213 protein-coding genes, 5 tRNA genes and 1 pseudogene (1 of these 219 cut by a window edge) are annotated in these 228,975 nt (G+C 56.8%); 93 read left to right on the top strand and 126 right to left on the bottom strand.

The window, feature by feature from the left end; translation table 11 throughout:
* Window positions 1-309 carry the end of a mechanosensitive ion channel family protein gene (locus B4M48_RS08010; RefSeq protein ID WP_039383905.1) on the top strand. Its footprint begins 948 nt before the window's first position, so only the last 309 of its 1,257 coding nucleotides appear in the window; its start codon lies beyond the left edge, outside the window; its stop codon occupies window positions 307-309.
* Between the two features lie 46 nt (window positions 310-355).
* Here B4M48_RS08010 and icd read toward each other — a convergent pair whose 3' ends face one another.
* Window positions 356-1,606, bottom strand: a complete 1,251-nt coding sequence (gene icd, locus B4M48_RS08005) for an NADP-dependent isocitrate dehydrogenase (protein WP_039383903.1) — start codon at window positions 1,604-1,606, stop codon at window positions 356-358.
* 131 nt (window positions 1,607-1,737) lie between these two features.
* Here icd and rluE point away from each other — a divergent pair, with 131 nt between their 5' ends.
* From rluE to B4M48_RS07965, 8 genes are all read left to right on the top strand, one after another.
* On the top strand, window positions 1,738-2,376 hold the full coding sequence (gene rluE, locus B4M48_RS08000; protein WP_394662128.1) for a 23S rRNA pseudouridine(2457) synthase RluE: 639 nt from the start codon (window positions 1,738-1,740) through the stop codon (window positions 2,374-2,376).
* Window positions 2,377-2,403: 27 nt separating this feature from the next.
* Window positions 2,404-2,877, top strand: coding sequence for an NUDIX domain-containing protein (locus B4M48_RS07995; protein WP_039383899.1), 474 nt, complete (start codon window positions 2,404-2,406; stop codon window positions 2,875-2,877).
* Between the two features lie 40 nt (window positions 2,878-2,917).
* Window positions 2,918-4,030 (top strand): tRNA 2-thiouridine(34) synthase MnmA, encoded by a 1,113-nt coding sequence (gene mnmA / locus B4M48_RS07990; protein WP_039385800.1) that lies wholly within the window; start codon window positions 2,918-2,920, stop codon window positions 4,028-4,030.
* Between the two features lie 34 nt (window positions 4,031-4,064).
* A complete protein-coding gene (gene hflD / locus B4M48_RS07985) occupies window positions 4,065-4,706 on the top strand; it encodes a high frequency lysogenization protein HflD (RefSeq protein ID WP_039383897.1) in 642 nt (213 codons plus the stop codon).
* A 44-nt stretch (window positions 4,707-4,750) separates the two neighbouring features.
* Window positions 4,751-6,121: an adenylosuccinate lyase gene (gene purB, locus B4M48_RS07980; protein WP_039383895.1), complete on the top strand. Its 1,371-nt coding sequence runs from the start codon at window positions 4,751-4,753 to the stop codon at window positions 6,119-6,121.
* Between the two features lie 108 nt (window positions 6,122-6,229).
* Window positions 6,230-6,898 (top strand): two-component system response regulator PhoP, encoded by a 669-nt coding sequence (phoP, locus tag B4M48_RS07975; protein WP_039383893.1) that lies wholly within the window; start codon window positions 6,230-6,232, stop codon window positions 6,896-6,898.
* 4 nt (window positions 6,899-6,902) lie between these two features.
* Window positions 6,903-8,363 (top strand): two-component system sensor histidine kinase PhoQ, encoded by a 1,461-nt coding sequence (phoQ, locus tag B4M48_RS07970; RefSeq protein ID WP_071668747.1) that lies wholly within the window; start codon window positions 6,903-6,905, stop codon window positions 8,361-8,363.
* A 58-nt stretch (window positions 8,364-8,421) separates the two neighbouring features.
* On the top strand, window positions 8,422-9,543 hold the full coding sequence (locus tag B4M48_RS07965; protein WP_039383889.1) for a cupin domain-containing protein: 1,122 nt from the start codon (window positions 8,422-8,424) through the stop codon (window positions 9,541-9,543).
* A gap of 43 nt (window positions 9,544-9,586) precedes the next feature.
* Here B4M48_RS07965 and pepT read toward each other — a convergent pair whose 3' ends face one another.
* The gene (gene pepT / locus B4M48_RS07960) at window positions 9,587-10,816 is read right to left on the bottom strand and encodes a peptidase T (RefSeq protein ID WP_039383887.1); all 1,230 of its coding nucleotides are present in this window, start codon (window positions 10,814-10,816) and stop codon (window positions 9,587-9,589) included.
* A 286-nt stretch (window positions 10,817-11,102) separates the two neighbouring features.
* Between pepT and potA the strand changes: the two genes are divergently transcribed.
* Genes potA through potD form a run of 4 tightly spaced genes read left to right on the top strand, consistent with a single transcriptional unit; the run spans window position 11,103 to window position 14,883 of the window.
* The gene (gene potA, locus B4M48_RS07955) at window positions 11,103-12,218 is read left to right on the top strand and encodes a spermidine/putrescine ABC transporter ATP-binding protein PotA (RefSeq protein WP_039383885.1); all 1,116 of its coding nucleotides are present in this window, start codon (window positions 11,103-11,105) and stop codon (window positions 12,216-12,218) included.
* Window positions 12,211-13,062 (top strand): spermidine/putrescine ABC transporter permease PotB, encoded by an 852-nt coding sequence (potB, locus tag B4M48_RS07950; protein WP_199181684.1) that lies wholly within the window; start codon window positions 12,211-12,213, stop codon window positions 13,060-13,062. Before potA ends, potB begins: the two co-directional genes overlap by 8 nt.
* A complete protein-coding gene (gene potC / locus B4M48_RS07945) occupies window positions 13,059-13,832 on the top strand; it encodes a spermidine/putrescine ABC transporter permease PotC (protein ID WP_039383882.1) in 774 nt (257 codons plus the stop codon). Before potB ends, potC begins: the two co-directional genes overlap by 4 nt.
* 10 nt (window positions 13,833-13,842) lie before the next feature.
* On the top strand, window positions 13,843-14,883 hold the full coding sequence (potD, locus tag B4M48_RS07940) for a spermidine/putrescine ABC transporter substrate-binding protein PotD (protein ID WP_283341228.1): 1,041 nt from the start codon (window positions 13,843-13,845) through the stop codon (window positions 14,881-14,883).
* Between the two features lie 32 nt (window positions 14,884-14,915).
* On the opposite strand, the gene cobB is transcribed toward potD, so the two are convergent.
* The 4 genes from cobB to lolC all read right to left on the bottom strand — a co-directional run bounded on the left by cobB (window position 14,916) and on the right by lolC (window position 19,034).
* Window positions 14,916-15,749: a Sir2 family NAD+-dependent deacetylase gene (gene cobB, locus B4M48_RS07935; RefSeq protein WP_071668743.1), complete on the bottom strand. Its 834-nt coding sequence runs from the start codon at window positions 15,747-15,749 to the stop codon at window positions 14,916-14,918.
* Between the two features lie 147 nt (window positions 15,750-15,896).
* Window positions 15,897-17,141: a lipoprotein-releasing ABC transporter permease subunit LolE gene (lolE, locus tag B4M48_RS07930; RefSeq protein WP_039383878.1), complete on the bottom strand. Its 1,245-nt coding sequence runs from the start codon at window positions 17,139-17,141 to the stop codon at window positions 15,897-15,899.
* Window positions 17,138-17,842 carry a lipoprotein-releasing ABC transporter ATP-binding protein LolD gene (gene lolD, locus B4M48_RS07925; RefSeq protein ID WP_039383877.1) on the bottom strand — a complete coding sequence of 235 codons (705 nt, stop codon included), beginning with the start codon at window positions 17,840-17,842 and terminating at the stop codon, window positions 17,138-17,140. The genes lolE and lolD overlap by 4 nt, the downstream gene beginning before the upstream one ends.
* The gene (lolC, locus tag B4M48_RS07920) at window positions 17,835-19,034 is read right to left on the bottom strand and encodes a lipoprotein-releasing ABC transporter permease subunit LolC (protein WP_039383875.1); all 1,200 of its coding nucleotides are present in this window, start codon (window positions 19,032-19,034) and stop codon (window positions 17,835-17,837) included. The genes lolD and lolC overlap by 8 nt, the downstream gene beginning before the upstream one ends.
* 378 nt (window positions 19,035-19,412) lie before the next feature.
* On the opposite strand from lolC, the gene mfd reads away from it, so the two are divergent.
* Window positions 19,413-22,865 (top strand): transcription-repair coupling factor, encoded by a 3,453-nt coding sequence (gene mfd, locus B4M48_RS07915; RefSeq protein ID WP_039383874.1) that lies wholly within the window; start codon window positions 19,413-19,415, stop codon window positions 22,863-22,865.
* 66 nt (window positions 22,866-22,931) lie between these two features.
* Here mfd and B4M48_RS07910 read toward each other — a convergent pair whose 3' ends face one another.
* The 21 genes from B4M48_RS07910 to yceD form a co-directional block, all read right to left on the bottom strand.
* The gene (locus tag B4M48_RS07910; protein ID WP_039383872.1) at window positions 22,932-23,474 is read right to left on the bottom strand and encodes a glycine zipper 2TM domain-containing protein; all 543 of its coding nucleotides are present in this window, start codon (window positions 23,472-23,474) and stop codon (window positions 22,932-22,934) included.
* Between the two features lie 289 nt (window positions 23,475-23,763).
* Complete coding sequence (locus B4M48_RS07905; protein ID WP_071668742.1) at window positions 23,764-25,068, bottom strand: NAD(P)/FAD-dependent oxidoreductase; 1,305 nt, start codon at window positions 25,066-25,068, stop codon at window positions 23,764-23,766.
* A 243-nt stretch (window positions 25,069-25,311) separates the two neighbouring features.
* On the bottom strand, window positions 25,312-26,352 hold the full coding sequence (gene nagZ / locus B4M48_RS07900; protein WP_288656372.1) for a beta-N-acetylhexosaminidase: 1,041 nt from the start codon (window positions 26,350-26,352) through the stop codon (window positions 25,312-25,314).
* Between the two features lie 15 nt (window positions 26,353-26,367).
* On the bottom strand, window positions 26,368-27,189 hold the full coding sequence (gene thiK / locus B4M48_RS07895) for a thiamine kinase (RefSeq protein WP_288656370.1): 822 nt from the start codon (window positions 27,187-27,189) through the stop codon (window positions 26,368-26,370).
* The gene (lpoB, locus tag B4M48_RS07890) at window positions 27,170-27,769 is read right to left on the bottom strand and encodes a penicillin-binding protein activator LpoB (RefSeq protein ID WP_071668740.1); all 600 of its coding nucleotides are present in this window, start codon (window positions 27,767-27,769) and stop codon (window positions 27,170-27,172) included. Before lpoB ends, thiK begins: the two co-directional genes overlap by 20 nt.
* Before the next feature lie 11 nt (window positions 27,770-27,780).
* The gene (locus B4M48_RS07885) at window positions 27,781-28,146 is read right to left on the bottom strand and encodes a YcfL family protein (RefSeq protein WP_039383863.1); all 366 of its coding nucleotides are present in this window, start codon (window positions 28,144-28,146) and stop codon (window positions 27,781-27,783) included.
* 17 nt (window positions 28,147-28,163) lie between these two features.
* Window positions 28,164-28,514, bottom strand: a complete 351-nt coding sequence (gene hinT, locus B4M48_RS07880; RefSeq protein ID WP_039383861.1) for a purine nucleoside phosphoramidase — start codon at window positions 28,512-28,514, stop codon at window positions 28,164-28,166.
* A gap of 179 nt (window positions 28,515-28,693) precedes the next feature.
* On the bottom strand, window positions 28,694-30,127 hold the full coding sequence (gene ptsG / locus B4M48_RS07875) for a PTS glucose transporter subunit IIBC (protein WP_039383858.1): 1,434 nt from the start codon (window positions 30,125-30,127) through the stop codon (window positions 28,694-28,696).
* Between the two features lie 280 nt (window positions 30,128-30,407).
* On the bottom strand, window positions 30,408-31,199 hold the full coding sequence (locus tag B4M48_RS07870; RefSeq protein ID WP_283341224.1) for a metal-dependent hydrolase: 792 nt from the start codon (window positions 31,197-31,199) through the stop codon (window positions 30,408-30,410).
* A gap of 15 nt (window positions 31,200-31,214) precedes the next feature.
* Entirely contained in the window at window positions 31,215-32,207 is a 993-nt protein-coding gene (holB, locus tag B4M48_RS07865; protein WP_250340982.1) for a DNA polymerase III subunit delta', read from the bottom strand.
* Window positions 32,204-32,839: a dTMP kinase gene (tmk, locus tag B4M48_RS07860; protein WP_039383850.1), complete on the bottom strand. Its 636-nt coding sequence runs from the start codon at window positions 32,837-32,839 to the stop codon at window positions 32,204-32,206. The genes holB and tmk overlap by 4 nt, the downstream gene beginning before the upstream one ends.
* Entirely contained in the window at window positions 32,829-33,848 is a 1,020-nt protein-coding gene (mltG, locus tag B4M48_RS07855; protein ID WP_039383848.1) for an endolytic transglycosylase MltG, read from the bottom strand. The genes tmk and mltG overlap by 11 nt, the downstream gene beginning before the upstream one ends.
* The gene (pabC, locus tag B4M48_RS07850) at window positions 33,845-34,657 is read right to left on the bottom strand and encodes an aminodeoxychorismate lyase (protein WP_071668738.1); all 813 of its coding nucleotides are present in this window, start codon (window positions 34,655-34,657) and stop codon (window positions 33,845-33,847) included. The genes mltG and pabC overlap by 4 nt, the downstream gene beginning before the upstream one ends.
* Before the next feature lie 115 nt (window positions 34,658-34,772).
* The gene (gene fabF / locus B4M48_RS07845; RefSeq protein WP_039383844.1) at window positions 34,773-36,014 is read right to left on the bottom strand and encodes a beta-ketoacyl-ACP synthase II; all 1,242 of its coding nucleotides are present in this window, start codon (window positions 36,012-36,014) and stop codon (window positions 34,773-34,775) included.
* Window positions 36,015-36,098: 84 nt separating this feature from the next.
* Window positions 36,099-36,335, bottom strand: coding sequence for an acyl carrier protein (gene acpP, locus B4M48_RS07840; protein WP_039383843.1), 237 nt, complete (start codon window positions 36,333-36,335; stop codon window positions 36,099-36,101).
* Between the two features lie 153 nt (window positions 36,336-36,488).
* Window positions 36,489-37,223, bottom strand: coding sequence for a 3-oxoacyl-ACP reductase FabG (gene fabG / locus B4M48_RS07835; protein ID WP_039383840.1), 735 nt, complete (start codon window positions 37,221-37,223; stop codon window positions 36,489-36,491).
* Window positions 37,224-37,233: 10 nt separating this feature from the next.
* A complete protein-coding gene (fabD, locus tag B4M48_RS07830; RefSeq protein ID WP_071668737.1) occupies window positions 37,234-38,166 on the bottom strand; it encodes an ACP S-malonyltransferase in 933 nt (310 codons plus the stop codon).
* A gap of 16 nt (window positions 38,167-38,182) precedes the next feature.
* Window positions 38,183-39,136 (bottom strand): beta-ketoacyl-ACP synthase III, encoded by a 954-nt coding sequence (locus tag B4M48_RS07825; protein ID WP_039383834.1) that lies wholly within the window; start codon window positions 39,134-39,136, stop codon window positions 38,183-38,185.
* Window positions 39,137-40,183, bottom strand: coding sequence for a phosphate acyltransferase PlsX (plsX, locus tag B4M48_RS07820; protein WP_113655736.1), 1,047 nt, complete (start codon window positions 40,181-40,183; stop codon window positions 39,137-39,139).
* A 27-nt stretch (window positions 40,184-40,210) separates the two neighbouring features.
* On the bottom strand, window positions 40,211-40,381 hold the full coding sequence (rpmF, locus tag B4M48_RS07815; protein WP_007885783.1) for a 50S ribosomal protein L32: 171 nt from the start codon (window positions 40,379-40,381) through the stop codon (window positions 40,211-40,213).
* 14 nt (window positions 40,382-40,395) lie between these two features.
* A complete protein-coding gene (yceD, locus tag B4M48_RS07810) occupies window positions 40,396-40,917 on the bottom strand; it encodes a 23S rRNA accumulation protein YceD (protein WP_039383829.1) in 522 nt (173 codons plus the stop codon).
* A 140-nt stretch (window positions 40,918-41,057) separates the two neighbouring features.
* Here yceD and B4M48_RS07805 point away from each other — a divergent pair, with 140 nt between their 5' ends.
* Window positions 41,058-41,642: a Maf family protein gene (locus tag B4M48_RS07805; RefSeq protein WP_039383826.1), complete on the top strand. Its 585-nt coding sequence runs from the start codon at window positions 41,058-41,060 to the stop codon at window positions 41,640-41,642.
* Window positions 41,643-41,653: 11 nt separating this feature from the next.
* Here the strand turns inward: B4M48_RS07805 and rluC are convergent, their stop codons facing one another.
* A complete protein-coding gene (gene rluC, locus B4M48_RS07800; protein ID WP_104084769.1) occupies window positions 41,654-42,610 on the bottom strand; it encodes a 23S rRNA pseudouridine(955/2504/2580) synthase RluC in 957 nt (318 codons plus the stop codon).
* Window positions 42,611-42,909: 299 nt separating this feature from the next.
* Here rluC and B4M48_RS07795 point away from each other — a divergent pair, with 299 nt between their 5' ends.
* Together B4M48_RS07795 and rne are read left to right on the top strand one after the other, a co-directional pair.
* Window positions 42,910-43,119 (top strand): hypothetical protein, encoded by a 210-nt coding sequence (locus B4M48_RS07795; protein WP_139074200.1) that lies wholly within the window; start codon window positions 42,910-42,912, stop codon window positions 43,117-43,119.
* Window positions 43,120-43,183: 64 nt separating this feature from the next.
* Window positions 43,184-46,525 carry a ribonuclease E gene (gene rne / locus B4M48_RS07790; protein WP_286877256.1) on the top strand — a complete coding sequence of 1,114 codons (3,342 nt, stop codon included), beginning with the start codon at window positions 43,184-43,186 and terminating at the stop codon, window positions 46,523-46,525.
* Window positions 46,526-46,686: 161 nt separating this feature from the next.
* Here the strand turns inward: rne and flgL are convergent, their stop codons facing one another.
* The 11 genes from flgL to flgB all read right to left on the bottom strand — a co-directional run bounded on the left by flgL (window position 46,687) and on the right by flgB (window position 56,571).
* The gene (flgL, locus tag B4M48_RS07785) at window positions 46,687-47,649 is read right to left on the bottom strand and encodes a flagellar hook-associated protein FlgL (RefSeq protein WP_039383815.1); all 963 of its coding nucleotides are present in this window, start codon (window positions 47,647-47,649) and stop codon (window positions 46,687-46,689) included.
* Window positions 47,650-47,666: 17 nt separating this feature from the next.
* On the bottom strand, window positions 47,667-49,301 hold the full coding sequence (gene flgK, locus B4M48_RS07780; RefSeq protein WP_039383813.1) for a flagellar hook-associated protein FlgK: 1,635 nt from the start codon (window positions 49,299-49,301) through the stop codon (window positions 47,667-47,669).
* Window positions 49,302-49,421: 120 nt separating this feature from the next.
* Window positions 49,422-50,369: a flagellar assembly peptidoglycan hydrolase FlgJ gene (flgJ, locus tag B4M48_RS07775; protein ID WP_071668730.1), complete on the bottom strand. Its 948-nt coding sequence runs from the start codon at window positions 50,367-50,369 to the stop codon at window positions 49,422-49,424.
* On the bottom strand, window positions 50,369-51,418 hold the full coding sequence (locus B4M48_RS07770; RefSeq protein ID WP_233207422.1) for a flagellar basal body P-ring protein FlgI: 1,050 nt from the start codon (window positions 51,416-51,418) through the stop codon (window positions 50,369-50,371). Before B4M48_RS07770 ends, flgJ begins: the two co-directional genes overlap by 1 nt.
* 69 nt (window positions 51,419-51,487) lie before the next feature.
* Entirely contained in the window at window positions 51,488-52,198 is a 711-nt protein-coding gene (locus tag B4M48_RS07765) for a flagellar basal body L-ring protein FlgH (RefSeq protein ID WP_039383804.1), read from the bottom strand.
* Between the two features lie 61 nt (window positions 52,199-52,259).
* Complete coding sequence (flgG, locus tag B4M48_RS07760) at window positions 52,260-53,042, bottom strand: flagellar basal-body rod protein FlgG (RefSeq protein WP_039383803.1); 783 nt, start codon at window positions 53,040-53,042, stop codon at window positions 52,260-52,262.
* Between the two features lie 17 nt (window positions 53,043-53,059).
* Window positions 53,060-53,818: a flagellar basal body rod protein FlgF gene (locus tag B4M48_RS07755; RefSeq protein ID WP_039383802.1), complete on the bottom strand. Its 759-nt coding sequence runs from the start codon at window positions 53,816-53,818 to the stop codon at window positions 53,060-53,062.
* 20 nt (window positions 53,819-53,838) lie between these two features.
* Window positions 53,839-55,041 (bottom strand): flagellar hook protein FlgE, encoded by a 1,203-nt coding sequence (flgE, locus tag B4M48_RS07750; RefSeq protein WP_039383799.1) that lies wholly within the window; start codon window positions 55,039-55,041, stop codon window positions 53,839-53,841.
* A 25-nt stretch (window positions 55,042-55,066) separates the two neighbouring features.
* Window positions 55,067-55,738, bottom strand: coding sequence for a flagellar hook assembly protein FlgD (gene flgD / locus B4M48_RS07745; RefSeq protein WP_071668728.1), 672 nt, complete (start codon window positions 55,736-55,738; stop codon window positions 55,067-55,069).
* Window positions 55,739-55,750: 12 nt separating this feature from the next.
* Window positions 55,751-56,155, bottom strand: a complete 405-nt coding sequence (gene flgC, locus B4M48_RS07740; protein ID WP_039383794.1) for a flagellar basal body rod protein FlgC — start codon at window positions 56,153-56,155, stop codon at window positions 55,751-55,753.
* Window positions 56,156-56,157: 2 nt separating this feature from the next.
* Window positions 56,158-56,571 carry a flagellar basal body rod protein FlgB gene (flgB, locus tag B4M48_RS07735; protein ID WP_039383791.1) on the bottom strand — a complete coding sequence of 138 codons (414 nt, stop codon included), beginning with the start codon at window positions 56,569-56,571 and terminating at the stop codon, window positions 56,158-56,160.
* 152 nt (window positions 56,572-56,723) lie between these two features.
* On the opposite strand from flgB, the gene flgA reads away from it, so the two are divergent.
* From flgA to flgN, 3 genes are all read left to right on the top strand, one after another.
* Window positions 56,724-57,383 (top strand): flagellar basal body P-ring formation chaperone FlgA, encoded by a 660-nt coding sequence (flgA, locus tag B4M48_RS07730; protein ID WP_039383788.1) that lies wholly within the window; start codon window positions 56,724-56,726, stop codon window positions 57,381-57,383.
* 103 nt (window positions 57,384-57,486) lie between these two features.
* Complete coding sequence (flgM, locus tag B4M48_RS07725; RefSeq protein ID WP_039383785.1) at window positions 57,487-57,792, top strand: flagellar biosynthesis anti-sigma factor FlgM; 306 nt, start codon at window positions 57,487-57,489, stop codon at window positions 57,790-57,792.
* Between the two features lie 5 nt (window positions 57,793-57,797).
* On the top strand, window positions 57,798-58,229 hold the full coding sequence (gene flgN / locus B4M48_RS07720; RefSeq protein ID WP_039383782.1) for a flagellar export chaperone FlgN: 432 nt from the start codon (window positions 57,798-57,800) through the stop codon (window positions 58,227-58,229).
* 47 nt (window positions 58,230-58,276) lie between these two features.
* Here flgN and murJ read toward each other — a convergent pair whose 3' ends face one another.
* The 4 genes from murJ to rimJ all read right to left on the bottom strand — a co-directional run bounded on the left by murJ (window position 58,277) and on the right by rimJ (window position 62,103).
* Window positions 58,277-59,815, bottom strand: a complete 1,539-nt coding sequence (gene murJ, locus B4M48_RS07715) for a murein biosynthesis integral membrane protein MurJ (protein WP_039385797.1) — start codon at window positions 59,813-59,815, stop codon at window positions 58,277-58,279.
* Between the two features lie 119 nt (window positions 59,816-59,934).
* The gene (locus B4M48_RS07710; protein WP_039383780.1) at window positions 59,935-60,855 is read right to left on the bottom strand and encodes a Gfo/Idh/MocA family protein; all 921 of its coding nucleotides are present in this window, start codon (window positions 60,853-60,855) and stop codon (window positions 59,935-59,937) included.
* Window position 60,856: 1 nt separating this feature from the next.
* Window positions 60,857-61,492 (bottom strand): YceH family protein, encoded by a 636-nt coding sequence (locus B4M48_RS07705; RefSeq protein ID WP_039383778.1) that lies wholly within the window; start codon window positions 61,490-61,492, stop codon window positions 60,857-60,859.
* Between the two features lie 14 nt (window positions 61,493-61,506).
* Window positions 61,507-62,103, bottom strand: coding sequence for a ribosomal protein S5-alanine N-acetyltransferase (gene rimJ, locus B4M48_RS07700; RefSeq protein WP_039383776.1), 597 nt, complete (start codon window positions 62,101-62,103; stop codon window positions 61,507-61,509).
* Window positions 62,104-62,297: 194 nt separating this feature from the next.
* On the opposite strand from rimJ, the gene grxB reads away from it, so the two are divergent.
* From grxB to B4M48_RS07655, 9 genes are all read left to right on the top strand, one after another.
* Window positions 62,298-62,945, top strand: coding sequence for a glutaredoxin 2 (gene grxB, locus B4M48_RS07695; protein ID WP_039383774.1), 648 nt, complete (start codon window positions 62,298-62,300; stop codon window positions 62,943-62,945).
* 108 nt (window positions 62,946-63,053) lie between these two features.
* Window positions 63,054-63,617 (top strand): lipoprotein, encoded by a 564-nt coding sequence (locus tag B4M48_RS07690; RefSeq protein ID WP_039383772.1) that lies wholly within the window; start codon window positions 63,054-63,056, stop codon window positions 63,615-63,617.
* A gap of 147 nt (window positions 63,618-63,764) precedes the next feature.
* Window positions 63,765-64,811 (top strand): dihydroorotase, encoded by a 1,047-nt coding sequence (pyrC, locus tag B4M48_RS07685; RefSeq protein WP_071668726.1) that lies wholly within the window; start codon window positions 63,765-63,767, stop codon window positions 64,809-64,811.
* Between the two features lie 68 nt (window positions 64,812-64,879).
* Window positions 64,880-65,125: a DNA damage-inducible protein I gene (gene dinI / locus B4M48_RS07680; RefSeq protein ID WP_039383767.1), complete on the top strand. Its 246-nt coding sequence runs from the start codon at window positions 64,880-64,882 to the stop codon at window positions 65,123-65,125.
* A 142-nt stretch (window positions 65,126-65,267) separates the two neighbouring features.
* Window positions 65,268-65,537: a hypothetical protein gene (locus tag B4M48_RS07675; protein WP_039383765.1), complete on the top strand. Its 270-nt coding sequence runs from the start codon at window positions 65,268-65,270 to the stop codon at window positions 65,535-65,537.
* A 283-nt stretch (window positions 65,538-65,820) separates the two neighbouring features.
* Window positions 65,821-66,075, top strand: a complete 255-nt coding sequence (bssS, locus tag B4M48_RS07670) for a biofilm formation regulator BssS (RefSeq protein WP_039383762.1) — start codon at window positions 65,821-65,823, stop codon at window positions 66,073-66,075.
* A 107-nt stretch (window positions 66,076-66,182) separates the two neighbouring features.
* The gene (gene solA / locus B4M48_RS07665; protein WP_071668725.1) at window positions 66,183-67,298 is read left to right on the top strand and encodes an N-methyl-L-tryptophan oxidase; all 1,116 of its coding nucleotides are present in this window, start codon (window positions 66,183-66,185) and stop codon (window positions 67,296-67,298) included.
* Window positions 67,299-67,564: 266 nt separating this feature from the next.
* Window positions 67,565-68,140: a cytochrome b gene (locus B4M48_RS07660; protein WP_288656360.1), complete on the top strand. Its 576-nt coding sequence runs from the start codon at window positions 67,565-67,567 to the stop codon at window positions 68,138-68,140.
* Complete coding sequence (locus B4M48_RS07655; protein WP_039383760.1) at window positions 68,137-68,712, top strand: YceI family protein; 576 nt, start codon at window positions 68,137-68,139, stop codon at window positions 68,710-68,712. The genes B4M48_RS07660 and B4M48_RS07655 overlap by 4 nt, the downstream gene beginning before the upstream one ends.
* A 43-nt stretch (window positions 68,713-68,755) precedes the next feature.
* Here the strand turns inward: B4M48_RS07655 and B4M48_RS07650 are convergent, their stop codons facing one another.
* Window positions 68,756-69,811 carry a rhodanese-related sulfurtransferase gene (locus B4M48_RS07650; RefSeq protein ID WP_039383757.1) on the bottom strand — a complete coding sequence of 352 codons (1,056 nt, stop codon included), beginning with the start codon at window positions 69,809-69,811 and terminating at the stop codon, window positions 68,756-68,758.
* Between the two features lie 260 nt (window positions 69,812-70,071).
* Here B4M48_RS07650 and B4M48_RS07645 point away from each other — a divergent pair, with 260 nt between their 5' ends.
* The 3 genes from B4M48_RS07645 (at window position 70,072) to B4M48_RS07635 (ending at window position 72,279) form a co-directional block, all read left to right on the top strand.
* Window positions 70,072-70,995 (top strand): Kdo(2)-lipid IV(A) acyltransferase, encoded by a 924-nt coding sequence (locus B4M48_RS07645; protein ID WP_039383756.1) that lies wholly within the window; start codon window positions 70,072-70,074, stop codon window positions 70,993-70,995.
* 499 nt (window positions 70,996-71,494) lie between these two features.
* Complete coding sequence (locus tag B4M48_RS07640; RefSeq protein ID WP_065649626.1) at window positions 71,495-71,761, top strand: hypothetical protein; 267 nt, start codon at window positions 71,495-71,497, stop codon at window positions 71,759-71,761.
* Window positions 71,762-71,880: 119 nt separating this feature from the next.
* A complete protein-coding gene (locus tag B4M48_RS07635) occupies window positions 71,881-72,279 on the top strand; it encodes a MysB family protein (RefSeq protein ID WP_071668723.1) in 399 nt (132 codons plus the stop codon).
* A gap of 2 nt (window positions 72,280-72,281) precedes the next feature.
* Here B4M48_RS07635 and B4M48_RS07630 read toward each other — a convergent pair whose 3' ends face one another.
* The 3 genes from B4M48_RS07630 to B4M48_RS07620 all read right to left on the bottom strand — a co-directional run bounded on the left by B4M48_RS07630 (window position 72,282) and on the right by B4M48_RS07620 (window position 76,705).
* Window positions 72,282-72,518, bottom strand: coding sequence for a YceK/YidQ family lipoprotein (locus tag B4M48_RS07630; RefSeq protein ID WP_039383751.1), 237 nt, complete (start codon window positions 72,516-72,518; stop codon window positions 72,282-72,284).
* Between the two features lie 106 nt (window positions 72,519-72,624).
* Complete coding sequence (gene mdoH / locus B4M48_RS07625; RefSeq protein WP_039383749.1) at window positions 72,625-75,177, bottom strand: glucans biosynthesis glucosyltransferase MdoH; 2,553 nt, start codon at window positions 75,175-75,177, stop codon at window positions 72,625-72,627.
* Window positions 75,170-76,705 (bottom strand): glucan biosynthesis protein G, encoded by a 1,536-nt coding sequence (locus B4M48_RS07620; RefSeq protein ID WP_175540467.1) that lies wholly within the window; start codon window positions 76,703-76,705, stop codon window positions 75,170-75,172. The genes mdoH and B4M48_RS07620 overlap by 8 nt, the downstream gene beginning before the upstream one ends.
* 277 nt (window positions 76,706-76,982) lie before the next feature.
* Between B4M48_RS07620 and mdoC the strand changes: the two genes are divergently transcribed.
* Window positions 76,983-78,113 (top strand): glucans biosynthesis protein MdoC, encoded by a 1,131-nt coding sequence (gene mdoC / locus B4M48_RS07615; RefSeq protein ID WP_039385787.1) that lies wholly within the window; start codon window positions 76,983-76,985, stop codon window positions 78,111-78,113.
* Window positions 78,114-78,144: 31 nt separating this feature from the next.
* Here mdoC and B4M48_RS07610 read toward each other — a convergent pair whose 3' ends face one another.
* Window positions 78,145-79,605, bottom strand: a complete 1,461-nt coding sequence (locus tag B4M48_RS07610; RefSeq protein ID WP_288656357.1) for a phospholipase D-like domain-containing protein — start codon at window positions 79,603-79,605, stop codon at window positions 78,145-78,147.
* Between the two features lie 148 nt (window positions 79,606-79,753).
* Between B4M48_RS07610 and B4M48_RS07605 the strand changes: the two genes are divergently transcribed.
* Window positions 79,754-80,896, top strand: coding sequence for a hypothetical protein (locus tag B4M48_RS07605; protein ID WP_039383742.1), 1,143 nt, complete (start codon window positions 79,754-79,756; stop codon window positions 80,894-80,896).
* On the opposite strand, the gene B4M48_RS07600 is transcribed toward B4M48_RS07605, so the two are convergent.
* The 5 genes from B4M48_RS07600 to B4M48_RS07580 all read right to left on the bottom strand — a co-directional run bounded on the left by B4M48_RS07600 (window position 80,884) and on the right by B4M48_RS07580 (window position 85,961).
* Window positions 80,884-81,057, bottom strand: coding sequence for a hypothetical protein (locus tag B4M48_RS07600; RefSeq protein ID WP_175540463.1), 174 nt, complete (start codon window positions 81,055-81,057; stop codon window positions 80,884-80,886). The genes B4M48_RS07605 and B4M48_RS07600 overlap by 13 nt on opposite strands.
* A 326-nt stretch (window positions 81,058-81,383) precedes the next feature.
* Complete coding sequence (locus B4M48_RS07595) at window positions 81,384-82,757, bottom strand: efflux transporter outer membrane subunit (RefSeq protein WP_039383739.1); 1,374 nt, start codon at window positions 82,755-82,757, stop codon at window positions 81,384-81,386.
* Entirely contained in the window at window positions 82,754-83,845 is a 1,092-nt protein-coding gene (locus tag B4M48_RS07590) for an HlyD family secretion protein (protein WP_039383736.1), read from the bottom strand. Before B4M48_RS07590 ends, B4M48_RS07595 begins: the two co-directional genes overlap by 4 nt.
* 11 nt (window positions 83,846-83,856) lie before the next feature.
* Window positions 83,857-85,527 (bottom strand): MFS transporter, encoded by a 1,671-nt coding sequence (locus B4M48_RS07585; protein ID WP_039383734.1) that lies wholly within the window; start codon window positions 85,525-85,527, stop codon window positions 83,857-83,859.
* A 2-nt stretch (window positions 85,528-85,529) separates the two neighbouring features.
* Window positions 85,530-85,961: a MarR family winged helix-turn-helix transcriptional regulator gene (locus tag B4M48_RS07580; protein WP_039383731.1), complete on the bottom strand. Its 432-nt coding sequence runs from the start codon at window positions 85,959-85,961 to the stop codon at window positions 85,530-85,532.
* Between the two features lie 430 nt (window positions 85,962-86,391).
* Here B4M48_RS07580 and B4M48_RS07575 point away from each other — a divergent pair, with 430 nt between their 5' ends.
* Complete coding sequence (locus B4M48_RS07575; protein WP_039383728.1) at window positions 86,392-87,891, top strand: SulP family inorganic anion transporter; 1,500 nt, start codon at window positions 86,392-86,394, stop codon at window positions 87,889-87,891.
* Window positions 87,892-88,067: 176 nt separating this feature from the next.
* Window positions 88,068-88,238: a hypothetical protein gene (locus B4M48_RS07570; RefSeq protein WP_039383726.1), complete on the top strand. Its 171-nt coding sequence runs from the start codon at window positions 88,068-88,070 to the stop codon at window positions 88,236-88,238.
* 102 nt (window positions 88,239-88,340) lie between these two features.
* Here B4M48_RS07570 and B4M48_RS07565 read toward each other — a convergent pair whose 3' ends face one another.
* From B4M48_RS07565 to uvrY, 8 genes are all read right to left on the bottom strand, one after another.
* Window positions 88,341-89,366 carry a hypothetical protein gene (locus B4M48_RS07565; protein ID WP_288656353.1) on the bottom strand — a complete coding sequence of 342 codons (1,026 nt, stop codon included), beginning with the start codon at window positions 89,364-89,366 and terminating at the stop codon, window positions 88,341-88,343.
* Entirely contained in the window at window positions 89,299-91,137 is a 1,839-nt protein-coding gene (locus B4M48_RS07560) for a hypothetical protein (protein WP_288656351.1), read from the bottom strand. The genes B4M48_RS07565 and B4M48_RS07560 overlap by 68 nt, the downstream gene beginning before the upstream one ends.
* A 461-nt stretch (window positions 91,138-91,598) precedes the next feature.
* Window positions 91,599-91,684 (bottom strand) — tRNA-Leu (locus tag B4M48_RS07555).
* Window positions 91,685-91,695: 11 nt separating this feature from the next.
* Window positions 91,696-91,769, bottom strand: a tRNA-Cys gene (locus B4M48_RS07550).
* Window positions 91,770-91,811: 42 nt separating this feature from the next.
* Window positions 91,812-91,887: transfer RNA gene (locus B4M48_RS07545), tRNA-Gly, on the bottom strand.
* Window positions 91,888-92,036: 149 nt separating this feature from the next.
* Window positions 92,037-92,585, bottom strand: a complete 549-nt coding sequence (gene pgsA, locus B4M48_RS07540; RefSeq protein ID WP_039383718.1) for a CDP-diacylglycerol--glycerol-3-phosphate 3-phosphatidyltransferase — start codon at window positions 92,583-92,585, stop codon at window positions 92,037-92,039.
* A gap of 68 nt (window positions 92,586-92,653) precedes the next feature.
* Window positions 92,654-94,486 (bottom strand): excinuclease ABC subunit UvrC, encoded by a 1,833-nt coding sequence (gene uvrC, locus B4M48_RS07535; RefSeq protein WP_039383716.1) that lies wholly within the window; start codon window positions 94,484-94,486, stop codon window positions 92,654-92,656.
* Entirely contained in the window at window positions 94,479-95,138 is a 660-nt protein-coding gene (gene uvrY, locus B4M48_RS07530) for a UvrY/SirA/GacA family response regulator transcription factor (protein ID WP_039383715.1), read from the bottom strand. The genes uvrC and uvrY overlap by 8 nt, the downstream gene beginning before the upstream one ends.
* 401 nt (window positions 95,139-95,539) lie before the next feature.
* Here uvrY and B4M48_RS07525 point away from each other — a divergent pair, with 401 nt between their 5' ends.
* Window positions 95,540-95,767: a DUF2594 family protein gene (locus tag B4M48_RS07525; protein ID WP_039383713.1), complete on the top strand. Its 228-nt coding sequence runs from the start codon at window positions 95,540-95,542 to the stop codon at window positions 95,765-95,767.
* Between the two features lie 29 nt (window positions 95,768-95,796).
* Here the strand turns inward: B4M48_RS07525 and B4M48_RS07520 are convergent, their stop codons facing one another.
* From B4M48_RS07520 to B4M48_RS07510, 3 genes are all read right to left on the bottom strand, one after another.
* A complete protein-coding gene (locus B4M48_RS07520) occupies window positions 95,797-96,408 on the bottom strand; it encodes an acyl-homoserine-lactone synthase (protein ID WP_071668718.1) in 612 nt (203 codons plus the stop codon).
* 123 nt (window positions 96,409-96,531) lie between these two features.
* On the bottom strand, window positions 96,532-97,254 hold the full coding sequence (gene sdiA / locus B4M48_RS07515; protein WP_039383708.1) for a transcriptional regulator SdiA: 723 nt from the start codon (window positions 97,252-97,254) through the stop codon (window positions 96,532-96,534).
* Between the two features lie 826 nt (window positions 97,255-98,080).
* A complete protein-coding gene (locus tag B4M48_RS07510; RefSeq protein WP_039385784.1) occupies window positions 98,081-98,779 on the bottom strand; it encodes an extensin family protein in 699 nt (232 codons plus the stop codon).
* 286 nt (window positions 98,780-99,065) lie between these two features.
* On the opposite strand from B4M48_RS07510, the gene cycA reads away from it, so the two are divergent.
* Window positions 99,066-100,457, top strand: a complete 1,392-nt coding sequence (cycA, locus tag B4M48_RS07505; RefSeq protein ID WP_039383706.1) for a D-serine/D-alanine/glycine transporter — start codon at window positions 99,066-99,068, stop codon at window positions 100,455-100,457.
* A gap of 41 nt (window positions 100,458-100,498) precedes the next feature.
* On the opposite strand, the gene B4M48_RS07500 is transcribed toward cycA, so the two are convergent.
* The gene (locus B4M48_RS07500; RefSeq protein WP_288656347.1) at window positions 100,499-101,473 is read right to left on the bottom strand and encodes a metal-dependent hydrolase; all 975 of its coding nucleotides are present in this window, start codon (window positions 101,471-101,473) and stop codon (window positions 100,499-100,501) included.
* A 19-nt stretch (window positions 101,474-101,492) separates the two neighbouring features.
* Complete coding sequence (gene rutR, locus B4M48_RS07495; protein ID WP_288656345.1) at window positions 101,493-102,128, bottom strand: HTH-type transcriptional regulator RutR; 636 nt, start codon at window positions 102,126-102,128, stop codon at window positions 101,493-101,495.
* Between the two features lie 292 nt (window positions 102,129-102,420).
* Here rutR and rutA point away from each other — a divergent pair, with 292 nt between their 5' ends.
* The 6 genes from rutA to rutG are packed head-to-tail and all read left to right on the top strand — an operon-like array spanning window position 102,421 to window position 107,358.
* On the top strand, window positions 102,421-103,512 hold the full coding sequence (rutA, locus tag B4M48_RS07490; protein WP_039383699.1) for a pyrimidine utilization protein A: 1,092 nt from the start codon (window positions 102,421-102,423) through the stop codon (window positions 103,510-103,512).
* Window positions 103,512-104,225, top strand: coding sequence for a pyrimidine utilization protein B (gene rutB / locus B4M48_RS07485; RefSeq protein ID WP_039383697.1), 714 nt, complete (start codon window positions 103,512-103,514; stop codon window positions 104,223-104,225). Before rutA ends, rutB begins: the two co-directional genes overlap by 1 nt.
* A gap of 25 nt (window positions 104,226-104,250) precedes the next feature.
* Window positions 104,251-104,646 carry a pyrimidine utilization protein C gene (gene rutC / locus B4M48_RS07480; protein WP_071668716.1) on the top strand — a complete coding sequence of 132 codons (396 nt, stop codon included), beginning with the start codon at window positions 104,251-104,253 and terminating at the stop codon, window positions 104,644-104,646.
* Window positions 104,646-105,449, top strand: coding sequence for a pyrimidine utilization protein D (gene rutD, locus B4M48_RS07475; protein WP_039383693.1), 804 nt, complete (start codon window positions 104,646-104,648; stop codon window positions 105,447-105,449). Before rutC ends, rutD begins: the two co-directional genes overlap by 1 nt.
* Before the next feature lie 16 nt (window positions 105,450-105,465).
* Entirely contained in the window at window positions 105,466-105,987 is a 522-nt protein-coding gene (gene rutF / locus B4M48_RS07470) for an NADH-dependent FMN reductase RutF (protein WP_039383691.1), read from the top strand.
* Between the two features lie 45 nt (window positions 105,988-106,032).
* The gene (gene rutG, locus B4M48_RS07465; RefSeq protein ID WP_039383688.1) at window positions 106,033-107,358 is read left to right on the top strand and encodes a pyrimidine utilization transport protein G; all 1,326 of its coding nucleotides are present in this window, start codon (window positions 106,033-106,035) and stop codon (window positions 107,356-107,358) included.
* Here the strand turns inward: rutG and B4M48_RS07460 are convergent.
* The gene (locus B4M48_RS07460) at window positions 107,355-108,269 is read right to left on the bottom strand and encodes a DMT family transporter (RefSeq protein WP_039383685.1); all 915 of its coding nucleotides are present in this window, start codon (window positions 108,267-108,269) and stop codon (window positions 107,355-107,357) included. The genes rutG and B4M48_RS07460 overlap by 4 nt on opposite strands.
* A gap of 269 nt (window positions 108,270-108,538) precedes the next feature.
* Between B4M48_RS07460 and wrbA the strand changes: the two genes are divergently transcribed.
* Genes wrbA through B4M48_RS07445 form a run of 3 tightly spaced genes read left to right on the top strand, consistent with a single transcriptional unit; the run spans window position 108,539 to window position 110,814 of the window.
* On the top strand, window positions 108,539-109,138 hold the full coding sequence (gene wrbA / locus B4M48_RS07455; protein ID WP_065649652.1) for an NAD(P)H:quinone oxidoreductase: 600 nt from the start codon (window positions 108,539-108,541) through the stop codon (window positions 109,136-109,138).
* An 18-nt stretch (window positions 109,139-109,156) separates the two neighbouring features.
* On the top strand, window positions 109,157-109,387 hold the full coding sequence (locus B4M48_RS07450) for a YccJ family protein (protein ID WP_039383674.1): 231 nt from the start codon (window positions 109,157-109,159) through the stop codon (window positions 109,385-109,387).
* A gap of 53 nt (window positions 109,388-109,440) precedes the next feature.
* Entirely contained in the window at window positions 109,441-110,814 is a 1,374-nt protein-coding gene (locus tag B4M48_RS07445) for an NAD-dependent succinate-semialdehyde dehydrogenase (RefSeq protein ID WP_094111352.1), read from the top strand.
* Window positions 110,815-110,864: 50 nt separating this feature from the next.
* On the opposite strand, the gene agp is transcribed toward B4M48_RS07445, so the two are convergent.
* From agp to B4M48_RS07430, 3 genes are all read right to left on the bottom strand, one after another.
* The gene (agp, locus tag B4M48_RS07440; protein WP_288656341.1) at window positions 110,865-112,502 is read right to left on the bottom strand and encodes a bifunctional glucose-1-phosphatase/inositol phosphatase; all 1,638 of its coding nucleotides are present in this window, start codon (window positions 112,500-112,502) and stop codon (window positions 110,865-110,867) included.
* A 223-nt stretch (window positions 112,503-112,725) separates the two neighbouring features.
* A tRNA-Ser gene (locus tag B4M48_RS07435) sits at window positions 112,726-112,813 on the bottom strand.
* 34 nt (window positions 112,814-112,847) lie between these two features.
* A tRNA-Ser gene (locus B4M48_RS07430) sits at window positions 112,848-112,935 on the bottom strand.
* 223 nt (window positions 112,936-113,158) lie between these two features.
* Here B4M48_RS07430 and yccA point away from each other — a divergent pair.
* Both yccA and B4M48_RS07420 read left to right on the top strand, forming a co-directional pair.
* Window positions 113,159-113,815, top strand: a complete 657-nt coding sequence (gene yccA, locus B4M48_RS07425; protein WP_039383670.1) for an FtsH protease modulator YccA — start codon at window positions 113,159-113,161, stop codon at window positions 113,813-113,815.
* Window positions 113,816-113,915: 100 nt separating this feature from the next.
* Complete coding sequence (locus tag B4M48_RS07420) at window positions 113,916-114,242, top strand: TusE/DsrC/DsvC family sulfur relay protein (protein WP_039383668.1); 327 nt, start codon at window positions 113,916-113,918, stop codon at window positions 114,240-114,242.
* On the opposite strand, the gene yccX is transcribed toward B4M48_RS07420, so the two are convergent.
* Window positions 114,243-114,521, bottom strand: a complete 279-nt coding sequence (yccX, locus tag B4M48_RS07415) for an acylphosphatase (protein ID WP_039383666.1) — start codon at window positions 114,519-114,521, stop codon at window positions 114,243-114,245.
* Window positions 114,522-114,606: 85 nt separating this feature from the next.
* On the opposite strand from yccX, the gene rlmI reads away from it, so the two are divergent.
* Both rlmI and hspQ read left to right on the top strand, forming a co-directional pair.
* Window positions 114,607-115,797 (top strand): 23S rRNA (cytosine(1962)-C(5))-methyltransferase RlmI, encoded by a 1,191-nt coding sequence (gene rlmI / locus B4M48_RS07410; RefSeq protein WP_039383665.1) that lies wholly within the window; start codon window positions 114,607-114,609, stop codon window positions 115,795-115,797.
* Between the two features lie 59 nt (window positions 115,798-115,856).
* Window positions 115,857-116,174 carry a heat shock protein HspQ gene (gene hspQ / locus B4M48_RS07405; protein ID WP_039383664.1) on the top strand — a complete coding sequence of 106 codons (318 nt, stop codon included), beginning with the start codon at window positions 115,857-115,859 and terminating at the stop codon, window positions 116,172-116,174.
* A 38-nt stretch (window positions 116,175-116,212) separates the two neighbouring features.
* Here the strand turns inward: hspQ and B4M48_RS07400 are convergent, their stop codons facing one another.
* A complete protein-coding gene (locus B4M48_RS07400) occupies window positions 116,213-116,629 on the bottom strand; it encodes a CoA-binding protein (RefSeq protein WP_039383662.1) in 417 nt (138 codons plus the stop codon).
* A 177-nt stretch (window positions 116,630-116,806) separates the two neighbouring features.
* Here B4M48_RS07400 and B4M48_RS07395 point away from each other — a divergent pair, with 177 nt between their 5' ends.
* On the top strand, window positions 116,807-117,427 hold the full coding sequence (locus tag B4M48_RS07395) for a DUF2057 family protein (protein ID WP_039383659.1): 621 nt from the start codon (window positions 116,807-116,809) through the stop codon (window positions 117,425-117,427).
* A gap of 28 nt (window positions 117,428-117,455) precedes the next feature.
* On the opposite strand, the gene helD is transcribed toward B4M48_RS07395, so the two are convergent.
* Entirely contained in the window at window positions 117,456-119,510 is a 2,055-nt protein-coding gene (gene helD, locus B4M48_RS07390; protein ID WP_039383656.1) for a DNA helicase IV, read from the bottom strand.
* 123 nt (window positions 119,511-119,633) lie between these two features.
* Between helD and B4M48_RS07385 the strand changes: the two genes are divergently transcribed.
* Together B4M48_RS07385 and yccS are read left to right on the top strand one after the other, a co-directional pair.
* Window positions 119,634-120,077, top strand: a complete 444-nt coding sequence (locus B4M48_RS07385; RefSeq protein ID WP_039383653.1) for a YccF domain-containing protein — start codon at window positions 119,634-119,636, stop codon at window positions 120,075-120,077.
* An 11-nt stretch (window positions 120,078-120,088) separates the two neighbouring features.
* On the top strand, window positions 120,089-122,224 hold the full coding sequence (gene yccS / locus B4M48_RS07380; protein WP_071668712.1) for a YccS family putative transporter: 2,136 nt from the start codon (window positions 120,089-120,091) through the stop codon (window positions 122,222-122,224).
* Window positions 122,225-122,247: 23 nt separating this feature from the next.
* On the opposite strand, the gene B4M48_RS07375 is transcribed toward yccS, so the two are convergent.
* A complete protein-coding gene (locus B4M48_RS07375) occupies window positions 122,248-122,850 on the bottom strand; it encodes a TfoX/Sxy family DNA transformation protein (RefSeq protein ID WP_039385776.1) in 603 nt (200 codons plus the stop codon).
* 221 nt (window positions 122,851-123,071) lie between these two features.
* Between B4M48_RS07375 and sulA the strand changes: the two genes are divergently transcribed.
* Both sulA and ompA read left to right on the top strand, forming a co-directional pair.
* The gene (gene sulA, locus B4M48_RS07370) at window positions 123,072-123,563 is read left to right on the top strand and encodes an SOS-induced cell division inhibitor SulA (protein ID WP_039383649.1); all 492 of its coding nucleotides are present in this window, start codon (window positions 123,072-123,074) and stop codon (window positions 123,561-123,563) included.
* A gap of 349 nt (window positions 123,564-123,912) precedes the next feature.
* Window positions 123,913-124,986 carry a porin OmpA gene (gene ompA / locus B4M48_RS07365; RefSeq protein WP_039383647.1) on the top strand — a complete coding sequence of 358 codons (1,074 nt, stop codon included), beginning with the start codon at window positions 123,913-123,915 and terminating at the stop codon, window positions 124,984-124,986.
* 55 nt (window positions 124,987-125,041) lie between these two features.
* Here ompA and matP read toward each other — a convergent pair whose 3' ends face one another.
* Window positions 125,042-125,506 (bottom strand): macrodomain Ter protein MatP, encoded by a 465-nt coding sequence (gene matP, locus B4M48_RS07360; protein ID WP_139074201.1) that lies wholly within the window; start codon window positions 125,504-125,506, stop codon window positions 125,042-125,044.
* Between the two features lie 70 nt (window positions 125,507-125,576).
* On the opposite strand from matP, the gene B4M48_RS07355 reads away from it, so the two are divergent.
* Together B4M48_RS07355 and fabA are read left to right on the top strand one after the other, a co-directional pair.
* Entirely contained in the window at window positions 125,577-127,421 is a 1,845-nt protein-coding gene (locus tag B4M48_RS07355; protein WP_052246479.1) for an AAA family ATPase, read from the top strand.
* Window positions 127,422-127,488: 67 nt separating this feature from the next.
* Window positions 127,489-128,007: a bifunctional 3-hydroxydecanoyl-ACP dehydratase/trans-2-decenoyl-ACP isomerase gene (gene fabA / locus B4M48_RS07350; protein ID WP_039383641.1), complete on the top strand. Its 519-nt coding sequence runs from the start codon at window positions 127,489-127,491 to the stop codon at window positions 128,005-128,007.
* Between the two features lie 60 nt (window positions 128,008-128,067).
* On the opposite strand, the gene rmf is transcribed toward fabA, so the two are convergent.
* The 6 genes from rmf to rlmKL form a co-directional block, all read right to left on the bottom strand.
* Window positions 128,068-128,235, bottom strand: coding sequence for a ribosome modulation factor (gene rmf, locus B4M48_RS07345; RefSeq protein WP_071668711.1), 168 nt, complete (start codon window positions 128,233-128,235; stop codon window positions 128,068-128,070).
* Between the two features lie 267 nt (window positions 128,236-128,502).
* Entirely contained in the window at window positions 128,503-129,069 is a 567-nt protein-coding gene (gene pqiC / locus B4M48_RS07340; protein WP_039383640.1) for a membrane integrity-associated transporter subunit PqiC, read from the bottom strand.
* Window positions 129,066-130,709: an intermembrane transport protein PqiB gene (pqiB, locus tag B4M48_RS07335; RefSeq protein ID WP_288656335.1), complete on the bottom strand. Its 1,644-nt coding sequence runs from the start codon at window positions 130,707-130,709 to the stop codon at window positions 129,066-129,068. The genes pqiC and pqiB overlap by 4 nt, the downstream gene beginning before the upstream one ends.
* The gene (pqiA, locus tag B4M48_RS07330) at window positions 130,681-131,967 is read right to left on the bottom strand and encodes a membrane integrity-associated transporter subunit PqiA (protein ID WP_039383638.1); all 1,287 of its coding nucleotides are present in this window, start codon (window positions 131,965-131,967) and stop codon (window positions 130,681-130,683) included. The genes pqiB and pqiA overlap by 29 nt, the downstream gene beginning before the upstream one ends.
* Before the next feature lie 16 nt (window positions 131,968-131,983).
* Window positions 131,984-133,891 carry an ABC transporter ATP-binding protein gene (locus tag B4M48_RS07325; RefSeq protein ID WP_039383636.1) on the bottom strand — a complete coding sequence of 636 codons (1,908 nt, stop codon included), beginning with the start codon at window positions 133,889-133,891 and terminating at the stop codon, window positions 131,984-131,986.
* A gap of 5 nt (window positions 133,892-133,896) precedes the next feature.
* Complete coding sequence (rlmKL, locus tag B4M48_RS07320) at window positions 133,897-136,014, bottom strand: bifunctional 23S rRNA (guanine(2069)-N(7))-methyltransferase RlmK/23S rRNA (guanine(2445)-N(2))-methyltransferase RlmL (RefSeq protein WP_071668710.1); 2,118 nt, start codon at window positions 136,012-136,014, stop codon at window positions 133,897-133,899.
* Window positions 136,015-136,110: 96 nt separating this feature from the next.
* On the opposite strand from rlmKL, the gene B4M48_RS07315 reads away from it, so the two are divergent.
* The gene (locus B4M48_RS07315) at window positions 136,111-137,220 is read left to right on the top strand and encodes a YcbX family protein (protein ID WP_071668709.1); all 1,110 of its coding nucleotides are present in this window, start codon (window positions 136,111-136,113) and stop codon (window positions 137,218-137,220) included.
* Window positions 137,221-137,223: 3 nt separating this feature from the next.
* On the opposite strand, the gene B4M48_RS07310 is transcribed toward B4M48_RS07315, so the two are convergent.
* From B4M48_RS07310 to B4M48_RS07295, 4 genes are all read right to left on the bottom strand, one after another.
* Complete coding sequence (locus B4M48_RS07310) at window positions 137,224-137,760, bottom strand: cell division protein ZapC (RefSeq protein WP_039383627.1); 537 nt, start codon at window positions 137,758-137,760, stop codon at window positions 137,224-137,226.
* Window positions 137,761-137,911: 151 nt separating this feature from the next.
* Window positions 137,912-138,922 carry a quinone-dependent dihydroorotate dehydrogenase gene (pyrD, locus tag B4M48_RS07305; RefSeq protein ID WP_039383626.1) on the bottom strand — a complete coding sequence of 337 codons (1,011 nt, stop codon included), beginning with the start codon at window positions 138,920-138,922 and terminating at the stop codon, window positions 137,912-137,914.
* A 120-nt stretch (window positions 138,923-139,042) separates the two neighbouring features.
* A complete protein-coding gene (locus B4M48_RS07300) occupies window positions 139,043-140,041 on the bottom strand; it encodes a glycosyltransferase family 2 protein (protein WP_039383623.1) in 999 nt (332 codons plus the stop codon).
* A gap of 2 nt (window positions 140,042-140,043) precedes the next feature.
* Entirely contained in the window at window positions 140,044-141,564 is a 1,521-nt protein-coding gene (locus B4M48_RS07295) for a lipopolysaccharide biosynthesis protein (RefSeq protein WP_039383621.1), read from the bottom strand.
* 357 nt (window positions 141,565-141,921) lie between these two features.
* On the opposite strand from B4M48_RS07295, the gene ssuE reads away from it, so the two are divergent.
* The 5 genes from ssuE to ssuB are packed head-to-tail and all read left to right on the top strand — an operon-like array spanning window position 141,922 to window position 146,185.
* Window positions 141,922-142,473 carry an NADPH-dependent FMN reductase gene (gene ssuE, locus B4M48_RS07290; protein WP_104084736.1) on the top strand — a complete coding sequence of 184 codons (552 nt, stop codon included), beginning with the start codon at window positions 141,922-141,924 and terminating at the stop codon, window positions 142,471-142,473.
* 12 nt (window positions 142,474-142,485) lie between these two features.
* Complete coding sequence (locus B4M48_RS07285; protein WP_039383615.1) at window positions 142,486-143,436, top strand: sulfonate ABC transporter substrate-binding protein; 951 nt, start codon at window positions 142,486-142,488, stop codon at window positions 143,434-143,436.
* Window positions 143,437-143,450: 14 nt separating this feature from the next.
* Window positions 143,451-144,596, top strand: coding sequence for an FMNH2-dependent alkanesulfonate monooxygenase (gene ssuD, locus B4M48_RS07280; RefSeq protein ID WP_039383611.1), 1,146 nt, complete (start codon window positions 143,451-143,453; stop codon window positions 144,594-144,596).
* Between the two features lie 9 nt (window positions 144,597-144,605).
* Window positions 144,606-145,397, top strand: a complete 792-nt coding sequence (gene ssuC / locus B4M48_RS07275; protein ID WP_039383609.1) for an aliphatic sulfonate ABC transporter permease SsuC — start codon at window positions 144,606-144,608, stop codon at window positions 145,395-145,397.
* Window positions 145,394-146,185 (top strand): aliphatic sulfonates ABC transporter ATP-binding protein, encoded by a 792-nt coding sequence (gene ssuB / locus B4M48_RS07270; protein WP_039383607.1) that lies wholly within the window; start codon window positions 145,394-145,396, stop codon window positions 146,183-146,185. Before ssuC ends, ssuB begins: the two co-directional genes overlap by 4 nt.
* 43 nt (window positions 146,186-146,228) lie before the next feature.
* Here ssuB and zinT read toward each other — a convergent pair whose 3' ends face one another.
* Together zinT and pepN are read right to left on the bottom strand one after the other, a co-directional pair.
* Window positions 146,229-146,870, bottom strand: coding sequence for a metal-binding protein ZinT (zinT, locus tag B4M48_RS07265; RefSeq protein WP_039383604.1), 642 nt, complete (start codon window positions 146,868-146,870; stop codon window positions 146,229-146,231).
* Between the two features lie 181 nt (window positions 146,871-147,051).
* On the bottom strand, window positions 147,052-149,667 hold the full coding sequence (gene pepN, locus B4M48_RS07260) for an aminopeptidase N (RefSeq protein ID WP_288656329.1): 2,616 nt from the start codon (window positions 149,665-149,667) through the stop codon (window positions 147,052-147,054).
* A 270-nt stretch (window positions 149,668-149,937) separates the two neighbouring features.
* Here pepN and pncB point away from each other — a divergent pair, with 270 nt between their 5' ends.
* The 4 genes from pncB to B4M48_RS07240 all read left to right on the top strand — a co-directional run bounded on the left by pncB (window position 149,938) and on the right by B4M48_RS07240 (window position 155,557).
* Window positions 149,938-151,143: a nicotinate phosphoribosyltransferase gene (gene pncB, locus B4M48_RS07255; RefSeq protein ID WP_039385774.1), complete on the top strand. Its 1,206-nt coding sequence runs from the start codon at window positions 149,938-149,940 to the stop codon at window positions 151,141-151,143.
* A gap of 212 nt (window positions 151,144-151,355) precedes the next feature.
* Complete coding sequence (asnS, locus tag B4M48_RS07250; RefSeq protein ID WP_071668706.1) at window positions 151,356-152,756, top strand: asparagine--tRNA ligase; 1,401 nt, start codon at window positions 151,356-151,358, stop codon at window positions 152,754-152,756.
* Window positions 152,757-153,056: 300 nt separating this feature from the next.
* A complete protein-coding gene (ompC, locus tag B4M48_RS07245; RefSeq protein ID WP_071668705.1) occupies window positions 153,057-154,166 on the top strand; it encodes a porin OmpC in 1,110 nt (369 codons plus the stop codon).
* Between the two features lie 200 nt (window positions 154,167-154,366).
* Window positions 154,367-155,557, top strand: a complete 1,191-nt coding sequence (locus B4M48_RS07240) for an amino acid aminotransferase (RefSeq protein WP_039383594.1) — start codon at window positions 154,367-154,369, stop codon at window positions 155,555-155,557.
* Between the two features lie 55 nt (window positions 155,558-155,612).
* Here the strand turns inward: B4M48_RS07240 and B4M48_RS07235 are convergent, their stop codons facing one another.
* The 7 genes from B4M48_RS07235 to cmoM form a co-directional block, all read right to left on the bottom strand.
* A complete protein-coding gene (locus tag B4M48_RS07235) occupies window positions 155,613-156,242 on the bottom strand; it encodes an MBL fold metallo-hydrolase (protein WP_039383592.1) in 630 nt (209 codons plus the stop codon).
* Window positions 156,243-156,278: 36 nt separating this feature from the next.
* A complete protein-coding gene (locus B4M48_RS07230; protein ID WP_039383591.1) occupies window positions 156,279-156,830 on the bottom strand; it encodes a YcbK family protein in 552 nt (183 codons plus the stop codon).
* Window positions 156,831-157,017: 187 nt separating this feature from the next.
* Window positions 157,018-158,796 (bottom strand): L,D-transpeptidase, encoded by a 1,779-nt coding sequence (ldtD, locus tag B4M48_RS07225; RefSeq protein WP_371328704.1) that lies wholly within the window; start codon window positions 158,794-158,796, stop codon window positions 157,018-157,020.
* A 187-nt stretch (window positions 158,797-158,983) separates the two neighbouring features.
* Window positions 158,984-163,450 carry a chromosome partition protein MukB gene (gene mukB / locus B4M48_RS07220; protein ID WP_288656326.1) on the bottom strand — a complete coding sequence of 1,489 codons (4,467 nt, stop codon included), beginning with the start codon at window positions 163,448-163,450 and terminating at the stop codon, window positions 158,984-158,986.
* Complete coding sequence (mukE, locus tag B4M48_RS07215) at window positions 163,447-164,187, bottom strand: chromosome partition protein MukE (protein ID WP_039383583.1); 741 nt, start codon at window positions 164,185-164,187, stop codon at window positions 163,447-163,449. Before mukE ends, mukB begins: the two co-directional genes overlap by 4 nt.
* Entirely contained in the window at window positions 164,168-165,490 is a 1,323-nt protein-coding gene (mukF, locus tag B4M48_RS07210) for a chromosome partition protein MukF (protein WP_039383581.1), read from the bottom strand. Before mukF ends, mukE begins: the two co-directional genes overlap by 20 nt.
* Window positions 165,491-165,501: 11 nt before the next feature.
* Window positions 165,502-166,272: a tRNA uridine 5-oxyacetic acid(34) methyltransferase CmoM gene (gene cmoM, locus B4M48_RS07205; RefSeq protein ID WP_039383578.1), complete on the bottom strand. Its 771-nt coding sequence runs from the start codon at window positions 166,270-166,272 to the stop codon at window positions 165,502-165,504.
* A gap of 124 nt (window positions 166,273-166,396) precedes the next feature.
* On the opposite strand from cmoM, the gene elyC reads away from it, so the two are divergent.
* Entirely contained in the window at window positions 166,397-167,182 is a 786-nt protein-coding gene (gene elyC / locus B4M48_RS07200) for an envelope biogenesis factor ElyC (protein ID WP_071668702.1), read from the top strand.
* A 64-nt stretch (window positions 167,183-167,246) separates the two neighbouring features.
* Here elyC and kdsB read toward each other — a convergent pair whose 3' ends face one another.
* The 10 genes from kdsB to serC form a co-directional block, all read right to left on the bottom strand.
* Window positions 167,247-167,996 (bottom strand): 3-deoxy-manno-octulosonate cytidylyltransferase, encoded by a 750-nt coding sequence (gene kdsB, locus B4M48_RS07195; protein ID WP_039383573.1) that lies wholly within the window; start codon window positions 167,994-167,996, stop codon window positions 167,247-167,249.
* Entirely contained in the window at window positions 167,993-168,175 is a 183-nt protein-coding gene (locus tag B4M48_RS07190) for a Trm112 family protein (protein WP_039383570.1), read from the bottom strand. The genes kdsB and B4M48_RS07190 overlap by 4 nt, the downstream gene beginning before the upstream one ends.
* 62 nt (window positions 168,176-168,237) lie before the next feature.
* Window positions 168,238-169,221 (bottom strand): tetraacyldisaccharide 4'-kinase, encoded by a 984-nt coding sequence (gene lpxK / locus B4M48_RS07185; RefSeq protein WP_039383567.1) that lies wholly within the window; start codon window positions 169,219-169,221, stop codon window positions 168,238-168,240.
* Window positions 169,218-170,966, bottom strand: a complete 1,749-nt coding sequence (gene msbA, locus B4M48_RS07180; RefSeq protein WP_286877269.1) for a lipid A ABC transporter ATP-binding protein/permease MsbA — start codon at window positions 170,964-170,966, stop codon at window positions 169,218-169,220. The genes lpxK and msbA overlap by 4 nt, the downstream gene beginning before the upstream one ends.
* 34 nt (window positions 170,967-171,000) lie before the next feature.
* A complete protein-coding gene (locus tag B4M48_RS07175) occupies window positions 171,001-173,259 on the bottom strand; it encodes a DNA internalization-related competence protein ComEC/Rec2 (protein ID WP_071668701.1) in 2,259 nt (752 codons plus the stop codon).
* Window positions 173,260-173,461: 202 nt separating this feature from the next.
* Window positions 173,462-173,746: an integration host factor subunit beta gene (gene ihfB / locus B4M48_RS07170; RefSeq protein ID WP_010618275.1), complete on the bottom strand. Its 285-nt coding sequence runs from the start codon at window positions 173,744-173,746 to the stop codon at window positions 173,462-173,464.
* A gap of 88 nt (window positions 173,747-173,834) precedes the next feature.
* The gene (gene rpsA, locus B4M48_RS07165) at window positions 173,835-175,508 is read right to left on the bottom strand and encodes a 30S ribosomal protein S1 (protein ID WP_052246478.1); all 1,674 of its coding nucleotides are present in this window, start codon (window positions 175,506-175,508) and stop codon (window positions 173,835-173,837) included.
* A 121-nt stretch (window positions 175,509-175,629) separates the two neighbouring features.
* Window positions 175,630-176,310, bottom strand: a complete 681-nt coding sequence (gene cmk / locus B4M48_RS07160) for a (d)CMP kinase (RefSeq protein ID WP_071668700.1) — start codon at window positions 176,308-176,310, stop codon at window positions 175,630-175,632.
* 198 nt (window positions 176,311-176,508) lie between these two features.
* A complete protein-coding gene (gene aroA, locus B4M48_RS07155; protein WP_288656321.1) occupies window positions 176,509-177,795 on the bottom strand; it encodes a 3-phosphoshikimate 1-carboxyvinyltransferase in 1,287 nt (428 codons plus the stop codon).
* Between the two features lie 79 nt (window positions 177,796-177,874).
* The gene (gene serC, locus B4M48_RS07150) at window positions 177,875-178,960 is read right to left on the bottom strand and encodes a 3-phosphoserine/phosphohydroxythreonine transaminase (RefSeq protein ID WP_288656319.1); all 1,086 of its coding nucleotides are present in this window, start codon (window positions 178,958-178,960) and stop codon (window positions 177,875-177,877) included.
* Between the two features lie 312 nt (window positions 178,961-179,272).
* Here serC and ycaO point away from each other — a divergent pair, with 312 nt between their 5' ends.
* The 4 genes from ycaO (at window position 179,273) to pflA (ending at window position 185,385) form a co-directional block, all read left to right on the top strand.
* Window positions 179,273-181,036: a 30S ribosomal protein S12 methylthiotransferase accessory factor YcaO gene (gene ycaO / locus B4M48_RS07145; protein WP_071668698.1), complete on the top strand. Its 1,764-nt coding sequence runs from the start codon at window positions 179,273-179,275 to the stop codon at window positions 181,034-181,036.
* Window positions 181,037-181,292: 256 nt separating this feature from the next.
* Window positions 181,293-182,153, top strand: coding sequence for a formate transporter FocA (gene focA / locus B4M48_RS07140; protein ID WP_288656316.1), 861 nt, complete (start codon window positions 181,293-181,295; stop codon window positions 182,151-182,153).
* Window positions 182,154-182,214: 61 nt separating this feature from the next.
* Complete coding sequence (gene pflB / locus B4M48_RS07135) at window positions 182,215-184,497, top strand: formate C-acetyltransferase (RefSeq protein ID WP_288656313.1); 2,283 nt, start codon at window positions 182,215-182,217, stop codon at window positions 184,495-184,497.
* A gap of 147 nt (window positions 184,498-184,644) precedes the next feature.
* Entirely contained in the window at window positions 184,645-185,385 is a 741-nt protein-coding gene (pflA, locus tag B4M48_RS07130; RefSeq protein WP_288656310.1) for a pyruvate formate lyase 1-activating protein, read from the top strand.
* Between the two features lie 39 nt (window positions 185,386-185,424).
* Here the strand turns inward: pflA and B4M48_RS07125 are convergent, their stop codons facing one another.
* Complete coding sequence (locus B4M48_RS07125; protein WP_039383545.1) at window positions 185,425-186,576, bottom strand: MFS transporter; 1,152 nt, start codon at window positions 186,574-186,576, stop codon at window positions 185,425-185,427.
* Between the two features lie 13 nt (window positions 186,577-186,589).
* Here B4M48_RS07125 and B4M48_RS07120 point away from each other — a divergent pair, with 13 nt between their 5' ends.
* Window positions 186,590-186,736, top strand: a complete 147-nt coding sequence (locus tag B4M48_RS07120; protein WP_158249855.1) for a hypothetical protein — start codon at window positions 186,590-186,592, stop codon at window positions 186,734-186,736.
* A gap of 158 nt (window positions 186,737-186,894) precedes the next feature.
* On the opposite strand, the gene serS is transcribed toward B4M48_RS07120, so the two are convergent.
* From serS to lrp, 5 genes are all read right to left on the bottom strand, one after another.
* Window positions 186,895-188,187, bottom strand: coding sequence for a serine--tRNA ligase (gene serS, locus B4M48_RS07115; RefSeq protein WP_039383543.1), 1,293 nt, complete (start codon window positions 188,185-188,187; stop codon window positions 186,895-186,897).
* Between the two features lie 96 nt (window positions 188,188-188,283).
* Window positions 188,284-189,630 carry a replication-associated recombination protein A gene (locus tag B4M48_RS07110; protein WP_039383540.1) on the bottom strand — a complete coding sequence of 449 codons (1,347 nt, stop codon included), beginning with the start codon at window positions 189,628-189,630 and terminating at the stop codon, window positions 188,284-188,286.
* A 7-nt stretch (window positions 189,631-189,637) separates the two neighbouring features.
* Complete coding sequence (lolA, locus tag B4M48_RS07105) at window positions 189,638-190,249, bottom strand: outer membrane lipoprotein chaperone LolA (RefSeq protein ID WP_039383538.1); 612 nt, start codon at window positions 190,247-190,249, stop codon at window positions 189,638-189,640.
* Window positions 190,250-190,427: 178 nt separating this feature from the next.
* Window positions 190,428-193,889 carry a DNA translocase FtsK 4TM domain-containing protein gene (locus tag B4M48_RS07100; protein ID WP_288656308.1) on the bottom strand — a complete coding sequence of 1,154 codons (3,462 nt, stop codon included), beginning with the start codon at window positions 193,887-193,889 and terminating at the stop codon, window positions 190,428-190,430.
* Between the two features lie 119 nt (window positions 193,890-194,008).
* Window positions 194,009-194,503, bottom strand: coding sequence for a leucine-responsive transcriptional regulator Lrp (gene lrp / locus B4M48_RS07095; RefSeq protein ID WP_006118610.1), 495 nt, complete (start codon window positions 194,501-194,503; stop codon window positions 194,009-194,011).
* A gap of 520 nt (window positions 194,504-195,023) precedes the next feature.
* Here lrp and trxB point away from each other — a divergent pair.
* From trxB to infA, 5 genes are all read left to right on the top strand, one after another.
* Complete coding sequence (trxB, locus tag B4M48_RS07090; protein ID WP_071668681.1) at window positions 195,024-195,989, top strand: thioredoxin-disulfide reductase; 966 nt, start codon at window positions 195,024-195,026, stop codon at window positions 195,987-195,989.
* Window positions 195,990-196,132: 143 nt separating this feature from the next.
* Window positions 196,133-197,914 carry a heme ABC transporter permease/ATP-binding protein CydD gene (cydD, locus tag B4M48_RS07085; RefSeq protein ID WP_071668680.1) on the top strand — a complete coding sequence of 594 codons (1,782 nt, stop codon included), beginning with the start codon at window positions 196,133-196,135 and terminating at the stop codon, window positions 197,912-197,914.
* Window positions 197,902-199,617, top strand: coding sequence for a heme ABC transporter ATP-binding protein/permease CydC (gene cydC / locus B4M48_RS07080; protein ID WP_071668679.1), 1,716 nt, complete (start codon window positions 197,902-197,904; stop codon window positions 199,615-199,617). The genes cydD and cydC overlap by 13 nt, the downstream gene beginning before the upstream one ends.
* 32 nt (window positions 199,618-199,649) lie before the next feature.
* Complete coding sequence (aat, locus tag B4M48_RS07075; RefSeq protein ID WP_104084718.1) at window positions 199,650-200,342, top strand: leucyl/phenylalanyl-tRNA--protein transferase; 693 nt, start codon at window positions 199,650-199,652, stop codon at window positions 200,340-200,342.
* Between the two features lie 346 nt (window positions 200,343-200,688).
* A complete protein-coding gene (gene infA, locus B4M48_RS07070) occupies window positions 200,689-200,907 on the top strand; it encodes a translation initiation factor IF-1 (RefSeq protein ID WP_002211347.1) in 219 nt (72 codons plus the stop codon).
* Between the two features lie 89 nt (window positions 200,908-200,996).
* Here infA and clpA read toward each other — a convergent pair whose 3' ends face one another.
* Both clpA and clpS read right to left on the bottom strand, forming a co-directional pair.
* The gene (clpA, locus tag B4M48_RS07065) at window positions 200,997-203,276 is read right to left on the bottom strand and encodes an ATP-dependent Clp protease ATP-binding subunit ClpA (protein ID WP_039383524.1); all 2,280 of its coding nucleotides are present in this window, start codon (window positions 203,274-203,276) and stop codon (window positions 200,997-200,999) included.
* A gap of 55 nt (window positions 203,277-203,331) precedes the next feature.
* On the bottom strand, window positions 203,332-203,652 hold the full coding sequence (gene clpS / locus B4M48_RS07060) for an ATP-dependent Clp protease adapter ClpS (RefSeq protein WP_039385772.1): 321 nt from the start codon (window positions 203,650-203,652) through the stop codon (window positions 203,332-203,334).
* Between the two features lie 323 nt (window positions 203,653-203,975).
* Here clpS and cspD point away from each other — a divergent pair, with 323 nt between their 5' ends.
* Window positions 203,976-204,197: a cold shock-like protein CspD gene (gene cspD / locus B4M48_RS07055; RefSeq protein ID WP_071668677.1), complete on the top strand. Its 222-nt coding sequence runs from the start codon at window positions 203,976-203,978 to the stop codon at window positions 204,195-204,197.
* Between the two features lie 77 nt (window positions 204,198-204,274).
* Here the strand turns inward: cspD and B4M48_RS07050 are convergent, their stop codons facing one another.
* Entirely contained in the window at window positions 204,275-205,903 is a 1,629-nt protein-coding gene (locus B4M48_RS07050; protein ID WP_250340997.1) for an ATP-dependent nuclease, read from the bottom strand.
* Between the two features lie 141 nt (window positions 205,904-206,044).
* On the opposite strand from B4M48_RS07050, the gene B4M48_RS07045 reads away from it, so the two are divergent.
* The 3 genes and pseudogenes from B4M48_RS07045 to ltaE all read left to right on the top strand — a co-directional run bounded on the left by B4M48_RS07045 (window position 206,045) and on the right by ltaE (window position 209,864).
* Window positions 206,045-206,941: a lysine exporter LysO family protein gene (locus B4M48_RS07045; protein WP_071668675.1), complete on the top strand. Its 897-nt coding sequence runs from the start codon at window positions 206,045-206,047 to the stop codon at window positions 206,939-206,941.
* Between the two features lie 113 nt (window positions 206,942-207,054).
* Window positions 207,055-208,776 (top strand): ubiquinone-dependent pyruvate dehydrogenase, encoded by a 1,722-nt coding sequence (poxB, locus tag B4M48_RS07040; RefSeq protein ID WP_071668674.1) that lies wholly within the window; start codon window positions 207,055-207,057, stop codon window positions 208,774-208,776.
* Between the two features lie 67 nt (window positions 208,777-208,843).
* Window positions 208,844-209,864: pseudogene (gene ltaE, locus B4M48_RS07035) on the top strand (low-specificity L-threonine aldolase).
* Window positions 209,865-209,867: 3 nt separating this feature from the next.
* Here ltaE and B4M48_RS07030 read toward each other — a convergent pair.
* Window positions 209,868-210,692, bottom strand: coding sequence for an N-acetylmuramoyl-L-alanine amidase (locus B4M48_RS07030; RefSeq protein WP_276524684.1), 825 nt, complete (start codon window positions 210,690-210,692; stop codon window positions 209,868-209,870).
* Complete coding sequence (locus tag B4M48_RS07025) at window positions 210,692-211,012, bottom strand: heavy metal-binding domain-containing protein (RefSeq protein WP_039383506.1); 321 nt, start codon at window positions 211,010-211,012, stop codon at window positions 210,692-210,694. Before B4M48_RS07025 ends, B4M48_RS07030 begins: the two co-directional genes overlap by 1 nt.
* A gap of 109 nt (window positions 211,013-211,121) precedes the next feature.
* Between B4M48_RS07025 and B4M48_RS07020 the strand changes: the two genes are divergently transcribed.
* The 6 genes from B4M48_RS07020 to artJ (B4M48_RS06995) all read left to right on the top strand — a co-directional run bounded on the left by B4M48_RS07020 (window position 211,122) and on the right by artJ (B4M48_RS06995) (window position 215,647).
* Entirely contained in the window at window positions 211,122-211,661 is a 540-nt protein-coding gene (locus B4M48_RS07020) for a lipoprotein (protein ID WP_039383504.1), read from the top strand.
* A gap of 236 nt (window positions 211,662-211,897) precedes the next feature.
* Window positions 211,898-212,626: an arginine ABC transporter ATP-binding protein ArtP gene (artP, locus tag B4M48_RS07015; RefSeq protein WP_039383501.1), complete on the top strand. Its 729-nt coding sequence runs from the start codon at window positions 211,898-211,900 to the stop codon at window positions 212,624-212,626.
* Window positions 212,627-212,641: 15 nt separating this feature from the next.
* Window positions 212,642-213,373: an arginine ABC transporter substrate-binding protein gene (gene artJ, locus B4M48_RS07010; protein WP_071668670.1), complete on the top strand. Its 732-nt coding sequence runs from the start codon at window positions 212,642-212,644 to the stop codon at window positions 213,371-213,373.
* A 6-nt stretch (window positions 213,374-213,379) separates the two neighbouring features.
* Window positions 213,380-214,093, top strand: coding sequence for an arginine ABC transporter permease ArtQ (gene artQ / locus B4M48_RS07005; RefSeq protein ID WP_071668669.1), 714 nt, complete (start codon window positions 213,380-213,382; stop codon window positions 214,091-214,093).
* A gap of 3 nt (window positions 214,094-214,096) precedes the next feature.
* A complete protein-coding gene (gene artM / locus B4M48_RS07000) occupies window positions 214,097-214,765 on the top strand; it encodes an arginine ABC transporter permease ArtM (protein ID WP_039383496.1) in 669 nt (222 codons plus the stop codon).
* A gap of 150 nt (window positions 214,766-214,915) precedes the next feature.
* Complete coding sequence (gene artJ, locus B4M48_RS06995) at window positions 214,916-215,647, top strand: arginine ABC transporter substrate-binding protein (protein WP_039383495.1); 732 nt, start codon at window positions 214,916-214,918, stop codon at window positions 215,645-215,647.
* Between the two features lie 24 nt (window positions 215,648-215,671).
* On the opposite strand, the gene rlmC is transcribed toward artJ (B4M48_RS06995), so the two are convergent.
* The 10 genes from rlmC to B4M48_RS06945 form a co-directional block, all read right to left on the bottom strand.
* Entirely contained in the window at window positions 215,672-216,814 is a 1,143-nt protein-coding gene (gene rlmC / locus B4M48_RS06990) for a 23S rRNA (uracil(747)-C(5))-methyltransferase RlmC (protein WP_288656301.1), read from the bottom strand.
* A gap of 41 nt (window positions 216,815-216,855) precedes the next feature.
* Window positions 216,856-217,320 (bottom strand): YbjO family protein, encoded by a 465-nt coding sequence (locus B4M48_RS06985; RefSeq protein ID WP_039383491.1) that lies wholly within the window; start codon window positions 217,318-217,320, stop codon window positions 216,856-216,858.
* Window positions 217,321-217,386: 66 nt separating this feature from the next.
* Window positions 217,387-218,232 carry a putrescine ABC transporter permease PotI gene (potI, locus tag B4M48_RS06980; protein ID WP_071668666.1) on the bottom strand — a complete coding sequence of 282 codons (846 nt, stop codon included), beginning with the start codon at window positions 218,230-218,232 and terminating at the stop codon, window positions 217,387-217,389.
* The gene (gene potH, locus B4M48_RS06975) at window positions 218,229-219,185 is read right to left on the bottom strand and encodes a putrescine ABC transporter permease PotH (protein ID WP_288656298.1); all 957 of its coding nucleotides are present in this window, start codon (window positions 219,183-219,185) and stop codon (window positions 218,229-218,231) included. Before potH ends, potI begins: the two co-directional genes overlap by 4 nt.
* 9 nt (window positions 219,186-219,194) lie before the next feature.
* The gene (gene potG / locus B4M48_RS06970; RefSeq protein WP_148310066.1) at window positions 219,195-220,328 is read right to left on the bottom strand and encodes a putrescine ABC transporter ATP-binding subunit PotG; all 1,134 of its coding nucleotides are present in this window, start codon (window positions 220,326-220,328) and stop codon (window positions 219,195-219,197) included.
* A 119-nt stretch (window positions 220,329-220,447) separates the two neighbouring features.
* Window positions 220,448-221,557, bottom strand: a complete 1,110-nt coding sequence (potF, locus tag B4M48_RS06965; RefSeq protein WP_286877302.1) for a spermidine/putrescine ABC transporter substrate-binding protein PotF — start codon at window positions 221,555-221,557, stop codon at window positions 220,448-220,450.
* 460 nt (window positions 221,558-222,017) lie between these two features.
* The gene (locus tag B4M48_RS06960) at window positions 222,018-222,497 is read right to left on the bottom strand and encodes a YbjN domain-containing protein (protein ID WP_039383479.1); all 480 of its coding nucleotides are present in this window, start codon (window positions 222,495-222,497) and stop codon (window positions 222,018-222,020) included.
* Window positions 222,498-222,584: 87 nt separating this feature from the next.
* On the bottom strand, window positions 222,585-223,487 hold the full coding sequence (gene rimK, locus B4M48_RS06955) for a 30S ribosomal protein S6--L-glutamate ligase (RefSeq protein ID WP_288656296.1): 903 nt from the start codon (window positions 223,485-223,487) through the stop codon (window positions 222,585-222,587).
* Between the two features lie 17 nt (window positions 223,488-223,504).
* Window positions 223,505-224,227, bottom strand: coding sequence for an oxygen-insensitive NADPH nitroreductase (gene nfsA, locus B4M48_RS06950; RefSeq protein ID WP_039383474.1), 723 nt, complete (start codon window positions 224,225-224,227; stop codon window positions 223,505-223,507).
* Between the two features lie 12 nt (window positions 224,228-224,239).
* A complete protein-coding gene (locus B4M48_RS06945) occupies window positions 224,240-224,491 on the bottom strand; it encodes a DUF1418 family protein (protein WP_039383472.1) in 252 nt (83 codons plus the stop codon).
* Window positions 224,492-224,687: 196 nt separating this feature from the next.
* On the opposite strand from B4M48_RS06945, the gene B4M48_RS06940 reads away from it, so the two are divergent.
* Window positions 224,688-224,951, top strand: a complete 264-nt coding sequence (locus B4M48_RS06940) for a GrxA family glutaredoxin (RefSeq protein WP_039383469.1) — start codon at window positions 224,688-224,690, stop codon at window positions 224,949-224,951.
* A gap of 25 nt (window positions 224,952-224,976) precedes the next feature.
* On the opposite strand, the gene ybjM is transcribed toward B4M48_RS06940, so the two are convergent.
* Complete coding sequence (gene ybjM, locus B4M48_RS06935; protein WP_286877304.1) at window positions 224,977-225,345, bottom strand: inner membrane protein YbjM; 369 nt, start codon at window positions 225,343-225,345, stop codon at window positions 224,977-224,979.
* A gap of 251 nt (window positions 225,346-225,596) precedes the next feature.
* On the opposite strand from ybjM, the gene B4M48_RS06930 reads away from it, so the two are divergent.
* The 3 genes from B4M48_RS06930 (at window position 225,597) to ybjG (ending at window position 228,833) form a co-directional block, all read left to right on the top strand.
* Entirely contained in the window at window positions 225,597-227,285 is a 1,689-nt protein-coding gene (locus B4M48_RS06930) for an aspartate:alanine antiporter (protein WP_039383465.1), read from the top strand.
* A gap of 200 nt (window positions 227,286-227,485) precedes the next feature.
* Entirely contained in the window at window positions 227,486-228,241 is a 756-nt protein-coding gene (locus tag B4M48_RS06925; RefSeq protein ID WP_039383464.1) for a phosphatase PAP2 family protein, read from the top strand.
* Window positions 228,228-228,833, top strand: coding sequence for an undecaprenyl-diphosphate phosphatase (ybjG, locus tag B4M48_RS06920; protein WP_071668662.1), 606 nt, complete (start codon window positions 228,228-228,230; stop codon window positions 228,831-228,833). The genes B4M48_RS06925 and ybjG overlap by 14 nt, the downstream gene beginning before the upstream one ends.
* Window positions 228,834-228,975 lie beyond the last annotated feature (142 nt).

The following is a 228,975-nucleotide window of genomic DNA, read 5'->3' as shown; positions in this document are numbered from 1 at the left end:
CTGACCATATTTCGTAAATATCTGACCGCCTGGCTGACGCAGCGCGATGATATTAAGAAAGATATGTATATCGTGGTACGGGCACTCAAACCCTCACCCGAAGGGCTACCGGTTGAGGTCTACTGCTTTACCTCTTCCGTCATGTGGGCTGATTACGAAGATTCACAGTCAGCGATATTTGAGTATATCTATGCCATCGTCGGACAGTTCGCCCTGCGGATTTATCAGCATCCGGGCGGCCACGATTTCTGGCGCCTGTCGCAGGCGCGCGATGAGACGCTGCGTCAGAGCGATACAGCAGGCGAATAAAAAACGGGAGCCAGTGGCTCCCGTTTTCCACTCTGCCTGAAGCAGATTACATGTTGCTGATGATCGCGTCGCCAAACTCTGAACATTTCAGCAATTTAGCGCCATCCATCAGACGTTCGAAGTCATAGGTCACGGTTTTAGCCGCAATTGCGCCTTCCATACCTTTGACAATCAGATCAGCCGCTTCAAACCACTCCATGTGACGCAGCATCATCTCAGCAGACAGGATCACTGAACCCGGGTTCACTTTATCCTGACCCGCATATTTTGGTGCAGTCCCGTGCGTGGCTTCAAACAGCGCGCACTCGTCACCGATGTTTGCGCCAGGTGCGATACCGATACCACCAACCTGTGCCGCCAGGGCGTCAGAGATGTAGTCGCCGTTCAGGTTCATACAGGCAATAACGTCATACTCTGCCGGACGCAGCAGGATCTGCTGCAGGAAAGCATCTGCAATCACATCCTTGACGATGATCTCTTTGCCGGTATTTGGATTGTTGAATTTCATCCACGGGCCACCGTCAATCAGCTCACCACCAAACTCCTCTTTCACCAGCTGGTAGCCCCAGTCCTTGAAAGAACCTTCGGTGAACTTCATGATGTTGCCTTTATGAACCAGCGTCAGCGAATCACGATCGTTAGTGATGGTGTATTCTAGCGCCGCACGGACCAGGCGTTTGGTACCCTCTTCCGAGCACGGCTTCACGCCGATACCGCACTGCTGCGGGAAGCGAATTTTCTTCACGCCCATCTCTTCACGCAGGAATTTGATCACTTTATCCGCTTCCGGCGTACCCGCTTTCCATTCGATACCGGCATAGATATCTTCGGAGTTCTCACGGAAGATCACCATATCGGTCTCTTCCGGACGTTTGACCGGGCTTGGCGTGCCTTTGTAGTAGCGTACCGGACGCAGGCAGACGTAAAGGTCCAGCTCCTGACGCAGTGCCACGTTCAGCGAGCGAATACCGCCGCCAACCGGGGTGGTCAGTGGGCCTTTGATGGCAACGCGGTACTCTTTGATTAAATCCAGGGTTTCCTGCGGCAGCCAGACATCCTGGCCGTAAAGTTCTGTTGATTTCTCACCAGTAAAGATTTCCATCCAGGAAATTTTACGCTCGCCGTTGTAGGCTTTCTTCACGGCAGCATCAACCACTTTCAGCATGACCGGGGAAACGTCAACGCCGATACCGTCACCCTCAATGTAAGGAATGATTGGGTTATGCGGGACATTCAGTTTGCCCTGATCAAGGGTGATTTTCTGACCTTCTGCCGGAACAACTACTTTGCTTTCCATTAACCTCTCCTTCGAGCGATTTTTTGTTAATGATTTGTAAGATGCGGGTCAATACTACTTGAATATTTCCCCTACGCCAATCACCGTAATTTCGCGTTATAATGCGCCGATTGTTACTTACTGCAAAGCTCATGCTAAAAACATCTCAGAAAATTCACCCACCTAAACGCACCGCGGCGTCACGCCACGCTGCGCGCCGCCCGGCACGTCCCGTCGGCCCGCGCCGCGTGATTTTATTTAACAAACCCTTTGATGTGCTGCCGCAATTCAGCGACGACGCCGGGCGCCGCACGCTGAAAGACTTTATTCCGGTCAGCGACGTCTACGCGGCAGGCCGTCTGGATCGCGACAGTGAGGGGCTGATGCTGCTGACCAACGATGGCGCGCTGCAGGCGCAGCTTACTCAGCCCGGCAGGCGCACGGGGAAAATTTACTTTGTTCAGGTCGAGGGCGTGCCGCAGGAATCAGATTTATCCCGGCTGCGCAGCGGCGTTGAGCTTAACGACGGCATAACGCTGCCGGCGGGTATCGAAGCGGTCAGTGAGCCGGAGTGGCTATGGCCGCGCACGCCACCAGTGCGCGAACGCAAAACCATCCCCACCAGCTGGCTGAAAATCACCCTGTATGAAGGGCGCAACCGGCAGGTACGACGCATGACGGCGCATATCGGTTTCCCGACCCTGCGCCTGATTCGCTTTGCGCTGGGAGAGCATCAGCTTAATGGGCTTGCTCCCGGCGAGTGGCGCGATATCAGCGCTGAGTTTCAATAACCGCAGGTTAATCAGAGCGAGCGAACGATGTTTAAACCTCATGTAACCGTCGCCTGTCTGGTACAGGCGCAGGGTAAACTGCTGGTGGTTGAGGAGCGTGTCGCCGGACGCGTGACCTGGAATCAGCCAGCGGGCCATCTCGAAGCGGATGAGACGCTGCAGGAAGCGGCGCTGCGCGAGCTGTATGAAGAGACCGGCATCCACGCAGAGCTGCACTATTTTCTTGGCGTGCAGCAGTGGATTGCGCCGGATAATACACCTTTTGTGCGGTTTCTCTTTGGTGTTGATCTGCCAGCGCCGTGCGTGACCACGCCGCTCGACAGCGATATCGATTGCTGCTGGTGGCTAACACCCGAGCAAATTCTTACGTCCGATCAGCTACGTTCGCCGCTGGTCGCGGAGAGCGTGCGGCTGTGGCAACAGGGCGTGCGCTACCCGCTACAGCTGGTGGCGCCGTTTAACTGGCCGTTTCACAAGGGTGCGCATACCGTGACTCCATGATAGAATGCGCCGCCTGTTTTACTGTAATCAAGAGTGCGTCATGTCTGACAACAGCCAGAAAAAAGTAATCGTCGGAATGTCCGGCGGCGTCGATTCTTCCGTTTCCGCGTGGCTACTGCAGCAGCAGGGCTACCAGGTTGAAGGCCTGTTCATGAAGAACTGGGAGGAGGATGACGGCGAGGAGTATTGCACCGCCGCAGACGATCTGGCTGATGCACAAGCCGTGTGTGACAAGCTCGGCATAAAACTGCACAAAATTAATTTTGCCGCTGAGTACTGGGACAATGTGTTCGAGCATTTTCTCGACGAATATAAGGCGGGGCGCACGCCCAATCCCGATATTCTCTGCAATAAAGAGATCAAATTTAAAGCCTTTCTTGAGTTCGCTGCTGAAGACCTCGGCGCAGATTATATCGCGACCGGCCACTATGTGCGTCGGGCCGACGTGGCGGGCAAAAGCCAGCTGCTGCGCGGACTCGATGGCAATAAAGATCAGAGCTATTTCCTCTACACCCTGAGCCACCAGCAGATCGCCCAGAGCCTGTTTCCGGTCGGTGAACTGGAGAAGCCGGAAGTGCGCCGCATTGCCGAAGAGCTGGATCTGATTACCGCAAAGAAAAAAGATTCTACCGGCATCTGCTTTATCGGCGAGCGCAAGTTTCGCGATTTCCTCGGCCGTTACCTGCCTGCGCAACCGGGCGAAATTGAGACGGTCGAGGGTGAAATTGTCGGTGAGCATCAGGGGCTGATGTACCATACGCTCGGTCAGCGCAAAGGTCTGGGCATTGGCGGCCGCAAAGAGAGCAATGACGATCCCTGGTACGTGGTGGACAAAGATGTCGCACGTAACCGGCTGATTGTCGCCCAGGGCGGCGACCATCCGCGCCTGATGTCTGTGGGCCTGATTGCCCAGCAACTGCACTGGGTCGATCGTCAGCCGGTGACCTCCCCGCTGCGCTGCACGGTTAAAACCCGCTACCGCCAGAGTGACATCCCGTGTGAAATCCTGCCGCTTGGCGACGATCGCATCGAGGTGCGTTTCGATGAAGCGGTTGCGGCGGTGACGCCGGGCCAGTCTGCGGTGTTCTATCTGGATGACGTCTGTCTCGGTGGCGGTATTATTGAGCAGCGTCTGCCGCTGCCTGAGGCGTAAAACGGCGCCGCTGATTTTTCTGCAGGAGTAGAGCGTGGCTAAAAATTTTTATGATATTACGCTGGCGCTGGCGGGCATTTGCCAGGCCACACAGCTGACGCAGCAGCTGGCGCATCAGGGCCAGTGCGACAGCGCGGCGCTGCAGGTATCCATACGCAGCCTGCTTGATCTCAATCCCGCCTCCACGCTGGCGGTATATGGTAATGACGAAGCCAATCTGCGCACCGGTCTGGAGACCTTGATGGCAGTGCTGAACAGCGGCAGCCGTCAGGGTGCCAGTGCGGAAGTGACGCGCTACACGCTGGGTCTGATGGTGCTGGAGCGCAAGCTCAGCGGCAACAAAACCGCGCTGGCGGCGCTGGCACAGCGTATCGGCCAGCTCGATCGTCAGCTGGCGCACTACGGTCCCGAATCTGACACCATTACCAGCGCCATGGCGGGCATCTATGTCGATATCATCAGCCCGCTGGGCCCGCGCATTCAGGTTACCGGCTCACCGCAGGTGCTGCAAAATACTCAGGTACAGAACAAAGTACGCGCGGCGCTGCTGGCGGGGATCCGTTCAGCGGTGCTCTGGCAGCAGTGTGGCGGTGGCCGCCTGCAGCTGATGTTTTCGCGTCAGCGCCTGCTGAATGAAGCCAAAGCTATTTTATCCCGGCTGGGTCCGGCGTATTAAACGCTGCCCTGCCCTCATCTGTTAACGTTTCAGGAGTTGCACTGATGGAATTATCCTCTCTGACCGCCGTCTCACCCGTTGATGGCCGTTACGGCGATAAAGTCAGCCCGCTGCGCGCCATTTTCAGTGAGTTTGGTTTACTGAAATTCCGCGTGGAAGTGGAAGTTCGCTGGTTACAGAAACTGGCTGCGACCGCAGAGATCAGGGAAGTTCCTGCATTTGATGCTGACGCAAACGCTTTCCTTGACGCGATTGTCAGCAATTTTGATGAAACTGACGCTGCACGCATCAAAACCATAGAGCGCACTACGAATCACGATGTCAAAGCGGTTGAATACTTTCTGAAAGAGAAAGTGGCTGATGTGCCTGCGCTGCAGGCGGTCTCTGAGTTTATCCACTTCGCCTGCACCTCTGAAGATATCAATAACCTCTCCCATGCGCTGATGCTGGAAACCGCACGCCGCGACGTTATCACGCCCTACTGGCAGAAAATCATCGCTGCGGTGAAGGGACTGGCGCAGGAGTATCGCGATATTCCGCTGCTCTCCCGTACGCACGGCCAGCCCGCTACCCCTTCAACCATGGGCAAAGAGATGGCCAACGTCGCCTACCGCATGGAGCGGCAGCTGCGTCAGCTGGGCAACATTGAGGTGCTGGGCAAAATCAACGGCGCCGTCGGCAACTACAACGCGCACATCGCTGCTTATCCGGAAGCGGACTGGCATCAGATCAGCGAAGAGTTTGTCACCTCGCTTGGCATTACCTGGAACCCCTACACCACGCAGATTGAGCCGCACGACTACATTGCAGAGCTGTTTGACTGTATCGCGCGTTTCAACACTATCCTGATCGATTTTGATCGCGATATCTGGGGCTACGTTGCACTGAACCACTTCAAACAGAAAACCATCGCGGGCGAAATTGGCTCCTCAACGATGCCGCACAAGGTCAACCCTATCGACTTTGAAAACTCTGAGGGTAATTTAGGTCTGGCAAACGCGGTACTGCAGCACCTCGCCAGCAAGCTCCCGGTGTCACGCTGGCAGCGCGATCTCACCGACTCAACCGTTCTGCGCAACCTCGGCGTCGGCGTCGGCTATGCCCTGATTGCCTATCAGTCCACGCTGAAGGGCATCTCAAAACTGGAGGTGAATCGCGATCGCCTGCTGGATGAGCTGGATCACAACTGGGAAGTGCTTGCCGAGCCGATTCAGACCGTGATGCGCCGTTACGGGATTGAAAAACCCTACGAAAAGCTTAAAGAGCTGACGCGCGGCAAGCGCGTGGATGCGGCGGGCATGCAGGCCTTTATCGACAGCCTGGCGCTGCCGGAAGAGGAGAAAGTGCGCCTGAAGCAGATGACCCCGGCTAACTATCTGGGCCGCGCGGTGCAAATGGTCGATGACCTGAAGTAATTCCGCCTGCACAGGCGCGCACCGCGCGCCTGTTGCGTTGTTCTCTGGTTTAGCTCCCTTCACGTATACTCACTTTATTATCACTGAGTTTGCAGGTAAGGAAAAAGTATGCGTGTTCTGGTTGTGGAAGATAATGCTCTGCTGCGCCACCATCTCGCCGTTCAGCTGCGTGATATGGGGCATCAGGTTGATGCCGCTGAAGATGCGAAAGAAGCTGACTACTTTCTTCAGGAACATCTGCCTGACATTGCGCTGGTTGATCTTGGCCTGCCCGACGAAGATGGCATGTCGCTGATTCGCCGCTGGCGCAGCGACGCGGTGCGCCAGCCGATCCTGGTACTGACCGCACGCGAAGGCTGGCAGGCAAAAGTTGAAGCCCTGGAAGCTGGCGCGGACGACTACGTTACCAAGCCTTTTCATATTGAGGAGGTTGCTGCCCGCCTGCAGGCGCTGATGCGCCGCAATAGCGGCCACGCATCGCAGATCATCTCCCTGCCGCCGTTTCAGGTCGACCTGTCACGTCGCGAGCTGGCGGTGAACGACGTGCCGGTGAAGCTGACAGCATTTGAATATACGATTGCGGAAACGCTGATCCGCAACGCGGGTAAAGTGGTCAGCAAAGATTCGCTGATGCTGCAGCTCTATCCTGACGCTGAACTGCGCGAAAGCCATACCATCGATGTGCTGATGGGCCGCCTGCGCAAGAAAATCCTTGCACTGCATCCGACCGAAGTGATCAACACGGTACGCGGTCAGGGCTACCGTTTCGATCTCTGACGCCATGAACTGGTTTCGCCAGCTGCGCCCGCTCTCGCTCCGTACCCGCTTTCTGCTGGCGACCGCCGCCGTGGTCCTGTTTATCTCTCTCTCCTATGGCATGGTCGCGGTTATCGGCTATGTCGTGAGTTTCGATAAAAATACCTACCGCGTGCTGCGCGGTGAAAGTAACCTCTTTTTCACTCTGGCGCAGTGGCAGGATAACAAACTCACCATCGCGCAGCCGGAGCGCATGACGCTGAATTTCCCGACGCTGGTCTTTATCTACGATGAGCGCGGCAAGCTGCTGTGGCAGCAGCGCGACGTGCCGGAGATCCGGGAAAAAATTCAGCCCGAGTGGCTGCTGAAGCCTGACTTTTATGAAATTGACACCAGCAACCGCACCAGCCTGACGGCATTAGGCGATAACATTCAGGCGCAGCAGCAGCTGCACGCGCTGGACAGCAACAGTAACGACACCTTTACCCATTCAGTTGCGGTGAATCGCTACGATGCGACAGTCAACCTGCCGGCGATGACCATTGTGGTGGTGGATTCCATCCCGCAAGAGCTGCAGCACTCAGACGTAGTCTGGTCATGGTTCAGCTATGTGCTGGCGGCTAACCTGCTGCTGGTGATCCCGCTGCTCTGGCTGGCCGCTCACTGGAGCTTGCGCCCGATTGGCGATCTCACCGCGCAGGTGCGCGAGCTGGAGACCGGTCAGCGGGAAAACCTGGGCGACAACCCGCCGCAGGAGCTGAAAAGCCTGGTGCGCAACCTTAACCTGCTGCTGACCAACGAGCGTCAGCGCTATACCCGCTACCGCACCACGCTCTCAGATTTAACCCACAGCCTGAAAACACCGCTGGCAGTGCTGCAGAGTACGCTGCGATCGCTGCGCAACGGCAAATCACTCACCATCGAACAGGCGGAGCCGGTGATGCTGGAGCAGATCAGCCGTATTTCACAGCAGACGGGTTACTATCTGCATCGCGCCAGCATGCAGGCCGACCACAATCCGCTGCAGCGTGATTTTCACTCAGTTTCCGCCCTGCTCGACAGCCTCTGCTCTGCGCTCAACAAGGTTTACCAGCGCAAGGGCGTGGAGATCACGCTCGACATTCCCCCCGAGCTGGTGTTTGTCGGCGATCAGAACGATTTTATGGAAGTGCTCGGCAACGTACTCGATAACGCCTGTAAATATTGCCTGGAGTTTATTGAAGTCAGCACGCGCCAGACTGACCAGGCGCTGCATCTGTTTATCGACGATGACGGGCCGGGTATTCCTGAAAGCAAGCGCGATCTGATTTTTGTCCGCGGCCAGCGGGCCGATACGCTGCGGCCGGGACAGGGGCTGGGGCTGGCGGTGGTGCGGGATATTCTTGAACAGTATGCCGGAACCGTCAGCGCCTCTGCCAGCCCGCTGGGCGGCACGCGCATGGAAGTGGTGTTCAGGCGGCAGGAAGTTACACATCACCGCGAGTAGAACCGGCTGCGGACTGTTATACTTGCCAGCAATTATTGCTCCAACCGGAACGCTTCGTATGGATTATCAGCTCGATATCAACCAGACCGACTTTATTCAGCGCTACTGGCAGAAACGCCCGGTCGTGCTTAAGCGCGGCTTCAAAAATTTCGTGGATCCCCTCTCGCCGGATGAGCTGGCGGGACTGGCGATGGAAAATGAGGTGGACAGCCGCCTCGTCAGCCACCATAACGACAAATGGCAGGTCAGCCACGGCCCGTTTGAGAGCTATGACCATCTGGGTGAAAGCAACTGGTCGCTGCTGGTTCAGGCGGTTAACCACTGGCATGAGGGCTCTGCTGCCCTGATGCGCCCGTTCCGCTTTCTGCCCGACTGGCGCATCGACGATCTGATGATCTCGTTTTCAGTCCCGGGCGGCGGCGTGGGTCCGCATTTCGACCAGTATGATGTCTTTATCATTCAGGGTACCGGCCGCCGGCGCTGGCGCGTGGGTGAAAAGGTCCCGATGAAACAGCACTGCCCGCATCCCGATTTGCTGCAGGTTGCGCCGTTTGACGCCATTATCGATGAAGAGCTGGAGCCGGGCGATATTCTCTACATTCCGCCGGGCTTCCCGCACGAGGGCTACTCGCTGGAAAATGCGCTCAACTATTCAGTCGGGTTCCGGGCGCCAAATGGCCGCGAGCTGATCAGCGGCTTTGCTGATTATATGCTGGCTCATGAGCTGGGCAGCTATCGCTACAGCGATCCGGAAGTACCTTCACGCAGCTGCCCGTCGCGGATCCTGCCTTCTGAAGTTGAAGGCATTCGTCAGGTTATGCTGGATGTGATCAACCAGCCGGAGCAGTTCAGCCAGTGGTTTGGCGAATTTATTTCGCAGTCGCGCCATGAGCTGGACGTGGCGCCACCGGAGCCGCCGTATCAGCCGGATGAGATTTACGATGCGCTGCAGCAGGGTGACACGCTGACGCGGCTTGGCGGCCTGCGCGTACTGACGCTGGGTGATGCCGTCTATGTTAATGGCGAGCAGATCACCAGCCAGCATCCGCAGGTACTGGCCGCGCTGGCGCACCAGCATGAACTTGCTCTGGCAGATTTTGGTGACGCGCTGGATGACCCGTCACTGCTGGCGCAGCTGGCCGGTCTGGTAAACAGCGGCTACTGGTTCTTTGCTGATTAAAACCATGCGCCTCTCCCGCTTCCGGGAGAGGCGCTCTTCTGCGTTATGTCCGCTTCTCTGCCGCCAGCGCAGAGAGCCGCACAATCACTTCTGTCGCTTTTTGCATCACATTCAGTGAGGCAAACTCATGTTTGCCGTGGTAGTTATAGCCACCGGTAAAGATATTCGGACAGGGCAGCCCTTTCCACGACAGCGCGGAACCGTCAGTGCCGCCACGGATCGGCTTCACGTCAGGCTCAATGCCGCAGTCGCGCATCGCCTGCAGCGCCAGCTCAATAATATGCGGATGCGGCTCCACTTTTTCGCGCATATTGCGATAGCTGTCGCTGATCTCGACTTTAACCGAACATTCGCTCTGCAGCCCTTTGCCCACCCGCTGTCCGATGTTCTCCAGCAGCTGTTTGCGCTGTTCATAGCTGTCTGCATCAAAATCGCGGATCAGATACATCAGCTCAGCGTGCTCCACCGTGCCTTTGATAGAGTGCAGATGGAAAAAGCCTTCGTAGCCGTCGGTAAACTGCGGCTTCTCCTGAGCAGGCAGCTCGGCGTGGAAGCGCATCGCCAGATCCAGCGCATTCACCATGACATTCTTTGCGCTGCCGGGATGAACGTTATTCCCGGTGATATAGACCATCGCAGTTGCGGCGTTGAAGTTCTCAAACTCAAACTCGCCGAGACCGCTGCCATCCATGGTGTAAGCCCAGTCAGCCGCAAACCCTTCCACGTCGAAGTGCGACGTGCCGCGGCCGATCTCCTCATCCGGCGTAAAGGCAACCCGGATAGCGCCGTGCGGCACGTCACCCTTTGCCAGCTCCGCCATCGCCGTCATAATCTCCGCAATGCCCGCTTTATCATCCGCACCCAGCAGCGTTTTGCCGTCGGTCGTGATCAACGTATGTCCGGTCAGCTTATGCAGCACCGGGAACATCACCGGCGACAGCACTTCATCCCCGTTACCCAGCGCAATGTCGCCGCCGCGATAGTTCTCCACGATCTGCGGATTGACGTTTTTCGCCGTGTAGTCGGGCGAGGTATCCATATGAGAAATAAAGCCGATAACCGGCACTGGCCAGTCGACGTTGGCCGGCAGCGTACCCATTACGCAGCAGTGGTCGCTCAGCGATACATCGACAAAGCCCAGTGCAATCAGCTCTTCCTGCAGCTGACGCGCCAGGATCCACTGCCCCTCACTGCTCGGCACCTGCCGCGCCTGCGGTTTAGCCTGCGTCTCTATCGCTACGTAGCGCAGAAAGCGTTCCAGTAACTGTTCCATCCGTTATCCCCCTGTTTAAGCCGGTGTTATTATTGCGGCGGCAGCTGCCCGCCGTGTTGCGCGATATCACTCTTCTTTAGGTTAGCCTGCCTGCCATAGCGTGTACCAGGTAAATTATTGCCGGCTGGCCTGTCACGCACAGTTCAGTAGTTTGCCCTCTTTTCCAGGTAATTCAGCGGTAAATTATGGCATTAGATAAATTTTCAGGTATTATCCCGCCTTCACTACGGCTCGCTGTCGCCGGCAGCGAGCCGCTATCCTGATCCCTTCAGACTGAGTGACTAAAATGACGCAAACATGCGCACAACAGGCGCTGGTTACGCTTTCTGGCATCAGTAAAGCTTTCGATGGGAAAACCATCATCTCTGATTTCAACCTGCATATCGGACACGGAGAGTTTATTACTCTGCTGGGCCCGTCAGGCTGCGGGAAAACCACCATTCTGCGCCTGCTTGCCGGACTGGAAACCACCGACAGCGGCCGCATCACGCTGGATGGCAGCGATATTACCGATACGCCCGCCGAGCAGCGTCATATCAATACTGTGTTTCAGAGCTACGCGCTGTTTCCGCATATGTCCGTGTTTGAGAACGTCGCATTCGGTCTGCGCATGCAGAAGCGCCCCGCCGGTGAGATCGTTCAGCGCGTTAATGAAGCGCTGGCCATGGTGCAGCTGGAGAGTTTCGCCGACCGGCGCCCGCATCAGCTTTCAGGGGGACAGCAGCAGCGGGTCGCTATCGCCCGCGCCGTGGTTAACCAGCCAAAAGTCCTGCTGCTGGATGAGTCTCTCTCGGCGCTGGATTATAAGCTGCGTCGTCAGATGCAGAACGAGCTGAAAGCGCTGCAGCGCAAACTGGGCATCACCTTTGTTTTTGTCACCCACGATCAGGAAGAGGCGCTCTCTATGTCAGATCGTATCGTGGTGATGCGCGACGGTCGCATTGAGCAGGATGGCACGCCGCGTGAAATTTATGAAGAGCCGGGCAACCTGTTTGTGGCGCGTTTTATCGGTGAAATCAACGTCTTTGACGCCGAGGTGATCGCGTGCGACCGCGCGCCCACCATCCGCGCGCGCGTTGAAGGCATCGCCTGCGATCTGCACTGCCCGTTTCCGGTAGCGCCCGGTGATAAACTGCACGTGCTGCTGCGCCCGGAAGATCTGCGCGTTGAAGAGATTGCTCATGACAGCCGCAGCGAGTATCTGACCGGTTTTGTTCGCGACCGCAGCTATAAAGGCATGACCCTGGAGTCCTCGGTGGAGCTGGAGAACGGCAAGCTGCTGACGGTCAGTGAATTCTTCAACGAAGATGACCCCGATTTTGACCACTCGCTGAATCAAAAAATGGCCATCCGCTGGGTGCCGGACTGGGAGGTGGTACTGCCCTATGAAACTGATGCGTAATCGTCTGCAGAAAGCGATTGTTGCCCTGATTGTCAGCTGGCTGACGCTGTTTGTGCTGCTGCCCAATCTGATGATTATCGTCACCAGCTTTCTGACGCGCGATGATGCGCACTTTGTCAGCATGGTACTGACCTTTGATAACTACCGCCGCCTGCTCGACCCGCTCTATGCCAGCGTGCTGCTGCATTCACTGAATATGGCGTTTATCGCCACCCTGTGCTGTCTGCTGCTGGGCTATCCGTTTGCCTGGTGCCTGACCCGCCTCTCGCCGCGGCTGCGTCCGCTGATGCTGTTTTTGCTGATTGTCCCCTTCTGGACCAACTCGCTGATCCGCATCTATGGGCTGAAGATCTTTCTCAGCACCCGCGGCTGGCTGAACGACTTTCTGCTCTGGCTCGGCGTAACAGATAAGCCCTTTCGCATCATGTTCACCTCTGAAGCGGTGATTCTGGGGTTAATCTATATCCTGCTGCCGTTTATGGTACTGCCGCTTTACTCCAGCCTGGAGAAGCTTGACCGATCGTATCTTGAAGCGGCGCGCGATCTCGGTGCCAGTAAGCTGCAGACGTTTGTACGCATTATTCTGCCGCTGACTCTGCCCGGCATTGTCGCGGGCTCCCTGCTGGTATTTATCCCGGCGATGGGCATGTTTTACGTTGCCGACCTTATGGGCGGCGCCAGAAATCTGCTGATCGGAAATATTATCAAAAGCCAGTTCCTGAACATTCGCGACTGGCCCTCTGGCGCAGCCACCAGCGTGGTGATGACGCTGCTGATGGGCATTATGCTGCTGTTTTACTGGCGGGCGGCGCGGCTGCTGAATAACCGTATGGATCTCTCATGATAGCGCGTCTGCTACGCGGCGGCTTTATGGCCGCAATCTATGCCTGGTTCTATATTCCGATGATTATCCTGATCGTGAACTCCTTCAACGCCTCGCGCTTTGGCATTAACTGGCAGGGATTCAGCACGCGCTGGTATCAGCTGCTGCTGAACAACGACAGTCTGATTCAGGCAGCGCAGCACTCACTTATCATGGGTGTGATCTCCGCAACCTGCGCCACGCTGATTGGCGCGCTTACGGCCGTCGCGCTCTACCGTTACCGTTTTCGCGGTAAACCCTTTGTCAGCGGGATGCTGTTTGTGGTGATGATGTCGCCGGATATTGTTATGGCGATCTCCCTGCTGGTGCTGTTTATGCTGCTGGGGATCTCGCTCGGCTTCTGGTCGCTGCTGTTTTCGCATATCACCTTCTGCCTGCCTTTTGTGGTGATCACCGTTTACTCGCGGCTGAAAGGGTTTGATGTGCGCATGCTGGAGGCGGCAAAAGATCTCGGTGCCAGTGAAGTGACGATTCTGCGTAAAATTCTGCTGCCGCTGGCGATGCCGGCCGTGGCAGCGGGCTGGCTGCTGAGTTTTACCCTCTCTATGGATGATGTGGTGGTCTCATCATTCGTTACCGGGCCGGGTTTCGAAATCCTGCCGCTGAAGATCTACTCCATGGTGAAAGTTGGTGTTTCACCCGAGGTGAACGCGCTGGCGACGATCCTGCTGCTGCTGTCGCTGCTGCTGGTGGCGATCAGTCAGCTACTGCTCCGTGATAAAACCCAATAGAGGATACCCCATGAAAAAACACGCTTGCTGGCTGATAGCGGGAGCGATGGCGCTGTGTATGCAGAGCGCGCAGGCTGACAATAAAACGCTCTACTTCTATAACTGGACAGAGTATGTGCCGCCGGGTCTGCTGGAGCAGTTTACCAAAGAGACCGGGATCAAAGTGATCTACTCCACCTATGAATCCAATGAGAGCATGTACGCCAAGCTGAAAACCTGGAAAGATGGCGCTTACGATCTGGTGGTGCCTTCGACCTATTTTGTCGCCAAAATGCGCAATGAGGGGATGCTGCAGAAGATCGATAAATCGCAGCTGAGCAACTTTAAGAATCTCGATCCCGACCTGCTCAACAAGCCGTTCGATCCCGATAACGACTACTCCATTCCCTATATCTGGGGCGCGACCGCTATCGGTGTCAACAGCGATGAGATCGATCCTAAAACGATCACCCGCTGGGCCGACCTCTGGAAGCCGGAATATAAGCAGAGTCTGCTGCTGACGGACGATGCGCGCGAAGTGTTCCAGGTGGCGCTGCGCAAGCTCGGTTATTCCGGCAACACGCAGGACCCGGCGCAGATCGCTGCCGCGTCAGAAGAGCTGAAAAAGCTGATGCCGAACGTGCTGGCGTTTAACTCCGATAATCCGGGCAACCCGTTTATGGAGGGCGAAGTCAACGTCGGTATGATCTGGAACGGCTCCGCTTACGTGGCGCGTCAGGCGGGCACGCCGCTGAGCATTGTCTGGCCGGAAGAAGGCGGCATTTTCTGGATGGATAACCTGGCGATCCCGGCCAATGCGAAAAACCGGGAGGGGGCGCTGAAGCTGATTAACTTCCTGCTGCGCCCCGATGTGGCAGCTCAGGTGGCGGAAACCATCGGTTACCCGACGCCAAATCTGGCGGCAAAAAAGCTGCTGCCTGCGGCCGTTGCGCAGGATCCGTCACTCTATCCGCCTGCTGACGTCATCAGAAAAGGCGAGTGGCAGAATGATGTCGGAGCCGCCAGCATACAGTATGAAACGCTGTTTCAGAAGCTGAAAGCGGGCCGCTGAAAGGCGTAACGGGCGCCGCACAGGCGCCCGGTTTAGTGCTCCAGGCTCTGCAGCAGGCGCTGCACAAACGCCGGTACCTCTTCGCTCGCCAGGCCATATTTTCCTTCGGCAAACTCATTGCCCACCTGACTTGGCTCCAGGTTCAGCTCAACCGTATGCGCGCCCTGCAGCGTGGCTTCATGTACAAATCCGGCGGCAGGATAGACATGGCCTGAGGTGCCGATGGCGATAAACAGATCCACCTGCTGCATCGCCTCATAGATCTCTTCCATGCCGAGCGGCATTTCGCCGAACCACACCACGTGCGGCCGCAGCCGCGCCGGAAACTGGCAGCAGGTGCAGCGATCGTCGGCGGTCACGTCGCGATGCCACGCCACCACCTGGCCACTCTCCTCACAGCGCACTTTCAGCAGTTCGCCATGCATATGCAGCACGCGCTGGCTGCCGGCACGCTCGTGCAGATTATCGATGTTCTGTGTGACCAGCAGAAAGTTATCGCCCAGCGCCTGTTCCAGCTCTGCCAGCGCCAGATGTGCGGCGTTAGGCTGGATCTCCGGCTGCTGCAGCTGCTGGCGGCGGATATTATAAAAGCGCTGCACCAGCGCCGGATCGCGGCGAAAGCCCTCCGGCGTAGCAACATCTTCAATACGATGTTCTTCCCACAGGCCGTCGGAGGCGCGAAAAGTACGAATGCCCGATTCAGCAGAGATGCCGGCGCCGGTCAGTACCACCACGCGCGGCAGCGGATGCGCGGCGAGTTCAGCGCTGCGATCGCGCTCAAAGATGCGCTGGCGAAAGCGCTGATGCACTTTACGGCGGTTTTTCCGGTCGCGGGCGAGCCTCAGGCGGCGGCGCTGTATGCGCATAAAAACTCCTTGATCTGCGGCGCAGTACGCCGTGTTTCGGGTGTTGTAGTGGGCAATGCTGTCCCGGTAATAGCGACTGCGTGGCGACACCGCCGTACGCAGGCGCTGAAACCGGACGCAGCCGCCGGAGCGGCTGCGTCAGGGCGGTTACTGACCGCTCAGCACGCGGGCCGGATCGAGGCGGCTGGCGCGTCGCGCCGGGTACCAGCTGGCGATCAGGCTCAGCACGATAGCGGTTACCAGTACAATGACAACATCCAGCCAGTGCAGTTCCGACGGCAGAAAGTCGATAAAATAGATATCGCCTGCCAGCAGCGTATGCCCGGTCAGATGTTCGATGCCGCGCATCACCGGCGTCAGGTTCAGCGCCACCAGCACACCGGTGACAACGCCGCTGACGCTGCCCAGCAGGCCCGCCAGCAGCCCGTACCAGATAAAGATAGCGCGGATAAGCCCATCTTTCGCCCCCAGGGTACGCAGTACGGCAATGTCTGCGCTCTTATCTTTAACTGCCATCACCAGCGTGGAAACGATATTGAAACAGGCGACGCCAATCACCAGCACCATCGCCAGATACATAATGGCGCGGATCATCTGGATATCGCGATACATATAGCCGTAGGTGCCAATCCAGCTTTTGATATAAACATAGGCGTGGGCTACCTCACCGGCCGTGCGCACCAGCTTTTGCGCCTGAAACGGATCGCTCATCTTCAGTGCGATACCGCTGACGCTGTCGCCCAGGCCCAGATAGCGCTGCGCATCCGCCAGCGGAACCAGCGCCAGGCTGTGATCGAGCATGCCGCTCAGCTGAAGAATACCGCTGACCTGCAGCCGGATGCGCTTTGGCTGCTGCAGCTTATTATCCGCGCTGCTGTTAGGGATCATGATGGTGATCCAGCTGCCCTGCTTCACGTTCAATGATTTGGCGATACCGCCGCCCAAAATAATCTGCTGCCTGCCGGCGGCAAACTGTGCCCAGGCGTCGCCGGCGACAAACTGCGGCAGTGCGCTGAGACGCGACTCCTGCTGCGGATCAACCCCTTTGACCTGCAGCGCCTGTAGCCTGGCGCCGCTCTCAATCAATCCGGTAAAATTAACGTAGGGGGCCGCCGCCGCAATGCCAGGCACCTGCTCCATCGGGGCGATCAGAGATTGCCAGTCGCGCAGCGGCCCTTCGACCGGCTCAATTTCACCATGCGGAACGACAGCCAGAATGCGGTTATTCAGCTCACGCTCAAAACCGTTCATGGCGCTGAGGCCGATGATCAGTACCGCCACGCCCAGCGCAATTCCCACGGTGGAGATCACTGAAATCAGCGATACCATGCCGCCGCGCCGCCGGCCCCGGCTGAAACGCAGCCCCAGCAACAGCGAGAGTGAAGAGGTCATGCCTCTGCTCCCAGCGTCAGGCGATCGCTCAGCTGTCCGTCACGCATCTCCATCTGCCGCGTCAGCCGTTTTGCCAGCTGCAGATCGTGAGTCACCACCAGAAACGCCGTGCCCTGACGCACGTTAAGCTCGCCCAGCAGTTCAAATATCGCGTCGGCGTTGCGCGCATCGAGATTGCCGGTGGGCTCATCCGCCATCACCAGACGTGGACGGTTAACCAGCGCCCGGGCAATCGCCACGCGCTGACGCTCGCCGCCTGAGAGCTCAGAAGGACGATGCGCGGCGCGCTTCTCCAGCCCGACCGCCGCCAGCATTTCGCGGGCGCGACTCTCAGCTTCCGCTTTGGCGGTTTTGCCAATCAGCAGCGGCATCGCCACGTTCTCCAGCGCGCTGAAGTCAGGCAGCAGGTGATGGAACTGATAGATAAAGCCCAGTTCGCGGTTGCGCAGCTCCGCTTTTGCGGCGGCGCTCATGCCATTAAGCGAGCGGCCATCAAACACCACGTCGCCCGAGGTCGGCGCATCCAGGCCGCCCAGCAGATGCAGGAGCGTACTTTTACCAGAGCCGGAGCTGCCGACAATCGCCGCCAGCTCGCCGGGCTGCAGGCTGAAAGCCACGTTGCGCAGCACGTCGGTCTGCACGCTGCCTTCCTGATAGCGTTTGCACAGGTCGCGACACTGCAACAAAGGGGTATTACTCATAACGTAAAGCCTCAGCGGGTTGAACGGCGGCAGCGCGCCAGGAGGGGTAAAGGGTTGAGAGCAGCGCAACCGTCATTGAAATCAGGGCGATCATCACCACCTGCCAGGGATTGATGTCCACAGGCAGCGCCGCGCCATCGAGAAACAGGCCGATGACCGGCATCAGCGTGTTCAGCTGGCTGGCAAGCAGCACGCCAAGCAGCGCACCCAGCAGCGCGCCAATAATACCGGCACTCGCGCCCTGCACCATAAAGACCGCGACAATCTGCCGCCGGGTTAAGCCCTGCGTCTGCAGAATCGCCACTTCGCCCTGCTTCTCCATAATCAGCAGACCCAGCGAGGTGATGATATTGAACGCCGCTACGGCGATAATCAGACTCAGCAGCAGCCCCATCATATTTTTTTCCATGCGTACGGCCTGGAAAAGATCGCCTTTGCGCTCGCGCCAGTCTTTCCACACCGTGCCCTGCGGCAGCGGCTGGGTACTCAGCGTATCCACGCTCAGCGGCTTTTCCAGCCAGAGCCGCCAGCCGGTGATGCTGCCTGCCGGATAGCGCATAACGCGCGATGCATCCTGCTGATTAACGAGGATCTGGTAACCATCTACCTCACTATTTGCCGCGTAAGTTCCGGCAACGGTAAAGATGCGCTGGCTGGGCAGGCGCCCGACCGGCGTAAACTGGCTGACCGAAGGCACCATCAGACGCAGCGCGTCGCCCCGCTTCACGCCGAGCTGTGCGGCGAGCTGCTCACCGAGGATCACATTATATTTGCCCGCCTGCAGCACCTGCTGCTGCGTGTTAACCAGGTAAGGCGTGAGCGGATCGGGTTCGTCCGGATTAACCCCCAGCATCACGCCGACCGAGACGTTGTGCGCACTCTGCAGCACCACATCGGCCGTGGTCAGGGGAGCAACGCGCGTGACGCCCTGCAGCTTCAGGCTGTCAGCCGGCAGCTGCTGCGGATCGATACTGCCTTTGTCACTGGTAATGAGCGCCTGCGGCATCAGCCCCAGGATATTCCCCTCCAGCTCACGCTCAAAGCCGTTCATCACCGACAGCACGGTCACCAGCGCCATTACGCCCAAGGTAATACCGATAGTTGAGAGCCAGGAGACGAAGCGACCGAAGCGGTCTGAAGCCCGTCCACGCATGTAGCGTAAACCGATAAATAGCGCAACTGGTTGATACATGAGTTCCGTTCTGGCCATTGCCTGATAATAAGGTAGAGGGATGATAATGGAGCCGCCTGCTTTATGAAACCTCTAACCCACTGAGTGATGAGCGAAGTTGCATCAAAATGCGTCCCTGCCGCGCCACAGGAGAGATTTCTTTCGCCGCAACGGTTCTGCCCCGCCGTGCGGCCGGATAAAAGCTGTACGAACGGTTGCCGCTGGCGGCGCGCGCATACCATCACTGGCATATCGGGACTATTATATCTGTCAGGCTGATAGCGCGGAGTCGCTGTCGCTCCCTTCCGGCCTGCCTGCGGGCACAATGGAGAGATGATCATCAGGGCGGTTTATGGAATGATGACGCCCTGAAATACAAGGAGAGCACGTCGAGACCCTATGTCGGAACAGCATCGTTATACCCTGCCTGCCAAAGCAGGAGACCATCGTCAGCTCGGCCAGCTGGTCGGCGCCGCGCAGGCGGTTGAGTGCGCCAGTATCACCGAACGCCATCAGGGTCCGGTGTTGATGATCACCCCGGATATGCAGTCCGCGCTGCGGCTGCAGGAGGAGATCCGTCAGTTTACCGACCTGCCGGTGATTAATCTGCCGGACTGGGAAACGCTGCCCTACGACAGCTTTTCGCCCCATCAGGATATTATTTCAGCGCGCCTCTCTACGCTTTACCAGCTGCCGATGCTGGCTCGCGGCATGCTGATTCTGCCGGTCAATACGCTGATGCAGCGCGTCTGCCCGCACAGCTTCCTGCACGGGCACGCGCTGGTGATGCAGCAGGGACAAAAACTGTCCCGCGACGCGCTGCGCGATCAGCTGGAACAGGCGGGTTACCGCCACGTCGATCAGGTGATGGAGCATGGCGAATACGCCACGCGCGGTGCCCTGCTCGATCTCTTCCCGATGGGCAGCGACCAGCCCTATCGCATCGACTTTTTTGATGATGAAATTGACAGCCTGCGCCTGTTCGACGTCGACAGCCAGCGCACGCTGGAGTCAGTGGATGCGATTAATCTCCTGCCGGCGCACGAATTTCCCACTGATAAAGCGGCGATTGAGCTGTTTCGCACCCGCTGGCGCGAGATTTTCGACGTGCGCCGCGAGCCGGAGCATATCTATCAGCAGGTCAGTAAAGGCACGCTGCCCTCCGGCATCGAATACTGGCAGCCGCTGTTTTTTGAGCAGCCGCTGCCCACGCTGTTCAGCTACCTGCCCGCCAGCACGCTGGTGCTGAACTGCGGCGATCTGCCTGGCAGCGCGGATCGCTTCTGGCAGGATGCGCACGCCCGCTTTGAAAACCGGCGCATCGACCCGATGCGCCCGCTGCTGGAGCCGGCCACGCTCTGGCTGCGGCCCGATGCGCTGCTCAGCGAACTGAAAGCCTGGCCGCGCATGCAGCTCACGGCAGAAACGCTGCCGGAAAAAGCCGCCAATACCAACCTGGCCTATGAACCGCTGCCGGAACTGACCGTGCAGGCCCAGGCGAAAGCCCCACTCGACCTGCTGCGCCAGTTTCTGGAGCAGTTCAGCGGCCAGGTGATTTTCTCGGTAGAGAGCGAAGGCCGCCGGGAAAGCCTGCAGGAGCTGCTGGCGCGCATTAAGCTACGCCCTCAGCCGGTTGAACACTTCAGCGAAGCGGCGGCTCAGCCTTACAGCCTGATGATTGGCGCCAGCGAGCGTGGCTTTATCGATACGCTGCGCGATCGCGCGCTGATCTGTGAAAGCGATCTGCTGGGCGAGCGCGTCAGCCGTCGCCGGCAGGATAATCGCCGCACCATCAATCCGGACGTGCTGATCCGCAACCTGGCGGAGCTGCATCCGGGGCAGCCGGTGGTGCATCTGGAGCACGGCGTCGGACGTTATATCGGACTCACCACACTGGAGGCTGGCGGGATTGTGGCGGAGTACCTGATGCTCTCCTACGCCGGCGACGCCAAGCTTTATGTACCGGTCTCCTCACTGCATCTGATCAGCCGCTACGCCGGTGGCGCCGATGAAAATGCGCCGCTGCACAAGCTGGGCAGCGACGCCTGGTCACGCGCGCGGCAGAAAGCGGCGGAAAAGGTACGCGACGTGGCGGCGGAGCTGCTGGATATCTACGCCCAGCGTGCTGCGAAAAGCGGCTACGCCTTTAAGCACGATCGCGAGCAGTACCGGCTGTTCTGCGAGGGCTTCCCGTTTGAAACCACGCCGGACCAGGCGCAGGCAATTAACGCCGTGCTGAGTGATATGTGCCAGCCGCTGGCCATGGATCGCCTGGTGTGTGGCGACGTGGGCTTTGGTAAAACGGAAGTGGCGATGCGCGCGGCGTTTCTGGCCGTGGAGAACACCAAGCAGGTGGCGGTACTGGTTCCCACCACCCTGCTGGCGCAGCAGCACTATGACAACTTCCGCGATCGCTTTGCCAACTGGCCGGTGCGTATCGAGATGCTGTCACGCTTCCGCAGCGCGAAAGAGCAGGCACAGGTGCTGGAGCAGGCGAGCGAAGGCAAAATCGATATTCTGATCGGCACGCATAAACTGCTGATGAGCGATCTCAAATGGCGCGACCTCGGGCTGCTGATTGTGGATGAAGAGCACCGCTTTGGCGTGCGGCACAAAGAGCGCATCAAGGCGATGCGCGCCGACGTCGATATCCTGACGCTGACCGCTACGCCTATTCCGCGTACGCTGAATATGGCGATGAGCGGCATGCGCGATCTGTCGATTATCGCCACGCCGCCTGCCCGTCGCCTGGCGGTGAAAACCTTTGTGCGCGAATATGACAGCCTGGTGGTGCGCGAAGCGATTCTGCGCGAGGTGCTGCGCGGTGGTCAGGTTTACTACCTCTATAACGACGTGGAAAACATTGAGAAAGCGGCGCAGCGGCTGGCGGATCTGGTGCCGGAAGCGCGTATCGCGATTGGTCACGGCCAGATGCGCGAGCGCGATCTGGAGCGGGTAATGAACGATTTCCATCATCAGCGTTTTAATGTACTGGTCTGTACCACCATCATTGAAACCGGTATCGATGTACCCAGCGCCAACACCATCATCATTGAACGTGCCGATCACTTTGGTCTGGCGCAGCTGCACCAGCTGCGCGGGCGCGTTGGCCGCTCGCACCATCAGGCCTACGCCTGGCTGCTGACACCGCACCCGAAAGCGATGACCACCGATGCCCAGAAGCGGCTGGAGGCGATCGCCTCGCTGGAAGATTTAGGCGCCGGCTTTGCGCTGGCGACGCACGATCTTGAAATCCGCGGCGCCGGTGAGCTGCTGGGCGAGGATCAGAGCGGTCAGATGGAGAGCATCGGCTTTACGCTCTATATGGAGCTGCTGGAAAATGCGGTGGATGCTCTGAAAGCGGGACGCGAGCCGTCGCTGGAAGATCTCACCAGCAATCAGACCGAGATTGAACTGCGGATGCCGGCGCTGCTGCCCGACGATTTCATTCCCGATGTCAGCACCCGTCTTTCACTCTATAAGCGGGTTGCCAGCGCCGCCGACGAGCAGGATCTGGCTGAACTGCGGGTAGAGATGATTGACCGCTTTGGCAAACTGCCTGACGCCGCGCGCAATCTGCTGGATATCGCCGCGCTGCGCCTGGCCGCGCGCGAGCTGGGCGTGCGCAAAATTGAAGCCAGTGACAAAGGCGGCTTCTTTGAGTTTGCCCCGCAGAACCAGATCGATCCCGGCTGGCTGATTAGCCTGCTGCAGAAAGATCCGGCACAGTGGAAGCTGGATGGCCCGACGCGGCTGCGCTTCACGCGCGATCTGGCTGAACGCAAGCTGCGCATGGAGTGGGTTCAGGAGTTTATCACCGAACTGGCAAAGCACCGGCTGCCGGCGGGCTGATGCAAAAGAAAAAAGCGCCTTACGGCGCTTTTTTTATCTGGTTTGCTGTGAAATAGCTTTGCCCAATCAGGCCTGATTCGAATTCAGGATGAGCTGACCGTTACGGTCAAGCGGGATGCGGGTGCCAGGGTCATTCTCCATACGGATTTTGCCCTGCTGGTCGCCTATTTTATAGGTCACATCATAACCCAGCATCTTTTCCTGTTTACTGTATACCGTTCTGCAGCGCTGTTCGCTGGTGGTGTAGGTGTCCCGCTCCTGCAGAGCGCCCTGCACCTGATTACCGCCGTAGCCGCCGGCCAGCGCACCCGCTACGGTAGCCACATCGCGACCGCGACCGCCGCCGAACTGATGACCCAGCACGCCGCCCGCGACGGCACCCAACACCGAACCGGCAATGCGGTTCTCATCCTGTACCGGACGACGGTGCGTCAGCGTGACGTTACGGCACTCCTGACGCGGCTGTTTGATACTCTCTTTAATCGGGGTGGCTGACAGCACCTGAGCAAATTGCGGACCGCGATCAAACACGTTCATGCTGGCGACCGCCGCCACGCCCAGCGCTGCTGCTACGCCGATTCCGATACCCGCAAGCATTGATTTATTCACAGGAATATCCTCCTGACAGTGTTACCGCGCATTCCCGTCGCTACAGGCTGTAGCGGAGGCATAACCGGCGTGCGCGCCGCGCCGTGTTCCTGAAGATAAGTTTTGCAGATGGTCCGGAATTGCAACATCAGATTAATGGAGGAAACGCAGCGTAAGCGCAGCAGGGCCAGCTTTTAGGAGAGTTCCGAGCCGCGGATTCGGGGCGGGTAATGTTGCGGTGAACTGATGATTATCAGCAGCTTATTGCGGGCAAAACGGGAGCGGGCGACACTGTGTCGCCCGCTATTGATTAGTGCAGTTTAAGTCGCGGACGCAGTACGCGGTTCAGACTGCCAACCAGCATCATCAGGCCGGTCTTGAAGTATCCATGGAGCGCAATCTGGTGCATACGATACAGAGAGATGTAGACAAAGCGCGCAATGCGCCCTTCCACCATCATTGAGCCGCGCATCAGGTTACCCATCAGACTGCCCACGGTGGTAAAGCGCGACAGCGAAACCAGCGAGCCGTGATCTTTATAAACGTACGCTTTCAGCGGCTTGCCTTTACGCTGTGCGAGGATGTTATCCAGCACCCGTGACGCCATCTGATGCGCCGACTGCGCGCGCGGCGGCACGAAGCCGCCACCTGGCAGCGCACAGGAGGCGCAGTCGCCGAGCGCGTAGATATTTTCATCGCGCGTGGTCTGCAGCGTCTCTTTAACCACCAGCTGGTTAATGCGGTTGGTCTCCAGGCCGCCGATCTCTTTCATAAAGTCAGGCGCTTTGATGCCTGCTGCCCACACCATCAGATCGGCAGCAATATACTCACCCTCTTTGGTGTTAAGCCCTTTCGCATCGGCGCTGGTCACCATGGTCTGCGTCAGAACGCGTACGCCCAGTTTGGTCAGCTCCTGATGGGCCGCCGCAGAGATGCGCGGTGGCAGCGCAGGCAGAATGCGCTCACCCGCTTCCACCAGCGTGACGTTGAGCGCGCTGCTGTCGAGACCTTTGTAGCCGTAGCTGTGCAGCTGCTTCACCGCATTGTAAAGCTCAGCAGAGAGCTCTACGCCGGTGGCGCCGCCGCCAACAATGGCGATATTCACTTTCTGCAGCTCACCTTCGCTGGCAGAAAAACGCAGGAACTGATTCAGCATCTCATTATGGAAACGACGCGCCTGATGCGGATTGTCGAGGAAGATGCAGTGATCTTTTACGCCCGGGGTGCCGAAATCATTGGACGTACTGCCCAGCGCCACTACCAGACGGTCCCACGCCAGCTCACGCTGCGGCACCAGAATCTCGCCCTGAGCGTCGCGGATTTCCGCCAGCTCAATGGTTTTGCGATCGCGATGGATCTGCGTCAGCGAGCCCAGCTGAAACTGAAAGCCGTGGTTGCGGGCGTGAGCCAGATAGCTCAGCGCGTCAATGCCCTCATCCATAGAGCCGGTCGCCACCTCATGCAGCAGCGGTTTCCAGAGATGACTGTGGTTGCGGTCAACCAGAATAATCTCCGCTTTTTTGCTGCGCCCCAGCTTATGCCCCAGCTGCGTTGCCAGCTCCAGGCCACCGGCGCCTCCGCCAATAATGACGATCTTTTCCATGGTTGTAGTCAATGCAGACCCCCTCAAAGTTGTAAACCAAAAGTTAATTAATGGTTAAATAAAACCTTAATAAACATAGGGTTGGCGATGTTTAATCGCGCGCTGAGGGCAGAATATCACGCCGGTCTAACCAGATCATAAGGAAATTGATGCAGATCAATCTTTCGCGGGGATTATCAGAATGTTACACGTTTTGTGAATAGCATCACACGACAAACGCCGCATTCCCCCAGGGAACGCGGCGCTTCGCAACGCTTACTGCTGTGCGTTATGCGCCAGCCAGCGCGCGTGCAGATCGCTGAGCTGACGCTGATTCTGCCGCCAGCGCGCGCTGCTCTGCAGCTCATCCAGCGTATGCTGCCCGCGATGCCAGAGCCGTGCAATACGTTCTGCCGGACCCGCCTGCAGATTATCCAGCACGCTAATGGCGCCCGCCCGCTGGTTGCAGACCAGAATCATATCGCAACCGGCATCCAGCGACTGCTGCGCCCGTTCGGCGTAGCTGCCCATCACGGCGGCGCCCTCCATTGAGAGATCGTCGGAGAAGATCACGCCGTCAAAGGCGAGCTCCTGACGCAGCACTTGCTGCAGCCAGTAAGGCGAGCCGCTGGCGGGCAGCGGATCGACCTGGGTGTAGATAACGTGGGCCGGCATCACCGCATCCAGCAGCTCTTCACTGATGAGCTGCTGAAAAATAGCCATATCGTGCTGGCGCAGCGTGGCGGCGTCGCGCGTATCACGCGGTGTCTCTTTATGCGAATCCGCGCTGACCGCGCCGTGGCCGGGAAAATGTTTACCGGTGGTTTTCATACCGGCTTCGCGCATGCCGTTAATAAAGCGCCGCGCGATCTGCAGCGCAATGGCCGGATCGGCATGAAACGCCCGATCGCCGATTGCGGCGCTGATGTGGCCGATATCGAGCACCGGTGCAAAGCTGATATCGATATCGAGCCCGGTGATCTCCGCCGCCATCTGCCAGCCCGCCTGCTGCGCCAGCTCGCCTGCCGCAGTCAAATCGTGCAGGGCAGCAAAGGACTGCATTGCCGGCAACTGCGTGAAGCCTTCGCGGAAACGCTGCACGCGCCCGCCTTCCTGATCCACCGCCACCACCAGCCGGTTACGGGAAGCGGCGCGGATCTGACGCACCAGCTCGCGGAGCTGAGCAACGTCATGAAAGTTGCGCGTAAACAGAATAAGTCCGCCCACCAGCGGGTGCTGCAATATCTCGCGCTCTTCTGCGTCCAGCGTATAGCCCGCCACGTCCAGCATCAGCGGGCCGGGTGCATTGATTGTCATAGCTCAGTTCCTGAATTAAATATCCTGCCAGCTGGTCTGCGCCAGCTGCTGTAAAGTTGCCTCGCCGCTCTGCTCGGCGCGCAGCTGATACCAGCTCGCCATCAGCAGCTGCAGCCACGGCTGCCAGCGCGCGATCTGACGCGCCAGCACGGCCGCATCCATGTGCGTCCGTGCGGCATACTCTTCTGTCCACGCCGCTGCCTGCGCCGGCGCCCATGCACAGATGGCAGCCAGCTCCAGCGCCACGTCGCCATCGGCTGCATACTCCCAGTCAATCAGCCTCAGCCCGGCTGGCGTCGCGATCACATTGCCCGGATGGACATCCATATGCAGCGGCGCAAGGCGCAGCGGGCGCGGTTCCCCCTGTCGCTGCAGCCGCTGCAGGCGCGCCAGCCAGCGCCAGTGCCGCTGGCGGCAGCGCTGCCAGTAGAGCTGCAACAGCGGCAGCAGCCGCAGGGGATAGCCGGTCAGCGGCTGCCGGTGCAGCGTGCTTACCAGCGCCACTATTGCGCTGCGCTGTGCGTCAAAGGCGGCAGGCGTCAGCGCCTCACCCGGCAGCCAGCGCTGTAGCAGCCACGGGGAGCGCCAGCTGAGCGGCTCCGGCCCCAGGCCGGCGTTACGCAGCTGGCGTAAAATACGGTATTCGCGCTGCCGGTTAACAAAAGGAATCGGCTGCAGAGGCGTGCGCCGGGCCAGCAGCGTCTCCTGCCCGCCCGCAATCTGAAAACTGTTGCCGCTCAGACCCGGCAGCGCGAAAAAATAGCCGGCGGCGGGTGCCGTCGGCCACTGTTGCTGCACCAGGTCAGCCAGTGCGGGATCAGGGTTGTGTTGCACCATTACCTGACCAGATGATTTCGCCGGTCTGCACCAGCATCAGCTGCATCTGCAGCGTGGGTGACTTCACCTCGCCTTTCGCATTGCTGTAAAGCACATACTGCGCGTTTACGATGCGCGCCAGTCCAATCGCTTTGCTGCGCGAGTTCAGACTATCTTCCGGTGAGAGGCCCAGCGTCTGGCGAGCCTGATTCAGCTGATCATCAGATACCAGGGTAAACTTGCCGTTGTTCGCCAGCGCGCTCTGAATGGCACTGGTGGCTTTTTCGGTCTGCAGCGCGCCGTTGGTGCTGTTTTTAAGGCGATCGACCAGCAGCACGCTGCCCGGATTCACCCCGGCAGACTGCACCATATTGGCCACCAGCGGTGAGACGCTGGCGCTCCAGTTAATGGTCTTTAGCTTAGGCGGCTGCGGCACATTTTGTGGCGGCGGCACGGGTTGCGGCTCCGGCTGCGGTTCCGGCTGAACCGGGGTCGTCGGCTGCGTCGGTTCGACCGGCGCCGGCGTCTGCTGTTTTACCACACAGCCGGTAAGCATCAGCGCAAACAGTAGCGCGCCAGAACGTTGAACACTGCGGATCACGGGGTTACTCCTTAGAGATAAAGATAAAGCCGCACTTTGCTGGCGGTAAGATTGCCCATTTGCGAAGCCACCATCACGCTGCCGTGTGCGGGAACAGTTTGCGTCTGTGCCGGCTCCTGCGGCTCAATTTCCAGTCCCTTATCGTCATACCAGTAGAAACGATAATGAACCGTAACAGGCGCTTCACGCAGATTCTGCAGCGTGCTGGCCGCCTGCAGCTGACCGTCGCGGCTGGTAAGCTGTGGCTCGTCAGTAATAATCCCCGCTGACAGCACGGATGACTCCATCACCAGCGATTGCGAGGTATTAATCATCGGTTTATCACTACTGCAGCCTGCCAGAGTCAATAATAGCAGGCCGCTCAGCCATCGACGCATATCAGGTCCGCCTGAGGTTAATAAGCAAGCATCGGGCCCAGGGGTTCACCACCCACCAGGTGCATGTGTATATGATAGACCTCCTGACCGCCGTGGCGATTGCAGTTCATGATCAGGCGATAGCCATCTTCAGCAATGCCTTCATCGCGGGCAATTTTCGCCGCCACGGTGATCATCCGCCCGAGCGCATGTTCATGCGCAGGCTTAACGTCGTTCGTCGTGGGGATCAGGACATTAGGGATAATCAGCACGTGAGTGGGCGCTTTGGGTGCAATATCACGAAAGGCGGTGACCAGTTCATCCTGGTAGATAATATCGGCCGGAATTTCACGGCGAATGATTTTACTGAAAATAGTCTCTTCAGCCATGGTGCGGTTCCTTTTTACCTGAGTCAGTCTGGCAGTATGCGCGAGAAAATCCGCTTCTTTCAACCTTCTCCCGGCTTTTCTTCACTGACTGGCTGCTTTTACAGCGTCGCGCAGACAAACAAAAACCCCCTCACGGGAGGGGGTTTTCAGTAACGGTGCACAATCTTACTGCAAAGGCGTTACATGCTGCGGATGTAATCATCCATTTCCGTTTTCAGATTATCTGATTTAGTGCCAAAGATAGCCTGTACACCGGAACCGGCAACCACAACGCCGCGGGCGCCCAGGTTTTTCAGCTCAGCCTGATCAACCTTTGCCACATCGGCCACGCTGACGCGCAGACGGGTAATACAGGCATCCAGATTGGTGATGTTCTCTTTGCCGCCAAAGGCGCTGACCAGCTTGCCCGCCATTTCACTGCCGGTGACGCTGCTCTGCTCAATCGCGGTATCTTCACGACCTGGCGTTTTCAGATTCAGTTTTACAATCAGCACGCGGAAAACGGTGTAGTAAACCAGGCCGTAGATGATGCCAACAATCGGGAACAGCCAGATTTTGCTGCTGTTACCGCTCAGGACGATAAAATCGATCAGGCCGTGCGAGAAGCTGGTACCGTCACGCATACCCAGCAGGATACAGATAGGGAACGCCAGACCTGCCAGAATCGCGTGGATCACGTAGAGGATCGGTGCCACGAACATGAAAGAGAACTCAATCGGTTCGGTAATACCGGTCAGGAACGAGGTCAGCGCGGCAGAGATCATGATACCGCCAACTTTGGCACGGTTCTCAGGCTTCGCCGAATGCCAGATAGCAATAGCAGCAGCCGGCAGACCATACATTTTAAACAGGAAGCCGCCTGAGAGTTTACCGGCAGTCGGGTCTCCCGCCATGTAACGCGGGATATCGCCGTGGAATACCTGGCCGGCCGCATTGGTGAACTCACCAATCTGCATCTGGAAAGGAACGTTCCAGATATGATGCAGGCCGAAAGGCACCAGCGCACGCTCAATCACGCCGTAGATGCCAAAAGCGACAACCGGGTTCTGATACGCAGCCCACTGGGAGAAATCCTGAATTGCCGTACCCACCGGTGGCCAGATAAACGACAGCACAATACCGGTAAAGATAGCGGTCAGACCGGAAATAATCGGAACAAAGCGTTTACCGGCAAAGAAGCCGAGGTACTCCGGCAGCTTGATACGGTAAAAGCGGTTAAACATATAGGCAGCAATCGCACCGGCAATGATCCCGCCCAGTACGCCGGTGTCCGCCAGATGTTTCGCTTCAATCTCTGCGGCTGGCAGATGCAGTACCAGCGGCGCCACGACCGCCAGCGTTTTAACCATAATGCCGTAAGCGACAACCGCCGCCAGTGCTGACACGCCGTCGTTATTGGTAAAGCCCAGCGCCACACCAATCGCAAAAATCAGCGGCATGTTGGCAAAAACGGACCCGCCCGCCTCGGCCATGACGTGGGAGACCACTGCCGGCAGCCAGCTAAAGTTTGCAGAACCAACACCTAACAAAATACCGGCAATCGGCAGAACCGATACCGGCAACATCAGCGATTTACCTACTTTCTGCAGGTTCGCAAATGCGTTCTTGAACATAGAAGCTCCTGAGTATGAGTGCATAGTTGCGCGATGCGCGTGGCAGCGGGGGAGGTTCCGCAGCCGGGTGACGCTGAGCGTCTTTTGATTTATTACGAAGAGTAAAATAAATGGGGGCGCGTTACTTTGACGGCTATCACGTTTCCTCAATGAGAGCCGGCAGCTTTCAGCACTTTCTGACTGACCTGCCGGATAATAGCGCAATAAAACACTGCCTGCGTCGGGAATAACCTGACGCAGGCAGTTCATTACGGATTAATTACAGCGTTTGAAATAAAGCTCAGGCCCCCAGACGCGTCATAGGAATGTGAAACAGGCGTGAGAAATTCTCCGTAGTCGTCGCGGCCAGGGTCTCGATATCCACCCCTTTCAGCACCGCCATATAATCGGCCACGTCGCGGGTAAATGCAGGCTGGTTCTCTTTACCGCGATGCGGCACCGGCGCGAGATAGGGAGAATCTGTCTCTACCAGCATCCGATCCAGTGGCACAAAGCGCGCGGCATCGCGGATCTGCTCCGCATTACGGAACGTCAGAATACCGGAGAAGGAGATATAAAAGCCGAGATCCAGAAGCTTAGCTGCGGTTGCGCGATCTTCGGTAAAACAGTGCAGCACGCCGCCGCACTTTTCGACCTGCTCTTCACGCAGGATCGCCAGCGTATCGTCACGGGCGTCCCGGGTATGCACGATGATCGGCTTATTCAGCGCAATACCGGTGCGAATATGTTCGCGGAAAGCGGCCTGCTGCTGCGCTTTGGTCTCCTGCTGATAGAAGTAGTCGAGGCCGGTTTCACCCAGCGCTACCACCTGCTCTTCCGCTGCCAGGCGACGAAACTCCGCCACATCCCAGGGTTCATCCTGGTTCAGCGGGTGAACGCCGCAGGCCAGCGCAATATTCTGTCGCTCGCCGACCAGCGCTTTGATGCGATAGTAGTCTGGCAGCGTGGTGGCAATTGCCAGCATAAATTTTACGTCGCGCGCGGCGGCTTTGGCGATAACGTCATCCAGGTCGCGGTGCTGACTTTCATAGTCAAGGCCATCAAGGTGGCAATGGGAATCAACGATAAACATAATTTTCTCAGATAATTACGGGCTGATGACAGGCGGTGCCAGTAAACGGCTCCACGCCAGCAGCCGGTCGGTCAGAATAAGTTCGCGGTTAAGCGACGTCACGTGCAGCAGCTGCTCACGACAGGCGAGCCACTGCTGTGCGCTGCTGTTCAGGGCACTGCTGTTCAGCCGCCGGGCCAGCGCGGTCACCACATCAGGCCGGTCACCATTACTCAGCCACGCCGCAGCACCCTGCTGCATTTTCATGGCGTCCACCAGCAGCGAGATAAGCCAGCTGAGGCGATCGGCCACGTCATCACTGTTCAGCGCAGGCAGCAGCTGCAGAATGTCATCATTCAGCACCGCGATCAGCGTATCGCACAGTGCCTGACGCGTCTGCCAGCGCGCGGGCTGCAGCAGCGCCAGCGCTGCGGCGGGCGCACCGCTGCTCAGACGCAGCGCAGCGCGCAGCGCCGCTTCTGGCTGTGTTACTTCACGGCCCAGCCAGGCGAGGCTCTGCGACTCCTCCGGCGGAATTAGCGGCCAGCTGAGACAGCGGCTGCGCAGCGTAGCCAGCAACCGGGAGGACTCACGCACGCTGAGAAAGAACCAGCAGTTTGCGGGTGGCTCCTCCAGCGTTTTCAGCAGCGCATTGGCAGCCGCTTCCGTCAGCTGCGCGGCGTCCGGCAGCCAGACCACTTTCGCACCGCCCTGCTGCGCAAAATGATAGAGCTTTTCCGTGACGTCGCGCACGGCATCCACGCCCAGCGACGCCTTTCCTTTTTCTGCTTCCAGCCGATACCAGTCCGGATGCGTATGCGCCTGCATCAGTTCACAGCCGTGGCACGTGCCGCAGCTTTTAGCGCCTTCCCGCCGCTGACACATCAGCCAGCGGCTAACGCCCCACACCAGCGCGTCATCCCCCATACCTTCAGCTGCCTGCAGCAGCAGCGCATGATGCGCTGCGCCCTCCTGGTGACGGGCAATAATCTGCCGGTAGGGCTGGTTCAGCCACGGATACCAGTTCATGGGCGCTGCCCGGCCAGCCAGCGATGCAGGGCCGCTTTAAGTGACGTTGTCACCTCATCGATAGCCTGCGTTGCATCAACAGTGACGATGCTGGCGTCCGCCTGCGCCAGCGCAAGGTAGCGCGCGCGGGTCCGCTCGAAAAAGCGCAGCGACTCCTGCTCAATGCGGTCCAGCGCGCCGCGCGCACGGGCGCGCTGCAATCCGATTTCCGGCGTCACATCGAGATAAAGCGTGAGGTCGGGGCGAAAATCGCCCAGCACCGCATCGCGCAGCGTGGTCATCAGCGCGGCATCCATTTCACGGCCACCGCCCTGATACGCCTGCGAAGAGAGATCGTGACGATCGCCCACCACCCACGCGCCGCGCGCCAGCGCCGGTTTGATCACGTTCTCCACCAGCTGCACCCGGGCGGCGTAGAGCATCAGCAGCTCCGCTTTGTCGGTAACCTGTTCACCTTCAATACCCTGCTTTACCAGCACCCGCAGCTGTTCCGCCAGCGGTGTGCCGCCCGGCTCACGGGTAAAGACGATGTCGTGGATACCGTGCTGCTGCAAAACTTCCACCACCGCCTCGCGCGCGGTGGTTTTGCCGGCGCCTTCCAGCCCCTCAATGACAATAAACTTACTCTTCATTTTTTTCCTTCAGCGCCTGACGATAAGCCTGTACCGCCCGGTTATGGCTGGCAAGGTTGGTGGTAAAGGTATGCCCGCCTTTGCCATCCGCAACAAAATAGAGATAGCTGCTCTTTTCCGGATGCGCAGCGGCTTCCAGCGAGGCGCGTCCGGGCATCGCAATCGGTCCCGGCGGCAGGCCGCTGATGCTGTAGGTATTATAGGCGGTCGGCGTGTCGAGATCGCTGCGCGTCAGCGTGCCGTTATAGCGCTCACCCATCCCGTAGATAACGGTGGGATCGGTCTGGAGCTTCATTCCGGTCCGCAGACGATTAATAAATACTGACGCTACCCGCGCGCGCTCCTCGCTTACGCCCGTCTCTTTCTCGATGATTGACGCCATCGTCACCAGATCCCGCGGCGCTTTGTAGGGCAGATTCGCCATGCGCGTCTGCCAGACCTCATCGACCAGCTTGTTCATGCGGATATGCGCCCGCGTCAGCACCGCGACGTCCGTAGTATTGGCAGTATAGAGATAGGTGTCGGGATAGAAGCTGCCTTCAAGCTGTGCCGCGTCCAGCTTCAGCGCCGCCGCTACGCTGGCAAAGCTGTCGTCCGGCAGCGTATGCTTCAGATAAGGCGCTTTGCGCAGCTCGCTCAGCCACTCGCTGAGGCGTGAGCCCTCGATAAAACGAAGCGGAAACTGCGCCTCTTTACCGCTGGCCAGCAGCTGCAGCAGCTGACGTACGGTCATGCCCTGTTCCAGCCGGTAGGTACCCGCTTTAAACTCCGCCAGCTCCGGCTGCAGCCTGAGCAACGGCCCAAACCAGATAGTGTGCGGAATAATATGCTGGCTCTCCAGCTGCGCTTCCAGCACAACGCGTCCGCTACCCGCCGGCAGCGTATAGAGCGTTTCCTGGTGAATGGTCAGCGGCGTATCTGCCAGGCGCTCTGCCTGCCAGTAGCTAAACGCGGCAGCGGCGGCAGCGATAACTGCCGCGCCCGCAATAATTTTTTTGATTCGACTCATGTTACGTCCATTTTCTGGCAACAGGTAAAAAGTTGCTGGTACAGCGTGCGTTCACTGAAAATAATGTTATCGATTTGCAGCACCGGCAGCACCGGCATCAGTGCATTACAGATCACGACTTCATCAGCGCCAAGTACGCTTTCGCGCGGCGCGCTGATTTCCTGACAAGCCTGGCCGCTGGCCGCCAGCTGCGCCATCAGAAAACGTCGCATAATGCCGTTTACGCCCGCCTGGCCAAGGTGAGGCGTAAAAATCTGGTTGCCGCGGCGCCAGAAGAGATTGGCAGCGCAGCATTCTACCACGCATCCCGCGGTGTCCAGTACCAGCGCCTCATCAGCATCCGTCTCATCAAGGTGGTGGCGAATCATCACCTGCTCCAGCCGGTTGAGATGTTTGATGCCCGCCAGCAGCGGATTGCGCGCCAGCGGCACCGGGCTGGTAATCAGCCTCACCCCCTGCTGCTGCAGCGCGGCGTAATGGTGCGGCCAGGGGGAGAGCGAGAGGATGCGCACCGGGTCCTGACAGCCGCGCCGGCTGTAGCCGCGTCCGCCAGCTCCCGGCGTCAGGATGATCTTCATCACTGCCCGGTCGTGACCCTGCGCAATGCAACGCATTTCATCTGCCAGCAGCGTCAGGTCGGGCAGCGGCAGCAGAAGCTGCCTGCACCCCTGCTCCAGGCGCTGCAGATGCGCCTCAGCCATCACGACGCTGCCGTTACGCACCGCGGCCGTGGTGAAACAGCCGTCGCCAAACTGGACAGCTCGATCGCTGACCGGCAGCATTGTTTGCGGGATACCGTTAATCCACACCGCGCGCTCCTCAGGCAGTCAGCCCTGAAATGATCTCGCCTGCCCGGACAGTTGTGCTGAAGAGCAGATCAGAAAAAAGGCCCGCATTGCGGGCCTCTGTTCGGCAGAATAGCGATTATACCTTGCGGAAGATCAGCGAGCCGTTGGTGCCGCCAAATCCAAAGGAGTTACATAGTGTATACTCCAGACCGCTAACCTGACGCGCCGTATGCGGCACAAAGTCCAGATCGCAACCCTCATCCGGATTATCCAGATTGATGGTTGGCGGTACAACCTGGTCGCGCAGCGCCAGAACCGAATAGATCGCTTCTACGGCACCGGCAGCACCCAGCAGGTGACCCGTCATCGATTTGGTCGAGCTGACCATCACGCTGTGCGCTGACGCGCCGAATACGGATTTCACCGCCTGCGCTTCAGCTTTATCACCGGCTGGCGTAGAGGTGCCGTGCGCGTTAACATAGCCGATCTGAGCCGGGTCGAGTCGGGCATCACGCAGCGCGTTGACCATCGCTGCAGCGGCGCCTGAGCCATCTTCCGGCGGTGACGTCATGTGGTAAGCATCGCTGCTCATGCCAAAACCAACGATTTCAGCATAGATTTTCGCACCGCGCTTTTTGGCGTGCTCATACTCTTCCAGAACCACAATACCGGCGCCGTCACCCAGTACAAACCCGTCACGATCTTTATCCCACGGACGGCTGGCCGCCTGCGGATTGTCGTTTCGTGTTGAGAGCGCACGCGCCGCGCCAAAGCCGCCAACGCCCAGAGGCGTACTGGCTTTCTCTGCGCCACCCGCCAGCATCACATCAGCATCATCGTAAGCGATGATACGTGCAGCGTGGCCGATGTTATGTACGCCTGAGGTGCAGGCCGTTGCAATCGAAATACTCGGGCCTTTCAGGCCATACATAATAGTGAGATGACCGGCGACCATATTAACAATGGTAGAAGGTACGAAGAACGGGCTGATTTTGCGCGGGCCGCCTTTAACCAGCGAGCTGTGGTTCTCTTCGATCAGACCCAGTCCGCCAATACCTGAACCAATAGCCGCGCCGATACGTCCGGCATTCTCATCAGTTACGACCAGACCGGAGTCCGCCATAGCCTGAATGCCAGCCGCGATACCATACTGGATGAAATCGTCCATCTTGCGCTGATCTTTCCGCGAGATGTACTCATCACAATTAAAATCTTTCACCAGGCCCGCAAAACGCGTTGCATAAGCACTGGCATCAAAATGGTCGATCAGGGTAATGCCGCTCTGACCGGCAAGGAGAGCACTCCAGGTAGACTCTACGGTATTGCCGACAGGAGACAACATGCCAAGACCGGTCACAACTACACGACGCTTAGACACGTTCGTCCTCCAGGGAGGGAAAAATAACGCTATGTGGGGCAAACATAAAACTCAGGCGGTCATATGACCGCCTGAAGATATTCATTAGCCTTGATGGCTAGTGACGTAATCGATCGCTGCCTGAACGGTAGTGATTTTCTCAGCTTCTTCGTCTGGAATTTCAGTATCAAACTCTTCTTCCAGAGCCATTACCAGCTCAACGGTGTCAAGAGAATCTGCACCCAGGTCTTCAACGAAAGAAGCAGTGTTAACCACTTCGTCTTCTTTAACGCCCAGCTGCTCAGCTACGATTTTCTTAACGCGTTGTTCGATATCGCTCATACTATTTAATTTCCTATCAAAACTCGCTTTCGCGATGGTTTTCGTAGTGTATAAAATGGTGAAAAAGATGCAACAAAATCCCGGCTGGTCGAACCACGATTTTGCGCTATTCTGCGGTGTTTACCGCAAATAATGCAAATGATTTCGTGATTATCAGACCATGTACATGCCGCCATTGACGTGCAGCGTTTCACCTGTGATGTAGGCTGCTTCGTCAGAGGCTAAGAATGCAACAGCATTGGCAATTTCCTGCGGGTCGCCTAAACGGCCTGCAGGCACTTCTGCCAGAATGCCCGAGCGCTGATCTTCATTCAGTGCACGCGTCATGTCCGTCTCAATAAAGCCCGGAGCCACGACGTTTACGGTAATGCCACGTGACGCGACTTCACGCGCCAGTGATTTGCTAAAGCCAATTAAACCCGCCTTTGCTGCAGCGTAGTTAGCCTGGCCCGCGTTACCCATGGTCCCAACTACAGAACCGATGGTAATGATACGGCCCACACGTTTTTTCATCATGGCACGCATGACCGCCTTGGAGAGGCGGAAAACTGATGTCAGGTTGGTATTAAGAATATCATCCCACTCATCATCTTTCATGCGCATCAGCAGATTGTCACGCGTGATGCCTGCATTATTGACTAAAATATCCACTTCGCCAAATTCAGCGCGCACTTTTGCCAGCACGTCGTCGATAGAGGCTGCATCCGTCACGTTCAGCGCCAGGCCTTTGCCGTTGTCGCCAAGATAGGCGCTGATGGCTTCAGCTCCGCTTTCGCTGGTTGCTGTGCCGATAACTTTTGCGCCGCGCGCCGCCAGTGTCTCTGCAATGGCCCGGCCAATACCGCGGCTTGCGCCCGTTACCAGCGCAACTTTACCTTCAAAATTCATGATTTTCCTCTTATTCCTGAGAGAGAGCCGCAGAAAGCGACGCAGGATCGTTCACGGCAGTAGCCGTCAGGTTATCAGCAATCCGTTTGGTCAGACCGGTCAGGACTTTGCCCGGACCCATCTCCAGCAGCTGAGTCACACCCTGTTCTGCAATAAATTGTACTGATTCGGTCCAGCGTACCGGGCTATAAAGCTGACGTACCAGCGCGTTGCGGATAGCCGCAGCATCGTTTTCGCATTTGACATCAACGTTATTCACTACCGGCACATCTGGCGCATTAAAGGCGATCTCTTCAAGCGCAACAGCAAGCTTAACTGCAGCAGGCTTCATCAGCGCACAGTGCGATGGCACGCTGACCGGCAGTGGCAGCGCACGTTTCGCGCCGGCCGCTTTACAGGCAGCGCCAGCACGCTCAACGGCGTCTTTGTTACCGGCAATCACCACCTGGCCTGGCGAGTTGAAATTCACCGGCGAGACCACTTCACCCTGCGCACTCTCTTCACAGGCTTTACGAATCGCCTCATCATCGAGACCGATAATTGCCTGCATAGCTCCCGTCCCTTCCGGAACCGCCTCTTGCATCAGCTTGCCGCGCAGTTCTACCAGCTTAATGGCATCTGCAAACGCCAGCACGCCTGCGCAAACCAGCGCCGAGTACTCACCCAGGCTGTGGCCTGCCAGCAGCACCGGCTGAGCGCCCTGTTTCTGCTGCCAGACGCGATAGATAGCGACTGAAGCTGCCAGCAAAGCGGGCTGCGTCTGCCAGGTTTTGTTCAGCTCTTCAGCCGGCCCCTGCTGAACCAGCTGCCACAGATCGTAGCCCAGCGCATCAGACGCTTCGCGAAACGTCGCTTCAACCTGAGGGTTGTCAGCAGCGAGTTCAGCCAGCATGCCAACGGTCTGAGATCCCTGTCCCGGGAAAACAAAAGCTAATTGCGTCATCTGTCCTTCCTGTCAATCAAAAGCGTACCAGCGCAGAACCCCAGGTAAAACCACCACCAAAGGCTTCCAGCAAAATCAGTTGTCCCGGCTTGATGCGGCCATCACGCACTGCTTCATCCAGCGCGCTCGGCACCGAAGCCGCAGAGGTGTTTCCGTGACGATCGAGCGTGACCACAACTTTGTCCAGGCCCATGCCGAGTTTACGGGCAGTTGCGCTGATAATGCGCAGATTTGCCTGATGCGGCACCAGCCAGTCGAGCGCGCTGCGATCGAGATTATTCGCCTGCAGCGTCTCATCAACGATATGCGCCAGCTCGGTTACCGCAACTTTAAAGACTTCATTACCCGCCATGGTCAGGTAGGCAGGTTCATCCTGACGCGCGCGATCCTGATAAGGCAGGGTCAGCAGCTGGCCATAGCGGCCATCGGCATGCAGATGGGTCGAGAGGATACCCGGCTCGCTGCTCTGGCCCAGTACCACGGCGCCCGCGCCGTCGCCAAACAAAATAATTGTCCCGCGATCGCTGGGATCAAGCGTACGCGCCAGGACATCAGCACCAATCACCAGCGCGTGTTTAACCGCCCCGTTTTTAATATATTGATCGGCAACGCTCAGCGCATAGGTAAAGCCGGCACAGGCGGCGCCAAGATCGAAGGCTGCGCAGTCGTTTATCTCCAGCATCTGCTGAATCATGCATGCGGAGCTGGGGAACGCGTGGCTGGATGAAGTTGTGGCGACGATAATCAGACCAATGTCGCTGGCGGCAACGCCGGCCATTTCCAGCGCGCGCTGTGCGGCGTTAAAGCCCATGCTGGCAACCGTTTCATCCGGTGCAGCAATACGGCGCTCGCGAATGCCGGTACGGGTGACAATCCACTCGTCTGAGGTTTCCACCATTTTTTCCAGATCGGCATTGGTGCGGATCTGTTCAGGCAGATAGCTGCCTGTTCCGATAATTTTGGTATACATCTACGCTTTGTCACTCCTGGCTAATACAGCGTCAAGGCGCGCGGCAATTCTTTCGGGAACTTGCTTACGCACCGCCTGCTCTGCCTGTTCTATCGCCACAGCGAATGCCTGAATATTGGCCGCGCCGTGGCTTTTGATCACTGTTCCGCGCAATCCTAACAGACAAGCGCCGTTATACTGGTCGGGGTTTAGATGACCGAAACGCCTGATCATACGCTTTTTCAGCCAGCGTCCCAGCAGTTTCAGCCACCAGGTCCCTTTACCTTTATTACCTTCGCCTGACGATTTCAGCAGCGACAGAAACAGCCGCACCACACCTTCCATCGTTTTCAGCGTTACATTACCGGCAAAGCCATCGCACACCAGCACATCTGTTTTGCCGGTCAGCAGGTCGTTACCTTCAAGATAACCAATATAGTTGATCTGAGGGCTTGCCCGCAGAACCGCAGATGCGGCGCGAATCGACTCAAGCCCTTTGGTCTCTTCCTGACCAATATTGAGCAGCGCAACGCGCGGTTGCCGGATCTCCAGCACCTCTTCCGCCATGACAGCTCCCATGATGGCAAACTGCACCAGCATATCGCTGTCAGAGTCGACGTTAGCCCCCAGATCAAGAATGACCGTTTTGCCCTGCTGCTGATGGGGCAGAACGGTCATCAGTGCCGGACGTGCAATGCCGTCCAGCGGTTTTAACAGGAGTTTAGCCAGCCCCATCAGCGCACCGGTATTACCGGCACTGATACAGGCCTGCGCCTTACCGGCCACAACCAGCTCCAGCGCCACGCGCATAGAACTGCCACGGCTCTGACGGATGGCCTGCGAAGGCTTCGCATCACTTGCAATAACCGATTCGGCAGGGATAACCTGCACACGCCTCAAAAGTGAGGAATCCGCTTTGGCAAGAAATGACGAGATTGTGTCGGGATCGCCGACCAGAAGAAGAACCAGCTGCGAATGAGAGGCCAGTGCCTGCAAGGCTGCAGGCACTGTCACGCAGGGACCGAAGTCCCCGCCCATGGCATCAACTGCCAGGGTCAAACGTGTCAAGGTATCGCCTTGCGTAACCGCAAAGAATTACTTGGTGATAACCTTGCGACCGCGGTAGTAACCATCCGCAGTGATATGGTGACGCAGATGAGTTTCGCCAGAAACTTTATCTACTGACAGAGCGGCAGTGGTCAGGGCATCGTGCGAACGACGCATGCCACGCTTGGAACGGGTTGGTTTATTCTGTTGTACGGCCATGGACCTTACTCCTATTACTTACGCTTTAAACTGGCTAATACGGCAAATGGATTTGGTTTTTCTGCCTCTTCAGGCAGCTTACCAAAGACCATGTCCGCGTCGGACACTTCACAGTGTTCAGAATCATGCACCGGAACCACCGGCAGTGCGAGGATGAGCTCATCTTCTATCACTGCCAGCAGGTCGATCTCACCAAAATCGTTGACATCAACCGGCTCGTAGGCTTCCGGTAGTGCCTCAGCCTGGTCGTCAGAAGAGACCGGACTAAAGCAATAGCTTACGTGTACAGCTTGCGGAAATGGCTGGTTGCAGCGTTGACACATTAACGTCACCTGCACATCCGCCGTTCCTTGCAGAACCGCGAGGCGCTGGTTGTCAACCGCAAACGACATGGTACATTCCACATCACTGTCCACACTCACGACCGTTTCGGCCAGACGCGCCACCAATTCAGGTGCATAAACACCATGATAATCCAGGCGTTTTTGCGCGGCGCGGACCGGATCGAGCGTCAGGGGTAATTTTACCTTTTGCATAGGGCGCGCATATTAACTTTGTAACGTCTTAGAGTCAAAGAAAAAGGCCGTTTTACGGCATCTTTCACCTGCTATTCGCATCCAGTGCGGCGCATAGTTTAAAATGCCCGTCATGTTTACGCTATCTATTCTGTAAAAAAATGATGATGCCACTGGTTTTAGCCTCAACCTCCCCGTTTCGTCAGGCGCTGCTCAGCAAGCTTGGCGTACCGTTTGTGACTGCTGCGCCTGACTGCGATGAGACCCCGCAGCCCGAAGAGAGTGCGCCTGAACTGGTGCAGCGCCTGGCGCTGGCCAAAGCGCAGGCGCTGGCTGCGCAGTTTCCGGATCGCTGGATTATCGGCTCCGACCAGGTGTGCGTACTGGAGGGCGCTATCGCCGGCAAGCCGCACACCCGCGAAAACGCCTGCCGCCAGCTGGCTCAGGCGAGCGGAAAAGCGATTGTGTTTTATACCGGGCTGGCGCTGCTGCAGCCCGCCAGCCGGCAGCAGTTTGTGCTCTATGAGCCCTTTACAGTGCACTTCCGCACGCTGAGCAGTCAGGAGATAGCGCGCTACGTTGAGCTGGAGCAGCCGCTGGCGTGCGCCGGCAGCTTTAAAAGCGAAGGACTTGGCATTTGTCTGTTCGACAGGCTGGAGGGGCGCGACCCGAATACGCTGGTCGGGCTGCCGCTGATTGCACTTAATCAGCTGCTGATTAAGGCCGGCATCAACCCGCTGGGCTGATGCCGGTATCGTCAGCTTTTTTTCTGCCGCAGTCTGGTCAGGCAGTGTCTGAGTGCCGCATCCAGCGGCGCCTCCATGCGTAATGTTTCGCCGGTGGCAGGATGCGTAAACGTCAGCGCTGCCGCGTGCAGAAACAGGCGCGATAACCCCGTGCCAGCCAGCTGACGATCAAATTCGCGATCGCCATAGCGATCGTCAAAGGCGATCGGATGGCCACCATGCAGGGTATGCACGCGGATCTGATGCGTGCGGCCGGTCACCGGGCTGGCTTTAACCAGCGTCGCCAGCCCAAAACGCTCTTCTACTTTGAACCGGGTTTCTGAAGGCTTGCCTTCTGCGCTGACGCGCACTACCCGCTCTCCGCTCTGCAGAATGTTTTTCAGCAGCGGAGCCTGCACCACTTTCAGATGAGAAGGCCAGTCGCCGCGTACCAGCGCCAGATAATCTTTCTGCATCCCCTTTTCACGCAGTTGCTCATGCAATGAGCGCAGCGCCGAACGCTTCTTAGCCACCAGCAATACGCCTGAGGTGTCGCGATCCAGCCGGTGTACCAGCTCCAGAAAACGCGCCTCCGGACGCAGTGCCCGCAGCCCTTCAATAACCCCAAAGCTCAGGCCGCTGCCGCCGTGTACTGCCGTACCGGACGGCTTATTCAGTACCAGCAGATGATCGTCCTCATACAGAATGGCATCCGCTAACGCCGCGACTTTATCAAGCTTTGGCGACACGGCCTGCTCTTCCCGCTCTGCGACCCGCACCGGTGGTACGCGGACTTCATCGCCATCCTCAAGCTTATATTCAGGCTTCACGCGTTTTTTATTTACCCGCACTTCGCCTTTCCGCAGAATGCGATAAATCATGCTCTTTGGCACCCCTTTGAGCTGGGTGCGCAAAAAGTTGTCTATACGTTGTCCGGCATTTTCAGCCGTGATGGCGACAAAATGTACGCCGGGATTCTCTGTTTTCATGCCGGCGATTCTAAATAGTGTCCCCTGATAGCGCCACCCCTTTTTCTGTGCTTAACTCTCTCTGGTTTCAGGCTTCTGACCGCTCAAAACGGTGGCTTTTTCGGCAAACTGCCGATTAGCCCCGCAAATGAACAGGTTAAGAGCCTACAAACTTCACAGCTCGACAAAAGTCGCCTTGCTATATGCGGGTGAGCAGTGGAATAATGCTGCTGTTTCTGCACCAGAAAGATTCGGGCAGAAAAAGAGCGAAATTAAGGTAATTTGCCGGATAAAACGAGCACGCTGCAATGGCGTAAGACGTGATGCTTTATCAGGCACTTAGCGGGCTGCGGGTTGCGGCCTGGACAACAGACTGGGATGTGTGGATTTTCAAAAATTTTGTATTATTTCCACCTTCAGGCGCTGGTTTTCCTTATGAAAAGCAGGCCACCGACAAGATTTGCGCCCCTTTAGCCGCCGACAACCGTGAGGTTGACGTCAGTGCATGCAGACACGGGGCCATCGGTTGATTCTCGTCCAGGGTAACGATGCCCGCAGCTTTATCACTCATGTGAGAATAACGAGTAAGTCACGATGAAAAGAATGTTAATTAACGCAACTCAGCAGGAGGAGTTGCGCGTTGCCCTTGTTGACGGTCAGCGTCTGTACGATCTGGATATCGAAAGCCCCGGACACGAGCAGAAAAAAGCCAATATCTACAAAGGTAAAATCACCCGCGTTGAACCCAGCCTTGAAGCGGCATTTGTCGATTATGGCGCTGAGCGTCACGGTTTCCTCCCTCTGAAAGAAATTTCCCGCGAATACTTCCCAGCTAACTACAACGCGCACGGCCGTCCTAACATCAAAGATGTGCTGCGTGAAGGCCAGGAAGTGATCGTTCAGATTGATAAAGAAGAGCGCGGTAATAAAGGCGCTGCACTTACTACCTTTATCTCTCTCGCAGGCAGCTACCTGGTTCTGATGCCTAATAACCCGCGCGCCGGAGGCATCTCCCGCCGGATTGAAGGCGATGACCGCACTGAACTGAAAGAGGCACTTTCCGCGCTGGAATTGCCGGAAGGCATGGGCCTGATTGTACGCACCGCAGGCGTGGGAAAATCAGCTGAGTCGCTGCAGTGGGATCTGAGCTTCCGTCTCAAGCACTGGGAAGCGATCAAAAAAGCGGCAGAGAGCCGTCCTGCACCCTTCCTGATCCATCAGGAAAGCAACGTCATTGTGCGCGCTTTCCGCGACTACCTGCGTCAGGACATTGGTGAAATTCTTATCGATAATCCTAAAGTGCTGGAGCTGGCGCGTCAGCATATCGCTGCGCTGGGCCGCCCTGACTTTAGCAGCAAGATCAAACTCTACACCGGTGAAATTCCGCTGTTCAGCCACTACCAGATTGAGTCGCAGATCGAGTCCGCCTTCCAGCGTGAAGTCCGTCTGCCTTCTGGCGGCTCAATTGTTATCGACAGCACCGAAGCGTTAACCGCGATCGATATCAACTCCGCTCGTGCAACCCGCGGCGGCGACATCGAAGAAACGGCCTTCAATACTAACCTTGAAGCAGCCGATGAGATTGCCCGCCAGCTGCGCCTGCGCGACCTCGGTGGCCTGATCGTTATCGACTTTATCGATATGACGCCGGTCCGTCATCAGCGCGCCGTAGAGAACCGGCTGCGCGAAGCGGTACGTCAGGATCGTGCACGCATTCAGATTAGCCATATCTCCCGTTTTGGTCTGCTGGAGATGTCGCGTCAGCGTCTCAGCCCGTCACTGGGTGAGTCGAGCCATCACGTCTGCCCGCGCTGTAGCGGTACGGGTACCATCCGCGATAACGAATCACTGTCACTCTCTATTCTGCGTCTGATTGAAGAAGAAGCGCTGAAAGATAACACCAAAGAAGTACACGCCATTGTGCCGGTGCCGGTTGCCTCCTACCTGCTGAACGAAAAACGTGAAGCGGTGAGTGCGATCGAGAAGCGTCAGGGTGGCGTACGCGCCATTATCGTGCCTAACGATCAAATGGAAACGCCGCACTACTCCGTGCTGCGCGTGCGCAAAGGTGAAGAGACACAAACGCTCTCTTATCATCTGCCGAAGCTGCACGAAGCTGAAATGGCACTGCCATCAGAAGAGGATCACGCCGAGCGCCGTCGTCCGGAACAGCCTGCACTGGCCGCCTTTGTGATGCCAGATGCCCCGCCTGCACCGGTTGAAGTCACTGCCGAAAAACCTGCAGCGAAAAGCGAGCCAACCGCACAGGCTACAGCGCGTCCTGCGGCTGCGGCTGCCACCGTCAGTACGGGTCTGGTGGGTCGTCTGCTTAACGGTCTGAAAAAGCTGTTTGCAGATGATACTCCGGCAGCAGCCCCGGCGGAAGCACAGCCTCAGCAGGCGAGTAAGCCGGCAGAAGAAGAGAGCAGCACGCAGCAGCGTGGTGAACGCCGTAACCGTCGCAACAATAATCGTCGCGATCGTACGCCGCGTAACGGCGAGCAGGCTCAGAACCGTGAGCCGCGCGAAGCGCGCGAGCCACGGGAAGCCCGTGAGCCCCGTGAAGCGCGCGAGCCGCGTGAAGCCCGTGAGCCACGTGAAAATCGTGAACCGCGTGACAATCAGGAGAATCGTCGCAACAAGCGTCCGAACGAGCCGCGTGCCGAGCGCCCGGTCCTGACTGAAGAGCAGCAGCAGCAGCGCGATGAACAGCAGCAGCAACGTCGCGAACAGCGTGCCGAGCGTCAGCGTCGTCGTCAGGAAGAGAAGCGTGCTCAGCAGCAGGAAGAGAAAGCCGTTGAGTCCGTTACAACCGAAGAGATCCCTGCAGTTGACGCAGCGGTACAGGAAGAAGAGCGCGTTCAGGTCATGCCACGTCGCAAGCCGCGTCAGCTGACTCAGCGTATCCGCAGTGGCGAGGTTATGGAAGCATCACCAGCCGCAGCGCAGCCAGAGGCAGCAGCGGAGATTGCACCGCCGGTTAACACCGCTGAGCAGCCGGAAATGAGTGATGAGCAGGATGATAACGAGAACCGTGAAGGCGCGAACATGCCACGCCGTTCACGTCGTTCTCCGCGTCATCTGCGCGTCAGTGGTCAGCGCCGCCGTCGCTATCGCGATGAGCGCTATCCGCTGCAGTCGCCGATGCCGCTTGAAGCTGCAGCCGCCTCGCCAGAGATGGCATCAGGTAAAGTCTGGGTTTCCTATCCGGTTACGCAGACGCACGAGCAGTTCACCTCTCAGGCGCCGCTGAACGAAATGACCGAATATGGTTATCAGGATGCAGCAGACGCGCTGCCGGTGGCTGCCGAAGCCGCCTCAGCGGGCGTGCCGCAGCCTGAAACGTCAGAGGTTGTACATCAGGCTGAACCGCAGGCGCACACCGAAGTGCCAGTGGTAAACACCGATGACCTGACCCCTGTTGCCGCGCCGGTTGATCATGAGCCTGCCGTTATCTCTGCCGCCGATGAAGCGGTGGCGCAGGAGACGGCTGCGGAAGCCGAGCCTGCGATCGTAACTGAGAACGTGTCAGAAGAAGCGCCACAGCCTGCTGTGCAGGATGCGGTACAGCCAACTGTGACCGAAGCCGCTGCCGCAGCAGAACAGGCACCGGCGGATGTGACTCCTGCTGTTGAAACGCAGGTTGAAAAGGTGCTGTCAGCGCCAGTCGCGGCGGAAGCCCCTGCTGCGCCAGTGGCTGAACCTCATGCGCCGGTTCCGGCACGCGATGTGTCAGTTGAACAGTCAGAGTCACGCTTTAAGCTGCACGCCACGGCACCAATGACCCGCGCGCCAGCACCGGCCTGGGAACCAGAGCCGGCACGTCACAGCGACTGGGTACGTCCGCCGTTCAGCTTTGAAGGCCGCGGCTCTGCCGGTGGTCACAGCGCGACGCATCAGGCTACCGCACCGGCAACCCGTCCGGACAGCGTGTAACTCTGCGCGGATAAAAAAACAAAACCCCGGCTGGTCCGGGGTTTTTTATTGCCTGCTGTTTACCGGGAGCGGCCTGAACCGCAGCCAAAAAAAACCCACCGCCCGCGAAGGCGATGGGAAAAACAAGCGCACCCGGTTAAGTACGCTGAATGTCAGGTCAGTTACGAATTAAGCTGGAACAGCGACATCTTTGACATATCGCTAAAGGTTTTATACGACGCCTGCAGGGCTGTCTGCTGCATGGTGTAGCTGGAGATCGCCTGGGTGTAGTCAACCTGTACCAGATCGCTCATCTGCGTGGTCATGATGGTATTGCGATCGTCACCCTGCTGATTGAGCGCACTCACCTCAGCCATCTGGATCCCCACAGCAGAACGTACCGTCAGCACGTTATTAAGTGAGTTACTCAGCCCGCGGTTGGTTTTATCCATTGCGGCCTGAAACGCCTGCTTTGTGGCGTCGTCCGCGTTATCCTGCGGCGTTTTCAGCGCGGCAATTGCGCTGTCGAGCATGCTGAACAGGCTGGTCTCGCTGGTGCCGTTATCAGGCTCTGGCTTTGCATTGCTGGTGATCGCCATAAACACGGACTTACCGGTGCTGCCCACCTGCATGGTGCGGCTTTCATCGACTTTCTGCGTAATCGGCTCATCTCCGCCCACATAGGCCACGCCGGTGCTGCTATCGCTAAACGGCGGCGCATCGGTCTTATAGCCGGCAAAAATATAGCGCCCGTTACCATCCTGACTGTTTGCCTGGTTCAGCAACTGCGCGCGCAGCCCTTCCAGCTGCGTAGCCAGGGAGCCACGATCTTCATCACTCAGGGTGCCGGTGGAGGCATTTACGATGGTGGTCTGCGCATCCTGTATGGTACTGACCACGCTGGAGAGCGCATTCTCTTCCATCGAGAGGCTCTGATTAGCAAAACTGCGTGCCGTGGCATACTGGCTGCTTTTTACCTGCGACTGTGACAGCACCACCGCGCGTGAGGCTGCGATAGGATCGTCAGAGGGATTACTGACCCGCAGCCCGGTTGCCAGCTGCTGGCCTACCTTCAGCCAGGAGGATTGCGAGTCGGTGATCCCGCGCACCTGCTGGTCAAAAATCATACTTGAGCTAAGACGCACTTTCTTCTCTCCTCTGCTTAGCTGCGAATGCCCATCAGCGCATTAAACACCGCGCTGGCGGTCTGCAATACCTGCGCATTCGCCATATAAAACTGCTGATACTTCGTCAGGTTGGCGTACTCTTCATCAAGGTTAACGCCGGAGACGGACTGCTGCCGGTTGTTCAGCTGCGTGACCACGTTTTTCTGCGTGGTGCTGGCGGTTTCCAGCGAGTTGGTTTTATTACCTACGCTGCTGACAAGGCTGGCATAAGCCTGCGCAATCGTTGCATTTCCGTTAACCAGCTTGCTGTCCTGCAGATCGAGCAGCTTCTGTGCGTTGCGGTTGTCGCTTTCGCCGCTGCCTTTCGCTGCTGCTGCTGCGATCTCTGACTCGCTGGTGATGGCAACCGACATGCCGCCAATCACGTTCTGTACCGGCTTAACCAGAAAACTGTCACCGCTCTTCGCGCTGCCGCTGACCGTCAGCTGCAGACCATCAAAATTCAGCGTGCCGTCGGCCGCCGGCGCTACGTCAAAACGCACGTTATCGGCAGCACGGGTAACGGACCAGGTGCCGCTCTCATAGCTAACGGTATAGTTGGACGCTTTCAGGGCACTGGCGTCACTCCAGCTGGCGCTGACCGATGCCGTTGAGGTGTTTTTCAGGTTGCTGACCACATCCGGACTGCCGATAGTAAAGAACGCTTTTCCTGCGTTGCCTTCGCTGTCAAAACCGCCCTGATGCACGTCGTTAAATGCGGTGGTAAACGCTGCGGCCAGCTGGCCCAGCTGGTTCTGGGCGCCGTCCAGATCCTGCGTACGAAACGCCAGCAATCCACCCAGCGAGCCGGTGGTCAGCGTTTTTTCCGGGATCGCTACGTTACCGGCCTGTTTGTCGCTGTAGCCAACGGTAAGGCGCGTAGAGTCGGCGCCCGAAGGCATCGCCACCAGGCTGGTCGCATTACGACCGTTAACCAGGGTGATATTGCCTGCTGAGACGATATAGCTCCCATCCTGCTGCGCAACTTTCACGCCCACCACGTTGTTCAGACTATTGACCAGCTGATCGCGCTGATCCAGCAGATCGTTAGGCGCAGCGCCACCGCCGGTGGTGAGCTTTGCAATCTGCGTATTGAGGTCGGCAATCTGGCGTGTAAAGGTATTGACCTGATCGACGCTGGCAGCGATATCGGTATTCACGCTGGTCTGCATGTTATTAAGGTATTGCGACGTGGTCTGGAACTGATTAACCAGCCCCTGGGCATAACTCAGCATCGACTGACGCGCTGACGGATCGTTGGCGTTACTGACCACGTTCTGTACGTTGGTAAAAAAGCTCTGAATCGATGTTGAGAGGCTGGTGGTAGACGTAGAGAGCAGATCGTCGATATTGGAGATCTGATTATGCTGGGTATTGACCGCGCTGTAGCTGGCGCTGGAGCCACGCAGCTGCGTCGTGATGAACTCATCATACTCACGCTGTACGCCGCTGACATTCACGCCGTTGCCATAATAGCTGTTGCCCTGCAGCGTGCTGTTAGCCTGCGACAGCAGAATAGTCTGCCGCGAGTAGCCCGCCACGGTATAGTTACTGATGTTGTTACTGGTGGTGCTTAATGCGGCCTGTGCGGCGCTCAGCCCGCTCATTGCGGAGTTAATTATACTGGACATCTCGGTTCCTTTCTTTCCCGTTAACCGGGCTGGCAGTCATCAGTGCAGTTGTGCGGACGGCAGGCGCCCGCAACATATGAAGGTTATCGGCGTGCTTAAGGGAAACTTGAGGCTAAGACGTCAGAACAGATCGGTGATATCCTGGCCGTAAGCTTTTACGACTTTTTCGCCCATGTTTTTGAATTGCTGAATCATTCCCACCAGTTTTTGCGCATATTTCGGATCGGTAGCGTAACCCGCCGCCTGCAGCGCGCGCGCGCCCTGTTCAGCACTCGGCGCGCTGGTGACCGCCGCATAGCGCGGATTTTTCGACAGCAGGCGCACATAGTCGGTCAGCGCCTCCAGGTAGGAGCCATAGACGCGGAAGCTGGCGCGCACTTTCTTCGCCTCACCCGCCTCATACTCGGTGGTCATGATATCCGTGGTTTCGCCTTTCCAGTCGCCGCTCGCCTTGATACCAAACACGTTATAGCTCGGCTTGCCGTCGCGGGTCAGGATCTGACGTTGACCCCAGCCCGACTCCAGCGCCGCCTGCGCCAGAATCAGGTGGTGCGGTATACCGCTCTGCTGGCTGGCGAGTTTCGCCGGCTGCGCCAGCTGGGCGATAAACTCACTGCTGTCAGAAGGCAGGTTCGCAGGCGTTACCGGCAGACGCGGTACCGCTTTGCGCACAATCTGTTCCAGCTGCATTGGCACGCTGTTGCTGCTGCTGTAGATAAAGCTGTTATCCAGCTTCATCGGCAGCGTGCCGGCCCGCTCATCCGGTGCCTGCGCGGGCTGCATCTGTTTGACAATCGTGTCAGCCAGACCCAGTCCGCGTTTGCCTATATCCTGCGCAATCTGCTGATCGTAGAGCGAGGTGTAGAGTCGCGTCTGGTCGTTGCTCAGCGCGCCATCCTGCGGCAGCGCGTCGCGCATGCTTTTCAGCATCATCTGCACAAACATGCCCTCTACCTGTTTCGCCACCTGCAGCGCTTTTCCTTTGGGATCGGCAGCGGCCTGGCGTTTCAGCTCGTTCAGCGAGCGGCTGTCATACGCCGCATTGTTCAGCGATTGCATATCGGTCATCAGATGATTTCCAGCTTCGCGCGCAGACAGCCTGCGCTCTCCATCGATTGCAGAATCGACATCAGCTCTATCGGCGTTGCACCCAGCGCATTCAGGGCACGCACCACATTGTTCAGATTTGCGCTGGCGTTGACGCGCTGCAGTGCGCCACCGCTCTGCCGCAGATCGATCTGCGTCTGCGTTGTCGCCACCGTCTGCCCGCCGGCCAGCGGCGTATCAGGCTGACTGACGTTCTGCTGCTGATTCACCGTCACCGACAGATTCCCCTGCGCCACTGCACAGGTGTTCAGCGTAACCTCGCGGTTCATCACCACCGTGCCGGTGCGTGAGTTGACGATCACTTTGGCATCTTCCAGCGGCACAGAGACATCGATGTTCTGGATCTCCGCCAGCGCCCGCACCTGAGAGCTGTTGTTGGGTGAGACGCGGATCTGCACGGTGCGTGCATCCAGCGGCAGTGCCGACCCGACGCCGCGGCTGTTGATGGCATCCGCAATGCGCTGCGCCATGGTGAAATCTTCATTATTCAGCTGCAGGTTAATGGTGTTCTGGCTGCCAAAGTTGCTCTGCAGCTCGCGTTCAACGGTGGCACCGCCGGTAATACGGCCGCCGTTAAGCTGGTTAACCTGTACGCTGCTGCCGCCGGCCGACGCGCCCGCGCCGCCAACCAGAATATTTCCCTGCGCCAGCGCATACACCTGATTATCCACCCCTTTCATCGGCGTCATCAGCAGCGTACCGCCGCGCAGGCTTTTGGCGTTACCCAGCGAAGAGACCACGACGTCCAGCGTCTGTCCCTGACGGGCAAACGAAGGCAGCTTCGCTGTCACCATTACTGCCGCCACGTTTTTCAGCTGCATATTGGTGCCAGCCGGCACGGTGATCCCCAGCTGGGAGAGCATGTTGCTGACCGTCTGGGTGGTGAACGGTGTCTGGGTGGTCTGATCTCCGGTGCCGTCCAGTCCCACCACCAGCCCATAGCCAATCAGCTGGTTTTCACGTACGCCCTGAATGCTGGTCAAATCGCGAATACGATCTGCCTGCGCCATCAGACTGCTGACAGCGAGCAGTAAACCGAGGCCCGCGCGCAGCAAAATACTTTTTTTCATCATGACCTCTTACATCGGCGAGATGTTCAGGAAGAAGCGCTGGAACCAGCCCATAGTCTGCGCCTCATTGATATAACCGTTACCTACGTACTCAATGCGCGCATCGGCCACCTGAGTAGAGAGTACGGCGTTGCTGGCACTGATGGTGCGCGGATTGACCACGCCAGAGAAACGAATAAATTCGGTGCCCTGATTAATCTCAATCTGTTTCTCACCCACGACGCGCAGGTTGCCGTTAGAGAGCACCTGATTCACGGTCACGGTGATGGTACCGGTAAAGGTGTTGTTGGCGGTGGCGCCCCCTTTACCTGCAAAATCATTTTTGCCGCCGGCGCTCAGTGCGGCTTTCTCACCGCCTGCGCCCAGCAGGCCTTCCAGCCCGGTCGGCACGCCGGTTACGCCAAAGCTGTTGCTGCCATTGCGGTTAGCGCTGGCGGAGGAGCTTTTGCTCGCGCTGACGTTCTCCTGCAGCGTGATGGTCAGCGTGTCACCAATATTGCGTGGACGACGATCCTCAAACAGCGGCTGGTAGCCGTAGTTCAGCGGCGCAACGCCCTGAAAAATAGAGCCGTTCACCACCGGTGGCGCAGACGGCGTAGGTTCTGCCGTGGTTACCCCTTGTACCAGTGGCGTGCGCGGCACCAGCGCACAACCGTTGAGCGTCAGTAGCAGCGTCGCTACTAACCAATGACCAGGCTTGAGAATCGCTTGCTTCGCCACGGAGTTCTGACCTTCTGTATGTTCTTAATCGGGCCAGCGGAGTGGCCCAACGATCCCGGCGTTAAAGCTGGGTGAGTTTCTGCAGCATCTGATCGGAGGTACTGATCGCCTTGCTGTTAATTTCATACGCGCGCTGCGTCTGGATCATGGTCACCAGCTCTTCCGCCACGTTGACGTTTGAGGTTTCCACATATCCCTGATAGAGCAGGCCTGCGCCGTTCTGACCAGGCGTGCTCTCAGTAGGCGCGCCGGACGCCTGCGTCTCCTGATAGAGGTTCTCGCCGACGCTGTCGAGACCGGCATCGTTCATAAAGGTGCTCAGCGTGAGCTGGCCCACCTGTGCGGGCTGCGCCTGCCCCTGCTGCGTCACCGTAACCACACCGTCGCGGGCAATCGTGATGCTGGTGGCGTTTGCCGGGATCGTGATACCCGGCTGTACCGGGAACCCGGCGTTGGTCACCAGCTGACCATTCTGATCCACCTGGAAAGAGCCATCACGCGTATAGGCAGAGGTGCCATCCGGCATCTGCACCTGAAAATAACCCTGTCCGTTTACCGCCACATCTTTTGAGTTGCTGGTCTGCGACAGGTTGCCCTGGTTATGCAGACGCTCAGTGGTAACCGGGCGTACACCGGTACCGATCTGCAGACCAGACGGCAGCGTAGTCTGCTCAGAGGATTGCGCACCAGGCTGACGCAGCGTCTGATACATCAGATCTTCGAAGACCGCGCGCGAACGCTTAAAGCCGTTGGTGCTGACGTTTGCCAGGTTGTTGGCAATGACGTCCATATTGGTTTGCTGTGCGTCAAGACCGGTTTTCGCGATCCATAAAGAACGAATCATTCTGTTTTCCTTACGCCTTAGCTGCTCATATTGAGCAGCTGATTAGCGCGCTGTTCGTTTTCATCAACGTTTGAGATCACTTTCATCTGCATCTCAAACCGTCGGGCGTTGGCGATCATATCGACCATGGTTTCAACCGGCTTGACGTTGCTGCCTTCCAGCACGCCCGGCATCACCTGCACCGTCGCGTCGTTAGCCAGCGCAGCACCGCGCTGCGCCTGGGTCGCCGCGCTGGGGCGAAACATGCCGTCGTCACCGCGCGTCAGCTCCTGCCCGGTGGCGCGCACCAGCTTGAGCCGGCCGAGCTGAACCGTGGCGTTAGGCGCATCGCCAGCATTGAGTGCGGTGATCGAGCCATCTGCCGCGATGGTGAGCTGGGCACCCTGCGGCACCGCAATCGGTCCGCCGTCACCCATGACGGGATTGCCCTGAATGGTCAGCTGACCGGTGGGACTGATCTGCATATTCCCGTTACGGGTATAGGCTTCACTGCCATCCGCGGTGCGTACGGCCAGCCAGCCATCCTGCTGTACCGCTACATCCAGCGGACGCTCGGTGTAGTCGAGCGAACCCTGCGTCATATCGGCACCCGGCGTTGAGGCGGCTACCAGCGTGCGCGTTGGCAGAGACCAGCCGCTGACCGGCACCGCGCGCAGCGCATTCAGCTGCGCCCGGAAGCCCGGTGTCGAAGCATTGGCGAGGTTGCTGGCGGTAACAGACTGCTGCTCCATCGTCTGACTAGCCGCGCCCATCGCGGTATATATTGCGTGATCCATAAAGCAATCCCGTTAGCGTATTAACGAAGGTTAACCAGGGTGTTAAGGATCTGATCCTGGGTTTTAATGGTCTGGCTATTCGCCTGGTAGTTACGCTGTGCCACGATCATATTCACCAGCTCTTTACTCAGATCGACGTTGGAGGCTTCCAGCGCACCAGAGGTCAGGCTGCCGTAGGTGCCGGTACCGGCCAGACCGATAGCCGCCTGCCCGGATGAGCTGGAGGCGGACCAGACGTTATCCCCTTCTGACTTCAGCCCTTCCGGGTTAGAGAAGCTCGCCAGCACGATCTGACCCAGCAGCTGGGTTTTACGGTTGGAGTAAGTCCCGCTGATGGTGCCGTCATCGTTAATGGTGTAGCCGGTGAGGTCGCCAGGCGCATAGCCATCCTGCGTCGGGTTACCAAAGTTAGTCGCGCCGGTGTTCTGCTGCAGGCTGCCCAGCACGCTCAGTGCAATCGGCTGGCCCGCTGCGGCGCCGTTAGAGCCGTCAATGGTCAGGCCGATGGTATTCGCAGAGGTCAGCTTGCCGCTGGTGTCAAAGGTCATCGTAAAGTTACCGGCGGTTTTACCGGTGGTAGAGTCGATCGCGTGCACCGCCCAGGTATTATCCGCGCTCTTGGCGTAGTAGAGATCCAGCGCGTGATCGTTACCCTGCGAGTCATACACGGTCACGGTGCTTTTCGCGTTATAGCTGTCCACTTTGCTGGTATCAAACGGCGTGACGGTCGGGATCGCATCGGTTGAGTTCAGGTTAGACACCAGCGTCGCGCTGCTGGTGGCGCGCGCTGACATCTGCGTGGTGGGAATGCTCAGCGCAATCGGGTTCGCACCGTTCTGGATGGTTGGCGGGGTGCCGTTTGCCGGATAGCCGGTCACTTTCATCCCCTGGGTGTTCACCAGGTTACGGTTCTCATCCAGCGTAAACTGACCGTTGCGTGAATAGAACACGCCGCCGCTGGCGTCGGTCATACGGAAGAAGCCGTTACCGCTCAGCGCCACATCCAGCCCGCGGCTGGTTGAGGTGGTGGTGCCGTCATTGAAGTTCTGGATCACCGCCGCCACTTTGGTTCCCATACCGACGTTAGAGCCTGCGAACATATCGGCAAAGGCGATGGTGCTCGACTTAAAGCCCGCCGTGGCGGAGTTGGCGATGTTGTTACCAATGACATCAAGGTTGCTGGAAGCAGCACCCAGGCCGCTCACCGCTTGTGAAAAAGACATGTAATCTCTCCTGCTAAGGGGTTAGTCAGAGAATCTGACGAATTTCATCGAGGGTCGCGGAGCCCATGGTGCCGAGATCCAGTTTCGCGGTGTTGTTCACGGTGCTGACGCCATTGACATAGGCGTAGTTCAGCGGCTGTGCCACCAGCTGTGTGCTGCCATTGCTGGCGGCGAGTGCTACAGAATATTTGCCATCCGGCGCGACGCTGCCGTCATCGAGCTTGCCATCCCAGGAGAAGGTGTGTACCCCTGCGGTCAGGCCGCCCAGATCGATGTTACGCACCACGTTGCCGTTGGCATCTTTGATGGTCACGCCGGTGCCGGTTGACGCCGTGCCCAGCTCCACACCAAACGGCGTCGTGGTGCCTTTACCGACCAGCACCTGATCGCCTTTGACCATCACGCCATGCCCAATCAGCGTTGAGCTCTGCAGTGACTGGCTGGTGCTAATCTGGCCGGAAATCGATCCCAGCGTGGTGTTCAGCTTCTCAATCCCGCTCAGGGTGTTGATCTGCGCCAGCTGCGTGGTGAGCTGGCTGTTATCCATCGGATTGGTCGGATCCTGGTTCTGCATCTGCGTCACCAGCATGTTCAGAAACTGGTTCTGCAGCTCCTGTGCGCTGTTACCGGTGCCGGCCGAGCCGGAACTCAGGATCGTCGGGTCGAGATTGTCTTTAATGCCTACGGTTAAGCTCATCGTATCTCTCCGTTACTGCCCGATGGTGAGCGTTTTCATCATCATCGACTTCACTGTGTTCAGGACTTCGACGTTGGCCTGATAGCTGCGCGACGCAGACATGGTGTTGACCGTTTCAGCGACCACATCCACATTGGGCATTTTGACGTAGCCTTTCTGATCGGCCATCGGATTGCCCGGGTCATAGACCAGTTTTGCGGGCGTGGGATCGTTGACCACGCCCGCCACTTTAACGCCGCCGGTGGCCGCGCCCTGGGCGGCATTGGTCTGGAAAATAACCTGCTTCGCCACGTAAGGCTGTCCATCCGGTCCGGTTACGCTGTCGGCGTTGGCCAGGTTACTGGCGCTGACGTTAAGCCGCTGCGACTGCGCGGTCATCGCCGAGCCGGCGATATCAAATATATTCAGCAATGCCATGCTTATTGCCCCTGCAGTACGCTCATCATGCCTTTAATCTGGCTGCTGATGAGGGTGAGATCGGTTTGATACTTCAGGCTGTTATCGGCGAACTGCGTACGCTCGCGATCCATATCGACCGTGTTGCCATCTGCAGCGGGCTGGTCGGGAATGCGATACAGCAGATCCATCGCGGGCTGCGCCTGCGTTTGTGCTTCAATATGGCGCGATGAGGTCACATTCAGCGCCAGACCGCTGCCCTGCGCGCGGCCGTTCTGCATCACTTTGTTCAGCTGGCTGGCAAAGTCGATATCGCGCGCCTGATACCCGGGGGTATCCGCATTAGCGATATTTGACGCCAGAATCTCCTGACGCTGTGCACGCAGGTTTAACGCTTCGGTACCGAATCGCAGTGCGGCATCGAGTTTGTCGAGCATGCTTCCTCCGCGAATGAAAATTTTGAGCTGACAGCTTAATCGGGGGATTGCAAGGGCGATCGTCTGAATAACAGCAAAAACCACGGCTATTTTTACCCTTGATTTTTTTTTGCAGCGGGTAGACTCATCAGCAACTTTCAGTGGGAGGCGTTATGCGCAGAGCATCACAAGGGCTGTTTCTGGCGGTACTGCTGCTGGCGCTGCCAGGCTATGCGGCCGATCTGAACGCGCAGCTGACATCCTATTTTAAAGCGCGCGATCCGCAGCACGCCGCTGGCATGGTGGTTATTGTTCGTACCCCATCCGCACAGTGGCCCGCCTGTGAGACGCCGCAGCTGCAGCTGCCCGGTAACAGCCGTCAGTGGGGTAATCTGAGCATTGCCGCCAGCTGCGGACAAAATCGCCGCTATCTGCAGGTGCAGGTGCAGGTGACCGGTGACTATCTGGTCGCGAATCACCAGCTCACGCGCGGCACTGCCGTCAGCGCGGCTGATTTCAGAACGGAAACGGGCCGGCTCGATACGCTGCCGGCTCGCGCGCTGGTTGACGGCACGCATCTCGCAGAGGCGATTGCCCTGCGGGATATACCGCCCGGGCAGCCGGTTACCGCCTCAATGCTGCGCCAGCCGTGGCGGGTTAAAACCGGTCAGTCGGTGATGGTCACGGCGAGCGGCGACGGCTTTAATGCCAGCAGCGAAGGCCGCGCGCTGAGCAATGCCGGCGTCGCGCAGACGGTGCGGGTACGTATGGGAAATGGTCAGGTGGTAAGCGGTCGCGTCGGCGAGGATGGGAATATTCTGATATCACTCTAAAGCGCTAAAGAACAGAGGTGTTCAGCCGATAGAGATAACAGCTAAAATATAACCCTATGCCGATTCAGTGGGCGCATTCCACTGTACTTACAGGAGCCAAGCCATGAACGTCGACAAAACCGAACCGTCAAAACCGGTCAGCACGGTACAACCCCGTGACGCCAGCGACAACGCAGGCAGAATCCGTCAGAACTCCGCGCCGGCCGCCCCTGCCGCCAGCGAAAAGAGTGCCGAAGTCAGTCTGAGCTCAAGTCAGGCACAGCTGCTGGAGCCCAGCAGTCGCGATATTAATACCGCTCGCGTTGAGCAGTTAAAAACCGCCATCCGCAATGGCGATCTGAAAATGGATACCGGCAAAATTGCGGATGCATTAATTGCCGATACCCGGAAATATTTAGAAGGCTACTGATCCCGATGGATAATCTGCTGACCACCCTGGATAAAATGCAGGATGTACTGGCTTCACTGACTCAGATCATTGAGGAAGAGCAGCAGCAGCTCGCAGCCGGTCAGGTTAACGGCAACCTGCTGCAGCGCATTACTGAAGATAAAGCCGCGCTGCTGACAACCTTAAATTATCTGGATGAGATGCGCCATAATACGGAGAAAACGCTCGGTATAGAGGCGCCCTATCGCGGTCAGCAGGATATCGCCCGGCGCTGGGCCACTATCGCGCGCGTCACGCAGCAGCTGCGCGACGCCAATCAGCATAACGGACTGCTACTGCAGCATCAGGTCGCGTTTACCCGCGATGCGCTGCAGGTGCTGAAGCCGCATCAGACCCAGGCATTTTATGGCCCGGACGGACGCGGACTGGGCCAGGCCACGCTGCGCAGCAAAGGCTGACGCCTTAGCCGCGACCAGGGCAGCCGGGCTGCCCTGGCAATGCACACTCAGGCAACGGTGCGGCGGGCAAAATCGCGCGGCCGGAACCCGAGCGCGCCAAGCACCACAAAATAGGCTCCCCCGCCGACGGCACAGACCGCCGCCAGGCGCACCAGCCGCCAGGCCATCTCGCCCTCTTCCCAGGCAGGCATCACCTGCAGCATCCCCAGCAGCGCGGCGGCCATGACCGCAACCGCGATAAACAGGCGTAATAAGAAACCCATCCAGCCTGGCTGTGGCTGAAAAATATCCTGTTTGCGCAGCTGCCAGTAGAGCAGCGCGGCGTTGAGGCAGGCCGCCAGCCCAATCGACAGCGACAGCCCCGCATGTTTCAGCGGACCGATAAACGCCAGATTCATCAGCTGCGTCATAATCAGCGTCACTATCGCTATCTTCACCGGCGTTTTAATATCCTGCCGCGAGTAGAATCCTGGCGCCAGCACCTTGACCACAATCAGCCCCATCAGGCCGACGGAATAGGCGATCAGCGCGCGCTGCGTCATTGCCGCATCAAACGCGGTAAATTTCCCGTACTGAAACAGCGCCACCGTCAGCGGTCCGGCCAGAATGCCCAGCGCCACCGCGCAGGGCAGCGCCAGCAGAAAACAGAGGCGCAATCCCCAGTCCATCAGCCGCGAATACTCAGCCTGGTTGCCGCTGGAGAAGCTCTTCGCCAGCGACGGCAGCAGAATGGTCCCCAGCGCCACGCCCAGCACGCCAGAGGGAAACTCCATCAGGCGGTCAGCGTAGTACATCCAGGAGACGGAACCTGACACCAGAAAGGAGGCGAAAATGGTATTGATGATAAGGGAAATCTGGCTGACCGATACGCCGAGGATCGCCGGTCCCATCTGGCGCATCACGCGCCAGACGCCGGCATCGCGCAGATTAATGCGCGGCAGCACCAGCATACCAATCTTCTTCAGGTGCGGCAGCTGGTAGCCAAGCTGCAGTACGCCGCCTACCACCACCGCCCACGCCAGCGCCATAATTGGCGGATTAAAGTGCGGTGCGGCAAATAGCGCAAAGCCGAGCATGCTGATATTCAGCAGCGTGGGCGCAAACGCCGGAACCGAAAAGCGATTCCAGGTGTTGAGGATCGCCCCCGCCAGCGACGCCAGCGAGATCAGCATAATATAGGGGAACGTCACCCGCAGCAGCGCGCTGGTGAGGGCAAATTTATCGGCGGTATCCGCAAAGCCAGGGGCCGTGATCATAATCACCCAGGGCGCGGCGAGCATGCCCAGTACCGTCACCACAGCCAGCGCCAGCGTCAGCAGGCCTGACACATACGCCACAAAGACCTGCGTCGCCTCTTCACCCTGCTTCGCTTTGTACTCCGCCAGAATCGGGACAAACGCCTGCGAGAACGCGCCCTCGGCAAAAATCCGGCGCAGCAGGTTGGGCAGCTTAAACGCTACAAAAAACGCATCCGTCGCCATCCCGGCGCCAAATACGCGCGCCACAATGGCATCGCGGGCAAAGCCCAGCACGCGGGAAAACAGGGTCATCGAACTGACCGCAGCCAGCGATTTTAGCAAATTCATAATGAAGGGTGCGTCCTGAAAAAGTCGGGAAAAAGCGCCATGCAGCACGGGCATCCGCGATGCCCGGCGTTAGTCTACTGAGGTCGCGGCAAATGACCAGTACCGAGTGTTACAAGGCGTTATTCCCGCTCCACCTCGCGGATCAGTTTTTCTGTCAGACGCTGCGCCACCAGCGCCTGCTCGCCGCTGGTTTCAGGCATAGTCTGATTTTCCACGCAGCGGATAAAGTGATGCGCCGCGCCGGTAAAACCGCGCTGCGTCAGATGGCTTTGCCACGCAGGCGGCACCTCACGCAGCAGCCCGCGGCTGTTCTCCTGCTGCCAGTCGCGCATCTCCTCAATCTGGTAGTAGTCTCCGTCGCAGACCGCGGTGACCACCTCCCGCTGCGTGCCGGCGCGCCGGTGCATGCTGGTCGAGACCTGCAGCCCGCCGGCGCTGAAATGGTGCTCTGCGTAGAGCAGTGCGCCTTCATCTGTGGTCCGGATATGGCCATCACCCGGCTGCAGTTTGCCCCCCGCCAGCCACAGGGCGGTATCCACCACGTGCAGATAATCATCCAGCAGCGTAAAGCGCAGCCCCTGCGGACCCACGCTGTCCATGCGATGCTTTTCAATCCGCAGCGAGGCGGCGCGCGGCATTTCCTGCTTCAGCTGCTGATAGCGCGGGGCAAAGCGCCGGTTAAACGCCACCATGAGTTTGCGCTGGCGTTTTTCCGCCAGCGCGACCAGCGCTTCAGCCTGCTGCAGCGTCTCTGCCAGCGGCTTATCCACGCAGACATCTTTGCCCGCCAGCAGCAGCGCCTGAACCACGTCAAAATGTGAGGCGGTGCTGCTGTGCACGAACACGGCGTCGCAGGCGGCGGCCAGGGCGCCAAGCCGGTCAAAACAGGGAATACGATAGCGGGCGCATACCGCCTCCGCCTTAACCTGATTGGGTGAAAACGCCCCCACCAGCTGCCAGCTTTCTGCCTGCGAGAGCACCGGCAGCCAGGCTTTCTGTGCAATCCCGCCTAAACCGGCAATACCAATTCGCAGCGTCATCTTAATGCTCCTGTGCCAGCAGCTGAGTCAGCTGCATCTGCAGTTCAGCCACCTGCTGCTCCAGCGCGGCAACCCGATCGCTAAGCTCCGCTTCACCGGCGGCGGGAGACGGCGAGCAGGTCGTCTCCTCTGCGGCCAGCAGGTGCCGGTAGCGGCTTTCGCGACGGCCCGGCTCACGCGCCATTTTTGCCACCAGCGGTCCCTCCTGCCGGCTCATCAGCTCCTCCAGCGTCTGTTCGGTCTCACTGACATCGCTGAACTCATACAGCCTGCCGCTGCGGGTACGCAGCTCGCCTGGCGTTTGCGCCCCGCGCAGCAGCAGCAGGGTCATCACCGCGACTTCGGCGGCGCTGAGCTGCAGCTGACCAAACGCAGAGTTACAGAAGCGCTGCGCATATTTGCTGACTCGCTGGCTGGCGCCGCTGCTGGCGGTGACCAGGTGCTTTTTAACCAGCTCATCCAGCTGCGCCTGCACCTCCTCTTCGCTGAGCGTCATAACCGGCTCGCGGTTCGATTTCTGATTACAGGCGGCTACCACACCGTTCAGCGACAGAGGGTAATATTCAGGCGTAGCGATCTGCTTTTCCAGCAGCGCACCCAGCACGCGTAGCGCCTGGGAAGAGAGCGCGATTTTCATGGATCCGTTTCCTTTTAAAATTGAGTGCGCTTATCCGGCGTCCACGCGTGCCAGGTCAGCGCCGTCAGTACGTGATCCTGCCAGCAGCCATCAATAAGCAGATAGTTTTTTGCATAGCCTTCCTGCTCGAAGCCGAGCCGTGCCAGCAGATCGCCGCTGCGCTGATTGTGCGGCATATAGTTAGCCATAATGCGGTGCATGCGCTGCTGTCGCTGCATATAGCGAATAGCCGACTGCAGCGCTTCAAACATCATGCCCTGCCCCTGCCACTTTTCGCCCAGCGAATAGCCGAGATAGCAGGCGTGAAAGGAGCCACGCAGCACGTTGCTGAAATTTGCCACGCCGCGGATCTCATGTTCATCGGGGTCCATCAGCACAAAATAGAAAGCTGAGCCCTGCTTATGCAGATCGCCAATCAGGCCGAGCCGCGCCTGCCAGCCGGAGGGATAGCAGTGGCTGTCATCGCGCACCGGCTCCCACGGTTTGAGGAACGCGCGGTTTTCTGCGTAATAGTCTGCCAGCCGCCAGGCGTCGCGTTCATGCACCAGACGCACCACCAGACGATCGGTCGTAAGCCGCACGCGCGGGCCTGCAGAGCGATAGCCAAACATCGAATCTCCTGAAATCCTTAGCGAAAGAGAGCGGAACGCCGCTGGCGTTTTCTTCACTATAACCGCCCCACAGGCTGCGACACAACGTTGCTGAACAGGGGCAGGGTTTGCCCCTTCCACGGTTCTCTTCCATACTTCCGGCAGGATCGGAAAAAGGGTGAATCCCTCACCCGGAAAACCACAGGAGAAACGGGATGAAACTTTACATCTACGATCACTGCCCCTTCTGCGTCAAAGCGCGCATGATTTTTGGCTTAAAGAATCTGCCGGTAGAACTGGTGGTTATGCTCAATGATGACGAGGCGACGCCGGTAAAATTAATCGGCCAGAAAATGGCGCCGGTATTGCAAAAAGCGGACGGCAGCGCCATGCCGGAGAGCATGGATATTGTGCATTGGGTAGACAAACAGGATGGCGAACCGCTGCTGACCGGCAGAACCAATCCCGCTATCGCCGACTGGCTGCGCCACGTCAACGGCTATATCAATAAGCTTTTAATCCCGCGTATCGCCGATGCTGCTTTTGCTGAATTTGCCACCCCGGAAGCGCGACGCTATTTTCACGATAAAAAAGAGGCGAGCCTCGGTGATTTCACCGAGCTGCGTAAACATGCGCCTGGCCTGATCAAGAAGATCAGTGACGATCTGCGCCAGCTGGATCGGCTGATTGTGAAGCCTAACGCCGTTAACGGCGAGCTGTCCGAGGATGATATCAACCTCTTCCCGCTGCTGCGCTCACTGACGCTGGTGTCCGGCATCGACTGGCCAAGCCGCGTCACCGATTACCGCGATAACATGGCGAAACAGACGCAGGTTAATCTGCTCTCTTCTATCGCCGCCTGAATGTTAAACCGGGAGGAACCCGTTCGCGGGTTTCTCATCTTATCTGATGACACCTTGCGCCGATTCAGGCAGGCTTAGCGCTGTTTGCCACACCGGAACGAGGATGCAATGAAAAAGAAATTTTATGGGATCGCGGCGCTGTTCGGCATGCTGCTGCTCAGCGGCTGTAATCAGTTGACGCAATACACCATCACGGAACAGGAAGTGAACCAGGCGCTGCAAAAGCGCAACAATTTTGAAAAAGAGATCGGCGTATCCGGCCTTATCAATGCGCATATCGTACTCAGCGATCTCAGCAGTGAAATCGGACGTGAAGAACCTGACCGCGTCACCCTCTCCGGTAAAGCGAAAATTGATGTCACCTCACTGTTTGGTCCGCAGCAGGCTGAGATGCTGCTGAAAATGAAGGCACAGCCGGTTTATAACGCGCAGGAAGGCGCTATCTATCTGCACAACCTGTCGATTGTTGATGCGCAGGTCGTACCGGAAAAAATGGCGTCGATTGTGAAAACGCTGACCCCCTATCTCAATCAGTCCCTGCAGCACTATTTCAATGAACGGCCCGCCTACCTGCTGAGCGCTGACCGCAGTAAAGGCGAAGCGCTGGCGAAAAAGCTGGCGAAAGGACTGGAAGTCAAACCGGGTCAGCTGGTGATCCCTTTCACCGACTGATACCGTCCCGTGCGGCCAGCGTTTATCTGGCCGCACGGGTCATCGCTTTCCGGCGATAAAAAGCCGTGCAAACGGTTGCCTGCCCGCTTAAGATATCGCCCCGGCCTGAATGCGCCATTCTGTTCTCACTTAAGCCGGAGCCTGACCATGACCTCTCAACCTCAGCACATCACCATTCGCCGCCCTGATGACTGGCATATCCACCTGCGCGACGGCGTGATGCTTGAAAGCGTACTGCCCTATACCAGCGCCGTGAGTGGCCGGGCGATTGTCATGCCAAATCTGGTGCCGCCGGTCACCAGCGTGGCGGCGGCCCGTGAGTATCGCGCGCGCATTCTTGCCGCCCTGCCCGCTGCGCACAATTTTACGCCGCTGATGACCTGCTATCTGACCGATTCACTCGAACCCGATGAGATTGAAGCGGGGTTTCGCGCGGGCGTGTTCACCGCTGCCAAGCTCTATCCGGCACACGCTACCACTAACTCAAGCCACGGCGTAACAAACACCTCGGCGATTGCTGCGGTGCTGGATCGCATGCAGCAGATTGGTATGCCGATGCTGGTGCATGGTGAAGTCACTGATTCCCACATTGATATTTTTGATCGCGAAGCGCGCTTTATTGAGACCGTACTGCATCCGCTGCGCCAGCAGTTTCCCGGCCTGAAAGTAGTCATGGAGCACATCACCACAAAAGAGGCCGCTGACTATGTGGCTGAGGGCAACGCGCTGCTGGGCGCAACCATCACGCCGCAGCATCTGATGTTTAACCGTAACCATATGCTGGTGGGCGGGATCCGTCCTCATCTTTATTGCCTGCCTGTTCTGAAGCGCAACACACATCAGCAGGCGCTGCGTCAGCTGGTAGCCAGCGGCCATCCGCGCGTTTTCCTTGGCACCGATACTGCGCCCCACCTGCGGCATGCCAAAGAAGCAAGCTGCGGCTGTGCGGGCGTCTTCAACGCGCCGACCTCTCTTCCTGCCTACCTTACCGTGTTTGAAGAGCTTAACGCCCTGCAGCACTTTGAAGCGTTCTGCTCAGAAAACGGTCCGAATTTTTACGGCCTGCCGCTTAACGAGGGAACGCTGACGCTGGTCCGCGAACCCTGGCAGGTGGCTGAAAGCGTCACCGCAGGCGACGATACGCTGGTGCCATTTCTTGCCGGCGAAACGCTGAACTGGCGCATTAAAGAATAAGCGATAACTGCTTGCCTTCGGCATTAATATACTGTACAAATAACCAGTATATTAAACCGGAGGCGTCTATGCGTATCGATATTACCGTAGCGAAAAACCGCCCGCTGCCCGCAGGTGCACTCGATGCGCTTAGCGCGGAGCTTTCCCGTCGTATTGCACACGATTTTCCTGAAGGCGAGCACCACGTTAATGTGCGCTATGCCACCGGGAATCAGCTGAGCGTGACCGGCGGCTGTAAAACTTCACGCGACCGCATTACCGATCTCCTGCAGGAAACCTGGGAAAGCGCCGACGACTGGTTTACTCACGATTAACCGCCAATGTGCCGTTTTTGCCGGGTTTCGCCCCGGCTTTTTTTGTTTCATTTCCCCTCGCCAGAAAAACAGCCGCCATCTAGACTCAGGTTTATCGATCCCCTATTCTTGCCTCGCCATGCTTACAGGAGGTGTTTGACAGATGATCACAGATAAACCCGAAGAGGCGATGACCTTTGGTGAACTGCTGGCGCTCATTGCCGAGCAGCAGCGCCGTTTAACCGTCCTTGAAACTGCCTTTACCAGTCTGACGCTTTCGCTCGATGCGCCCGCAGTCCAGTTGCTTGCCCATAACCTGACGCAGGAAGCGCAGAACCAGCAGCACGATGCCTCGCTGCAGCAGCAATTTTTCCGCCTGGCGGAGACGCTCCGGCAGCGCACAGATCCGCTCTCTGCTGAAGCGCAGCCCTGATATTCCGCGACTGAGTCCGGCATGTTCCGCTGAAGTTTCTGTCGCTTTCGCCGATAAAACAGGTAATGTTGCCGGGCTGGTTACGTCTGTAGCAGGAAACCAGCCCGTCATCTTCCGGCGTTTTTACAGCATTTTCTGGTGCATTTCGCAGTCATATAGCCGCATTTCATTACTATTGACCTGTCTGACCGCTATTTCATGTTATAATTAGCTCGCTAGTGCATGTAGCAGCCGCATTGAACCTCAAGAAGCACTTCGTTTAACGAGTAATAAGGAGGTTATAATGGACAGTAATAAAGACGTCATCCAGACTCATCCCCTGATTGGATGGGACATCAGCACCGTTGACAGCTATGACGCCATGATGATACGCCTGCACTCGCTCTCCTCGCAGGATCAAAAAGAAGAAGAAGCTGACGTCGGTTTGACCTACTGGTTAACCACTGACGTTGCCAGACAGTTTATCTCCATACTGGAAGCTGGCATTGCTAAAATAGAATCTACTGAGCAAAACCTGCGCGATAGTCGCAAGCACTGACCGTTCCTGTTGCGCGAAAAAGGCACCCATCGGGTGCCTTTTTCATATCGCTCCCGCTTTTGGTATGCTGTTGAAAAATTTCGCCGTTTTGCAGGAGTGTTCGTGTCATGGTTTACGATCTGATTATCGTGGGCAGTGGGTCAGTCGGGGCCGCTGCGGGTTTCTACGCTACGCAGGCTGGCTTATCGGTGCTAATGATCGACAGCGCGCATCCCCCGCATCAGCAGGGAACACATCACGGCGAGACCCGCCTGATTCGCCACGCCTATGGTGAAGGAGAGCGTTATGTGCCGCTGGTACTGCGCGCCCAGTCACTGTGGGATGCGCTGGAGCAGCAGAGCGGCGAGCGTATCATGCATCGCAGCGGCATTCTCAACCTGGCACCCGCTCATTCGCCATTCATTGAGAACGTTATTCACAGTGCGAAAACCTGGCAGCTGGATGTCCAGCTACTGCAGGCGGATGAGGTGCGACAGCGCTGGCCGCAGTTTACCGTGCCGGATGGCTACATCGGCGTCTTTGAGCCGAAGTCGGGCTATCTGAAATGTGAAGAGGCGGTGCGCAGCTGGATAAAACTGGCTGAACAGGCTGGCTGTGCACAGCTGTTTAATTGCCCGGTCAGCGATATCGGTCGCGACGGCGAGCTGCAGCAGGTCACCACGCTGGATGGGATCTATCGTGCGCGCAAGCTGCTGGTCAGCGCCGGTACCTGGGTCAGCGAGCTAATAGCCGATCTGCCGGTTACGCCAGTGCGTAAAGTGTTTGCCTGGTATCAGGCTGACGGCCGCTACAGTGAAAACAATCACTTTCCCGGTTTTACCGTAGAGACGCCAGACGGCAGTCACTTTTACGGGTTTCCGGCAGATAATAACGCCCTTAAAGTGGGCCGGCACGATGGTGGTCAGGTCATGCAGACCCCGCAGGATCGCAAACCTTTTGGTGCTGTGGCCTCAGATGGCAGCGAAGCGTTTCGCTTTTTGCGGCAGTTCCTGCCCGGCGTCGGCGTCTGTTTACACGGCGAGGCGTGCAGCTATGACAATACCCCTGATGAAGATTTTATTATCGATACCCTGCCGGATGAATCCAACCGCTTAATCATTACCGGCCTTAGCGGTCACGGTTTTAAATTTGCCAGCGTTCTGGGCGAGCTTGCCAGCGAATTTGCTCAGGATAAACCTTTCAGTTTCGATCTTACGCCCTTTTCTTTACGGCGATTTTCCTGATACTCAGGCTGGCAGCACCGCAGCTGCCAGCTCTCCCATTTACATTTGTTTACGCCCGACACTCAATAATGCCTCATCCTGTGTAGTAATTATATTTATTACCTTAAAATGCCCTGCTTTCAGTCAATATTACTGAAGCAGTAGCGCGCCGCTATTTTAAAATTTTGACAACGATCCGCTTTTTTATAGAAAAGTAAGGCTCATTGCTTTTAGTTAATGAATTAAGGATGCTTGCAGCACTTATTTCATGGACAGGAATAAAGGCTATGTGGCGCAACACTGCAGATCGATTCGGCCTGCTCTCAATTATTATCCACTGGAGCATGGCGGTTGCCCTCTATGCGATGTTTGCCCTGGGATTATGGATGACAGGCCTGGGCTATTATGACAGCTGGTATCATACTGCACCGGACATTCATAAAAGCGTCGGGACAATACTGTTTATTCTGCTGTTGCTGCGCCTGCTCTGGCGCTGGCACTCCCCTGTACCCGCCCCGCTCGCCAGCTATTCTGCCACGGTGCGCCGTACCGCCCGGGGTGTGCATGCCCTGATTTATCTGCTTTTCCTCCTGCTGCTCGTTAGCGGCTATCTGATTTCTACCGCTGACGGTAAACCGGTCTCTGTATTTGGCTGGTTTAACCTGCCGGTAGTCGTTGCTGGCGGACCACAGCAGGCGGACCTGGCAGGCACGCTGCATTTGTGGCTGGCCTGGAGCCTGGTTCTGCTTTCAGCGCTGCATGCGCTGGGGGCGGTTAAACATCATATTATCGATCGGGACGCGACGCTCAGGCGCATGCTCGGTTTACGCTCACGTTCACTCTCTCAAAAGGATGTATCATGATCAGAAAAACGCTTCTGGCCGTCAGTGCCGCCGCGCTGTTTGCCACCAGCCTTAATGCCAGCGCCGCAGAGTACAAAATTGATAAAGAGGGGCAGCACGCATTTGTACAGTTTCGTATTCAGCACCTCGGCTATAGCTGGTTATATGGCACATTCAAAGATTTTGACGGCGGATTCACCTTTGACGATGCTAATCCGGCAGCCGATAAAGTGAATGTCACCATTAATACCGGAAGTCTGGATACCAATCATGCTGAGCGCGACAAACACCTGCGCAGCGCAGATTTCCTTAATACCAGCAAATATCCTCAGGCAACGTTTACCTCAACAGAGGTTAAAAAAGAGGGAGAGCGTTATAAAGTCACCGGCAATCTGACGCTGAACGGCGTAACAAAACCCATTACGCTGGATGCGCGCCTGATGGGTGAAGGTAAAGATCCGTGGGGCGGTTACCGGGCAGGTTTTGAAGCCAGCGGCGAGGTCGTTCTGAAAGAGTTTAATATCAGCAAGGATCTGGGCCCTGCCTCTCAAAAGGCTGAGCTGATTATCTCTGTAGAGGGAGTACGTCAGTAAGCGGCAAGCCGCCTGAGATCACTTCCTCAGGCGGCACCCGTCATTATGACTTATCGGGCGCGGGAATGGTCATCGTCATATTCAGCAGACCACGCGATTTGTTAAACACCTTATTGCCGTTTTCGCGTCCGGCACGACGTGCGCGCTGCTCTTCAGGCGACAGTTTTGCCTCTTCCATGCAGATTGGGCTGCAGCAGTTCTGATATTTTTCAGCGCAGGCGGGACACTGAATAAACAGCAGATGGCAACCGTCATTAACACAGTTAGTATGGCTGTCGCATGGCGTACCGCACTGATGGCAGCTGGAGAGAATATCATCAGAAATACGCTCGCCCATACGCTCATCAAAGACAAAATTTTTGCCTTTGAAACGCACCGGTAATCCCTGCTCGCGCGCGCGGCGCGTATATTCAATAATGCCGCCTTCAATGTGATAAACATCATCAAAGCCGTTATGCTTCATCCAGGCGCTCGCTTTTTCGCAGCGAATACCGCCGGTGCAGTACATCACAATTTTTTTATCTTTCTTATCCTGCAGCATATCGACTGCCATGGGCAGCTGATCGCGGAAGGTATCCGCAGGCACTTCCAGCGCATTATCAAAATGGCCCACTTCAAACTCATAGTGGTTACGCATGTCGACAAATACGGCATCAGGATCGTCCAGCATCGCATTAACGTCTGCTGCCTTCAGGTAGCTGCCCACATCGCTGGCGTCAAAACTGCCATCGTCGATGCCATCGGCAACAATACGGTCGCGCACTTTCAGGCGCAGCACCCAGAATGATTTACCGTCATCGTCCAGCGCAATATTCATGCGCAGATTATTCAGCGCCGGATCAAAAGCGTACAGCATCGCTTTCATCGCTTCATATTTCCCGGCCGGCACGCTGATCTGCGCGTTAATCCCTTCCCGGGCCACATAGACACGACCAAATACGCTAAGCTGCGTCAGCGCAATATAGAGGCGATCGCGGAACGCTTTGGGATCGGCAATCTGGAAATATTTATAAAAAGAGACTGTCGTACGCGGCTCTGTTTCCGCCAGCATGCGATCTTTCAGCTCTTTATTGGAAACGAGGTTATGTAACACTGGCATGGTGAACACCTGTTAGCAATGAGAGAATTTCAGGGCGCACATGATACCTGAATTCACAGCTGTGCCTAGCCCCCGAACCGAATTGGTGGTGATACACGCGTGCCGATTTTCTGCGCTGTTCGTCTGTTAATGCGGCAAACACCAGCCTGACGGGTGTTGTGAACGCGGTGTGATTACAGTTAACGACAAAAAATGGCATAATTGCGTTAAATAACAGAAACCGGACTCTCTGGTACAGAACGCAGGATACTGATTCTTCCATGACCCAACTTCCGCAATTTACCCGTGAACTGCTTCATCCGCGCTACTGGCTCACCTGGCTGGGCATTGGATTTTTATACGTGCTGGTTTTACTTCCCTACCCGCTTCTGTATGCATTTGGTTGCGGCCTGGGGCGTATTGCCATGCGTTTTATGAAGCGCCGCACAGAGGTTGCGCGACGCAATCTGGAGCTCTGCTTTCCTGATATGCCCGTCAGCGACCGCGAGGCGATGGTTAAACACAACTTTGAATCAGTCGGAATGGGACTGATTGAAACCGGCATGGCCTGGTTCTGGCCCGACTGGCGTATCCGTAAATGGGTTAAGCCGGAAGGACTGGAGAATGTGACTCAGGCGCTGGCAGAAAAGCGCGGAATTCTGCTGATCGGTATGCATTTTCTGACGCTTGAGCTGGGCGCTCGCGTTTTCGGCATGTACAACCCGGGTATTGGTGTGTATCGCCCGAACGATAACAGACTGCTCGACTGGCTGCAGACCTGGGGCCGGATGCGCTCAAATAAAAGTATGCTGGATCGCAAAGATCTCAAAGGCATGATCCGGGCATTGAAGAGTAATGACATCATCTGGTACGCGCCGGATCACGACTACGGCCCGCGCAGCAGCGTGTTTGCCCCTTTTTTTGCCGTTAAGGAAGCAGCCACCACAACCGGAACCCATATGCTGATTCGGCTGGCTAATCCCAGCGTGGTGCCTTTCCTGGCACGTCGTCTGCCGGACGGACGCGGCTACGAGCTGAAACTGATGCCGGATATTCGCCATCAGTTCTCACTGGAGAGTGAGCTTGATACGGCAACGGTGATGAACCGCGTTGTTGAAGAGACGGTGTTACTCGCGCCTGAGCAATATATGTGGCTGCACCGCCGCTTTAAAACCCGTCCGGAAGGCCAGCCGTCGCGCTACTGATGCAGCACAGCGTTCAGGCTATCAGCGATATCTCATAGCCTGAACCGCACCTGATATGTCCATCAGATCCAGCATTATTTCTGGTTTCGTCTGAAAATCATTAGCTCCGGTAACAGGTTATGTTACCGGATTTGCCTGCACAGGCGCTCTGCAGCAGGCAATCAGCCGTCTGACACCGGCTTTCTGGGCCACACTTATCAATTAAAAGAGTGCAATCTGGTCCTGATCATCTATAATTCCAGGCCTAATCCTATTTATTTTTTTCAAAATCGTTTGACTTACTTATCAATGCAGAAAAATTGACTTATTTTACAATGCGTTGTCGATAAAACAGGCTGCTTATTCCATATTGTCATTTTAAAAATTTTTTTAATTACTTTATTACACTGGCTCACTCTGCTGATTCCGGTTAATTTCAGTTGCAACAGTTAACCAATTAACTGTTCTCAGAAAAATAAAAAAGATTACACACAGCAAATCTCATGCAGGACAAAATAATATGAACAAAGGTCATTATTATTACGTTACGATCGGTACCGATCAGGAAGGCTATCATCTGCTGCATCGTAAAGAGTGCAAACGGATGCCGCTTAAAGAAGATATGGTGTTTATTGGCACCCTCTATAACCTGAATCAGGCGTTGGCCACCGCGCGTATTAACTTCAAAAAAGTAAAGCCGTGTATCAAATGCTGTATTCGCTACTCTGCACCGGTAATGCGCGAAACTGTCCGTCCGGTTCTGCACTTTCCGCAAAAAATGCTCTGATGCGTATGGGCGGGTGATTTTTTCCTCACCCGCCCGTACTGCTCGCCTGCCCGCCTGCGTTCTGCAAATTTTCGTCTATCCTTCTGTAAAATCCCCTTTTTACAGTCAAGGAGTCATCAATGGATCTGTTCAGCACCTTAGAAGAAGCAATTGAAGCCGCACGTGAAGAGTTTATGACCAGCCAGCAGGGCGTATCCGAAGAGGATGTCAACGTCAGCCAGTTTGGCCTGCAAAAATATGTCATGCAGGATGGCGACATCATGTGGCAGGCGGAGTTCTTTGCCAGTGAAGATGAACAGGGTGATTGCCTGCCGCTGCTTAGCGGTGAGGCGGCGCAGGCGGTATTTGACGGCGATTTCGACGAAATTGAGATGCGTCAGGAGTGGCAGTCTGAAAATACCCTGCACGAATGGGATGATGGCGAATTTCAGCTGGCGCCACAGCGCGATCTTGAAGAGGGTGAAGTGGCTGCTGAAGAGTGGGAAGATGACAACACGGATTCAGATAATCTGGCGTAATCTCACTCATAAGGCCCATGCTGCGCGTCAACCGGCAGCAGCAGCGTGTCCACTATCAGCGACAGCGGCAGATCGAGGATGGTGACGATGCGCCACGGGCCGTCGCGCACATCCCACTGTACGCCGGGATAATAGTGGTTACCGTGCCCCTGTCCGGGCACGGTACGGCTGATAATGCTGCCGCACCCGCTCAGCATCAGCACACTGCCTGCCAGTATGACCGCCAGAACGCTTTTCACATCGCTTATCCTCACTGATTGACCTGCTACTATACCTGCCCTGCCCGGCTTTAGCAGCGGCAATAAAAAAGCGGCATCGCTGCCGCTTTTACTGTTTTACTGCTGCTCAGGCACGCGGTGGCAGTGCCTGCGGATTCAGCGTCAGCTTCTGATAGCTCTCCAGCCACTGATGATACTTATCCGCGTTTTCCCACAGCCGGGTGTGCACGCGCGCCAGAACCACAGGATCGCTGATCAGCTGCAGACGCTGTTCGCGATTCAGTTTTTCCGGTGCATCGCTCAGCGCCTGATCGACATGCCGGTCACGGGCGTGATCCAGCAGCGTGCTCTGTTTATGACGCGACGTAGCCAGTGCGGTTGCCAGCGCATTGAACGCCGGGTTAAACAGCGCATGCATAAAGCCATGCTTCAGCGCCCGCTCGCGGTTGATCTGCAGATAGTGATCTGTATCAACCAGCTCTTTTGGCGGCTCATACTCTTCCGGGATCAGGAACAGTTTCGCCCGCCGGCTTTTCAGACCCACGGTCGCGCGGCTCGACATCACCGACACAAACGGCGACAGGATCAGCGAGAAGACAATAGGTGCCAGCCACCACAGGAAGTTGAGGTCCAGCACGCCCATGCCCACGGCCCAGACGATGCCAAGCAGCATCTGCGAACCGTGACGGCGGAACGCTTCGCTCCACGGAGTGGCATCATCATCACGCTGCGGTGAATTCCAGACCACCTCCCAGCCGAGGAAGGCGCTGACCACAAACACGGTGTGGAACAGCATGCGCACCGGCGCCAGCAGCACCGAGAACAGCATCTCCAGCATCAGCGAGATGAACAGACGCAGCGCGCCGCCATAAGCCTTAGCCCCTTTGCACCAAATCAGCACCACGCTCAGCAGCTTCGGCAGGAACAGCAGCACCAGCGTGGTGGAAAAGAGCGCAATAGCCAGATCGGGACGCCATTGCGGCCAGACCGGGAAGAGCTGACGCGGCTGCAGGAAGTAGGTCGGCTCCATCAGGGTATGGACCACCTGCAACGCCGTAGAAAGCGCAAGGAACATAAACCAGAGCGGCGCCGAGAGATAGGACATAACGCCGGTCAGGAAGACGGCACGGTGCACCGGATGCATCCCTTTTACCAGGAACAGGCGGAAGTTCATCAGGTTACCGTGACACCAGCGACGGTCGCGCTTCAGCTCATCCAGCAGGTTAGGCGGCAGCTCCTCATAAGAACCCGGCAAATCGTACGCGATCCAGACGCCCCAGCCGGCGCGGCGCATCAGCGCAGCTTCAACAAAGTCGTGCGAAAGAATTGAACCGGCAAATGAGCCTTCACCCGGCAGCGGCGCCAGCGCACAGTGCTCAATAAAGGGCTGTACGCGAATAATGGCGTTATGTCCCCAGTAGTGCGACTCGCCCAGCTGCCAGAAGTGCAGCCCTGCGGTAAACAGCGGCCCGTAAACGCGGGTGGCAAACTGCTGGCAGCGCGCATAGAGCGTATCCATACCGGAGGCTTTTGGCGAAGACTGGATAATCCCGGCATTCGGGTTCGCTTCCATCATACGTACCAGACCGGTCAGGCACTCACCGCTCATCACGCTGTCAGCGTCCAGCACCACCATGTAGCTGTAGTTGCTGCCCCAGCGGCGACAGAAGTCATCGATGTTACCGCTTTTGCGCTTCACGCGGCGACGGCGGCGACGGTAAAAAATCTTGCCCGCTCCGCCCACGTCGCGTACCAGCTCCATCCACGCTTTTTGCTCAGCAATCGCGATATCTGCATCGTAGCTGTCGCTGAGAATGTAGACATCAAAATGCTCAGCATTCCCGGTGCGCTTTACCGACTCCCAGGTGGCGCGCAGTCCGGCAAAAACACGCTCCACATCTTCGTTACAGATGGGCATGATCAGCGCGGTGCGGTGCTCCGGGTTCAGCGGCTCATCACCCGTGGTTGAGTAAGAGATACTGTATTTATCGCGTCCAATCAGCAGCTGCAGGAACCCCATCAGCGCCGTCCAGAAGCCCGCCGATACCCAGCAGAACAGAATAGCGAACAGGAACAGAATGCCGGTCTGCAGAATATAAGGCAGGATCAGCTTCACCGACTCGATCCAGTTCTGCTGAAACAGCCCGACAGGATCGAGCAGCGTCCAGCCCTGATAAGGCAGAATGGTTTTCATATACCAGGTCGCGACCACGGTCTGCGCGATGGTCAGAATCAGCAGCGTATAGCGGCGCATTGAACCGACATGACGCCACTTATCCTCCGCGCGCTGCTCCTCTGCCGTTGCATAACGCGGTTGCACTTTTTGCCCGCGCAGCGAGTTCCAGGCGCGCGCCAGCGGATTGGTACGCCAGGCTTCCGGGAACATCAGCGAGCGTTTAACCGGCGGCATCGCTTTTAACGTCGTGCGATCGAGATAATCTTTACTGAACTGCTGGCCATCCGCTACCGCATCCGGCCATGTCATCGCTATGCGTGATGAGACAGATTTCAGCGGCGCATCGTCAGGCCGATCGCTGGCTGCGTTATCCTGCCCCAGCACCGTATGAATGGCGTGGAAGGCGGGCGCATTTTGCAGCGATGTGCTGAGCCGCGCGCGACCTGCCGCATCAAGCGGCAGCGCCTCCACATAAGATTGAGGTAAAAAAGTCGATTTATTCATTGGCAGGTAACTGATAGCTCCAGGTTTCCGTCAATGTCTTGTCACCGCTTACCAGCGCGGCGCGCATTTCGGTTGATTGCTTGCTGTCTTTCACGCGCAGACGCAGCACCAGACGCCAGCCTTTGGTCACCGGATTGTAGCGTACGCTCTGCTCAACCACTTCGGCGTTATCGCCAACGCTAACCTGCGGTGCTACCTGCGTATCCTCCGGCAGCATGCTCATCGCTTTACCGGTGAAGTCGAGGGTAAAGGCGACAGAACCATCAGGCTGGCGGACCAGATTAGACTGTTTCACATCACCCGCAGAACGCAGGGTATCTTTGACCCAGGCAACATCATCCTGATGCAGCTGATTCTCATCGCGGGTGAAGTGCAGACGATAGTTGAAATTCATCTCTTTGCCCGCGTCAGGCAGTTTTTCCGGCGTCCAGAAGGCGACGATGTTGTCATTGGTCTCATCCGCAGTCGGGATCTCAACCAGCTCAACGCGCCCTTTACCCCAGTCACCCTGCGGCTCAACCCAGGCGCTTGGACGCATATCATAGCGATCGTCGAGATCCTGATAGTGGCTGAAGTCGCGTCCGCGCTGCAGCAGACCAAAACCTTTCGGGTTTTCAATCGTAAAGGTGCTGACCGCCAGATGGCGTGGATTGTTCAGCGGGCGCCAGATCCATTCACCGTTACCGGCGTGGATCGAGAGGCCGTTGGAGTCGTGCAGCTCCTGACGGAAGTTGCTGACCGGCGAAGGCTGATTAGCACCAAACAGGAACATACTGGTCAGCGGTGCCACGCCCAGTTTACCCACGTTATCACGCAGATAAACTTTAGACTGCACATCCACCACCGAGGCTTTGCCTGGCTTCAGCACAAAGCGGTAGGCTCCCGCAGCGCGAGGTGAATCAAGCAGCGCGTAAATAACCAGCTGCTTCGCCTGAGGTTTCGGGCGCTCGATCCAGAACTCTTTAAAGCGCGGGAACTCTTCACCAGAGGGCAGCGCGGTGTCAATTGCCAGACCGCGTGCGGAAAGACCATAGACCTGGTCTTCCCCGATTACGCGGAAGTAGCTGGCACCAAGGAAGCTGCTGATCTCATCCTGCTTTCCTTTGTTATTCAGCGGATAGAGTACTTTGAATCCGGCAAAGCCGAGATTTTTTACCGCATCAGCGTCATGTTTGACGTTGCCGAAATTGAAATAAGCCGGATCGTATTTAATTTCACGCACCGATGAGGCGGTGACTTCGTTAATCTTCACCGGCGTGTCGAAGTACATCCCCTGATGGTAAAACTCGAGCTTAAACGGCGTGCGCAGCTTGCCCCAGTATGCCTTGTCGTGGTTAAACTGGATCTGCTGATAATCCGCAAATTTCATTTCACGAAATTGAGAGGGTAAATTACTTTTTGGCGCTTCAAAACCTTTACCTGCCAGAGCCTTAGCCTGTTTTGCCACATCATCAATGTTAAACGCCCAGCTATTATTTGCGTACAGCGCCAGCAGTACTGCTGCGCTGGTCCAGCGCATCTTCACCAGCCCGCTATTATTTTTCACTTTATTTAGCACATCCCCCCCTTTCGTGTGCTCAGATCAAACCCACTCATCTTAATGGATTATTCGGTTTTCCGACAGCTTATGTAAAACATTGTTCCGCGCAGCGCCAAGCCTCCAGAGCACTTTTCGGAATATTAAACCCGGCAGTTTAAGAAACAGAATCAACTGATAGTATAGGCTGTTAACCGGCAACAGAATGTTCTGCTGCACGATCTGGTTTCAGGGTGAAACCAGCCTGTATAGGATGAACCGGAAGCTTATGAGCGCTGTAAAACCTGAACGCGAATATTTTCTCGACTCGATTCGAGCTTACCTGATGCTGCTGGGGGTGCCGTTTCACGTCTCGCTGATCTACTCGACACAGCGCTGGTCCGTAAACAGCCAGGATGCCACGCTGTGGCTGACCATTTTTAACGATTTCATCCATGCATTTCGCATGCAGGTGTTTTTTGTTATCTCCGGCTATTTTTCCTACATGCTTTATCTGCGCTACCAGCCGGCACGCTGGCTGAAAGTCAGGCTGGAGCGCGTGGGCATTCCGCTGCTCGCCGCTATCCCGCTGATTACGCTGCCGCAGTTCTTTCTGCTGAAATATCTCACTCACAAGCTTGATGGCTGGGATCGCTTTTCAGCGTATGACAAATACAATGCTCTGGCGTGGGATCTGATCTCGCACCTCTGGTTTCTGCTGGTCCTGGTGATCCTGACGGCGCTGGGTATGCTGACATTTCGCTGGCTGCGCAACCAGCAAAGCACGCGTAACTATCAGCAGACAGGCTGGGGTAGCGTAACGCTGGCACTGCTGGGCTACGCGCTACTGTGGTGCCTGCTGCGTCGCACGCTGCTGCTGCTGACGCCGGGCATCATGATGGATGGACTCTTTACCATTGCGGTCATGCAAACGCTGACGTATCTGCCGTTCTTTATGCTGGGCGCGCTGAGCTGGAAACATCCGCCGCTGAAAGCGCTGTTTGTGCGGTTCAACCCGCTGATCTGCTTTGGCACCGTGCCGGTCTTTATCGCCTACTACCTGAATCAGCGCTATGGCAACGGCGACGGCTGGCTCTATGAGACCGATATGCTGCTTTCAACGCTGATGGGCGTGTGCATGCTGAACGTCTGCTATAGCGTCGGGCACCGCCTGCTGAACAGCCACTCTCCGCGTATCGTTTATCTGGTTAACGCCTCGCTGTTTATCTATCTCGTCCATCATCCGCTCACTATCCTGTATGGGATATATGTGACGCCGCACATCAGCAATAACACGCTGGGTTTCTTTGTTGGGCTGATAACGGTATTTGCCGCAGCGTTTGCGCTTTATGAGATCCACCTGCGTATCCCGCTGCTGCGCTTTCTGTTTTCCGGCAAAAAGGCGGCGCAGAAAGGGTGAGGCTGCACCGGCGGCGCGTTTCAGCGCGCCGCTACAGCAGCCACTCTACCGGCAGCCGCCATACCAGCCGCACCAGCAGGCGCTGCAGCAGCGTTGACTGCGGTTCATGTTTATGTACCACTTCTGCGCCCTGCTCATCCTGTTCTATCCAGTTCACCCGGCCCCACTTGTCCAGCCGCAGCGTCCAGGCCCGATGTTGCATACCGCGACTGAAGCGATCATGCGTCTGGCGCGCCAGGGCTTCACTCTCAATGACCAGTCCCATTTCGGTGTTCAGCACCGCAGAGCGGGGGTCAAAATTAAATGAACCCACAAAGACTTTGCGATTATCAACGGTAAACGTTTTTGCATGCAGGCTGGAGCCGGAGTTACCCGTTAACCCGCGATCGTGCGGTGGTTCGCCGGCGTGTGCCTGAGGTTTCAGCTCATATAGCGCAATACCGTGACGCAGCAACTTTTTTCGCCAGCGCGCATACCCGGCATGCACCACGGTGACATCATTGGCCGCCAGTGAGTTGGTCAGTACGGCGATACGCACGCCGCGCCGGCGCAGTGACAATAGCTGCGCCACCCCGGCGCGGGTCGGGACAAAATAGGCTGAGATAATATCGAACTGCTGCTGTGGCGTGCCGATGACCTCCAGCATCCGCTGCGGCAGCAGGCTGCTGCGTCTGGCTTTGCCCAGCCCTTTGCGCGGATCGTCGCTCAGCAGGCGCGCCTCAGCCCAGGTCATCGCCAGCGCGCCCTGCTCCAGCTGGCTGACAAAATCGGAGTGGTTAAGACGCGCCAGATAACGCTGCACCGCCTCGCTCTGCTGCCACTCCGGCGGCAGGCGCACCGCTTCGCCCTCATCGCTGCGCACGTCCACTACGCTGCGCAGCGGCGATACCGCCTGGCTATGCCAGTAGTGCTCGAAATCTGCGGTAACCTCATCGACGACCGGCCCGATGGCCAGCACGTCGAGATCGGTAAACAGGGGCTCATTGCCGGTACCAAAATATTCATCCCCGACGTTGCGCCCCCCCACCAGCGTTGCGGCGCCATCTACCGTCAGACTTTTATTATGCATCCGGCGATTGAGGCGCGCGAAGTCAGTCAGGTAGCCCAGCGCGCGCAGCGTGCGGAATGAAAACGGGTTAAACAGCCTGACCGAAATGTTCGGATGACGTTCCAGCTCCGCCAGCGTGTTATCCAGCCCCGGCGTATTGTTATCATCCAGCAGTAAGCGCACCCTGATACCGCGGCCGGCAGCGTCCAGCAGCGCGCTGAATAGCAGGCGTCCGGACATGTCGTTATGCCAGATATAGTACTGCACATCGATAGTGTGCCGCGCCATGCTCATCAGCAGGTAACGCGCAGCAAACGCGTCAAGCCCGTCGTTAAGCGGATGGATGCCGCTCAGGCCGGGATGCTGCGCGCACTGCTGCGCCACGCTTTGCCGTAATTCATCGCCCGCGGCTAACTGGCCGGGCAGCGCTGCTGCTTCGCTCATACTGGATCCCTGAATACGTAATCACGCTTATTATTGGCATTGTCGCTGTGGCAGGCAACCTGCATGCCTGACCGGCAGAGCCGGCTGCTAATTTAGTCTAGACTTAGCCCGTGGTTCTGCATCGGGCGATTACCCTGAGGAGTGAAATATGACCGCGTTACTGCCTCATTATCAACCCCGGCTTTTTCGCAGTTTTTTTCAGGGCAGCTTTCCCTGCTCTACCGCCTGTCGCAGCGGCGGCCGCCGTCTGGATATGGTTGTCAGTAGCGGACACGATATGCTGCTGGACAAAGATTACGCCGCGCTGGTGCGGGAAGGTTTGCTCACGGCGCGCGACGGTGCGCGCTGGCATCTGATTGAAGCGACGCCTGACCACTACGACTGGCGCTCCTTTCTGCCGATGATCCATGCGGCCGCACGCCATAATATGCAGATTATCTGGGAGCTGGCGCATTTTGGTTATCCGGCGCACCTCGATATCTGGAAACCGGCGTTCGTTGAGCACTTTGCCCGCTATGCACGCGCTATGGCACAGCTGATGCGCGATGAGGGCGTGGAGCAGCCGTTTTTTACCCCGATTAATCAAATCTCATTCTGGGCCTGGGCCGGGGCTGATGTTTCATGGCTCGATCCTTACGCCAGCGAACGCGGACGCGATCTGAAGCGCCAGCTGGTGCGCGCCTCGCTGGCCGCGATGCATGCGATCCGCGATGTCTATCCTGAAGCACGCTTTGTGCTGACCGATCCGCTGGTGCAGATCGCTGCGGATCCGGATAAGCCAGAGAGTGCCGGGCATGCTGCCCGGCAGCATGAGATGCAGTTTGAAGCATGGGACTGGCTGGCCGGGCGCGCTGAACCGGGACTCGGCGGACAGGCGGACTTTCTCGATATTCTGGGCCTGAACTACTATCCCGACAACCACTGGTTCTGGTCAGGCGATACCCTGCCACCCGATCATCCGCAGCGTCAGCCCCTGCACCAGCTGCTGCTGGCGTGCTGGCAGCGCTATCAGCGTCCGCTGCTGCTGGCGGAAACGGGGGCTGAAGGCGATGCGCGCGCGCCCTGGCTGCGGCACGTCAGTGCGGAAGCGCGGCTGGCGCTGGCTCAGGGCGTTGCGCTGGAGGGAATTTCACTCTATCCGGTGGTGGAGTATCCCGCCTGGGCGGACGATCGCCGCTCTCCCGGCGCCCTGTTCGGGCTGGGCGATCCTAACGGTAATCGTACTCTGCATGAGGGACTGGCCCTGGAGCTGCGCGGTCAGCAGATCAAATGGCAGCGTCAGGAGTGCTGAGCGTGACGGGAAGCGGGCGCACAGCTTCTGGCGTCCTGCAGCGTATCGGCAGGACGGCGCACATCGGTAAGCCAGGTCATGGTAACAAGAAAAATCACGCCAATCAGACAGGCACAGAGTAAGGCGATGATAGCGATCAGTTTATCGTCGCGAGCGTCCATTTAGCTCTCCTTGCAGGCGTTGATACTGCGTTGCAGGCGTTAGCTCATCCACAGAGTGAGCATCAGGACAAAGATTATAAGCGTTACCGAAGTGACCGCAAGAACCACGATAGCGAAGTGCGCATCATCAAGCGGTTGACGGTGAGACTCGTCGTTATCGTCAGGTGGGGCCGGCAAACTCATGAAAACTCAATAGCGTAAGCAGAATCAGGGCAAAATTGCGCGCTGAGTGTAATGGAAAGTGATAAATATTTCACGACTATTTCTGTGCGAAACAGATACCGCACGTGACTTTATTACTTTCCTGCTACCGCCAGGATCCCGCTTCAGGCGGCGTGCCAGCCGCCACCCAGCGCCCGATAGAGATCGATTTGCGCCTGCAGCAGATTATTTTTTACCGAGACAATATTAAGCTGCGTGCTGAACAGCGTACGCTGTGCATCAAGCTCATCAAGATACGAAGCATAACCATTCTGATAGCGATTGCGGGCAATCCGGTACGCTTCCGCTACAAACTGCTCCTGCTTTTGCAGTTCCGCCAGCTGCTCCTGATTACGGCGGATCGCATCCAGCGCATCCTCTGTTTCTGAGAAAGCGTTACGCACCGTTTTTTCATAGCTATAGAGCGCCTGATTGCGCGTAGCCATCTGCACGTCAACCTGTGCCGTCAGCGCTTCGCGATTAAGCAGCGGTGCCAGGATACTGCCCCCCAGGCTCCAAAGACGAAACGGATTATCCAGTAGCGTGTGCAGCTCGCTGCTTTGCAGCGTGCCGCTGGCGGTGAGGTTGAGTGAAGGCAGCAGTCTGGCGCGTGCGGACGCCAGAGAGGCATCTGCTGCCAGCAGCTCACGCTGCGCCTGAACAATGTCGGGACGCCGGTTCAGCAGCTGCGACGGCAGCAGCGCAGGCAGAGCGTGCGGCCGGATGTTGTCAAAGCGATGGCTGCGTGCGATTTCACGCGGGTTCATGCCCGCCAGGACGCTTAATGCGTTCTCCTGCTGCGCGATCTGATGCTGCAGCTGCGGAATTTGCGCGCTGGCCGTCTGGTACTCTGACTCCGCCTGCATCCACTCCAGTCGCGACGTATAGCCGGTTTCAAACTGGCGCCGGGCAAGCTGGCGGGAGTTTTCGCGCGTTGCCAGCGTCGCCTGCGTCACGCGCAGCTGTTCATCCAGCGAGGCAAGCGTAACGTAGCCCGATGCCACTGAGCTGGCAACGGTAAGCTCAGCCGCCGCCGCCGCAGCGCGCTGCGCCTCCAGCGTCGCCTCCGCCGCGCGTATGCTGTTACTGCGGCTGCCCCAGAGATCGACCTCATAATTAGCCTGCAGTAAACCCTGAAACACCGCGCTTTCATAAGGCTGGCCGGTTGCCGCCGAGAGCGAACGCTGACGGCTGGCAGCCACACCGGCAGAGAGCGCCGGAAAGTTATCGCCCTGCGCTGCGCGCACCTGCGCCCGGTACTGATCGACCCGCGCCCGGGCAAGAAGAATATCGCTATTATATTTCAGTGCCTGACTGACCAGACGATTCAGATCGCTGTCGCCAAAGGTGCGCCACCATGCGGCTTCCGGCGGCGCCTGCGGTCCGGTCCGATCGCGCCACTGCTCCGGGATGGGCAGCGAAGCGGGCGCTTTTTCAACCTGGGTCGCACAGCCGCTGAGCAGTAGCAGCGCAAGTGATAAAGGTAGCAGCGGCTTCACGGCGTCTCCTTCGCCGGCTCTGCGGCAGTATCGATGCTGACCTCCACTGACATGCCCGGACGCAGCAGCTGCTGCGCATCGGGATCAAGGCCGATCCGTACCGGAATGCGCTGCGCAATCTTCACAAAGTTTCCGGTGGCGTTGTCGGGGGAGATGGCGCTGAACTCTGAGCCAGCCGCAGGAGAGATAAACTCTACTCTGCCGCTGAAGCGCCGGCCATTAAGCGCATCAACGCTAAACGTCACCGGTAAGCCCGGGCGAATATGCGCCAGCTGCGTCTCTTTAAAATTGGCAATCACCCACTTTTTATCCGGCACCACCGAAGTGAGACGCGTACCGGCGGTAACATAGGTTCCTTTACGCACGGAGAGCTGTCCCAGCTGACCACTATCAGGCGCCACAATCCGGGTGTTAGCAAGGTCGATATTCGCCAGCTCCAGCGCCGCGCGTGCGTTAGCCACGTCAGCCTCCAGCGAAGCGCGGTTTACTACCACCGTTTGCAGATTCTGTTGCGCTACGGCAACCTGCGCTTCGGCCTGCCGCATCTGCGCCTGCGCCTGCGCATCCGCGGCACGCGACGCATCACGCTCGCGCACCGAAAGCGACCCATCCGACGCCAGATTTTCCACCCGTTTCAGGTCGAGCCCGCTTTTCTGCCTCTGTGCCCGGGCATTCTCCAGCGCGGCTTTATTGCTGAGAATGGTCGCTTCAGCGCTTTTTCGCTGCTGCTGATTATTTTTCAGTGCCGCCACTTTCATCTCCAGCTGCGCCTGAGCCTGATGCACGCGCTGACGATAGATACGATCGTCAATGGTCATCAGCAGCTCGCCCTGCTTCACCGGCTGCAGATCCACAACTTCAACGCCGGTCAGATAGCCGCTGACCTGCGGACTGATAAAGGTGATCTGACCGCGCACATAGGCGTTTTCTGTGGTCTGTACGCTGCTGGTAAACGGCCAGAGCTGCCAGGCATAAAGAATTACCAGCACACCCACAATCACAATTCCCGCGCCAGCGGCGATAGAAAGCGTGCGGCGGCGATGCGCACGTTCGCGCTCAGCCACCTGCAGATCATCCTGTTGACTCATCTCTTCTCCGTTTAGTTCGCTGAGGGCGCTGTCTGACGCGGCTCATCCTGATGATTTTTCGCCTGCCGCCACGCAAGATAACGCTGACGCGACAGCCGCCATAATACCCACAGCAGCGTGCACATCGCCAGGGCTGCCGTGAGCAGATAAGTGTCATTATACGCAAGGACGTTCGCCTGCAGCGTGGCGACGGTCTGCAGCTGGCTGCTGCTCTGGGCGCCCAGCAGCACGCTATCGGTCAGCTGACTGCGAAACAGCGCGCTGTACTGATCCAGCCGTTCCGTCACGTTAGGATCGAGCTGCGAAAGTTTGTCGGCCAGCAGGCTGGAGTGATACTTCTCCCGCCAGGTCTGAAACGTTCCGAGAATGGCTGAACCAATCAGCCCGCCCAGATTCTGGCTCATACCAAACAGCACCACAAAGCTGACCAGGTTTTTCGGCTGCGTCACCACGCTGCCGATCCCCAGCAGCATCGCTGGCGCCAGGAAAAAGGCGCTGCTGAAGCCCAGCAGGAACTGGCTGAAATAGAGGTTGTGCGCGCGCGTCAGCGGGTTTGACTGCGCGTCCATCAGCGAAGCCACAATCATAATCGCCAGCGAGGTCACAATTGGCCAGTTAAGCTGGCCAGGCTTGATGGTCAGCGCACTGGCGATGATGCCGCAGATGACGCCGGCAATAATGGCCAGCGCCAGGCCATGCAGCTGATCGTTAAGCAGCCCCAGCTGCTGCAAAAAGCCGATCGCCCCGGTGTTCTGCTCAGCCAGCACAATACGGATCATGATCATGGCGATACCCAGCCGGACAATCATGCCGCTACTCAGCCAGCGGGTGTTGATCAGTGGATTGGTCCGGTTATGCTCCACCACAACGGCTGAAACAATCAGCACCAGCGCCAGCACCAGACAGACGCCCAGCCACGGCGTGGTAAACCACCATTCGATGCGTCCCAGTGACAGCACACCGCACAGCAGCGCCATACCCGGTGCCAGCAGCAGAAACGTGACAAAATCGAGTTTTTCAAACGCTTTAATGCGGTCTCCCGGGGGCAGCCTGACCACCAGCACGCAGCCGAGCGCAATCAGCGCCAGCCCAAGCTCAAACAGATAGAGACCACGCCACTCCTCCAGCTGCAGCAGCTCGGTAGAAAAGAGTCGCGCCAGCGGGATCGCCAGCTGGGAAGCCGTGATACCGATCACCAGCGCTTTCAGCCGGTGTTTTGCCGGCCACGCCTGTACCTGATAGTAGATCCCCAGCGAACTGAGCGCGGCAGCCACCATTCCGTGTGCGGTGCGCACAATGATGGCGGAACTGAGATCGTTGGCGAACAGATGAAAAAACGCCACGATGACATACAGCACCAGAAACGCTTCGGTAAACAGCCGCAGGCCAAACTGCTGGCGAAATTTTACCAGCAGCAGGTTAATTGAAATGTTTCCCATCACATAAACCGCCGGCAGCCAGGCGATCTCATTGCTGTAAGCGGCAAACGTCCCCTGCAGATTGGTCAGGTTTGCCGTGACCAGCGCGTTGCTGAGCGCGCCGGTCAGCGTGATCAGCAAGCCAATCAGGCCAAACGCGACGCGCTTGCCTGGCGAATGCAGCGGCGTGGAGGGGGAGCCTGGCAGCATCGGCTTTTCATGCGGCAGCCATTCCCGCTGCGCGTAGGGATTACGTCTGGCCATGCTCAGGCGCTACCCAGACGATCGAGCAGCTGCTGCAGCACCGTCTCCGTGACAGCCAGCGCAGCGGGATCGATATCAGCCAGCAGCTGACTGCGCAGATCGTCTGCCTGCGCTTTGACCTGAGTAAACGCCTGCTCTCCCTGCGTCGTCAGCACCAGCAGACGCTTACGCCGATCTTCGGGCGTTTGCAGACGAGCCAGCAGCTGCTGCTTCACAAGCCGATCCACCAGTGGCACCACGCTCGCGTCCTCCAGACCCAGCTGCTGCGCCAGCGCTTTCTGCGTCAGCGGCTGACTGGCGGTGGCGACGCTGGCAATCGCCATCCAGCTGCTCATACTCAAATCGCTCTCTTTCAGCCGGCGATCGACAGCCAGCCGCCATGCGTGAGCCGTCTGATGTAAAAGCCGGGAAAAGGGCTGCGGGTAGTCGGTCAAGATTAGCCACCTAATGGTTAGATACCTAACTAAAAGAAGGCGTAATTATAATTCACGCCGCTATAAAAGGGAAAAGGTTGTATCGATTTGAGATAAAAACCTGTACATGTCAGACCACAGCCTGACGTAACCCCCGCTAACCGGCTAATATCGCACAAAATGCTTAAGAAATTAGTTGTACACAAACCCTGTTTTTGTATAACTTTAGCGCCATGAATCGGCTGACGATTCAGTAACGAATGATGCTTTTGCGTCGCCTCTGCAGGTGTTTTTGGATTTCCACCTGCAGAGGTTATTTTTTTACCCTGCTGCTCTCTCTCTTTCGCTGGTCTGGGCCACCAATGACCGGTAACATTCGCACGCTAAACATCCTGTTTTTCTGCTGCCTCGCTGCCGCATACGCTTTATAACTTAAGAGTCCGCACACGTTATGAATTCACAAACCGATCGCAATAGTGCTGACGCGGGCGATTTAACGGTCGCCCGCGTTCTGCGTTCACCCGCCCTGCTTACCCGCGAATGCCTGGCCGGGGTGATCACCGCACTGGCACTCATTCCTGAAGTTATCTCTTTCTCTGTTATTGCGGGCGTTGATCCTAAAGTCAGCCTGATCGCTTCGGTCGTGCTCTGTCTGACGCTCTCACTGCTGGGCGGGCGTCCGGCGATGGTGACCGCGGCGGCCGGTTCAGTGGCGCTGGTTATTGGCCCGATGGTTCATGCGCACGGCGTGGCCTATATTCTGCCTGCCGTGATTCTGGCGGGCATTATTCAGATTGTGTTTGGCGTCACCGGCCTTTCGCGCATGATGCGTTATATCCCGCGTTCGGTGATGCTGGGCTTTGTCAACGCGCTGGGCGTACTGATTTTCTTTGCGCAGGTGCCGCACGTCTGGGGCCACTCTGCGCTGGTCTGGGGCCTGTTTGCCGCCACGCTGGCCATTGTGCTGCTGCTGCCGCGCGTACTGAAAAGTGTTCCCTCACCGCTGGTTGCCATTGTCGTGGTTACCGCCGTCGCTCTGCTGCTCGGTTATCGCGTACCCAGCGTGGGCGATGAAGGTCCGATGAGCGCCGGGCTGCCCGGGTTTACCGAACTGCTGGTGCCGCTGAACCTGCAGACGCTGCAGATCGTCTGGCCCGCCGCGCTCTCCGTTGCGTTTGTTGGCCTGATGGAGTCGCTGCTGACGGCAAAGCTGGTGGACGATCTTACCGACACGCCATCAGGAAAACGGCGCGAATCCTGGGCGCTGGGCATTGGCAATATTCTCGCCGGTTTCTACGGCGGCATCGCCGGCTGCGCCATGATTGGGCAGACAATTGTCAACGTCGAGCTGGGCCGCGCGCGTACCCGGATTTCAACCATAGCGGCGGCACTGGTACTGCTGCTGCTGGTTACTGGCCTGAGCCATATCATGGCGCAGATCCCGATGGTGGTTCTGGCGGGCATTATGATGGTGGTGGCGGTGAAGACCGTTAACTGGCACAGCCTGCAACCCGCAACGCTGAAACGGATGCCGTGGTCAGAGACGCTGGTGATGGTGGTGACTGTCGCGATCACCGTCTGGACCAGCAACCTGGCGATTGGCGTGCTGCTCGGCGTGATTCTGGCCATGATGCTGTTTGCCCGGCGTATCGCCCATGTTATTCATGCCGAGCGCACGCTCAGCCCGGAAGGGGATCGGGTTCACTACACCGTACGCGGTCCGCTATTTTTCGCCAGCAGTAATGACCTGTTCGAGCACTTTGATTATGGCCACGATCCGAGCCAGGTCACTATCGATCTGACGCACGCTCAGATCTGGGACGCCTCCAGCGTCGCCGCGCTGGACGCTATCGAATACCGTTATCAGCGTCACGGTGCCACAGTTACCTTTACCGGTCTGGATAACCGCAGCAGCGATTTTCGCGATCGCCTGAGCGGCAACCTCGGTTAATCCGCCTGTCAGCAGGGCGCCTCTGAGCGCCCTGCCCGCGCGCTCCGCGCTGTTTCTGCCCGTCCTTATGTCTTAAATCTCCCGTTTCGCTTGCAAGTTAGCCCTTCAGCGGCTTTGCTTAACGGCGCAACGCGCTGATTGGCAGGCGTATAAAAGCAGTTTATTAAGGGGATTGTATGTCGTGGATTATGAAAGCAGGTCTGGTAGCGGTTACGCTTTTTTCACTGGCAGGCTGCATGCAGCATAGTGATGCCGTGGGTGCCGACGGTCGTCCGCACGCACCAAGTAACCAGCCGGTGCCAGGCGCCAGCGAAGGCGAAGGCCCGGTCGGCCAGCCGCAGGGTTAATTTTCGCTACCCGGCTGCGCCGGGTAGTTATTGCCCGTTCGGGGTATTGACAGACTCTCTTTGCTGACATTCCGCGTATGAAATCGGGGTTAGCTGTTAGCTTTACTCTTTGCCGACTTTGTCATAAGCAGACCGCGAAAGGGCTATTTTTTGCGGCTCTCTCTCAGCTCTTCTCTCCGATGACAGGTCCTGAAGCCCGTGAGTCCGGTTAATATCAGGGAGACGCTCTGTCATGACTTCCTGAGCTAATTGGCCTAACAACGTATCTACTTCTCTCTCATCCGGTCGCGCTACGGATACCTTTTTTTCTATCAGGCCTGCTACCTGATTGAACAGGTGCTGCTCTTCAGCAACCAGCTTTTCAGTAACCCTCTCCATGTCAGTCAGACGTTGCTTTAGCTCTCCCTCAGTGAGATTTTTCTGCAGAGCCCAGGTGAAAGCCGTAATAGCAGCGTCAGCTTCATTTCTTAACCGGTCTGCCGTACTGATAATCGGCCCCAGATTAGCTGGCACACTCATCTTACGCGCTGCAGCCGTTCCGGATTTGGCTGCCAGCGCTTGCAGTATGGCCTGCATTTTCTTCCCCATCTCTTCTCTTGTACTCTGCCAGGCATCCATGCGGGCATGATAATCCCGGCTGACACGGGCATCGATTTCGCTTCTCTCACGGGCATGTCTGGCCCTGAGATCCTGCCCCCCGGCAACCATATTATCAACGTGGCGATTGAAGGCGTTCCACGCCTGGCGGTCCGCTTCCCTGCGTTTTGCCCGATCTGCTGCTGCCTTAAGTGCCAGCCTTTCTCTGTCCTGCTGAATATTCCTGTCTCGTCGCGAAAGAAGCCCGGTCAGCCTCTGCTCTTTCTGTATAAAACCTTCACGAGTGCTCAGCTGGGTCAACTTTTCTCTGATGCGCTCAGCTTCAGGCGATGGCGCTGCAGACGATCCAGGCTTCCATGCCGTGCCGATGTCAGGATCCCGCTCCAGCTCCGCAGATAATGCGCGCGCAGCTCGCTGAGCCTGCGCACCCTTTCCTGCCGTACTCAAAGTGCGGATCAACCCATCATTCCAGGGGTGCATATTTTGCTGACCACGGTTTTCCAGCAGATGATCCTTTAGCGGGTTGAGCATTGAGGCCAGGGGGGGGGGCGCCTGTCGGGTTTTCTTCACTTTTAAGGGTATCGTCTAGTGTCTCAAAGTAATCCGTCGCCAGAGCCTGGCTGAACTCACTGCTCATTTGTGAATAGCCGGCAGGGGAAATATCTTTATCTAAAATAGTCTCAAGCATCTCTTTACCCGGATGGCGCGCCACATCAGCCAGCTGCGGACCCAATTTAAGCAGGGCATTGAGTTCGCGCTGCCGATCCTGGTTCGGCATTCCGTGCTGATGTTTCAGCGTTGTCAGGGTTCTGATTGAGCGTAATTTCTTTATTTCAGGTGAGGCGATCTCAGAAGAGGGGTTATCCGGCGCTGAAGCGAGAACAGCATCGCCGGCCGGCAGTGCATCGGACCAGGCTTTTTTCAGCTGAGAAGCGGTGACCGCAAAGCCAGCCTCTTTTAAATCCTTTAATACCTGTTCTTCACTGCGGCGGGAGGGTAAATCAGTTTCCTTTAGCCAGGCGCTCAGTGCTGAGCGCGTTACCGCACCACTGCTGCTGCTCGCCAGTGAGGCTAAGGGCGTCGGCCTGTCCGGCAAGACGGTTTCAGCAGATTTTGCGAAGGCTGACGCATCGGGACAATGGTTGCCGATAACTCTGAAGTTGCTTTCGTTTACGTACTCAAGGCTATTTTTACTGACCAGAATATGGGACAACCGTATATCGGAGGTGTCAACCAACCGGATTGACGTATCCGGAAAAATCCTGCCTATGATTTTTTTTAACTTTGAGCGGGTATTTAACTCTTTATCAGACACGCCGATTTTATAAACAGAAAATGGAGAAGCGACAATAATCTCAATGGGTTTATTCGGGTTAAGCGCTTTTATTTCTTTCAGTACATCTTTAAGGGCGTTCTTATCTGTGGCTATTGTTAAGTGCGCTCCTGCTAAAAAATTTTCATGTCTGAAAGTAATCGTAAGGCAGCTGCTGACTCCCGGATAGCAGATACGATCGCGGGCTACGCCGGTTTTATCTTCTCTGAGCACCACGGCTGCCGCAACAGGCTCCTGGTCACGGGCCGCAACATGCGTAGTAACCGGCTGCGCCGCTTCACCAAAAGCCAGTTTATACGGGGGTAATTCGCCATATCGATAGCCATGAGGTTTACCAATATAAAAAAATTCACGCTCTCTGTTGTTAAGCTGATCGAGAGCAGAAAGCAGCGTTAGCTTGTCTATCTTTCCTGCTTTGAGCAATCGCCCGCCATGCTGCAGTATCAGTTGTGGTACGGAAATAAACTCGTTTTTATCCGCCTCACTATCAGCATCTACTTTGAGGAGGAGTTTACCTTCTGCCATAAATTTTTTAGCTGTTTTCTCATGGCTACTGAAAGATAATATGGCTCCCTGGCTGCTGTGCCCGGCAGTATGCTCAAACAACTTTGCCAGATAATCATCAAAACATTCCTCCTCGTTTTCCTGCGTATTGCGGGTTACCCCCGCGCTCGTCACAGTATGCGGATCCGCATAGTGGGCACGATACAGAAACCCATCTTTTATAGCGTAATCGGCGTCTCTTATTTTCTGTTCAGAATCAAAACAGACATCCCGCTTATTAAAAATATTGCTTAACAGCGTTCCCGAGTGGTTTTTTTTCAGCGTCGCCGCCAGCGCCAGGTGCTCTATGACATAGGGATCGCTAAAGAATGAGTCCAGAGATACACAGCCCTCTGGTGCCATGGTATCAGCCGGAGGCAGAGCAACAGGAACAGACTGCGCCGATGCTTTGTTAATAGTAAACATAGTAATCTCCATATCTTTACTGGCTTCGCGCCGGGATCCCTTCCGGCAGCAGCAATCACATTTTAAAGCGCAGACTTCTGACGTGAAAACCCGGAAAAATTGGGTTTATCGATAAGGTGGATGACTGGTTTGCCCGAAATCCGCGATGCGGCAAAAAGTATAGATGCGGCTTTTGAAGAACAACTTTCATAAATCGACCATTAACTACGCTATGCAGCGTTGCCAGCACCTGCCCGGTGCTTTATCAATTAATCGCAGGAAAAACATGAATCATGTCACCTGCGCAGGTTCTGTTTTGCAGTGAAAGATCAAAACGGCTGTTATCCAGGTATTATGATTTGGGATTGGTTATACAGGCACGCACGGTGGGGCGTCAGGAATGAAAAACAGCAGACACAAAAAAACCGCCTGAAGGCGGTTACGACATTACTTATAGTGCTTTTTTAATTCGGTGTTTTGTATGGTGCCCGGGGCGGGACTTGAACCCGCACGACCATAAGCCGAGGGATTTTAAATCCCTTGTGTCTACCGATTTCACCACCCGGGCAGGGTGTAAACTGGAGGCGCGTCCCGGAGTCGAACCGAGGTAGACGGATTTGCAATCCGTTGCATGGCCACTCTGCCAACGCGCCTTTATTCTGATGTGCAACCGGTCAGTGACCCATTGCTGAAACTGGAGCGGGAAACGAGACTCGAACTCGCGACCCCGACCTTGGCAAGGTCGTGCTCTACCAACTGAGCTATTCCCGCATAACTGCTGCTTTACCGAACTTGCTGTTTTTATTCAGCTTCTTGCAGCTGTGCTGCCGTTCGATGCGATGCATTCTACTTATCTCACGCAGTGAGTCAATAAAATTATCACCCACTGCGTCTGTTTGCTGCTTTTTGAATCGTATCGATCAGCTATCAAGCAGATCGCCGCGTGCTGCGCTCAGATACTGGAACATCGACCAGAATGTCAGCACTGCCGCGATATAGAGTGCGACCACGCCAACGCCTACGACCGTAGCATCAGGACGCCACAGCAGCGCAACCAGTGAGAGCATCTGCGCCGTGGTTTTGACTTTACCAATCCATGAGACGGCAACGCTGCTGCGCTTGCCAATTTCCGCCATCCATTCACGCAGCGCAGAGATAATAATCTCGCGGGCGATCATGGTGGCAGCAGGCAGGGTTATCCACCACGCGTGGAAATATTCCGCAACCAGCACCAGCGCCATAGCGACCATGACCTTATCAGCCACCGGATCGAGAAATGCACCAAAGCGCGTGGTTTGTTTCCAGCGACGCGCCAGAAAGCCGTCAAACCAGTCCGTTATGGCGGCAATAACAAAAATCAGCGCTGTCGCAAAAGGCGCCCAGTAAAACGGCAGGTAGAACGCCAGTACAAAAAAAGGAATCAAAAAAACGCGAAACAGGGTAAGACACGTTGGGATGTTATATTGCATATGCCAGTAACTGTCTGGTGTGTGTAGGGTTTAACGTATGTTCCTACATTGCCCCCCCTGTTTCAATGTTAGTGTTTCAGCGAGTGGTATATTTTTTCAGCCAGGGCAAAGGAGATACCGGGCACGCGGGCGATTTCATCCACGCTGGCGTTCATCAGCGGCTGCAGGCCTCCCATATACTTCAGCAGCTGCTGACGCCGTTTAGGTCCGATGCCTTCAATACTTTCCAGCGCGCTGGTGTTCTTCACTTTGGCGCGTTTTTTACGGTGGCCTGAAATTGCATGATTGTGAGCATCATCACGAATATGCTGAATGACATGCAGGGCTGGCGAATCCGGCGGCAGAGAAACGCCCTCACCTTCCGCTTCAAAAAACAGCGTTTCCAGTCCCGCCTTGCGATCGCTGCCTTTAGCGACACCAAGCAGAATCGGGTGCTGTTTATCCCAGCTGACATCCAGTTCCGCAAATACCTCTTTCGCCTGCGCCAGCTGACCCTTACCGCCATCAATCAAAATGACATCCGGAATTTTATCCTGCTCCAGCGCTTTGCCATAACGGCGGCGCAGCACCTGATTCATCGCCGCGTAATCGTCGCCCGGCGTGATCCCCTCGATATTGTAACGCCGGTAATCAGAACGCAGCGGGCCATCCTGATTAAACACCACGCAGGAGGCGATAGTCTGCTCACCCATGGTATGGCTGATATCAAAACACTCCATGCGCTGAATGCTCTCCAGCTTCAGCCAGGAAGCCAGCGCGGCAAGCCGCTGCTGAATAGTGGAGTGCTGCGACAGCTTAGTGGTCAGCGCCGTTGCCGCGTTGGTGCGCGCCAGCTTGAGATAGCGTGCCCGATCGCCGCGCGGTTTGGTCTGTATATTGACTTTGCGACCAGCCAGCGTACTGAGTGATTCAGCCAGCAGGTTGCGTTCTGCCAGGTTAAAATCCAGCAGGATCTCTCCGGGCAGGGTGCGCGCCTCGCTTCCCTGCAGATAAAACTGCCCGACAAAGGTCTGCACCACTTCCGTCAGCTCAGTGTCAGGCGGGACTTTGGGGAAATAGCTGCGGCTTCCCAGTACTTTCCCCTGGCGGATAAACAGCACGTGCAGACAGGCCATGCCCGCATCATAGGCCACGCCCATGACATCAAGATCGTCACCCTGATTTGAGACAAACTGTTTTTCAGTAATGCGGCGTACGGCCTGAATCTGATCGCGCAGCCGCCCCGCCTCTTCAAAACGCAATCCCTGACTTGCCGCCTCCATATGCGCTACCAGCTGGTTGATGACCTGATCATCTTTACCGGCCAGAAACAGCCGCACATAGTCTGTCTGCCGGGCATACTCCTCTTCGCTGACCAGACCGGCTACGCACGGACCGAGGCAGCGTCCAATCTGATACTGCAAACAGGGACGCGAGCGATTGCGATAGACGCTGTTCTCACACTGGCGAATAGGAAAGACTTTCTGCAGCAGGCCCAGCGTCTCGCGTACCGCATAACCATTTGGAAACGGACCGAAATATTCTCCTTTGGCGTGTTTGGCACCACGATGCATCGCCAGCCGGGGGTGCGTATCGCCGCTAAGAAAAATATATGGATACGATTTATCATCGCGCAGCAGCACGTTATAGCGTGGCTGGTAAAGCTTGATGTAGTTATGCTCCAGCAGCAGCGCTTCTGTCTCAGTATGCGTGACCGTAACGTCGATATTGCAAATATTACTGACCAGCACATCCGTTTTACGGCTGCCAGTCTGCGCACGAAAGTAGCTGCTGAGGCGTTTTTTAAGGTCTTTGGCTTTACCGACATAGATCACCGTACCGGCCGCGTCATACATTCGGTAGACGCCAGGCTGGCTGGTTACGGTGCTGAGAAAGGCTTTGGGATTAAAGAGTTCACTCACTACTTATTAATGGCTCCGCGTTGAACAGACCATGACGAATGGCCAGATGCGTTAACTCTACATCACCGCTGATGTTTAGCTTACTGAACATACGGTAGCGGTAGCTGTTAACGGTTTTCGGGCTCAGGTTCAACTGTTCGGATATCTCCGTAACTTTTTGTCCCCGGGTAATCATCAGCATAATCTGCAATTCCCGTTCCGACAAACAACTGAAGGGCGATTCCGCTTTCTGCGGCTCGATTTGGCTCAGCGCCATTTGCTGAGCGATATCTGAGGCGATATAGCGCTGTCCAGCGTGGACGGCGCGAATGGCGCTGACCACCTCCTGAGGCGCAGCGCCTTTGCTCAGATAGCCTGAGGCGCCCGCCTGCATTACCCGGGCCGGCAGCGGATTTTCGGTGTGAATAGTCAGCATAATGATGCGAATATCGGGGTTGTAGCGGACAATTTTGCGCGTCGCTTCCAGTCCGCCGATACCCGGCATATTCATGTCCATCAGAACGACATTCACCGTGTGCTGACGGCACCATTTTACTGCATCCTCTCCGCACGCCGCTTCGCCGGCAATGACCAGTCCTTTGATATCTTCCAGAATGCGACGAATACCGGCACGTACCAGTTCATGGTCATCAACAAGCAGCAGGCTGATCAACGGGACATACTCCGCAGGTTAGAAAGGTAATTAAAAAAGAGCGTAATCTTAGCGTTTTTTATGCGCATTGAACATCAGACATACCAGAACAACCTGCGACGCAATGATCTAAATCAAATAATTAAATCTTTTCAGAAAAAAATCCATTTTCTGCAAACTAAACAGCTTTTTTATTTAACATTTCATTGAATAACAGCATGTTGTAATAAATCTGCCTGTTTTCTTTTTTTAAGCCGAAAAAATATCAGGCGAGCCAAAACGGTCTGCACTGCCCTGCCTTTAACTGGATCGAATAATGATTTTTCTGGCCTCTGAATGAGAAAGCAAACCTATGATATACTCTCTGTTTTATGCACGGAAAGACAGAATCTGTGTAAATCGATACCACCAGGGAGTTGAAGATGAGTGATGAAGATTTCGTAACGTCGCGTGACACTCAGGCACTGGCTGATGAAGTTGCCTGCCTCAAAATGATGATTACTCTGATTCTCAAAGGCATGGGACAGGCAGACGCCGGTAAAGTAATTATCAATATGGAACGCTATGTGCAAAATGCGCTGGCTGATAAGCCCCAGGCTGAAGTATTCAGCAACACGATCCGTCAGATCAAAACCGCTTACCGTCAGTAAGCGGCCAGCCCCGTGCGCTGCACGGGGTATTAATTGTGCGCCTGCCAGTTAACGGAGACGCCGAGCGAAGGCAGCACCTCTTCCGGACTAAAGCGCCGCGTCCCGCGATATTTTTCCGCCAGTGCCGGCTGTTCAACCGGGATACGGATAGCGAACAGATTATCTTCCGACTGGATCAACCCTGGCGTCAGCGGTTCATAAACCACATTATGCTGTGCAAACATCTTCTCCAGCATCGGCGTGGCCGAGCTAATCAGATACTCCATGCCGCTCAGCTCTGCCAGCTGCACCGAGTGCCACAGGATATTCAGCGGTAATTCCGCATCCACCTCCAGCCGTGCTGAGTAGCGTGACATCTCCCAAACCTTATCCTGCGCAAACGGCAGAATAATACCTTCAGCCACTTCCGGTTCATGCCACGGCAGTAATCGCGCGCAGCCACAAATGCCTTTACGTGCATTCCAGGCGATAAGCCAGGTCACGTCTGAACGGTCGTAGCGATCGTACTCCTGCCCCGGTGTGCTCAGCCGCGGAGGAATTGACCAGCCTTCGCCACGCGCAAACACGCTATAACGATAGGTACCCAGTTCGGCTAGCAGTGAGGAAGGCATATCCTTTAGCTGTGTTTGAATTATTTTCATCATGCGCCTCTGACATCCCCATGTGTGCAATGATTTTTATCGTGCCAGCCTGGCTAAGTTTCCGGCGCAGGGTAGACAACTCAATACGGATAGGGAACTACCAGTATTAGTAGTTGCCTTTTGCTATATCAGACCTGTCGCTGCGGCATAACACGCTATCTGCGTTTTATTTGAAACGTTAAAACGTTTTTGCATGTTTTTTTGGTGAAAATTCACCGTATGTTCTGATATTGCCAAAATAAGCGAAATCTCTGCCGAGGTTTTTCCTTCAGCTGTCCATTTCAAAATTTCCAGCTCCCGCTCGCTAAATCCCTTAGCCAGCACCACCATTGAGCTATCTTTTAAGCGCTCAAGAACCCGTAAGCTCAGATCCGCCAGAAAGTTTATCTGTACCTCAAGCTCAACGGTGCGGTGCCTGGAGCGTCCGGGCTGACGTGATGCTATTGATAATATACCAATGGCACGATTTGATGCCATCGCTGAGCAAGAAAAGCCGCTCAGGAGTCCCGCTGCCTGCGCATCTGGCCAAAGATTAGCCGCCCCGGTGAAAATCTCAGCACACCACTCAATCCCTTTTCCGGGCTGCTGACAAAGCCGCAGTACAGGATCGACGGCATAGTAGTTATGCCGCTCATAATGCAGGATCCAGGATTCAGGGTAGGTGCTGAACAGGAAAAAACGCGGTCGGGTGAAGGGAACCGGCTGCTGCACAAAAAAGGCAAAAAAGTCGAATCCCAGAGCGACGATTTGCTTTTGCAACAGTGCTTTTAATTGCACCACCTCCGTCAACGCCTGAAACGCTTTTGCTGTTTCGGCTCGCCAGACAAAATAATTATCGGTAGTCATTATTATCCTGACGTATTTAACGTCTTTTATTAACCTGATGCTTGTCCGATTATATCGGTGAGACGTAATCTGAACAGAATGAATAAAAAGGCTCCTGCTGTAGATTGCGTTATACAGCCGGAAAGTTATCGAATTGTTGCCATAAAGCGAGCGCCGCAGTGACCTGACTGCCAGGCCTCAGGCGCATAAAGATACGTGAAACCAGCATAGGATTTTTCTGATAAAGTTTCAATCTTCCACCCATTAAAATTAATTATTAGATGGATAAAAGTTTAGCATCGATTTTAAGTAAAATAATGATTAGCAGAGACATTTACCTTCAGTTAAAAGCGCTAAATGATTTAGTCATGGACGGTTTTTAATTCCACTGATAAATAAAGTTACCTCCGGCAATCGGCAACCCTGAGCTATCTGTATCCGCACCACGCTGATGCCTGCGCCATGCGCGACTACGCATTTTATCGGCATAAACTGCCTGCCGCAGTTGCATACGCTGTCATCAGCCGCTGGAATGAAAACAGAGTGAGGCGGATAACCAATATAATTCTGTTTTAACGCGATGATGTCCGCTGCAGATAGCCTGAACAATCTGACGCTGGCACCCGATTTTTCTTTTGGAGAGTAAATAAATTCACCGGAGATATCTCATTATTAAAACAGATGAGTGTTATTTAAGGCAGACTTATTTCAAACATAAAAATTAGTCGGGTAATGGTTCTCATTTGTAATCACGCCTTCTGCGTCTTTGAGGGACTGGATCTAAAATAGCGTTGGCGCAAATTAACTATTAAGCCTGCCCGGCTTTTAAAATTAACAGCCTGCCGCATCAGCGGCAGAATCCACCGCCGCGCATGCCCAGATGAAAGTGTGTGGTATGAGCTGCGTTGTAGTCTGGTCCCAGTGCGTTTCCAAAGCTGGCACAGCCGTTGCGCCAGAGTGCATGCAAACCCGCCGCGCTGCTGGCGGGCTGCTGCCAGTTTCTGGCGACCCGTAACCAGCGGCCATCGGCCAGCTGAAAAGCGGTGACATCCCACGCCTCTGCCGTAGCGTGTTCGCTGCGGCGTCCCTCCTGGCGATGATAGACGTTGCGGCAGGCGTAGCTGCCAACATGCTCAATACGCCGCAGCGGACTGGTGATACCCGCCTGCTGTAATGCAGCATTACTGCGCGTGACATACATCGTACTTGCCACGGCCATCGGACAGCTGGCAAGAAAACTGCTGCTGAGCGTAACCGGCCCAAACTGGCTGATACGAACCGGCTGTTCAATTGTGCAGTTACCCCGCACCGGAGGCGTCGTGCGAAAACTTACCCGTCCCTGCGCACTGGCGCGCTCCAGCACCGCCAGACAGGCGGCTGGATCGTGACGCAGTTTCTCCAGCTTGTAACGTGTTATCCAGCCTGGCGCATCCGTGACGTTAAGCGGAATAAACGGATTCCACTGCGCCGGAAGCTGCGATTTCAGCCAGGGCAAACTCCACCACCCCACCAGAGCAATTATTCCTGTCGCAATGAGTGCGCGCACCATCTCTGCCTTATCACTTTGTAAACCTGTGACTAAGTGTAGCTGGCCTGCCTCATCTGCCTGTTCTTCCGGGAAAAAGTGCTGCTTATTTACGCAAAGTGACTAAAAGAGCAACCATGTAAATATTTGCTGACAGAGCAAAAAACGCAAAAGGTCACAAAGGTTAAAAAACAATTACCAGACCCGGTGGCCTTTCCTCTATCTTATGCGCTCTTGCCCTGTGCAAAGGCACGTATTTCAACAGCCATCAGAGCTGACACAACATCAAGACAGGAAAGCTATCTTTATGGTTGATCAATCCAAAGCAGCCCTCAGTGAGGCTGAACAGCCGGAAAAACTCCGGCGCAACCTGCATAACCGTCATATTCAGCTTATTGCGATTGGCGGCGCTATCGGAACCGGGCTCTTTATGGGGTCAGGCAAAACCATCAGCCTGGCGGGGCCGTCGATCGTTTTTGTTTATATGATCATCGGCTTCATGCTGTTTTTTGTTATGCGCGCAATGGGAGAGCTGCTGCTCTCTAATCTGGAATATAAATCGTTCAGCGATTTCGCGGCCGATCTGCTCGGCCCGTGGGCGGGCTATTTTACCGGCTGGACCTACTGGTTCTGCTGGGTCGTTACCGGCATCGCTGACGTGGTCGCCATCAGCGCCTATTTTCAGCTCTGGTTCCCCGGATTCTCTATCTGGATGAGCGCGCTGCTGTGCGTCTTTGTCTTTCTGGCGCTGAATATTGCCACGGTCAAACTCTTCGGGGAAATGGAGTTCTGGTTCGCAATTATCAAAATTGTCGCCATTGTTGCCCTGATTATTACCGGTATTGTGCTGGTCAGTACGCACTACCCTTCACCCGGCGGCAGCACGGCATCGCTCAGCAACATCTGGCAGCATGGCGGGATGTTCCCGAAAGGGCTGAGCGGCTTTTTCGCCGGCTTCCAGATTGCCGTGTTCGCTTTTGTCGGTATTGAGCTGGTAGGCACCGCCGCGGCAGAGACCAAAGATCCGCACAAGGTCCTGCCCCGCGCCATCAATGCCATACCGCTGCGCATTATTATGTTTTACGTTCTGGCGCTGCTGGTGATTATGGCCGTTACGCCATGGAATCAGGTGATGCCGGATCGCAGCCCGTTTGTAGAGATGTTTGTGCTGATTGGCCTGCCCGCTGCTGCGAGCATCGTTAACTTTGTGGTACTGACCTCAGCGGCCTCGTCAGCCAACAGCGGCATCTTCTCTACCAGCCGCATGCTGTATGGCCTGGCAGAACAGGGGGTAGCGCATAAGGCGTTTGGTCGTCTCTCCGCGCGCGCCGTGCCCACCACCGGCCTGTTCTTCTCCTGTCTCTGTCTGCTGGGCGGCGTCGCGCTGATCTACCTGATCCCGGACGTGATGACGGTGTTTACCATGGTGACCACGGTATCCGCCATTCTGTTTATGTTTGTCTGGACCATCATTCTCTGCAGCTACCTGGCCTACCGTAAACAGCATCCGCAGCGTCACGCGTCGTCAACGTTTAAGATGCCGCTGGGCAAAATTATGTGCTGGGTCTGCATGGCATTTTTTGCTTTCGTGCTGGTGCTGCTGACGCTGCAGGAGGATACCCGTCAGGCGCTGATGGTTACGCCGCTGTGGTTTATGCTGCTCACTATGGGCTGGCTGCTGCGACGCCGTAAAGCCTGATCCCGTTCTGTTTAAGGCCCGCATCAGCGGGCCTTTTTCATTTATAACCGCTGCCGGAACTGATGCCAGGCACGCTGGAGTGACGGGCGTGCGGCCGTCTCACGCTGCGGCGCCGCTGCAGGCGCTTCCGGCCTGCCAAGATTAAAAGTAAAGGTGTAATCGGGCGCCTCACCCATACGCAAGTCGCTAATCAGCGTATTGCCTGCCTGCTGACGCAGCGCGTAAAAACCGTGACTGAACCAGACAACGCGCTCCGTATGCCACTGCCCTTTGAAAGGTGTCAGCAGCGCCATCTGACGATCGTGCCACGCAATCTGTAACGGCCGCCGGGGTGAAAACAGCGACCAGTACGCTTCGCCATAGCGATCCGGCGTAATAATGACCGTACGCCAGACCAGCGTGTTGAACGCCGTCGGCGTGACCAGCAGCCGCTGCGATACAACGTGTTGCTGCGCCAGCTGCTGTTCAATCTGCCGCGTGGCAACACCCTGTATCACCATGCTCCAGCCCAGATAAAGCGTGCTGATTAACAGGCCCAGGCGGGTCCAGCGCACGCCGGTGGCATCACGCCGCCATAGCGCTACGCCCAGTGAGATAAGCAGCGGCAGCGTATAGAGCGGATCGACAATAAACATACTGCCGATGGCAAACGGATAGTCAGTGAGCGGCAGCCCAAGCTGCGTACCATACACGGTAGTGAGATCGAGCAGCGGATGGGTGATCAGCGCCAGCCAGAGGGCCAGGCACCAGCTGCGCCAGTGCGCTTTGCTGCGGGTGATCCCGGCGGCCAGCCAGCCGGCCAGCGGCGCCAGCAGCGTCAGGATCAGCAGCGCATGGCTCTCGGTGCGATGCAGCGTCATATTGCGTATTGCGTCGCCGTGATCGACGAACACATCCAGATCCGGCAGCGTGCCGGCGACTGCCCCCGCCAGGGCCGCCTGCCATACCGGTACCCGGCGGTTCATGACGGCAACGGTAACTGCAGCGCCCAGCGCCAGTTGCGACAGCGAATCCATGCTTCTCCTCCCTCAATCGTTAGCGCACGCGAATGCCTTCGATAATCATCCGCTCTACGTTCTGCAACGTCTGTGCAAAAAAGTCGGGATCCTGCAGCGTCTGCCCGGTGACCGCCTCAACCTGCGAGGCAAAGTCAGCATAGTGCTGCGTGGTGGCCCAGAGCATAAAAAAGAGATGCTGCGGCTGAACGGCGGCCAGCTGTCCGGCGCTGATCCACTGCTCGACTATTGCCGCCTTACTCTCTACCAGCGCTTTCAGGTCGCCCGCCAGTTCACCACGCAGCAGTGGTGCGCCCTGCAGCATCTCCAGACAGAACAGCCGCGATGCCTGAGGATGATCGCGGGAGACCTCAAGCTTCAGGCGAATATAGTGGCGAATGGCCGTCAGGGGATCCTGGTCGGCGCGCAGCGCGCGCAGCGGTGCCAGCCAGACATCCAGAATCTCTTTCAGCACGGCGACATACAACACTTCCTTTGAAGGGTAATAGTAGAGCAGATTCGTTTTTGACAACTCTGCTCCCTCAGCCACCCGGTCAAGGCTGGTGCCATGAATACCGAACTGGGAAAACAGCGCCAGCGCCGCCTGCAGGATAGCGGCGCGTTTTGCGGTCGCCGCCTGCGAACGACGGCGCGGTTTTTTCTCATCATTTTTCATGCTGTTACCTCTCCCTGTCGTGAATTCACATCATAACACAGCTGGCAGATATGGCGGGCTGCACCTTTTTTGCCCGACGGCTGCCTGATTGCTGTGCATTTGTTTTGACCAAATGGTCTGAAAATCGCGGTGCCGTCCCGGCTGGCCGATCGGCGGTTCATATCCTGATGATAAATATAAAAATTATTTATGTGGCACGCGACTTGCAATCAAGAGAGAGCGCCGCCCGCAGGATGCGTGCAGGAAGCAGCGCAGCGCGTGAAACCGTCCTATCAATGCAAAGAGGTGACATATGAAAATTGGTGTCTTTGTTCCGATTGGCAATAACGGCTGGCTGATCTCTACGCATGCGCCGCAGTACATGCCTACTTTTGAACTCAATAAAGCGATTGTGCAGCGCGCTGAGCACTATCACTTCGATTTTGCACTCTCAATGATCAAGCTGCGCGGCTTCGGCGGCAAAACGGAGTTCTGGGATCACAATATGGAGTCCTTTACGCTGATGGCCGGCCTGGCGGCGGTCACCTCGCGGATTGAGATCTACGCCACGGCTGCCACGCTGACGCTGCCACCCGCCATCGTGGCGCGTATGGCTGCGACCATCGACTCAATTTCTGGCGGACGCTTTGGCGTAAACCTCGTCACCGGCTGGCAGAAACCAGAGTATGAGCAGATGGGGATCTGGCCGGGCGATGACTATTTTGCCAGCCGTTATCAATACCTGACTGAGTATGTCACGGTGCTGCGCGATTTATGGGGAACCGGCCAGAGCGACTTCAAAGGTGATTTTTTCACGATGAACGACTGTCGCGTCAGTCCACGGCCGCAGAAGCCGATGAAGGTGATATGCGCCGGACAGAGTGATGCGGGCATAGCATTTTCAGCTCAGCATGCCGACTATAACTTTTGCTTTGGTAAGGGCGTTAATACGCCAGCCGCCTTTGCACCGACCGCAGCCCGCATGAAGCTTGCTGCTGAGCAGGCGGGCCGCGACGTCGGCTCCTACGTTCTGTTTATGATCATCGCCGCCGAGAGCGACGAAGCGGCCCGCGCAAAATGGGAGCACTACAAAGCTGGCGCCGACGAAGAGGCACTCGCGTGGCTCACGACTCAGAGCCAGCAGGATACCCGTTCAGGCAGCGATACTAACGTGCGTCAGATGGCTGACCCGACCTCCGCCGTTAACATCAATATGGGCACGTTAGTTGGCTCCTTTGCCAGCGTGGCACGCATGCTGGATGAAGTGGCTCAGGTTGATGGTACGCACGGCGTGCTGCTGACCTTTGATGATTTCCTGGAGGGTATTGAAGCGTTCGGCCAGCGCATACAGCCGCTGATGCAGTGCCGTCGCAACGTGATCGCTGCGGCGCAGGAGGTAGCATAATGAAAACCGTCACCTGCGCACACACCGGCACCACACCGCATATCACTCTGCCCGCCCGTCCGGAGGCGATCGCCCTGCCTCCGGCTCAGAGCGCGCTGATTGTCGTCGACATGCAGAATGCCTACGCCACTAAAGGCGGCTATCTCGACCTGGCGGGATTTGATGTCTCTGCCACCGAGCCGGTTATCGCCAGAATTCATCAGGCGGTCACCGCGGCACGCGCTGCCGGCGTACAGATTATCTGGTTCCAGAACGGCTGGGACAGCGATTACACCGAGGCGGGCGATGCGGGCTCCCCCAATTTTCACAAATCTAATGCGCTGAAAACCATGCGCCGCCAGCCTGAGCTGCAGGGCACCCTGCTGGCGAAAGGCACCTGGGATTATGCGCTGGTGGATGCGCTGACGCCCGAACCGGGCGATATCGTGCTGCCAAAACCGCGCTACAGCGGCTTTTTCAATACGCCGCTCGACAGCATGCTGCGCAGCCGCGGGATCCGTCATCTGATTTTTACCGGCATCGCCACCAACGTCTGCGTCGAGTCCACGCTGCGTGACGGCTTCTTTCTGGAATATTTCGGTGTGGTACTGGCTGACGCCACGCATCAGGCCGGACCTGATTTTGCGCAGCAGGCCGCGCTGTTCAATATCGAAACGTTTTTCGGCTGGGTCAGCGATACACAAACGTTCTGCGAAGCCCTGCAGGGTCAGTAACTTTTCGCTATCAGGAGATCAGACTATGCCCAAACGCGTCATTATCCCGGCTGGCAGCAGTACGCCGATCGCCCCGTTCGTACCCGGAACGCTGGCTGACGGCGTGGTGTACGTTTCCGGCACCCTGCCGTTCGATGCGGACAATAACGTGGTTCACGTCGGCGATGCGGGCGCGCAAACCCGCCACGTGCTGGAGACCATCAAAAACGTCATTGAAACCGCCGGCGGCTGCATGGCAGATGTCACGTTCAACTCTATTTTCATTACTGACTGGCAGCACTACGCTGCCGTGAATCAGGTCTATGCCGACTATTTTCCCGGCGATAAGCCCGCGCGCTTCTGTATTCAGTGCGGTCTGGTAAAACCTGACGCGCTGGTTGAGATTGCGTCTGTGGCGCACATCGGACAGGCGGAGGCGTAATGAAGCTGGATATCCACGGGTTGACCACTGCCGATGCGCCCACGCTGGTCCTCGCATCAGGCCTTGGTGGCGTTGCCGGATTCTGGCAGCCACAGCTGGCGGCGCTCAGCACCCGCTACCGCGTTGTCACATACGATCAGCGCGGCACCGGGCGCAGTGCAGCGCCGCTGCCTGAGGGTTACAGCCTGGCGATGATGGCAGCCGAGCTGGCGGAGGCGCTGGAACAGCATCAGATCGCGCGCTACAGCGTGGCTGGCCATGCGCTTGGGGGGCTGATTGGTTTGCAAATGGCGCTGGATCACCCCGATCGGGTTGAGCGCGTGGCGGTCATTAACGGCTGGCTGACGCTCAGCCCCCATACCGCGCGCTGTTTTAAGGTCAGAGAGGATCTGCTGCTGCAGGCGGGCACTGAAGCCTTTGTACGCGCTCAGCCGCTGTTTCTCTATCCTGCCGAATGGCTGGCGCAGCATCAGGCGCGCGCTGAGGCAGAAGAGAGGCATCACCAGCAGCACTTTCAGGGCGCAGAGAATCTGTTGCGTCGTCTGCACGCGCTGAAAACGGCAGATTTTCGTGCCTGCGCCGCGCGCATCACCCAGCCGGTGCTGGCGATCTGCAGCCAGGACGATCTGCTGGTGCCGTGGAGCTGTTCAGCACAGCTGGCGGCAGCGCTGCCGCAGGGCCAGCTGCTGACCATGCCGTGGGGCGGCCACGCCATGAGCGTGACCGATAGCGATAATTTTAACACGCTGCTGCTGCGCTGGCTGGCTGAGACCGCTCAGCCCGCCTGTCTGGCAGCGGGCTGAGATCAGGAGTCTGAACATGAGCCTACATGCCCTTCCGGATTTACCCGCAGTCGATCGCGACACCTTTCGCAACGCTATGGCGCAGCTGGGTGCAGCCGTTAATGTTATCACCACCGATGGCCCGGCAGGCGTGGCTGGCTTTACCGCCTCCGCCGTCTGCAGCGTGACCGACTCCCCGCCGACGCTGCTGGTCTGCCTGAACCGCTCCGCCTCAGCCTGGCCGGCGTTTCGCGATAACCGTGCACTCTGCGTCAATACCCTCTCGGCAGACCAGCACGCCCTCTCCACGCTGTTCGGGGGCAAAACCGCGATGGCGGATCGCTTTGCCGCCGCGCAGTGGCAGACGCTTGCCAGCGGTGCTCCGCTGCTGGAGGCCGCGCTGATCTCCTTTGACTGCGAGATAACACAGCGGGTCAGCGTTGGCACACACGATATTCTGTTCTGTACGGTGCTGGCCGTGGCCCAGGGCGAGGCGCGCCAGGGGCTCGCCTGGTTCGATCGCGGTTATCACACCTTCTCCCGGCAGGATGCCCGCTGATACCGCATAACGCGGCCTGTTCTACTCACTCTCAGGAGATGATCTATGGCGAGTACTTGGTTTCCACGCTGGCGCGTTAAGTCAGCAATGACCGACGACGGCTTGATTGCCCCGGACGAGACGCTGCCGCTCGGGCAGACGCTGGTGCTTGGGCTGCAGCATGCGGTCGCAATGTTTGGCGCAACGGTACTGATGCCGCTGCTGATGGGGCTGGATGCCAATCTCGCTGTGTTACTCTCCGGGATCGGTACGCTGCTGTTCTTTTTTATTACCGGCGGGCGCGTACCGAGCTATCTCGGTTCCAGCGCCGCTTTTGTGGGCGTAGTGATTGCGGTCACCGGTTTCACCGGCCAGGGCCTTAACACTCACCTCTCCGTGGCGCTGGGCGGCATTATCGCCTGCGGCGCGCTCTATACCCTGATTGGTCTGATTGTGATGAAAGTGGGTACCGGCTGGATTGAGCGCCTGATGCCGCCGGTCGTCACCGGCGCCGTCGTTATGGCGATTGGCCTGAACCTGGCGCCGATTGCGGTGCACAGTGTTTCTGCCACCCTGTTCGACAGCTGGATGGCGGTGCTGACGGTGCTCTGTATCGGACTGGTGGCGGTCATGACGCGCGGGCTGGTACAGCGCCTGTTGATCCTGGTAGGGCTGATCGTGGCCTGGGCGTTCTATGCGCTGCTGACAAATGGCTTCGGCCTCGGTAAACCGGTGGATTTCAGCGGCGTGGCGCACGCCGCCTGGTTTGGCGTGCCGCATACGACCGCCCCTGTGTTCGACCTGCAGGCGATAGTGATGATTGCGCCGGTCGCCATTATTCTGGTCGCTGAAAATCTGGGGCATATTAAAGCGGTAGCAGCTATGACCGGACGCAATCTCGATGCGTGGATGGGCCGGGCGTTTGTTGGCGACGGTCTGGCCACTATGCTCTCTGGCTCTGCCGGCGGCAGCGGCGTGACAACCTATGCCGAAAACATAGGCGTCATGGCGGTTACGCGCGTCTACTCTACGCTGGCGTTCGTCGCCGCGGCCCTGATCGCAATACTGCTGGGTTTTTCACCGAAATTTGGCGCACTCATCCATACCGTGCCAGCACCGGTCATAGGCGGCGCGTCTATCGTGGTATTTGGCCTGATTGCGGTGGCCGGTGCCCGTATCTGGCTGCAGAATCAGGTCGATCTCGGGCAGAACGGTAATCTGATCATGGTCGCTACCACGCTGGTTCTGGGCGCCGGCGATTTTGCGCTTAAGATCGGCAGCTTCACGCTCGGCGGTATCGGCACCGCGACCTTTGGCGCCATTATCCTGAACGCAATTCTGCAGCACCGTAGCCGCGCGCCGGCCGGTTCAGCTGCACAGCCACACGGTTAAGGCTTCTGCGGTGCCTCATCGGGCACCGCTTTCTTACGCCGCAGCCGCAGCTCACTGACAATCACGCCACAGACAATCAGCGCACCGCCCAGCAGCGCGGCCGCAGGCAGTCGCTCCCCCGCGAGACGCCCGACAATTCCCGCCCAGACCGGCTCTCCGGCATAAATTACCGTAGCGCGTACCGGTGACACACTGCGCTGGGCCCAGTTCATCGTCACCTGAATCAGGGCGCTGGCGGCGCCCAGGCCTGCAGCGCTCAGCACCAGCGGCAGAGAAAACGACGGCAGCGCTTCACCATTCGGGATCATAAACAGAAAGGCGCAAGCGGAGGCGACCAGCAGCTGCACCAGCGTTACCCGCCGCACATCCACCTGTCCGGCATAGCGGCTAATCAGAATGATCTCGGCAGCAATCGCCAGCGTGCTCAGCAGGGTCGCGCTCTCCCCGGCGCTGAGGGCGATGCCGCTCTGCTGCGGCCCCGCCACCAGCACCAGGCCGCTGAACGCCAGCGCAATGCCCAGCCATGCCATAATGCCAGGCGGCCGGCGCAGCACCAGCCACTGCAGCAGCGGCACCACCGGAACATAGAGCGCCGTCAGAAAGGCAGACTGGCTGCTGGAGATAGTCTGCATCCCCCAGGTTTGCAGGCCATAACCGCCCGCAATAGCCAGGCCAATCATTGTGCCCGCTCTGATTTCAAGCCAGGTCAGCGCGCGCAGATAGCGCCAGAAAAAACAGGCCAGCAGCAGTGACGCCGTGGCAAATCGCAGTCCGACAAAAAAAAACGGACCGGAGTATGCCATGGCGCGGTGCACCACCAGAAACGTGCCGCCCCAGACCATGGTGATGAAAATCAGCACCAGTTCCTGACGGGTAATGCGCAGATAAAGACGTGCAGGTAACGCAGACATAGAACACCTGATAAGTAGCCAGGCGTCATTCTGGCGTAACCCGGCCCGCAGGCGCAACAGCCGGCCGGGGTTATCTGCTCAGCGTGCAGCAATGTGATTCGCGTTCAGAATTACGACTCATCTGAAAAAATGCCATTTTAATACTAAAAATCATAACGTTAACTTTTTAAGCGTGCTAAATCTCAGCGGGCAGCAGCGCCATTTCCCGGCAGCCCGCGCATGCTCTTCTATACTCTTTTTACTTATCTTACCGGGAGGTTAGAACCACAATGGCAAAAGTTCTGGTGCTCTATTACTCAATGTATGGACATGTGGAAACCATGGCGCAGGCGGTTGCAGAAGGCGTGCAGCGCGTCAGCGGAGCCGAAGTGACTATTTTGCGCGTGCCGGAGAGTATGGATGCGGCGCGTTTTGCTGAGGTTGGTGGCAAGGTCGATCAGCAGGCAGCTGAGGCAACGCCGGACGATCTGACGCAGTATGATGCCATTATCGTCGGCACGCCGACCCGCTTTGGCAACATGTCAGGCCAGATGCGCAACTTCTGGGACCGTACCGGCGGGCTGTGGGCCTCGGGCGCACTGCACGGAAAACTGGCCAGCGTGTTTACTTCTACCGGTACCGGCGGAGGCCAGGAACTGACGATAACGTCAGTATGGACTACGCTTGCCCATCACGGCATGGTCATTATTCCAATCGGCTACGGCACTAAAGAGATGTTTGATATCTCACAGGTACGCGGCGGAACGCCTTATGGTGCGTCGACGCTGGCAGGCGGCGATGGTTCACGCCAGCCTACGCCTGAAGAGCTGCAAATTGCCCGCTATCAGGGTGAACATGTCGCCACTCTGGCGGTAAAACTCAAAGGATAAACTCAACAGGAGATCATTATGTCTACAGACCAGTCCAGAGCACATCGCGTCGGCGAATGGGCGAAAATTCGTCAGACGTCCCCGGAAATTGCCGAAGCGATCTTTGAAGTTGCCAATTACGATGAAAAACTGGCAGAGCAGATCTGGGAGCAGCAGGGCAATGATGATGTGCTGATGCGCGCGTTTGATAAAACCGATCAGGATGTTCTGACATGGGACAACGTCCCTGTCGAGCGCAAAAACGTGTGAGAACCGGCGGGCATGGCCCGCCTTTTTTATGGCAACACCAACAGGGGGACGCGATGACGGCTTACCAGAGCATCAATCCGGCAAATAATCAGCTGCTGAAAAACTGGGAGACACATGATGACGCCCGCGTGTACCAGGCGCTCGAAACCGCAGATGCGCTCTACCACTCAGCCTGGAGCAAAGGTGATATCCAGCCACGCCTCCAGGTGCTGAGCCGCCTGGCCGATCTGATGGAGCAGCGCAAAGAGGAGCTGGCCACCATAGCGAGTCGCGAAATGGGCAAGCTGATTGGTCAGAGCCGTGGTGAAGTCAGCATCTGCATCAGCATTGCGCGATATTACGCTGAGCATGCCGCTGCTTTTCTGCAGCCTCAGCCCTACGCCAGCGAAATCGGGGAAGCCTGGGTGGAATATCATCCGATTGGCGTTATCGTTGCGGTTGAACCATGGAACTTCCCTTATTATCAGCTGATGCGTGTTCTGGCACCTAATCTGGCGCTGGGTAATCCGGTGCTGGCAAAACATGCCAATATTGTGCCGCACTGCGCGGATATCTTTGAGCAACTGGTACGTGAAGCGGGTGCACCAGAAGGTGCCTGGAGTAATTTGTTTATCTCCAATGAGCAGGTGGCGGATCTTATCGCTGACGATCGCGTTCAGGGCGTAGCGCTGACCGGCTCCGAACGCGCCGGCAGTGCGGTTGCACAGCAGGCGGGCAAACACCTGAAAAAATCCACCCTTGAACTGGGTGGCAATGACGTCTTTATTGTTCTGGACGATGCTGACCTGGATGAAGCGGTACGCCAGGGCGTGCAGGCACGTCTGAGCAACTGCGGACAGGTCTGCACCGCTGCTAAACGGTTTATTGTGCACGCGCAGATCGCCGAGGCGTTCATGAGCAAATTCAGCGCCGCGCTGCAGTCCGCTGTGCCGGGCGATCCGCTGGATGAAAAAACCACGCTCGGACCGCTCTCTTCCCTTGATGCGCGCGACCGGCTGGCGCGACAGGTTGAAGAGGCGGTAGAGCATGGCGCAGAGCTGCGCTTTGGCGGGCGCATTATTGAAGGCGTCGGATGCTACTATCAGCCCACTCTGCTGACCGGGCTGACGCCCGATAATCCCGCTTATTATCAGGAGTTTTTTGGCCCGGTTGCGCAGCTCTATATTGCAGAGAGTGATGAGGCTGCCGTGGCGCTGGCGAACGATTCACACTATGGCCTTGGCGGATCTATCTGGACGCGGGATATGGCGCGCGCGCGCCGGCTGGCGTCACAGATTGAAACCGGCATGGTGTTTATCAATTCACAGAGTGACACCGCAGCTGAGCTCCCCTTTGGCGGGATAAAACGCTCCGGTTACGGGCGTGAACTTTCCGATCTCGGTCTGAAAGAGTTTGCCAATCAGAAGCTGGTGGTTATTGCCGGCTGACGACCAAAAAAAACCCCGCCAGAGCGGGGTTTTTTATAGCCTGCTGCCGGTTAACCTGCGGTAGCAGGTTGCTGAGCTGGCTTTGCCTCAGCGGCGGGTTTACCGGATGCCGCCTCCGGCTGCGCGTTTTGCGCTGCAGCAGCATCAGCTTTCGCTTTATCTTCTGCTGCTTTGTCCGCTTTCGCTTTATCAGCCGCCGCTTTATCAGCGGCTGCTTTGTCCGCTTTCGCCTTATCAGCAGCGGTTTTCTCTGCGGCAGCGTCTGCTTTCGCCTTATCTGCGGCGGCGTCTGCTTTCGCTTTATCAGCAGCCGCCTTTTCAGCTTTATCTTTAGCTTTAGCGTTATCGTCAGCCGGTTTCTCTGCGGCAGCTTTCGCGTCCGGCGCACTATCTGCAGCCTGCTGCGGCTTCGCTTCCTGCACGGCCGCAGGCTGCATAGGCGTCCCCTGCAGTGCGCTGTTCAGTGCCGCAGAGAACTGCTCCCAGCTGCAATAGCCATTGGCATCAGTATCACAGCCGGCAAGCTGCAGCGTGACACGTTTTGGCGGGTTTTTGAGGCTCAGCACATCTGCGTTACGCAGCTGATCGGCGGTCTGATAGACATACTCTATTTTCAGCAGATCTTTGTTATTTTTGCCATCGTGCCAGCGTTCAAATACAACCTGTCCGCCGATAGGGGTTTTCTCATCGTTGCCCGGCAGAGTGTAAGGCTTCACCTGCAGCGCGCTGAGCAGCGAGGCGATATTTGAATCATGCCCTACCATCAGCGTTACTTTAGGTGCGCTAGCCTTATCTTCATCAACCAGCTGGCTGCGGATGTAATCCACCAGCGGTGCAGCAACTTCACGCGCAACCTCTGGCGAGCTGAAGAGCGCATCCTGATAACCGTTTTTGACTGACGCCAGCTCTTTCCACTGCTCAGGCGTTTTAATCTGCCCCCAGGCAACCTGCTCTGCCGGGAAACCTTCGTAATATTGCAGCGTGAACGCATCAACAAGGGAATTACCGATTTTCAGCGGACCGCTGACGCCTGGCTCTTTGCCATTATCTGCGCTGAAAGTGTTATCACCGCTGTCCAGCGTGCACTGCTTTTTACCATTGCAGGCAGGCGACGATTTATAATCAACAATCTTTTCCAGACGCTGCAGCGCAGGCTTCAGTGCCAGCTTCTCATTCTCTGCCGTCATCGCCGCCAGCGCTTTTTTGTTAAACGCTTCGCTGTCATCGGTAATCACCGGATTAAAGATGGGATCCATCGTTCCCATGGCATCCTGATGCGTTACCGCAACGTCACAGCCAGGAAAGGCACCCGCAGCAAAAAACTGTGCGGTCGCAACGGTGCGCTGAAGGCTATTTGCATAAATGAAAACATCGCTGGTATCCGGGCAATTGCCGCCAGCCAGCAGCCCCTGCTGCGTCAGCCACTGACGGGTATATTTACCCATATAGACTTCCAGCACGCCACCTTTGGTGGTGAGTTCACCGCCCGGCACATCCCATTGCGGCCAGCTCTTTTTAGTGGATTGCTCCAGTGCGCTGCCGTTTGTCGCCAGCGGCGCACGCAGATTGTGACGGCTCAGCATCAGCACCTGCTGCAGCTGCATATCCCCTTCTGCTGCGGTCGCTGACAGGCTTACCGGAAGCGCCGCAACAACTGACAACGCGCAAAGACTCAGTTTTTTGATCATTGTGCCCATTCCATAATTCATCAGTGAAACACTCTGGCATTCAAACGATTAGCCCGCCAAAGAGCGAATTACCGCACAGTGTAACTCAGCTTGCTGACGAAAATCGCCCGCTGTTTATAAAAACTGTGAATGGACTATAGCAGCAAACGTCAGGGTTAGAGCAGCAGGAAGGGTCGGGGCGGGAAAAGCAAAAAGCCCGCATCGCTGCGGGCTTCTTTAAATTTGGCGGAGGAAGAGAGATTCGAACTCTCGGATGGTTTCCCATCGGCGGTTTTCAAGACCGCTGCCTTAAGCCACTCGGCCATCCCTCCGGATACAGATTGTACTTTATCTGCAGAGATAAAGTGGCGGAGGAGGAGAGATTCGAACTCTCGGATGGTTTCCCATCGGCGGTTTTCAAGACCGCTGCCTTAAGCCACTCGGCCACCCCTCCGCAATGAGGCGCACTATAAACATCCCCCAGGATGATGTAAAGCGATGAATGAATCGTTCGCCTGAAAAACAGCCAAATTTGTTTTTTTCGCCGTCAAAAACAGCATTCTGCTTACTGAAACAGCAATTTATCGCGTAAAGATGGGTAAAACGCCTTTGCTGTTCTGACCCCGCTGCGTATTCTCAGCGCATGTAAGGTGTCCTCTCTCTTTAAGGAGTAAATGATGGACAAAATTATCAGCTCATCACAGCAACAATCTCTGATCGGCACTCATAAAGTCCTGCGTAATACCTATTTTCTGCTCGGCCTGACACTGGCGTTTTCTGCAGTGACCGCCACGCTGAGCACGGTCTATGCACTCCCCTCACCCGGCCTGATCCTGATGCTGGTAGGTTTTTATGGTTTGATGTTTCTGACTTACCGTCTGGCAAATAGTCCGGCCGGAATAGCAGCAGCGTTCGCCTTCACCGGCTTCCTCGGCTACTGCCTGGGGCCTATCCTCAGTTCGTTTCTGAGTGCAGGCATGGGCGATGTTATCGCCATGGCACTGGGCGGCACGGCACTGGTCTTCTTCTGCTGTTCAGCCTATGTACTGACTACCCGGCGCGACATGTCATTCCTGGGCGGTATGATGATGGCAGGCTTTGTTGTTCTGCTGGTTGCGGTCGTAGCAAACCTGTTCCTGCAGCTGCCGGCCCTGCATCTGGCTATCAGTGCGCTTTTCATTCTCTTCTCTGCAGGGGCCATTCTGTGGGAGACCAGTAACATTATTCATGGTGGCGAGACCAACTATATCCGTGCGACCGTTGGACTCTATGTCTCTCTCTATAACATCTTTGTCAGCCTGCTGAGCCTGCTGGGTTTCGCTAACCGCGACTAACGCTGCAGCGCACAAAAAGCAAACCCCGCTCTGGCGGGGTTTTTGCTTTTTCAGGCGGCGGGAATTTACAATAAGCGCAGATTACAGATGAGGAAAACGCGTGATTGTTAACGGCAGTGAGATTGTAACGGATGCAGAAGGCTATCTGACTAACCACGCAGACTGGTGTGAAGAGGTAGCGCTGGCGATCGCCCGGCAGGAAAACATTGAGATGAGCGAGGCTCACTGGGAGGTCGTCCACTTTGTACGCGACTTCTACCGGGAATTTAACACCTCGCCGGCAGTGCGCATGCTGGTAAAGGCGATGGCGAAAAAGTATGGCGAGGAAAAAGGCAACAGCCGCTATCTGTTTCGCCTCTTTCCGGACGGCCCGGCAAAGCAGGCGACAAAAATCGCCGGCCTGCCTAAACCCGCGAAGTGTCTCTGATCAGCCAGTGGTAAAGCTGGCCGGACGTTCTGTCGGCTCACAGGGCTCAGTCACGAGGTTGTCCACCCGCGCACTGCGCGGCCCTCCTGCCTGAAGCCAGCTGATTAGCGTTTCGACCTGCTGTTCCGGACCGCAGGCCAGCACTTCGACGCTGCCATCGGACTGATTACGGGCGTAACCGGTCAGGCCCAGCGCTTTCGCCTGTTGCTGGGTGTGATAACGAAAGCCCACGCCCTGTACCATGCCATATACCCGGATTGTGCAGCTGCGTTCAGCCATAGTGCCTTTCCCCTATTCCGCGTTGCAATTTGGCGCCATCCGCCGGAAAATAGCGCCTCATTTTTTCAGGTAAGCATAGCAAACTATGACCGTTCGATTGATTCTCACCAAGGGACGTGAAAAATCCCTGCTCCGCCGTCATCCCTGGGTCTTTTCCGGCGCCGTTGCGCGCATGGAAGGAAAAGCGCAGTCTGGCGAAACTATTGATATCTGCGACAGCTCTGGCAAATGGCTGGCACGTGCCGCTTATTCACCAGAGTCGCAAATTCGCGCACGCGTCTGGAGCTGGCAACAGGATGAATCAATCGATATCGCCTTCTTTGTTCGCCGTTTAGAGCAGGCGCAACAGTGGCGTGACTGGCTGGCGACCCGCGACGGACTCGACAGCTATCGCCTGATCGCCGGCGAATCAGATGGTATGCCCGGCGTAACCATCGATCGCTTTGGTCATTTTCTGGTATTGCAGCTTCTGTCCGCAGGGGCAGAGTATCAGCGGCCTGCCATTGTCTCTGCGCTGCAGCAGTGCTATCCGGAGTGCGCTATCTACGATCGTTCCGACGTCGCCGTGCGTAAGAAAGAGGGGCTGCCGCTGGCACAGGGCCCGGTGAGCGGCGAACTGCCGCCTGCCCTGCTGCCTATTACCGAGCACGGTATGAAACTGCTGGTCGATATTCAGGGCGGCCACAAGACCGGCTACTATCTTGATCAGCGCGACAGCCGTTATGCCACCCGTCGCTATGCGCAGGACGCGCGCGTGCTTAACTGCTTCTCTTATACCGGCGGATTTGCCATTTCGGCGCTGCTCGGTGGCTGTCGCGAAGTGCTGAGCGTGGATACCTCACAGGATGCGCTGGACGTAGCAAAACAGAACGTTGAGCTGAACGGGCTCGACGTGTCGCGGGCACAGTTCCTGCGGGATGACGTTTTTAAACTGCTGCGCCGCTATCGTGATGCAGGCGAAAAGTTTGATCTGATTATTATGGATCCGCCTAAATTCGTTGAGAACAAAAACCAGCTGATGGGCGCCTGCCGTGGCTATAAAGATATCAATATGCTGGCGATGCAGCTGCTTAACCCAGGCGGTATTCTGCTGACGTTCTCCTGCTCTGGCCTGATGGCTACGGATTTATTTCAGAAGATTGTGGCCGATGCGGCGCTGGATGCCGGACGTGATGTACAATTTATAGAGCAGTTCCGTCAGGCGGCCGATCACCCGGTAATAGCCAGCTATCCGGAAGGTCTCTATCTGAAAGGTTTTGCCTGCCGCGTACTGTGACTTGAAAACCTGATCCCTGCCCCCATATTTAGTGGCAGGTAAAGTTTTGGGAGGTCGCAATGATTGCCAGTAAATTTGGAATTGGACAGCAGGTCCGGCATCGTCTTTCTGGCGTGCTGGGTGTCATCGTCGATGTTGACCCTGAGTATTCGCTGGATGAGCCGGAACTGGATGAAGTTGGTGCAACGGAAACACTGCGTGCCGCCCCCTGGTATCATGTGGTGATGGAAGATGAAGAGGGTGAACAGGTGCACACCTACGTTGCAGAAGTGCAGCTGGCGGGTGAAACACTGTTCGAGCACCCAGAGCAGCCCTCTATGGATGAGCTGGCCGCCTCTATCCGGCAGCAGCTGCAGGCACCCAGCCTGCGACATTAATTATATCGGCGACGCAGGTCGCCGTTTTATTGTCTGATTCAGGCTGGCGTAATATTCAGACGCGGGATTTCAATCTTCGGACAGCGGTCCATAATCACCGTCAGGCCAGCATCACTTGCCAGCACGGCCGCCTGCTCATTGATAACGCCGAGCTGCAGCCACAGCGTTTTCGCGCCAATCGCAATAGCGTCCTGTGCCACCTCCCATGCCGCCTCAGCATTACGGAATACATCTACCATATCGACTTTACCGGGGATTTCTGCCAGTGAAGCGTAGGCGGTCTGCCCCATCAGCTGCTGCCCGGCCAGTTTAGGGCTCACCGGAATCACCTCATATCCCTGATCCAGTAAGTAACGCATCACGCCATAGCTGGGACGAGCCGGTTTGTCGCTGGCCCCCACCAGTGCGATACGACGGGTATTCATCAGCACATCACGAATTGTTTGATCGTTCATTCATTTCCCCTTCTCTTTATTGCCAGAGTGTAGCTGCCCTTTCCGCTCGCGGCGCAAGCCGCAAAGATGAAATGTTTGCGCCAGGGCACGAATAAATATGTTTAAATGTAAATTTAGTGCCATAATGAAATACTTTGCTACACATCACTGATTACCCGCCATATTTCGGGAGTAGAAATGAAGCTGTCACCGGCTGTCACAGGCATTATTGCGCTGCTTGTCACAGCATCCTGCCCCGCCATTACGCTTAAACTCGATCCGCAGATTGATTTGCTGGTGCTGGACGGGCGGAAAATTGCCGGCTCACTATTAAAAGGCGCAGACAGCCTTGAGCTGGAACAGGGGCAGCATCAGTTTCTGTTTCGCGTTGAGAAACCCTGTCCCGACGCAACCCATTTCCAGTCAGTGCCGATGATTGTCACATTTACCGCGGAAGCACACTCTGTGGCGATCCACCTGCCCTCGCTGAACAGCCGGCGTGAACGCAGCACGTTTAATAAGCTCCTGAACTTCAGGCTGATTGATGAGCGGGGCACAGAAATTGCCAGCCTGCGCGATCGTCTGCCGCAGAGCAGCAGCGGTGACATGATGCAGGCGATGATGGCTTATAACCGCGCAGCACAGACGGCATCCGTACTGCGCTTTGCTGCTCCTTCGGCGACAGCAGTAAGCGAAAACCCCGATTTTGCCTGGCAGGATGCCAGCGATTTGCCCTCAATACAGCGCTGGTTTAAACGCTTTGATGCAGCAACCCGGCAAAAGTTACTGAGCTGGATGAAAACGTTACGCACCAGCTAGCGCCTCACTTTTCCTGGCGCTGCCTGGCTCAGGCTTTACGCGCTACCGGTACACCCAGCTCACGCAGCTGTTCAACAAAGCGCGACGGACAGGCTTTATTAAACAGCAGCCACACCTGTTCACGTGCCCGCGTCATAGCCACATAAGCGAGGCGCCGCTCTTCCGCATCGGGAAAATCTTCCACGGGTGGCAGCAGCCCCTCCTCCAGCACCGACTCACGCGCCGGAGCCGGAAAGCCATCGGCTCCCTGATGGAGGCCGGTCAGGATGACGTACTCCGCCTGCTGACCTTTACTGGCATGGATTGTCATAAACTCCAGCTGTAATCCGGGCCAGCGCGTTTTTGCCCGGTCCAGCAGCGCCGGACGCAGATGATGGTAGCGCGCCAGCAGCAAAATCCTCTCTTCCGGTTTCGCAAATCCGCTGAGTTTGTCCAGCAGCCCCTCCAGCTGATCGTCCGGCAGCAGCGTTACCGCCTTTTTACTTCCTTTGCTCAGACTGGTGAGCATTTTTTTCAGCTGGTGCGGATTTTGCTGGATAAAACCATTGGCAATGTCAGCAATGCGGCTATTGAAGCGATAGGTGGTATCCAGCACGCAGCTGTCGCCGTCGCCAAAATAGTGGTGAAAAGCGGTGGTCAGATTGAGCTTAGCGCCGCTAAAACGGTAGATTGCCTGCCAGTCATCGCCTGCAGCAAACAGGCTGGTATGAGCATTCTGCGCGCGCAACGCCTTTAAAAGTGCGGCACGCTGCGGCGAGATATCCTGAAACTCATCGACCAGAATATGCTTCCAGGGGCTGATAAAACGTCTTTTTTCCAGCACCTCTGTCGCCTGCTGGATCAGGCCGGCAAAATCAACGGCGCCCTCCGCTTTAAGCGCACTTTTCCAGGCTTTCAGCAGCGGAGCCATCAGTTTTATCCGCTTACTGAAGCTATCGCGCCACGCTTCCGGAACGGCCGCGATTGTTTCCGCCTGATTACCGCTCTGCATCCGCAGCAGGCCCAGCCACTGCTCAAGACGCGGCGCCAGCCGCTGCGCGATAGCGCTATCCTGCCAGAATGCGCCGTCCGGCAACGTCCACGCCAGATCCTCCTCCAGCCACTGACGCCAGCCGCTGGCCTGCGCCTTTTTAGCCGCGCACTGCTCGCGCCAGCTCTCCAGCAGCAGCTGGCGACGGGCAGCGCTGTCACTCTCCAGCTGGCTGATAACCGGCGGCTTGCGGCCACTCTCGCGAATAATATGCAGCGCCAGCGCATGAAAGGTACGCGCCTGCAACGCCTTTACGTTAAGTTGCGTGTCCAGGCGTTGATTTATCTCTTCTGCAGCCTCCCGGCCAAATGCCAGCAGCAGTATCTGGTCAGGATGAGCCAGTCGCCGCTGCAGCAGCCAGCCAGCACGTGCCACCAGCACGGCGGTTTTACCGCTGCCTGCACCCGCCAGGACCAGCAACGTCTCTTCACCATTAACCACCGCTTCTGCCTGCGCACGATTAAGCGGTGAGCGCTCAACCGTGGCGAAAAAATCCGGATTTGCCTGAATCACCTGCTCGCTCCAGCGACGGTTACGCTGGCGAATTGTGGCTTCGCCCTGCTCCAGCCACTGCCGGCAGCGATGCCAGCGTTCACGACAGTTATCCAGCGCCTCCAGGCGCGCCAGCGGCAGCGGCAGTGCCGCAATCGTCTCGTTAACCCGGGCCAGGATAGCAGCCAGCTCACTTCGCTTCAGCCAGCGATCCTCTGCGGTCAGTTGCGAAATATGCTGCAGCAGCTCATCCAGCACGCCCGTACTGATATGGCTCATTTCAGCGCTCCACTGCTGCCAGGCGTGCTGCAGATAGTGATAAAAACGCTGCGTCTCCTGCCACTCGGTACCATGCAGCCGCACCACCTGATTCTCCGCCAGCAAAAACTCCAGCTCGCCCCATACCAGACCGCGTTTGCAGCTGATATCCAGCAGCTGATTAAACGGAATAAGGTATTCATGACGATCGCCGCTGACTTCAACACCGGCGGTCAGCAAACGCACCCGGTTGTAAGGATGCTGCGCCAGACGTTTACCCATTGCTGTTGCTTTCAGTTCCATGTCCGCATCATCAGGTGAAATTCAGTTATTGCGCAGTTTACCTGTCAGACACTTGGCGCTCCAGCCTTAAAACAGGCTAAACTTGGCGGCACATATTGCGGATTGCAAAAGGAAAAACGCGTTATGCGCACCGTTCTTAATATTCTGAATTTTATCCTTGGCGGCTTTCTCACTACGTTTGGCTGGCTCTTTGCCACGCTGGTCAGCATTGTGCTGATTTTTACGCTGCCGCTGACGCGCTCCTGCTGGGAAATCACAAAACTTTCGCTGGTCCCGTTCGGCAATGAAGCGGTTCACGTTGATGTACTGCGTCCTGACAGCAAAAGTGCGTTTCTTAACGCTGGCGGTACATTTCTGAACATCTTCTGGCTTATTTTCTTTGGCTGGTGGCTCTGCGTAATGCATATCTCAACCGGAATTGTGCAGTGCCTGAGCATTATCGGTATTCCCACCGGACTGGCGCACTTTAAGCTGGCTGCGATTTCACTCTGGCCGGTTGGCCGCCGGGTGGTCAGCGTGGAAGAGGCTCAGGCAGCGCGTGAAGCTAACGCGCGCCGCCGCTACTGAGGATCCGGTTTATGTCCGACGCTATGCCCGCCTGGCGCCGCTATCTGTTTAACAGCAGCCTGCGCTATCTGCTGCGTATTTTTCTGGCGCTGTCGGGCTGCGCTGCGTTTCCCTGGTGGCTGCAGCAGGTAGAGTGGACCATTCCGCTTACGCTGGGGGTGGTCGCTGCCGCGCTGGCCGATCTTGACGACCGCTGGACAGGCCGTCTGCGCAATCTGATCATCACCCTGTGCTGCTTCTGTATCGCGTCGGTCTCCGTTGAGCTGCTTTTCCCCAGACCCTGGGCGTTCACTGCCGGCCTGGCGCTCTCAAGCTGGGGATTTATCCTGCTGGGCGCGCTTGGCCAGCGTTACGCGACCATCGCGTTTGGTGCCCTGCTGATTGCGGTATATACCATGCTGGGTATCGGGCTCTTTCCACAGTGGTGGATGCAGCCCGCGCTGCTGCTGACGGGAGCACTCTGGTACAACCTGCTGACCTTTATTGGCCACCTGATGTTTCCGGTGCGACCCGTTCAGGAGCAGCTGGCGGCCAGCTTTTCCCAGCTGGCGCGTTATCTTGAGGCGAAAGCAAACCTGTTTGATCCGGACGGCGGTGAGCAGGATGATGCCGCTCTGATTGCCACCGCAATGGCTAACAGCCAGTTAGTCGCGCAGCTGAATCAGACTAAAAATACCATTCAGAGCCGGCTGCGCGGCGATCGGGGTTCACGCAGTACCCGCCGCAGCCTGCATTACTATTTTGTGGCGCAGGATATTCATGAGCGCGCCAGCTCTTCGCACATACAGTATCATCAGCTGCGAAATAACTGGCGTTACAACGAAATCCTGTTCCGTTTTCAGCGTCTGCTGAATATGCAGGCGCAGGCGTGTCGCCAGCTGGCTGAAACGATCGTACTGCGCCAGCGCTGGCATCACAGCAGCCATTTCGAGCGTGCTTTTGCGCGCCTTGAGACGGCCCTTGAGCGCCTGCAGCAAAGCGACCCGGATGCCGGACATGCCGCCCCGCTCTCCTGGTTACTGCGTAATTTGCGTGCCATTGATGCGCAACTTGCTTCACTTGCTTCAGAACAGCAGCTGTTTGAGACGCCGCTGCAGAGTGAGCACCATCTTTCGCGTGACACGCTGCGTGGCTGGTCCGATATACGTCTGCGTCTGAGCCGTCACCTTACGCCCGCCTCTCCGCTGTTTCGCCACGCCATCCGAATGTCGCTGGTGCTCTGTATAGGTTATGCCTTTATTCAGATTACCGGGCTGCAGCGCGGTTACTGGATACTGCTTACCAGCCTGTTTGTCTGTCAGCCCAACTATAACGCCACGCGTCGCCGGCTGGCGCTGCGTATCGGAGGGACGCTGGCAGGTGTGGCAATCGGGCTGCCGGTGCTGTGGCTGGTGCCCTCGGTGGAGGGGCAGCTGCTGCTGATCGTCCTCAGCGGCGTGCTGTTTTTTGCTTTCCGTCAGATTCAGTATGCGCAGGCCACGCTGTTTATTACCCTGCTGGTACTGCTCTGCTTCAATTTACTGGGTGAAGGCTTTGACGTGGCCCTGCCGCGTATTGTTGATACGCTTCTGGGATGCGGACTCGCCTGGCTGGCGGTGGCGTTTGTCTGGCCTGACTGGCGTTTTCGCAAACTCACCACAATAGCCGATCGCGCGCTGAATGCTAACTGCCGCTATCTGGATGCCATCATGGAACAGTATCATCAGGGCAAAGATAACCGGCTGGCTTACCGGGTCGTACGCCGGGATGCGCACAACGCTGACGCCGAACTCGCCTCTGTGGTATCGAATATAAACAGTGAACGCCGGGCAGAGCAGACGCTGCGGGAGCACGCCTTCAGACTGCTCTGCCTTAATCACTCGTTTCTGAGCTATATCTCAGCGCTGGGCGCACATCGCACCCGCTTAACACCGGGGAAACTGCTCACGCTGCTTGATGACGCCGTCTGTTTTGTTGAGGATGTTTTACAGATTGAGTGCGTGACGAACGATCGGGTAGCCGCGATGCAACATACGCTTCAGCAGCGCATTGGCGAATTGAAAACCAGTACTGAAGCCCAGGCACCTTTGATTTTGCAGCAGCTCGATTTACTAATCACACTGCTGCCTGAGATCGCCCGCCTGCGCCGCGCCCTGGCGCAGGCCTGAAACAGTAACAGCGGCTCCCGGGTTTACCGGCGTAGCCGCTCCTGGTACCAGCTGCTCAGCGCCTCTTTTACGTCAGCCGGAAGCGCCGCCTGATGATGGCCAGAGATCGCCCCTTCAAGTGCCAGCAGCGTTTTCAACCCGACATGCTTGTTGACGCTGCGCAGCTTAAGCCAGCTCTGTCGTGACCCCATCTCCTGCAGCGATTCCACCGAGCTGATCCCCGCTTTATGCAGCATCAGCTCCATACGCAAACTGAGATTAGGAAGATCCTTGAGCCGCAGCGAAATATTTTTTACTGCGGCATCAGCCTGTGCCGCCTGCAGGGAGCTGGCTGACAAACGGATCAGCTGCCTCCTGTCCTGCCATAGCTGCTGATCAACTTTGAAGTAGCTCAGGGTGACAGGGATGCCGCGCTTGCGATAAACCAGCGGCTCCAGCGGCCGCTGAACGGCATAAAGCCGCAGCGCCTCACTGGCGCGCAGGTAGAGCGTGTCATTATCAATATAGGCGAACACCACGCGCTCAATAGCCAGTGCGTAGCCGCCAAACTGCGTACGCGACTCTATATCTCCCAGAACCGACAGGGCGTCGATCGATTGCTCTACTACCTCATTTTTTCGCTTCATCATGTCCCTTTTCCTCATTCCTTGTGCAGGGTATTTCCTATAAAACATCGACTATTCATTTAGTTAGAAGATAAAAAAAACGATTTACTGATTCAATGAATAAAACGCTTTTAATGCCATCTTCTGCCAGTTTTGAGAGACATTTTCAGAAAATGAAGTTGATCTCTGTTAATTTAAACAGTACTGTACATTCATCCAGTTCACTACTGAGCGAGTATATTATGCGCACGCATTTCTCTGGCCCTGTTGATCGTTCCTCCTGGTTAGCGCCTTCCACTGCAGTTCAGCCGTCAATGGGCGGTATAACGGAATTACGCTACAGTGAGCATCCTGGCATGATGCAATTGCTTCTGCTTCCGGTGCTCAAACAGCTGAGCGAACAGTCACGCTGGCAGCTCTGGCTGACGCCAGCGCATAAAGTCAGCCGCCGCTGGATCCAGCAGTCTGGTCTGCCGCTTGAGAAGAGTATGCATATTACTGAATCAGATCGGCTCAGTACGGTTGAGAATATGGTGAAAGCGCTGCGTACCGGAAATTACAGCGTAGTGCTGGCCTGGATACCCTGTGAACTGCAAGAGAATGAGCGTCAGATGCTGCAGCAGGCAGCAGAAGAAGGCGAAGCTTTGGGTCTGATTATGCGCCCGGAAGAAGCTGATATCATTTCTGCCAGACAACCCGGAAGCACAAAAATTCCCTCGGATTTGTTTCATTAAGTAAAAAGTGAGATTTATCTCAGCTTTTTTTTCCGGCCTGTTGCCGCTAAGCTACTGATAATGTTCCCGCCAGTCAGGACAAGGGCTTAGCTGCAATTCTCTATTTACAGACCGAAAATTTTGCCCCGTCAATTGTTAAAATGTGTGTATTTACACCTGTTTTTTTACCTGCTCACCTCACATCATACTTGTAAGTTTTCAATCTCGTTGTAGACTTTAGCTCGCCAGGGTGCTCAATAACCTCCGTTTTTTCGGTAGAGTCATAAGCGAGCGTTCAGACCCGGCGAAGGATTACAACCAAGAGCAACCTTTTTGCTCATTGCCTATTTGGATGATAACGAGGCGCAAAATGAAAAAGACAGCTATCGCAATTGCAGTGGCACTGGCTGGCTTCGCTACCGTAGCGCAGGCCGCTCCTAAAGATGACACCTGGTACACCGGTGCTAAACTGGGCTGGTCTCAGTATCACGATACTGGTTACTACGGTAACGGTTACGCGAACAACGACGGTCCAACTCACGAATCTCAGCTGGGCGCAGGTGCTTTCCTGGGCTATCAGGCGAACCCATACCTGGGCTTCGAGCTGGGCTATGACTGGCTGGGCCGTATGCCTAACAAAGGCGACAACATCAACGGCGCATTCAAAGCGCAGGGCGTTCAGCTGGCAGCTAAACTGAGCTACCCGATTGCTGATGACCTTGACGTGTACACCCGTCTGGGTGGCATGGTATGGCGTGCAGATTCTACCCAGAACAACACTCTGACCGGCGAACGCCGCAGCGACCACGACACCGGCGTTTCTCCGCTGGCTGCAGTGGGTGTTGAATACGCAGTGACCAAGAACTGGGCAACCCGTCTGGATTACCAGTGGGTTAACAACATTGGTGATGCAGGTACCGTTGGCGCGCGTCCAGACAACGGCATGCTGAGCGTAGGCGTTGCATACCGCTTCGGTCAGGATGAAGCTGCTGCACCAATCGCTGCACCAGCTCCGGCACCAGCTCCGGTTGTTGAAACCAAGCGTTTCACTCTGAAATCTGACGTGCTGTTCACCTTCAACAAATCTACCCTGAAGCCAGAAGGTCAGCAGGCTCTGGATCAGCTGTACAGCCAGCTGAGCTCAATGGATCCTAAAGATGGTTCCGTTGTAGTTCTGGGCTTTACCGATCGCATCGGTTCAGACCAGTACAACCAGAAACTGTCTGAGAAACGTGCTCAGTCTGTTGTCGACTACCTGGTATCTAAAGGTATCCCGGCTAACAAAATCTCTGCACGTGGCATGGGCGAATCCAACCCGGTTACTGGCAACACCTGTGACAGCGTGAAAGGCCGTAATGCCCTGATCGACTGCCTGGGTCCAGACCGTCGCGTTGAGATCGACGTGAAAGGCATCAAAGACGTTGTAACTCAGCCACAGGCTTAAGTTATCGCGTAAAAAAAACCCCGCTCCGGCGGGGTTTTTTGTTTCTGCTATATGCTTACTTTTTGTTCTCTTCGCTGCCTAAGATGGCCTGCAGATCCTGCTTTAACGTAGACATCTGACTGGCATATTTCTCTTTCCGTTCGGCATCTTCAATCAGCTGTACAATTGTCTCAGAGAGCGTGCAGTGGCGACGCTGCGCCAGGCCCGCCAGCCGTTGCCACACAAGATATTCTAAATCGATAGATTTTTTACGCGTATGCTGGTGTTCAGCATTGAAGTGACGCTTGCGGCGGGCACGTATGGTTTGCTTCAGGCGATTTTCCAGACCCGGATGAATATGCTGCGCAATCCACTGGTTCACCTCAACCGGCGTATTTTCCAGCGCAAGCAGCGCGTCAACCGCAGCCTGTGCCGCGCTGAGCTCCAGATAGCGGGTGATTAGCTCCCCCTCCCGATGTTTTTTCACCAGGTATTTCCATTTCCATCCACTTTCCAGATTTTCAAGCTGCTGGTATTTCATCGGAATCCCACCGTGACCACGTAACAACTTAAGAATAACAGCTTTTTTGCGCGATGCAGCAACGAAAAACATGTTGCTCCTGTCACATTCACTACCGGAACTCGCCGTGATAAACCCGGTTGTATCCTGTATAATCACGCTTTTCCTAAATCAGACTAATGCGAATATTTTGACCAGCAACCAACTTACGTGGCAAGCCCTGCAGCCAGATAGCACCCCCTGGCAGACCCTCTTTTCAACGGTTTCACTGAAAGATAGCGATAGTCTTGCCGCGGTTCAGCCGCGTTTGCTGAATGCGCTGGCGCATTTACACCATCAGTCTGCGGGTTTTCCGCTGCTACTGTTACGCAGCCAGGAAAATAGCGACTATCTCGCCTGGATTGCCGAGGCCACGCGGCGTTTTCAGCCTGATGCCGGGCAGCTCTTTGGTGGTGACTATCATGTGATGGGCGACACCGTTACGCTGCTGCCGCCTTCAGACATCAACCGTCCTTTTACCAGTAGCGGCGGCGTGTTTTATGCTGACTGGATCGAAGCAGAGCAGCTGTTTGGCTGCGTGCGTCAGTATAAGGATCGCGTGATGCCTGAGCCCGGGCTGCTGCATCGCGCCAACGGCGGCACGCTGATCCTGTCTATCAATACGCTGCTGGCACAGCCCCTGCTCTGGCTGCGCCTGCGCCGGTGTATCGAACTGCAGCGGTTTGAGTGGTATTCGCAGGATGAGCGACAGCCCCTGCCGGTGACAATTCCAGCTCTGCCGCTCAGCGTCCGCCTGGTTCTGTGCGGCGATCGCGATGCGCTGGCCAGCTTTCAGGAGCTGGATGCCGAAGTGCACGAAATGGCGCTCTACAGTGAGTTTGAAGAGAACCTGCAGATTGCCGATGAGAGCGATATGCTCAACTGGTGTCAGTGGGTTCTGACGCAGGCAGCACGGGCAGACCTTAATGCACCGGAGGCTGATTTCTGGCCACCGCTGCTGACGGAAGCGGTACGTTTTTCCGGCGATCAGGATACGCTGCCGCTCTGTCCGCGCTGGCTGAGGCGACAGCTGCATGAGGCCGCCCTGCACGGCGACATCATTAATGGTGAAGCGCTGACGGAGGCGCTTGAAGCACGCCAGTGGCGGGAAAACTACCTTACTGAACGCATGCGCGATGAGATCCTGCTAAATCAGATCATGATTGAAACAGATGGCGAGGTTATCGGACAGATCAATGGCCTGTCGGTTATTGAGTTTCCGGGGCACCCGCGTGCCTGGGGTGAGCCGTCACGTATTACCTGTGTGGTGCACCCAGGCGATGGTGAACTCAACGACGTGGAGCGTAAAGCTGAGCTGGGCGGTAATATTCATGCCAAAGGCATGATGATTATGCAGGCCTATCTGATTGCTGAGCTGGAACTCGATCAGCCACTGCCCTTCTCCGCTTCGATGGTGTTTGAGCAATCTTACTCTGAAGTGGATGGTGACAGCGCCTCGCTGGCAGAGCTGTGCGCATTAATCAGCGCGCTGGCTAATCAGCCGCTGAGCCAGCAGATTGCGGTGACCGGCTCTGTTGATCAGTTTGGCAATGTGCAGCCGGTCGGTGGCCTCAATGAAAAAATCGAAGGATTCTTTCATGTCTGTCAGGCGCGTGAGCTGACCGGTAAGCAGGGTGTCATTCTGCCTGCCTCTAACGTGCGTCATCTCAGTCTTAGTCAGGAGATCGTTGACGCGGTGAAAGCAGGAGAGTTTCATCTGTGGGCAATTGACCGTATCGATGAAGCCCTGCCGCTGCTGACCGGCGTGGCGTGGCAGAGCGAGAGCGGTGAATCGCTGCTGACTATGATTCAGACCCGTATTACACAGTTTAACCAGCAGGAATCTGCACCCCGCCCGTGGCCGTTACGCTGGCTTAACTGGTTTAACCACAAATAGGGGCATTGCCCGGCGTACAACTGTTCGCTAATATTCGGGCTTCACTAAAAGAAGGCATATTGAGAACATGGTAGATAAACGCGAATCCTATAGCAAAGAAGACCTGGTTGCCTCAGGTCGCGGCGAACTGTTCGGCGAAAATGGGCCACCGCTGCCCTCTGACAACATGTTGATGATGGACCGTGTGGTCAAAATGACCGAAGATGGCGGTAACTTCGACAAAGGTTTTGTTGAAGCTGAACTGGATATCCGCCCCGACCTCTGGTTCTTCGATTGCCATTTCAAAGGCGATCCGGTTATGCCTGGCTGTCTGGGCCTGGATGCCATGTGGCAGCTGGTTGGTTTCTATCTCGGCTGGTTAGGCGCGGAAGGCAAAGGCCGTGCGCTGGGCGTGGGCGAAGTGAAGTTTACCGGTCAGGTGCTGCCAACAGCGAAAAAAGTGACCTATAAAATTCACTTCAAGCGCGTAATCAACCGCAAGCTGGTGATGGGTGTTGCAGATGGTGAAGTCTTTGTTGACGGTAATCTGATCTACACCGCTACCGATCTGAAAGTCGGTCTGTTTAAAGATACTTCTGCGTTCTGATCCTGCTTAACAAAACCTCCGCCGCGGCGGAGGTTTTCCCTTTGCTGACATCCGGCAGGGCTACGCCACCGCCGACCTGTCCTCCATGGCCTGACGCCAGCCTCCCAGCCAGTGAGACCGCGCATCGATCAGTTGATAGGGGCACAGCTCCTTAGAGCGGCCAGTAATGCCGGCCTGATAACCGCGTGAATGTGCACGTTCTAAACGGTCTCTCTTCTGTCTCTTCATACCGCGTTTCCCTCATTTCAGGTCTGGTGGAATCTGGTGGAAAGAAAGAGTGGCGAATTAATGTTCAGCCACAGTAAAGTTCTAACCCCAATGCGCAGAAAAAGCAATGCGCAAAATTCACGCCAGCGTCACGATTTTGCCGTTAAAACGACATAAAGAAATGTCAAAGCAGTGTCTATGTTTCTGATTAGGCAAAAAAAAACCCCTGATCTCCGGTGCAACGTTGCTACGAAGAATCAGGGACTTAGCAGTTATCTAAACCAATTCCTAATTTAGCGAAGCCACACTGTCTGCGATCTGCTGTGCGGTCTGCTGCCAGCCTGCAGCCAGCGTGCGGACCAGCGCATCATAACCATCCTCATTTTGCGGCAACGTCACACTAAAGCTGCGCTTGATAAGCTGATCCTGATGCTGCAGCAGCCATTCACCGCTGACCACGACCCGCCCGTCGTAACGTCCCTGAAAGCCACTTACGCTGACGTTGAGCGTATCGTAGCCCTCTCCATGCGGTGACGCGGCGACCACGCGGCCCGGCAGCGCCTGGCTCAGATTAGCAATCAGCGTCTGCTGCAGCTGCTGATCGAGCGGGCTGGCCCAGAGATTATTGGTGGCAATGACATACTTGACATCGCTGGTCTGATAAACCAGTCCGTTGCCTGCCAGATAGTCAGGCACATTCACATGTTCCACCCAGAGCATCGGCTGGCTGCTGCCCGCGCTGCTGGCGACGCGTACCGTACTGCTGCCTGCCGGCAGCTGATAGTAGGTGGTGTCGATGGTTGTGCTGCACCCTGCCAGCAGCAACATAGCTCCTGCGATGATGGCTTTTTTCACTGTTTCGCCCTCTTTGGCTGCGGATCCTGGCCTGGCTTCGCTTCAAATACCAGGGCATTGCTTTTCGCATTCAGCGTTTTCAGCACTGGCTGCAGCTCACGCAGCACCTGATCAAGCCGCTGCATATCTCCCACCAGTTTATTGTACGCTGGCGATCCCGGCTGCAGCCCTTTCATGCTGCGGTTGAGTTCACGCAGCGTCTGCTGCATATCAGCAGGCAATGTTTTCATTGCCGGACTGCCGGTAAGCTGGTTCAGATTATTCAGCGTATTCTGCAGCTGACGCAGCGTGCGCTGACTCTCTTTCAGCGTGCCGGTCGCCTCATTAATCATCGGATTAAGCGGCAGCGCGTTGATCTTATCCAGCGCCGCCATCAGCTTCTGCTGGATCTGGCTGAGACCACCGCTGACGGTAGGGATCACCTCAAGACCTGCTACGCTGTTCGGTCCTTTATAGGCTGGCGCTTTATCGTAGAAATCGAGATCGACAAACAGCGCGCCGGAGAGCAGGTTGCCGGTTTTCAGCGTGCCGCGCAGGCCACGTTTCTTCCCATCCTGCAGATGCTGCTCCAGATTAAAATCACTGCCCAGTCGTGCGGTAAAGCGATCGGGTTCGATGCGAATCAGCACCGGCACGCGATAATCTGTGTTCAGCGCCTGGTCCATACCCGGGATCATATAAGGCACCTGCGCGACGGTTCCCAGACGAATACCGCGGAACTCAACTGGTGCACCCACCTGCAGGCCGCGAATCGAATCACTGAAGAACATCAGGAAATCAGTGTGTCGGGTATAGAGTGAATCCTGAATGCTGCGCTGATCGTCATACAGATGAAAATCCGCTTTGTTCTGTGCGACCTCACCCAGATCCCAGCCATCCGGTACGTCAAAGCTGACGCCGCCGCTAAACAGCGTGGTCAGTGAACCCATCTCCACGCGCATCCCCGAAGCAGACATATCAACGGCAATGCCGCTGTCTTTCCAGAAGCGCACATTCGTGGTCACCAGCCGGTCATAAGGCGCAGTGACAAACAGCTGATAGGTCATCATACGTTTGTCAGTATCGAAGGTGCTGGTTTCCACCGTGCCGACGCGATAACCGCGGAACAGCACCGGATCGCCCGGATTGAGCTGACCCGCTTTGTTACTGTCGAGCACAATGCGGACCCCTTTCGCATCCGGCGGCGCCAGCGGCGGTGAATCAAGCAGCTGATAATGCTCCGGCTGTTCGCCTTTTGCACCGGGCTGCAGCTCGATATAGGCGCCTGAAAGCAGTGTGCCAAGACCGGTGATCCCTTCGCGTCCAATCTGCGGTTTGACCACCCAGAACACGCTGTCTTTATAAAGCAGCTTCTCCATGCCGGCGTTCAGACGGGCTGTGATCTCGACGTGATGCAAATCGTCGGTCAGCACCGCACTCTCTACGGTGCCCACATCCACGCTGCGGCTTTTGATAGTGGTTTTACCCGCCACGATGCCTTCGGCGTTTTCGGTGATCAGCGTCACCAGCGGCCCCTGATGGCTGAAGTGATAAAAAAGGATCCACCCGCCGATCAACAGCGTAACGATGGGTACGATCCAGACTGGCGACCAGCGTTTGATCTGATCGACCTTAGCAGTCCCGTGATTGTTGTCCGTCAAGACGCGACTCCTTACGTTCAGTTTCCTGTTGGCGATCCCAAATCAGACGCGGATCGAATGTAATAGCGGCAAACATGGTCAATATCACCACCAAGGCAAACAGCAGCGCGCCCGGTGCGGGATAGACGTTCATCAGCTGTCCCATGCGCACCAGCGCAGAGAGCACGGCGATAACAAACACATCGATCATCGACCAGCGACCAACAAACTCCACCACTTCGTAGATCAGATGCATTTTTTCGCCATCCCGCTGGCCGCGCCCGCTGGCGTGCCAGCAGAGCCAGCCAATAGCGACCATTTTCAGCGAGGGCACCATAATACTGGCGATAAAAATCACCAGTGCAACGGGCCAGGAACCATCGCTCATCAGCAGGATAACGCCGCCCATGATCGTTGAGGGATACTGGGAACCCAGCGTCTCCGTCACCATGATCGGCATAATATTAGACGGAATATAGAGCATAACGGAGGTCAGCAGCAGCGCCAGCGTCCACTGCAGGCTATGCCTGCGGCGCGGTGCCGCTGCTACCCCGCAGCGATCGCAGCGCGGCTGCGTTACCGGCAGAATAGCCGTACAGCAGGGGCAGCTGCGCAGTCCCTGCTGCAGACCACTTTTCCCCGCCTGCGGCGTAAACGGCAGCGCGGGCAGCGCGTCGATTTGTTGCCAGACCCAGCGCCGATCCACACACTGAAACGCGCGCAGCTGCAGCAGGCAGAACAGGCACCAGGGCCAGAAGCTGCTGCCTAAGCCGATCTCACCATACGCCATCAGCTTGACGAAACTCACCAGCACGCCGGCCATAAAGATCTCTGCCATGCCCCAGCTGCGCAGCTGAAAAAGAATACGCGCCAGTCCCCGCCGCAGCGGGTGCGGCAGAGCAATCCGGTTGACCAGCAGCAAAATTGTCACCATGCAGAAAGCCGGAATACCCTGCACAAACAGCAGAAACAGGGAAGCCAGGCTGCGGTAATCCTCCCGCACCATGACGCGCGGGATCTCCGGCAGCGTAATGCGGCTGGAGAGACCGGCGACGTGCATATCGATAAACGGAAACAGATTGGCCAGCACCAGCATAAACAGCGCCGCCAGCGCATAACCGGTTGGACGCCTCCGCGGTTCATGCCAGTTAGCCAGCAGCTGCGTATGGCAGCGCGGGCAGCGGGCACGGCTGCCCGCCGGCACAGCGGGCAGCCTGACGGTTAAATCACACTGTGGACAGAGCATCCACTGCTGCGCCTGCGGCGACGTTGCGCACATGCCCTTTTCCTCTGTGTTATGCGCCGTTTTTCAGCGCTTCCAGCTCTTCCCAGCGGGCAAAGGCGGTTTCCAGCTCCTGCTCCGTCTGCGCCAGCGTATCCAGCACCGGCTGCGTTTTTTCATGCGGCTGACTGAAGAAATCGGGATGGCTCATCTGCGCCTGCAGCTCACCAATCCGCGCTTCCAGCTGCTCCAGCTTTTGCGGCAGCTGTTCCAGTTCACGCGTCAGGTTATAGCTTAGCTTGCCTGCGCTGCGTTTGGCGGTTTCATTTTTTTCAGCTGTTTTCACCGGTGCGGAAACCGTCGGGGCAACACGCGTCTGTTTGTACGCCGCGCGCTGCTGCTGCGCATCATGATAGCCGCCCACAAACGCGCCCACTTCGCCGTTACCTTCAAATATCCAGCATTCGGTAACGGTGTTATCCACAAACTGACGATCGTGGCTGACCAGCAGTACGGTGCCCTGATATCCGTCGACCAGCTCTTCCAGCAGCTCCAGCGTTTCAACGTCCAGATCGTTGGTCGGTTCATCGAGGATCAGCAGGTTGCTGGGCTTCAGGAACAGCCGCGCCAGCAGCAGGCGATTGCGCTCTCCGCCCGACAGCGCGCGTACCGGCGTCATGGCGCGTTTCGGATGGAACAGAAAGTCCTGCAGGTAACCCAGTACGTGACGGGGTTTGCCGTTGACCATCACTTCCTGTTTGCCTTCCGCGAGGTTATCCATCACGGTCCGGTCCGGATCGAGTTCAGCGCGATGCTGATCGAAATAGGCAATTTCAAGCTTGGTGCCGCAGTGCACCCGCCCGCTGTCCGCTTTCAGCTGCCCCAGCATCAGGCGCAGCAGCGTGGTTTTTCCGCAGCCGTTAGGCCCAATCAGCGCAATCTTATCGCCGCGCTGGACCTGGGCTGAAAAGTCTTTAACCAGCGTTTTGCCTTCCACGCCGTAGTTTACGTTCTCCAGCTCAAAGACAATTTTACCGGAGCGGGCCGCTTCGCCGACCTGCATATTGGCTTTGCCCATCACGTCACGACGCTCGGAACGTTCGCGACGCAGCGCTTTCAGTGCCCGCACGCGGCCTTCATTGCGGGTACGACGCGCCTTGATCCCCTGACGGATCCACACCTCTTCCTGCGCCAGCTTGCGGTCAAATTCAGCATTCTGCATCTCCTCAACCCGCAGCGCCTCCTCTTTACCCACCAGGAACTGATCGTAATCTCCCGGCCAGGAGACCAGCTTACCGCGATCGAGATCGACAATGCGCGTCGCCATATTGCGGATAAACGAGCGGTCATGCGAAATAAACACGATGCTGCCGGTAAAGGTTTTCAGGAACGTTTCCAGCCAGTCGATGGTTTCAATATCGAGGTGGTTAGTAGGCTCATCCAGCATCAGCACGCGTGGGTTACTGACCAGCGCACGGCCCAGGGCCGCTTTACGCAGCCAGCCGCCGGAGAGCGAAGAGAGTTCTGTATCAGCCTGCAGGCCAATCTGCTGCAGAACATCGTTGATACGGCTGTCGAGCTGCCAGAGATTCTGGTGATCGAGAATCGTCTGCAGCCGGCCCATTTCATTGAGGTTTTTCTCGCTCGGATCCTCCATCACTTTGTGCGAAATGGCGTGATAGGCTTTGAGATGCTCCGCCTGCTCGGCCACGCCCTCAGCGACAAAGTCATACACCGAACCGGTAATGTTACGCGGCGGATCCTGCTGCAGGCGCGAAACGATCAGGTCCTGCTCATAGATGATACGCCCATCATCCAGCGGCTGTTCGCCGTTGATGATTTTCATTAGTGTGGATTTACCGGCACCGTTACGGCCCACCAGACAGACGCGTTCGCCCTCTTCGATGTGCAGTTCGGTATTATCCAGCAGCGGTGCATCACTGAATGAGAGGTAAGCACCATGGATACTGATCAACGACATATAAATTATTCCTTACCGGCGTGGCTGACCAGCCAGCAGTTGTGAATTTGACGATTACGGGCAAAGTCCTGTGACAGGGTTTTTTGCGTGATCTCCTGCGCCTGCAGGCCAAGCCGTTGCAGGCCCTCCAGATCCATTTTGAAGCCGCGCTTGTTGTTGGAGAACATAATGGTGCCGCCGCGACGCAGCATGCGCTTCAGGTTTTGCAGCAGCATCAGATGATCGCGCTGCACATCAAAATCCGCCTCCATACGCTTGGAGTTGGAGAAGGTCGGCGGATCGATAAAAATCAGGTCAAACTGCTCGTCGCTTTCACGCAGCCAGCTCAGGCAGTCGGCGTGCAGCAGGCGATGCTGACGGCCGGTCAGACCATTAATACGCAGGTTGCGCTCCGCCCACTCAAGGTAGGTGCGCGACATATCAACCGTAGTGGTGGATTTTGCCCCGCCCAGCCCGGCGTGCACGCTGGCGCTGCCGGTGTAAGAAAACAGGTTCAGGAAGTCTTTACCTTTACTCATCTGGCCGAGCATCTGCCGCGCGATACGGTGATCGAGGAAGAGGCCGGTATCAAGGTAGTCAGTAAGGTTAACCAGCAGCCGGGCATTGAACTCCTGCACTTCAAAGAATTCGCCCTTTTCTCCCAGCTTCTGATACTGATTTTTGCCCTTTTGCCGCTCGCGGGTTTTCAGCACCAGCCTGTTAGCCGGGATCTCCAGCACGCTGAGCGTGGCGCTGATAACATCAAACAGCCGCTGGCGCGCTTTGGTCGCGTCGATAGTTTTTGGTGGCGCGTATTCCTGCACCACCACCCAGTCGGCGTAGCGATCCACTGCGACATTGTATTCCGGCAGATCGGCATCATAGAGGCGATAGCACTCAATGCCCGACTGACGCGCCCATTTCTCCAGCTTCTTCAGGTTTTTGCGCAGGCGGTTTGCGAAATCTTCCGCAATCTGCGCGCTGCCAGCCGCACCGGACGCCGCCAGCTGATAATTTTTCTGCACGCACTCCAGCGGGCCATTTTTCGCTTTAAACTGGCGCTCCGCGCGCAGCTGCAGGCAGCTCAGCAGATCGGGTGAGGCGCTGAACAGCGACAGATTCCAGCCGCCAAACTGCTGCTTCATAATGCGGCCCAGCTGGCTGTGCAGCGCAATCAGCGCCGGCTCGCTCTCCAGACGCTCACCATAAGGCGGGTTACTCAGCACCGTTCCGGTCACGCTTTTATCGTCAAGCGGATTACTCAGCTTCAGCACATCCTGCTGCGCAAAGGTAAAAAGCTCAAAGACGCCGGCACGACGCGCGTTAGCGCGCGCCCACTCCAGCACGCGGCCATCGTTATCATAACCAAAGAAGCGTGCCTGGGTGGCCGCAGTGCCAGCCCGCGCGCGCTGCAGCGCTTCGCTGCGCAGCTCCTGCCATAGCGCTGCGTTATGCTGCTTCCAGCGGCTAAAGCCCCAGTGGCTGCGCAGCAGACCCGGCGCGCGATCGCAGGCAATTAAGGCCGCCTCAATCAGCAGCGTGCCGGAACCGCACATGGGATCCAGCAGCGGCGTTTCCGGCTGCCAGCCGGAACGCATAACAATGGCAGCCGCCAGATTCTCTTTCAGCGGCGCCTGACCGGTCTGCTGACGATAGCCGCGCTGATGCAGCGCGGTGCCGCTGAGATCCAGTGCGATGCTGACGCGATCTTTATTCAGCCAGGCGTTAATGCGAATACCCGGCTGCTCGCGATCCACGCTGGGGCGCGGCAGATCCTGACGGGTAAAGCAGTCAACGATCGCATCTTTAATTCGCAGCGCGCCAAACTGGCTGTTGCGGATGACGTCGTTGGTGCCGCTGAAATGGATGGCAAAGGTGGTTTCGCTGTCAAACAGCTCAGCCCAGGGGATACTCTGCGCGCCGACATAGAGATCGAGGTCACTCCAGACACCGAATTCTCCCAGCGGCAGCAAAATACGTGAAGCCAGACGGCTCCACAGCAGGCTTTGATACATTACGCGATCGTCGGCACGGAAGTGGACGCCGCCCTGCACCACCTGCAAATCCTGCGCGCCCAGCGCGTCCAGCTCAGTTTTCAACAGCTCTTCGAGCCCACGCGCCGTACTGGCAAACAGAGAATTCATATCGTCACTTATACTCTTGCTAAAATTGCTGCGCATTATAGCGAATCAGCGTCCTATGTCATAAAGTTAGCTTCTTTTTGTCTGCAAGGAGCGATGATGATTACCTTATCCCGTCTTTATATTCACCCGGTCAAATCGATGCGCGGCCTGCAGCAGTCGCATGCACAGGTGCTGCAGAGCGGTCTGGCATTTGATCGCATCTTTATGATCACCGAGCCTGACGGAACGTTCATCACCGCCCGGCAGTTTCCGCAACTGGTGCGTTTTACGCCGGTTGTGCTGCCGGATGGCCTGCTGATTAACGCGCCGGACGGTCAGCAGGCGCTGATCCGCTATGCCGACTTTGCAGCAGAAGAGAGCGAAACCGTTGTCTGGGGCAACACCTTTACTGCCCGCATCGCGCCGGAAGCGATTAACCGCTGGCTGAGCGACTATTTTCCGCGTCCGGTACAGCTGCGCTGGACAGGTGAGACGCCGACGCGGCGCGTAAAGCGCTTTGACGCCGTGCCGCTCGGCTTTGCCGACGGCTATCCGTTTCTGCTGGTCAATATGGCGTCGATGCAGGATCTGCAGCAGCGCTGCCCGGCTGGCGTACGCGTGGAGCAGTTTCGCCCTAACCTGGTGGTCAGCGGTGCCCCCGCCTGGGATGAAGATAGCTGGAAGCGGCTGCAAATCGGTGACGTTGAGTTTGTCGTGCCGAAACCGTGCAGCCGCTGCATATTTACCACTATCGGGACAGAGAACGGAGAGAAACATCCGGCGGGTGAGCCGCTGACCACGCTGCAGGGCTTTCGCAGCGCGCAGGATGGCAGCGGTGATATCGATTTTGGCCTCAATATGATAGCCCTGAACAGCGGGCTGATCCGCAGCGGGGACAGCGTGACGATTCTGGAACGCCATACCCCGCGCGTCTATGGTGCCGGCAAAACAGAAGCTTCGCTGACAGCAGAGCCAGGTGCGCCTGCCAGCGTCACCATTACCTGTCAGGGCCGGCGTTTTGAGGGAGATAATCAGCAGGTATTACTGGAGCAGCTGGAGATGGCCGGGTTTCGTATTCCCTACTCCTGCCGGGCCGGGCTGTGCGGCAGCTGTAAAGTCACGCTGGTCGCCGGCACCGTCAGGCCGTTAAAGCAGAGCGCCGTACGTGCTGACGGCACTATTCTGAGCTGCAGCTGTATTCCAGACAGTGATATTGAGCTGGGATAAAATCTAAACCGCGCGCGCGTACCATGTCGCCAGCTGCAGCGGCTGCAGGCGATCGTTCATGATTTTGATCGCATCGCCAAGCTGCATGCTTTTTCCCGCCATGCTCAGTGCCGGCTGCGCCACCAGACAGAGCGCCGCGTTTTCACTGCTTTCTACTACCAGCAGCTGTGCCTGCTCACCGCTCTCAGCCAGCGTAGCCGTGACCATATCGCCCGCGACCGGCTGCCAGCTATGTTTATGGCTGATGAAGTGCCAGCTTTTTGGCATCAGCGGCTTGAGGAAGCGGCTTGCCACCAGCGCATTCAGGATCAGCTCGGCACGCTGATGAGCAGATAATTCACTTTCACGACAGCGGTCGTCGAAACTAAAATAGAGTGCGGCATCATCGACGCAAAATCCGCTGCTGTTAAAAGCGTCGGGCGTCAGCATTTTGCGGGAGAAGCGGGAGCGGAAGAGTGTGCCATCAGCCAAATCAAGCATCATACGGTCATGCTCGGCGTCATAATACCAGCGCCAGTTGTCATCGGGTTTGATTTTCATGATGTGCCTTGTGGGATTCTGCTGCGCTAAATGGCGCCTAAAAAATAAAATATCGCTTTAAGCAAAAAGCTGAAAAATAGAACAACAGGGGAAAATATAAACGAGCCAGAGGGAGAAATAAACCCCCTGGCCGGGGAAAGTGAGATATGTCTTAGAGGTGGGTCACGATATCTTTAATTAAAGCCGGTCCCTGATAAATAAATCCGGAGTATATCTGCACCAGGGTGGCGCCCGCGGCAATTTTTTCCCGTGCGGCGATGAGTGAATCTATTCCACCGGCACCAATAACAGGTAAGCGCCCCTGCAGCTCCTGCGCCAGCCGGCGGATTACCTCTGTGCTGCGCGTCTGCACCGGGCGTCCGCTCAGGCCGCCCGCTTCATCTGCATGTTTAAGTCCGCTGACCAGCGTACGATCCAGCGTGGTATTGGTTGCAATCACACCATCAATCTGGTGACGCACCAGGCTGTCAGCAACCTGGATTAATTCCTCCTCAGACAGATCCGGCGCAATCTTTACGGCCACCGGAACATATTTAAGGTGTCGCTGCTGTAGTTCCTGCTGTTTTAATTTAATCGCCACCAGCAAATCGTCCAGCGCATCGCCATATTGCAGCGTACGCAGACCCGGCGTGTTAGGTGAAGAGATATTTATCGCAATATAACCCGCATGGGCGTAGACCTTCTCCATGCAGATCAGGTAATCCTCTTTCCCCTGCTCAACCGGGGTATCTTTATTCTTGCCAATATTGATCCCCAGTACGCCTTTAAATCGCGCTTTTTTGACGTTCTCTACCAGATGATCAACCCCGTGGTTATTAAATCCCATGCGGTTAATGATGCCGCCCGCCTCAACCAGACGGAACATACGCGGTTTATCATTTCCGGGCTGCGCACGCGGCGTTACCGTACCGACTTCAATAAAACCAAACCCCATCGCGCCAAACGCATCAATGCACTCCGCGTTTTTATCCAGCCCGGCCGCCAGACCCAGCGGGTTGGGAAACGTCAGGCCCATACAGCTTACCGGACGCGCCGGCAGCGACTGCCGAATCAGCCCCTCCAGCGGCGTACCGCTGATAAAACGCAGCTGCTGGAAAGTGAGTTCATGCGCGCGCTCGGGATCGAGTTTAAACAGGGCGGGCCGGACGATGGGATATAACATGCACTCTCCTGAATGGCAGTAAAGGAAGAAACAGCGGGTGCACGGGAAGACGTGCGCCAGAATGGTAAGGTGCTCTGGCGCAAAAGTAAATTAGTGACGAACCTCAGAACAGGATCGCGATCAACGGCGGGATGAATAACGACTCAGGCGATTACGGCACGCCTGCAGACCGTGATAGAGCGGCGGACAATACCAGAGCAGTTTCAGCCGGGTATTATGCCGTAATACGCGCCGCACCAGACTGTTTACCCGCGGCTGCCACTCGGCAGGTACTTTAATGCGGTGTTTACGGATCTGTGCCAGGCAGCCATGCATAATGGTCTGATAGTAGTCATCCAGTAATGCCTCATCCTGCGGCAGCTGATGCTCTCGCAAAAACGCTTCGCTGCTGTCGCGGGCGATAAAGTAATTTTTTATCCAGGAGAAGTCGCGGGTGCTTTGCGACAGCGAACTCTGCATAAAGCGCTTGTAGTAGTAGCTCTCGCCGGTGCAGTAGAAACTGTGCGCCTGCATATAGAGCGCGAACATAAAAGGCGCATCTTCATGATTCTGAATCGGCAGGAAACTCAGCCCCAGCCGCTCAATCAGCTGCCGGGAAATGATGCTGCTCCAGATCACCCGGTGCGCCGACTGATGCTGGATCAGCGTGCGCAGACTTTCGCTGCCGCCGGAGAAAAGGCCGCTGACGTGACGCTGATGAATCGTCTGATAGTGGCGCTGCGGTTCCGGGACGTCGAAAAACATTTTTGCGCCGAAGCAGAACAGCTCAAGTCCGGTATGCTGCGCCTGCGCGCGCCGGAAATCGGCAAACAGAGTGGCGGAGATAAAGTCATCGGCATCCATAAAATAGAGGAAATCGCCGGTGGCGACCGCCAGCCCTTTCATCCGCGCTGCGCTGACGCCGCCGCGGTTGCCGCTCAGCAAAGTGACCTGCGGATGCGCCTCAGCGAACGCCGTAAGCCAGCTCACGCTCTCATCCGTTGAGCCGTCGTCAATGATAATAATCTCATCTGCCGGCGACGTCTGCTGCAGTAGCGACTGCATCGTCTCCGGCAGCCACGGGGCGCAGTTCCAGTTCGGAATAATGACCGATATAGTCGGGACGGAGCGCGACGTCATACTTATCCTCTTTCTTCAGCATTAACAACGGGTGTACGGCGCAGGCGCTTCAGCACCAGGCTATGCAGCAGACAGCAGACGCCGAGATTCACGGCACCAATCAATGCCAGCCAGAGCAGATTAATCCAGCGATTCTGATTCCACTCAATAGGCAGCAGCGTGCTCAGGCCGGCAATCAGGCCCGATACCGCCCAGATCAGCGCCACGTCGCGCGTCAGCCAGCTGAAGTGGATACCCGGCGCAAAACGACGGTGTACCAGCCATGCCCAGCCAACCAGGTAGAAAATGTTCTGCGCCAGCCACAGCCAGCCGGTTCCCAGCGCGCCGTAGTGAATCGCACACCAGATGTTAAGCGGCACCAGCAGAATGGCAAACAGGGTAAAGCCCTGCATATGGAGTTTTAGGTTGCCATTCACGTACTGCAGGTGATAGAGCAAGCCACAGATCGCCTGAATTCCGCTGCCTAAGGCGTAAAGCGTCAGGACAAAAGCCATCTCATCGACAATCTGCGTTTTTTGCGTCCACGCCCAAAGCAGCGGACCAGAATAGCAGGCGATAGTGATACTGAGCGGGGCCATAAAAATGGCGACTGCCTGCGTGGTGTAACGGTAGAGACGCAGAGATTCCGCATCGCCCTGCTGCCGGGTTTTCATGCCGGTCATGCGCGGCACAATCGCCTGCATAATCGGGCTGCTGAGCAGCAGGATACCGGTCGCCGCCGTTGCCACGACGGTAAAGGATCCGTACTCGCTCAGCGGCAGGGTTTTAGACAGCACCAGACGGTCAATCTGCGAGATAAACGTCCAGATTGCGCTGGAGAACGCGGCGCTCAGCGCAAAGCGAATAAAAGGCCTCAGCACCTCTTTCAGGTCGCTGCGCTTCTCTTTGCGCGCGGCGCGCGGGATAAGCTGATACGCCTTCCAGATGCAGCAGCCCGCCTCGGCGATGGAGACCAGCAGCTGCCAGATAAAGAATGTCAGCACGGCGTTGGCGAAGAGCTGGATCACCAGCACCGCACCAAAGGTGCGCAGCGTGGTAATAGTCAGGTTAACGCCATTCAGCCAGACCTGATGTTCAAAGCCGATGATCACGCTGCGATAGGGACTGGTGCGCCAGCGAATGGCCGCGGTGATCACCATAATTGCCACGGCGATAACCACATCGCCGGCCGGCAAATGACGCGCATCCAGCCAGTGTGTCGCTATCCAGGGCGTTGCCAGCCAGCCCAGCACCACCAGCACCAGCGTGGAAAAAAGGAAAAAGCGCGTCAGGGTGGTAAACAGCGCCGGAAACCAGACAAATTCTTCCTGATTAGCGCGGTAGCGCGCCGCTTCACGCATCAGCGTGGTGGAGACGCCCGCATCCAGCAGCTGCAGCCAGGTCAGTAATATAGAAAAGAAGCCAACCAGGCCATACGCTTCCATCCCCAGATTCTGAATATAGAGCGGCACCACTAAAATACCTGACAGCGTCAGGTAGATCTGCCCGACATAGTTGGCAATCGCATTACGTTTGATAGACATAAAAGTATGGGGGTCTGGGTATTTTTCTCAATGTCTTCAAGCGTGACACAAAAATGTGACAGCGCCCACAGGAGTAATTCTTAAAAACCACCTGGCATTCACGCCGCAACTTTTTCTTAAATTCATCAATAAAAAACAGAGATCGGGCCATTTTATCCGCCGCTGCTCTGTGAGCCCGACTGGCAGCGCAGGCAGTAGCGTTTCGCAGGCAGCAGATCGGCAGCGGGATCCGTTTGCCGTTTTAAAGCTTTTGATTGCCGGATAAATCATTTACCCCTTTTCCGGCGCTCTGGCAGGATTAAGACAATCAGTTCTCAATTAAACATTATCGATAACTTTTTGTTATAAGGAGCAGGTATGCGGATCCTAACGCTGGCGGGCAGCCCCCGTTTCCCTTCACGTTCGACGGCGCTGCTGACGCTTTGCCAGCGCCAGCTGGAAGCCCGGGGCGCCGAAGTTATTGCGTGGAATATTCACAATTTTCCGCCGGAAGATTTGATCCATGCCCGTTTCGACTCCCCTGCCCTGAATGCGTTTAAAGCTGACATCGCCAGCGCGACCGGCGTCATTATTTCTACTCCTGTCTATAAAGCGTCATTTGCAGGTGCGCTAAAAACTGTCCTGGATCTGCTGCCGGAGCGGGCGCTGGAAGAAAAAGTCGTACTGCCGCTGGCAAGTGGCGGCAGCGTGGCACATATGCTGGCGCTTGATTACGGGCTTAAACCGGTACTGAGCGCGCTGAAAGCGCAGGAGGTGTTACAGGGAGTATTTGCGCAGGATCTGCAGATTACGCATTACGACCGCCAGCCGGAATTTGCCAGCGATCTCACTTCCCGTATTGATGATGCGCTGGAGAACTTCTGGCTTGCGCTGCAGCGCCGTCATCTGCCTTTTGCCCGGGCTGTCTGAGGAGAGACTATCGTGAAACGACTTATAACGGCTCTGCTGCTCCCGGCGCTGGCTGCCCTGTTTACCCTGACGGCCAGCGCAGCGGACGCGCCTTCTCAGATCCGTATCGGCTACCAGAAAGGCTCGGTCAGCATGGTGCTGGCAAAATCGCACCGGCTGCTGGAGCAGCGTTTTCCGGCGATGGCAATTAAGTGGATTGAGTTTCCTGCCGGCCCGCAAATGCTGGAAGCGCTTAACATCGGCAGTATCGATTTAGGCAGCACCGGGGATATTCCTCCGCTCTTTGCGCAGGCCGCCGGGGCCGATCTGCTTTATGTCGGATCGGAACCCGCGAAACCTAAAGCAGAAGTGATCCTGGTACCGCAGAACAGCCCCATCCACAGCGTGGCCGATCTGAAAGGCCGCAAAGTTGCTTTTCAGAAAGGCTCCAGCTCGCACAATCTGCTGCTGCGCGCGCTGCAGCAGGCGGACCTGAGTTTCGCTGATATTCAGCCGGTCTATCTGACGCCAGCCGATGCCCGCGCGGCGTTTCAGCAGGGTAACGTTGACGCCTGGGCGATCTGGGATCCTTATTACTCAGCCGCTCTGCAGCAGGGCAATGTGCGCGTCCTCACTGACGGCAGCACGCTGAACCTGACCGGCTCTTTCTATCTGGCGACCCGACAGTTTGCTGAAGCCAGTCCCGACACCCTCAGCCAGGTGCTGGCCACCTTCAGCGAGGCGGATGCGCTGACGCAGAGCCAGCGGACGCAGAGTATTGACCTGCTGGCGCAGGCGATGGGCCTGCCAAAACCGGTCCTGGCGAGCTATCTCGATCATCGTCCGCCTACCACGATTACCCCCGTCAGTGCACGCACCGCCGCCGCGCAGCAGCACACTGCCGATCTGTTTTACGCCAGCCATCTGTTGCCGGTAAAACTCACCATCGCTGACCGCATCTGGCAACCCCGGACGGCCCATTAATAAGGAACAACACAATGAGCATATCTGTTTTCTGGTTTCTTCCCACGCACGGCGATGGTCACTATCTGGGAACCGCCGAAGGCGCCCGTCCGGTGGATCACGGTTATCTGCAGCAGATAGCACAGGCCGCTGACCGGCTGGGCTTTGGCGGCGTGCTGATCCCGACCGGCCGCTCCTGCGAAGATGCCTGGCTGGTCGCTGCCTCACTGATTCCGGTAACGCAGCGCCTGCGCTTTCTGGTGGCACTGCGTCCCGGCGTGATCTCGCCGACCCAGGCAGCGCGTCAGGCGGCAACGCTGGATCGCCTCTCTAACGGTCGTGCGCTGTTTAACCTGGTGACCGGTGGCGATCCGGAAGAGCTGGCGGGCGATGGCGTTTTTCTCGACCATCGCGAACGCTATGCAGAATCGGCGGAATTTACCCGCATCTGGCGACGTGTTTCTGAAGGCGAAACGGTGGACTATGAGGGCAAACACGTCAAAGTGCGCGGTGCGCGCCTGATGTTCCGTTCGGTACAGCAGCCGCGTCCGCCACTCTGGTTCGGCGGCTCTTCTGATGCCGCGCAGGATCTGGCTGCTGAACAGGTTGACGTCTATCTCACCTGGGGAGAGCCGCCCGCGCTGGTTAAAGAGAAGATTGAGCAGGTGCGCGCCAAAGCCGCAGCGCAGGGGCGCACGGTGCGCTTCGGTATTCGTCTGCACGTGATTGTGCGCGAAACGAACGAAGAGGCGTGGCAGGCCGCGGATCGGCTTATTTCACATCTGGATGACGCCACGATTGCCAAAGCACAGGCGGCGTTTGCGCGCACGGATTCGGTCGGACAGCAGCGGATGGCTGCCCTGCACGGCGGCCAGCGCGATAAGCTGGAGATCAGTCCGAACCTCTGGGCTGGGGTTGGCCTGGTACGCGGCGGAGCCGGTACTGCGCTGGTCGGCGACGGGCCAACTGTCGCAGAACGTATGCGCGAATATCAGGCTCTGGGGATTGAGACCTTTATCCTTTCTGGCTATCCGCATCTGGAAGAAGCGTACCGCGTTGGCGAGCTGCTGTTTCCCCATCTTGACCTGGCCGCGCCGGAAGTGCCTGCACCGCGCATCGTGCAGGCGCATGGCGAAGCTGTGGCCAATGATTTTACGCCACAGAAAGTTGCGCAAAGCTAAGGAGTCACCATGTCTGAGCAGATAAAAACGCTGCGCAATGCGCTGCTGCCCTGGCTGCTGCCGGCGGGAATAGTGGCGATATGGCAGCTCGCTTCGTCGCAGGGCTGGCTCTCCACGCGTATTTTACCGGCGCCGGAGAAAATTGTGACCGCCTTCTGGCAGCTGACCGCCAGCGGTGAACTGTGGCAGCACCTGGCCATCAGCAGCTGGCGCGCACTAATCGGTTTTGCTATCGGCGGCACGATCGGGCTGGCACTCGGACTCATCACCGGTACATCGCGCACCGGTGAGCGTCTGCTGGATACCTCGCTACAGATGCTGCGCAACGTGCCGCATCTGGCGCTGATCCCGCTGGTGATCCTCTGGTTTGGCATTGATGAATCGGCCAAAATTTTCCTGGTCGCACTCGGTACGCTGTTTCCGATCTACCTCAATACCTATCACGGGATCCGTAATATCGATCGCGGGCTGATAGAGATGGCGCGCAGCTATGGTCTCTCCGGCTGGTCGCTGTTTGCGCAGGTTATCCTGCCTGGCGCCCTGCCCGGCATCATGGTCGGGGTGCGCTTTGCGCTGGGTCTGATGTGGCTGACACTGATTGTGGCTGAAACCATCTCGGCCAACTCCGGTATCGGCTATCTGGCGATGAACGCGCGCGAATTTTTGCAAACTGACGTGGTCGTGGTGGCCATTATTCTTTATGCCCTGCTGGGCAAACTGGCAGACGTGGCGGCGCAGCTGCTGGAGCGTATCTGGCTGCGCTGGCACCCGGCCTGGCAACTGAAGGAGAGCAACGCATGAGCAATGCCGTACAGAACCCGGCGCGCCTGATCAGCGGCACGCCGGTCGCCATCAGTAACCTCTCTAAGCACTATGGCAATCGTACTATTCTTGACCAGGTCAGCCTGCATATTCCGGCCGGGCAGTTTGTTGCCGTGGTCGGGCGCAGCGGCTGCGGTAAAAGCACCCTGCTGCGGCTGCTGGCCGGACTGGAAGTCGCCAGTCAGGGTGAGCTGCTGGCAGGCAACGCGCCGCTGGCCGCGGCGCGCGACGATACGCGACTGATGTTCCAGGATGCGCGTCTGCTGCCGTGGAAAAAAGTGATCGATAACGTCGGACTCGGCTTACGCGGCCGCGAATGGCGCAGCGCCGCGCTGGAGGCACTGGAGGCCGTGGGGCTTGCCGATCGCGCAAATGAGTGGCCTGCTGCCCTCTCGGGTGGACAGAAGCAGCGCGTGGCGCTGGCGCGGGCGCTGATCCACCGTCCTGGCTTACTGCTGCTGGATGAGCCGCTGGGCGCGCTGGATGCTTTAACCCGCATTGAGATGCAGGGACTGATTGAATCACTCTGGCAGCAGCACAATTTTACGGTACTGCTGGTGACGCATGACGTCAGCGAGGCGGTGGCGCTGGCCGATCGGGTGTTACTGATTGAAGAGGGGAAAATCGGGCTCGACCTGTCGGTCGATTTGCCGCGTCCGCGCCGCAAAGGCTCGGCGCGGCTGGCGGAGCTGGAAGCGAGCGTACTGGATCGGGTGATGACGCGCAGCGCCGCTGAGCAGCCGCTGCGCTTTGCCCGGCAGCGTTAACTGCCCTGCCCGCTGGCGGGTCTGTCCGCCAGCGGGCTGTGCATCAGTGATGCAGCAGGTCATCCACCACCTGCGCTTTACTTAGCTGGTAAGGGAAGAACGTGGGCCAGTTTTCCAGTTCATCAAACAGCGCAGCCTGCGAGACATTACCCGTAAAGATATGAAAGTGGGATGACTTACGCGGGCTGATAATGTGATCGCTGAACTGTACAAAGTGCGGCGCTTTACTGGCTTTATCAGTGCATTCAAACAGATAACGCACCCCTCTTTTACCGGAAACGTAGTTGAGCACCTTGTAACCTTTATAGGCATATTTACAGCTGCTGACCGCGCCTTTTTCGGTAAATTCCATCACGTCGTTTTCAATGCCGATGTCAGTAATATCGCTGGCATAGCCGGTGAGATAGTACTGTTTAATGTCGCTGAACGAGCGCGTTTTATCGGCTGCCGCTTTTTTTTGAAATACCGGATCCAGTGAGCCATCTCTGGCATAGGGATAAACGGACTGCCATACCCCTTCCCAGTCGGAAAGCGGCCGATCTTTCACATCGTCATCGGCAAAGATGCCGCTGGCCGCGCGCACCTCTTTTTCACTCAGTGGAGCACCGTGCGAATGACCGCCGTGTGCAAATACCGTTGAACTGCAGGCCAGCCCCAGAAATAGTGTCCAGTACGCTACTTTCATCTTGATATACTCACGCCTTATTTTATTGATGTTATAACATAACATATAAGTCAGCGTAACGCACCCTGCCGGATTAGCGGCCAAAGTGGTGATTTATGAGAAGGTTTGGCGCGCCATACTGTAGTATCCGCATGGCCGCAAAAGGGCAGCCGCAACCGGTGACGGTTGCGGTTGCGGAGGATTACGCGTTCAGCGCTTTGGTGATTTTCTCATAGAGATCGCCGGAAAGATTATCCAGCCCCTTTAGCTGCTGCAGTGCCTGACGCATTAACGCCTGACGTCCTGCATCATAGCGCTTCAGGCGGATCAGGGGTTCAATCATGCGCGCGGCCACCTGCGGGTTACGCGTATTGAGATCGGTCAGCATCTCAACCAGGAACTGATAACCGCTGCCATCCTGCGCGTGAAACGCCGCCGGGTTACCCGCCGCGAATGCGCCAATCAGCGCCCGGATGCGGTTAGGGTTACCCATGGTGAAGGAGCGATGGTTCAGCAGCGAACGCACATTGCGTAACACTTCTGGCGCCGGGCTGGTCGCCTGCAGCATAAACCATTTATCCATGACCAGACCGTCCTGATGCCAGCGCTCATCCCAGGCGGCCAGCAGCGCGTCGCGGCACGGCAGCTGTGCCATCACCGCTGCCGAGAGCGCCGCCAGCGCATCAGTCATATTCGTGGCGTGCGCATACTGCGCCTGAACCAGACGATCGGCCTGCGTCGTATCCCCCAGAGCCAGATAGCTCAGGCAGACATTCTTCAGCGCGCGCCGGCCAATTTCCGCATGATCAACGCGATATTCGCTGCTCTGGCTGGCCAGATAGAGCGCATAGCACTCGTCGTTCAGCTCGTTTGCCAGCGTGCGCATCAGCGCATGGCGTACGGCGGCAATCGCCTGTGGATCGATGATGTCGAACAGCTCTGCTATCTCATTTTCTGATGGCAGGGTCAGGATCAGCGCCATCAGCGCCGGATCGCCCTGCTCATCCAGCAGCACCGCCCGGAAAGCGTCAGCAACGTGCAGAGGCAGCGACAGCGGCTGGCCCTGCTGGTAGCGCGCGACGTTGAGACGAATATAGGTTGCGAGCAGACTCTGCGCCGCATCCCAGCGGGAAAACTCATTGCTCGCGTGACGCATCAGGAAGGTGAGCTGTGCGTCGCTCCACTTATAATCGAGTTTTACCGGTGCAGAGAATTCACGCAGCAGTGACGGCACCGGCTGAAAATAGACGTTATCAAAGACAAACGTCTGGAACGCCTGCGTCACGTTCAGCACGTGATGTACCGGCTGGCCGTTATGCTGCAGCGGGATCACTTTGCCTTCGTTATCGTAGAGTTCGATATCCAGCGGAATGTGCAGCGGCAGCTTCTCCTGACCATCTGCGGTTGGCGGCGTATGCTGGGTCACGTGCAGGGTATACTGCTCCAGCTCCGGATTATAGTCATCGCGCACGCTCACGACCGGCGTGCCTGACTGGCTGTACCAGCGACGGAACTGGGTTAAATCGACGCCAGAGGCATCTTCCATCGCCTGGACAAAATCGTCGCAGGTTGCCGCACTGCCGTCGTGACGTTCAAAGTAGCACTGCATGCCCTGCTGAAACTTCTCTTCACCCAGCAGCGTGTGCATCATGCGGATCACTTCCGATCCCTTCTCGTACACCGTCAGGGTATAGAAGTTATTCATCTCTATAACCTGATCCGGCCGGATCGGGTGCGCCATCGGGCTGGCATCTTCGGCAAACTGCGCACCGCGCATCACCCGCACGTTATCAATACGATTCACCGCGCGGGAGCCGAGATCGGAGCTGAACTCCTGATCGCGGAATACCGTCAGACCCTCTTTCAGGCTGAGCTGGAACCAGTCGCGACAGGTGACGCGGTTACCGGTCCAGTTATGGAAATATTCATGGCCGATCACCGCCTCGATGCCGAGATAATCTTTATCCGTCGCGGTTTCCGCTTTTGCCAGCACATATTTGGAGTTAAAGACGTTGAGGCCTTTGTTCTCCATCGCGCCCATATTGAAGAAATCCACGGCGACAATCATAAAGATATCGAGGTCATATTCGAGACCAAAACGCTCTTCATCCCACTTCATGCTGGCTTTCAGCGAGGTCATTGCCCAGTCGGCACGATCGAGATTACCGCGGTCAACAAAGATCTCCAGCGCGACGTCGCGCCCTGAACGGGTGGTAAAACTGTCGCGCAGCACATCAAAATCACCTGCCACCAGCGCAAACAGATAGCAGGGTTTCGGGAACGGATCCTGCCACGTCACCCAGTGACGCCCGTCGTCCAGCTCGCCGCTCTTTAGCTTGTTACCGTTGGAGAGCAGATACGGGTAGCGCACCGGGTCGGCCCGGAGCGTGGTGGTAAAGCGCGCCAGAACGTCAGGACGATCCAGGTACCAGGTGATGTGCCGGAAACCCTCCGCCTCACACTGGGTGCAGAGCGCCTCGCCCGACTGATACAGCCCTTCCAGCGCGCTGTTTTTAGCCGGATGGATCAGGTTTACAATGCGCAGCGTGAAGTTGTCAGGCAGCTGACTGAGGATCAGCGCCCCCGCCTCTTCGCGATAGTGCGGCCAGGGCGCGCCATCTACCGTCAGCTCAACCAGCGTTAACGCTTCACCATCAAGATGCAGATCGGCGTCTGCTGCGCCGAGACGTTTGACCTGACTGATGGCTGTTACGCGTGTTTCTGTTGCATCCAGATCAAACGTCAGGTCGATATCCGTAATGGTGTAATCAGGCGCCCGGTAGTCGTGGCGATATTTAATGTGCGGCTGTTGCGTCATATATCCTTCTCGCATCGTTGTTATGTTGAGGCCATCCTGTTGCGGTGGCGCAAATATCTCAAAGTCTAAGCGGCCTGACGGCGAGTTGCCATGCGCAATGCGCGCTGGCGCAGAAAAGGCTACAATTCAGTAACAATGGCACAATTGCCCCTCGACCCGCCACCTGCAAATGTGGTGTGATCGCAGAGATTACTGTTTTATACTCCTGCGTCTTTAGGATTTTGTTAAACACCGGGCTCTGCTCCGCGGAAGAGGATGCTGAAACGCACCATGACTGGACACGCTTCCCCGATTTTGACCACGCTGCTTGATACCGATGCGTACAAGCTTCATATGCAGCAGGCCGTATATCATCGTTACTACGATGTCCCGGTTACCGCAGAATTTCGCTGTCGCAGCGATGAACAGCTTGGCCGGTATGCCAGCGAGATTCGCGCGCAAATTGATACTTTGCAAGATCTGACCCTGAGCGACGATGAGTTTGCCTGGCTCAGTAACCTGCCTTTTTTCCAGCACGACTATCTGACCTGGCTACGCGCCTTTCGCTTCAATCCGGCGCAGGTTGAGGTACGGGACGAGCGGGGCCAGCTGCGCATCCAGATCCGCGGCCCGTGGCGTGAGGTCATTCTGTGGGAAGTGCCGCTGCTGGCGCTGATCAGTGAAGTGGTACATCGCCACCGCACGCCGCAGATCGCCGCAGAGCAGGCGGTCGCGCATCTGCAGCAAAAACTTTCAGCCTTTCAGACGCAGGTTGCCGATCTCGATATGTCGCGCTTTCAGCTGATGGATTTCGGCACGCGCCGCCGCTATTCACAGGAGGTGCAGGAAGCGATTGTCAGTACGCTGAAAGCGGAGTTTCCGTGGCTGGTGGGCACCAGTAATTACGATCTGGCGCGTCGTCTGCAGCTGACGCCGGTCGGCACCCAGGCCCATGAGTGGTTTCAGGCGCATCAGCAGATCAGCCCGGTGCTGGCCAACAGCCAGCGCGCGGCGCTGCAGTCGTGGCTGGATGAGTATGATAACCAGCTGGGCATTGCGCTCACGGACTGCATCACCATGGACGCCTTTTTGCGCGATTTTGGTCCCGGCTTTGCCCATCGCTATCAGGGACTGCGCCACGACTCCGGCGATCCGGTTGAGTGGGGCGAGAAAGCCGTTGCGCACTATGAGCGGCTCGGTATCGATCCGCGCAGCAAAACGCTGGTGTTCTCTGACAATCTCAACCTGGATAAAGCGCTGGCGCTCTATCGTCACTTTGGTCAGCGTGCCAACGTGGTGTTTGGTATTGGCACGCGCCTGACCTGCGACATTCCGGGCGTAACGCCGCTTAACATCGTGATTAAACTGGTCAGCTGCAATGGCAAACCGGTCGCTAAACTCTCTGACAGTCCGGGTAAAACGATTTGTCAGGATAAAGCCTTTGTGCGTGCACTGCGCAAAGCATTTGACCTGCCGCTGGTTAAACGCGCCAGCTGACCTGCCCCGGGCAGGGTTCACTCCCCTGCCCGCCGCCATTAAAATCACTCACTTCCCGCAATTTTGCTTGTTTCCTGATGGCTCGCAAGTAACATAGCAACACCCCTGAACGTGGGAGAATTGGCTGTTTCTGTCAGCACCGTACGTCACCTGTGACGATAGCGAGATGCGACGGGACACCCGTTATTTCATCTATATATAGAGAGATTTTTATGAGCGTAGTGCCTGTAGCGGATGTACTGCACGGCCGGGTCGCGGTTGACAGTGAAGTCACCGTACGCGGCTGGGTGCGTACCCGAAGAGATTCCAAAGCCGGTCTTTCCTTTATCGCCGTTTATGACGGCTCCTGCTTTAATCCCGTTCAGGCTGTCGTCAATAATTCTCTGAATAATTATCAGGATGAAGTGCTGCGTCTGACCACCGGCTGCTCGGTCATTGTTACCGGCACCGTAGTGGAATCACCGGGCCAGGGCCAGGCATTTGAGCTGCAGGCCACCCGTGTTGAAGTGACCGGCTGGGTTGACGATCCTGACACTTACCCGATGGCTGCCAAACGTCACAGCATCGAGTATCTGCGCGAAGTGGCTCACCTGCGCCCGCGTACTAATCTGGTTGGCGCCGTCGCGCGCGTGCGTCATACCCTGGCGCAGGCGCTGCATCGCTTTTTCCATGAGAACGGCTATTTCTGGGTTTCCACGCCGCTGATCACCGCATCAGATACGGAAGGCGCAGGCGAAATGTTCCGCGTATCGACGCTCGATATGGAAAACCTGCCGCGCGATCCGCAGGGTAAAGTGGATTATGACAAAGATTTCTTCGGTAAAGAGGCGTTCCTGACCGTATCAGGCCAGCTGAATGCTGAAACGTATGCCTGTGCGTTGTCAAAAGTCTACACCTTTGGCCCAACGTTCCGTGCGGAAAACTCCAACACCAGCCGTCACCTGGCGGAATTCTGGATGCTGGAGCCGGAAGTGGCGTTTGCCACGCTGGATGACGCCGCAGCGCTGGCTGAAGCGATGCTGAAATATGTCTTCAAAGCTGTACTGAATGAACGTGCCGATGACATGGCGTTCTTCGCCGAGCGCGTGGATAAAGATGCCGTTGCGCGCCTTGAGCGTTTTGTTACCACCGATTTTGCACAGGTAGACTATACCGACGCAGTTGACATATTGCTGAAAAGCGGCCAGAGCTTTGAAAACCCGATTGCATGGGGTGTGGATCTCTCTTCTGAACATGAGCGCTATCTGGCCGAAAAACACTTCAAGGCGCCGGTGGTGGTGAAGAACTACCCGAAAGATATTAAAGCGTTCTACATGCGTATGAATGATGACGGTAAAACCGTAGCGGCAATGGACGTGCTGGCACCGGGCATTGGTGAAATCATTGGTGGATCGCAGCGTGAAGAGCGGCTGGATGTGCTGGATGCCCGTCTGGCAGAGATGGGGCTGAATAAAGAGGATTACTGGTGGTATCGCGACCTGCGTCGTTACGGCACCGTACCGCACGCCGGCTTTGGTTTAGGGTTTGAACGTTTGATCGCCTATGTCACCGGCGTACAAAATGTAAGGGACGTTATCCCCTTCCCGCGTACCCCGCGCAACGCTAATTTCTGATTTCTGCAATTAAATATAAGAAATTCATATATATACCGAGGTCGGCACTGCCGGCCTTTTTTTATTTTTGTAAATCTTGAGATATCTCACAAAGTTCCGTAATTATTACAAATTGTCACACAATTTTTCTTTTTGATACTCAATTAGGAGATTTGAATCATTTTCGGGCTAGAAATAGCAACTGCGGAGTGAAAAGATGCGTGCAGACATATGAGACACCAAACTTCTTTCAGGGTTCCTGTAAAGTTTTCCTGACGGCAGTGGCAGGTGTCCAGATAACTCCAATGAGGGTAATAAATAATGATGAAGCGCAACATTCTTGCAGTGGTTATCCCTGCTCTGTTAGCTGCCGGTGCAGCAAATGCAGCAGAAATCTATAACAAAGATGGCAACAAACTGGACCTCTACGGAAAAGTTGACGCACGCCACACATTCTCTGACGACGCTGGCAACGATGGCGACGCCTCTTATGTGCGCTTTGGTTTCAAGGGTGAAACGCAGATTACCGACCAGCTGACCGGCTACGGCCAGTGGGAATACAACATCCAGGCAAACGTTGCTGAATCTCAGGGTACTGAAGGTTCCAAAACCCGTCTGGGTTTTGCCGGTCTGAAATTTGGCGACTACGGCTCATTCGACTACGGTCGTAACTACGGCGTAGGCTACGATCCACTGGCGTGGACCGACGTTCTGCCAGTATTCGGCGGCGACTCTGGCCGTTCTGACAACTTTATGCTGGGTCGTTCTAACGGTCTGGCGACCTACCGCAACAGCAACTTCTTTGGTCTGGTTGATGGCCTGGCGTTCGCTGCTCAGTATCAGGGCAAAAACGAAGAGTCCGCCAATGGCCGTAGCGCAGATCGCGCAAACGGCGACGGCTGGGGTACTTCTTTAACCTATACCTCTGAGATCGGCGTAGGCATCTCTGCTGCGTACACCTCTTCTGACCGTACCAACGGCCAGCAGGCTAACTTCTACGGTAACGGCAGCGAGAAAGCTGACGCCTGGTCAACCGCGCTGAAATATGACGCGAACAACGTGTACCTGGCTGCGATGTACGGTGAGAGCCGTAACTCAACCTGGATCAGCACTGCTGCTAACGGCGCGACCCCGGCCCTTGCTGGTGCAGTAAACAAAGAGCAGAAGTTTGAAGCCGTTGCTCAGTACCAGTTCGACTTCGGTCTGCGTCCATCCCTGGCTTACGTCCAGTCTAAAGGCAAGGATATCGAGACCTGGGGCGATCAGGACCTGTATAAGTACGTTTCAGTGGGTACTTATTACTACTTCAACAAAAACATGTCTACCTATGTTGACTACCAGATCAACCTGATGGATGACAACGACTTTACCCGCGCAGCTGGCATCACTACTGATGACACCGTTGGCGTAGGCCTGGTTTACCAGTTCTGATTCTGCGAATCAGCACGGTTTAACCACGTAAAACGGAGCCTGATGGCTCCGTTTTTCTTTTCAGTGATCTACCTCGCAATTAGCAGTGCTTATATCCGCCACCGGCACAATTCTTTTTGAGATGGCCGGTTGGCAAGCCTCGCGTCTGACGTTAACCTGATAGCTCATTTCGCTAAAGTTCACCCAAACGGAACTGACTCATGTTTGAATCTATCTCTGCCGCACCTGCCGACCCTATTCTGGGGCTGGCCGATCTGTTTCGCGCTGATGACCGTCCGCATAAAATTAATCTGGGCATTGGCGTATACAAAGATGAAACCGGAAAAACGCCGGTGCTGACCAGCGTGAAAAAAGCTGAGCAGTACCTGCTGGAAAATGAGACGACCAAAAACTATCTGAGCATTGACGGCCTGCCCGATTTTGCCCGCTGCACTCAGGCGCTGCTGTTTGGCAACGACAGCCCGCTTATCGCCGCAGGCCGCGCCTGCACGGCGCAGACGCCAGGCGGCACCGGTGCCCTGCGCGTGGCGGCGGATTTTCTCGCCACGCAGACCAGCGTTAAACGCGTCTGGATAAGCAATCCAAGCTGGCCAAACCATAAAAACGTGTTTAACGCTGCCGGCCTCGAGGTGTGTGAATATCAGTACTACGACGCCGCAAACCACACGCTCGATTTCGACGGCATGCTGGCAGCGCTGCAGCAGGCGCAGGCGGGCGACGTGGTGCTGTTCCACGGCTGCTGCCATAACCCGACCGGCATCGACCCGACGCGCGAGCAGTGGCAACAGCTCGCAACGCTGTCACAGGAAAAGGGCTGGCTGCCGCTGTTTGACTTCGCCTATCAGGGTTTTGCACGCGGTCTGGACGAAGATGCTGAAGGCCTGCGCATTTTTGCCGCAGCCCACCAGGAGCTGCTGGTTGCCAGCTCCTACTCTAAGAACTTTGGTCTCTATAACGAGCGCGTCGGCGCCCTGACGCTGGTAGCGGCCAGCAGCGACGCGGCTAAAACCGCGTTCAGCCAGGTGAAATACAGCATCCGTGCCAACTACTCCAATCCGCCGTCGCACGGCGCTGCCGTTGTCGCCACTATCCTCAGCAATGAGGCGCTGCGGACTATCTGGGTACAGGAGCTGACCGATATGCGTCAGCGTATTCAGCGTATGCGTCAGCTGTTTGTGAACACGCTGGCAGAAAAAGGCGCGCGCCAGGATTTCAGCTTCATCATCAAACAGAACGGCATGTTCTCATTCAGCGGCCTGACCAAAGATCAGGTCGTGCGTCTGCGTGATGAATTCGGCGTGTACGCGGTAAACTCAGGTCGCGTTAACGTGGCAGGCATGACGCCGGATAATATGTCGGCGCTGTGTGAAGCGATAGTCGCAGTACTCTAAGCGAAATGCGTGAACAGGCGGCGGGTGAGGCTCTCACCCGCCGCTTTTTTTATGGCTACTGCAGGAAAGGATTGGTCAGACGCTCACGTCCCAGCGTGGATACCGGCCCGTGCCCGGGTACAAACGCAATGTCGTCGCCCAGCGGCAGCAGTTTGGTTTTGATGGCGTTGATCAGATCGCTGTGGCTGCCCTGCGGGAAGTCGGTGCGCCCGACGCCGCCGCTAAAGATCACGTCTCCTGAGATAAGCAGCTTTCCGGCGCGATCGAAAAAGACAATGTGCCCCGGGGTATGACCCGGACAGTGCAGCACCTCCAGCGCCACGTTGCCCAGCTCTACCACATCACCCTCTTCCAGCCAGCGATCCGGCGTCAGCGGTGCACACTCCGGCAGCCCAAACATCCGGCTCTGCGTGGGCAGATTATCGAGCCAGACTTTGTCCAGCTGATGCGGGCCGGTCACCGGTATCTGGAAATGGGCCGCCAGCTCAGCCGCCGCGCCGGCATGGTCGAGGTGGCCGTGCGTCAGCAAAATCTGCGACGGCTTCAGGCCGCGCTCCGCCAGCGCCGCTTTGATGGTTTCCGCATCGCCGCCAGGATCGACCAGGGCTGCAATGCCCGTCTCTTCATCCCAGATAGCTGAACAGTTTTGCGAAAAGGCGGTAACCGGAATAATGTGATAATTCATAACGCTCCATGACCGGCACACGCAGCGCTGCCGGCATCAGGACCAGTGCCTTGCAGGCCCGGTATCTATGTGTACGAAGTTGCTGCGTGGATAATATCCTACACCACCCGCGCGCATAGATAACGCCGCTTTACGCACGTTACTCAGGGCAATGCCCTCAATATGGAAATCCATCGCCTGGCCTTTGGTGTGATAGCTATGCTTCGCCACGCCAGGGCCCGATTCGCGCAGCATGTTGTTGGTCGACAGCGTACGATAACCTGAGATGAGCTGTACCGGTTTACGGGTATCCAGCAGCGCCTGCAGGCGGTAGAGCTGATCAAACAGATGGGGATCGATGCTTTTCACTTTATTTGCGCGGTAGTCGCGGAAAAAGTGATTAAGACGCGCCAGTTCGTCGCGATCGTAGCTTTTACCGTTGAAAAACTCGGTTTTGAGGGTTTCACCGGTATGCATGTTGCTGAGCGTCAGAATACGCGGACGTGAGGTCGACACAGAGGCCAGCGCTGAGCCGGGGAGCAGGGAGAGGCCTGCTGCTGCGCCGCCAAGCAGCAGTAAGCGGCGGCGCTGAGAATCGATATTAGCCATGAAACGAGGTTACCTGAATAAAACACATTGAATGTGTAAAAAGTACACAAGGCCGCACAGTAACGGCAGCATGGATATCAGTCAACCCGGAATCTGTCTCAGAATGTGCAAAACCCGACCAGAAGCAAATTTCTGGCCGGGTTTCAGGGGCGTTTCGCTTATCAACAATCTGGCGAAAATCAGCACGCTACAGCAGGAGCTGTCCTGCCCGGGCCAGCACCTGGCTGCCGGAGCGCGCCGTATTATCATAATTGTAAATATCTGTACGATATTGCGCCTGCCCGTCATCGCTGACCCAGGCGGTCAGATAGTACAGATTGACCGGGATACGATGCCGAATCGGCACATAGCGCGTGTCACCCTGCTTCAGCGTGCTGGAAATACGGCTGTCGTTCCAGCCAGCATCCTGCAGCAGCAGGTTAGCCAGATCGGAGGCTTTATTTACGCGTACGCAGCCGGAGCTGAGTGCGCGAATATCGCGCTGAAACAGGCCGTGGTTTGGCGTATCGTGCAGATAGATGGCGTCTGAACTGGGCATATTAAACTTATAACGTCCCAATGAATTGGTGGCGCCCGGTGCCTGACGGATGCGATACGGGAAGCTGGCAGCAGAAACCATCTGCCAGTTGATCATCGTCGGGTCGATCACTTCAGCGTCAGCGCTCCAGCCTGACAGCAGCGTATAGCCGTGCCGGTAGAGATAACCAGGATCCTGTTTCACCTTCGGCACAATATCCTGACGCACCAGCGTGGTTGGCACGTTCCACGGCGGATTGAGCACCACGTTGTTCAGCGCACTGCGCATAAGCGGCGTTTTGCGATCGGGCCGTCCGACAATAACCCGCGATGAGAGCACCGTGCTGCCGTTGTTATAGTAGGTCAGCGAATAGTTGGGAATATTCACCATTATCCCGTTATGCATATCATCCGGCAGCAGCCGCAGACGCTGAATGTTCAGCGCCAGCAGTGAGGCGCGCATCTGCGGTGAGACATTCAGCCACTCGCGGGTGCGCGGGCCAATTGCGCCGTCATCCGCCAGCCCCTGCCAGTGCTGAAAGCGCTTCACGCCCTCAACCAGCGCAGTGTCATAGATATTGCCGGCTGCAGAAGGCGATCCGGCCAGTATATTTCCTGCCGGCTGCGGCGTCGGGGCTGGAAGATCGGTGACGCTGGTGGCGGAAGGACTTACTGCCACCGGCTGGCTTTCAGCAACCGGCACGGCGCCCGCCGGCACTGCATCTTCATCCGGTGCAGGCGTAGTGGCGTGGTCAGATGCGGTCAGCATACCGGTGCGCTGAAGAATTTCCCGCAGCGCCGGCACATCATCGCTGACCTGCCCCGGACGCAGCGTCGCTTTGTCACGCAGCTGCGGCCAGGGACGATTATCCGTCAGCAGCGTCTTCAGCGCCGCATGCATCGGCTGATACTGCGGATGCTGCGGCTGCAGTGAGGCCACAAACGCGCGGCTGCCGCCAGCGTTAACCGCGTTCTGCCACTGATTGATTGCTGACAGCGACGGCATGGTAAGCCTGTAAGGCACATTGCTGTAAAGCCAGGTTTCACCCTGCGCCGGTACGCCCGCCACAAACTGCAGGTAACCCAGCATGGCATCGCTCAGCACCACGTCGCGCGCAAAGCCTTTAATGTCCGGATCGGTCAGCCGCTCAACCCAGCGGCTGAACTGTGGCTGCACGCCTGAAAGCGCGACCTCAGCCAGCTGCTGCTGAAACGCCTGCACCGTATCGCGGTCCTGCCAGAGCGGCGCCATTCCGCGCGCGGCATAAAGACCCGCCAGACCCGGCAGGTAAAAAGGGCGATCGCTGGCGCTGAATGCCTGCAGGATCTGCTGCTGGCTGGCCGCCACTGACGTGGTGCCGTGCCCGCCGGCTGTCATGCTGGCGGTTTGTGCAGCCTGCCCCGCGGCCAGTGGCAAGCCTGCCAGCACGACACTAAACACCAGCGCCATGCGATTAAATCTGAACGTTTTACTCAGCAACATCCCTGCCCCCTGTTACCTGAGACGCAGCCTGCCCTGTGCGCTGCGTACAACCTGACTTTCATGATGAGTATATAAAGAAAAAACGGCATTCGCCTCTCAGGGCCAATGCCGTTTACAGATTAACGCTGGTTGCGCGGTTTAACCAGTCAGGCGCTTAGCTATTTTGCGTTTCCAGCCCCTGCTCGCTTTGCGCCGTTTTTACCGGTGCCGGATCGGCGGAAAAACCACGCAGGCCCACTACGTGCACATGCTCCGTATTGTTAAATACTTTACGAACCAGTTTATAAGTGGTGCCTTTTTCCGGACTGATATTTTCCGGCGCGGCGATCACCAGCTGCATCTCCAGACGCTCGCAGAGTTCAAACAGCGTCGCGATTGAACGGGCATCCAGACGCGCCGCTTCATCAAGGAACAGCAGACGGCACGGTGAGATATCTTTGCCGCGCAGACGACGCGACTCCTCTTCCCAGCTCTGCACCACCATCACCAGAATTGACATCCCGGTACCAATCGCCTCGCCGGTTGAGAGCGCCCCGCTTTCCGCGCGCAGCCAGCCGTCGGAGCCGCGATTTACTTCAACTTCCATTTCCAGATAGTTGCGATAATCCAGCAGCTCCTCACCGATGGTCTGCGGCGTACGCTGGCCCATATCAATCTGCGGGTTAAGACGCTGATAAAGTTTGGCCAGCGCTTCCGAGAATGTCAGCCGGTTACTGGTAAAGAGATCCTGATGCTGTTCGTGCTCTTCGGAGAGCGTATCCAGCAGCGTGGCGTGTGTCTCACGCACGTTGACGTTAAGCCGTACGCTCTTCACCTGACCAAAACTCACCGTCTGCAGCCCCTGGTTCAGCTGCCGGATGCGGTTCTGTTCGCGCTGAATAGTCTTGCGAATAATATTGGCCGCACTGCGTGAGCTGATCGCCAGCGTCTGCTCGCGCGCCGTCAGCTCTTCGGTCAGACGGTTCAGCTCAATCTCCATCTGCTCAATCGCCTCGACCGGATCGTCAGTGCGGATAATATCCTGACGGATACGCTCGCGCAGATGCTGATAAACGGCGATAAAGAACTGAATTTTACGCTCCGGGCGCTTGGGATCTTCCGACATGCGCAGAACATCACGCAGATGCTCATTATCCGCCACCGCAAGGCGCAGCGCGCCCAGGGCTTTATCGGACATTGAGCGCAGCTCGTCACCGCTCATATAGGCCAGCTCGCGCCGGTGCAGCCGTCGTTCCACGCCGTTGTCTTTCACCAGACGCAGTACGGAGCACCAGCCCGCCTTGGCACTGACCACCTGCTCACGCAGGATGCGATAATCGCGCTCCAGCTTACGCAGCTTTTTCTGCAGGCTGTCCATTTCTGCTTCGCAGAACGTCAGCTGTTTCTCCAGCTGGTTACGCCGCGCCCGGTTATGGCTGAGCGCGGTATAGAGTTCATCGCGCCGGATACGCGCCCGCTCTTCCGCGCTGGCATCGGCGTGAACGCCGATATCCTGCATCTCCTGCTGCAGCTCTTTCAGCATGTCGCGTTTGGCATCGTGCGAACTGCGCAGCGAGGCCAGCACCTGCGAGTACTGCGTCAGCTGCGCCTGATGTTCACGCAGGCGTTCACGGGCGCGGCTGCGCTCGCCTTCAGCCTGCTCCAGGCGCTGCCGTAGCTTATCAGAGAGATCGCTGTTACCGGTCAGCATCCCGGCTGAATCGCCATAGCTGAAGTGGGCGCGGCGCTGTACCACCTCCGTCAGCGCAAATGCCTGCTGGCGCGCGCTGAGCTGCTGCGCCTGCGCCTGCTGGTAGTCGCGCTGCAGCTGATCGTGCTGCTGCGGATCGTTCTGCAGCACCGCCACCAGCGACTCCAGCTTGCTGAGTTTGCTGCCGTGCTGGTGCAGGAAGCGCGCCGCCTCCTGCGCCTCTTCCACCCGCTCACGGATCTCTTCACAGCGATCCGGCAGGGTGTCATCCAGCAGCAGGTTAACGCGAGGCAGCAGGCGGTTAAGCTGGGCGACGCCGTCGCGCGCCTGTTCAAACTGTGCACGCTGCTGCTGATTATTACTCTCATGCTGCGCCAGACCGCGCTCCAGCTCACTGCGCCGGCCGTTAAGCTGGCGGATTTGCGCTTCCGGATCCTCATCAAACGCTACCGCCAGATGACTGCCGATAAAGCGGCTGAAAGACTGGTGCAGACGCTGCGTTTTCTGTACGTCAAAAGAGAGCGTCGCATAACGTTCTGCCAGCCTGTCACGTTCAATACCCAGCAATTCAAGCTGATTTTCACGTGCGGCGCGGCCAAACAGCGGCACCTTAGGAAAACGCGAATAGCGCCACTGACGCTCTGCGACTTTGACCACGACAGCTTTATCCAGCTCATCTACGCTGAAGACGCTGTCATCAAAGGATTGCGGATCGCCCTCAATCAGATAGAGATCTTCCGGGCACTCTTCCAGCCCTTCGAGCTGTTCGCGTATCAGCGCCAGATCCGGCACCACGATGGCGTGGCGCGAAGGTCCATAGAGCGCAGAAAAATAGGGGGCATCGTCCAGCGTGACATCATCATAAATTTCGGAGAGCAGCACGCCGCCAAAGCGCTCTGCCAGCTGCGTGAGGCGCGCATCTTCTGCGCCGCCTGGCTGGCTGAGGCGTTCAATCTGCTGCTCAACGTCGCGTTTACGCGCCGCAATTTCATCTCGCTCTACGGTGGTTTCACGCTCGCGCTCCAGCAGCTGCTGCATAAAGGCGGTCACCTGCTGACTGCTGCTCAGCTGCTCACCTGTCTGTTCGCTAAGCTGCGTCAGAATCTCCTGAGCGGCCAGCCAGTGCGGGGCGCGTGCCGTCAGCGTTGCGATACGTTCGCGCAGCTGTTCCAGCTCCTGACGCATCTGCATGCGCTGTTCACCGGCATCGGCAACGCTGGCGCTGAGCTGCTCAATCTGCGCTTCCAGCTCGCGCTGCAGCCCTTCCAGCGCGTCTGCTTCATAGTGCTGGCCCTGACGTTTGCAGAACTCTGCCAGCAGGCGTTCAGCCTCATGCTGCTCGCGCAGGCGACCTTCTGATTCGTTAAGACGCAGCCGCAGTGACGCCAGCTGATCGGCATAATGACGCTGATTCGCGGCGTCGCGCAGCAGCTGGCGACCCACCTGCCAGGCGTCCTGACGGCTGACCTCACTGGCAATGCTGGTTACCAGCGCCAGCGCCTGCTCAAACTGGCTGTGTGCGGCTTCCGCCATACTCAGTTTCTGCTCCAGCCGCAGCAGCTGGCTGGTCGCCTCTTCGTCGCGTGCCTGGAACGTCTCCAGCCAGTCAGCGGCGTTATCAATCGTCAGGTCCGGCAGCTGGCAGCGCGTACGGGCTTTCTCCAGTGCCTGCAGCGCCTGCTGATACTGAATAGAGCGCGTCTGCTGAACATCCAGCGCCTGCTGGAAATCGGCCAGCTGACTTTTCAGCTCATCCACTTCAATTTCAGCGGCTTCGGCACGCGCCTCATTCTCTTCCTGGATCTCACGCGCTTCAGCTACAACCTCATTCTGCTCTTCCAGCCGGTAGCTCAGCTCTTCAAGATCGGCATCATAACGCGCGATTTTCTCCTGCTGGCGCATTGCGGTCTGCACCAGATTAAGATGATCGCTGGCCGCCTGATAATCAATCTCCAGATCGCTTTCAGCGGCGCTATGCTCAGCCAGCTCACGCGCCATTTCCACGTGACGATACTGCTCCGACACCAGCTGGTTGCGGCTGCTGAACAGCTCATTGCGCAGCTGAAGCGCCCCGTCCAGATGTACCCGCCGTTCGTTCGCATGACGCATATAGTCAGCTGAGACGTAGCTGGTCGCCTCAGAGATCAGATGCTTGAACAGATCGCGATCGGACTGCGTCACGCGAATCGCTTCCAGCGTCATGCGGTTCTCACGCAGTGCCGCTTCCATATCCTGAAACGCTTTACGCACGCCGCCGTTTTCCGGCAGCAGATAGTCGCGCAGCGAACGGGTGATGGCGCTGGAGATACCGCCGTAGAGCGACGCCTCAATCAGCCGGTAGAATTTACTGCGATCGCTGGCTGAACGCAGGCGACGCGGCACCACGCCGAGTTCAAACAGCATGGCGTGATAGTCAGTAATGGAGCTGTACTGGCGGAACTGCACGCCTTCCTGTGCTTCAACGCGATCTTTAACCTCTGTCAGCGGCAGTACACGCGCCTGACGGCTGTTAAGGATCTCGGTCAGCATGTCAGTGGGCAGCGCATCCGCGGGCAGGCCATGAATACTGAACGGTTTAATATCCACTTTCTTATCGCGCCCGGCCACCTGCTGCAGACGCACCCCGACCACAACGCGCTGATGGCGTGAGTTGACGACATCCAGCACTGAATAGCAGACGCCAGCGCGCAGTTTACCGTGCAGACCCTTATCGCGGGAGCCTGACGTGGCGCCTGCTTCCGTGGTATTACGGAAGTGCAGCAGGGTTAAATCGGGGATCATCGCCGTAACAAACGCGGCCATGGTGGTGGATTTACCGGCACCGTTACCGCCTGAAAGCGTGGTAACCAGTTCATCGAGATCAAAGGTGCGGGCAAAAAAGCCATTCCAGTTGATCAGTGTCAGCGAACGAAACTTACCGCGTTCAATCATACCTGCTTCTCCTCCGCGTTATCAGTCGCATCACTGCTCTCCGCATGTTCACTCTCCTGCTCCGCCTCATCGGCTGTTGCAGAAACGGCAGCTTCTTCGGGTGTCATCGCTTCACCCACGCGGATCAGACGCAGCTGCGCCTCACGCGGATCGTCGCCGCTGCGCACGTCAGCACCAAAGCGAAAGACTGATTCCATAATGCGAAATTTGCTGCTGTCATTACCCATAAACCACACCATTCCCAGGCGGCGCAGACGGCTCAGTGAGGCGCGCATCTTCTCCTGCAGGCGGGTGCGATCGAGATCGGAACCGGTTGAGCGCTGATTGACCAGCTTAAGCAGCTTGTGTTCATCCGCCAGCGACAGCAGCTCATCATAGAGCTCCTGCTGGGTAAAAATACCCTCGTTTGCCAGACGCTCCGGGCTCAGATAGAGGTAGCAGAGAATTTTGCCTACCATCATATCCAGCTCAGAGAGCACCGAGCGTGGGATCAGCGTGGTTGAGCGCGGCCGCAGGTAGAAAAAGCCTTCTGGCGCGCGGATCAGCTCCACGTTATAGCGGGCATAAAACTCTTCAAGATAGGTTTGGTAGTCCATCAGAAAAGCGTGATTATCCAGCTCTTCGATACCGATATGCCGGCCCGCGCGCAGCTGACTGTCGAGCGCCGGAAAAAGGGGATTGGCCAGCGCCAGTGCCAGTTTAACCGGCATCACTTGTTCAATATTTGTCGATGACATGCGCCTGCACCTTGGCTCCGTAATCATTAATGGTCTGCCATTCTGCTGGCAAACCGGCTAAATCTGCTTCAGCAACGCCCAGCCGCACCGCCTGATCGATCACGATACGCGCCAGATCGAAATGGCGCGCGCGCGGATATTGCGCCAGGTATTCGCGCATGACGGTGGCAAGGTGCAGCGGTTTTTGCTCGCGACGATACACAGCCAGCGCCTCTTCAATCATGGCGGCCAGCTGCTCGCGGATCTCGTTAAACTCTTCATACTCCATTTCCGGCGGAAGCTCGCCCATGACCTCATCGTTACGCAGCGTCATCTCTTCATCGCGCATATCGAGCAGGCGGTCAGCGCTGGCGTAAGTCAGCATCCACGGCTGATCAAAATAGTTCTGTACCGACTGACGCAGCCGCTGTGCAAAGACCCGGTTCTTATCCATATCAATCGCGGTACGGATAAACTTGTGTACATGACGGTCATAGCCGATCCACAGATCAATCGCCTGCTGGCCCCAGCTGATAATGCGATCGAGTTTGTTCTGCAGGTCATAAACCAGTTTGTCGACGAAACCGAGATCGGGACTGCTCAGCGTGGCATCCTGAATGCGCAGCAGGTTAGCCTGCAGCTTATCCCCCGCCGCTTCCAGCGTATCCTGCAGTTCACGCAGCGTGCCGGAGGTCTCAGAGAGCAGCAGTTCACAGCTGGAGATCGCGGCGCGCCAGTCTTTGTTGAGCAGCGCGGCGATATCATTTTTTACCGTCTGCTGCTGCTCATCCATCAGGCGCTGCGTCATATCGATGCTGTCAAAAATCTCAGCAACCGAATATTTCAGCGGAGCAAATACGTTACGGTGCCAGTGAAATTCATCGCCATCTTCTTCAGCGGCGTCAGCAGCGCGCTTCAGCTCCTGACCCACAATTGAAAGCTGCATTGAGAGGCGCAGCGTGGAGAATTCGCGCTGGCGGATATAGTAGTCGGTGATGCCAATTCCCAGCGGCGTCAGGCGGTAGATAGCGTGCCCTTCAGACACCTCGCTGGTAAACCGGTTAAGCAGCCGCTGCCGTACCAGGTCGTTAATCGCATTGTTCGCACGCACCTGTACGGTTTCATGCGTCTGTTCAAACGCTTTGCTGACGTGACGAAAGGCGTCGGTCAGCTCACCTTCACTCATTTCACCGTCCATGCGCTCACCGTTAAGGGTAGCGATGGCCAGCAAAAAGGCCAGACGTTCTACCGGCAGCGCAAGCGAGAAATCGTTTTTGCGTGCCCAGGCCACCAGTTCTGGCACCGTCTGGGAAAAATCGCTCATAGTTGATCCTTTTACCTGGGTTTGCGCGCCGTCACATGGATATAACGCCCTAAGCTTAAAAAGGGCTCCTGACGACAGTAGCGCCGCTCCATTTCAATAATCTCTTCCACGCTCTTACCTGCACCGGGCTGCGGTTTCATGTAATCACTGAACACGCGAACACCGGTGCGCTGCTCAATCACAAAACCGCACTGCGTCAGCCATTGATAGACGTCCTGCGGTTCGCGCGGAAAATCGGGCGACAGGGTACGCTTTTTGCGTTTGGTCATATTGGCGCGCAGGTAGCCGAAATTACCCAGCGTAAGCGTGCGAAACGTCAGCCCGTGCGCGTTGTAAAACATCAGCGACAGCACACCGCCTGGTTTCAGCGTCTGCCACAGCGCCTGCAGCACGGCCAGCGGATCGGCCACCCACTCCAGTACCGCGTGAAACAATACCAGATCGACTGGCGTATCCAAATGCTCGCCTACCTGCTGAGCGCTGACTTGCCGGAACTGCATATTGTGGCTGACGCCGGTTTCCCGTGCGTGGTCCGCCGCCAGTTTCAGCATTTCACCGGAGAGATCGCAGAGCGTGACCTGATGCCCGCGGGCAGCGAGTCCGCTGGAGATTTGCCCCACGCCGCCGCCAGCATCCAGCACAGAGAGCGGTCCGGCAGGCAGTGACGGCAGCAGCGCCTCCAGCTCATCCCACAGAATGGCCTGACGCACCAGCCCTTTGCGGGTGCCGTAAATGTTTTGCGAGAATTTATCCGCCAGATCGTCGAAATTACGATCCTGCATGGTGTGCGCTCCGGTTTGCGGCAGTTAACTTGTGCTATTTTGTCACAGGCTCACCAGGAATGAACCTTTCACGCTGCAGTAACTGTCTGGCTGCTGTTTTTTCAGACAAAAGGAGTAAAAAAGGATGTTATTTGCCTTAAAAAAAGTCATTGGCGGCTTGCTTCTGCCTTTGCCGCTGCTGTTACTGCTGATGGCAGCCGGACTTTTGCTGCTCTGGCTGACGCGCTGGCAAAAAAGCGCCAAAGTTTTACTCTCCGTCAGCTGGCTGCTGCTGCTGCTGCTGAGCCTGCAGCCGGTGGCCGACCGCCTGCTACTGCCGCTGGAAAACCGCTACCCGACGTGGAACGGTACAACGCCGGTGGCCTGGATTGTGGTGCTGGGCGGCGGTTATACCTGGAACCCGGACTGGGCGCCCGGCTCTAACCTGATTGGTAACAGCCTGCCGCGCGTGACGGAGGGCGTAAGGCAGTGGCGACGCAACCCGCAGGCCAAAATGATTTTTACCGGTGCGGCGGCAGGCCAGAATCCGCGCAGCAACGCAGCGGTTGCCGCCGACGTCGCGATGAGCCTTGGCGTACCGCATAGCGCCATCATTACGCTTGATTCGCCGAAAGATACCGCTGAAGAGGCGCAGGCGGTAAAACAGATGACGGGCAATAGCGCATTTCTGCTGGTCACCTCCGCCAATCATCTGCCGCGTGCGATGGCTTTTTTTCACCACGCCGGGCTGGCACCGATCCCCGCGCCGGCAAATCAGATGGCGATCGTCTCGCCGCTTAACGGCTGGGAGCGTGCGCTGCCCTCACCACTCTGGCTGAGCCACAGTGAACGGGCTATCTATGAGACGCTGGGACAGATCTGGCAGCACCTGCGCGGTCAGTCGGGCAGCCGTGATGATGCTGCGCCCTGATGTCAGAAAGAGAAAGTGTCAGACAGAGCCAGCGGCGTTGCGCCTGCTGGCCTGACAGAGAGAGTTAACGCTGCATCGCCGCGCGTACGCGCGCCAGATCGTCTGGTGTATCCACGCCCACGCTCGGGATAGTTGTGGCAACCGCCACATGAATTTTTTCGCCATACCAGAGCACGCGCAGCTGCTCCAGTAGCTCAATCTGCTCCAGTGCGCAGGGTTGCCAGGCGACGTAGCGGCGAATAAAGCCGGCGCGGTAGGCATAAATACCGATATGCCTCAGCAGCGTATCTCCCGCCTGCTCGCGCGACTGCGCATAGCGCTCGCGATCCCAGGGAATGGTGGCCCGCGAGAAATAGAGCGCGTAGCCCTGCCGGTCGGTTACCACTTTAACCGCGTTCGGATTAAACGCCTCATCGGCATCAGCGATCGGCACCGCCAGCGTGGCCATGCCAGCCTCTGCCGCGGCGAGATTGTCCGCCACCTGACGCACGATACCGGCCGGGATCATCGGCTCATCGCCCTGCACGTTGACAATGATAGTGTCATCGTCAAAGTTGCAGGCTTCAATGACTTCAGCCAGCCGCTCGGTGCCGGACTGATGATCGGCCCGCGTCATACAGACTTCACCACCGGCCGCAGTTACTGCTGCAGCGACTTCGGGGTGATCGGTTGCGACGATTACGCGATCGGCTCCCGACTCCCGCGCACGCTCCATGACGTGCACGACCATGGGCTTACCGTGGATATCGACCAGCGGTTTACCCGGCAGACGCGTCGAAGCGTAGCGCGCCGGAATGATAGCAACAAAACTCATGGATGGATCTCTTCAGCCGTCAGCGTTCGCGCCTCGGTTTCCAGCAGCACCGGAATGCCATCCCGCACCGGGAATGCCAGTCCGTCAGGCTTGCAGATAAGCTCCTGCTGCGCCTTGTTGAAGTAGAGTTTTCCGTTACAAACCGGACAGGCCACAATCTCAAGTAAACGGTGATCCATACTTTTCTCCTTTCAGGATCGGGGTCAGTTAGTCAGCATACCATAGCGGTTGCCAGACTCTATTACGCGCCGCGGGCCAGCCGGGTGATATCGTCGAGCAGCGGTGCCACTGCCGCACCGGAAAGCTGCGCCTCTACCGGCAGATACCACCAGTTGTCGCGCGCAAACTTACGGCACTTCACCGCATCTTTCTCCGTCATCAGCAGACATTGTCCGCTCAGCGTCAGGCCGGCAAGCTCCGGCTCGCTGTAAGCGTGATGATCGGCAAACGCGATTTCCGCTACCGTTTTAATGCCCTGCTGCTGCAGCGTGGTGAAAAAGCGCGGCGGATGGCCAATACCGGCCATCGCCACAATATCTGGCAGCGCACTGAGCGCAGCGGTTTCGCCCGATAGCAGGTTAACCGCCCGACCCGGCTGCAGCGTCATGGCAATTTCCGGACTGGTGGCATTGCCACCATTAACGATCACTGCATCCACCTGCTGCAGCCGGTGCGCACGCTCCCGCATAGGCCCGGCGGGTAACCACCAGCCGTTGCCAAAGCGGCGCACACCATCCACCACCACAATTTCGCGATCGCGCTGCAATGCATAGTGCTGCAGTCCATCATCCGTGATGATGATGTCCAGCGAATGCGCCGCCAGCAGCGCTTCGATAGCCTGACGGCGCCGGGGCGCCACGGCAACCGGTACGCCGGTGCGTTGTGCAATCAGCACGGGTTCATCCCCTGCCTCGGCCGTTGAGGTTTCCCCGGTCACCAGCAGCGGATAGTGTGCCGCTTTCCCCCCGTAGCCGCGTGACACCACGCCCGGACGCAGCCCGCGCGCCTGCAGCGCTTCTGTCAGCCAGATCACCACCGGCGTCTTACCGTTGCCGCCTGCCGTCAGGTTACCGACCACCACCACCGGACACGGTGCCCGCCAGCTCTGCTGCCAGCCACGCTGATAGCTCAGGCGAATCAGCCAGGTGATAGCACCATACAGCAGGCTAAGCGGCCACAGCAGCAGCCACAGCGGCGAGCGCCCGCTCCAGATGCGTTCAATCATTGACCGAACTGTAACTTATGCAGCTGTGCATAAGCCCCTTTCTCCGCCAGCAGCAGTTCATGCGTACCGCGTTCAACAATACGGCCATCCTCGACCACCACGATCTCATCTGCTTTTTCAATGGTAGAGAGACGGTGTGCGATCACCAGCGAGGTCCGGTTTTTCTGCAGCTCATCCAGCGCCGACTGAATGGCGCGTTCTGACTCCGTATCCAGCGCAGATGTCGCCTCATCCAGAATCAGAATCGGGCAGTCGCGCAGCAGCGCGCGCGCAATCGCAATACGCTGGCGCTGACCACCGGAGAGCAGTACGCCGTTTTCACCGATAACCGTATCCAGGCCTTTATCCATTTTGTTAATGAAATCCATAGCGTGCGCCATGGTGGCGGCCTGTTCAATCTGTGCCCGGCTATAGTCACCGTTACGCGCATAAGCGATGTTATTGGCGATGGTGTCATTAAACAGATGCACATTCTGCGATACCAGCGCTACCTGATTACGCAATGAGCGCAGGGTATATTCACGCAGATCGTGCCCATCCAGCAGAATTTCGCCGGAATCGATATCATAAAAGCGCGTCAGCAGGCTGGCCATGGTCGATTTGCCCGAGCCGGAGCGGCCGACCAGTGCAACCGTTTTACCCGCCGGCAGCGTCAGGTTAATATCGCGCAGCGCCGGGATCTCACGCCCCGGATAGGTAAAGGTCACGTTGCGAAACTCAACGTCGCCTTTAGCCCGTTCAACCGTGCGCGTGCCGTTATCCGCTTCCTGCTCACTGTCGAGGATGGAGAACAGCGTCTGGCAGGCTGCCATACCGCGCTGAAACTGGGCGTTAACGTTAGTCAGCGATTTCAGCGGACGCATCAGGGCAATCATGGAAGAGAAGACCACGGTAATGGTACCGGCGGTCAGCGTTTCCATCACGCTGGGGAAGCTGGCGGCATAGAGTACAAACGCCAGCGCCAGCGAGGCGATAAGCTGAATCACCGGATCGGAGATGGAAGAGGCAGAAACCAGTTTCATCCCCTGCTGACGCATTTTATTGCTGACCTGAGAGAAACGTTCCGCTTCCACTTCCTGACCGCCAAAAATCAGCACTTCTTTGTGCCCTTTCAGCATCTGTTCTGCGCTGGTGGTGACCTGTCCCATGGTGTTCTGCATGTTTCGGCTGATGTTGCGGAAGCGCTTTGAAACGGTGCGGATAGCGAACGAGACCAGCGGTGCCAGCAGGATCAAAATCAGTGAGAGCTGCCAGCTGTAGTAGAACATCATGATAAACAGGCCGATGATCGAGGCGCCCTCGCGCACCACGGTTACCAGAGCACTGGATGAGGAGGAGGCCACCTGTTCTGAGTCATAGGTAATACGCGACAGTAGCGTGCCGGTAGACTGCTGATCAAAGAACGCCACCGGCATTCCCATCATGTGTCCGAACAGACGACGACGCATGTTCATCACCACATTACCTGACACCCAGGAGATGCAGTAGCTGGAGATATAGCTGGTGACGCCACGTATCAGCATCAGGCCCATGACAGCCAGCGGCATCCACAGCAGAACAGATTTGTCCGCTTTACCGAAACCATCATCCAGTAAAGGTTTCAACAGGGAGAGCATTAGGGTGTCGCCTGCCGCATTCAGCACCAGTGCCACGGCGGAGACGATAAGGCCAGCCTTGTGCGGCGCAATCATTGGCCAGAGCCGGCGGAATGTCTGCCAGGTTGAGAGATCTTTGTCTTGATGCATTATTTATTCACGCTGTTTGAAATAGCCGCTCATTCTACCTGGAATCATCTTTTACGCCAAACCACTGATGATACCAGCGCGGCTTTATTTGCTCGCGCAGTCCCTGCATCTGCCAGCGGCCCTGGCTGACACGAATGCGAACCTGCCCCGAGCGTGCGGTATCTGCCCAGCGATAGCCCTGCTCCTGGTAACGCTTTACCACTGAGCGGGCGGGCATACGCCAGGCGTTATAGCGCGCCACAGAAGCCACCGCCGCTTCGCCCGCTATATGCCGGAGAAACAGGGGCGTAGAGGAGGTCCGGCTGCCGTGGTGCGGCACCTGAAGCAGTGTAGCCTGCAACTGACCCTTTTCCAGCGCTGCCAGTTTGCGTTCCCCCGCCTGCTCCAGATCGCCAGTCAGCAGCAAACTGACCTGGCCATCATCCACCCGCACCACGCACGAATCATTATTGTGCCCCGCTACCGGCAGTGCTGGCGGCCACAGGGCGGTAAAACGCAGCCGCCCCCACTGCCACTGCTGGCCACGCACACAAGGCAGATGGCCGGGTTCTCCCAGCGCGCTGCGGATCGCCAGCGCCGGGCGGGCACGTAGCAGCGCGTTCAGCCCGCCACGGTGATCGAGATGCCGGTGACTCAGTATGACGCCCTGCAGCGTGCGTCCGGTGTAGTTCAGCCAGGGCAAAATAGTGCGCTCGCCGGCATCGCCCTGCTGCCACGCCGGCCCGGTGTCATACAGTACCACCTCCCTTCCCTGCGTGATCGCAACCGCCAGACCATGACCAATATCGAGAAAATCGATTTGCCAGTCGCTCTGCTGCGCGTCAGTGCGCCCCAGCAGCAGTGCCAGCAGCAGGCTGGCGAAGCGGACCGACGTACGGGCAATCAGCCCGCTGCGCCACAACAGCAATCCGCCCCAGATTACTATGACAGCGGGCAGCGTCTGATGCAGGCTCAGCCAGCCGGCGGGCAGCCACTGGAGCGCCTGCATCAGATAGTCCACTGAACGATCGGCTAACCACCACAGCGGCTGTGCCGCCTGTTGCAGTGGCACCAGCAGCGCCAGCAGCAGCAGCGGCACCGTAATAAATGAGATAACCGGCACCGCCAGCAGGTTGGCCAGCAGCGCAGTCAGGCTGATGCCCTGAAACAGAAAGATCTGCAGCGGCGCCATCAGAATCATCATGCCGAGCTGCAGGTGCAGTAGCTGCAGCGGCAGCCAGCGACGTTGCGTACGATAAGGATATGGCAGGGCAAACCAGCTGAACCAGATAATCAGCATCGCTACCGCCAGGGCCGAGAGCCAGAAGCTCTCCGACAGGACCGCCAGCGGATCAAACAGAAGCAGTGTGCCCACGCACAGCAGCCAGATTTGCCAGGCACTAAGCTGCCAGCCCGCTGCGCGTATAGCGCTCCAGAGCGTCAGCGCAAGCATGGCACGCTGTGCGGGCGCATGGCTGCCGGCGATCCAGCAGTAGAGAGCAGCGGTCAGCCAGCTGACGATCAGCGGAAATCGCCAGCTGATATAGCGGGCAGGTAACGCAAACTGTATCGCACGCGCCAGCAGCCAGCCACCAGTGGCCGCCAGCGCAATATGCATTCCGGAAATGGCCATCAGGTGCGCGGTGCCGGTATCGCGCAGAAGCTGTCGCAGCGGCGCCAGCATCTGCGATCGATCGCCAAAAGCCAGCGCCTGCAGAATTGCCGGCTGCTTAAGCTCCGCGAGCGCGGCCTGATAGCGAGCCACCAGGGTTGTCCGCAGGCTGCAGCGTTCTGACATCTGCTGCTGATGCATGATACGCCCCTGCAGCGGCATATGATTTGCAACCCGCACGCGCTGCAGATCGTATCCGCCTTCATTCAGGCGACCATGTACTGCCCGCAGCCGCAGCCGCATGTGCCAGCGCTGCCCTGCGCACCAGTTTTCTGTGTTATTCACATTACTGATTTGTACAAACAGCGGCGGAAACTGCAGCCGCCCGTCAACGCGGATCAGCCTGACCAGCAGCAGGTTTTGCCGGGTATCTATCGCGCTGACGCTGACCGTGGCGTCAACCGGCCGTCGGGTGAGCAGCTCCATCGCATTCAGCAGGCTGCGCGCTTCACCCTGTGCCCAGCACGCCACCAGCAGCGTTATCCCTGCCAGCACGGCAGCTTTGTGTGACCGATGCAGTAAAAAAATAGCGATGAGAGTCAGTACGGCCAGCGTGGTGCCGGATGGGATCTGTGGCAGCAGCAGCAGAGGCAGGGTGGCAAGAATGGCGATCCCTGCGCCAGTGGTCCATGTAATGTGCATATTTCTCTCCGTCAGACAGCGCCATTGTGCGGCAGTCAGTGAGAGAAAAAAGCTTACGTCAGATAGATTTGCGTCAGCGCGCCGGTACTTTTTCAGGTGCAGTGATAGGCATTACAGCGCGGCGGGATCGCGCTCGCAAATCACAGAGTGGCAGCAAAAAAAAACGACACCCGGAGGTGTCGCTTTATGGTTCGGTAACGGCTTAGCCGTAGATATTTGCACGGTCACGCAGTTCTTTGCCTGGTTTAAAGTGGGGAACGTATTTACCTTCCAGTTCCACTTTGTCACCCGTTTTCGGGTTACGACCAGTGCGCGGTGCGCGGTAGTGCAAAGAAAAGCTGCCGAATCCCCGGATTTCGATGCGCTCACCCTGTGCCAGCGTAGTGGCCATGTGCTCGAGCATCTCTTTGACCGCATCCTCAACGACTTTCGCCGGAATATGAGTATGCTGGCCAGCAAGTCTTTCAATCAGTTCTGACTTGGTCATGAATCCTCCGGTTAATCCCTGTTTGGAAAGGTATGACAGCTTTTACCGAAACCGGACGATATGACTATCGTCCGGTGCTTCGGGTCGATTACTCGCCTTTAGCCGCTTTGAACGCTTCAGCCATTGCGTTAGAGAAGTTGCTCTCATCCTGTTTGGTGTTAACAGTGTTGATAGCTTCTTTCTCGTCAGCCTGGTCTTTTGCACGTACAGACAGGCTCACAACGCGGTTCTTACGGTCAACGCCGGTGAATTTAGCTTCAACGTCGTCGCCTACGCTCAGAACCTGAGTCGCGTCTTCGATGCGATCCAGTGAAGCTTCAGAAGCGCGCAGGTAACCCTCTACGCCATCAGCTAATTCTACTGTAGCACCTTTCGCGTCAACTGCAGTGACTTTACCCGTCACGATAGCGCCTTTCTTGTTCAGGGTGATGTAGTTGTTGAATGGATCTTCAGCCAACTGCTTCACGCCCAGAGAGATGCGCTCGCGCTCTGCATCAACCTGCAGTACAACGGCAGCGATTTCGTCGCCTTTCTTGTACTCGCGTACGGCTTCTTCGCCGGTTGCGTTCCAGGAGATGTCAGACAGGTGAACCAGACCGTCGATGCCACCGTCCAGGCCGATGAAGATACCGAAGTCAGTGATTGACTTGATTTTACCTTCAACGCGATCGCCTTTGTTGTGGGTCTCTGCGAACTGCTGCCATGGGTTAGATTTGCACTGCTTCAGACCCAGGGAGATACGACGACGCTCTTCGTCGATGTCCAGAACCATAACTTCAACAACATCGCCCACGTTAACAACTTTAGATGGGTGAATGTTCTTGTTGGTCCAGTCCATTTCAGAAACGTGTACCAGACCTTCAACGCCCTCTTCGATTTCTACGAAGCAGCCGTAATCAGTCAGGTTGGTTACACGACCGGTCAGGCGGGTGCCTTCCGGATAGCGCTTAGCGATAGCAACCCATGGATCTTCGCCCAGCTGTTTCAGGCCCAGAGATACGCGGGTACGCTCGCGGTCGAACTTCAGCACTTTAACAGTGATTTCGTCGCCCACGTTGACAATTTCGCTTGGATGCTTAACGCGTTTCCATGCCATGTCGGTGATGTGCAGCAGGCCGTCAACGCCGCCCAGGTCAACGAATGCGCCGTAGTCAGTGAGGTTCTTAACGATACCTTTGACTTCCATGCCTTCCTGCAGGTTTTCCAGCAGCTGATCGCGCTCAGCGCTGTTTTCAGATTCGATAACGGCACGACGTGAAACCACGACGTTGTTACGTTTCTGATCAAGCTTGATTACTTTGAATTCAAGCTCTTTGCCTTCCAGATGCAGAGTATCGCGAACCGGACGCACGTCAACCAGTGAACCTGGCAGGAACGCACGAATACCGTTCAGCTCAACTGTGAAGCCACCTTTAACTTTGCCGTTGATAACACCGGTAACAGTTTCAGCGTCTTCGTAAGCTTTTTCCAGCGTGATCCAAGCTTCATGACGTTTAGCTTTCTCACGGGACAGCAGGGTTTCACCGAAGCCGTCTTCTACTGCGTCCAGAGCAACGTCAACTTCGTCGCCCACCTGGATTTCCAGTTCGCCAGCTGCGTTCTTGAACTGCTCTGCAGGAATTGCAGATTCAGATTTCAGACCCGCATCAACCAGCACGACGTCTTTGTCGATAGAGACAACAACGCCACGAACAATGGAACCCGGACGGGTTTCGATTTCTTTCAGGGACTCTTCAAAGAGTTGAGCAAAAGATTCAGTCATATTGATAATCTTAGGATTCTTCAATTTAACGTCCACCTGACGTCACTGTCGGATGGGGTTGTTTCACATGCCCTGCACCGGTTCCGTGGTACAGGGTTACAGCAATTCTGTCACCGAAAGATTATACACCCAGTTTCTGCCGGGCGTAATCAAGCGCCTGCTCAATCACCTGCTCAATCGACATGCTGGTTGAATCCAGCACCAGAGCATCAGCGGCAGGCACTAAAGGGGCGATAGCGCGATTACGATCGCGGTCGTCGCGTTCCTTTATCTCGGATAAAAGGCGCTCAAAGTTAACATCAATGCCGCTTTTCTGCAACTGCAGCATACGTCGCTGAGCACGTTCTTCCGGGCTGGCATCAAGGAAAATCTTCACTGGCGCATCGGGGAAAACCACCGTGCCCATATCACGCCCGTCGGCAATCAGGCCAGGTTCTTCACGGAAAGCGCGCTGGCGACGCAGCAGCGCTTCGCGCACGCGCGGAAAGGCTGCAACGCGTGAGGCGGTGTTGCTTACCTCCTGCGTGCGGATCGCGCTGGTCACATCCTCACCTTCCAGCACCACCTGCATCTCGCCGTCAGCCGAAAGAAAACGCACGTCAAGATGAGCGGCAATAGGTACCAGCGCCTCTTCAGATTCAATATCTACCTGGTGATGCAGCGCGGCGAGCGCCAGCACGCGGTAGATCGCGCCAGAATCGAGCAGGTGCCACTGCAATGACTCTGCCATCGCTTTGCATAATGTCCCTTTGCCTGCGCCGCTTGGGCCATCGATAGTAATTACCGGGGCGATTACCGTCATTGTTCTCTCCTGTTACAGCCTGCTTATTAACAGTCTCTTAGACTATCTGAATTGCGCAGTAGTATACGCTGCCTGCGGCCGGTTGGTTACCCCCGCACACCGACAGCGGTGACAGTTTGCGCTTTTTCAGATGAATTTCTGTGCAGAAAGACCAGCGGAGTACAAAGCGATCCGGCGCCAGCGCGCCGGATCGGGCTATCAGGAGGCGTGGCTGACTTTTGCCAGCTGCTGGAAATAGTCCGGAAACGTTTTGGCCGTGCAGCCGGGATCGAGAATTGTTACCGGCGTATCGGACAGCGCGACCAGCGAAAAGCACATCGCCATACGGTGATCGTTATAGGTGCCGATATCCGCATGCCGGAGCTGCGCAGGTGGTATAATCCGGATAAAATCGTGGCCCTCTTCGACTTCTGCACCCACTTTACGCAGCTCAGTTGCCATCGCCGCCAGCCGATCGGTTTCTTTCACGCGCCAGTTGTAAATATTACGCATCAGCGTTGTGCCCTGCGCAAACAGCGCCGTCGTCGCGATAGTCATCGCAGCATCCGGAATGTGGTTCATATCCATGTCGATGGCGTTCAGTTCCCCACGCGTACAGGCGATATAGTCATCCCCCCACTCGATAACCGCACCCATGCTTTCCAGCACGTCAGCAAAGCGAATATCGCCCTGTACGCTGTTGCGGCCAATGCCGGTAACCCGAACGGTGCCGCCACGAATGGCTGCTGCGGCGAGAAAATAGGAGGCTGAAGAGGCGTCACCTTCCACCAGATAATCGCCCGGTGACTGGTACTGCTGCTGGCCTTTCACAATAAAGCGCTGATAATTCTGGTTTTCAACCTCTACGCCAAAGCAGCGCATCAGATGCAGCGTGATATCAATATACGGTTTAGAGACCAGCTCGCCTTTGATCGTGATACAGGTATCCTGCTGCGCCAGCGGTGCCGTCATCAGCAGCGCAGTCAGGAACTGGCTGGAGACGCTGCCGTCTACGCTGACGTCGCCGCCACTGAATCCACCGTTCAGGCGCAGCGGTGGGTAATCACTCTGTTCCAGATAATCAATTCTGGCACCGCCCTGACGTAGCGCATCGACCAGGTGACCGATAGGACGCTCTTTCATGCGCGGCTCACCGGTTAATACCACGTCGTGATCGCCCAGGCAGAGTGCAGCAGCCAGTGGACGCATAGCGGTACCCGCGTTGCCGAGAAACAGCTCCAGCGGCTGTTGCGCATGAAGGGCGCCACCGTTGCCTGTGACTTCGCATACGGTGCGGTCAGGAGAAAGCGTGTAGCTGACGCCCAGCGCCTGCAGCGCAGTAAGCATGTGCTTTACATCATCGCTATCCAGCAGGTTAGTCAGACGCGTTGTGCCGTTAGCCAGCGCGGCCAGCAGCAGTGCACGGTTTGAAACGCTTTTTGAACCCGGCAGGTTGACCGTGCCGTCGATGCGGGCAATCGGTTGAAGAGTGAGGGAGTCCTGCATGTGAAACGAAATCTCCAAAAATACGAAACCCCGTCTGGTGACGGGGCCTGATACCAGACAAGCTGGCGTGAAACACAGATTAGCCGTGGCGACGCTCGAACTCTGTCATAAATTCAGTCAGCGCCTTAACGCCTTCCAGCGGCATGGCATTGTAGATAGACGCGCGCATACCGCCTACGACACGATGGCCCTTCAGCGCATGCAGGCCTGCTTTCAGCGACTCTTCCAGGAACAGTGCATCAAGTGAGGCATCCGCCAGCTGGAACGGCACATTCATACGCGAGCGGTTTGCGCTGGCAACCTCATTACGATAAAAACTGCTGTTATCAATGGTGCCATAGATCAGTTCAGCCTTTGCCTGATTCAGCTTATCCATCTCACCAATCCCGCCCTGCTCCTTCAGCCATTTAAAGACCAGACCAGAAAGATACCAGGCGAAGGTGGGCGGCGTGTTAAACATTGAGTCGTTTTCTGCCAGCACGCTGTAGTCAAGAATGGAAGGAACATGGCGCTGTGCTTTGCCCAGTAGATCCTCACGTACCACCACCAGCGTCAGTCCTGCCGGACCAATATTTTTCTGCGCACCGGCATAAATTACGCCATAGCGGCTGACGTCGATCGGCCGGGAAAGAATGGTAGAAGAGAGATCGGCAACCACAATTTTGTCGCCAAAATCGGGCTCTTCATCAATCGCCAGACCATCAATGGTTTCGTTAGGGCAGAAATGCACGTAAGCAGCACTGTCGCTCAGCTGCCAGTCGCGCATCGGCAGCAGCGCGCGCTTGCCGTCCAGCGTGGTTTTGATGTCGATCGCGTTTGGCGTGCAATATTTTTCTGCTTCTTTAATTGCACTGTGTGCCCAGTAGCCGCCATCGATATAATCAGCAGTGGTCGCTTCACCCAGCAGGTTACCCGGGACAGCCGCAAACTGCGCGCGGGCGCCACCGTGACAGAATAAAACTTTGTAGTTGGCCGGGATTTTAAGCAGATCGCGAAAATCCTGTTCCGCCGCTTCCGCCACGGCCATAAACTCTTTACTGCGGTGGCTAATCTCCATCACTGACGTGCCTAAACCATGCCAGTTGGTCAGCTCCTGCTCTGCGCGACGAAGTACTTCCACCGGCAGCATTGCCGGGCCGGAGCTAAAATTGTAAACCTGCGTCATGTCCCCTCACCACTCTCAGCTTGAACGGTTATGAATCTCTCCCCGGTTTTATCATTGCCTCCGGGCGGCTGCAATCATTTATCCGGCCGCGATCACATTTCTGGCGCCCGCTCCGCCGCAGCTTATATTACAAATGTAACGCACTGCGGGATATTGTGAGGCGGGCTGCACCAGGCCTGCGCGGCAGCGGCCCGCTGCTGTCCGTACCGGCGTCATGCAGAGAGAAAATGCCGGCGATGATAGCGCCACTGCGGTAAAACCCGTATTATTGCGCGCTTTACGCCCACCTTATCGACTTGAGAGAGCGCCACTATGACGCAAACGTTTATTCCAGGAAAAGATGCTGCGCTGGAAGACTCCATCGCCCGTTTCCAGCAGAAGCTGCAGGATCTGGGTTTTAATATTGAAGAGGCTTCATGGCTGAATCCGGTTCCGCACGTCTGGTCCGTACATATTCGCGATCGCGATTGCCCGCTCTGCTTTACCAATGGCAAGGGCGCGAGTAAAAAAGCGGCGCTGGCTTCCGCGCTGGGTGAATATTTTGAGCGTCTCTCAACCAACTACTTTTTCGCAGACTTCTGGCTGGGCAAATCCATCGCGAATGGCGATTTTGTTCACTATCCCAATGAGAAGTGGTTTCCTCTGCCGGCTGATGAAAGCCTGCCTGAAGGCATTCTTGATGCGCGCCTGCGTAAGTTCTACGATCCGGACGACAGCCTGAGCGCCGCTGATTTAATCGATCTGCAGTCCGGTAATACAGAGCGCGGCATTTGCGGCCTGCCGTTTACGCGCCAGTCCGATCAGCAGACTGTTTATATCCCGATGAACATTATCGGCAACCTCTATGTCTCCAACGGCATGTCCGCAGGCAATACCGCTAATGAAGCGCGCGTACAGGGGCTGTCTGAGGTTTTTGAGCGTCATATTAAAAACCGTATTATCGCTGAATCTATCAGCCTGCCGGAAATTCCGGCTGAGGTGATGCAGCGTTATCCTGATGTCATTGAAGCTATCGGACGCCTGGAAGCAGAAGGCTTTCCTATCTTCGCTTATGACGCCTCTCTGGGTGGCAACTATCCGGTTATCTGCGTGGTGCTGTTCAATCCGGCCAATGGCACCTGCTTCGCCTCATTTGGTGCCCATCCTGACTTTGGTGTGGCGCTTGAGCGTACCGTTACCGAACTTCTGCAGGGTCGGGGTCTCAAGGATCTCGATGTCTTCACGCCACCGACTTTTGACGATGAAGAAGTGGCTGAACATGCCAACCTGGAGACGCACTTTATCGATTCCAGCGGCCTGATCTCCTGGGATATGTTTAAAGATGAGGCAGACTATCCGTTTGTGGACTGGAGCTTTGCCGGCACGACCCAGGAGGAGTTCGCTACGCTGATGGCGATCTTCGCTGCGGAAGATAAAGAAGTCTATATCGCAGATTACGAACATCTGGACGTGTATGCCTGCCGCATTATCGTACCGGGCATGTCTGATATCTATCCGGCTGAAGATCTGCTGCTGGCGAATAACAACATGGGTGCTTCACTGCGCGAAACCCTGCTGGCGCTGCCGGCCAGTGAGTGGCAGCCTGAGGAGTATCTGGCACTCATTGAACAGCTGGATGAAGAGGGTCATGACGACTTTACCCGCGTGCGTGAGCTGCTGGGCCTTGCCACCGGTAAAGATAATGGCTGGTACACGCTGCGTATCGGCGAGCTGAAAGCGATGCTGGCGCTGGCGGGAGGCGATCTCGATCAGGCGCTGATCTGGACGGAGTGGACCATGGAGTTCAACCAGTCTATTTTCAGCGCGGAGCGTGCTAATTACTACCGCTGCCTGCAGACGCTGCTGCTGCTGGCCATGGAAGACGAGCGTGAACCGGTGCAGTATCATCGTGCGTTTGTCCGGATGTATGGTCAGGCGGCAGTTGATGCCGCATCCGCTGCGCTGAGCGGTGAAGCGCCGTTTTATGGTCTGCAGGCCATTGATGAAGATCTCCATGCGCTGCCTGCCCATCAGGCGCTGCTGGCCACCTATGAAAAACTGCAGGCGGCAAAACGTCGCTACTGGTCCGCTGCATAACCGCCGCGCCAGGTGGTTTGCTGACTCATCTGAAACCGGTATGGCCAGGCGGTCATACCGGTTTTTTTAACCGTATGAAATGCTGATTAAAATAATAATGTAAAGTTTAAAATTATTTTTTTATAATATATTCATTAGCTTAAATGATTTTAACACTGCGTTCCTTCTCCTCTTCCGCTCAAAGATGATCCATATCAATTCCGCTGCTCACCCGCTTTGTTAGCATCTCCTCAGACCTGTTACGGAGAGCGTAAGCGTGAAAGTTGACAACCCCTTTAATGCTTTACTGCCTGCGGCAATGGCTAAAGTTGCTGAAGAAGCGGGTGTCTATAAAGCGACTAAACATCCCCTGACAACCTTTTTCCTTGCCATTACCGCCGGCGTCTTTATCTCAATCGCATTTGTGTTCTATATCACTGCAACCACCGGCAGCGCGCCGCTGCCCTGGGGCATAGCCAGGCTGATCGGGGGCATCTGCTTTTCACTGGGTCTGATGCTGGTAGTGGTATGCGGGGCCGATCTTTTTACCTCAACGGTGCTCATCGTCGTGGCTAAAGCCAGCGGGCGTATCAGCTGGCTGCAGCTGGCCCGTCACTGGCTCAATGTCTACATCGGTAATCTGTGCGGCGCGCTCTTTTTCGTCATGCTGATCTGGCTGGCGGGTGAGCATATGGTTGCCGGGGGGGCCTGGGGTCTTAATCTGCTGCAAACCGCCGATCACAAGATGCATCACAGTTTTATACAGGCCGTTGCGCTGGGTACGCTGGCCAATCTGCTGGTCTGCCTGGCCGTCTGGATGAGCTATTCCGGCCGCAGCCTGACTGACAAGATGATTGCCATGATTCTGCCGGTGGCGATGTTTGTTGGCAGCGGCTTCGAGCACAGCATCGCCAACATGTTTCTGATCCCGATGGCCATCCTGATCCGCGATTTTGCCGCACCGGAATTCTGGCAGCTCACCGGCGCCACTGCCGCTCAGTTTCCGGCACTCAATCTCAGCGACTTCGTTTTCAACAATCTGATCCCGGTTACGCTCGGCAATATTATTGGCGGTGGTGTGCTGGTTGGATTGACTTACTGGGTTATTTATCTGCGCGGCTCCGCGCCGGCAGCGTGATTGCGGCCGGGGGCAGCGATGCGTCCGGCAAGAAAGTCTCCTTACATAAGGCAGGTATATCATGTCCGAACTGAATGAAAAAATGGCAGCAGCCTGGAAAGGATTTAAGGCCGGCGAGTGGAAAACCCGCGTCAACGTACGCGACTTTATCCAGCTGAACTATACGCCGTATGAAGGCGATGAAGCATTTCTCGCGGGTGCCACCCCCGCCACAACAGCACTGTGGAACCGCGTGCTGGAAGGGATCAAAATTGAAAACCGCACGCATGCACCGGTGGACTTTGATACCGATCTGGCTTCAACCATTACCTCGCACGACGCAGGTTATATCGATAAATCTCTGGAAACCATCGTTGGGCTGCAGACTGAAGCACCGCTGAAACGCGCCATTATTCCCTTTGGCGGCATCAAAATGGTGGAAGGCTCTTGTAAGGTCTACGGTCGCGAACTCGATCCGGCGCTGAAAAAAATCTTTACGGATTACCGTAAAACCCATAACCAGGGGGTATTTGATGTCTATACGCCCGATATTCTGCGCTGCCGTAAATCAGGCGTCCTGACCGGCCTGCCTGACGCCTACGGCCGTGGTCGTATCATCGGCGATTACCGTCGCGTTGCGCTCTACGGCATTGACTATCTGATGCAGGACAAAGTGGCGCAGTTCACATCGCTGCAGCACGATATGGAAAACGGCGTGGATCTGGAAGCCACTATTCGCCTGCGCGAGGAGATCGCTGAACAGCATCGCGCGCTGGGCCAGATCAAAGCGATGGCGGCAAAATATGGTTGTGATATCTCGCTGCCGGCTACCACCGCACAGGAAGCGGTACAGTGGACCTACTTTGGTTATCTGGCGGCAGTAAAATCGCAAAACGGTGCCGCCATGTCGTTTGGCCGCGTGTCTACTTTCCTCGATATCTATATTGAACGTGATATGCAGGCTGGCAGGCTCACCGAAGTGCAGGCGCAGGAGCTGATAGACCATCTGGTCATGAAGCTGCGCATGGTGCGTTTCCTGCGCACGCCGGAATATGATGAGCTCTTCTCAGGCGACCCTATCTGGGCGACCGAATCACTCGCTGGTATGGGCGTTGACGGGCGCACCCTGGTGACCAAAAATACGTTCCGCTTCCTGAACACGCTGTACACCATGGGTCCCTCTCCTGAACCCAATATGACCATTCTCTGGTCCGAGAAGCTGCCGCTCAACTTTAAGAAATATGCGGCTAAAGTCTCCATCGATACCTCGTCGCTGCAGTATGAAAATGACGATCTGATGCGTCCTGACTTTGATAATGACGACTACGCTATCGCCTGCTGCGTCAGCCCGATGATTGTCGGCAAGCAGATGCAGTTCTTTGGCGCACGCGCCAACCTGGCTAAAACGCTGCTGTACGCTATCAATGGCGGGGTTGATGAAAAACTCAAAATGCAGGTCGGACCGAAAGAAGCGCCGATTACTGATGAAGTACTCGACTTTGACACGGTCATGGCGCGTATGGATCACTTTATGGACTGGCTGGCGAAGCAGTATGTCACCGCGCTGAACATTATCCACTTCATGCATGATAAATACAGCTATGAAGCTGCGCTGATGGCGCTGCACGATCGCGACGTTTATCGCACCATGGCGTGTGGTATTGCCGGGCTGTCAGTGGCAGCGGACTCCCTCTCCGCCATCAAATATGCACGGGTAAAACCGGTGCGTGATGCGGATGGGCTGGCCACCGACTTTGAGATTGAGGGCGACTATCCGCAATTTGGCAATAACGACCCGCGCGTAGACGATCTGGCCTGCGACCTGGTAGAGCGGTTTATGAAGAAAATTCAGCGGCTGCAGACCTATCGCAATGCCGTGCCGACCCAGTCCGTGCTGACCATTACCTCAAATGTGGTATACGGTAAAAAAACCGGTAATACCCCGGATGGCCGCCGCGCCGGCGCGCCGTTTGGTCCGGGGGCTAACCCGATGCACGGACGCGATCAAAAAGGTGCCGTGGCTTCGCTGACCTCGGTGGCTAAACTGCCGTTTGCCTATGCAAAAGATGGTATCTCCTACACCTTCTCTATCGTGCCCAACGCGCTCGGCAAAAATGATGAGGTACGAAAATCGAACCTGGCGGGCCTGATGGATGGCTATTTTCATCATGAAGCGGCGCTGGAAGGCGGTCAGCATCTGAATGTTAACGTCATGAATCGCGATATGCTGCTGGACGCAATGGCGCATCCGGAAAATTACCCGCAGCTCACCATACGCGTTTCAGGTTATGCGGTACGGTTTAACTCGCTGACCCGGGAGCAGCAGCAGGATGTGATCACCCGGACCTTCACTGCCTCACTCTGATGATAAACAGGGCTCCCTGACAGGAGCCCTGCTTCAGAGTCCGTTTTGCCAGCGTGCTGACGCGGGAACGCTGGCAAAACGGACTTCCCTGCTGAGCACAACAGAGATTGTGCTGCCTGAAACAGGCCAAACCGGAGAACCATCGCTATGTCTGCTGTCGGTCGCATTCACTCTATTGAATCCTGCGGGACCGTTGACGGTCCTGGCATCCGTTTTATCACCTTTTTTCAGGGCTGCCTGATGCGCTGCCTCTACTGCCATAATCGCGATACCTGGGATACTCACGCGGGTAAAACAGCGACGGTTGAAGAGCTGATGCGGGATGTGATCGCCTGTCGTCATTATATGAACGCGTCAGGCGGTGGTGTGACCGCCTCCGGCGGAGAAGCGATCCTGCAGGCTGAATTTGTGCGCGACTGGTTCCGCGCCTGTAAGCAGGCGGGCATTCACACCTGCCTTGATACCAACGGCTTTGTGCGGCGCTACGATCCGGTAATCGATGAGCTGCTGGAGGTTACCGACTTAGTGATGCTCGATCTGAAACAGATTAACGATGAGATCCATGAAATTCTGGTCGGCGTTTCCAATCACCGCACGCTCGATTTTGCCCGCTACCTGCAGAAGAAAAACAAACGCACCTGGATCCGCTACGTGGTTGTGCCGGGCTATTCAGATGATGACGACTCTGCACACCGCCTCGGCAGGTTTACCGCTGACATGCAGAATGTGAAAAAAATAGAGCTGCTTCCCTATCACGAGCTGGGCAAGCATAAATGGGAGGCTATGGGGGAAACGTACCAGCTGGCTGGCGTCAGGCCACCAGCCAGAGAGACGATGGAGCGGATTAAAGCGATTCTGGCAGGCTACGGGCACAGCGTGATGTACTAAAACCCGCGCGCGCGACCTGCTCTCTGATGTTTACACCTGTCAGGCGTGCGCCACCGGCGTCGCATGATGATCGGCTTTGCGCAGCAGCATGACCAGATAGACCAGTGCCACCGCAGCAATCATCACAAACAGCAGCTGGTCAGAGTAACGCTGCATCAGCATTGAAGTCATTGCCGGCCCCACCAGGCTGCCCACGGTATAGCTGAACAGCAGCGCCTGATTCATCGCCACCAGCTCATGGTGCGCAACGGTTTCACAGGCCCATGACATAGCTACCGGATAGAGCGTAAAGCCTGCCAGCCCCAGCACAAACAGCGCCGGCGCCATCGCCGTATCGCCCAGCATCGCCACGGCGCCGAGGATCACGACAAACACCTGCACGCGCAGGACCATCAGGCGTCCAAAGCGATCGGCCAGACGCCCGACGGGCCACTGTCCGATAATACCGGAGCTCACCAGCAGCGCCATCCAGTAGCCTACTGAGGCGTCACTCATACCGCGATGCGACAGATAGAGCGGCATCAGTCCATAGAGCGAGCCCAGCACAATGCCGGAGATGATGCAGCCATTGATGCCCAGACGTGAACTGCGGCGGCGCAGCATGCTCCAGATACGCGTAGTGGACGCCTCTTCGCTCTCTCCGGCCGTGCTCACCTGCACAAAAAGCAGTGGCAGCATAGCGCAGACAATCAGTGCCGTGACCCAGGGGATCACGTGCAGCAGTTCAGTGGACACGCTGCTGACCAGCAGCTGCCCGGCTACCGTACCGAGATAATAGACAATCATATAGGCAGCCAGCAGCTGACCGCGGTTACGCACCGTACCGCTGCAGAGCAGAGCGCTTTCAACCACTACCCAGATCAGCGCGCAGCCCACGCCGGCGCTGAAGCGCAGCAGCGTCCAGCTGGAGAAGCCTTCCAGCAGCACCATTCCCATTGTCGCCAGGGCAAACAGCACGCTGGCAAAATAGAAGCAGCGATTAAAGCCGTAGCGCGCAATCAGCCAGCCAGCCAGCAGCGTGCCTGCCAGATTACCGGTGTAATAGGCGGAACTCGCCATCCCTACCTGCCAGGTAGGCAGCTGCTCATGGGCAAGCCAGAGCGGCACCAGCGTATTAAGCACAGCGATAGAAACCGTCATCAGCATTAAGCCGCAGAGCAGCAGCAGGACGGGGCGCGACCAGGTAAGCATAAGGATAAAACCAATGGAAAGAAGCGAGAATTGCGCGCAGTTTGCCACTGGAAAATGGAAAGTCAACGAACAGAAAAACAGCACCGCACAATTTGCTGCTGAACAATTTATTTTTTTTATCTTCAGGAGGTTAGAAGCATCATCGCCAGAGCAGAATTAAAATCTATCGCTATGAATTTGCAGATTTTTAGCGCTTAACCGCTGCTTCTCTTCGATAACGTTTATTTGTGATAGCTTTGCCGCAAAATCGGATTGCTGCGCACGGCATCGCCCATAAAAAAACCCGGCCAGAGCCGGGTTCTTTTAATCAGCGGACAATCAGCCGATATACTCCAGACCGCCCATATAAGGACGCAGTACGTCCGGTATGGCAATGCGACCATCTGCCTGCTGATAGTTTTCCAGAACCGCGACCAGCGTACGCCCCACCGCCAGACCCGATCCGTTCAGCGTGTGCAGCAGACGCGGCTTTTTATCGCTCTTGCTGCGGCAGCGTGCCTGCATACGACGCGCCTGGAAATCCCACATGTTGGAGCAGGAAGAGATTTCACGATAGGTATCCTGCGCCGGCAGCCAGACTTCGAGATCGTAGGTTTTAACCGCGCCAAAGCCCATATCGCCGGTGCAGAGCAGCACTTTACGGTATGGCAGATTAAGCAGCTGCAGCACTTTCTCCGCATGACCGGTCAGCGCTTCCAGCGCATCCATAGAGGTTTCTGGCGCCACAATCTGCACCATTTCCACTTTATCAAACTGATGCATACGGATCAGCCCGCGCGTGTCGCGGCCGTATGAACCCGCTTCAGAGCGGAAACAGGGCGTGTGTGCGGTCAGCCTGATCGGCAAACTCTCTTCTTCAACGATTTCATCACGCACCAGATTGGTCAGCGGCACTTCCGCGGTAGGGATCAGCGCATAGTTGCTGCTACCCGCTTCTTCACCCAGCGGTTTGGTGTGAAACAGATCTTCGCCAAATTTTGGCAGCTGCCCGGTGCCATACAGCGTATCGTGGTTAACCAGATACGGCACATAGGTTTCCAGGTAGCCATGTTCCTGCGTGTGCAGATCGATCATAAACTGGCTCAGAGCGCGATGCAGACGCGCAATCTGGCCCTGCATGACGATAAAGCGAGAGCCGGTCAGTTTAACAGCGGCGGCAAAATCGAGCCCCCTGACAGATTCACCCAGCTCTACGTGATCTTTTACCGGGAAATCAAACTGGCGCGGCTCGCCCCAGCGGCTGATTTCCAGATTCTCACTGTCATCTTTACCCAGAGGAACGTCATCAGCTGGCAGATTGGGCAGCGCCAGCGCAAAATCGCGGATCTCATTTTGCAGCACATCCAGTTCCGCTTTTGCCGCATCCAGACGTTCACCCAGCGTATTCACTTCCTGACGCAGCGGCTCGATATCTTCCCCACGGGCTTTTGCCTGGCCGATGGATTTGGATCGGGCATTACGCTCAGCCTGCAGATTTTCGGTTTCGACCTGCAGTACTTTGCGGCGCTCTTCTAAGGAGCGCAGCGTATCCACATCCAGTTTAAATCCCCGGCGTGCCAGTTTTTCTGCGACTGCGTCTGGCTCGTTACGCAGCAGATTGGGATCGAGCATGCTTATCCTGTGTAATAAAAGGTTGATTGAAAAATGAGGGGTTGCATCCCACTGGAATGCAATGAATTCCTTACTCACCTTACCGTAACGCGTTTATCAGCGGTAGCGTTTTATCGGGCTATTTTCATCCTGCTCAGCCAGCCAGACGAGTTTTTCACCGATCTTTCCTTCCAGTCCGCGCGGCACAGGATGGTAATAGCGGACATCGCGCATTTCCGGCGGGAAAAAGACTTCGCCGGCCGCATAGGCGTTGGGTTCATCATGCGCATAGCGATAGCTTTTACCCAGCCCCATCTCTTTCATCAGCTTTGTCGGCGCATTACGCAGATGATCCGGCACATCGTAATCAGGATGCTCGCGCGCATCGCGCAGCGCCGCTTTGAAAGCCGTGTACACTGCGTTGCTTTTCGGCGCACATGCCAGATAGACAATCGCCTGCGCAATCGCACGCTCGCCTTCTGCCGGCCCGACGCGCGTAAAGCAGTCCCAGGCTGAAATGGCTACCTGCATGGCGCGCGGATCGGCATTTCCGACATCTTCCGAGGCGATAGCCAGCAGACGCCGTGCGACATAGAGCGGATCCCCGCCGGCGGTAATAATCCGGGCGTACCAGTAGAGCGCCGCGTCGGGCGCAGAGCCGCGCACCGATTTGTGCAGCGCCGAGATGAGATCGTAAAAGCGATCGCCCTGGTTATCAAAGCGCGCCGCACGCTCGCCAGCCACTTCGGTCAGCAGCTGCGGCGTCAGCTCCCGCTTGCCCTGCGCGCTGACATCTGCCATATCCGCCATCATTTCCAGCGTATTCAGCGCACGGCGCGCGTCACCGCTTACCAGTTCGGCAATCATCCGGCGCGTGGCGTCAGGCAGCACGATATCACTGTCACCATAGCCGCGAGTGCTGTCTTCCATCGCCTGCGTCAGCACCTGCTCAATCTCCTCTGTCGTCAGTGATTTGAGCAGATAGACGCGCGCACGCGACAGCAGCGCAGAGTTGAGTTCAAACGAAGGGTTTTCCGTGGTAGCACCGATAAATGTGATGGTGCCATCTTCGATATGTGGCAGGAAGGCATCCTGCTGGCTTTTATTGAAGCGATGGACCTCATCCACAAACAGGATAGTGCGGCGGCCGGCGTGGCGGTTTTGCCGGGCGCGCTCAATTGCCTCACGAATATCTTTTACGCCTGACGTGACCGCTGAGATGCGTTCCACATCAGCATTACCGTAGTGCGCGATGATCTCTGCCAGCGTGGTCTTGCCGGTGCCCGGCGGTCCCCACAGAATCATCGAGTGCAGCTGCCCGGCTTCAATCGCCCGCGGCAGCGGTTTGCCAGGGGCCAGCAGATGCTGCTGGCCGATATACTCCTGAAGCGTCGTAGGCCGCATTCTGGCGGCCAGCGGTTTAAACGCATTTGAAGGGGCAAAATCCAGAGAGAGATTACTCAACTCAACCTCACTGACGCTGGTCGTCTACCGTTACCCCTTTTGGTGGCGTAAAGGTAAATTTATCGGGACTGATAGCACCATTTTTCTGGCTCTTCAGCTGGTAGCTGCTGCGCTGGCCATCCTGCTCAACCGCGCTGAACTGATTGATAGTGCCCGATGACGATACGTTGATGGTGAACTGTTTCAGGTTGCCGTCGCTGTTTTTTGGCGTCAGCTCAAAGCTGTCACCCTGCTGTTTGATGTTGTACTGCTTCCAGTCGCTGGGCTGATTGCGGGCAATAAGCATAAATGGCGTATTGCTGGTGGCATTCTGCAGCAGGCTCACGCTGGCCTGTTCAACAAACGGATTGTAGAACCACAGGTTTTTACCGTCGGAGACAATAACGCTCTCATCCGGCGCCGTCATGTGCCAGTTAAACAGGCTGGGACGCTTAACCCACAGCTCGCCTTCACCATCCTGCACATTGGCACCGCTGCCGTCGGTGACTTTCTGGCTAAAGCTGGCATGGAAACTGTTTACTTTGTTCAGGCGCTGCTGCAGGTCGCCGGAGGCATCCGCCAGCGCTGATGCTGAAACAAAACCGGCCAGCAGGCCACAGGCAATAACGCGTAATTTCATCTGATTCGATTCCTTATTCACTGTTCCTGATACTCACTGCTATTAAACGTAGTTGCCGTATTGTCTCTTCGACAGAAGAAAAAGCCGAAAGGTCCCAAAGATATGGGGATTGCGCAACAGATAAACAATGGGCCAGTTGTTAACTGGCCCATCAGGAAAGTTGTGCTGTCAGCCGGCGTTACATTTCATGTGGCGGCGGCGAAAGCACCTCGCGGTTACCGTTATGGCCCGGCTCAGAAACAATCCCCTGCGCTTCCATCTGCTCAATGATACGTGCCGCACGGTTATAGCCGATACGGAACTGACGCTGTACACCAGAGATAGAGGCGCGACGTTTCTCAACCACAAAGGAGACGGCCTGATCGAATAGCGGATCGAGCTCTTCATCACCATCCATCCCGCCTGCGCCGCCTTCGCTCTCCTCGCCCGCGGTGATGCTGTCGATATACTGCGGGCGTCCGCGCGCTTTCCAGTCCTGCACGACAGCATGAACTTCCTGATCGCGCACGAATGCGCCGTGCACGCGTACCGGCATTGAGGAGTTAGGTGGCATATAGAGCATATCACCCATTCCCAGCAGCGATTCTGCGCCGCCCTGATCGAGGATGGTACGCGAGTCAATCTTACTTGATACCGTAAAAGCGATACGCGTAGGAATGTTGGCTTTAATCAGACCGGTAATCACGTCAACCGACGGACGCTGGGTTGCCAGCACCAGGTGAATACCGGCAGCACGCGCTTTCTGCGCCAGACGCGCTATCAGCTCTTCTACCTTTTTACCCACCGCCATCATCAGGTCGGCAAACTCATCCACCAGCACAACGATATAGGGCAGCTTCTCGAGTACGGGCGGCGTCATGTCCATGCTGTCACCCGGCTTCCAGAACGGATCGGGAATCGGACGGCCCATCGCCGCAGCCTGCTCAATTTTTTCGTTATAACCGGCGAGGTTACGTACGCCCAGCGCAGACATCAGTTTGTAGCGACGCTCCATCTCCACCACGCTCCAGCGCAGCGCGTTAGCAGCGTCTTTCATGTCGGTGACCACCTCGGTAAGCAGGTGCGGGATCCCTTCATAAACTGACAGCTCAAGCATTTTCGGGTCGATCATGATAAAGCGCACCTCTTCCGGGGTCGCTTTATAGAGCATACTGATGATCATGGTGTTAACGCCAACCGACTTACCGGAACCGGTGGTACCGGCAACCAGCAGGTGTGGCATTTTTGCCAGATCGGCGACAACAGGCTGTCCGGAGATATCTTTACCCAGCACCACTGACAAAGGAGAAGGATTATCGCGGAACTTATCGCAATCCAGCACTTCACGCAGATAGACCGTCTGACGATGTTTGTTCGGCAGCTCAAGTCCAACGTAAGGTTTACCGGGGATCACCTCTACCACACGCACTGCCACGGCTGACAGTGAACGCGCCAGATCGCGGGAAAGGTTTGAGATCCTCGCCGCTTTAACGCCCGGCGCCAGATCGAGCTCAAAGCGGGTGATCACCGGACCCGGAGAGATCCCTACCACTTCCGCTTTTACCCGGTAGTCAGCCAGACGCGCTTCTACCAGGCGCGCCGTCTGTTCCAGAGCAAACATATCCACCGGCTCTTCTTCTTCCGGAGGAGCCGTCAGCAGCTCAAGTACCGGAAGCGGCGTGGAAGGTTTTTCCAGCGGTCGTTCATGACGCACCAGGAAAGGGTGAAACAGACTATCCTGCGCCGGTACGGCCGGTGCTGCGGCAGGCTCTGCTGCCGGTGCGGCTGGCTGCTGCCACTGCGCGGCTGGTGCTGCTGCCGGTGCGGCTGGCTGCTGCCACTGCGCGGCTGGTTCGGTTGCCGGTGCGGCTGGCTGCTGCCACTGCGCGGCTGGTTCGGCTGCCGGTGCAGCTGACTGCTGCCACTGCGCGGCTGGTTCGGCTGCCGGTGAAGCTGACTGCTGCCACTGCGCTTCAGGCTCCGGCGTTGCCGCAATAGTAAACAGCGGTTCACTCGGCGTATCATCAACCAGATCTTTCATCGGCGAGAAGTCAAAAGCAGCCGAGGTATCCAGATTAAACACCGGCGCTTTTTCTTCCTGCGGTGCGCTGTAACGCTGCTGCTGCTGCGCCGCAAACTGGCTCGCCAGCTGCGCCTGATGCTGCGCCTCCTGATCGTCCTCTTCAGTATGCGACTCCCAGCTTTCACCATAGCGCTGCTGCTGCTGTGACTGAAATGCATCACGCAGCTGCGCTTCCTGAAGCGTAGCCTCTTCCTCATACTGTGGCTGATGCAGCGTGGCGCTCACGTCGGGCTGTTGCTGCTCTGCTTCTTCGCGCGCTTTCTCCTCTGCCATACGCTGTGAAGGCAGTTTGATGCCATAAGAGGCGAGTTCACGTCGGGTCGGCAGTTTAACTTTGTTAGGTCGCGGCAGCTCCGGACCAATCCCCTGTTTTACCTGCGGGTTACGATCGCGCTCAGGCACAATGTCAAAAACAGGCGACAGCGACTCTTCCGCACGCTGTACGGCCGCGGTGGCAGCACCTGTGGCCGCGGCGGCCGTGAATGCAGGGGCGGCAGCAGAGAAGCGATCGGCACTTTGCCAGTCGCCCATGCGCGGGCCATCTTCATCCGGTGCAGCAGGCGACGCGACAGGCTCTGCCGGCAGTTCAAAATGATAAAGCGGTGGCGTCTGCGGTGCTGGCGTGGCGGTCACAACCGGTTGAGATGTGACCGGTTGCGGCACGGCAGCCTGCGTAACTGCTGGCTCCGCCGTCGGTGCAGGTTCTGCTACGGCAGCCGAAGCGGGCGGTGCCTGACGGGCAGCTTCACTGACCGCAGAAAGCGCCGCAGCGGTTGCGCTGGACGCTTTAGCCAGCAGCGGTTCGCTGGCCAGCTCAGCAGAGAGTGCAGGCGCAGACGCAGGCGCTCGCGGCGCAGCCAGCAAAACATCCTCTTCGTCAGCAGCCTGAGACGCCACAACCGGGCGCAATGGGATATCCGCTTCCTCTTCATACTCATCCTCTTCCCAGCGATCGTCATGACGAGAGCGGTTGCTGGCAAACGTCAGCACGCCCATCACCACGCTCCCGATTTTTTCAGCGATAGCGAGCCATGACCAGCCGGTATAGAGCGTGATGCCTGCGGCCCAGATACAGAGCAGCGTCAGCGTGCCGGTTGCACCATGCAGCCACGGCGCCATGGCATTGCTGACCAGACTGCCAATCACCCCGCCTGAGGCAAAGTACCAGATATCATCCACGTTCAGCGCAGCCAGTCCGCAGGTGGTCACCACCAGTGCCAGCACGCCTATCAGGCGCAATCCAACGGCAAAATAGTCGATATAATCCTGCCGATCGCGCTGACGGAAAGTGATCCAGCACAGCCCCAGGATAACGGGTGGAATGGCATAGGCCATCACGCCAAAGATAAACAGCAAAGTATCTGCCAGCCAGGCACCTGGACTACCCCCGATATTGTGGATAGGTTCATGCCATGCGGTCTGGGACCAGCTGGGATCGGAAGGGTTAAAACTGACCAGTGACACCATCAGATAGATGGCGAACAAGGCTACAAGGATGAGCAACGCCTCGAGCAGACGACGTCCACTGCTCAGCGGTTGTAACGAAACATCTTTATCTTCTGTGTATTCCTGGCTCAAGAGAACTCTCCAGGTGCCTGTAAAATAAGAAGGCAACAGCGCCGGAAGAGCCCGACGCTGGTCCTGTATGAATTCACAGGAGTGTACCTAAATCCTGCACGCTTTGCACCTTCCCTGCGTTAGCGGGTTTTAATGACCAGCCGGTTACTCTGTTTCACCTCTTCCATCACGACATAGGTACGGGTGTCGTTTACGCCTGGCAGGCGCAGCAAGGTTTCTCCCAGCAGTTTACGATAGGCAGACATATCAGGCACGCGGGTTTTCAGCAGATAGTCAAAGTCACCGGAAACGAGGTGACACTCTTGAGTTTCCTCAAGTTTTTGTACTGCGGCGTTAAATTGCTCAAACACGTCAGGGGCACCGCGATTCAGAGTAATCTCAACAAACACCAGCAGGGATGCATCAAGGTAGTGCGGGTTGAGCTGAGCGGTGTAGCCGAGGATAAAGCCCTGTCGCTCCAGACGGCGAACACGCTCAAGGCATGGCGTTGGCGAAAGGCCTACGCGCTTGGAAAGCTCAACATTGGAGATACGGCCATCTTTTTGCAGTTCATTCAGGATATTTCTGTCGATACGATCCAGATCTTTTCCGGGGCGCTTTTTATTGTCTACCATTATTATTGTCTCTCTTAATTCCTTCCCTATGCCTGCCACAACCCTGAAAAATGCGTATTCCAGAGCCTTACTGAATTGAAGACCATAAGCCTGTGCAGTCGCGCACCATCCGTATGACGCATGCTGTCTGTCCACATCATGCGTCATTACCAATGTCAGGCTGAGATTTTCTGACGCCACCGCGCAAAACAGCACTGAATTACCGTTCTGAACCGCCAGAGACTCTCTGCTTCTTCCAATGTTTTCGCAAATGCGCAGGCGATTGTCAAAGTAAAACATCTAAATTCAGTACAAGATGCCAGATACCGTGCTGGGGCTCTGTTTTTAAATGATATTTTCAGGGCGGTGATGCCTTTTATTTACTCAGAATGCACTCTTTTAGCGCAACGCTGCAGCAAAGATGCGTTTCATCGTCTACGCCGCTTGCAGCAATTGCTAACAAAATGGTGCAAAGCTTTTTTTGCTGTCCTAATTTCCCTACAATCAAAATCACTGTTGTCAGAAACACACTGAGGAATGCATGAGTACGGCCAAACACAGCAAACTGCTTATCCTGGGCTCAGGCCCAGCCGGTTATACCGCTGCAGTTTATGCGGCACGCGCTAACCTGAATCCGGTTCTGATTACCGGTCTGGAAAAGGGCGGCCAGCTTACGACGACCACCGAAGTTGAAAACTGGCCAGGCGATCCGCATGACCTGACCGGGCCGTCGCTGATGGAGCGTATGCATGCGCATGCCGAAAAATTCAACACCGAAATCCTGTTCGATCATATTCATACCGTTGACCTGCAGCAGCGCCCTTTCCGCCTGACCGGCGACAGCGGCGAATATACGGCGGACGCCCTGATTATTGCGACGGGTGCATCTGCACGCTATCTGGGTCTGCCTTCTGAAGAGGCATTTAAGGGCCGTGGCGTCTCTGCCTGTGCGACCTGCGACGGTTTTTTCTATCGCAACCAGAAAGTTGCGGTGATCGGCGGAGGCAATACTGCTGTTGAAGAGGCGCTGTACCTTGCCAACATCGCGTCTGAGGTGCACCTGATTCACCGCCGCGACACCTTCCGCGCAGAGAAAATTCTGATCGACCGGCTGATGGAAAAAGTGCGCAGCGGCAACATTGTGCTGCATACGCACCGCACGCTGGAAGAAGTGACCGGTGACCAGATGGGTGTGACCGGCGTGAAGCTGCTGGCAACTAACGGTGAGCCTGCAGAATCGCTTGAGGTCGCAGGCCTGTTTGTCGCCATCGGCCACAGTCCAAACACCGCCATTTTTGAGGGCCAGCTGGCGCTGGAAAATGGCTACATTAAGGTGCAGTCCGGCCTGCACGGTAACGCCACGCAGACCAGTATTCCGGGCGTCTTTGCCGCAGGCGATGTGATGGATCACACTTATCGTCAGGCGATTACCTCTGCCGGTACCGGCTGTATGGCAGCGCTGGATGCAGAGCGCTATCTGGATGGGCTGGTTAAAACCGATCGGTAACGTGTTAATAACCTGATCATAATCAAAGTGAGGCGACCTGTTCAGGTCGCCTTTTTTATGTACCGCGTGCTAAAGTGCTGCCGACCGCAATAACCGGATACTTTATCGGGTTTTCGCCCTGTTTCAGAAGAGCAGACGACAGTATGAATAAATCACGGCAAAAGCGCCTGCTGGGCTGGTTACGGCAGCAGCGGGCCTCCGGCGCTACCGCCCTGCGGCTGGCTGCGCTATGCGGCTTTGCCTCCGCACTCGTTCTTATCGCCCAGGCGTGGCTGATGGCTACGCTACTGCAGCAGCTGGTTGTCTCCGATCGGCCCCGCTCGTCGCTGGTCACTCAGTTTCTGCTGTTGCTGTTCTGTTTTCTGTTGCGTGCCGGCTTTAACTATGGCCGGGAGATGGCAGGCTTCCGCGCCGGTCTCGCCATCCGGCGGGCGCTGCGGCGCCAGCTGCTTGATCGCATCGATGCGCTCGGACCGGCCTGGATACAGGGCAGACCTGCCGGCAGCTGGTCAACGCTGCTGCTTGAGCAGATTGAACAGCTGCAGGAATATTATGCGCGTTATCTGCCACAGATGACGCTGGCGGTTGCTATTCCCTGCGCAATTTTGCTAGCTGTGTTTCCCGTTAACTGGGCTGCAGGGCTGATCCTGCTGGTCACCGCTCCGCTGATCCCGCTATTTATGGCGCTGGTGGGCATGGGCGCAGCGGACGCCAGCCGGCGTAACTTTCTCGCGCTATCACGCCTGAGCGGCGATTTTTACGATCGTCTGCGCGGACGCGACACGCTGCGGCTGTTTCACCGTGCAGCGGCTGAGAAACAGGCTATTGCCGCCAGCACCGATAGCTTTCGGCAGCGGACAATGGACGTGCTGCGCCTCGCTTTTCTCTCCTCGGCGGTGCTGGAATTTTTCGCCTCGCTGGCGATTGCCGTTGTCGCCGTCTATTTTGGTTTTTCTTACCTTGGCGAATTTAATTTTGGTCATTACGGTACTGGCGTAACGCTGTTTGCCGGCTTTCTTGCGCTAATCCTTGCGCCGGAGTTTTTCCAGCCGCTGCGCGATCTGGGTACCTTTTATCACGCCAAAGCGCAGGCGGCAGGCGCAGCAGATGCGCTGGAAACGTTTCTGCAGGCGACACCGGATGCCCGGCCACAGGGGCCAGTTCGCCCGTGGTGTGACGAGGCTCCTCTGACGCTGACCGCAGAGGATCTGGTGGTAATGAGTCCTGGCGGCCACGCGCTGACGCAGCCGCTTAACTTTACCCTGCGCGCAGGCTGCCGGGTCGCGCTGGTCGGTGAAAGCGGCGCAGGCAAAACCGTGCTGATGAACGCGCTGCTCGGTTTCCTGCCCTGGCAGGGCGTGCTGCGGGCCAATGGCGTGGATCTGCGCCATATCGATCGTGCAGAGTGGCAGCGGCAGCTTGCCTGGGTGGGACAGAATCCGCAGCTGCCTGCACAAACGCTGCGCGATAACCTGATGCCGGATCGACCCGTTGAGGAGAGCAGACTGCAGGCTGTATTAGCCCAGGCTGGCGTAAGCGCATTTCTGACGAGCCTGCCGCTGGGGCTGGATACGCCGACTGGCGAGGATGGTGTCGGGCTTTCTGTTGGTCAGGCTCAGCGGATTGCGGTTGCCCGTGCGCTGCTGAAGCCGGCAAAACTGCTGCTGCTGGATGAACCGGGTTCAGGTCTGGACAGCACCAGCGAATATCACGTCATGCAGGCGCTTAACCAGGCGGCACGGCAGCAGACAACGTTAATGATTACGCACCAGCTGCACGATCTGGCGCAGTGGGATGAAGTGTGGGTCATGCAGCAGGGTGCGCTGGTACAGCAGGGAAGCTGGCAGCAGCTCAGCAGGGAGCCCGGGCTGCTGCAGGAGATGATACGGCAACGTCAGCAGGAGGTTTCACTGTGCGCTCAATAATGCCTTTTCTGCGTCTGTTCCGGCAGCACCCCTGGCGCCTGGGATTGGGGATCGCGCTGGCTATCCTCACCCTGCTTGCCAGTGTGAGTCTGCTTACGCTCTCGGGCTGGTTTCTGGCTGCCTCCTCGCTGGCAGGGCTGGCCGGACTCTACACTTTCAACTATATGCTGCCGGCGGCAGGCGTGCGCGGTGCCGCGATTATACGTACCGCCGCGCGTTATTTTGAGCGTCTTGTCAGTCATGACGCCACTTTCCGGGTGCTGCAGCATCTGCGTGTCTACACCTTCAGCCGCCTGATGGCGCTGGCACCTGAGCAGCTGTCGCGCTTTCGTCACGGTGAGCTACTGAATCGTTTTGTCAGCGATGTCGATACGCTCGATCATCTCTACCTGCGTATTATTTCGCCCCTGGCCGGTGCGGCAGTGGTCATTATCGTCGTAACCTGCAGTCTCTCTCTGCTCAGCCTGCCTCTGGCGCTGCTCTTAGGCGGCAGCATGCTGCTGACCCTGCTGCTGCTGCCCGCCCTCTTCTGCTATTTTGGTCAGGCTTCCGGCGCGCGTATCGCCCGCTCTCAGGCGAGCTGGCGACTGCAGCTTGCTGGCTGGCTCATAGCTCAGGCTGAGCTAAAAATCTATGGTGCGGCAACGGCCTGGCGTCAGCGGCTGGACAGCACAGAGCAGCAGTGGCAGCACGCGCAGCAACAGCAGCATCACCTGCAGGCGCTTGCGCAGAGCCTGCTGCTGCTGATAGCCGGTCTGACCGTAACGCTGTTGCTGTGGGTGTCAGCTGCTTCTGTCGGGGGCGCAGCGATTGCGCTGTTTCTGTTCTGTGGCCTGGCGGCATTTGAAGCGCTGGCACCGGTTGCCGGCGCTTTTCTGCCGCTGGCGCAGGTCAGCAGCGCCGCACGGCGCGTGCAGGAGATTATCGACCAGCCGCCTGCCATCTATTTTCCGCCAGCCATGCCGAATACGGCGCCGGGTATCAGCCTCACGCTGGATAACGTTTCATTTAGCTATCCGCAGCGCCCGGAGCCGGTATTAGCGCATTTTTCACTGCAGCTGCGACAAGGCGAACGTATCGCTCTGCTCGGCCCGACCGGCTGCGGTAAATCGAGCCTGCTGGCGCTTATCACCCGTAGCCGGGAAGCCACCGCGGGAAGTATTCAGCTTAATGATACTCCGCTCTCACAGTGGGATGAGACCAGCCTGCGGCAGCGTATCAGCGTGGTGACGCAGCGCGTGCATCTTTTCAGCCAAACGCTGCGGGACAACCTCTTACTGGCGCGCCCCACGGCCAGCGACAGTGAGCTGACAGCCGCTCTGACACAGGCCGGGCTCGGCTTTCTGGCTGAACAGCCTGACGGACTGGATAGCTGGATGGGTGAAGGCGGCAGACCCCTTTCCGGCGGCGAACTGCGGCGGCTGGCCATCGCCCGCGCCCTGCTGCACAACGGCGATCTCTGGCTGCTGGATGAACCCACTGAAGGGCTGGACGCCACGACCGAGCAGCACATTCTGCAATTACTGCTGCGGGTCAGCAAGGGTAAGACGCTGATTATGGTGACACATCGCCTGCAGGGTCTGGAGAAGATGGATCGCATCTGCGTCATGGATCAGGGCGCCATTGTGGAATCAGGTTCTCATGACGAATTAATCTCAAAAGCGGGTCGCTACTGGCGTTTCCGTCAGCGCTTTGCGTTATAGTCTGGAGATGACGCTTCTGAGTAGCTGATGCCATGAGACTGGTACAACTTTCACGTGATTCACTGCACTTCCCGCCGCCGGAAATGGCGCTGCGCGAACCAAACGGTTTGCTGGCGATGGGCGGCGATCTCTCGCCTGCACGTCTGATTAACGCCTATCAGCACGGTATTTTTCCCTGGTTTTCGCCCGGCGATCCGATTCTCTGGTGGTCGCCCGATCCGCGGGCCGTGCTGATGCCAGACGCCTTTCATCTCAGCCGGAGCATGGCGCGTTTTCACCGTCGCTCTCCCTATCGCGTGACCATGAACCACGCCTTTGCACAGGTACTTGAAGGCTGCGCGACCGGACGTCAGGAGGGAACCTGGATCACCTTTGAGGTCAAACGCGCCTGGCTGCGCCTGTATGAACTGGGGCATGCGCACTCTGTTGAAGTGTGGCATGAAAATAGCCTGGTCGGGGGTATGTACGGTCTGGCGCTCGGCCAGATGTTCTGCGGAGAATCGATGTTCAGCCGGCAGGAAAACGCTTCAAAAACCGCGCTGTGGGTATTTTCGCAGCACTTCCGGGCTCATCAGGGCAGGCTTATCGATTGTCAGGTGCTTAATCCCCATACGGCATCGCTCGGCGCAACGGAAATTCCGCGCGCTGACTATCTGCAGGAGCTAAAAAAGCTGGCGTGGCAGCCGGTTGCTGAAGGATGCTGGCAGACGCAGACCCTTTTTTAGCCCTCTCCGCAGATGTTTTGCACACAAATCCACATAAAAGTGATACAATAAGCGAGTTTGGTATGTCGTCCGCGCTTCGCTGTGGCGAGCCGGAATTGCCAGGCTGGGAATCTCACCTGTTTCCTGAAACTGTTTCATCCACCCCAGCCGGGCCGGTTGCTGCAGATTCTTAGCCCGCTAATCCCCCGCAGACGTCAACAACACCCGAATTTATCCGTACTGCACGCGCGACAGCGCGACGCACGGCGAAGCGTTGGCAAAAACAGCCAACGTTTCTTTACATAAATCATGGAATTCGGCATTATCTTGCCGGTTCAACAGTTTGGTAGTTCACCCAGAGGATTCGATGGCCAAAGAAGACAATATTGAAATGCAGGGTACCGTACTGGATACGTTACCTAACACCATGTTCCGCGTAGAGCTTGAAAACGGGCACGTGGTTACCGCTCATATCTCCGGTAAAATGCGCAAAAACTATATCCGCATCCTGACGGGTGACAAAGTCACTGTAGAGTTGACCCCGTACGACCTGAGCAAAGGCCGCATTGTCTTCCGCAGTCGCTAAGCTGCTGCACACGTCGCGGGCTGGTTAAGTTTCCAGCCGCAAAAAAAAGGCCGGATAATTATCCGGCCTTTTGTTTTATTGCCCTGGCATTAGTGCACAGTGCCTTCCGTTTTGCGCTTCTCTGCGCTCAGGAAGTGATAAGTAAGCTGGTTTTTTTCTTTATCCAGCGCCACTGACACAGAGCCACCATCCACCAGCGAACCAAATAGCAGTTCATTGGCCAGCGGTTTTTTCAGGCTTTCCTGAACCGTACGCGCCATCGGACGCGCGCCCATCGCCTTATCGTAGCCTTTTTCTGCCAGCCAGTCGCGCGCGTCGTCGCTCACTTCCAGTGAGACGCCCTTCGCATCCAGCTGCGCCTGCAGTTCAACAATAAACTTATCGACGACCTGATGGATCACCTCAGCAGAGAGGTGACGGAACCAGATAATGTTGTCGAGACGGTTGCGGAACTCTGGCGTAAAGATCTTTTTGATCTCCTCCATCGCATCCGTACTGTTATCCTGCTGAATCAGACCGATTGACTTACGTTCAGTTTCGCGTACGCCGGCGTTAGTGGTCATGACCAGCACCACATTACGGAAGTCCGCTTTACGCCCGTTGTTGTCGGTCAGCATACCGTTATCCATAACCTGCAGCAGCAGGTTAAAGACATCCGGGTGCGCTTTCTCAATTTCATCCAGCAGCACCACAGCGTGCGGATGCTTGATCACCGCATCCGTTAACAGACCGCCCTGGTCAAAGCCCACATAGCCAGGAGGTGCGCCAATCAGACGGCTGACCGTATGGCGCTCCATATATTCCGACATATCAAAACGCAGCAGCTCAATGCCCAGCGCTTTCGCCAGCTGCACGGTGACTTCTGTTTTACCTACCCCGGTCGGACCGGCGAACAGGAAGGAGCCGACCGGCTTGCGATCCTGACCCAGACCAGCGCGACTCATTTTAATCGCTTCGGTCAGTGCCTCAATCGCATTATCCTGGCCAAATACCAGCATTTTCAGGCGGTCGCCCAGGTTTTTCAGCGTATCGCGATCGGTGGCCGATACGCTCTGTTCCGGTATACGTGCAATCCGTGCCACAACCGATTCAATATCGGATACGTTAACGGTTTTCTTACGCTTGCTCACCGGCACGAGACGCGCCCGCGCGCCCGCTTCATCGATGACGTCAATGGCTTTATCCGGCAGATGACGATCGTTGATATATTTGACCGCCAGCTCTACCGCGGCACGCACCGCCTTCGCGGTATAACGCACGTCATGATGCGCTTCATATTTCGGCTTCAGTCCGTTGAGGATCTGCACGGTCTCTTCAACCGAAGGCTCAGTAATATCAATTTTCTGGAAGCGGCGCGCCAGTGCGCGATCTTTCTCGAAAATATTGCTGAACTCCTGATAGGTTGTGGAACCCATCACGCGGATTTTACCGCTGGAGAGCAGTGGCTTAATCAGGTTAGCGGCATCCACCTGCCCGCCCGATGCTGCACCGGCACCGATGATGGTGTGGATCTCATCAATAAACAGGATGCTGTTGTTATCCTGCTCCAGCTGTTTGAGCAGCGCTTTAAAGCGCTTTTCAAAATCGCCGCGATATTTGGTGCCCGCCAGCAGAGAGCCGATATCCAGTGAATAGATAGTGCACTCTTTCATCACCTCAGGTACATCACCCTGCACAATACGCCAGGCGAGCCCTTCAGCAATCGCGGTTTTACCTACGCCCGATTCACCCACCAGCAGCGGATTGTTTTTACGCCGGCGGCACAGCACCTGCACGGCGCGCTCCAGCTCTTTTTCACGCCCGATAAGCGGGTCGATACCGCCAACGCGAGCAAGCTGGTTAAGATTGGTGGTGAAGTTCTCCATACGCTCCTCCCCGCCTGCCTGCTCTTCATTGACCGGATTGTCCGCGTTATTCTGCGACTGGCCGGGCTCATCTTTACGTGTGCCGTGAGAGATGAAATTCACCACATCGAGACGGCTGATTTCATGTTTGCGCAGCAGATAAGCCGCCTGCGACTCCTGCTCGCTGAAAATGGCAACCAGGACATTGGCGCCTGCAACTTCACTGCGACCGGAAGATTGAACGTGGAATACCGCCCGCTGCAGCACGCGCTGGAAGCTGAGCGTAGGTTGCGTATCGCGCTCAGCTTCGCCGACCGGCAGCACCGGCGTGGTTTGTTCGATGAAGGCTTCGAGTTCCTGACGCAGAGCCACAATATCCACCGTACAGGCTTCCAGTGCCTCTCTGGCCGACGGGTTACTGAGCAGTGCCAGTAACAGATGTTCGACGGTCATAAACTCGTGACGGTGCTCGCGCGCTCTGGCGAAAGCCATGTTTAAACTGAGTTCCAGTTCTTGATTGAGCATTTGGCACCTCCCCCAATTATCGCTCTGACTGCCTGTTTCCTATATGGAGACAGGTTCAGGCTTTTTCCAGCGTACACAGCAAAGGATGTTGATTCTCTCTGGCATAGTTGTTCACCTGCGCAGCTTTTGTCTCTGCTACTTCAGCGGTGAAAACACCGCAGACTGCCTTTCCATGATAGTGAACTTTCAGCATCAGTTGCGTGGCGCGTTCAATATCATAAGAAAAGAACTTTTGCAGAACGTCAATAACAAATTCCATAGGTGTATAATCGTCATTATTCAGGATGACTTTATACATTGAAGGCGGCTTTAACCCTTCACGTACTTTGTCTTCGGCCAGGTGTTCAAAATTAAGCCAGTCGTTTGTGTTTGCCATAATCGTCCATTGGAATTCTGCGTTGCGGTCATGCATTTTAGCCTGCACTAACCTGAAGTTTAACACGTCTGTCAAGCCGGGTTTGCTATCGCTGCTATCGGTACGAAAAGCAGATGCGCGACCTGTATCACAAAATTCTCAATAGCGTTAACTGCCTCAAATTTTGGTGATTTTCTGCCCATGCATCCGGGTCGATTGCTTGACGATAAGGTCCGTTTCTCTACATTCTACATGCACAAGCTGATTGAGTTTTAAACAACCTCGACTCACAGCTGCGATGACCTCACCTACTTATCAGAATGTCTTGCGAGGGAAGTAAAAGCATGGAGACGGGTACTGTTAAATGGTTCAACAACGCCAAGGGCTTCGGCTTTATTTGTCCGGTTGGCGGTGGCGATGACATCTTTGCGCACTACTCCACCATTCAGATGGAGGGTTACAGAACGCTTAAAGCGGGTCAGCACGTTCAGTTTGATGTTCACGAAGGGCCAAAAGGCAACCATGCCAGTCTGATTGTCCCCTGTGAGGCGTCGCTGCATTCCTGACCGGCGCAGCGCGCGGTTATTCTGACCACTCCGCCCCTGAAATGCCAGCCGGTAACGCTGGCATTTTACTTTTCATCCTATCCTGCACGCCGCTGTGCCAGCATTTTTACCTGACTAAAAAGCGTTCTGAACAGCGGCGGAATCGCCTGCGGGCCGCGCTCCCCGGCTGCCAGCGCCACGGCAATGGCCAGCTCAGGCTTAGAGCTGTGATGGATCGCCTGCGTAATAATACGCCGTGGCGTCATCGCAATGTTTAACGGCAGGTGCGCCATCTGATGATAGACCGCGCGGAATCCGTGCTGATAGAGAAAGTGTTCAATGTCAGCTGCCGGAAACTGCGTCAGGTGCACCTCTTCCTTTTCGTGGGTCAGCAGCTGGCTGCGGGTGGTCGCCGCATATTTCTTTCCTGCCTCATCGCCATCGGTCAATACGTGCCAGGCAATTCCCATACGCCGGGCAAATTTCAGCAGCGGCTTCAGGCCTGCCTGGGCAAACTCGATCACCCGGATCCCTTCTGCGGCAAAATGATCGCCCTGCTGTCGCGCCAGCTCGTTAACGATCCACACCTCCGTCTCGCCCTCTACCAGCAGCCAGCAGCGGGCAAACAGCGCGGCGGGTCGATTAACGCGAATATGAAACGCGATGCGGCGATGATCCTCGGCGCTCAGCCCCGCTTCGCCGATACGCCACGCCGCTACGCGGCTCGCTTCACGCACCAGACGGCAGAGGTTTTCCAGCGGCGTCTGGGAAACCAGTTCACCTGAATTGGTGGTGACCAGCCGCTGCAGCGGCAGCAGCGTCAGTAAATTCCAGGTAACCGAAAGCATTATCGGGTGCAGCCGGGTTTCAGGATCCTCGACCAGCAGAACAGGCTGGGCGCCGTCTGGCAGCGCATTGCTGCCGGGCAGCAGTGCCAGCAGCCGCAGCTGCACCTCGCGACGATGCTCTGCACTAGCCCCCGCCAGCAGCCGGTTAAGCGCATCCAGCGCCTGCCAGCCTGCGCTGCCGTCGCGCAGTTCCGGTGCCATTCGCGGGTGACTGACGCCGGGTTGCTGAACGAGAAAATAGTGCGCCATCAGCTGCTGCATTGTCTGTACGCCCTGCAGCAGCACCTCATCGCTCACCGCCCGGCCGCCCGCCGCGCGATTGAGCTGCTGTAACACGCTCTGCAGCGCCTGCAGACCCGGATCCCGACCCTCACCGCCTGGTTCATGCGTCCGATGGCGCTGTCCGAACCGCGCATCGCGTAAACGCAGCACCGGATGGTGCTGCCGCAGCCAGCTTATCGCCGCCGCCGTCGGCTCCGCTGCCAGCAGCTGATTACGCGCGTCAATAAAACGCCAGCTGCTTTTCACGCCGTCCGCTTTGCAGGTAGCCCGCAGACTAAAGCGCAGATAACTCCCCTGCTCATCGTGCTGCCAGAAAGGCTGCAGCAGGGTGTTTTCCCGCTCTGCTTCACAGGCGCGAAAGCGCACCACTATCTGTAGTGTGCGCCAGCGTGCCGCGGGGGCCGCGGCGGGGAAATGGAAATCCTCTTCGCTGAGGGTGGCGTGCGCGCTGGCCGGATCCAGCATGAGTGAGAACGCGTCCAGCAGGCTTGATTTGCCCCAGGCGTTTTCACCTATCAGAAGATTCGTCATCGTAAGCGGCAGCGAGAGCTGATTAATGCCGCGAAAGCCGCTGATATCAATATGATCCAGAATCATAGGGTTATCCTGTACAGAGGTTGCCTGAGCATGGTGTACGGTGGCGTATGGGTCAAGGCGCAGATTATCCGCAGACGGTGATTTACAGCGTGCGCTTTTTTGATTAGCGTGGCGTCCTTTTCCCACGGACGGATGTTCGCTATGTATGGTCTGATGATTATTCTGCTGCCGCTGATTGCTGGTTATCTGCTGCATCTGCAGCAGCCGGTACTGCTACGCGCGGTGGCGCGGCTGCTCAGTGCGCTGGTCTATATCATTCTGTTTTTTATGGGCGTGAGCCTGGCATTTCTTGATAATCTCAGCACGAATTTGCTCACCATTTTTTATACCGCTTTTATCTCTGGTCTCTTGATTCTCGCCTGTTCGCTGCTGGCGTTCTGGCTGCTTGAGCAGCGTCTGCCGTGGCGGCATCAGCATAAAGCGCAGGCGCTGCCGTCGCGTCTCGCGATGGCGCTGGACTCACTCAAGCTGTGCGGCTCGGTGCTGGGCGGATTTCTGCTCGGCCTGACGCAGTGGGCTCCGCTGCGCCATGCGGCCACCGTCAGCGAATATGCCCTGATCCTGATGCTGTTTCTGGTGGGCGTTCAGCTGCGCAGCAGCGGCATGACGCTGCGGCAGATTACGCTTAACCGGCGGGGTGCGCTGGTGGCGGCCGTGTCGCTGGCTGGCGCACTGGCCGGAGGCGCACTCGCCGCTGTCTGCCTTGGACTGCCGCTCAAAACCGGCCTCGCGCTGGCCAGCGGCTTTGGCTGGTATTCGCTTTCCGGCATTCTGATGACGGACGCGTTTGGTCCGGTTATCGGCAGCGCAGCGTTCTTTAACGATCTGCTGCGTGAGCTGATCACAATTATGCTGATCCCGCTGCTTATTACCCGGCACCGCAGTATGACGCTGGGCCTGAGCGGCGCCACCTCAATGGATTTCACCCTGCCGATTCTGCAGCGCGCCGGCGGCATGGAGATCGTCCCTGCAGCCATCGTGCACGGCTTTATTATGAGCCTGCTGGCCCCGGTGCTGATCGCCTTTTTTTCCGCCTGACGGGTCTGCAGCGCACTTTTTCACGGCTGGCGCGCAGCGGCTTCGTCTACGCTTTCTGACTGACAGATTTTTGCCATCAGCATAGATGGCCCCCCATCAGAAAGGAGCAAATGATGAAACAAACTGTGGCCGCCCTGCTGGCGCAAACGCTGGAGAGCGCAGGCGTAAAACGTATCTGGGGCGTAACCGGTGATTCGCTTAACGGCCTGAGTGACAGCCTGAATCGCATGGGTACGATTGAATGGATGCCAACGCGACATGAAGAGGTGGCCGCGTTTGCCGCCGGTGCAGAAGCGCAAATCAGCGGCGAGCTGGCGGTCTGCGCCGGCTCCTGCGGTCCCGGTAACCTGCACCTGATTAACGGTCTGTTTGACTGCCATCGTAACAATGTGCCGGTACTGGCCATTGCTGCTCATATCCCTTCCAGCGAAATCGGCAGCGGCTATTTTCAGGAGACGCATCCGCAGGAGCTGTTTCGCGAATGCAGCCACTACTGTGAGCTGGTCTCAAATCCGGAGCAGCTGCCGCAGGTCCTGGGCATCGCCATGCGTAAAGCGATCCTCAACCGCGGGGTCTCTGTGATCGTCCTGCCGGGTGACGTGGCGCTGCAGCCCGCCCCGAAAAGTGCGCGCAGCGAATGGTATCCGCCGCAGCTGCCGCAGGTCGTGCCGGCCGCGGCGGAGCTCGCTACCCTGGCGGAAACGCTTAACGGCGCGGGCAATATTACGCTGATGTGCGGCAGCGGCTGCGCCGGTGCTCATGCTGAAGTTGTCGCCCTGGCAGAACGCCTTAAGGCGCCGGTAGTGCACGCGCTGCGTGGCAAAGAACACATCGAATATGACAACCCGTATGATGTTGGCATGACCGGGCTGATTGGTTTCTCTTCCGGCTATCACGCCATGATGAATGCCGACACCCTGATCCTGCTCGGCACGAAATTCCCCTATCGTGCCTTCTACCCCGCCAGCGCCCGCATCATTCAGATCGATATCAACCCCGGCAGCCTGGGGGCGCACAGCCATGTCGATATGCCGCTGGTGGGTGACGTTAAAGCCACGATCCAGGCGCTGCTGCCGCAGCTTGAGGTACATAACGATCGCCATCATCTCGATCGTGCGCTGGAGCACTACGCTGACGCCCGCAAGAGCCTGGACGATCTGGCAACCGCAAACGACAACCAGGCGATCCATCCCCAGTATCTGGCACAGCAGATCAGCCGCTACGCCGCTGACGACGCCATCTTTACCTGCGATGTCGGCACGCCCACCGTCTGGGCGGCGCGCTATCTGCAGATGAACGGCAAACGGCGCCTGCTGGGCTCGTTTAATCACGGCTCTATGGCGAATGCGATGCCGCAGGCGCTGGGTGCGCAGGCTATCGACAGAGAGCGTCAGGTGGTGGCGCTGTGCGGCGACGGTGGCTTCAGTATGCTGATGGGAGACTTTATCTCGGTAGCGCAGCTGAAACTGCCGGTTAAGCTGGTGATTTTTAACAACAGCGTGCTGGGCTTTGTGGCAATGGAGATGAAAGCGGGCGGTTATCTTACCGACGGCACCGACCTGGAAAATCCTGATTTTGCTGCGATTGCCGCCGCCTGCGGCATCAAAGGTATCCGGGTTGAAAAAGCGTCAGATCTCAATGCGGCGCTGGAGCAGGCTTTTGCGCATGATGGCCCGGTCCTGGTGGATGTGCATACAGCTAAAGAGGAGCTGTCGATGCCGCCGCAAATCAAAGCGGAGCAGGCAAAAGGCTTTAGTCTCTATATGCTGCGCGCCATCCTCAACGGACGCGGCAATGAGATCACCGAGCTGGCGAAAACCAACTGGCTGCGGTAAAACAAAGCTCCTGCCGGACAGGCAATAATGCGGGCGAACAGCCCGCTTTTTCTTTCAGGAGAGCCACGTGATCGATTTGCGCAGTGATACCGTAACCCGCCCGAGTGCGGCGATGCTGGACGCCATGATGAACGCCGCCACCGGAGATGACGTCTATCGTGACGATCCCACGGTCAATGCACTGGAAGCCGAAGCGGCAGCGACAAGCGGCAGCGACAAGCGGCAAAGCGGCCGCGCTGTTCTTTCCTACCGGCACCCAGGCTAATCTGGTGGCGCTGCTGTGCCACTGCCAGCGCGGCGATGAATATATCGTTGGCCAGCAGGCGCACAACTACAAATATGAAGCGGGGGGCGCGGCGGTGCTGGGCAGTATTCAGCCTCAGCCAATCCTTGCCGCGGAGGATGGTACCCTGCCGCTGGCGGACGTGGCCGCTGCGATTAAGCCGGACGATATTCATTTTGCCCGCACCCGCCTGCTGAGTCTGGAAAATACCCATCACGGCAGAGTACTGCCGCTCAGCTATCTGGAGCAGGCGTGGCACTTTACCCGCGAACGCGGGCTGGCGCTGCATATTGATGGCGCACGTATCTTTAATGCCGTGGTGGCACAGCAGGTGACGCTGGCAGAAATTGCACGCTACTGCGATACGCTGACTATCTGCCTCTCAAAGGGACTGGGCACGCCGGTAGGCTCGCTGCTGTGCGGCGACAGCGCTTATATAGAGCAGGCGCGGCGCTGGCGTAAAATGACCGGTGGCGGTATGCGCCAGGCGGGCATTCTGGCGGCGGCCGGACGCTATGCGCTGCAGCACAACGTGACCCGGCTGCAGGAGGATCATGACAACGCCGCGTGGCTGGCAGAGCAGCTGCGCGCGCTGGGTGTGGAGGTGATAAGCCAGCAGACAAACATGCTGTTTGTGCAGGTTCCGCCAGAGCAGACAGAAGCGCTGCAGCGCTGGATGCACGCCGCCGATATTCTTATCAGCGTGGGCGCCCGGACGCGCATGGTGACCCATCTCGATGTGTCCCGCGCCGATCTGCAGCAGGTCATCGCACGCTGGCAGGCGTTTCTGCAGTCAGCGGGCTGACCGCTAGCGCGCTGCGCCATACTGTGCCAGCAGCGCCCGGGCTATCGCCAGCGTCTCTGCGTCAGCAACGCCCCGGTAGTCGCGCGGGCGGAAGTGCATCTGAAAGGCCGCAATCAGCCGGCGCTGCATCTCAGGCGTTGTCGCGCCCGCCACGTCATAGCCATACTGCTGCAGCGCTGCCAGCAGCGGCTGCGGATCTACAACGCTGCTGGCAGACTGCCCCGCCAGATATCGTGCCACGACAGCCGGATCGGGCCAGGCGCCGCTTCCCTGCGCGGCCAGCTGCTGCCAGGGAAAGAGCGGACCCGGGTCCTGCTTGCGCTGCGGCGCGATATCGCTGTGGCCCACTATGTTTTCGGGCGTAATAGCGTAACGCTGCTGCAGATCGCGCAGCAGCGCCGCCAGTACGGTGATTTGATCGGCTGTATAAGGCTGCCACCTTAGCCCGGTTAGCGTACGCTGATAGCCTGCATTGACTATCTCAATCCCTACAGACGTGTCATTAATCCGGGTTGCACCGCGCCAGAAACTGGGTCCGGCATGCCAGGCAAGCTGCTGCTCCGGCACCAGCTGCCAGACCACTCCCCTGCCCGCTCTCTGCGGCGGCTGGCGTGGGATCAGATAGTGTGCGCTGACCTGCCGATCGGTCAGGGTTGCCAGCGAAGAGGAGAAATCGTCCGCGGTGTAGTGGATCACTATAACTTTAATGCGCGGTCGCGCCCCCTGCGCCGGATGAGTGGTATCGGCCCAGTAACCCTGACGCGCTTCCATTGAGGAGTGACAGGCGCTGAGCAGCAGCGCCATCGCTGTAACCAGCAGTAAACGCATTAGCGCACGATAACGGCGGTGCCGGAGACGCTGACCATCAGCATACTGCTGTCTTTACCCACGGTTTCGTAATCGATATCGATACCGACTACCGCGTTAGCGCCCAGCGCTTTCGCCTGATCGCCCAGCTCCTTAAACGCAATCTCCCGCGCCTTGCGCAGCTCTTTTTCATAGGCACCTGAGCGGCCCCCTACGATATCGCGGATACCGGCGAAGAAATCGCGAAAAATATTGGCGCCCAGAATCGCCTCGCCGGTCACAACGCCGCAGTATTCAGTAATGCTGTGGCCTTCCAGAGTTGGTGTCGTCGAAAATTTCATGGTTATCTCCTGAAGATGTCGATGGAACCCGCACGCATGGTGCTGAAAAAGCACGACTATACTCTATGCTAAAACCCATGCTTTGCCACAGAACAATAAGGAACCGGAGATGAGAATCAAAGCCCTTGCACTGCTGGCATCAGCAGCAACGCTGCTGAGCGCCTGTACCACCGTAGAGCCGGTTATCAGGGATAATGGCCCACGCAGTGCGTCCTGTATCGATGGCGGGCCGGATAGCGTGGCGCAACAGTTTTATGATTTACGCATGAAGGCTCCTTCAGCAGGCCTGCCTGACCCTGCGCTGCTGGCCAGATATCGCCCTTATCTGAGCGATCATCTTTATCAGACGCTGCTGCAGGCGCGGGAAAAACGCAATCAGCCGGCAGAGTGGCGTCAGGGCGATCTCTTTTCCAGCCTGGCGCAGGGGCCGGATGCTGCTGAGGTTGACAGCGCCTCTTCGATCCCCAATCGCGATGCGCGAAATATCCCGCTACGCGTTACGCTGACACGCGGTGATAAACAGTGGCGCGATGAGGTGCTGATGATCCGCGAAGGCGAGTGCTGGGTGGTGCAGGATGTGCGCTATATGGCAGCGTGGCCGCATGCCGGTGGCGGCTCACTCAGCCAGCTGCTGGAGCAGAAAAAATAGCGCATTTTTTTGTTATCCTGCTCTCACATTAGGGTGCCACATCGGTAGAGAGCCTCTGACCGGTGTTAACGTCAGGCGTGAAAGTCGCGCAAACCACGCCTGACGCAGGCCGCACAATTTTCTGCTGCACCGGAGCGGGTAATGCGCTGTTTAATAAATTTTAAGTCACCCGATTTGCATAACTATGCCGGGAACGTTAAGATTTGCGGCACTATTTGCTCTCTATTTTTCCGCGCATGAGTATTCAATTAAACGCTATTAACTGCTTTTACGGTGCCCATCAGGCGCTGTCTGACATCAACCTGGAGTGTCCGCAGGGAGAGACGCTGGTGCTGCTCGGTCCCAGCGGTGCCGGGAAGAGCTCACTCCTGCGCGTACTCAATCTGCTGGAGCTGCCGCGTTCTGGTACGCTGCAGATTGCCGGCAACCAGTTTGACTTTACCAAAACGCCTGCTGACAGCGCGATTCGCGAGCTGCGCCAGAACGTCGGCATGGTATTCCAGCAATATAACCTCTGGCCCCACCTGACGGTTATGCAAAACCTCACTGAGGCTCCCTGCCGGGTGCTGGGCCTGACAAAAGAGGCGGCGCGCGCGCGTGCCGATAAGCTGCTGGAGCGCCTGCGCCTGACGCCTTATGCCGATCGTTTTCCGCTGCACCTCTCCGGTGGTCAGCAGCAGCGCGTGGCGATTGCCCGCGCGCTGATGATGGAGCCGCAGGTGCTGCTGTTCGATGAGCCCACCGCCGCGCTCGATCCGGAAATTACCGCGCAGATCGTGACGATTATTCGTGAACTGGCACAGACGCAGATCACGCAGGTTATTGTGACCCACGAGGTAGAAGTGGCGCGCAAAACCGCCAGCCGCGTGGTCTATATGGAGAATGGTCACATCATTGAACAGGGTGATGCCAGCCGCTTTACACAGCCGCAAACCGATGCGTTTGCACACTATCTTTCGCACTAAGTCAGGATGCTAATAATGAAAAAAGTTGTACTTGCTGCCCTGCTCACCACGCTGAGCCTGAGCGCTTCCGCTGCACAGACGCTGCGTTTCGCTACCGAAGCCTCTTATCCGCCGTTTGAATTCGTTGACGCTGAGAACAAAATCCAGGGATTCGATGTCGATCTCGCTAACGCCCTTTGCAAAGAGATGGATGCGACCTGCACCTTTACTAATCAGGCGTTCGACAGCCTGATCCCCAGCCTGAAATTCCGCCGTTTTGACGCGGTAATGGCCGGTATGGACATCACGCCGGAACGTGAAAAGCAGGTGCTGTTCAGCAAGCCTTACTACGATAACTCTGCCACCTTTATTGCACAGAAAGGTAAGCTGGCTGATGTTGCTGCCCTTAAAGGCAAGCGCGTCGGCGTACAAAACGGTACCACCCACCAGAAGTTCCTGACTGACAAGCATAGCGATATTACTATCGTGCCTTACGACAGCTATCAGAACGCCGTACTGGATCTGAAAAATGGCCGCATCGATGCCGTCTTTGGTGATACCGCCGTGGTCAATGAGTGGCTGAAGCAGAACGCAACGCTGGCACCGCTGGGTGAAAAGGTCACGGATAAAGATTACTTTGGCACCGGCCTGGGCATCGCCGTGCGTCAGGGCAACGCTGAACTGCAGGGTAAGTTCAACGCGGCACTGGATAAGATCAAAGCTGACGGCACCTACAAGACTATCTACAGCAAATGGTTCCAGCAGTAATCTCTGATGAATGAAATGATCTCACTTGCAAGTGCCGCCGGGATAACCGTCGGCCTTGCTGTTTGTGCGCTGATCGCCGGCCTTGTGCTGGCAATGCTGTTTGCTGGCTGGGAGTCGCTGCGCATAAAACCGCTGGCGTGGGTCGGCACCGTGCTGGTCACGCTGATCCGCGGTCTGCCGGAAATCCTGGTCGTCCTTTTTATCTATTTTGGTGCCTCACAGCTGCTGCTGACGCTCTCTGACGGTTTCAGTCTTAATCTGGGCCTGGTGACTATTCCGGTGCAGCTGCAGATTGAGAACTTTGATGTCAGCCCGTTTCTCTGCGGGGTGATTGCGCTGGCTATGCTCTATTCCGCCTATGCATCACAGACGCTGCGCGGTGCGCTGAAAGCAGTACCGGCAGGCCAGTGGGAATCTGGTCAGGCGCTGGGGATGAAAAAGTCTGCCATCTTTTTCCGGCTGATTATGCCGCAAATGTGGCGACATGCGCTGCCGGGCCTCGGCAACCAGTGGCTGGTGCTGCTGAAAGATACGGCGCTGGTGTCGCTGATTAGCGTTAACGACCTGATGCTGCAGACGAAAAGTATCGCTACGCGTACGCAGGAACCTTTTACCTGGTATCTGGTGGCTGCCGCTATCTATCTGTTAATTACGCTCTTCAGTCAGGCGATTTTACGCCGTATTGAACTACGCACCACGCGTTTTGAGCGGGGAGCCTGACGCATGCTCGACTATTTACCCGAACTGTTAAAAGGTCTGCATACCAGCTTAACGCTGACGCTGGCCTCACTGGCGGCCGCGCTGCTGCTGTCGCTGCTCTGTACTGTCGTGCTGGCGCTGAAAGTCCCGGTCGCCAGCCTGCTGGTAAGAGGCTATATCACGCTGTTTACCGGTACTCCCCTGCTGGTGCAGATTTTCCTGATCTACTACGGGCCGGGCCAGTTTCCCGCTATTCAGAGCGTACCCTGGCTCTGGCATCTGCTGTCGCAGCCCTGGCTGTGCGCGATGCTGGCGCTTTCGCTCAACAGCGCCGCCTACACCACCCAGCTATTTTATGGTGCGGTACGCGCTATTCCGGCGGGTCAGTGGCAGTCATGCGCCGCGCTCGGCATGAACCGCAAAGATACGCTGCGTATTTTGCTGCCCTATGCGCTTAAGCGCGCCCTCTCCTCCTATTCCAACGAGGTGGTGCTGGTGTTTAAAAGCACCTCGCTGGCCTACACCATTACGCTGATGGAAGTGATGGGCCACGGTCAGATGCTCTACGGACGCACCTATGACGTTACGGTGTATGCGGCGGCGGGTCTGATCTATCTGGTGGTTAACGGCGCTCTGACGCTGCTGATGCGGCTGATAGAGAAACGCGCACTGGTATTTGAGCAGCGCAGCTAATCGCCACCGGAGCGGTTGCTTGTGCGCCGTGCCGGCGTCAGAGCAGCCGCCCATTATAAAGCCTTACTTATCCAAAATAATTGCATAAAAATTCATTCAATGGCATTGTGTCACGCATTCCGCTTCTGGCTTGCTTATGAGAATGACATGATGAAAAAATGGATTATCGCCGCAGCGCTCGCTGCGGTTACTGTGAATGCTTATGCAGCTGAAAAAATACGTTTTGCCGTTTCCGCTACCTATCCGCCGTTTGAATCACTGGATCACGACAATCAGATTGTGGGCTTTGATATCGATCTGGCGAAAGCGCTCTGTGCGAAAATCAAAGCGGAGTGCACGTTCACAAATAATGCGTTTGACAGCCTGATCCCGTCGCTGAAATTCCGCCGTTATGATGCGGTGATTTCCGGTATGGATATTACCGCCGAGCGCAGTAAGCAGGTCGATTTCAGCCAGCCTTACTATGCCAACTCCGCTATCGTCATTGCCCGTAAAGGAGAGTTCAGCGATTTCAGCCAGCTGAAAGGCAAGCGTATCGGCGTAGAGAACGGCACCACTCACCAGAAATATCTGACTGAAAAGCATCCGGACGTGGTAGCGGTCGCGTATGACAGCTATCAGAATGCGATTCTCGACCTGAAAAACGGCCGCCTCAATGGCGTATTTGGCGACAGCGCCGTGGTCAGTCAGTGGCTGAAAGCCAATGAGGATCTCACTACCGTGGGCGAGCACGTGACCGATGCCGGATACTTTGGCAACGGGCTGGGTATTGCCGTGCGTAAGGGTAACAGTGACCTGCTGAATGAGTTCAATACCGCGCTGGCGGCTCTGAAAGCTGACGGCAGCTGGCAGCAGATCAACCAGAAGTGGTTCCCTGAGTAATTTCTCTTCTCAGCGCGTGCTGCGTTATGCAGCACGCGCCCGATCGTTACGCGTCAGCAGACATAACACTTCAAAATGAGCAGTGTGCGGGAACATATCAAACAGCTGCACTTTTTGTATGTTGTAATCACTAAGCCGGGCAATATCCTGCGCCAGGGTGGCAGGATTGCAGCTGGAGTAAAGAATAAAAGCCGGAGCCATGTCGCTTAAATAGTCGCACAGCTCGCTGCCAATGCCGCGGCGCGGCGGATTAACCAGCACCAGCTGCGGGACATCTTCCCGTGAGGTAGCGAAACGGGTGGAATCCAGAGCGGCAAAGTGCACCTTCTCCAGCCCCAGCTGCTGCGCCGATTGCTGCGCACAGGCTATCGCTTCAGAGCTGATTTCAATGCCCGTCAGCGTCATCTCCGGGGTGGCGCAGTGCAGGCCAAATCCACCCACGCCGCAAAAAAGATCCCACATACTGGTCACGTTCAGCTCCGCTACCCAGTCGCGCGCGGTGGCGTAAAGCGCGGCCGCCACCTGCGGGTTGGTCTGGAAAAAGCTTTGCGGACGGATATAAAGCGGTACCTGGTTAAAGCGTTCCGGCAGCGCCTGCTGCGCGGTGAGCGCAATCTCTTCCTCCCCCTCCAGAATCGCCATATGTACCGGCTGAATATTGGCAGAGATCACCTTCAGCTGCGGCAGCTGCTGCTGCAGCCACGGCAGTGCCGCCTGCAACTGCGGCACCTTACTGGCTGAACGCAGCACAAAACGCAGCATCATGCCGCCCTCGCTGCTTTCTGTCAGCAGCAGAAACTTCAGTTCGCCGCGCCTGCGCGTCACGCTGTAAGGCGTAAGACCGGCACGGGCGATAAAGGGTTTGAGCAGCGCAAACACCGGCGCAAAGCTGGCGGGATAGAGCGGACAGGCGCAGAGATCGACCGGCTCGCCGTCAGGTGCCACCAGACCAAAAACCGGGCGCTCCACGCTGCCGCTGACCACCATTTTGGCCTTATTGCGAAACCCCTGCTCCGCCGACGTCACCGGACGCCGCCAGTCGCTGACCGGCATCGCTGCAAGCAGCTGAGCAAGCCGCGCCTGCTTATCGCTGACCTGCTGCGGATAGGGTTTCTCCAGCCACTGACATGAACGGCAGCGGCCAGCGTCATAAAGCGCGCAATGCATGGAACAACCTGTACTCGGAGAAAAAATGGGGGGCGATTGTATCACCGGATGCGGAAAAATGCGCGACTGCTGGCCGGCACAAACAGCAGCAGCACAATCAGCACGTCCGGCAATTTCTGCTGCAGCGTGTGGTGAATAATCTGCAGATTGTTTTCACCCGAAATACTGAATATCTCCGGATAGATCCAGCCCACCGACGCCATCAGCATATAGAACAGCACCACAACCTGGCTGAGCGTATAGCCCCAGCGGCCGCGATTGCTGCCGCGCATCAGGGTAAAAGCACAGCGCAGTTCAAACAGAAAAATCAGCTGGCTGGCGATAAATATCAGGGTGGAGTCCCAGGCCTGTGCGCTGCGGTGCACAAAGTTAGCCATCTCCTCATAGCCCAGCTCGCCAGCCATCATCATCACGCTGAGGCAGCGGGTAATAATAATCGCGATACCGGCAATCGTTACCGGCACCGGCGTTGAGCTCAACACAGCGTTTTTCAGCGTTTCCGACATCACCCAGGCTCCATAAGAAAAGGCTGGCAACGCCAGCCTTGCTTATAGTGGCAAACTCACGGGATTTCAGCCACGTTTTGCTTTCTGAATATCACGCAAACGCTGTTTTTCTTCATGCGCCATAAAGCGCCAGGCGATGAAACCGACCAGCCCGACCACAAACAGAATAATCGACGCCAGCGCGTTGATCTCCGGATTCACCCCGCGTCGTACCGTGGCGAAGATCGCCATCGGCAGCGTGGTCGCTCCCGGACCGGTAACAAAACTGGCGATCACGAGGTCATCAAGCGACAGCGTAAAGGCCAGCAGCCAGCCGGTTACAATGGCGGGCGCAATCATCGGCACGGTGATCACAAAGAACACCTTCAGCGGCGTGGCGCCCAGATCCATCGCGGCCTCTTCAATAGAGCGATCCAGTTCGCGCAGGCGGGCGTTGATCACGACCGCAACATAAGCGGTACAGAATGTGACGTGCGCCAGCCAGATAGTCAGCATGCCGCGGTCGCCCGGCCAGCCCAGCGTGTTCGCCATCGCCACAAACAGCAGCAGCAGCGACAGACCGGTAATCACGTCAGGCATAACCAGCGGTGCGGTCAGCATAAAGGCGAAACCGCTGTGACCGCGAAAGCGGCCAAAGCGCACAATGATCACCGCCGCCAGGGTACCCAGTATCACGGCCATGGTGGCTGAAAGCCCGGCAATGGTCAGGCTCAGCCCGACGGCATCGAGCATCGCCTCATCCTGAAACAGCACGCGATACCAGTGAAAAGAGAAGCTCTCCCACACCGTGACCAGCTGCGAGCTGTTAAAGGAGTAAACCACCAGCAGCAGCATGGGCGCATAGAGAAACAGAAAGCAGAGCACCAGAATAGCGGTACGCCACGGCGAGCGAATAACCGGTAGCTGATTCATGCTTTCTCTCCCGCAGCGCGATTTTGATGCTTGTGGAACCAGATAATCGGCAGGATCAGGATCAGCAGAATGGTTACCGCCAGCGCGGAGGCCACCGGCCAGTCGCGGTTATTAAAAAACTCCTGCCAGAGAATGCGGCCAATCATAATACTGTCCGGGCCGCCCAGCAGTTCCGGGATCACATACTCCCCTACCGCCGGTATGAACACCAGCATCGACCCGGCGATAATGCCGCCTTTGGTCAGCGGCACAATCACGCTGAAAAAGGTTTTCAGCGGACGCGCGCCTAAGTCCAGCGACGCTTCCACCAGCGAATAGTCGATACGCGTCAGCGCGGTATAGATCGGCAGCACCATAAAGGGCAGATAGCAGTAAACAATACCGATATAGACCGCTGTATTGGTGTAGAGGATCACCAGCGGATGATCGATAACGCCAAGCCACACCAAAAAGCGATTCAGAATGCCGTTATTGTTCAGTAACCCCATCCAGGCGTAAACGCGCACCAGGAATGATGTCCAGGAGGGCAGGATCACCAGCAGCAGCAGTATGGTGCGCATCGACGGCTTGCTGTGCGCAACCGCCCAGGCGAGCGGATAGGCGATAAGCAGGCAAATTACCGTGGAGATCGCCGCCACTTTAAGCGAGGTCAGGTAGGCTTCAGCGTAAAGCGGATCGTCCGTCAGCGTAAAATAGTTGCCGAGGTTCAGCACGACATTCAGCTGGTCATCCGCCCAGGTCACCAGGTCAGTGTAAGGCGGGATGGCGCGGGCGATATCGGCAAAGCTGATTTTAAGCACAATCAGAAACGGCAGCAGGAACAGCAAAATCAGCCACAGGTAAGGCAGCGCAATCACCAGTTTGCGTCCGTGCTGCATCTTCATGCGGGTTGCCCAGCGCTGCAGTGGCGTGCCCGCCAGTACCGGCTGAGGCCGTGGAGAAATCTGACTCATAACCGCCCCCTAGACCGTCAGAACCACACAGCTGTCCGCATCCCAGCAGAGACGCACTTCATCTCCCCAGACGGGCGCACCTTTGCGAAAACGATGCGCGTTTTGCAGCTGCGCGCTGATCATCTGTCCACTGTGCAGGCGCACGTGGTAAATCGACAGATCGCCCAGATAGGCGATATGCGCCACCTCGCCCACGGCAAAGTTGCAGCCGTCAGCCGGTACCGTATCGCACAGCATCACCTTTTCCGGGCGCAGCGCAATGTGGACCGGGACATTGTCGACAATGGAGACATCCGTCTGGACCTTCAGCGGATGCATCAGGCCGGGGCTATCAATCACCACGCCCTCGTCACGCCGCTCGCGCAGCAGCCCCTCAAACACGTTAACCGAGCCGATAAACTCTGCGCTATAGCGGCTGGTAGGATGCTCATAAATCTCTTCCGGCTCACCAATCTGCACAAACTTACCGCGATTCATGATGGCAATACGTCCGGCCATAGTCATCGCCTCTTCCTGATCGTGCGTGACCATGACGCAGGTAGCACCCACGCGCTCCAGAATATCCACCACCTCATGCTGCATGCGATCGCGCAGTTTTTTATCCAGTGCACCCATCGGCTCATCCAGCAGCAGCAGTTTAGGCCGTTTTGCCAGGCTGCGGGCCAGCGCCACGCGCTGACGCTGCCCGCCTGAGAGCTGATGCGGTTTGCGGCTGGCGTACTCCTGCATATGCACCAGCGCCAGCATCTCCGCCACGCGGCTGGCGATTTCTGCTTTGGATAATTTATCCTGCTTCAGGCCAAAGGCGATGTTTTGCTCCACTGTCATATGCGGAAACAGCGCGTAGGACTGAAACATCATATTGATAGGGCGCTGATAGGGCGGCACGTGAGAGAGATCCTGACCATCCAGCACAATCTGGCCGCTGCTGGGGATCTCAAATCCTGCCAGCATGCGCAGCAGCGTCGATTTGCCGCAGCCAGATGCACCCAGCAGGGCAAAGATTTCACCTTTGTAGATAGTCAGGCTGACATCATCTACGGCGTGCTGACCCTCAAACGATTTGGTCAGGTTACGGATCTCCAGCAGCGGCGTTAATGCCTTTGCTGATTTACTCTGGGGACGGGAAATCGCGTCGTTCACTAACATTTCTCCGGCGCTAAGCGGGGTAGCGCGGCACAGCCAGCCGCTGGAATGGCACAGCAGAGGCCCGTACTGCGCCTCTGCTGTGGTTACCGGTCAGGGATATCGTTCAGAACGAATCACTTACCACTTTTTACTTTAGTCCATGCGCGGGTGCGTGCGCGATCCAGTTTCGGATCCTGGACCTTGAGCACAAACAGCTTCGCCATCGCGTCCGGCGTCGGGAAGATGCCCGGATTGTTGCGGACGTCGGCGTTAATCAGCGGCAGCGACGCTTTATTGCCGTTGGCATAATTGATTTTGTTGGATACCTCAGCGATCACTTTCGGCTCCATGATGTAGTTCAGCCACTGATAGGCAGCATCCATATTTTTCGCATCTTTCGGGATCGCCATCATGTCAAAGAACGCCAGGGCGCCCTCTTTCGGCACGCTATAGCCCAGGTGAACGCCGTTATTTGCTTTTTCAGCGCGATCTTTCGCCTGCAGAATATCGCCAGACCAGCCTATCGCCACGCAGGTGTTACCATTCGCCAGGTCGTTGATATATTGCGACGAGTGGAAATAGCGAATATTTGGCCGCAGTTTCATCAGCAGATCGGTCGCCGCTCCGGTGTAATCTTTGGCGTTAGCGCTGTTGGGATCTTTGCCAAGATAGTTCAGCACCGTGGCGAAGATCTCTTCCGGCGCGTCCAGGAAAGAGACACCGCAGCTTTTCAGTTTTTCGAGGTTTTCCGGTTTCAGCACCAGATCCCAGCTGTTAACCGGCGCGTCCGCACCGAGCGCGGCTTTGACTTTCTCAACGTTATAACCGATGCCGGTGGTGCCCCACAGATAAGGAATCGCGTATTTATTGCCAGGATCGTGCTGTGCCACTTTGGCCATCAGGTCCGGATCGAGGTTTTTGTAGTTCGGCAGTTTACTTTTGTCGAGTTCCTGAAACACGCCCGACTGCAGCTGGCGCGCCAGAAAACTGGATGAGGGCACCACAACATCATAGCCGGTGCTGCCCGCCATCAGTTTGCCTTCCAGCACTTCATTGGAGTCAAAGACGTCATACACAACTTTGATGCCGGTCTGCTTTTCAAAGTTGGGCACCGTATCGGCCGCAATATAATCGGACCAGTTATAGACGTGCAGCGTTTTATCTTCTGCCTGAGCAGCAACAGCTGATGCCATTACCACACCAGCCACTGCGGCTGGCAACCATTTTTTTGTCTGGTTGTTCATCTGTTATTTTCTCCTGAACGGGTCAATAAACGCTGCATACAGCCGATCCGATGATTTCCTGTCTGAAAATAGCCAGACATACAATGAATCACTCTTCAGCGGACGTTAAATAGTAAATACCTATAGCCAGTCTCGGGAGAGTGAGCCAGCAACCTGCAAATGGGTAGCTATGCAGATGCGTAACGGCGGGCCTTCCCTGAAATCAGTATAGCGCTGCTGAGCGGTAGCCTGTCCGGCACAGCTTCGCAAGAATAGCCCCCCTGATCTCTGCGCACCAGACCCCAGCGTAAAAAACGCCTTTTTACGATATTTTATGCACTTTTGTGCTATGTGGTCTGGCAGTTACGGCATAAAGCATGACTAAAATCTGGCGGGAGCGGGCAAATAACAGAATAAAAAATGGCAGGAGAAAATCAGAAAGAAAACTGCCGCAGTCTGCGGCAGTGAATATAAAGCGGAATTAGTGTAAAACCCCTGAACTGCTGACCCCGGAAGGACGCTCCTCCTCCTCACCCATCATCAGCAGGTGATTCGCAAAGGCTTCCATAATCACCATAGAAACCCCCTCTTCACTCTGCTTCATAAAGTGCGTGAACTGACTGAAGGTGATGCCGGCGGTAACACTCAGGGACTGACAGACAATCAGCTTGGGCAGATTATCATCCTGAATATCGATAAAAGCTTTGATGGTCAGCGAGCTGGCATTAATTTGCGACAGATCGCCGACCAGCGGAATAAGCGCTGTGGGTTTAACTTCAGCCAGCGCAGAAAACAGAATAACGTTATCCACCAGGTCAATTTTTGCGTCAAACACCCCGTCAAAATTCTGCATGTGCGGCAGATGTAATGCCTGGCAGGCATCACATTCGAACCAGGTGATATTTTGTTGATCCAGCCAGCGACGCAGCATGTCGATGTCAGGAACGACCAGTGAATCCATCGCTATTTCCTGTGGGGTGAATAAATAAGCGCCTTAGCTTACGGAAAAATGGGGTCAGATGCCACGAAAACCACCGGAAAACGCTATCTAGCCACCGGTTTTAGGACGATAGCCGGGGCAGGCGTGCTGCTCAATCCAGTCGATCATCATAGTGGCAATATCCAGGCCCGTGCAGCCCTCAATACCTTCCAGACCGGGTGAGGCGTTGACCTCCATGACCAGCGGACCGCGGCTGGCACGCAGAATATCGACACCCGCCACGGCCAGCCCCAGCGTTGCTGCGGCTTTAATGGCGATGTCACGCTCCCGGTCGCTGATAGTAACAGGGTGCGCGGTGCCGCCACGATGCAGATTTGAGCGGAATTCCCCCTCTTTTGCCTCACGCCCGATGGCAGCCACCACGCGATCGCCAATAACCAGACAGCGAATATCGCGGCCCCGCGCTTCTTTAATAAACTCCTGCACCAGAATATGCGCATTGAGACCGCGAAACGCATCAATCACGCTTTCGGCGGCCTGACGCGTCTCTGCCAGCACGACGCCAATCCCCTGGGTGCCTTCCACCAGCTTAACCACCAGCGGCGCCCCGCCCACCATGCGGATCAGATCGCCGGTATCATCCGGCGAGGAAGCGATACCGGTCACCGGCATATCAATGCCCTCGCGCGCCAGCAGCTGCAGCGAGCACAGCTTGTCGCGGGCGCGGGTGATCGCCACCGATTCATTGAGCGGGTAGCTGCCAAGCAGCTCAAACTGGCGCAGGACCGCGGTGCCATAAAAAGTTGTGGCCGTGCCGATTCGCGGGATCACCGCATCAAAATGACCGAGTATCTCACCCTGATAATGCACGGCCGGCAGCGCTGCGTTGATATTCATATAGCAGGAGAGCGGATCGATCATCGCAATCTGATGCCCGCGTGCCTCAGCGGCTGCGCGCAGCCGCTGACTGGAGTAAAGCGTGCTGTCGCGGGTAAGAAGCGCCATTTTCATGCGGCAGTCCTCCTGACTTAACGCGTCGCCCAGCCCTGACTGTGCAGATAGTCGAGCATAAACGGACGCGTCTCTTTAACGATCAGGCGCTGGATGAGATCGCTCCAGGTTTCGGAACGCTGGTTGCTGTCGCGCTGCTGATAGTACTCCGTGATTTGCTGGTCATACTCTGCCAGCACTGTTTTATCTACCTGATGATAGCTGTTTTCATGGACCAGCATCGCCTGCGGCATACGGGGTTTCACATCCGGAGAGGCTGACGGATAGCCGATACAGAAGCCAAACAGCGGCAGCACAAATTTTGGCAGCTCCAGCAGCGCGGTCACGTCCGCAATGTTATTGCGGATCCCGCCGATAAAAACGCCACCCAGCCCAAGCGACTCGGCGGCCACCATCGCATTTTGCGCCATTAGCGCGGTATCCACACAGCCCAGCAGCAGCTGTTCAGCACGACCCAGCTGAGCATCCGGGCAGATTTGCAGATGGCGGTTAAAATCGGCGCAGAAGACCCAAAACTCCGGTGCATCCGTTACCCAGGACTGGCCGCCCGCCAGCTCCGCCAGCGCGCGGCGCTTTTCGCGATCGGTGATGCGTACGATGGATGAGCACTGCAGAAAACTGGAGGTAGAAGCCGCCTGCGCTGCAGCAATAATCGCGCGGCGCTGAGCGTCATCAATACCCTGCTCAGTAAAAGCACGAATGGAACGGTGGCTGCATAGCAGATCGATTGTCGGCGTCATTATGTTCTCCGGTTATTTCCTGGTGTGAGTATGATCAAAAAGGTGCGGGGCCATGACTTTGGCGGTACGCCACATAATCAGCCATGCCGCAGGCAGCATCAGCGCAATGCCCAGCAAAAAAAGTAGCGTAGCCAGCGGCTTTTGCCCAATCGCGGCAGGCGCTGGCAGCCAGTTATTCATCAGCAAAAGCGCGCCGGCTACTGCGCAGGCGCCCAGCGCCTCAAGCAGCAACACGGGTTTTGGCAATCTTGCAAAGTTACGCATCGTGATACCTCTGCTGTTTGCGGGTCTGGTTCGGCGTATCGCTGCTGCCAGCATAGCCCGTCAGGGATAGCGTACATCCATCAGAGTAACAGGTATTTTCTGCTTCTCTTAAGCAGCATGAGCGGGCATGATGTGAACCATTATTCACGCTGTGCTGTGACTTTGCTCACAAAACAGCAGCGGAAGGAGAGAAGCAATGATTGCAGTGATTTTTGGCCGTTCAGGATGCCCTTATTGCGTACGCGCTAAAGAGTTAGCCGCTAAGCTGACCAGCGACCAGGATAGCTTCAACTACCAGTATGTTGATATTCAGGCAACCGGCATCACTAAAGCCGATCTGGAAGCGCGCGCCGGTAAACCAGTGACCACGGTGCCGCAGATTTTTATCGACGATCGACACATCGGTGGTTACACCGAATTTGCTGCCTGGACCAAAGAGAATCTTGGCATAGAGGCATAAAAAAACGGGCCATAAGGCCCGTTTTTTAATCGATGCGCATAGCCAGCATAATGCGCAGCAGACGAACCAGTAGCGCACCACACCCTGCCCAGAATAACGCACTCAGACTCCAGGCCAGCCCCATCAGCGGCGTATGACTGACCTGCCCTGTCAGCATGACCCAGCTCATCCCCAGCAGCGTTCCCGCTATCGCTGACCACAGCGTTGACACCATCGGGCTGGCGGGCTGCAGCAGCGCAATCGCTACCCCAGGCAACAGAAACAGCAGGAGTTCTGGCTGACCATGCCGCATATGGAGCGGCACGCTCCAGAAGTGGTGGGCAAAAATAAACACCAGCGTATAAAGCGTCGCGCCTGACGCGAATGCGGACCAGCGATGGCTGCGCTGCAACATAACAATCCTCAACGTTAACGTTAAAACAGAACTTTTAATGCCTGGCGCACATGCGTGGAAATAAATAGAAACAGCTACAAACAGAAAGAGTGAGCAATGCGGATAGCTGAAGCAAATAATAATGTTTAGAATAATGTCGCTTCAGAATCGGGCGGGACAGGAAGGCCAGCCCCGGCGTTTACCGCTCTGATTAAGATAGCTAAAAATCCTCCTCCTATCAACCTGTTACACGTGAATAAGAAGTTAAAACTGTGAACATTAACGTCGCAGAATTGTTAAGCAAAAATGACGTTCTGTTATTATTTGTCGTATTAGCGCTCGGCCTCTGTCTGGGAAAACTGCGTCTTGGTTCCGTCCAGCTGGGTAATTCAATTGGCGTACTGGTTGTCTCTCTGATTTTAGGCCAGCAGCATTTTGCGATTAATACCGACGCTCTGAGCCTGGGTTTTATGCTGTTTATTTTTTGTGTCGGCGTGGAGGCGGGACCCAATTTCTTTTCTATCTTTTTCCGCGACGGTAAAAACTATTTTTTCTTAGCCATTGTGATGGTGGTCAGTGCGCTACTGGTCGCACTGATTCTTGGCAATCTGTTTGGCTGGGATATCGGCCTTACGGCGGGCATGCTGGCAGGGTCAATGACCTCAACGCCGGTGCTGGTCGGTGCCGGCGATACGCTGCGGCAGAGCATCAGCGATCCGCGTCAGTTAAGTATGATGCAGGATAATCTGAGCCTCGGCTACGCCCTGACCTATCTGGTGGGGCTGGTCAGCCTGATTTTCGGCGCCCGCTATCTGCCCCGGTTGCAGCATCAGGATCTGCCCACCTGCGCCCAGCAAATTGCCCGCGAACGCGGTCTGGATGCTGACAGCCAGCGTAAGGTTTTTTTACCGGTGATCCGCGCCTATCGCGTCGGACCGGAGCTGGTAGCCTGGAGCGGCGGCAAAAACCTGCGCGAGCTGGGTATCCATCGTCAGACCGGCTGCTATATAGAACGTCTGCGGCGTAACGGCATTCTCGCCAGCCCGGACGGAGATGCCATGCTGCAGCTGGGCGATGAGATCTCACTGGTAGGTTATCCTGACGCCCACGCCCGGCTCGATGCCAGCTTCCGCAATGGTAAAGAGGTGTTCGACCGCGATCTGCTCGATATGCGTATCGTCACCGAGGAGATTGTGGTCAAGAACCACAATGCGGTAAATAAGCGGCTCAGCCATCTTAAACTCACCGATCATGGCTGCTTTCTGAATCGGGTGATCCGCAGCCAGATTGAGATGCCGATCGATGACAGCATCATGCTCAATAAAGGCGATGTGCTGCAGGTCAGCGGTGAAGCGCGCCGTGTTAAAAGCCTGGCCGATCGCATCGGCTTTATTGCCATTCACAGTCAGATGACTGACCTGCTCGCTTTCTGCGCCTTTTTTATCATCGGCCTGATGATAGGGATGATCACGTTTCAGTTCAGCAATTTCAGCTTTGGTATTGGTAACGCTGCCGGCCTGCTGTTTGCCGGCATCATGCTGGGCTTCCTGCGCGCCAACCACCCTACCTTTGGCTATATTCCGCAGGGTGCCCTGACCATGCTGAAAGAGTTCGGACTGATGGTCTTTATGGCAGGCGTCGGGCTCAGCGCCGGCAGTGGACTGCAGCACGGGCTCGGCAGCGCCGGTGCCCTGATGCTGCTGAGCGGGCTGCTGGTCAGCCTGGTGCCGGTGGTTATCTGCTATCTGTTTGGCGCTTACGTGCTGCGCATGAACCGCGCGCTGCTGTTTGGTGCCATCATGGGCGCACGCACCTGTGCGCCAGCCATGGAGATTATCAGCGATACCGCACGCAGTAATATTCCGGCGCTGGGCTATGCCGGCACCTATGCGATTGCCAATGTGCTACTGACGCTGGCCGGCACGCTGATTGTGATTATCTGGCCGGTGCTGGCGGGATAAATTATTTTTGTCTGTCGGGAACCTTTACCGGCCGCCAGCGTCTGAATAAGTGCCACTGCTTTTCTTTGAAATCCCCGGATTGAGGAGCCCGCCAGTCTTTTTGACTGACGGGTTTTTTTATATCTGACGCGGGTGCCTTAAGGTTGCGCTAAGCGAATCGCGCCATGCTGTGATCCTGACTTTTTTAACGATCACTCTTCATGCAACTGTCATCAAAGTTAAACACTTCCACAACCTGCTACCGGAATCGGAGCGGGACTATTTATTCTTTATCACTCCGCTTTTACGCTATCAACTTCATTTTACTGGCAATTCTGGCAGCCCTGTTTATTTACTTATCACGTAATGAGCAGCCTGACATCGCTATCAGCCAGTACTGGTTTGATCCGCTTACGCAGCGCTTTCCCTGGCAGCACAACCGCTGGCTGGATCTCATTAATCATCGCATCGCTAAGGATGTGATTATTGCCGGGGCCGTGCTGCTGCTGTTTCAGGGTATACGCACCCGCAATGCGCGGCAGATGCTGGTTGCGCTGCTGTTTGGTCTTGGCCCGCTGGTGGTGGGGATCATCAAAGCACACAGCGCGCACTCCTGCCCCTGGGATCTGGCGATGTTTGGCGGTAAGGCGCTCTCTTTTCCGTTGCTGGGCAGCGTACCTGCCGGCAGCGGACCCGGCGGCTGCTTTCCGGGCGGACATGCATCGAGTGGCTTTGCGGTGATGGCGCTGTTTTTTCTCTGGTGGCCGGAGCATCCACGCCGCGCCCTGCTGGCGCTGCTGGCAGGTGTCGCCCTGGGTTTACTGATGGGTTTTGGTCAGGTAATGCGCGGTGCGCACTTTTTTTCGCACAATTTATGGGCCGGCTGGTGGGTCTGGCTGGCACAGCTGCTGACAGTGGCCGGTATATCTTTTTGGGTTAACAAAACGAGGATAGCTAAACGGGATGGAAGCAATTAACCACACCCTTTTTTTATGGATCAATGCCACGCCAGCGTCACCGGCCTGGCTGCTGAATCTGGCAACGTTTGTCGCCAAAGATCTGATTGCGATTGTGCCGCTGCTGATTGTGGCTCTCTGGCTGTGGGGACCGCGTGAGCAGGTGCAGTCTCAGCGCGCGCTGGTACTGAAAACCGGTATAGCGCTTATCTATGCGCTGCTGATCTCCTGGTGTACCGGCCAGCTGCTGCCCCATCCGCGCCCCTTTGCTATCGGCTTTGGACACCAGTTTCTGATGCACGCCGCAGATGACTCCTACCCGAGCGATCACGGCACAACTATTTTTACCTTTGCCCTCGCCTTTATTTTCTGGCACCGGCTCTGGTCCGGCATCCTGCTGCTGGCTATCGGCAGCGCTATCGCCTGGTCGCGCGTCTATCTGGGCGTTCACTGGCCGCTGGATATGATCGGCGGGTTCCTGGTCGGTATGCTGGGCTGCCTGGCCTCGCAGATGGCATGGCAGCTCTATGGCGATCGCCTGCTGGCACTGACGCATCAGGTTTATCGCGTGCTGTTTGCAATGCCGATTCGTAAGGGCTGGATCAGGGATTAGGAGCACTGAGCAGCGCGGGGCTGGGCGCTGAGCAGCGCGGGGCACTTAGAGATTAGCGCTGAGCAGCGCGCGGCAACAGAGGGGTTCCGCCCGCCAGGCTTCTGGCAGTTTCAGCGGCATTACCGCACGCGGACGGGCTAAG

The organism is Pantoea sp. UBA6567, assembly GCF_002434165.1.
In the GTDB taxonomy this organism is placed as follows: Bacteria; Pseudomonadota; Gammaproteobacteria; order Enterobacterales; family Enterobacteriaceae; genus Pantoea; species Pantoea eucrina.
The sequence above is the reverse complement of the archived record's forward strand: the minus strand, read 5'-3'. Positions and strand labels throughout refer to the sequence as shown.

What these genes read in the sequence shown, in the direction of transcription:
- murJ (WP_039385797.1), bottom strand. Translation starts at nt 59,815, where the DNA reads ATGAATTTGCTAAAATCGCTGGCTGCGGTCAGTTCGATGACCCTGTTT.
- serC (WP_288656319.1), bottom strand. Translation starts at nt 178,960, where the DNA reads ATGACGCAGGTTTACAATTTTAGCTCCGGCCCGGCAATGCTGCCGGTG.
- rutG (WP_039383688.1), top strand. Translation starts at nt 106,033, where the DNA reads ATGGCGAGTACTTGGTTTCCACGCTGGCGCGTTAAGTCAGCAATGACC.
- B4M48_RS07125 (WP_039383545.1), bottom strand. Translation starts at nt 186,576, where the DNA reads ATGCTTACCTGGTCGCGCCCCGTCCTGCTGCTGCTCTGCGGCTTAATG.
- B4M48_RS07445 (WP_094111352.1), top strand. Translation starts at nt 109,441, where the DNA reads ATGACGGCTTACCAGAGCATCAATCCGGCAAATAATCAGCTGCTGAAA.
- B4M48_RS07995 (WP_039383899.1), top strand. Translation starts at nt 2,404, where the DNA reads ATGTTTAAACCTCATGTAACCGTCGCCTGTCTGGTACAGGCGCAGGGT.
- yccX (WP_039383666.1), bottom strand. Translation starts at nt 114,521, where the DNA reads ATGGCTGAACGCAGCTGCACAATCCGGGTATATGGCATGGTACAGGGC.
- B4M48_RS07520 (WP_071668718.1), bottom strand. Translation starts at nt 96,408, where the DNA reads ATGAAAATAATTCAAACACAGCTAAAGGATATGCCTTCCTCACTGCTA.
- B4M48_RS07190 (WP_039383570.1), bottom strand. Translation starts at nt 168,175, where the DNA reads ATGGATCACCGTTTACTTGAGATTGTGGCCTGTCCGGTTTGTAACGGA.
- pncB (WP_039385774.1), top strand. Translation starts at nt 149,938, where the DNA reads ATGACTGGACACGCTTCCCCGATTTTGACCACGCTGCTTGATACCGAT.
- cmoM (WP_039383578.1), bottom strand. Translation starts at nt 166,272, where the DNA reads ATGCAGGATCGTAATTTCGACGATCTGGCGGATAAATTCTCGCAAAAC.
- flgK (WP_039383813.1), bottom strand. Translation starts at nt 49,301, where the DNA reads ATGTCCAGTATAATTAACTCCGCAATGAGCGGGCTGAGCGCCGCACAG.
- B4M48_RS07570 (WP_039383726.1), top strand. Translation starts at nt 88,068, where the DNA reads ATGTCGTGGATTATGAAAGCAGGTCTGGTAGCGGTTACGCTTTTTTCA.
- ssuC (WP_039383609.1), top strand. Translation starts at nt 144,606, where the DNA reads ATGTCTGAGCAGATAAAAACGCTGCGCAATGCGCTGCTGCCCTGGCTG.
- mltG (WP_039383848.1), bottom strand. Translation starts at nt 33,848, where the DNA reads ATGAGTCGAATCAAAAAAATTATTGCGGGCGCGGCAGTTATCGCTGCC.
- B4M48_RS07300 (WP_039383623.1), bottom strand. Translation starts at nt 140,041, where the DNA reads ATGACGTCGCGCTCCGTCCCGACTATATCGGTCATTATTCCGAACTGG.
- ptsG (WP_039383858.1), bottom strand. Translation starts at nt 30,127, where the DNA reads ATGTTCAAGAACGCATTTGCGAACCTGCAGAAAGTAGGTAAATCGCTG.
- fabD (WP_071668737.1), bottom strand. Translation starts at nt 38,166, where the DNA reads ATGACGCAATTAGCTTTTGTTTTCCCGGGACAGGGATCTCAGACCGTT.
- cspD (WP_071668677.1), top strand. Translation starts at nt 203,976, where the DNA reads ATGGAGACGGGTACTGTTAAATGGTTCAACAACGCCAAGGGCTTCGGC.
- fabA (WP_039383641.1), top strand. Translation starts at nt 127,489, where the DNA reads ATGGTAGATAAACGCGAATCCTATAGCAAAGAAGACCTGGTTGCCTCA.
- flgG (WP_039383803.1), bottom strand. Translation starts at nt 53,042, where the DNA reads ATGATTCGTTCTTTATGGATCGCGAAAACCGGTCTTGACGCACAGCAA.
- matP (WP_139074201.1), bottom strand. Translation starts at nt 125,506, where the DNA reads ATGAAATACCAGCAGCTTGAAAATCTGGAAAGTGGATGGAAATGGAAA.
- B4M48_RS07885 (WP_039383863.1), bottom strand. Translation starts at nt 28,146, where the DNA reads ATGCGTCGATGGCTGAGCGGCCTGCTATTATTGACTCTGGCAGGCTGC.
- B4M48_RS07450 (WP_039383674.1), top strand. Translation starts at nt 109,157, where the DNA reads ATGTCTACAGACCAGTCCAGAGCACATCGCGTCGGCGAATGGGCGAAA.
- rutF (WP_039383691.1), top strand. Translation starts at nt 105,466, where the DNA reads ATGAGCCTACATGCCCTTCCGGATTTACCCGCAGTCGATCGCGACACC.
- lolE (WP_039383878.1), bottom strand. Translation starts at nt 17,141, where the DNA reads ATGACCTCTTCACTCTCGCTGTTGCTGGGGCTGCGTTTCAGCCGGGGC.
- ldtD (WP_371328704.1), bottom strand. Translation starts at nt 158,796, where the DNA reads ATGGCGCTGGTGTTTAGTGTCGTGCTGGCAGGCTTGCCACTGGCCGCG.
- trxB (WP_071668681.1), top strand. Translation starts at nt 195,024, where the DNA reads ATGAGTACGGCCAAACACAGCAAACTGCTTATCCTGGGCTCAGGCCCA.
- B4M48_RS07690 (WP_039383772.1), top strand. Translation starts at nt 63,054, where the DNA reads ATGAAAAAGAAATTTTATGGGATCGCGGCGCTGTTCGGCATGCTGCTG.
- rpsA (WP_052246478.1), bottom strand. Translation starts at nt 175,508, where the DNA reads ATGACTGAATCTTTTGCTCAACTCTTTGAAGAGTCCCTGAAAGAAATC.
- lpxK (WP_039383567.1), bottom strand. Translation starts at nt 169,221, where the DNA reads ATGATTGAACGCATCTGGAGCGGGCGCTCGCCGCTGTGGCTGCTGCTG.
- ssuB (WP_039383607.1), top strand. Translation starts at nt 145,394, where the DNA reads ATGAGCAATGCCGTACAGAACCCGGCGCGCCTGATCAGCGGCACGCCG.
- rutA (WP_039383699.1), top strand. Translation starts at nt 102,421, where the DNA reads ATGAAAATTGGTGTCTTTGTTCCGATTGGCAATAACGGCTGGCTGATC.
- B4M48_RS06945 (WP_039383472.1), bottom strand. Translation starts at nt 224,491, where the DNA reads ATGCGTAACTTTGCAAGATTGCCAAAACCCGTGTTGCTGCTTGAGGCG.
- pqiA (WP_039383638.1), bottom strand. Translation starts at nt 131,967, where the DNA reads ATGTGCGCAACGTCGCCGCAGGCGCAGCAGTGGATGCTCTGTCCACAG.
- B4M48_RS07025 (WP_039383506.1), bottom strand. Translation starts at nt 211,012, where the DNA reads ATGAAATTTTCGACGACACCAACTCTGGAAGGCCACAGCATTACTGAA.
- B4M48_RS07805 (WP_039383826.1), top strand. Translation starts at nt 41,058, where the DNA reads ATGATGATGCCACTGGTTTTAGCCTCAACCTCCCCGTTTCGTCAGGCG.
- B4M48_RS07375 (WP_039385776.1), bottom strand. Translation starts at nt 122,850, where the DNA reads ATGAAGCGAAAAAATGAGGTAGTAGAGCAATCGATCGACGCCCTGTCG.
- poxB (WP_071668674.1), top strand. Translation starts at nt 207,055, where the DNA reads ATGAAACAAACTGTGGCCGCCCTGCTGGCGCAAACGCTGGAGAGCGCA.
- potH (WP_288656298.1), bottom strand. Translation starts at nt 219,185, where the DNA reads ATGAGTCAGATTTCTCCACGGCCTCAGCCGGTACTGGCGGGCACGCCA.
- dinI (WP_039383767.1), top strand. Translation starts at nt 64,880, where the DNA reads ATGCGTATCGATATTACCGTAGCGAAAAACCGCCCGCTGCCCGCAGGT.
- mukF (WP_039383581.1), bottom strand. Translation starts at nt 165,490, where the DNA reads ATGAGCGATTTTTCCCAGACGGTGCCAGAACTGGTGGCCTGGGCACGC.
- artJ (WP_071668670.1), top strand. Translation starts at nt 212,642, where the DNA reads ATGAAAAAAGTTGTACTTGCTGCCCTGCTCACCACGCTGAGCCTGAGC.
- elyC (WP_071668702.1), top strand. Translation starts at nt 166,397, where the DNA reads ATGTTATTTGCCTTAAAAAAAGTCATTGGCGGCTTGCTTCTGCCTTTG.
- B4M48_RS07030 (WP_276524684.1), bottom strand. Translation starts at nt 210,692, where the DNA reads ATGCGTTTACTGCTGGTTACAGCGATGGCGCTGCTGCTCAGCGCCTGT.
- pyrC (WP_071668726.1), top strand. Translation starts at nt 63,765, where the DNA reads ATGACCTCTCAACCTCAGCACATCACCATTCGCCGCCCTGATGACTGG.
- mukE (WP_039383583.1), bottom strand. Translation starts at nt 164,187, where the DNA reads ATGTCATCGACAAATATTGAACAAGTGATGCCGGTTAAACTGGCACTG.
- mfd (WP_039383874.1), top strand. Translation starts at nt 19,413, where the DNA reads ATGTCGGAACAGCATCGTTATACCCTGCCTGCCAAAGCAGGAGACCAT.
- helD (WP_039383656.1), bottom strand. Translation starts at nt 119,510, where the DNA reads ATGGAACTGAAAGCAACAGCAATGGGTAAACGTCTGGCGCAGCATCCT.
- B4M48_RS07640 (WP_065649626.1), top strand. Translation starts at nt 71,495, where the DNA reads ATGAACAAAGGTCATTATTATTACGTTACGATCGGTACCGATCAGGAA.
- yceD (WP_039383829.1), bottom strand. Translation starts at nt 40,917, where the DNA reads ATGCAAAAGGTAAAATTACCCCTGACGCTCGATCCGGTCCGCGCCGCG.
- ycaO (WP_071668698.1), top strand. Translation starts at nt 179,273, where the DNA reads ATGACGCAAACGTTTATTCCAGGAAAAGATGCTGCGCTGGAAGACTCC.
- rutB (WP_039383697.1), top strand. Translation starts at nt 103,512, where the DNA reads ATGAAAACCGTCACCTGCGCACACACCGGCACCACACCGCATATCACT.
- rimJ (WP_039383776.1), bottom strand. Translation starts at nt 62,103, where the DNA reads ATGTTTGGCTATCGCTCTGCAGGCCCGCGCGTGCGGCTTACGACCGAT.
- artQ (WP_071668669.1), top strand. Translation starts at nt 213,380, where the DNA reads ATGAATGAAATGATCTCACTTGCAAGTGCCGCCGGGATAACCGTCGGC.
- B4M48_RS07600 (WP_175540463.1), bottom strand. Translation starts at nt 81,057, where the DNA reads ATGGACGCTCGCGACGATAAACTGATCGCTATCATCGCCTTACTCTGT.
- B4M48_RS07635 (WP_071668723.1), top strand. Translation starts at nt 71,881, where the DNA reads ATGGATCTGTTCAGCACCTTAGAAGAAGCAATTGAAGCCGCACGTGAA.
- pflB (WP_288656313.1), top strand. Translation starts at nt 182,215, where the DNA reads ATGTCCGAACTGAATGAAAAAATGGCAGCAGCCTGGAAAGGATTTAAG.
- asnS (WP_071668706.1), top strand. Translation starts at nt 151,356, where the DNA reads ATGAGCGTAGTGCCTGTAGCGGATGTACTGCACGGCCGGGTCGCGGTT.
- cycA (WP_039383706.1), top strand. Translation starts at nt 99,066, where the DNA reads ATGGTTGATCAATCCAAAGCAGCCCTCAGTGAGGCTGAACAGCCGGAA.
- ybjG (WP_071668662.1), top strand. Translation starts at nt 228,228, where the DNA reads ATGGAAGCAATTAACCACACCCTTTTTTTATGGATCAATGCCACGCCA.
- lolC (WP_039383875.1), bottom strand. Translation starts at nt 19,034, where the DNA reads ATGTATCAACCAGTTGCGCTATTTATCGGTTTACGCTACATGCGTGGA.
- flgJ (WP_071668730.1), bottom strand. Translation starts at nt 50,369, where the DNA reads ATGACCGATATGCAATCGCTGAACAATGCGGCGTATGACAGCCGCTCG.
- B4M48_RS07045 (WP_071668675.1), top strand. Translation starts at nt 206,045, where the DNA reads ATGTATGGTCTGATGATTATTCTGCTGCCGCTGATTGCTGGTTATCTG.
- mdoC (WP_039385787.1), top strand. Translation starts at nt 76,983, where the DNA reads ATGAGCGCTGTAAAACCTGAACGCGAATATTTTCTCGACTCGATTCGA.
- flgE (WP_039383799.1), bottom strand. Translation starts at nt 55,041, where the DNA reads ATGTCTTTTTCACAAGCGGTGAGCGGCCTGGGTGCTGCTTCCAGCAAC.
- B4M48_RS07660 (WP_288656360.1), top strand. Translation starts at nt 67,565, where the DNA reads ATGTGGCGCAACACTGCAGATCGATTCGGCCTGCTCTCAATTATTATC.
- rluE (WP_394662128.1), top strand. Translation starts at nt 1,738, where the DNA reads ATGCTAAAAACATCTCAGAAAATTCACCCACCTAAACGCACCGCGGCG.
- B4M48_RS07705 (WP_039383778.1), bottom strand. Translation starts at nt 61,492, where the DNA reads ATGAAAATCGCGCTCTCTTCCCAGGCGCTACGCGTGCTGGGTGCGCTG.
- pgsA (WP_039383718.1), bottom strand. Translation starts at nt 92,585, where the DNA reads ATGCAATATAACATCCCAACGTGTCTTACCCTGTTTCGCGTTTTTTTG.
- B4M48_RS07395 (WP_039383659.1), top strand. Translation starts at nt 116,807, where the DNA reads ATGAAGCTGTCACCGGCTGTCACAGGCATTATTGCGCTGCTTGTCACA.
- grxB (WP_039383774.1), top strand. Translation starts at nt 62,298, where the DNA reads ATGAAACTTTACATCTACGATCACTGCCCCTTCTGCGTCAAAGCGCGC.
- flgC (WP_039383794.1), bottom strand. Translation starts at nt 56,155, where the DNA reads ATGGCATTGCTGAATATATTTGATATCGCCGGCTCGGCGATGACCGCG.
- B4M48_RS07325 (WP_039383636.1), bottom strand. Translation starts at nt 133,891, where the DNA reads ATGTCGTTGATCAGTATCCATGGTGCTTACCTCTCATTCAGTGATGCA.
- rlmKL (WP_071668710.1), bottom strand. Translation starts at nt 136,014, where the DNA reads ATGAATTCTCTGTTTGCCAGTACGGCGCGTGGGCTCGAAGAGCTGTTG.
- ompA (WP_039383647.1), top strand. Translation starts at nt 123,913, where the DNA reads ATGAAAAAGACAGCTATCGCAATTGCAGTGGCACTGGCTGGCTTCGCT.
- cobB (WP_071668743.1), bottom strand. Translation starts at nt 15,749, where the DNA reads ATGCGCATACAGCGCCGCCGCCTGAGGCTCGCCCGCGACCGGAAAAAC.
- B4M48_RS07400 (WP_039383662.1), bottom strand. Translation starts at nt 116,629, where the DNA reads ATGAACGATCAAACAATTCGTGATGTGCTGATGAATACCCGTCGTATC.
- yccA (WP_039383670.1), top strand. Translation starts at nt 113,159, where the DNA reads ATGGACAAAATTATCAGCTCATCACAGCAACAATCTCTGATCGGCACT.
- infA (WP_002211347.1), top strand. Translation starts at nt 200,689, where the DNA reads ATGGCCAAAGAAGACAATATTGAAATGCAGGGTACCGTACTGGATACG.
- potD (WP_283341228.1), top strand. Translation starts at nt 13,843, where the DNA reads ATGAAAAAACACGCTTGCTGGCTGATAGCGGGAGCGATGGCGCTGTGT.
- ybjM (WP_286877304.1), bottom strand. Translation starts at nt 225,345, where the DNA reads ATGTTGCAGCGCAGCCATCGCTGGTCCGCATTCGCGTCAGGCGCGACG.
- clpS (WP_039385772.1), bottom strand. Translation starts at nt 203,652, where the DNA reads ATGGCAAACACAAACGACTGGCTTAATTTTGAACACCTGGCCGAAGAC.
- potA (WP_039383885.1), top strand. Translation starts at nt 11,103, where the DNA reads ATGACGCAAACATGCGCACAACAGGCGCTGGTTACGCTTTCTGGCATC.
- hspQ (WP_039383664.1), top strand. Translation starts at nt 115,857, where the DNA reads ATGATTGCCAGTAAATTTGGAATTGGACAGCAGGTCCGGCATCGTCTT.
- rpmF (WP_007885783.1), bottom strand. Translation starts at nt 40,381, where the DNA reads ATGGCCGTACAACAGAATAAACCAACCCGTTCCAAGCGTGGCATGCGT.
- B4M48_RS07650 (WP_039383757.1), bottom strand. Translation starts at nt 69,811, where the DNA reads ATGCCAGTGTTACATAACCTCGTTTCCAATAAAGAGCTGAAAGATCGC.
- artP (WP_039383501.1), top strand. Translation starts at nt 211,898, where the DNA reads ATGAGTATTCAATTAAACGCTATTAACTGCTTTTACGGTGCCCATCAG.
- B4M48_RS06985 (WP_039383491.1), bottom strand. Translation starts at nt 217,320, where the DNA reads ATGTCGGAAACGCTGAAAAACGCTGTGTTGAGCTCAACGCCGGTGCCG.
- B4M48_RS07770 (WP_233207422.1), bottom strand. Translation starts at nt 51,418, where the DNA reads ATGGCGCAGGCAGATCGTATTCGCGATTTGACCAGCATTCAGGGCGTA.
- aroA (WP_288656321.1), bottom strand. Translation starts at nt 177,795, where the DNA reads ATGCAGGACTCCCTCACTCTTCAACCGATTGCCCGCATCGACGGCACG.
- B4M48_RS07175 (WP_071668701.1), bottom strand. Translation starts at nt 173,259, where the DNA reads ATGCACATTACATGGACCACTGGCGCAGGGATCGCCATTCTTGCCACC.
- B4M48_RS07610 (WP_288656357.1), bottom strand. Translation starts at nt 79,605, where the DNA reads ATGAGCGAAGCAGCAGCGCTGCCCGGCCAGTTAGCCGCGGGCGATGAA.
- rmf (WP_071668711.1), bottom strand. Translation starts at nt 128,235, where the DNA reads ATGAAGAGACAGAAGAGAGACCGTTTAGAACGTGCACATTCACGCGGT.
- rimK (WP_288656296.1), bottom strand. Translation starts at nt 223,487, where the DNA reads ATGAAAATGGCGCTTCTTACCCGCGACAGCACGCTTTACTCCAGTCAG.
- B4M48_RS07295 (WP_039383621.1), bottom strand. Translation starts at nt 141,564, where the DNA reads ATGTCTATCAAACGTAATGCGATTGCCAACTATGTCGGGCAGATCTAC.
- B4M48_RS07870 (WP_283341224.1), bottom strand. Translation starts at nt 31,199, where the DNA reads ATGTTTATCGTTGATTCCCATTGCCACCTTGATGGCCTTGACTATGAA.
- potB (WP_199181684.1), top strand. Translation starts at nt 12,211, where the DNA reads ATGCGTAATCGTCTGCAGAAAGCGATTGTTGCCCTGATTGTCAGCTGG.
- holB (WP_250340982.1), bottom strand. Translation starts at nt 32,207, where the DNA reads ATGAACTGGTATCCGTGGCTGAACCAGCCCTACCGGCAGATTATTGCC.
- potF (WP_286877302.1), bottom strand. Translation starts at nt 221,557, where the DNA reads ATGAACAACCAGACAAAAAAATGGTTGCCAGCCGCAGTGGCTGGTGTG.
- nagZ (WP_288656372.1), bottom strand. Translation starts at nt 26,352, where the DNA reads ATGACAATCAATGCACCCGGCCCGCTGATGCTGGACGTGGCGGGCTAT.
- B4M48_RS07460 (WP_039383685.1), bottom strand. Translation starts at nt 108,269, where the DNA reads ATGTCTGCGTTACCTGCACGTCTTTATCTGCGCATTACCCGTCAGGAA.
- flgD (WP_071668728.1), bottom strand. Translation starts at nt 55,738, where the DNA reads ATGAGCTTAACCGTAGGCATTAAAGACAATCTCGACCCGACGATCCTG.
- B4M48_RS07525 (WP_039383713.1), top strand. Translation starts at nt 95,540, where the DNA reads ATGAGTGATGAAGATTTCGTAACGTCGCGTGACACTCAGGCACTGGCT.
- B4M48_RS07605 (WP_039383742.1), top strand. Translation starts at nt 79,754, where the DNA reads ATGACCGCGTTACTGCCTCATTATCAACCCCGGCTTTTTCGCAGTTTT.
- sulA (WP_039383649.1), top strand. Translation starts at nt 123,072, where the DNA reads ATGCGCACGCATTTCTCTGGCCCTGTTGATCGTTCCTCCTGGTTAGCG.
- B4M48_RS06940 (WP_039383469.1), top strand. Translation starts at nt 224,688, where the DNA reads ATGATTGCAGTGATTTTTGGCCGTTCAGGATGCCCTTATTGCGTACGC.
- nfsA (WP_039383474.1), bottom strand. Translation starts at nt 224,227, where the DNA reads ATGACGCCGACAATCGATCTGCTATGCAGCCACCGTTCCATTCGTGCT.
- ompC (WP_071668705.1), top strand. Translation starts at nt 153,057, where the DNA reads ATGATGAAGCGCAACATTCTTGCAGTGGTTATCCCTGCTCTGTTAGCT.
- rlmI (WP_039383665.1), top strand. Translation starts at nt 114,607, where the DNA reads ATGACCGTTCGATTGATTCTCACCAAGGGACGTGAAAAATCCCTGCTC.
- pyrD (WP_039383626.1), bottom strand. Translation starts at nt 138,922, where the DNA reads ATGTTATATCCCATCGTCCGGCCCGCCCTGTTTAAACTCGATCCCGAG.
- artM (WP_039383496.1), top strand. Translation starts at nt 214,097, where the DNA reads ATGCTCGACTATTTACCCGAACTGTTAAAAGGTCTGCATACCAGCTTA.
- B4M48_RS06960 (WP_039383479.1), bottom strand. Translation starts at nt 222,497, where the DNA reads ATGGATTCACTGGTCGTTCCTGACATCGACATGCTGCGTCGCTGGCTG.
- B4M48_RS07385 (WP_039383653.1), top strand. Translation starts at nt 119,634, where the DNA reads ATGCGCACCGTTCTTAATATTCTGAATTTTATCCTTGGCGGCTTTCTC.
- flgN (WP_039383782.1), top strand. Translation starts at nt 57,798, where the DNA reads ATGGATAATCTGCTGACCACCCTGGATAAAATGCAGGATGTACTGGCT.
- rne (WP_286877256.1), top strand. Translation starts at nt 43,184, where the DNA reads ATGAAAAGAATGTTAATTAACGCAACTCAGCAGGAGGAGTTGCGCGTT.
- ihfB (WP_010618275.1), bottom strand. Translation starts at nt 173,746, where the DNA reads ATGACCAAGTCAGAACTGATTGAAAGACTTGCTGGCCAGCATACTCAT.
- wrbA (WP_065649652.1), top strand. Translation starts at nt 108,539, where the DNA reads ATGGCAAAAGTTCTGGTGCTCTATTACTCAATGTATGGACATGTGGAA.
- cmk (WP_071668700.1), bottom strand. Translation starts at nt 176,310, where the DNA reads ATGACGGTAATCGCCCCGGTAATTACTATCGATGGCCCAAGCGGCGCA.
- B4M48_RS06925 (WP_039383464.1), top strand. Translation starts at nt 227,486, where the DNA reads ATGCAACTGTCATCAAAGTTAAACACTTCCACAACCTGCTACCGGAAT.
- rutD (WP_039383693.1), top strand. Translation starts at nt 104,646, where the DNA reads ATGAAGCTGGATATCCACGGGTTGACCACTGCCGATGCGCCCACGCTG.
- rluC (WP_104084769.1), bottom strand. Translation starts at nt 42,610, where the DNA reads ATGAAAACAGAGAATCCCGGCGTACATTTTGTCGCCATCACGGCTGAA.
- serS (WP_039383543.1), bottom strand. Translation starts at nt 188,187, where the DNA reads ATGCTCGATCCCAATCTGCTGCGTAACGAGCCAGACGCAGTCGCAGAA.
- acpP (WP_039383843.1), bottom strand. Translation starts at nt 36,335, where the DNA reads ATGAGCGATATCGAACAACGCGTTAAGAAAATCGTAGCTGAGCAGCTG.
- ssuD (WP_039383611.1), top strand. Translation starts at nt 143,451, where the DNA reads ATGAGCATATCTGTTTTCTGGTTTCTTCCCACGCACGGCGATGGTCAC.
- artJ (WP_039383495.1), top strand. Translation starts at nt 214,916, where the DNA reads ATGAAAAAATGGATTATCGCCGCAGCGCTCGCTGCGGTTACTGTGAAT.
- B4M48_RS07120 (WP_158249855.1), top strand. Translation starts at nt 186,590, where the DNA reads ATGGAAAGAAGCGAGAATTGCGCGCAGTTTGCCACTGGAAAATGGAAA.
- B4M48_RS07240 (WP_039383594.1), top strand. Translation starts at nt 154,367, where the DNA reads ATGTTTGAATCTATCTCTGCCGCACCTGCCGACCCTATTCTGGGGCTG.
- mdoH (WP_039383749.1), bottom strand. Translation starts at nt 75,177, where the DNA reads ATGAATAAATCGACTTTTTTACCTCAATCTTATGTGGAGGCGCTGCCG.
- B4M48_RS07645 (WP_039383756.1), top strand. Translation starts at nt 70,072, where the DNA reads ATGACCCAACTTCCGCAATTTACCCGTGAACTGCTTCATCCGCGCTAC.
- B4M48_RS07585 (WP_039383734.1), bottom strand. Translation starts at nt 85,527, where the DNA reads ATGGCCAGACGTAATCCCTACGCGCAGCGGGAATGGCTGCCGCATGAA.
- phoQ (WP_071668747.1), top strand. Translation starts at nt 6,903, where the DNA reads ATGAACTGGTTTCGCCAGCTGCGCCCGCTCTCGCTCCGTACCCGCTTT.
- phoP (WP_039383893.1), top strand. Translation starts at nt 6,230, where the DNA reads ATGCGTGTTCTGGTTGTGGAAGATAATGCTCTGCTGCGCCACCATCTC.
- B4M48_RS07235 (WP_039383592.1), bottom strand. Translation starts at nt 156,242, where the DNA reads ATGAATTATCACATTATTCCGGTTACCGCCTTTTCGCAAAACTGTTCA.
- hinT (WP_039383861.1), bottom strand. Translation starts at nt 28,514, where the DNA reads ATGGCTGAAGAGACTATTTTCAGTAAAATCATTCGCCGTGAAATTCCG.
- kdsB (WP_039383573.1), bottom strand. Translation starts at nt 167,996, where the DNA reads ATGAGTTTTGTTGCTATCATTCCGGCGCGCTACGCTTCGACGCGTCTG.
- B4M48_RS07310 (WP_039383627.1), bottom strand. Translation starts at nt 137,760, where the DNA reads ATGAAAATCAAACCCGATGACAACTGGCGCTGGTATTATGACGCCGAG.
- B4M48_RS07500 (WP_288656347.1), bottom strand. Translation starts at nt 101,473, where the DNA reads ATGGATTCGCTGTCGCAACTGGCGCTGGGCGCTGCAGTTACCGTTGCC.
- lolA (WP_039383538.1), bottom strand. Translation starts at nt 190,249, where the DNA reads ATGAAATTACGCGTTATTGCCTGTGGCCTGCTGGCCGGTTTTGTTTCA.
- B4M48_RS07825 (WP_039383834.1), bottom strand. Translation starts at nt 39,136, where the DNA reads ATGTATACCAAAATTATCGGAACAGGCAGCTATCTGCCTGAACAGATC.
- agp (WP_288656341.1), bottom strand. Translation starts at nt 112,502, where the DNA reads ATGATCAAAAAACTGAGTCTTTGCGCGTTGTCAGTTGTTGCGGCGCTT.
- cydD (WP_071668680.1), top strand. Translation starts at nt 196,133, where the DNA reads ATGAATAAATCACGGCAAAAGCGCCTGCTGGGCTGGTTACGGCAGCAG.
- icd (WP_039383903.1), bottom strand. Translation starts at nt 1,606, where the DNA reads ATGGAAAGCAAAGTAGTTGTTCCGGCAGAAGGTCAGAAAATCACCCTT.
- mnmA (WP_039385800.1), top strand. Translation starts at nt 2,918, where the DNA reads ATGTCTGACAACAGCCAGAAAAAAGTAATCGTCGGAATGTCCGGCGGC.
- B4M48_RS07575 (WP_039383728.1), top strand. Translation starts at nt 86,392, where the DNA reads ATGAATTCACAAACCGATCGCAATAGTGCTGACGCGGGCGATTTAACG.
- zinT (WP_039383604.1), bottom strand. Translation starts at nt 146,870, where the DNA reads ATGAAAGTAGCGTACTGGACACTATTTCTGGGGCTGGCCTGCAGTTCA.
- rlmC (WP_288656301.1), bottom strand. Translation starts at nt 216,814, where the DNA reads ATGCATTGCGCGCTTTATGACGCTGGCCGCTGCCGTTCATGTCAGTGG.
- B4M48_RS07560 (WP_288656351.1), bottom strand. Translation starts at nt 91,137, where the DNA reads ATGTTTACTATTAACAAAGCATCGGCGCAGTCTGTTCCTGTTGCTCTG.
- fabG (WP_039383840.1), bottom strand. Translation starts at nt 37,223, where the DNA reads ATGAATTTTGAAGGTAAAGTTGCGCTGGTAACGGGCGCAAGCCGCGGT.
- bssS (WP_039383762.1), top strand. Translation starts at nt 65,821, where the DNA reads ATGGACAGTAATAAAGACGTCATCCAGACTCATCCCCTGATTGGATGG.
- B4M48_RS07675 (WP_039383765.1), top strand. Translation starts at nt 65,268, where the DNA reads ATGATCACAGATAAACCCGAAGAGGCGATGACCTTTGGTGAACTGCTG.
- sdiA (WP_039383708.1), bottom strand. Translation starts at nt 97,254, where the DNA reads ATGACTACCGATAATTATTTTGTCTGGCGAGCCGAAACAGCAAAAGCG.
- ssuE (WP_104084736.1), top strand. Translation starts at nt 141,922, where the DNA reads ATGCGGATCCTAACGCTGGCGGGCAGCCCCCGTTTCCCTTCACGTTCG.
- B4M48_RS07020 (WP_039383504.1), top strand. Translation starts at nt 211,122, where the DNA reads ATGAGAATCAAAGCCCTTGCACTGCTGGCATCAGCAGCAACGCTGCTG.
- rutR (WP_288656345.1), bottom strand. Translation starts at nt 102,128, where the DNA reads ATGAAAAATGATGAGAAAAAACCGCGCCGTCGTTCGCAGGCGGCGACC.
- msbA (WP_286877269.1), bottom strand. Translation starts at nt 170,966, where the DNA reads ATGCATCAAGACAAAGATCTCTCAACCTGGCAGACATTCCGCCGGCTC.
- B4M48_RS07655 (WP_039383760.1), top strand. Translation starts at nt 68,137, where the DNA reads ATGATCAGAAAAACGCTTCTGGCCGTCAGTGCCGCCGCGCTGTTTGCC.
- B4M48_RS07050 (WP_250340997.1), bottom strand. Translation starts at nt 205,903, where the DNA reads ATGATTCTGGATCATATTGATATCAGCGGCTTTCGCGGCATTAATCAG.
- purB (WP_039383895.1), top strand. Translation starts at nt 4,751, where the DNA reads ATGGAATTATCCTCTCTGACCGCCGTCTCACCCGTTGATGGCCGTTAC.
- thiK (WP_288656370.1), bottom strand. Translation starts at nt 27,189, where the DNA reads ATGGTGCAACACAACCCTGATCCCGCACTGGCTGACCTGGTGCAGCAA.
- B4M48_RS07755 (WP_039383802.1), bottom strand. Translation starts at nt 53,818, where the DNA reads ATGGATCACGCAATATATACCGCGATGGGCGCGGCTAGTCAGACGATG.
- lrp (WP_006118610.1), bottom strand. Translation starts at nt 194,503, where the DNA reads ATGGTAGACAATAAAAAGCGCCCCGGAAAAGATCTGGATCGTATCGAC.
- flgB (WP_039383791.1), bottom strand. Translation starts at nt 56,571, where the DNA reads ATGCTCGACAAACTCGATGCCGCACTGCGATTCGGTACCGAAGCGTTA.
- pepN (WP_288656329.1), bottom strand. Translation starts at nt 149,667, where the DNA reads ATGACGCAACAGCCGCACATTAAATATCGCCACGACTACCGGGCGCCT.
- mukB (WP_288656326.1), bottom strand. Translation starts at nt 163,450, where the DNA reads ATGATTGAACGCGGTAAGTTTCGTTCGCTGACACTGATCAACTGGAAT.
- potC (WP_039383882.1), top strand. Translation starts at nt 13,059, where the DNA reads ATGATAGCGCGTCTGCTACGCGGCGGCTTTATGGCCGCAATCTATGCC.
- B4M48_RS07590 (WP_039383736.1), bottom strand. Translation starts at nt 83,845, where the DNA reads ATGAGTCAACAGGATGATCTGCAGGTGGCTGAGCGCGAACGTGCGCAT.
- flgM (WP_039383785.1), top strand. Translation starts at nt 57,487, where the DNA reads ATGAACGTCGACAAAACCGAACCGTCAAAACCGGTCAGCACGGTACAA.
- B4M48_RS07315 (WP_071668709.1), top strand. Translation starts at nt 136,111, where the DNA reads ATGATTACCTTATCCCGTCTTTATATTCACCCGGTCAAATCGATGCGC.
- yccS (WP_071668712.1), top strand. Translation starts at nt 120,089, where the DNA reads ATGTCCGACGCTATGCCCGCCTGGCGCCGCTATCTGTTTAACAGCAGC.
- solA (WP_071668725.1), top strand. Translation starts at nt 66,183, where the DNA reads ATGGTTTACGATCTGATTATCGTGGGCAGTGGGTCAGTCGGGGCCGCT.
- pepT (WP_039383887.1), bottom strand. Translation starts at nt 10,816, where the DNA reads ATGGAACAGTTACTGGAACGCTTTCTGCGCTACGTAGCGATAGAGACG.
- B4M48_RS07565 (WP_288656353.1), bottom strand. Translation starts at nt 89,366, where the DNA reads ATGCTCAACCCGCTAAAGGATCATCTGCTGGAAAACCGTGGTCAGCAA.
- B4M48_RS07710 (WP_039383780.1), bottom strand. Translation starts at nt 60,855, where the DNA reads ATGACGCTGCGAATTGGTATTGCCGGTTTAGGCGGGATTGCACAGAAA.
- aat (WP_104084718.1), top strand. Translation starts at nt 199,650, where the DNA reads ATGAGACTGGTACAACTTTCACGTGATTCACTGCACTTCCCGCCGCCG.
- tmk (WP_039383850.1), bottom strand. Translation starts at nt 32,839, where the DNA reads ATGAAGAGTAAGTTTATTGTCATTGAGGGGCTGGAAGGCGCCGGCAAA.
- pflA (WP_288656310.1), top strand. Translation starts at nt 184,645, where the DNA reads ATGTCTGCTGTCGGTCGCATTCACTCTATTGAATCCTGCGGGACCGTT.
- clpA (WP_039383524.1), bottom strand. Translation starts at nt 203,276, where the DNA reads ATGCTCAATCAAGAACTGGAACTCAGTTTAAACATGGCTTTCGCCAGA.
- B4M48_RS07965 (WP_039383889.1), top strand. Translation starts at nt 8,422, where the DNA reads ATGGATTATCAGCTCGATATCAACCAGACCGACTTTATTCAGCGCTAC.
- B4M48_RS07355 (WP_052246479.1), top strand. Translation starts at nt 125,577, where the DNA reads ATGTTGCTCCTGTCACATTCACTACCGGAACTCGCCGTGATAAACCCG.
- lolD (WP_039383877.1), bottom strand. Translation starts at nt 17,842, where the DNA reads ATGAGTAATACCCCTTTGTTGCAGTGTCGCGACCTGTGCAAACGCTAT.
- flgA (WP_039383788.1), top strand. Translation starts at nt 56,724, where the DNA reads ATGCGCAGAGCATCACAAGGGCTGTTTCTGGCGGTACTGCTGCTGGCG.
- rutC (WP_071668716.1), top strand. Translation starts at nt 104,251, where the DNA reads ATGCCCAAACGCGTCATTATCCCGGCTGGCAGCAGTACGCCGATCGCC.
- potI (WP_071668666.1), bottom strand. Translation starts at nt 218,232, where the DNA reads ATGAATCAGCTACCGGTTATTCGCTCGCCGTGGCGTACCGCTATTCTG.
- B4M48_RS07230 (WP_039383591.1), bottom strand. Translation starts at nt 156,830, where the DNA reads ATGGCTAATATCGATTCTCAGCGCCGCCGCTTACTGCTGCTTGGCGGC.